This is a genomic window from Mesorhizobium sp. J8 (assembly GCF_016591715.1).
In the GTDB taxonomy this organism is placed as follows: Bacteria; Pseudomonadota; Alphaproteobacteria; order Rhizobiales; family Rhizobiaceae; genus Mesorhizobium.
This window is the reverse complement of the sequence record NZ_AP024109.1, coordinates 2,273,162-2,498,858: the sequence shown is the minus strand read 5'-3', so window position 1 is coordinate 2,498,858 and position 225,697 is coordinate 2,273,162. Positions and strand designations below refer to the sequence as shown.

Here is a 225,697-nt window from a genome sequence, read left to right as displayed (position 1 = left end):
TCCGATCGCATTGACGCGAATGCGCGGCCCGAGCGCCTGCGCCAGCATCTGCGTTTGCGTCCAGAGCGCCGATTTCGACAGCGCATAGGAGAAATAGCGCGGCGTCGGGCGCCAGACGCGCTGGTCGATGATATTGACGATCAGCCCCTCCTCGCCGTCGGGCAAAGCGCGGGCAAAATTCTGCGCCAAAAGCGCCGGCGCCTTCACATGGATGGCGAAGTGGCGGTCCCAGGCCTGCCAGTCGAAATCCTCCACGCGGTCGTCGACGAACAGGGATGCGTTGTTGACCAAGAGCGTGACGGGGCCGAGCGCGGCTTGCGCCCTGCCGACAAGATCGCCGACGGCATCCATGTCGGTGAGGTCGGCGGCGACCACGGCGGCGCGGCCGCCCTCGCCCGTGATCTTCCGCACCAGCGCCTCGGCCTCGCCGCTCGACCGGTTGGCGTGGATGGCGACGGCGAAGCCATTGGCGGCCAGGTCCTCGACGATCGCCTTGCCGATCCGCCTTGCTCCACCCGTCACCAGCGCGACGGCCGCGGCTTGTCTCATGGTGTCAATCCTCAATCGGCTTCACGATTCCGGGAAGCCGGCACAATATGACGGGCCAAGCGTTAAATGCCATTTCCACCTGGGGCAGGAATGTGGCGAAGCGGCCCGGATGCGGATGCGCCCCGCCGGATTCGGGGCACCGTTAACGGCAATATATGTCGCTGGACCCCTTGAACCAAGCGGTGTGCGGCGCAACATGATTGGCCTGCTGACATTCGCTGTTGCGAAGATGCAACGTCACTTTTCGGCCTCATTCGCGCCTGGGAATGACCCAAGTTCAGGTTCGCTTCAGCCGCATTTCAGCACGACATTTGGAACCGTTAAGCGCCAAGCCCGTTTATCCCCCCGGACGGGCCGGGGCGTTTCATGAACAAGCAAGCCTAAGTGTCTTGTGGCTTAAGGAGTATATAATGAAGACCAATCCCAAATTTGCGCCGCTCGCCGCCGCGCTCGGGCTGTTCGCCTTTGCTGGTACCGCCTTCGCGGCCGACGTGGTTTCCGAAGAGCCGCCGGCTCCCGCTCCGGTTGCCGAGCTTCCGGTTGCTTCCTGGGCCGGCCCCTATGCCGGTATCAATCTCGGCTACGGCTTCGGCGGCCATGTGAAGGCCCCCGGCGTCGACGCCAAGACCAAGGGCTTCATCGGCGGCGTTTTCGGCGGCTACAACTGGCAGCAGGACAACTTCGTCTACGGTGCTGAAGCCGACCTCGGCTACAACGGCACCAAGGGTTCGGACAACGGCCTTTCGGCCAAGACCGGCATCGAAGGCTCGCTGCGCGCCCGCCTCGGCTATGCCGTGACCCCCGAAATCCTGCTCTACGGCACGGGCGGTCTCGCTGCCAAGGACCAGAAGATTGACGACAGCGTCACAGGCGTGCACGACAACAAGGGCATGCTCGGCTGGACGGCCGGCGCCGGTACCGACATCAAGATCACGGACAACGTGTTCGGCCGCGTCGAGTACCGCTACACCGACTACGGCAGCAAGAACTTCGGCGACACCGGCAAGGTCAAGTCTTCGGACAACCGCGTCACCTTCGGCGTCGGTATGAAGTTCTAAGTCGTTAGAAGCCACGACACGGAAAAGCCGGGCCTTGCGCCCGGCTTTTTTTGTGCAGCCGGCCATCATGTCGACCGCTTCGGCGGTCTGGCCTTTGCCTTCGCTGGCAGCGTCTTGACGAAAGCCAGCGCGTGGTCGAGCCAGAAGGCAAGATCGGCATCGGTTGTCGTGCCTTCCGGCGCAACGCGAACATAGCCTTCCATCGAGCGCCCGCCCATCTCCATCGTGCTCGCATGAGGACGTGCGGCGGCAGCCGCATGCGCTTGTTTGCCGACACGAACCAGAAGCCCGCGCTTCGAGGTGCCGATCAGCATGTTGCCGTTGATCATGAAACAGGTGCCGCCGAACATTTTTTGTTCGGTGAAGGCGCGTTGCCCGAGGGCGGCGCGCAGGCGTGCGACCATCGGGTCCGGCGCGACATTGGTTGAGAGCTTTGCCATGCTCAGCACTCCGACTTGGGTGATGTCAGGCAAGCATGGAAGCGGACGGGGTTCAAGCGCGGCCTCTCCTTCTCCCCGTGCGGGAGAAGGAGAAGGCGCACTACCCCGGCACGCTTGCTTTCAGTTCCGGAAACTTCTCATCAAACCTGGCGGCCCAGCGCACGAGCCGTCCGCGGCCCTTTTCCCATTGGCCGGAAAAGCGCAGCGCAAGATAGCCAAGCGTTGCGCGCAGCGCCATGTGGCCGGCAGTGATCTTCTTCGGCAGCTTCGGCGGGTTGGCGTTGATGAGGTCGAGCGCCGTGGCGACCTTCGTCCATTGCCGGTCGAGCCAAGGCTGATAGACCATCGCCTCCGGCCGCGTGCGCCGCTCATAGACCATCGACAGCGCGCAGTCGCAGATGCCGTCGGCAAGCGCCTCCAGAACCTCCGCCTCGAGCCGCTTGTCCGGGTTGCGCGGGAACAGCGCGTTCTTCGACAGGCGGTTGAGATGCTGGGTGATGGCGCGGCTGTCATAAATCGAGCGGCCGTCCTCCAGCACCAGCACCGGGATCTTGCCGAGCGGATTGGCCGAGATCAGGTCGGCGGGCCTGTCCTCCGTCTTGACCGGCACGAGGTCGATGGCGATCCCGGCATAGGCGGCCGCCATGCGGACCTTCGAACTGTAGGGGGACGTGGAAGCATAGAGCAGTTTCGGCATGATCGGATTCCCAGCTGTTTGCGGCACTGTTGACCGATCAGCGTCCGAAGGGCAACGGCCAACAGGCCGATCCAGATCTGCCAATGTTTTTGCCGGCGCAGGCGCGCCAATAAAAAAGCTCCCGGAAGTTTTGCTGGCAGCAAAATTTCCGAGAGCTTTAGGAGGAGCGCATGCTCCGACTTCGCTCTGTCGCCGAACTGCGAAAGGGGTGCCTGGGTAACACCCGCCCTCGCCCGTTTGGGCCGGCCAGGCGAAGCTTCGCGATTACTTCTTGGCGGCCGGCTTCTTCGCCGGAGCTGCCTTCTTCACGGCTGCCGGCGCCTTGGCGGCGGCGGCCTTCATCGGAGCCTTGGCGGCGGGCTTGGCCGCTGCCTTCGCTGCCGGCTTCTTGGCGGCGGCGGGCTTGGCTGCTGCCTTCGCAGCCGGCTTGGCCGCTGCCTTGGCGGCGGGCTTTGCCGCGGCCTTGGCCGCCGGCTTGGCTGCTGCCTTGGCCGGAGCTTTGGCGGCTGCCTTCGGCGCCGCTGCCTTCTTCACTGCTGCAGGTTTCGCGGCAGCCTTAGCTGCCGGCTTCTTTGCCGGCGCTTTCGCCGCCGGCGCCTTGGTTGTCGTCTTTGCCATGCGATGCCCCTTGCGTTTTGCCGATGGTCGTGAGTGACCCGGCGTGTCTATGCATATCTGACTCGCGACTGTCTAGCCAGCGAAGCAACACAATGATTTTCAGTTATTGAATTTTGGTTACACAAAGATGCATCTCATGGAAAAATTGTGAGCGAATCTGTCACTTTCAAAGTGATGACCCAGGCGCCAGATTTTCGCCCGGCTTCTATCGCCCGATCATCCATCCGTCCACAGCGGAACCTTATATCACAATGTGAGCAGAGTGCTCACAATAGAGAACGCACCGCCGAACGCCGGCTTCATCTTGTCCAGCGAAAACATCTACAGATCAACCGGCCAGGCGAGGCGATCAAAGCTTACTCACTTGAAAGTGAGCTTAGAGCTCATATTCTATCGCTGCCGCCAATCTCCGCCGGCTTGCGTTTCGCCCTGCAGGCGGCGTGCGGGCTCGGAACGATGCAGATGGACGGCATAGGTGTCCCAAGGCGTCGAGACCGCGATCCCCGTCAGCATGCGGCCGATCTCGCCGCGATGGTAACTGCCATGCAGGACGACATGAGTCAGCATCTCCTGCCTTGTCATGCAGCCCTTGTCCCCGTCGGTGAAGACGAAGGCGACCCGGTCGGCAAGCCCTTGCTCCGAAACGATTTCCAGATAGTCGAGGTACCAGCGATCGACCTCGGCCAACGCGCCGCGCAGCTCGCGCGGTTCGGGCGTGCCTGGCGTATTGTCGCTCGCATAGCCATGGGCGACGCCCTTCAGCTGCGCGGCAAAGATCCGCGACACGACATGGATATGGTTCATCAGGCGGAGCGCGGCGTGGCGTTGTCCGGCGTCGCTCGCCGGGTCCATCCCGGCAAGCCTCTCCATCAGCTCATCGTTCGCCCAGGCCTGATAGGCAAGCATACCCTTCAGCAAGGTCTTCGCACTCATCGTTTCAGCCCCATTTGCGTTGGTGAAATGAATGTGAGTATCCTGTTTATATTCTCGGGAGACGGGCCAGCATGTCTACTCGCATTGCAAAGCCGGCCGCACGCATGCGCAAACAGCCGCGCCAGGCGCGTTCGATCGCCACCGTCGAGGCGATCATCGAAGCCGGGGCTCACGTTCTGAGCGAGCTCGGCTGGGCGGGCTTCTCCACCAACAAGGTGGCGGAGGCAGCAGGCGTCAGCATCGGCTCGCTCTATCAATATTTTCCCGACAAGCTGGCCCTGGTCGACGCGATCCGGCGTCGTCACTTCGATCATGTGCTTTCGGTGATTCGCGAAGCGTCGGCGGAGGAGAAGCCGCTCAAGCAATTCGCGCGTGAGCTGGTGCGCGGCATGATCGATGCGCACTCGATCCATCCGACGTTGCACCAGGTGCTGCTCGACGAAGCGCCCGGCGACCGCGGCTCACGCGCCGCTCATGCCTCGTTCCAGGCGCGCTATCTCGAACATTACGCCGCGGCCGTCGCGCAGTACCGCAAGCGTCGCAAGGATACCGAGACGATGGCGCGCGTGCTGTCCTCGGCGGTCGAAGGCGTGATCCACAACGCGGCACGGCGCAACATGCTCGACGCGCCGGAATTGCACAGGCAACTCGGCGAGTTGATCTGCGCCTATCTGTCCGGCCAAGGGATGCGGGCGTGACGACTGCGATGTCCCGCGGTCGGTACGGCGCCCAGGACAGATCGAACTAATTTTTGCACCGTTGTCGATTCAGGCGATCCTCGTTCGTCGTAGGATCGAAGCAACCAATCGAAAGGAAGATATCCATGCGCTTCATGATGCTGATGATCCCTGGCGGCTATGCGACCGCGGCTCCCGACGTGATGCCGAGTGCCGAGGCGGTGGAGGCGATGATGAAATACAATGAGGAGCTGAAGCGAGCCGGCATTTTGCTTGCGCTCGATGGGCTGCATCCGCCGTCTGTTGGCGCGCGGGTATCTTTCAAAGGCGGCAAGCCGGCCGTCACCGATGGCCCGTTCGCGGAGGTCAAGGAAGTGCTTGGCGGCTACTGGATGATCGACGTACGGTCGCGGGAGGAGGCCATCGAATGGGCCCGCCGCTGCCCCGCCGGGGAGAACGACGTTATCGAGGTCCGCCGCGTTCAGGAGATGAGCGATTTTCCCGAGGACGTCCAGAAGGCGGCCGAAGGATTCAGCAGGCTTAAGAGTTGACTACAACCGCGACCATCGAAGCGGTCTGGCGGATCGAGCAACCAAGGCTCGCCGCCAGGCTCACCCGCACCCTTCGCGATGTCGGGCTGGCCGAGGAGGTCGTGCAGGATGCCTTCCTGACGGCACTGGAGCGCTGGCCCCGGGACGGCATCCCGCATAACCCGGCCGCCTGGCTGGCGCGGGTCGCCACCAATCGGGCGCTCGACCGGCTGCGCCGCACGGTTATGCTCGACAGCAAGCAACGCGAGCTGGCGGTCGATCTTGCCGAGCTGGAGCGCGCGGTGCCCGACATCGAGGCCGCGCTCGATGAGGATATCGGCGACGACCTGCTGCGGCTGATTTTCACCGCCTGCCACCCGGTGCTGCCGGCAGAGCAGCGCGCGGCGCTTGCCTTGCGCATGCTTGGCGGACTGTCGACGGCGGAGATCGCGCGCGCCTTCCTGGTGCCGGAGGCCACCGTCGCCCAGCGCATCGTGCGTGCCAAACGGACATTGCGCGACGCAGGCATCGTCTTCGAGACGCCGCGCGGTCCGGAGCGGCGCGAGCGCCTGGGCGCCGTGCTGGAGGTGATCTATCTGATCTTCAACGAAGGCTATGTCACCTCCTCCGGACCGGACTGGCTGCGCGCCGATCTCGGTAACGAGGCAATGCGCCTCGGTCGCCTGCTGGCTGCGCTGATGCCGGAGGAGCCCGAGGCACTCGGCCTGGTGGCTCTGATGGAGCTCAGCGCCTCGCGCTTTGGCGCCCGCACCGACAAAGCGGGCAATCCCATCCTTTTGCTCGACCAGGATCGCGGCCGCTGGGACTGGTCGCTGATCCGGCGCGGCCTCGACGGGCTGAGACGCGCGATGGCGCTCACGCCGACGCCAGGTCCTTATCAACTGCAGGCGATGATCGCCGCCTGCCATGCGCGGGCGGTGAGCGCGGCCGACACCGACTGGATTGCGATCGCCGCCTACTACCAGGCGCTCGCGCTGGCGGTCCCCTCGCCCATCGTCGAGGTCAACCGGGCGGTCGCGGCCGGCATGGCATTCGGGCCGGCGCAAGGCTTGGCCATCGCCGATGCACTGCGGGACGAACCGCGACTGAAGGGCTCGCATCTGTTGCCCACGGTGCGCGGCGACTTGTTGGCGAGGCTCGGGCGGATGGAGGAAGCCCGCGCCGAATTCCGCCGCGCCGCCGAGCTGACCGGCAACGAGCAGGAGCGCGCGCTGCTGCTTGCGAGGGCTGGCGGTGGAGCCAGCTTAGGATAGGTCGGCGGGACAGTGGCCCCTTTGCCCTGGCGGGCATCTCCCCCACAAGGGCACCGCAGAGCGCCAACCAACGGTCTATGAGGCCGACGAACTTACCGCAGCACGCGGCAGCGGCCGTTATAGACCAGCCAGCGATCGAAGCCCGAGACGCAGAACTCGACATTGTCGCCGATCGAGGCAAAGCCCTGGCCTTCCTCGATCAGGTAGAAGATCGAGCGGTCGCGGCCATCCGAGAGGTTGACGGTGGCGCGGCAATAGTGCCGGCCGATCGGCCATTCGTCGCTCGCCGGCTCGTAGCGATGCTGGCGGATGTTGCGGAAATCGGTGATCGCGACGTCCGGCAGATGCGGCACGTGATGCACCTGATAGGAGAAGCGGTCGGTGATCTTGTTCAGCACCCAGGCCTCGCCGCAGACACTGCCATCGTCACCACTGTAGACGGAAAGGTCGGCGGCCTGCGCCGCCTGGCCGAAGCCCAGCGGAGCGGCAATGGGAGTGGACAGCGCAAGGAGCGCGGCAAGGGCGGAATGGGCGAAGCGAGTCATGACAGCCTCTCAAGGTCGGTTCCACGCACTGTGCGGATTCGCTTGGCGGCGGTCAAGCGGTTGCGAAAACAATGGTTTCCGCAAGCCTTCGTTGCGGACTTACCAATTCCTCAAAACGTCCCGGCAAGCAGCAGGCCGCCGACGACGGCAATGTTGATCAGGAACGCGTTGCGCAGCACCTGGCGCTCGGGCTCATCGCTCGCCCAGAAACGCAGCAGCATGAGGTTCGTCGCCAGCGTAAAGGCGACCAGCGCGCCCGCGGCGAAGGGCCGGGTTATGCCAACGGCAAGCAGGAAACCGGCAACGACCTCGATCGCCGAACCGGCGGCCAGCATCAAGGCCGGAGCCGGGAATTTCTGGGCGGCCAGATAGTCGCGCATGGCTCCGAATTTCAGGAAATGCTCGATGCCGGCGAAGACGAACACGCCACCGATCAGGAGAGCGCCAAGCGCTTGAATGGTTTGAACAGGCATGGCTGCCTCCTGCCGACGGCGCGCTTTGCTTCGCTTAATCCTCGGGAACGAAAGCCGGGTTGTAGACGACCTCCCACAGATGATCGTCGGGATCCTGGAAGTAGCCGGCATAGCCGCCCCAGAAGGTTTTTTGTGCCGGCTTGACCACACGCGCGCCGGCCTTGACGGCCTCGGCCATCACGGCGTCGACCTCAGCCTCGCTGCCGACATTGTGGCCGATGGTCAATTCGGTGGGGCTGCGGCCGGTTTGCGGCACCGTGGCATCCCAGGCGATGTTGGCGCGTTCGTAGATGGCGAACTTCAAACCGCCGGCGAGGGCGAAGAAGGCGACGGCGCCATGCTCGAATTCGCGGCCGATGATGCCTTCGGTCGGCAGGCCGAGGCCGTCACGATAGAATTTGAGGGAGGCCTCGAGATCGTCGACGCCGAGCGTCAAAACCGTGATGCGAGCTTTCATTTCTCTCACTCCTTTCTATATTCGTGACCACCGTCGCAAACGGATGCGGTCTGGTGCGAGCGCGTGAAGCGCCGTGAAGTTCCGTCCGTTTTGCCATGGATGACGTGGCCGGCATTGAACATTTCGGCCAAAATAAGCTTCGCACCGATCCGGCAATAGGGCCGGAGCAGATCGGAGAGAGAATGGAACCGGTCCTGGCGCAGACCACCGGCTTCTTTCGCGAGCGGCCCGCCGCTGGCGGCCTGGCCGGCGCCTTCTCAGCGGTCTGGGTCCACCGCATGGACGAGCGCGCCGTTCCACCCATCGTCATCACGCCGGACGCCACCATCGACCTGCAATGGATCGACGGCCGCTTCCGCGTGGCCGGGCCGGACAAGGAGCCGCAGATCGAGACGCCGCCGGCCGGCGCGGTGATTATCGGCTTCCGCTTCCGGCCGGGCGCCGCCGCCGGATGGCTGGGCGTGCCGGCTGGCGAGATCGTCGGCGGACGGCTGGACCTCAAAGACTTGTGGGGCACGCGTTGCCGGGAGCTTTCCGACCGCATCGGGCCGACGCGCAACCTTGCCGACCTGGTTCGTCAGTTGGAAGAGACGATCGGAGCGTGGACGCAAGGACGCGACGCGCTCGACCCGCAGATGGATCTGGCCTTCGACGTCATCGATAAAGGTTTGCCGCCGGAAACGCCGCTGGTTCCGTTCCTGCAACGCCAATTGCATATGAGCGAGCGGACGCTGCGCCGGCGTTTCGAGGACGCCTTCGGCTATGGCCCGAAGACGCTCGACCGCATCCTGCGCTTCCACCGTTACCGGCGCCTGCACCGACAGCAAAGCGACGCCTCGACCGCCTTGCTCGCCATCGAGGCCGGCTATGCCGACCAGGCGCATCTGATCCGCGAAAGCCGGCGGCTGACAGGCGTGACGCCCTCGGCGCTGGCTTGAGCGAAAGCGGGCGCCCTACTCGCCGGCCAACCACTCCAAGGTCCAGCGCGACGGCTGCCGGACAACCAGCGCCTTGTGCAGGGCCGGCAGCAACAGCCGTAATTCGCTCTCCAGCGTATAGGGCGGATTGACCACAACCAGCCCGCTGCCGTCGAGGCTGGGCTCGTCCGAGGCGGGCCGGATCTCGAAGGCGATGTCGAGCAGCTTCGGAATGCCGGCCTCCTTCAGCGCCGCGCGGAAGGCCGTCACCGCCTTGCGGTCCTTGATCGGGTACCAGAGCGCGTAGATGCCGCCCGGCCAGCGCCGGTGCGCCTTGCGCAGGCCCTCGACGAGCCTGGAGAATTCGCCCTCCTCCTCGAAGGGCGGATCGATGAGGACAAGACCGCGCTTTTCCTTCGGCGGCAGTTGCGCGCCGAGCGCCAGCCAGCCATCGAGCTCGATCACCCTCGCCTGGAAATCTCCGGCGAAGACAGATTTCAGCCGCACGGCATCCTCGGGATGCAGTTCGACCGCCGTCAACCGGTCCTGGTTGCGCAGGAGATGGCGCACGATCAGCGGCGAGCCGGGATAATGCTTGAGCCCGCCGTCGGGATTTAGCGCGCGCACCGCTTCCAGATAGGGCTGAAGCAGGACCGCCGCTTGCGGCTCGAGCCTCGCCTCGGTGAGCCGGCCGATGCCGCCTTGCCACTCGCCGGTCTTGCCGGACTCGACCGAAGCGAGATCGTAGCGGCCGATGCCGGCATGGGTGTCGATAACGCGAAAAGCCTTGTCCTTCTGCTTGAGATATTCGACGAGGCGCGCGAGCACGGCATGCTTGACGACATCGGCGAAATTGCCGGCGTGATAGGCGTGTCGATAATTCATGCGCGCCTAGCCCGGTGAGCCGCCGCGGCCCCAGCGCGGCGGTGGTGGCTGCGAATTGGGGTTTTGCGGATGGCCTCCGCCGCGACGCCCGAAGACCAGCGACAGCACCAATCCGGCAAGGCCGACGCCCATCAGCGTATAGCCGGCCGGCTCAGCGCGTTCGTCGACCGAGCCGGTGCCGGCGCGCAGGATGAGATCGACCACGCGCATGTCGATGCCGTCGGCATCGCCGGGGCCGACGGTGAAGACATAAGGACCGGGCGTGACGGTCCTGATGATACCGGCCTCGTCGCGAAAGATCTTGTCGGGCAGTTGCGGGCTGGCCTGGCGCGGATTGTCGGTGTGGTTGAAGGAGAGCGCCGAGGCCAGCGCCGTGCGGCCGCCGCTCGCCGCCGTCAGCGTCAGCACCGTGCGCTGCTGGCCGGCGACCCGTTCGGCTCGCGCCGTCAGGTCGACCAGCACCCGCACCGGCGCGTCGCTTGCGGCGAGCTGCACGGTGACGGGCCGGAAGCGGCCGCCCTCATAGACGCGGTAAGTGCCGATCGCATGGCCTGAAAAATTGCTCATCGCCCAAGGATAGAAGATGCCGACGGCGGCACCGGCGATGAGGAGAAGGACAAAGAGAAAACGCATTCGAACCCTGGCTGTCTTGTTCGGCGGTCCGCCCTTCTCAAGAGCGGCTTTCGTCTCGGGCAGCTTCGCGGACGCGCTCCATCTCGTCCAGAAACATTTCCAGGCCAAGTTCGAAAGTCTTGTCGAAGCCGGCGGCGCCGAAATAGGCGGCGGCCTTCATGACGCTCGGATAGTCGCGCGCCAGTTCCTCGTCGCTGACGGTGGTGACGGCCGACGGCCCCTTGGCGTAGCCGGCCGTCTCGTCGAGGATCGCGCCCATCAGATAATAGCCGGCGGCGCGGAACAGGCGCGCGCTGAGCTCGGGGCCGAAGCCGCCGTCCTCGAACAGGCCGATGATGGCGTTGAGCTTGGCGAGGCAGGGCGGCGAGTTCATGCGGTAGACGACGATGAAGGGCGCGAAAGCCGGGTGCTCAGTCGCGACACGGCGGAACTCCTGCATGCCGATACGCGCCCGTTCACGCCAGGGCAGGCTGTCGTCGGGAATGACGAGCCCGCTCATCTGCCGGTCGACCAGCGCCTCGTAGAGATGCGCCTGGGAAGGGAAGTGGTGGTAGATGCTCATCGCCTCGCAGCCGAGCCTGGCGGCGAGCTTGCGCATCGAGAAGCCGGACAGCCCTTCCCGCTCGATGACCTCGAAGGCGGCATCCTCGATCATCTCGCGGGAGAGTTTTCCGCGGGTTCGCTTTTTTTTGCTCGGTGCATCCATGGCGGCGCTTGACAACTTACACTGTAAGGTTCATCTTCCACATACCTTACATCGTAAGGCTAACAAAAACCAGAGGAGAACATCATGTCGGTCATTCGCATCGTCTCAACCGTGCATTCCTGCCTTCGTTCCGCCTCGCTCGTTGCCGCCGCTGCCGTGTTTGCCGCCGTGCTGGCGTCCGCGCCCACCCGGGCCGATGACTACGACGCCGCCCTCAAGGATATCCAGTCGACGATGGGCGGCGTGCCGAGCTTCGTCAAACAGTTCCCGAAGGCCGGTCTGCCCGGCGCTTGGGCCGAGGTCAAGGCCATCGAGCTCAGCGACAAGACGGCGCTGACGCCGAAGGAGAAGTCGCTGATCTGGCTGGCGGTCGCGGCGCAGATCCCCTGCAGCTACTGCATCTGGTCGGACACCGAGAACGCCAAGCACGCCGGCGCCACCGACGAGGAGATCCAGGAGGCCGTCGCCATGGCGGCGCTGACGCGTCACTGGAGCACCATCTTCAACGGCATGCAGGTCGATTTCGAGACCTTCAAGAAGGAGATGGGCGGAGAATAAGAGACAGACGTCACACGCCGGAGGCGACAAAATGGCCCGCGTCACGGCGGGCCATTTTGTTTGGCCGCCAGCCACCCTCCGCTCATCCATCGTCGGACGGAATCGCGGCGCCTGCGGCCATCAAGCCGTCCTGTCCCTCTTGCGGCGCGGATAAACCGTGGACGCGCTCAAACCGCTATCGCTAAATTAATTAGGTTTGCCATAATGAGTCAGGTGGGTGGCAATCGATGATTCGAACATAGGCGCCACGCACTCGAGGGACGCTAGCTCATGCTCACGGCTTATAGCGCCTTAGGCGGGTCCTGCCCCAACAACAATTTCTGCATCCCGATCAAGGCCTTACCCCGCCTTTTTCTTTTAAGTGCGTTGTTGGCAACTTCCGGTTGCCAATACTTCAACTTTGGCCCGTCGACTTCATTCAGCGTCTCGCAAAGCGGCAACGCCGCCTTGATCGACTTGAAGCCCAGCCGGCTCGCCCAGACAGGGAACCTGCCTCGCCCCGCTCCTGCGACAGGGGACAATCCTTATCTTGGGAACGCTGCTTTCATTTGCGGCCCAAGCGGCTTCGGACAGCAGTCGCACTGCTTCCCCAGAAATTCCGGGGCACTCGCCGAGAACATCTAGACGCGGCGCGCAATCTCGACCTCGCGTCATGATGGCGTTGCTTGGAGGCTTGAAGAATGACGTCGAAGGCTGCTTTCGACATTCTTCCGCAATTCGATGAATACAGCTCCGGTTACGAAAGTGTCCCAAGACAAAGGCTTCGCCGCTGACCAGCCGGTAAGCAGCTGTCATCGTTAACCGCTCGCAAAGGCGTGAGGTTAACAAAACGCTAATTTAGTTGACTACCCGCGATACGGGTATATCTTTATATGCGTTGGGTGTGCAATTTGGGCGAGCAGTCTGCGGTGGTGGCAACCGACTCGTGGATCGCGATTTAGGGGCGCAAGGACGCTTAAGCGGCAGAGACAAGCCGTAGAGCAACAGCCCCGCGAACTCAGAAAATTATGACGCACATCAGTGCTGGCTCCTCCGCATATGCGGAGGAACCGACTTTATAACCTGGTCGGGCAAGGCCCCGTCCCGGAACGGTAGCGTGTGTGCGTACGGGGTTGCCATGAATAGGGTCATCAAAGTTCTGAAGCCGGTACGATCGGGTCGAAAGGGCATCGATCGTGGCCGAGCCCTGGTCACCGGCGGAGCGGGCTTCCTGGGTTCTCATTTGTGCGAGCGACTGCTTGCGGACGGGTACGAAGTCATCGCCCTGGACAATTTCCACACCGGCAAAAAATCCAATCTAGCCGGCATCGCGCGCGACGTCCCTTTCACCTGCATCAGCCACGACGTTGTCGATGCCCTGCCGACGGATATCGTCGTCGACGAGATCTACAACCTCGCCTGCCCGGCTTCCCCGCCCCACTATCAGGCCGATCCTATCCACACGTTCAAGACCAGCGTGCTCGGGGCGATCAACCTCCTGGAACTCGCCCGGCGCCACAACGCCAAGATATTCCAGGCTTCGACCTCCGAGGTCTATGGCGATCCACTGGTGCATCCGCAACCCGAAGGCTATTTCGGCAACGTCAACACGCATGGCCCACGCGCCTGTTACGACGAAGGCAAGCGCTCGGCCGAAACGTTGTTCTTCGACTATTCGAGAACTTACGGCCTCGATGTCCGGGTCGCGCGCATCTTCAACACCTATGGGCCGCGCATGCAGCCCGATGACGGACGCGTGGTGTCCAACTTCATCGTCCAGGCGCTGCGCGGAGACGATATCACCGTCTATGGCAGCGGCACGCAGACGCGCTCCTTCTGCTATGTCGACGACCTCATCGAAGGGTTTGTTCGGCTGATGCGGTCGCCGACGGCGCCGAAACATCCGGTCAATCTCGGAAACCCCGGCGAGTTCACCGTCATGGAACTGGCCGAGCTCGTTCTCGATTGCACCAACTCCCGCTCGCGGATCGTGCACAGGCCGTTGCCGGTCGACGATCCCCGGCAGCGCAGGCCCGACATCAGCTTCGCCGAGCAGCAGCTGGGCTGGAAGCCAAAGGTCCCGCTGAGCGAGGGGCTGGCCTATACCGCGGGCTATTTCGAAGCCCTGCTGGGCCGCCGGCAGCCCGGAACCTCACGTGGCGGCCATTTGTCCTCCGGCGAGGCTTTGGCGCTATGAGTGCCCGCCCCATCCTGGTAACGGGCGGCGCCGGCTTCATCGGCAGCCATACCTGCAAGCAGCTGGCGGCGGCCGGCTATCTGCCCGTGGTCTACGACAATCTCAGCCGCGGCAACGAGCAGGCGGTGGCCTGGGGGCCGCTGGTGGTCGGCGACATCCGCGACCGCGGCGCGCTCGAGCGAGCCATCGCAATCCACCGGCCGCAGGCGGTGATCCATTTCGCCGCGCTTGCCTATGTCGGCGAGTCGGTCAGCGACCCCGCGGACTATTATTCGGTCAATGTCGCCGGGACGATCGCCGTGCTCGAGGCCGCACGGGCAAACGGCATCGGCAATATCATCTTCTCTTCCAGTTGCGCGACCTATGGCATGCCGGAGGCGCTCCCCGTGCGCGAGACCTCGTCTCAGGACCCAATCAGCCCTTACGGCCGCAGCAAGCTCATGGGCGAACAGATCATCAAGGACCATGCCTCGGCTTACGGCACGAAATACGCAATCTTGCGCTACTTCAATGCCTGCGGCGCCGACCCCGACGGCGAGCTCGGCGAATGGCACACCCCGGAAACCCATCTCATCCCCAGGGTGTTGATGGCGGCGTCCGGCATGATCGAGGCGATCGAGGTTTTCGGCACCGACTATGAGACAGCGGACGGCACCTGCGTGCGCGACTACGTCCATGTCAGCGACCTCGCCCGGGCGCACCTCAAGGCCCTGCTGCATCTGGAGGCCGGCGGCAAAAGCCTTGCGGTCAACCTTGGCACCGGTCGCGGGGTCTCGATCAGGCAGATCATGGACGCGGTCGAGCGGATCACATCGCGGCCGGTCCCGGCCGTGTACAAGGCGCGCCGCCCCGGTGATCCGGCAGGGCTTTTTGCCGACCCCAGCCTTGCCCGCGAACAGCTGGGCTTCGTGGCGCAGCTTTCCGACATCGACACCATCGTGAGGACGGCCGCCCCCTTCTTCGGGCTCGGCCCGGCCTTGCCCAATTCCGGCGTTTCGGCCGCCGCGGCGCGCACATTGCGCGCGCCGCGCGGCGCGAACGTCAATCAGAAACGCCGGCCCACGAGGCCGACGGTCGGCCCTGTGAGTAATGCGTCGGGGCGTGGGCTCGCTGAGTTCGGCTAAGGCCGTCTCAGCGAGCCTCCAATTTTGGCGGCCGGTTGCGCGAGCGCAATGTGGACGGATTCCACGGCGAGACCGCCGAAACCAACTCACACTTTCCCTGGAATAGCTTCAGCTCTTGCTGTCGACCAGTTTGCGGGTCTCGTCGAACTGCGCGCCCTTGGTGTTGCCCGCCTCGAACTTCCGGTGCTCGTCGGCGGGATCGTCCTTGGCGTGCTTGAACCCATACCACGTGCCGTCAGGGTCCTTGCGCTGCTCGATATTGCCCTTATCGACACGGTGGCTGTAGCAGGTGCGCTGCGGCTTGGTGGAATAAGTCTTGGAGCGCCAGGCAAGCTCCATGCACATCTTGCCCTTTTCCGTCACCAGCCAGCGGCCCTCGCCGACGGCGGGCGAATCCTCCCCTTTCGTCCAGGCATGCAGGCGCCTGTCCATTCCGAAATAGGCGGCGCCGTCTTTCCAGTTCCAGGTGCGGTCGGCGTAGAGAAGCTGCAACTCGAAAGCCGTCGGAGCAATGTCGGGCTTGGCGGCTGCCTCGACCGGCGCGCTGTTCCTCGCCGGGGCCGCGCTGGCGGGGCCGCCAAAAGCAAGCTGGCCGCAGGCGACCAGGATCGGAACCAGCCAGCTGCCCCTCGCAAGCCGATCGGCCCTGCTCAACGCAGGTCGACCCGGTTCGCGTGGCGAGGTTGTTTGAACTGTCGTTGCGATGCACGTACGCATATCGATTACCCCCGTCTCGACCCGATATGGTGGGGCCGAGGACCCATGATCTGGAAGATGTTCCTTCGGGCTTTCCGCGAGCCGTCACGATGGCCGAGCCCCGCCGGCCCCTAGGCGGGGCGATCAGCGCCCTTAGACCTATTAACAGCCGCGCGCAGCGCGATGTCAACCGAGTCGAAGCTCAAGTGATCACCACAAGCCATTAGTTAAGCAGGGATATTACAATGTTGTGATAGTCCGACATTGTTTGGCAATTGCTGGCGCCGGAATAGCTTCGGCCGGAGGGCGGCCCACATGACTGGCACGGGGAAACGAACGGAGGCTGCTGCCGCTGGCAACGGTCCTTCGAACACGATGACGGGTGATCGAGCGCCTCGACAAGATCGCAACCAAGCTTGTGGATTCGGATACGATGCTGGTCTATAGGATCACGCGCCCGTGACGGCGCGGCATTTCGAGCGCGCCGGCGAAGCGATCCGCGGACAAAGGCGTGAATTGTCGAGCCACCGGATAAGCCGCTGCAACGCGGCGGTGGCGTCATCGGAGAATGGGTTGAAGCGAGCGATATCGATAGTCGTCACCCTGGCGCTGCTGGCATGGCTCGCCAGCGACCAGCGCTGGAAGATGGTCGGCGATGCCTTCGCCTCGATCACGCCCGGCGCCTTCGTGGCGGTCGCGGCGGCACTGTTCGTCACCTATGTGCTCAGGGCGCTGCGCGTCTGCGACGAGTTCCGCGACGATGTCAACGGCCGCTTCGGCGCAACGCTGCGCGTCATCCTGATCCACAATGCGATGATCAATATCGTGCCGTTCCGCGGCGGCGAGACGGCCTTCCCGATCCTCCTGCGCCAGGTGTTCGGCGTCTCGATCGTGCGCGCCAGCGCTTCGCTTTTGTGGTTCAGGCTGCAGGACGCTTTCGTCGTCGGCGTGCTCGCCTGTCTGGTCTGGCCGGGCCTGCATCCGGCGTTGAGGGCCGCCGGCATCGCGGCGCTGATCGCCGCCGCATGGTACCTGCCGCGCTGGGCGCGCGCGCCGCACAACTGGACGGCGGGCGGCAGGATCGTCTCGAAGTTCGGCAAGTTGCGCGACATCTTCACCGAGGCGACTGGGCGCTCGCGCTATGGCTGGTGGTGGACGATCGCCAACTGGGCGCTAAAGCTAGGCGTGCAGGGCTGGCTGCTCGCCATGCTGCTCGGCACCTCGTTCCAGACGGCTTTCCCCGGCGCCGTCGGCGCGGAGGCAGCCGCCATCCTTCCGGTGCAGGGCGTCGCCGGCTTCGGCACCTATGAGGCGGGCGCCGCCGCGGCGTTGCTCTATTCGGGCATCGCCATGAAGGACGGCCTGCAGGCGGCGCTTGCGCTGCATCTCTTCATCCTGTGCTCGGCGGTCGCAACCGGTGCGATCGCCTGGCTGTTCCCCTCGAAATCGACGCTGCCGGAGAGCCCGGCGGCGGGACCGGCAAGGAAATGACCGCCATGAACGTGCTTCCCATCCCCTCATCGGGACTGCCCGAGGGCGCCGTCATGCCCGAGCACAAGCTCTCCATCGTCATTCCGATGTACAACGAGGCCGACAATGTCGAGCCGCTGCTTGTCCGCATCCATCAGGCGATGGAGAATTACAGCCAACCCTGGGAAGTGGTTCTGGTCGACGACGGCAGCACCGACGCCACGCCCGCCGAGATCCGCCGGTTGGCGGCTCAATACGGGCCGCATGTGCACGGCGTGGAGCTGGTGCGCAACTACAAACAGACCGCAGCCATGCAAGCCGGTCTCGACGCCGCGCGCGGCGACGTCATCGCGACGCTCGACGGCGACCTGCAAAATGACCCTTTCGACATCCCACGCATGGTCTATCGCCTGCTGACCGAGGATCTCGACCTGGTGGCCGGCTGGCGCAAGGACCGCAAGGAAGGGTTCTGGTTGCGCCGCCTGCCGTCCCGCATCGCCAACAGGCTGATCGCGCGCGTCACCGGCGTCAAGCTCAAGGACTATGGCTGCAGCCTGAAAGTGTTCCGCGGCAGCGTCATCCGCAGCGTCCGGCTCTATGGCGAGATGCACCGCTTCATCCCGGCATGGCTCGCGACCGTGACGACGCCGCGCCGCATTGCCCAGGAGGTGGTGACGCATCACGCGCGTATCCACGGCCAGTCGAAATACGGCATCTCGCGCACCTTCCGCGTGGTGCTGGACCTCGTCTTCATGTTCTTCTTCCTGCGCTATCGAACGCGGCCCGGCCATTTCTTCGGCGGTATCGGCATCGTGCTCGGCGTGCTCGGCTCGCTGATCCTGGCCTATCTGTTCGCGATCAAGGTTTTCTGGGGGCAGGATATCGGCACGAGGCCGATGCTGATCACCGGCTTCTTCCTGGTGATCGCGGGACTGCAGGCGGTGACGTCGGGCGTGCTCGCCGAGATGCTGTCGCGCGTCTATCTGGAGGCCAATGGCGCGCTCGCCTATGTGGCGCGGCCACAGCCCGCGCATGGCGAGGGCGACGGCTGGCACTGGCCGAGCAAGCCCGCGGGCGAAAAGGCGACGCCGCGCCGCAAGTAGTCCCACGGCGGCCGGTCGACCAACATAGCGACGCGCGGACGACCGGAATGCAAGAGGCAGCGCGCCCTCGGCGCGCGTCCCTCCTCTTGCCCCCGCAGTCAAGCCCCCGGCGATAGCGGTTGTCTAGGTTAGCGCGCCCTGCAAGCCGAGCGCTGACCGAAGCCACTCGGGCCGCAGATCCACGGCGAGTGGCCAAGCAACGGACCGACGCTGCCCACGCTGTAGGAAATCTTTACGGGCCGCGGTCCGCGAACAGGCTGCGACCGCACAATGGCGGCATAGGCCTCCTCCCTGACGCGCGTCACACTGGACATTTGCGTCAGCGACCTGCGGTGAACGCGATGCAGCCGATGCTTCTTGACGTATTGCACCTTCTTTGCGGCAGTGTGGGCCGCCGGGACGGTGCTGATCGAGCTGGTCTTCGTCATGTCCATGCTCTGGCAGCCAGACACGATCGAGGCCAGTGCAATGGCGGCAATGGCGCAAGCATATCTCTTGCCGACAGCCGCCGCTTCATTCATGAAATCGTTCATTGTCGTCCCCTGCCAGGAAATACGCGTTGTTCTCGCGCGGTATATTTTCTCTTTCCTTGGCTTCCGCGCCGTGCGAACGGCTCGCCGCCATTCGCATCGTGGCTTAATATTAGAGGCGACTTATTAAAATTCGTGCAAACGAGATGATGAGCGCGATCTTTACCGGCTCGATCGACTATTATTAAAATGCGAACGTTTATTTCGGCAGCCGCCCTTGCCGTCCAAGCCGACGATCAATTTCCGGCCGGCGTGCCGTGTAGGACAGTCTCGCTTTCAGGCTGTTCAACGGTTGTTCCAACAAGTGCCATGAGGCCGCGGCAGCCGCGACCGTGACCAGACCCGCAATCACGAACCGGATCGGACCGAGCGGAGGAAACTGCATCTCGAAGGATCCGCAGAACAGGAAGACGACGGCCAGTGCGGGGAAATGATAAAGATAGATCCCGTAGCTGATCCGACCCAGATATCGCACGACGGAGTTCTCTGCCAGTCGCTTGATCTGGCCCTTGGCACCTGCGCTGGCCCAACTCACGACAGCGACCAAAGGTACGACCGTCAGGAAGTCGCCGAGTACAAAATTGAACATGGCCGCTTGCAGCGTGAATGAAACCGCCACGATGGCGACGGCCGCGACGCTTGCCATCGCCAGTCTCCACCGCAGTACATCGGTCAGTCGATGGGACGCTTCGATCGCCGCGAGAAGGGCGCCGGCGCCCAAAGCATCAAACGCGGCCGGCGTCAGCACATAGCGGGCCGGCCCTTCCGGAAGATAGAAAACAATAGCTGCCCGAAACGCGACCGCCGCAAGGATGATCCCAACCAGCATCGGGATCAATGTCCGGCCGGGGCTCAGGACGATCAGCAGCGGCCAAAACAAATAAAACTGCTCTTCGACGCTCAAACTCCATAGATGAGCGAGCGGCCAGGGGTCCCAGTTACCGTCTAGCGCAAACAAGACATTGGAGAGGTAGGCAGCGTGCCAGGGCAACGATGTCCGGACCTCGGGCAAGAAGGCGGCCGCCAAGGCCAGCATCATGTAATATGCCGGGAAAATTCTCAGGGCCCGCCGCAGGTAGAAGACCAGGATGACGCCAAGAGCGCCCTGTGATCGGACCGCTTCCTTCGAGCGGATCAAGATACCGGTGATCAGGTAACCGCTGATAAAAAAACAGCCTGACACCATGATGCCCCCAGGGGGAGGCATCATCCCAGAAGTGCGAGTACATGACCGCGAATACGGCAACGGCTCGCAGCGAGTCGATCTGCGGCCGGTACTCGGGGTTAGGCGTCATGGTGCGCAGGGGATGCCCGCTTGCCGGGGCTTAGCGCCAACGCCGCGTTCAGACCACTCGCAGGCATTCGCCGAGCGACGACGATCATCAAAGAAGCGATCCGCCGAATAGGATTTGAACCATGAACGACAGCTGTCTTCGGGCATTCCATTTGACTGTTCATTCGGCTCTAGAGGCTTCATTCACCCCAACCGAGATCAAGGACGAACCTTTGGCTTCCGAGTTCGCCACGGCCTGCACCGGAAACCGGATACGTAACCTTGACGATGCGTAGGCCGGCGCCCTGCTGCAGTCCATATATGCCTTGCAGCCCGCGGTCGTAAAATCCTGCCAGCGGGACCAATACGGCAACGGCGGCGAGCGATCCTTGCAGCGCGAACTTGCCTACGTTTTGCCGCAGCGAAATCTTGTTCTCAGTCAGATGCTTGCCAACTATCACCACGACCAGCAGTCCGTAGATCGTCGCATTAAACGCGGCGAACCAGTAGAAACCGAAGGCTCTTGCAGGATGCTCCACCAGAAGCACCGGCAACGAAGCACCAACCGCAAGCAGGGCATATGGCACCATGACGCGAGCGGGCAGAAGGTGTTTTGGGCCGCTGCCTTTCGGAGTGACGCGGAAATCGACGAATGACTTGGTCAGATAGTCGCGAACCGACGCCAGCGTTCCTGCCATCACCCATGGCCAGCGCGCGAACAAATGGAAGAGCGTCCCTTCCCAACTGATAGCCTTCGCCGAGAATGGACGCGAGAGACCTAACCTCTTTAGAAAGATCACCAGAGCAATCGGGATGGCCGCGCTTGGCGTATAGTGGAAAAGGAACTCCGGATACGTCACGTTGGCAAAATTGTTGCCCGACAAAAGCGCGTAGATCGGCATGGCATAGGTTGCCATCGCGAACAAAGCGAACATGGGATACCAGAGCTGGCAGAATACGAACTGTCGTCTGAGCCTCGGGCTGAGCTTGGACAGGTATCTCGGCGTGTATTCAAGCAGGATGGTCGTCAAGCTCCTGGACCACTGGAACTCCTGAGTAACCAGGTCGGCGAAGGTCTGCGGACCGTCGCCATTCGCGATTGCGTCGATGGCATGCACGCCGCGCCATCCAGCGGCGCTGATCAGCATCGAGGTGGAGTGGTCCTCGGCCAGTTCAGGGCCCAGCCCGCCAGCTTGCCGCAACGCAACGGTGCGCACGGCATAATGTGAGCCGATGCAGAGCGGGGCTCCGTTGCTGGTGTAGCCGGACTGGAGGGGGCCGTGGAGCATGCCTTCCACAAACAGCCGCCCCCGCGCGGCCCAGCTCTCGTCGGCATTGTTGTCGCAGATGCTGGGCGCCGAGACATAGCCGACGCCGGGGTCGGCGAAGGGATAGAGGATTTCCCTCAGATAGGTCGGCGACGGTACATGGTCGGCATCCATCTGCGCGACGAAGTCGTAGCGTTCATAGCCGTACTGATCATAGAAAAAAGCCAGGTTGCCTTCCTTGCAGCGGGTCCTGCGCGGCCAGGTCTTGCGGTGATAATCCTCCCGGCCGCGCCTGGTGGAAATCAGCACGCCATGCGCGTCGCACCAGCGAACCGTCGCCTCGGTTGGATCCTCGTCGGCAAGCCAGGTGTCGTGCGGATAGTCCTGCGCCAGCATCGCCTCCAATGTGCGCTGAACCACCGCGAAAGGCTCCGACGGCGCCTTGGTGACCACCATGGCGACGCGCGAGCGCTTGGGGATCGTGTGCAGCTTGGACGACTTCCTCGAGGCATGGACGTTGAGCAGGAAATACATCGGCATCAAGGTCAGCCACGCCAGCACGATGGTGGCGAAGGCAAAAGGCCCGACATGATCGATATGCGCGGGCCGCAGCCACCATGACCAGAAGAAAACCAGCGCGACGAACCAAAAAGCGAGGCCAAGCCGCAGGATCGATTGCTGGCGCGGCGTGAGCACCGGCACGAGATAAGGACCCTTGGGTCCATGGCCGGTTGAAACCTCGCCAGCCCTGCCCGCTGACGTCGTTTTACCGCCGACAACGCCGGCATCCCCAGATACGCCCATACTGCCCGCCAACCCGCCCGGCTAAGCCGGCCGACCCCATTCATTCCCGCGATAGAATCAGCTTAAGCTAATGCAGAGTCAACAGAATTAGCGTTTCATTAACCACGCTGGTTGAGAAGTGGTTAACCAATCATGGCCTCGACGACGTTCACCGTCGGAGCGCAGCTGCAGCGCCGGTTGCGTGAAGCGCTAGGGCCAACGCAAACCATCCTTCCGGTTAACCATGCCGGCGGCGGTAAGGTTAAGTAACGGTTAATTGCGCTTGACTCTCGCCGAGCATAGGCTCTTATATGAGAAAGGGTTAATATCGTAACGTTGACGCGAATTTGTGAGTATCGCGGCGACCTCGTCTCGGGGCCTATGTATAAGGTCGAAAGAGACAACAATAGTGGACGGCACGGCGTGACAGGTGCCAGTTCCAGTCGCTCTGAAAACCCGCATTTCACGTCGGCAAACCGGTATTTGGGTTTGGGTGCCGGCTTCAGTCGGCGCGTCGTGACAAGCTTCAAAGGTCCGGCGGGACATCGAAGCTCATGGGAGGCGGGTATGAAACTCTCCACAGCAACCGCGCTTGTGTCGGCGCTTATCGCCGGCGTGGCCTTGCCAGCGTCGGCGGGTTCGCAGACGAGAACGGATCCGATCAAGACGAGTTCGGCGGCGTCGGCATTCGGCTCCTACGATCCTTACGGCGATTTCAGCAACGACAAGTCAGCCACCATCGAGGAACTGTTCCTGCCTTGGGAAGACGTCGACCTGTCGACGCTACCGCTTGCGGACGCCTATGCGCAGCAACGGGGCCGTTCCCTGCTGATCACCATCGAGCCTTGGACATGGTCGAAGGACTGGCGCATCACGCCGCCCGAACTGCGCGACGGCATATTGAGCGGCAAATACGACGCCAACATGCAAGCGATCTGCAGCCTTGTCGGGCAGATGAAGAGCCCGGTCACCATCCGCTGGGCGCAAGAGATGGAAGACAAGAACGGCCGCTTCACCTGGGCCAACTGGGCGCCGAAGGACTGGATCGCCGCCTACAAGCGCGAGGTGGACGTGTGCCGCAAGGCCGCGCCGGCGGCAAAATACATGTGGTCGCCCAAGGGCGTCGAAGGCCTGGAGAAATACTATCCCGGCGACAACTATGTCGATGTAATCGGCCTGTCGGTGTTCGGCTTGCAGAAGAAGGACAATGACGAGGTCGGCCGCGATCGGACCTTCGAAGAGACGCTGAAGCCAGGCTATGACCGTGTCGCGAAATTCAACAAGCCGGTCATCGTTGCCGAGTTGGGCTATGTCGGAAAGCAAGACTACGTGTCGAAATGGGCTGAGGACTCGCGCAAGTCCTATGCCGAGTTTCCGGCCCTGACCTCGGTGGTCTACTTCAACCAGAAGGAAGTCTGGCCGTGGCTGGGCGGCTACGGCCTGCCCGACTGGCGTGTAACCCAGCACGTCCTGCCGTAACGGGCGGCAGGCCATGCCCGCCCCTGTTGGACAGGGACGGGCTCCAGCTTTCCAGTTTGACAAGGATCGCTCCCAGGGGAAGCCTTCGGGGGCCGGTGCAAGGCGTGGCGTAAATCAGTGGCGGAGTAAAATCGTGAACAGGGTGTTGGGAAATTGGCTCGGTGCGGCGCTCGCCTGCTCCGTTTTTGTTGTCGGCCCGCAGGCAGCCGCGATGGCCAAGACGGCGAACAAGATCGACGATCGTGCGGCGACGGCCGCCGCAGTCTCCGATGAGGGCATCTACCAGCTCTACAAGAACCGTTCCTGGCGTTGGGGCAACCATGGCGCCGCGTATTTCGCGGTGAGCAAGCGGCAGTTTACCGCCTGGTCCACGGAGGGCAGCAAGAGCTATGGCGAGGGTCTCTGGTTCATACCCGGCCAGGGCAAAATGTGTTTCCGGGCAACCTGGCGCGGTTCATGGGGCGCCAAGCCATCCTTGAGTTGCTTCGAGCATCGCCAGGCCGGCAAGGTGATCTACCAGCGCAAGTCTCCCGGGGGAGCTTGGTATGAGTTCAGGAATCGCTACGGCAAATCGGACCTGCGCAATGGCGACTACGCCAGCAGGAAGGTGAAACGCTTCAAGGCGAAGCTGTAGTCGACACCCCGCATGCAGCGCGCCAGCCGGATTGGCGTGAACAGCGCAATTGCCTGGCGGAGCGATTTCGCGCAACGGTTTTCGCGGACGGAACGACCGCGAATGACCGATGCCGAAGGCTGACAGATCCATCCTGATCACATCCATCCTCATCACGGGGGCGCGCGCGCCGGTGGCGCTGCATCTGGCACGCCTTCTTCATGAGGCGGGCCATAGGGTGATCCTGGCCGACACGCCGGTCCGGCCGATCGCGGCGGCGAGCAAGGCCTGCTCGCGCTACCACCGGCTGCCGCCGCCGCGCTTCGAACCGCAGGCTTACGCCGAGGCGGTGGAGGCGCTGGTGCGGGCTGAAGGGGTCGAGCTGGTCATCCCGACCTGCGAGGAAGTCTTTCACCTTGCACTTGCCTGGCGCGGCAGGACCATGCCGGCGCGATTGTTCGCCCCCGGTATTGAGCTTTTGGAGCAGGTCCACAACAAGCACAGCTTCATCCGGCTCGCCGAACGGCTTGGCCTGGCGGTGCCGGAAACCACGCTTCTCAATTCCCGCGACGACCTGAAGGCGATGCGTGCCCGCTCGCGCGACCTGGTGTTCAAGCCGGTCTGGTCGCGCTTCGCCAGCCATGTTCTGCTGCGACCGACACCGGATTTCCTCGATGCGATCGCCCCCTCGCCCGCTACGCCCTGGGTGGCGCAGCGCTTTGTCGAGGGCGAGGAGATCAGCGCCTATGCTGTGGCGCGGGACGGCAGGCTCAAGGCGCTGGCGCTCTATCGCTCACCCTATCGTGCCGGCATGGGCGCCGGCATCTTCTTCGAGCGGGTCGAGGACGAGGCGGCGCGTGAGCTGGTCGAGCGCATCGTTGCGGGCACGGCCTGGACCGGGCAGATCTCCTTCGACCTGATGCGCGAGCCGGGCGGCCGCGTGCTGCCGCTCGAATGCAATCCACGCGCGGTGAGCGGCCTGCATTTCTTCCGCGATCCCGCGCGCTTCGTGGACGCGGTTTTCGGCGATGGAGCGGAAGTCGCGCCCGATGTTACGGCGCCGCAAACGGTGCGGCTCGCAATGTGGATTTATGGATTGCCGGCGGCTTTGCGTTCGGGCGGGCTCGCCCGCTTTCGCCAGGCGATGCGCGAGGGCGAGGAACTGCTCGACTGGCCGGGCGATTCAGCGCCGATCGGGGCGCAGTGGACGGCCCTGGCGGAGGTTGCCCGCCTGGCATTGCGCGAACGCATCAGCCTGCAGGCGGCATCGACGCGCGATATTGAGTGGAACGGGCCTGATGGGTGAGGTCGGCGGGACAGCACCCCCCTGCCCTGCCGGCCGTCTCCCCCGCGAGGGGGGGAGATCAGCAGCTCCGGCAGCGGCGCCTTTCCTGCAACGTCGATGATTGGCGAAAGCGGTCGCGGCATCCAATCTCCCGCCTTGCGGGGGAGATGCCCGGCAGGGCAGAGGGGGGTGTGAAGGAACGCGACCTAGCCATATCGAGAGCGAAAAACTACAATTCGATCTGATGCACCTTCGGTTCGCTCGCCGCGTCCGGTACCCTCCCCTCCATGATCGCCGCGATGTCGCGGCGCAGGAAATCGAGCGGGCCGATGACCGGCAAGGCTTGCGGCGCGAAACGAGCATTGTCGCTCGCCGATCTCAGCACCCGGCGGTCCTGGTGCAGCGCGATGGTGAAGAGCGGCTTGAAGGCCAGCGCCTTCAGCTCGCCGAGCAGACCCTGGCGCCGTCCGATCAGCCAGCCGACGCCCTCGACGGTGCGCTCGTCGGCCTGGCGCAGATGGAAGGTGGTGGCCAGAGCCAGCCCGTCCTTGCCCCAATATTCGAGCTCGGCGATGCCGGGATAGCGAAAGCGGCCGATGGTTTTCGCGCGCTCGCCTTCCAGGAGCCGGCTGATCAGGCCCTGCTGGCGGTCCTCGCCGGTGTAGCTCGCCTCGACCCAGCCCTCGCCGCCCGTCACCTCGACCCGCACCAGATGGCGCTTGGAGCTGAGGCCGCGCAGAAGGCCCTTATGGGTGAAATGCGTATGGGTGGCGTCGAGGATGTTTTCCGCCGCGTCGATGACCGTCGACTGAGTCGACGATCGCACCCGCCGCACGATGATGTCCTTGCCCTGCATGCAGTGAAGGTAAGGCTCGTCCTTGGGCGTGCCGGACGAGATGAAGACGACGCCGTCGCGCTCGATCGCGGCGTAGCGGCGGACCCGGTAATGCGGCATGGCGGCGACATGGCCCGGGATCGCGGTGCAGCGGCCCTCGCCATCATAACGCCAGCCATGATAGGGGCATTCGATCTCGCCGCCGACCACCTTGCCGGTCGACAGCTCGACCAACCGGTGCGGACAGCGGTCGAACAGGGCGGCAAAGCCTTGCCCCGAGCGAAACAGCACCACAGGCTCGCCGTCGAACAGGATGCGCTTGGGCCGCCTGCCGATATCGGCGGACAGCGCCACCGCCTGCCAGTGAGCTTCCGCGCGGCGCTCGCTCACAGTTCGAACCTCCTGAGCAGCGGAATGCCGACCAGCGCCAGCATGGCCTCCATGATACGGATCGCCAAGCGCCGGCGAAGCGCAAGATGCCCGGCATAGACGGCGTTGTATTCGATCGCGGCGACCGCGCCGCGCCGGCGTTTGAAACCGGCGGCGCCCGCGCTCATGTTGAAGAACAGGCCGCGCGCCGTGGCGTGGTCCTGCGCCATCGCCATCATCATGCGGTAGAGCCCGTCGGCGACCGGCAGGCTTGTATCGTAGCCGACGATGGGCTGGGTCAACGTGCGGCCGTTCTCGAACAGGCCGGTGACAGCGACCAGCTCGCCGCCCGGCCTGCGTAGCCCCGCCAGGCTGATGATGCCGCGCCGGTGCATCTCGGCGATGTAGCGTGCCGTGTAGTGCGGATTGAGCGGCGTGTATTTGTCGAGATAGAGCATGGCGTAGAGCTGCTCGGCGCGGACATAATCGGCCTCGGTGAAATCGTCATTGCCGACCCGCTCGAACGGCGTTGCGCGCAGGCGGGCGCGATCACGCTTCATGTCGCGGGTCATGGCGGGCGATGCGCTGCGGTCGGCGAAGATGTAGATATGTCGCGCCGCCAGCATGCGGAACCCCTCGGCCTTCAACGCGGCAATGGTCGCCGGATCGGCGATATCGTTCAACGAGCGGATGACGATGGCGCGACCGGGGAAACGGGCGGTCAAGGCCGAACGCAACGACACGGCTGTCGGCCGGTCGAGCAGCGGCACCGGATTGGTCGAATAGAGCCAGTTGTTGACCTGCGCCTGGCGGTCGAGGCCGCTCGCCCTGACCAGCGGCGCGCAGGCCACGATGAGGGCGTTGAGCGCGCGCTTGAGCAGCGGATGGGCGGCGAAGTTGCGCGTCTCGTCCATCGCATACCCGATATAGGCGCTGGTCGGACAGCAGATATAGCAGTTGGGAGTGTCATTGGCGTCGTTCAACGTCAGCGGAAAAACCCGACCGGCAATTTCGAACGTCTCGATCTTCGTCTTGAGGTTGGCGATGAGATCGCCAACCGGCATCTCGTTGAAAAGCCCTACAAAAGCCTCGACCTTTGCCGGCTTGTTCTCGACCCGGTCGGCCTGTTGCAAGGGCCTTTCCATTGTTGCCACGCCGCTCATCGTCCCTGCTCCAGCCGGCATTCGACGCGACGCAGCTTGCGGCTTGTTTCCAGCGGCAGCGGCCCGCGGACGAGCACGACGGTGGCGACCGCCTTTCGCGCGTCCAGCAACGCCTGCACCGCTTGATGAGCGGCAGCCGCCGCGTCGTCCGCGAACGTTGGCGGAAGGCTGAGCTCGACCCTGTCCGGCCCCGTCTGGACGAGGCGAAAATCGTCGATGCGGCGATCGGCCTTGAGCACGGCGTTGCGCAGCACATCGGGCGTGACCAGGATCGGGCCGTCCGGCGAAGCAAGCCGGAAGACATCGTCCATGCGGCCGACGATCTCATCGACGCAGCGCAGCGGCGACCCGCAACGGCAAGGTCCTTTGGACAAGCGCAACAGATCGTTCATCCGGTAGCGCGCCATGATCTGCGTCCGGCGACGAAAAGCCGTCACCAGCGGCGTCACCAGCCCCTCACCCGCAGGCTCGAATTCGAAGAAGACGGAGTCTTCCGCAAGATGCAATCCGCCCTGCCGGCAGGTCACGGCGAACAGGCCTTCCGTCGCCATGTAGATTTGATCGAGCGGCAGCCGGAAGAAATCCTCGATAACCGGACGGTCGACCGGATCGAGCGTTTCGGCAGCGGAAAAAACGCGCTTCGGCCGGAGCTGGAAGTTCTCGGCCGCGAAATGCCGGAGCATTTTTGGCGGCGCGATGATGACCGTCGGGTCGAAGGCTTCGAGCGCGCCGCGCCAGCTTTCCGGCCCCGAGGTCAGGTCGAAGAAGGCGAGCTTTATCAGCCGCGATTTGCGGGCGCTGTCGTAAAGCCCTGTGTTCTGCGGCAGGATGACGGCGACCCGGATGCCGCGCCAGAGAAGATCGGACGCCGCCTTGGCGAGGATCGTGCCCAGCCACCGGTATTTCTCGGCTTCCGAAATCACGAACAGGCCGCGATTGCCGGAGGTGCCGGTGCTGGCGCCGACGGTGAGCGCGCCGGCGCGGCCGTCACGAGCCATAGCCGCCCAGGCTTGCGTTGCGGTCAGACGGTGGATGTTGAAATCCTCGAAGCGCGCCATCAGCAAAGCCTTGTCGGTCACCGGCAGATCGGCAAGTTGAGCCGGCGCTTTTCGATAGAAAGGCGCGCGCGGCAGGTCGCGGTCGAGGAAGCGACGCAGGGCAGTTGCCTGCCAGCGCTCGAAATCCGCACGGTTCTTGCGCGAAGCCCAACGTGTCAGGGTGAAAGACCCTGCCGCCTCCGCCAGCGCGTTCATGAATCCTCCGGCGCGAGGTCATAGGGCGTCGGCGCGGGATCATGGCAGAGCATCACCTCGCCGCCAGAGGCGAGGAAGCGACGCAGCATGGCGCTGGTCGGCTCGATCGCCGCCGCATCCTCGGCGATCAAGGTGGCCGGAAAGCCGGGTGTGCGGTTGTCGGTCAAGGCTGCGAGTAGCCATTGCACATCGACGGCGTAGAGCAGCGGTCGGTCGAGGGCATTGAACAGCAGGCCGAACTGGCCGTCGGCATGTCCGGGAAGATCGACCGCGATCACGCTGCCGTCGCCGAAGAGATCGGCGCCGCCGGGCATGCTGCCACGCGCTGCAACGCTCGGCTTGGCGGACAGAGCGTCCAACCGCGCTTCGAAATCGACAGGAAAAAGCTCGGTGAAGACGCCGTGGCGCATATTCTGCCTCGGGCTGCGCGCCTTGACCCGCGCCCAGGCGGAATCGCTGGCGATAAAGCGGGCGTTGCGGAACAGCGACAGGCCCGAAATGTGGTCGGCATGGAAGTGGGTGACGATGATTGTGCTGATATCATCGGGCGACAGACCGAAACGCCGCAGCACCGGGAGGACCTGCGCGTCGGGGTTGAGCTGAGGTTTGAGCAACCCACCGTACAGCCGCAGCATGCGGCCGCGCCGCTCACCGCTCAGCGCCTCGGGCGTGTAGCCGGTATCGACCAGAACTGGCCCGGCAACGGCATGAAAAAATAGCCCGTAGCGGACGCGCAGCCTGACGCTTTGCCAGGCGCCGCCGCGCAGGATCAACCGCTCGGCGGCGCTCACCCAGGCGCTGTTGGCGAAGACGAGCTTCATGGCGCGCAGCCGCCGGCGAAAGTGCGGTCAAGTCCCTGTTCGAACGCAATCTTCGGCGCCCAGCCCAGCACCCGTCTCGTCTTGGAAAGATCGAGGCTTTGCGCGTAGGCGAAGAGGCCCAGCCCATAGCGGGTGGCCGGCGGTTCGGAGCGTCCAGGCAGACGCAGCGCCACCGCTTCCATCAAGCCCGCCGCCAGCATCGCCGGCAACAACGGCATCGCCCGCCAGCGCGCCTTCAGGCCGGCGCGGACGCAGGCGTCGTCGGCGATGCGGCGGACCGGCAGCACCTCGCCGCCGGAGATGTTGAAGATTTGGCGTTCGGCCTCGACCGGTGCCGCGAGCGCCGCCATGACCGCCTCGACGACATCGTCGACATGGGTCAGGTCGATGGCCGCGCGGCCGTCGCGAAACAGCGGCAGCGGTCGGCTTCTGGCCGCCTTGATCAGGCGCGGCAGCAGCGCGCGGTCGCCCTTGCCGTAGATGCCGCGCGGCCGCAGCACTACCGGATGGATATCGGTCTGGCCGAGCACGATCGTCTCCGCCTCGCGCTTGGTGCGGGCATAATGATTGACCGGCTCCGGCAAGGCCACGTCCTCTCTAAGGTCGAGCTGGTCGCGGAAGGCGAAGCAGACGGACGGGCTGGAAATGTGGACGAAGCGGCCGACGCCCCGCCGCCTGGCGAAATCGACGAGGTTCCGCGTCGCCGTGACATTGGCCGTCACGAAATCCGCCAGGCGTCCGAAGGGCGACGAGAGCGCCGCGCAATGGATGATCCGCTCGACCCTGGCGAGCCTGGGGTCAAGCGCCTCGTCGAGCGGTTGCGCGAGATCGTGACAGATGATGCGATGGCCCAAGGCTTCGAGCGCCACGCAACGTTCTTCGTCACGGCCGAGCCCGAGCGCCAGCGTGCCCGATGCCGCCAGCCTCTCGAGCACATGGGAGCCTAGGAAACCGCTGGCGCCGGTGACGAGCACGGCCATGCTCAGACCTCCAATGCCATGCCGCCGAAGGAGACGCCGGCGGAAGTACCAAGGAAGAGCAGCTTCATGCCCGTCGCTACGCGACCCTCGCGGCGCGCGACATCCAGCGCGAAGGGCATGGAGGCCGCGATCTGGTTGCCGAAGCGGGCGGAGATGTCGACCAGCTTCTGCGGCGCAAAGCCGGTCTGGCGCGCCATATGCGCGAGCGCGAAAGGGCTCGCCTGGTGCGGCACGACGAGATCGACATCGCCATGCCGCCAACCGGCGCGTTCGAGCAGAGCGGCGACGAAGGCGTTGAAATGGCGCGAGGTCAGCCGGAACAACTCCTTGCCATCCATGTGGAACAGGCTGTGTGCCGCGAATGCCTCCTGCTCCTTGCGGAAGTCGAAGCGCGTGCCGCCCGAACCTATGCCGCAGGCCTCCCAGCCCGATGGATAGGTGCGCATCAGGCTCGCCGCCACCTTGCCCTCGCCCGGCTTGGCTTTGCGCAACACGGCTGCCGCAGCGCCGTCGCCGAAAAGTGCTGCGGTCTCCGGCGCGTCCTGCCATGGCAAGGCGCGCGAGGCGACTTCGGACGAGAAGACCAGGGCGGTCTCGCATTGCCCGGCCTCGATCATGCGGCCCGCGGTCTCGAAAGCGGTGAGGAAGCCCAGGCAGGTGCTGTTGACATCGAAGGCGGCGGCCGAGCCGTCGGCAAGGCCAAGGCGCTGCATAACCAGGGGCGCGGTTGCCGGCAGCGGCTGGTAGGGCACGCCGCAGCCGCCGACGATCAGGTCGACCGCGCTTGCATCGAGGCCGGCTTCCTCGAGCGCAAGCGTCGCCGCGGCGCAAGCGAGATCAATTTGCGATTCGGCACTGCACACATAGCGCTCGAGGACGCCGGTCGCGGCTTCGAGCGCGCCCTGGCCGAGGCCGAGCCGCTCCTCCAGCGAGCGCGTGGTCAGCCGCTCAGCCGGTACCGCCCTGCCGGTTCCGACGATCCTGACCTGCATTCTCCCCCCGCCGCGTGAGCTTGGCCCTATTTAACCCATGAAGCGCCGCGTTTGCGACTCCGAAGTCGATCAGCCGGCCGTGATGCCAGATGGATCGACCGCCGATCCGACCTGCTCCAACTGGCCGACGAGCCAGGCAATGCCAGCGTCCATCATCGCGACCTTCGGCACTACGGCGGTGATCTGGAAAGGTGGTAGCGTCACGGGAGGATCGACCGCGATCACACCGAAGCGGCGCGCATGCCTGGCCACGAAACGACGCGGCAGCGCCGAGACAAAATCCGTCTCGGCCAACACGGCAAGCGCGAACATGAAATTGGGTACGGTGAGCGCGATGCGCCGCGACAGACCCCGCGCGGCGAGCGCGATATCGACGAACCCGTGCGCGTCGCCTGTCTGCGACACGACGAGGTGCTGCATGGCGCAGTATGCCTCGATGCTCGGGGCCAGCGAGAACCGGTGTCCGGCACGCATGGCGATGACGAAATCCTCTTCATAGAGCGCGCGCCGGAGAAAGCGTTCGGGCACGTCGCCGATCGGGAGGACCGCGACATCCATAATTCTTGCCTCAAGTTCAGCGATGACGTCGCTCCAGGCGGGCAACGGCGACGTCTCTCCTTGCCTCGGCAGCAGCTGGCGGATGCCGATGTCAATACCCGGCGCGAATTGATGCAGAACTTCGAGCAGCGACGGCAGGAACACCGCCGAGGCGCCATCGGGCGCGCCGATGACGAAACGGCGGCTGGAACGGCTGGGATCGAAGGGCTCGGCGCTGGCGACGACGCTTCTCACCCGCGCCAGGATTTCGGCGACAGGCCCGGCAAGCTCCAGCGCGCGGTAGGTCGGCACGACGCCCCTCGGCGTGCGCAGGAACAGCGGATCGCCGAGCAGGCCGCGCAGCCGGCCGAGGCCATGGCTGACCGCCGACGGTGACAGGTTGAGCCGCGATGCCGATCGGCCGACATGGCGTTCCTCCATGACAGTCTCAAACAGGACCAACAGGTTGAGATCGGCGCGAGATAGATCGATTTGATGCAGCATATTCTTGAAATCATATCACTGGATTCATCTCGATTGAAGTGAGATCCCTCAGCGCATCGGTCGGACGGCCTGAGCGCCGCCGGTATCCACTTTCAAATTTGAGGAGATTTCCCATGTCCAAATTAAGCGACACAACCGGCAAGGCCAGCGCGCCGCTTGGAAGGAAAGCCCGCAGGAAAACCGTTTCTAGGCGGCTGGCGCTGGCGGCACCGCTTGCCTTGCCGCTGGCGGTGCAGGCAGCGTTGAGCGAAGCTGCGCCGCAAGCGGCCATCGACGATGCAGCTCTGAAGGAGCTTTTGACACGGGCGGAGGCGGCCAGCGCGGCGTTCATGCGTGGCGACATGAAAACCTATCTCGACCTGATCGAGATCGCCCCCGACTTCACGTTGATGCAGCCCTTCGGCGGTCCGTTCTCGAGGGGCTTCGACAGAAGCCCCTCGCACCTGGCCGAACTGGCCAGCTACTTTCAAGACGGCGGAGTGAAAATGGAGTTGGTGCAAGCGTACGCATCGGGCGACATGGCGGTGCTCGCCGTGATCGAATGGGGACATGGCAAGGTCGGTGGCCTGGACCAAGAATGGCCGCTCAGGGTGACGCTGGTTTTCCGACGTGAAAACGGCGAATGGCTGCTGGCGCACCGGCACGCCGATCCGCTGGTTCACAAGATAACTCTGGAGCAACTGTCGGCGCTGGCAAAGGGTTGAGCGGGAGCCGGACGTCTTGGTGCGACCGCCGCCGAAGGTGTGGCAGCAGTTCGATTGCGAAGAAGCGCTAATCCTTGCGCTCCCAGCGGCGATCCGGCGTCTGCTGCCAGTAGGTCACGGCGTGGCCGGCTTCCTTCATCGTCTTCCAATGGCCGCGCGCGGCTTCGAGCTGAGCCGCGTCATGGCCGTCGAACAGGAAGACGGCGCGCTCGTAGCCGGAAAGCTCGGGCGGACTTGCACCATCCACCAGGAAGCGTATCTGCGCGGCGTTCTGGTTGCCCTCGCCCGTGGTGAGCAGGATCGGCTGCTCGGCCGGATAGGCCTCGCGGTCGGTGGCATGCGCCAGGAAGGAATCGTCGCGGAACGTCCACAGATGCTGGTCGAGCGCGTCGCGGCGCTCTTCGGTACCTGTCTGCACCACCGCGCGCCAGCCGCGCTCGACGCTGCGCTCGAGCAGGCCGGGCAGCGCCTCCTCCAGCGTCGATTCGGTCAGATGGTAGAAGAGGATGTCGGCCATCCCCTACCCTTCGTAGTGATCGCGCACCAGTCGGTCGAGCAGCCTGACGCCGAAACCCGAGCCCCAGGACTGGTTGATCTCGCTCGACGGCGCGCCCATCGCGGTACCGGCAATGTCGAGATGCGCCCAGGGCGTGTCCTTGACGAAGCGCTGCAGGAACTGCGCGGCGATGATGGCGCCGCCATAGCGGCCGCCGATGTTCTTCATGTCGGCGTTCTTGGAATCGATCAGCTTGTCGTATTCGGGGCCGAGCGGCATGCGCCAGACCCGCTCCTGGCTGGCCTGGCCGGCGCCGAACAGCCGGCCGGCGAGCTCGTCATTGTTGGAGAACAGGCCGGCATAATGCTGGCCGAGCGCCACCATGATGGCGCCGGTCAGCGTTGCTAGGTTGATCATGAATTTCGGCTTGAAGCGGTCGTTGGCGTACCAGAGTGCGTCGGCGAGCACGAGGCGGCCTTCGGCGTCGGTGTTCAACACTTCGATCGTCTGGCCCGACATCGAGGTGACGATGTCGCCGGGGCGCTGGGCATGGCCGTCGACGGCATTCTCGACGAGACCGATCACGCCGACCACATTGGCCTTGGCCTTGCGCGCGGCCAGCGCGTGCATCAACCCGGTGACGGCGGCCGCACCGCCCATGTCGCCCTTCATGTCTTCCATGCCTGAAGCCGGCTTCATCGAATTGCCGCCGGTATCGAAGGTGACGCCCTTGCCGATGAAGGCAAGCGGCGCGTCCTTGGCCTTGCCGCCGTTCCAGCGCATCACCGCCAGGCGCGCGCCGCGCGGCGATCCTTGGGCCACGCCAAGCAGCGAGCCCATGCCGAGCTTCCTCATCTCTTTCTCGGTCAGGATCTCGACCTCGACGCCGAGCGATTCCAGTTGCTTGACGCGATCGGCGAATTCGACCGGGCCCAGCGCATTGGCCGGCTCGTTGACGAGGTCGCGGGCAAGCAGAACGCCATCCACCACCGCTTCCTCGCCGGCGAAGGCCTTCTTCGCGGCCGTGGGGTCGGCGCAATGGATGGTTATCTTGGCGGGTTTCGCCGTTTCGGCCTTCTTGGCGTCGGCCCCCTTCGAATCGGATTGTCCGTCTTCCTTGTCCTTTCTGGTCTTGTATTTGTCGAAGGAATAAGTGCGCAGCAGGATGCCGGCGGCAACGCTGGCCGCCTGGCGGCCATCAGGCTGCAGATCGGGCAGATCGAGAATGACGGCCACCTCGGTCGCTTTGCGCAGCGCAGCGGCAACGGCGCCGCCGAGCTTTTGCCAGCCATTGTCATCGAGGCTCGAAACCTTGCCGGCGCCGATCGCCACAAGCCGGTCGACAGACGTTCCTTCCGGCGCCAGCACTTCGGCCGAGCTTGCGAACTTGCCGGAAAAATCCGCGACCGGAAAGGCACGCGCAAGCGCGCCGGCCGGATCGCAGGCCTTCGCCGCCTCGCCGAGTCCGCCGCCATCGGCCGCGAATACGAAGACGCTGCCCTTTTTCGGCGCGGCGAATTTGGCGAAGGAGATGGAAGGTCTCGACGTCATAAGGTCCTGCTTTCGGGATGGAGGCGGGGTGTCGGCAAAGGTTCGGCAAGCGTGCGCGACATTTGGTCGTTTTGAGCCATTTGGCAAGACTTTGGCCGAAATCGCAGTCTATATCAGCACCACAATAGACAAAGGATTCGCCTCGGCACAGCGTTAGCTCTCTGCCGTAACCTGCTGTTAACCATCAATGTTTTGCATTTCTTATCCATTGGCGCGGACACTCCGCCGCGCCGGGGCACGCGGCATGGGGCGACAATCCGGAGCGAGCCGCTTATGACCCAGTTGTGCAGGCGTCGCCGGATCACTACTTTGTCGGCGGGCATGATGCCGTTCGGCAAAATCGAGAAAAGCCTTCATGAAGGTCGTTGAACGCTACATCATGCGCCGCGCGCTGACGATGTTCCTCGCCGCGCTGGCCTGGACGCTGGCGATCGTGTGGACGACGCAGGTGCTGGCCAAGATCGACCTCGTCACCGACAACGGCCAATCGGCGCTGACCTTCTTCGAGGTCGCGGCGCTCATCATCCCCTCCATCATCCCGATCGTGGTGCCGTTCGCCCTGGTGGTGGCGGTGGCGCAGACGCTGAGCGCGATGAACACCGATTCGGAGCTGGCCGTGCTCAGCGCCGCCGGCGCCTCGCGCTGGACGATCGCGCGGCCGATCCTGCTGCTGGCTGCTTTTGCCTGCGCCTTTTCCTTCATCGTCGACAACGCGATAGACCCCTATGCCAGGCAGAAGAACCGCCAGCTGGTGGCGGCCTCGCGCGCCGATCTCGTGTCGCTGATCATTCAGGAAGGCACGTTCCGCAAGATCGACGAGGGCCTCTATTTGCAGGTCGGCGAACGCCTTCCCGGCAACCGGCTGGGCGGCATCTTCGTCGCCGATTCGCGCGAGGAAGGCGCCAGCCTCACCTACTACGCCAAGACCGGCAGCATCGTCGAAAAGGGCGACGAGAAGGTGCTGATGATGAATGACGGCGTCATCAACCGCAAATCGGTGACCGGCGACCTCTCTGTCATCCGCTTCACCTCTTACGCCTTCGACATGTCGGCCTTCATGTCGGCGGCCAACGACATCACGCTTTTGCCCAAGGACCGCACGACGGCATACCTGCTCAACCCGGATCCCAACGACAAGATGTTCCAGCGCGAACCGGGCAGCTACCGCGCGGAGCTCAACCAGCGCTTCGCCGAATGGTCCTACTCGCTGGTGTTCGCGCTGATCGCGCTTGCGGTGGCGGGCGATGCGCGCTCGCATCGCGAAGCGCGCATCAATCCGCTGATCACGGCGATCGCGATCGCGCTTTTCGTGCGGTGGCTGGGCTTCTTCGCCGCCGGTAAAGCCGACAAGGTCTGGTACTATGTCTATCTGCTCTACGGCATACCGCTCATCGCCTCGGCAGTCTCGATCTGGTTCATCGTCTCGTCCCGCACCATGGAATTGCCGGTCAGCTGGGCCGACTGGCTGACGGGCCTTGCCAAGCGCGCCGGCGAAAACTGGACGACATTCAAGCTCTGGCTCGCCCGGCGCACCTCGGGCCAGGGAGCCTGACCATGGGCTGGACGCTGGGCCGCTATTTCTTCTTCCGCTACGTGTCGATCACCTTCTGGTTCTTCCTGGGCCTGCTGGCGCTGGTGTTCCTGATCGACTTCACCGAGCTTTCGGGCCGCACGACCGGGCTGCCCGGCTTCACCTACGGCATAGCCTTCGCCATTTCGGCGCTGAGGATGCCGATGATCATGCTGCAAACGGTGCCGTTCGTCGGGCTGTTCTCGGCGATGGCGACGCTGGTGTCGCTCAACCGCCGCTACGAGCTGGTCATCGCGCGTTCGGCAGGCGTGTCGGCCTGGCAGTTCCTGTTTCCTTGCTGCGTCGGCGCGCTGATGTTCGGCGTGTTGTCGGTCGCCATCATCAACCCGATCGCCGCGCATGGATTTTCCTGGTCCGAGCAGATGGAGAACGACCTCAGGGCCGGCAAGTCGAATGCCGTCACCACCAACGTCACGCCGTGGCTCCGGCAAAAGACCGAATCGGGCGACACCATCATCGGCGCCCGTGCCATCCTCAACCAGGGGCTGGAGATGGCGGATTCGGTGTTTTTCATCCTCGACCAGCAGGGCAACATTACCGAGCGCAAGGATGCCGCCAAGGCTTTCCTGCGCGACGGCTACTGGGAATTGCAGGACGTCAAGGTCTTCAAGGGCGGCAATATCCAGGCACTGGCCTCCGACAAGGTGCCGACCAATCTCAAGCCGGAATTCGTGCAGGAGCGCCTGGCGCGCCCGGAAACCATTCCCTTCTACGAGCTGCCGCGCAAGATCGAGGTCGCCCGCTCGTTCGGGTTGAAGGCCAACGCCTTCGCCATGCAATTTGATTCGCTGGTGGCGTTGCCGTTCCTTCTCGTGGCCATGACGCTAATTGCCGCAACAGTTTCAATGCGATTTGCGCGAATGGGGCAGTCGGCAACGATGATTCTGGGTGGCGTCGTGGCCGGCTTTCTGCTTTATGTCGTTTCGGTACTGGTCAAGGCATTCGGTGTCGCCGGATTCGTGCCTACGGTGGTGGCTGCATGGGTTCCGGTTGTCGTGGCTATGTTCTTTGGGGTGACATTTCTGCTATACAAGGAAGACGGCTAGTGAGGGAGGCGGTTTTGCGCAGCCATAGGCAGGCCGGTTTGGCACGCCTCTATGGGGCGACCGCTTTGGCATGTCTGTTCGCTTGCGCGGTGCCGATGGCACCCGCGCTGGCGCAGCAGATTACTGCCAAGCCCGTCCCGTCCGGTTCGCAGATGCTGCTGGCCGCCGATACGCTTGTCTATGACAACGACAAGCATACGGTGACGGCCGTCGGCGGCGTGCAGATCGACTATGGCGGCAACAAGCTGGTCGCCCAGCGCGTGGTGTACAACCGCGACACCAAGCGGCTCGTCGCGAGCGGCGCCGTCGAGCTGATCAACAGCGACGGCACCAAGATCAATTCCGACCATATCGACATCACCGACGATTTCGCCGACGGTTTTCTCAACGCGCTGCGCGTCGAGACGGTCGACAAGGCTTATTTCGCCTCCGAGAGCGCCGAGCGCATGGGCGGCGTGCTCACGACCTTCCACAACGGCGTCTACACCGCCTGCGAACCTTGCGAGGACAAGCCGGACAAAGCCCCGACCTGGCGCGTCAAAGCGCGGAAGATCATCTGGAACGGCGAGAAAAAGACGGTCCGCTTCGAGAACTCGAATTTCGAGTTCTTCGGGTTCCCGCTCGCCTACCTGCCGGCCTTCGAGATCGCCGACCCGACGGTGAAGCGCAAGAGCGGCTTCCTGATCCCCGGCATCGTCTACAACAACCATCTCGGCGTCGGCGTCAAAGTCCCCTATTATTTCGCCCTGTCCCCGACCTATGACCTGACCGTCACCGGCAGCGGCTATACCAAGCAGGGTTTCCTCGGCGAGGCCGAGTGGCGCCAGCGCTTCGACAACGGCCAGTACACGCTGAAGATCGCCGGCATCAACCAGCAGGATCCCGCCGCGTTCATCGATTCCGGCATCCACAATGTGAATTCCGGCGAAGCCAATGATCCGAACAAGTTCCGCGGCATGATGGGCACCAAGGGCCAGTTCGCCATCAACGAGCGCTGGAACTTCGGCTGGGACCTGCTGCTGCAGACCGACAAGGAATTCTCGCGCACCTACAATATCGACGGCTACAGCGACCTCGTCCACCAGTCGTCGATCTATCTGACGGGCTTGAGCGACCGCAATTATTTCGACGTCCGCGCCATGCGCTTCGAGGTGCAGGAAGACACGCTCTCTAGCGATCCGACGTCGCGCTCCGCCAAGCAGCCCTGGGTGCTGCCGTCCTTCGACTACGCCTATATCCCCGACATGTCGGTGGCCGGTGGCCAGTTGTCGTTCAACGTCAACGCGCGCGTGATCAGCCGCAACCGGCTGGACGCCGTGCTGGCTGACCCCGGCGACCCGAATTCGGTCAACAACGTGCGCGGTATCGAAGGCGAGTCGAGCCGACTGAGCGCGGAAGCCGAATGGAAGCGCACTTTCACCACCGATGGCGGCCTGCAGCTGACGCCACTGCTCGCCTTCCGCGGCGACGCCGGCTATGTCAACGCCAATTCGGAGTCGCTGACCGAGATCGAAAAGATGGCAGCCAATCCGGCGATAGACACTACTGCCGACATGCGCTCCTCGCTCGCCCGCTACATGGCGACCTTGGGCCTCGAGGCGCGCTGGCCGCTCCTGTTCTCGATGCCCAGTTCCAGCCATGTCCTGGAGCCGACGGCGCAGGTCTTCGTTCGTCCGAACGAGCAGTATGTCGGCGGACTGGCCATCCCGAACGAGGACGCGCAGAGCTTCGTCTTCGACGCCACGACGCTGTTCGAGCGCGATAAATTCTCCGGCTATGACCGGATCGAAGGCGGCACGCGCGCCAATGTCGGCTTCCGCTACTCGGGGGCCTATGACAATGGCTGGGGCACGAACGCCATCTTCGGCCAGTCCTACCAGCTCGCCGGCGAAAACTCCTTTGCCGCGCCCGATCTCGTCAATGCCGGGGCCGAGTCCGGCCTGGACAAGCGGACCTCGGACTATGTCGGCCTTGTCGGCTTCAACAGCCCGAGCGGCTTCTCCGGCTCGCTGAGCGGTCGTTTCGACGAGCAGACGTTCGAGGTGAGGCGCGCCGAGGTGAAGGCTGCCTATTCCAGCCTGCCGATATCGCTCAGCGCCAAATATGCCTTCATCGAGGCACAGCCGCTCTATGGCTTCACCACCGACCGCCACGAGCTCACGCTGGGCGCCTCCACGCATCTGGCGCAGAATTGGCGGCTGTTCGGCACCGGCACCTACGATTTCCAGACAAATGTGCTGGTCAAGGACGGTGTCGGCTTCGCCTATAACGATTCCTGCTTTACCTACATCATGACGTATTCGCAGACGCGCGACACCGTCACCAAGGAAGTGTCGCAGAACATCGGTTTCAACCTTTCGTTCCGCACGCTCGGCGATTTCGGTTCGTCAACAAGCGCTGTCGATACCATCCAGTGACCAGGCGGAAAGCGCTCCGCCGCGAGCCGCGCGCCGGCTGGGGCGCTGATGTGGGGCTTTGGTCTTGATTTGGAGCGGGTTCCTTCGAAAATGGGCCTGATTGTCAGGGCCATGCGCCGGCGACATCGTTTCGCCGCATAAGACGGGCATGGGGTCGGCTGCATCGCGCAGGCGTTCGGAGGACGCGCGGCGCCGTCGTGGTGGGGAAAAATTGGGAAGGCAAGATGAGGAAATACCTGTTTTCAGCGGGCTTCGCGCTTCTGGTTGCGGCGATCACGGTTCCGGTCACGGCTGTTGTGCAGCCTGCTTTCGCCGTTGAGATCAAGTATATCGTTAACGGCATACCGATCACCACCGGCGACATCGCGCACCGCGCCGCCTTCTTCAAGCTGCAGCACAAGAAAGGCGATGCGAAAGAGGAGATGATCGACCAGACGCTGCGGCTGGCCGAAGCCAAGCGGCTCGGCATCCGCATCACCGACCAGCAGGTCGACGCCGCCTACCAGCGCTTCGCGTCGGGCAACAAGATGCCGCTGGCGAGGCTCGACGCGATCATGGCGCAATCGGGCGTTACCAAGGAGCATTTCAAGGAATTCATCCGCGCCCAGATGGCGTGGAACCAGGCGCTCGGCGCGCGCTACCGCTCCGGCGAAGGCGGCTCGGTGACCGAGCAGGACGCCGTGCGACGCATGCTCGACAAGGGCGGCACCAAGCCGACGGCGACGGAATACATGCTGCAGCAGGTGATCTTCGTCGTGCCGGCATCGGAGCGCGCCGCCACGCTCGCCAAACGCAAGCGCGAAGCCGACGCCATGCGCGCCCGCTTCAATGGCTGCAACACCACGCGCGAGTTCGCCAAGGGCCTGCTCGACGTCACCGTGCGCGATCTCGGCCGCTTTCTGGCGCCGCAATTGCCGTCCGACTGGGCCGAACAGATCAAGGCGACCAAGACCGGCGGCGCCACGCCGACCCGCGAGACCGAGCGTGGCGTCGAGTTCATCGGCGTCTGCTCCTCGCGCGAGGTCTCCGACGACAAGGCCGCGCAGATGGTGTTCCAGGCCGAGGGCAGCAACGATAAGGACGCGGAAGAGCTCAGCAAGAAATACGTCGCCGAGCTGCGCCAGAAGGCCAAGATCGTCGAACGCTAGAGCGACAAGCGTGCCGCGACACCGCAACAAGTCCCTCCTCCGCCGTTGCGTCAGCGGTCCGATCCGCGAGTTCGCATGAGCGGACAGAAAACCGATGCCCCGCTTGCGCTCAGCGTCGGCGACCCCTCGGGCATCGGACCCGAGATCGCTATCGCCGCCTGGCAGGCGGGCGACAGCGCCGGCGTGCCGCCCTTCTATCTCATCGCCGACCCCGCTTTGATCGAAGCCCGCGCGCGCCTGGTCGGCGCAAACATCACGATTGTCGAAACGCTGCCGGGCCAGGCAGCGCACCACTTTGCCCGGGCCCTGCCCGTCGTGCCGCTCGATGCGCGCCATGTCGACAGCCCCGGAGAACCGGACCCGGCCAACGCCACCGGCACCATCGAAGCGATCGACCGTGCCGTCGCGGACTGCCTCTCCGGCCGCGCCGCCGCGATAGTCACATGCCCAATCGCCAAGAAGCCGCTTTATGATGCCGGTTTCGGCTTTCCCGGCCACACCGAATATCTGGCACATCTGGCCTCGCGCCACACCGGCAGGGATGTGATGCCCGTGATGCTGCTGGCGGGACCTGATCTGCGCACCGTTCCGGTCACCATCCATATCGCGCTGGCCGACGTGCCAAGGATGCTCACGACGGAGCTGATCGCCGCGACCGCGCGCATCACCGCGTCTGATCTCAAGAGCCGGTTCGGCATCGCCCGGCCGAGACTTGCGATCGCCGGGCTCAACCCGCATGCCGGCGAAGGCGGAGCGATGGGTTCCGGGGATACAGCGATCGTCGCCCCCGCGGTCGAGATGCTGAAGACTGAAGGCATCGACGCGACCGGGCCGCTGCCGGCGGACACGATGTTTCATCCGCGCGCGCGCGCCTCCTATGACGCGGCGCTCTGCATGTATCACGATCAGGCGCTGATCCCAGCCAAGACCCTGGCCTTCGACGAGGCGGTGAACGTGACGCTGGGTCTGCCCTTCATCCGAACCTCGCCCGATCATGGCACCGCTTTCGACATCGCCGGCAAGGGGATAGCGCGCGCCGACAGCCTGATCGCCGCGCTGAGGCTGGCGCGCCGGCTGGCCGACAGCGGACGGCGGGCCGCCGCATGAGGCTCCCTTGAACGGACGCAGCACGATCGACGGATTGCCGCCGCTGCGCGAGGTGATCGAGCGGCATGGGCTGCAAGCCAAGAAGGCGCTCGGGCAGAATTTTCTGCTCGACCTCAATCTGACAAGCAAGATCGCGCGCGCGGCCGGAGACCTCGGCGAGGCGACCGTGATCGAGGTCGGTCCGGGCCCGGGCGGACTGACGCGGGCGCTGCTCTTCAACGGCGCGCGGCGGGTGATCGCCATCGAGCGAGACGAGCGCTGCCTGGAGGCGCTGGCAGAGGTCTCCAGCCATTATCCCGGCCGGCTCGAGGTCATCCCCGGCGATGCGCTGAAGACGGATTTTGCCGCACTTGCCGGCGCTGCGAATGGCGGGCCGGTCAAGATCGCCGCCAACCTGCCTTACAACATCGGCACGGAGCTGCTGATCCGCTGGCTGACCGTGGCCGACTGGCCGCCCTTCTACCAGTCGATGACGCTGATGTTCCAGCGCGAGGTGGCGGAGCGCATCACCGCGGGTCCCGGCAGCGATGCCTACGGCCGGCTCGGCGTACTGGCCGGCTGGCGCGCGGAAGCAAAAATCGCTTTCGACGTGCCGCCGCAGGCTTTTACGCCGCCGCCCAAGGTCACCTCCTCTGTCGTGCATCTGGTGCCGCGCTCGTCGCCCCTGCCCGCTGACGCAAAAAAGCTCGGCCGCGTCACCGAAGCCGCCTTCGGCCAGCGCCGCAAGATGCTGAGGCAGAGCGTGAAGAGCCTGGGCGGCGAGGCGCTGCTGACAAGGGCGAGCATCGATCCGATGCGGCGGGCCGAAACGCTCAGCGTGGAAGAGTTTGTGAGGCTGACGAACGCGGTGTAGCTGCGCCCTTCCCTTCTCCCCTTGTGGGAGAAGGTGTCGCCGAAGGCGACGGATGAGGGGTGCTCCAGGGAAAGCCAACGTCTCACTCCGCTGGAACACCCCTCATCCGTCTCGGCGCTATCGCGCCGATCCACCTTCTCCCACAAGGGGAGAAGGGAAAGGCTCACCCCGTGTTCTCGTCCAGCAATCCCGAAATAAAGTCGAACAGGCCAGGCCGCCTGTCACGCCGGAGCCGCTCGGCGGTGACGATGGCGCGGACTTCGGCGAAGGCGCGGTCGAGATCGTCGTTGACGATGACGAAGTCGTATTCCTTCCAATGCTCGATCTCGAGGCGGGCGTTCTTCAGCCTGGTCTCGATGACGGATTCCTGGTCCTCGGCGCGCCGCTTCAGGCGGGCCTTCAATTCCTTCATCGACGGCGGCAGGATGAAGATCGAGACGATGTCGGCGCGCATCTTCTCCTTGAGCTGCTGGGCGCCCTGCCAGTCGATGTCGAAGAGCATGTCACGGCCTTCGGCCAGTGCGATTTCCGCCGGCTCGCGCGGCGTCGCATAGCAATTGCCGTGAACCTCCGCCCATTCGAGCAGCGCGTCGGAATCGCGCAGCCGCTCGAATTCGCGCATGGTGGTGAAATGGTAGTGGACGCCATCGATCTCCGAGCCGCGGCGCGGCCGTGTGGTGACGGATACCGACAACTCCAGACTTGAATCTTTTTCCAGCAGGTTGCGCGCGATCGTCGACTTGCCGGCGCCCGACGGCGACGACAGCACCAGCATCAATCCGCGGCGGCGAATGCGGGACCCCAGATCCCTGGCGGCCGTCGGCTCCTTGGCAACCATTCCCGTCACTCCAGATTCTGGACCTGCTCGCGAAACTGGTCGACCACCGCCTTGAGCTCCAGCCCGATCGCGGTGACCGCGGCGGCGTTCGACTTGGAGCATAAGGTATTCGATTCGCGGTTGAATTCCTGCGCGAGAAAATCGAGCTTGCGGCCAACGGCGGCGCCGCTTTTGAGCAGCGCCCGGGCCGAGGCGACATGTGTCTTCAGCCGGTCGATCTCCTCGCGGATGTCGGCCTTGGTGGCGAGGAAGGCCGCTTCCTGGTGCAGCCGGACGACATCGAGATTGGCCGAGGCATCCATCAGCAGACGCAACTGCTCTGCGATGCGCTCGCGGATCGCGGCGGGCTCCCGCGAGGGATCGGCCTCGGCCTTCAATGTCAGCGCCTCGATGGCGTCGATATGGCCGGCAAGCAGTACGCCAAGTGCCGCGCCCTCGCCGCGGCGCGCCTGTTCCAGCCCGCCAAGCGCCGCCTCGAGCGCCGACAAGATCGCCGCATCGAGGGCCGCCCGCTCCTCCTCGGTCTCTATCGGCTCGGGAACGTCGAGCACCCCGCGCAGGGAGAGCAGGCCGTCGGCGGTGGCCGGCTGGGTGCCGAATTGCTCTTGCAAACGCTTCGCCAGCCCCGCCAGGTCCTTGAGGAAGGCCTCGTTGACCACCGGCTGGGTTTGCCTTGCGGCGGCGCGGCCAACGGTCAGCGTCGCCTGGAAATTGCCGCGCGCGAAACGCTTCTGAACGGTCTGCCGGACCGGCGTCTCCAGCCGGTCGAATCCCTGCGGCAATCTCAGCCTCACTTCAGCGCTCTTGCCGTTCACCGATTTCACCTCCCAGGCGATCGAGGTGCCGTCGCTCTCGGCGGCGGACCGCGCAAAACCGGTCATGCTCTGCAGGCTCATTACCCTGTCGTCCCCATGTCGCAGCCAAGGCACGTGTCGCCCAGCGCTGCGCGCCCCAGAAATCGCCGGACGATCGGCCGGCGCCCCCTAAAAACATGAATGCGGCCCCGCGTCAAAGGACGCGTGCTTCGACTAGGTGCAAGGCGTTATCCAAAACCGCTACGCACTTTTGGGCGACAAGCTTCTGTTGATGCATGTCGTTGTCCCAAAACCGCTGCGCACTTTTGGGCGACATGCTTCTCTTGATGCATGTCGTTATCCCAAAACCGCTGCGCACTTTGGGCGACATGCTTCTCTTGATGCATGTCGTGGTCCCAAAACCGCTGCGCACTTTTGGGCGACATGCATTGCGCTTATTGCGCTGCGTCGCCGCCGGCGTCACCGTTTTCGCCGCCGCCATTGTCGCCGGCATCATTGCCGTCGGCGTTGCCATCGGGAGCGGCCGGCGCCGTCGTCTGGCCGGAAGCCTTGGCGGCGGTATCCGCCTGCTTCTTCTGCAGCGCCCGATAGCGGGCGACATTCTGGTTGTGCTCTTCCAGCGTCGCTGCGAAGACGTGGCCGCCATTGCCGTCGGCAACGAAATAGAGGTCGTCGGTCTTCGACGGATTGGCGACCGCTTCGAGCGCCGCGCGGCCCGGATTGGCGATCGGCGTCGGCGGCAGGCCCTTGATCAGGTAAGTGTTGTAAGGCGTCTGCTTGTCGAGATCCGACTGATAGATCGGGCGGTCGGCGGGCTTTCCCTTGCCGCCGAACAGGCCGTAGATGATGGTCGGGTCGGACTGCAGCCGCATACCCTTGGCCAGGCGGTTGAGGAACACCGCGGCGACGCGCGAGCGCTCGTCGCTCCTGCCCGTTTCCTTCTCGACGATCGAGGCGAGCGTGACGAAGTCGTTGATGTTGGCGATCGGCAGGTCGGGAGCTCGATGCGACCAGACGTCCTCGACCAGCTTCTTCTGGTCGGCGATCAGCTTGTCGACCATCTGCTGCCTTGTGGCGCCTCGGGTGAAGCGCAGCGTGTCGGTGGCGATGCTGCCCTCCGGCGGCAAGGTCGCCGGCATGTCGCCGGTGAGCGCCTCCTGCTCGGCCACGCGCTGCAGCGCCTGCTCGACCGTCAGCCCTTCGGGAATGGTGAGCGAGTACATCACCGACTTGCCGCTCTTGAAGAGCTCCATGATGTCGCGCATCGAGGCGCGTGGCTTGATGGCGTATTCGCCGGCCTTCAGCGCCGATTCATTTCCGGTGGCGCGCACGCCGAGACGGAAGATGCGGGCATCGCTGATCAGGCTGCGGCGCTCGAGCTGGTCGGCGATCTCCTGCACGCCGGTGTTCGGCTTGATCATGAAGGTGTCGCCATTGGCGGACGGACCGGGCTCGACGAAAGCCTGCATGCCGAAATAGAGCGCCGCTCCCGAGGCGAGCACCACCAGGATCACCAGGGAGAGGAAGAAATTCAGGAACACGACGACCTGGCTGCGCGAGGCGCGCGAGCGCTTCGACGGCGGCGGCGTGCCGGCTTCCGGACGCAACGCCTCGGCCGCGGTCTTGGGCACGATCGGCCCTTGCGCGCCTTGCCGTCCGAATTCCCCGTCACTCGGATTAGTGTTCATGACGCCCTGCCGTCTGATCTTGCAACGAATCCCCCGCCGAAAAGCTAGGGGCGAATTTGGCAAAAATGACGGCAGTTGGCGGACTGCCGATTAGTCTGTCTCCGAGCAAATCCGGAGGTGAAACCGCGCACTCTCCGTGCGGCTGCTCCGGTGCTACTCAGCCATTGTAACGCTGGAACACGAGCGAGGCGTTGGTACCGCCGAAGCCGAAGGAGTTCGACAGCGCGACGTCGATCTGACGCTGGCGCGGCTTGTTCGGCACGAGATCGATCGCCGTCTCGCGTTCCGGATTGTCGAGATTGATGGTGGCGGGAGCGACGTTGTCGCGGATGGCGAGGATCGAGAAGATCGCTTCCGCGGCACCCGCGGCGCCCAAAAGATGGCCGATCGACGACTTGGTCGACGACATCGAGATCTTCGAGGCGGCATTGCCGACCAGCCGCTCGACCGCGCCGAGCTCGATCGTGTCGGCCATGGTCGAGGTGCCATGGGCATTGATGTAATCGACATCGGCCGGCGAAAGCTTCGCCCGGTTCAGCGCCGCCGTCATGCAGCGGAAGGCGCCGTCGCCGTCCTCGGCGGGTGCGGTGATGTGGTAGGCGTCGCCGGTCAGTCCATAGCCGGTGACTTCCGCATAGATCTTGGCGCCGCGCGCCTTGGCGTGCTCAAGCTCTTCCAGCACGACGACGCCGGCGCCCTCGCCCATGACGAAGCCGTCGCGGTCGCGGTCATAGGGACGCGAAGCGGTCTCCGGCGCATCGTTGCGTTCGGTGGAGAGCGCGCGGCAGGCGGCGAAGCCGGCGATCGACAGCCGGGTGATCGGCGCCTCGGCGCCGCCTGCCACCATGACGTCGGCGTCGCCCCACATGATCAGCCGGGCCGCGTCGCCGATGGCGTGCGCGCCGGTCGAGCAGGCGGTGACCACCGCATGGTTCGGGCCTTTCAGGCCGTGACGGATGGAGACCTGGCCCGAAACCAGGTTGATGATCTGTCCGGGGATGAAGAAGGGACTGATGCGGCGCGGGCCGCGATCCTTCAGGATCATCGCGTTTTCGGCAATGCCGTCGATGCCGCCGATGCCGGAGCCGATCAGCACGCCGGTGGCGCACTGGTCCTCATGCGTCTCAGGCTTCCAGCCGGAATCGGCCAGCGCCTCGTCGGCGGCCGCGATGCCGTAGAGAATGAAGTCGCCGATCTTGCGCAGCTCCTTCGGCTCGAGCACGGCCTCCGGATTGAAGGTGCCGTTCGAGCCGTCGCCGCGCGGGATGATGTGGGCGATCTTGCAGGCAAGATCGTCCACCTCGAATTCGGTGACGCGACGGCAGGCGCTGCGGCCGGACAGCAATTCCCGCCAGCTGTGCTCGACGCCCATGCCGAACGGCGAAAGCAGGCCAAGGCCCGTGACGACGACACGCCTCATCGCAGGTCCTCCCCGGTGATGCCTGCGAAAGAACTCAGGCCGAGGCCTTGTCGATATACTTCACGGCGTCGCCGACGGTGAGGATGGTCTCGGCGGCATCGTCCGGGATCTCGACGCCGAATTCTTCTTCGAACGCCATGACGAGTTCGACCGTGTCGAGGCTGTCCGCGCCCAGATCGTCGATGAAGCTCGCCTGCTCCGTCACCTTGTCGGCATCGACGCCGAGATGCTCGATGACGATCTTCTTGACGCGCTCTGCGGTGTCACTCATTTGGGGCAATCCTCGTCTTAAGTTGTCTATCTTCGTTAGCGGGCGGAATGCCGCTAATCAAGCTGAAAGATGGTCTTGCGGGCAACGCAACGCCACAGGACCGGTTTTTGCCCGAACCGCCGGGTTGCGGGCCGCATTACACGAAAAATGACGGGCGTCCAAGCCGAAATGGCTGTTTTCACAGGCGCCCGGTCCCGACCTCCCCCTGGATCATCACCCCCCTTAGATCATCGCCATGCCGCCATTCACATGAATGGTCTGGCCGGTGACGTAAGCCGCCTCATTGGAAGCAAGATAGGCGACGGCGGACGCGACCTCGGCGCTGGTGCCCATGCGCCTTGTCGGGATCGCGGCCATGATCGTCTCTTTCTGCTTGTCGTTGAGCTTGTCGGTCATGGCCGATTCGATGAAGCCCGGGGCGACGCAGTTGACGGTGATGTTGCGGGTGGCGATCTCCTGCGCCAGCGACTTGGAAAAGCCGATCATGCCGGCCTTGGAGGCGCAGTAATTGGTCTGGCCGGGATTGCCGGTGACGCCGACCACGGAGGTGATGTTGATGATGCGACCATGGCGGCGGCGCATCATCGGATGGGTGAGCTCGCGGGTCAGCCGGAACACGGCGGTGAGGTTGACCTCGATCACGGAGTCCCAATCGGCGTCGGACATGCGCACGAACAGCCCGTCCTTGGTGATGCCGGCATTGTTGACCAGGATATCGACGCCCTCGAGCTCGGCCTCAGCTTTCTGTCCCAGCGCCTTGACCGCGTCGCGGTCGGTCAAATCGGCCGGAAACAGCTTTACGCGGTCGCCCAATTCGCCCGCCAAGGCCTCCAGCTTCTCCACGCGGGTGCCGTGCAGGCCGACGATGGCGCCCTGGCTGTGCAGCACCCTGGCGATCGCCTCGCCGATGCCCCCAGATGCGCCGGTGACGAGCGCCTTGCGGCCAGTCAGTTCGAACATTTTGTTCCCTTTCAATCGGACGGATCACGGTGCCGGACTATCTGTAGACGTCGCCTCGATGGCCGATCGTCACAACAAGAATGACCAGCCGCGTGTCTTGCACATCGCAGATAATCCGGTAGTCCCCAACTCGGTATCTCCAGAATGTCGCCAACGGACCTTTCAGTGGTTTGCCCAGCTCACGCGGATTGTCGAGCTCGGCAAGTCGGTTTTCGATGAAATCGCGGATGCGGTTGCGTGTGTGCGGGTCTAGTTTCTCGACAAACTTGCGAGCCGAACGAGCATACTCAAGCGTCCAGGCCACGCCAGAAATCCTCGCTCTTTACGACATCCTCCTCACCTCGCCTGATCCGCTCAAGCACCTCGGCAGCAAGATAATAGTCCTCCACGTCTTCGAGCCCGCGCTCAATGAGTTCACGCAGATAATAGGCTTTGCTGCGGCCGGTCTTGGCGGCAAGAAAGTCCAGGCGTTCTTCAATCTCTGGTGCCAGGCGGATGGATGTCGGCATGGAGACCTCCGTGAATACATGTATTCACGTATCGCCTTAAGGCTGAAAGTTCAAGCTTTGATGATCATCCCAACTCCGCCAGCGCCGCCTCGACTTCCGCCGACGTGCCGATGGCGCCGGTGGCGATGTCGCGGTTGATGCGGCGCGCCAGGCCCGACAACACCTTGCCGGCGCCGACCTCGTAAAGCGTCGACACGCCATTGGCGCCGAACCATTCCACCGTCTCGCGCCAGCGCACGCGGCCGGTCACCTGCTCGACAAGGCGGCGGGCGATCTCGTCCGGGTCGCTGGTCGGCGTCACCGTCACGTTGGAGACGACCGGAACCACGGGCGCCTGCTTCGCCACACCGGCCAGCGCCTCGCGCATGATCTCGGCCGCCGGCGCCATCAGCGCCGAGTGGAAGGGAGCCGAAACCTGCAGCATCAGCGCCCGCTTGGCGCCCTTTTCGGTGCACAGCCTAGCCGCCAGTTCGACGGCTGCCTTGGCGCCCGAAATCACCAGCTGGCCGCCGCCATTGTCGTTGGCGACCTGGCAGACGGAGCCCTTGGCCGCCTCCAAGCACGCCGCTTCGACATCGGCCTGCTCCAGCCCGATGATGGCAGCCATGGCGCCCTCGCCCGCCGGCACCGCAGCCTGCATGGCGTTGCCGCGGGTGCGCAAAAGCCTGGCGGCGTCGCCCACCGAAACGAAGCCGGCCGCGGCAAGCGCGGAATATTCACCCAGCGAATGGCCGGCCACATAGGCCACCTTGTCCTTCAACGAGAAGCCGCGCGCCTCGAGCGCCCGCATCGCCGCCAGCGACACCGCCATCAGCGCCGGCTGGGCGTTGGCGGTCAGGGTGAGCGTCTCTTCCGGCCCTTCCCAGATCAATTTCGACAGGTTTTCGCCGAGCGCGGCGTCCACTTCCTCGAAGACGCGGCGCGCTTCCGGGAATTGATCGGCGAGGTCCTTGCCCATGCCGACGGCCTGGCTGCCCTGTCCCGGAAAGGTGAATGCGACGGCCATTGAAGTCACTCCAGAGGCTGATTTTTCCCTGCCTCTGGCGCAAGGCGGACGGCCAAGTCAAGCCCGCGGGCGCCTCTTCGGCCCTCATTTCAGCCGGAAAAGGTAGCCGACTCCCTGTTCCGAAAGGCTTTTTGGCGATCACACCTGATGAAAACCGCTCACGTTTGGTTTGCTGGCTCTTCTTATTTCCGCCACAGGCGCTAGCTTTGCGTGACACTTCGATGACAGAAGCGTGACGGGCGTGGAAGGCGTGTTGCGTGGGCCGGGGGAAAACAGAGTGGCAAGGATCAGAAAAGGCGCGGCCAAGCCCGTGCCGGGCTTTTTGGAAGACGATCCGTCCACCGGCTATCTGCCCGGACGAGCCTGGCCGACCGTACGTTACGGCCTGACTACAGTTCTGGCGGCGGGCCTGCTCGTCTTCGCGATCGAATGGATCGTGCGCGGCGATTTCTTCGGCACGGTCGATTTCTTCCTGCAGCCCTTCAAGCCGGGCTGGACCACCATCGTCGTCTTCGCGCTGGTGCTGGTCGGACTTGACGCCATACTGGGCCGCAGCCACCAGAGCCTGATGATCGTGGCGCCGCTGACGCTGGCGCTTGCCTTTGTCGGCCACCAGAAATCGCATTATCTGGGCGACCCGCTCTATCCGACGGATTTCCTGTTCGCCCGCCAGATCGTGGCGCTGATGCCGCTTCTGGTGCGCGAACGGCCGTGGACGGCCATCATGCTGGCCGCGGCCATCATCGGCGGCCTGACGCTGCTCGTCTATTGCTGGCGGACCTGGCGCCGGCGTGTGCCGATCCTCAGCCGCAAAGGCCGTCTGGCGCGGCTGGCGCTTGCCGTGCCGCTGCTCGCCTTCTTCGTCTCGATCATGGACTACGCCACCTTCTCGTGGACGCGCGACCGGCTGCAGATCATCCCTATCATGTGGGACCAGAAGGAGAACTATGCCTCCAACGGCTTTGCGCTGGCCTTCGCGATGAACGTGCCGATGGCGCATGTCTCGGCGCCCCCCGGCTATTCGCAAAAGACGATGGACGCGATCCAGCGCCCCGACGTCGCCGCTTCGGTGCCGGACGAGAAGCCGGATATCGTCGTGGTGATGAGCGAATCCTTCTGGGATCCGACGCAACTGCCCGGCGTCAGCATCAAGCCCGACCCGATCCCGACGGTGCGCGCCCTGCGCTCCGGCTCGATGTTCTCGCCCGAATTCGGCGGCATGACCGCCAATATCGAATTCGAGGCGCTGACCGGCTTCTCGAACGCCTTCCTGCCGGCCGGCTCGATCCCCTACCAGCAATATGTGCGCACCCCGACGCCCTCGCTGGCGACCTTCCTGAAGAGCGAGGGTTATAGGGCGCGCGCCATCCACCCCGGCACCAACTGGTTCTGGAACCGCGGCGCCGTCTATGCCGATTTCGGCTTCAACGACTTCCGCTCGGAAGAGACGTTGCCGCCGATGGAGAAGCGTGGGCCTCTGGCCTCCGACGCTGCGATGACCGACGAGATCATCCGAGAGGCGGACGCCAGCGAAGACCCGGTGTTCCTGTTCGCCGTCAGCCTGCAGAACCACGGGCCCTACGAGCCCTACCGGTACTACAATCCGACGCATTCGGTCGACGCGCCGATCAGCTCCTGGGCGCGGGAATCGCTGCTTTCCTATGCCGAGGGCTCGGCCGACGCCGACCGCGGCCTGCTGCGGCTGATCGACTGGGCGAAGAAGCGTGAGCGGCCGACCATCATCGCTTTCTTCGGCGACCACCTGCCGCCGCTCGGACCCGTCTATGTCGAGACCGGCTTCCTGAAGGACAATGTCGCGCCGCGCAAGGAGCCGAACGCCGACGCCGCGCTCGAGCACCACGACACGCCGCTGGTCATCTGGTCGAACCGCTCCGGCCCGGTGCAGAACCTGGGCTCGGTCAGCCCGGCCTTCCTGCCCTACCACATCCTGACCACGGCCGGCATCACCCACCCCTACTACACCGGCTTCCTCGGCGCGCTGCGCGAGCATTACCGGGTGGTCGACCGCAACCTGCTCCTGTCGCCCGCGGGCGCAGCGACGCCGGATTGGGCGAGGCAGAAACAGATCGATCCGAAGATCAACGATTTCCGGCTCATCCAGTACGACATGATGTTCGGCAAGCGCCACTCGGCGCCAGACTTCTTCCCCGAGACTGTGGACAAGCTCGTCGCGCATACGAGTTGAGTTGCGCGATGTTGAAATCGCGAGCGACGTTGGCGACCAAACTCGGTCAGCAAAAGGCCCGCGCGGCGGGAATGCGATCTTTGGACGGTAGATGACGGTCCGCCCAGACTAGAGGATGAGACGATCAATCGCTTCGGCCCGATCGGTCGCCCGACGCCGTAAGACAAGCGTCGCATGTTAACCGAGGTTGCTTGGGAACCAACTCCGTTTGACCGCGTTGCAGCCGATGGTTTGCTGAGCGGGAAGGGTGGATGCGCATCGGAAATTTCGGAGATCCCGAGAGGTTCATTCCTCTGCCGCACGACGTCTCGATCCTACAATCGGCTCCTGATTTCATCGAAAAGCTGCCGATCGCGATTTACGCGTGCAACGCGCGAGGGCATCTCTTGTGGTTCAACAAGCGCGCCATCGACCTGTGGGGCCGGACGCCCTTAGTCGGGTCGGACGGCGAACTCTATTGCGGATCGCATAAGCTCTATTTCGATGGGCGCGAGATCGGCCCCGATGAAACACCGATGGCCACGGTGTTGCGAACCGGCATTCCCATCAGAGGCGTGGAAGCTGAAGTGGAACGTCCCGACGGCTCGACGATCTGGGCAATGGTTCACATCGAGCCGGTCGAAGACGATGACGGGCGGGTCGTTGGGGCGATCAATTGTTTTCACGACGTCACGGACAGGCGTCGAGCCGACGGCATCATGAAAGAACAAGAGCAGCGGCTCGCCGCTACTTATCAGCATGCCGGAATTGGTATCGCCGAAGTCAATGAAAATGGCGAGCTGGCGCGCGTCAATGGCCATCTGGCCGGTCTTCTCGGCTATTCAGCCGAGGAACTGATCGGCAGATCGATTTTCGATCCGGCCCTGGCGGAAAACGTCGATGCCGATCGGCGGCAGTTCGAGCGCCAGGTGCGAGGCGAGATCGACAATTATCGTCATGAGAAGCATTTCATCTGCAAGGATGGGACAAGGATCTGGGTCGCGGTCACGTCGTCGAGTGTGAGAGACGCCAAAGGCCGCTTCCTGCATGCGGTGCGGGTGCAGCAAGATATCACGGCGCGCAAGGAGGCCGAGGCAGCCCTGGTGCGGCACCTGGAGCAGCAGGCAGCGCTCTACGAGTTCACCGACAGGCTCCAGCGAGCGGCGGATCTGGAAGACGTGTACGAGATAGCGCTTAGCACGATTATGCAGGCGCTGCATGCCGATCGCGCCTCCGTTCTTCTCTTCGATGAGCACGGCGTCATCAAATTTGCCGCCTCGCGGGGTTTGTCGGACACCTACAGGCAGGCGGTGGAAGGGCATTCTCCGTGGTCCCGCGACGCGCTGGACCCTGAGCCGATCGCCTTGGAGGATGTCGCACAAAGCGAATTGCCGCCCGATCTCAAGGCCACCGTGCAAAATGAAGGCATTGCGGCGCTCGCGTTCATTCCCATCACCGCCCGAACGCAATTGCTCGGCAAGTTCATGACCTACTACGACCGCCCGCACGCGTTTGCGGACTCCGAAATCCGGTTCGCGCTGACGGTCGCGCGCCAACTGGGTTTCGCGATCGATCGGGTTCGGCTCGAAACTGCCCGGCAGAGGACCGAGCGTGCCGCCAGCCAGTTGGTTGCCATCGTCGAGTCCTCCCACGACGCCATCGTCAGCAAGGACCTGAACGGCATCATCAAATCGTGGAACGCCAGTGCCGAGCGCCTGTTCGGCTACACCGCCGAAGAGGCGATCGGCAGGCACATAACCATGATCATTCCGGACGACCGACTTGGCGAAGAACCGGAGATTATCGGCCGCATACGCCGTGGCGAGCTTGTCGATCACTTCGAAACCTTGCGTCGCCGCAAGGACGGTAGCCTTATTGACATCTCGCTGACCATTTCTCCGATACGTGATAGTCAAGGCAGGATAATTGGCGCCTCCAAAATCGCCCGCGATATCACCGACCGCAAGGCGGCCGAAGCCAAGCTGCGTGCCAGCGAGCGGCAGTTGAGGGATCTGCTGGCGGCTATTCCGGCGGCGATCTACACGACGGATGCCGAGGGTACGATAACCTTCTTCAACGAGGCTGCCGTTGAGCTTTCCGGACGCGTTCCGCAGATCGGCAGGGACAAATGGTGCGTCACCTGGAAACTGTTTTGGCCAGACGGCACGCCTCTGCCGCATGATCAATGTCCAATGGCGATAGCTCTCAAGGAGGGGCGCGAGATACGGAACGTGGAGGCCGTCGCCGAGCGTCCTGACGGCGTGCGCATTCCTTTCATCCCATATCCGACGCCTCTTCGTGACGAGACCGGCAAGATCGTCGGCGGCATCAACATGCTCGTCGATGTCAGCGAACGAAAGCAGGCTGAGACCCAGCAGCGCCTGCTGTTCAACGAGCTGAACCATCGCGTGAAGAACAACATGCACATGCTGCAGTCGCTGCTTAACCTGGCCGGCGGCAGGACCTCCAATGTCGAAGCGCGGCAGATCCTTCGCGAGGCGGGCAGCAAGGTGGCGGCAATGGCAGCCGCTCAGCAGGTCCTGTACGGCACGGTCAATTCAACCGAGTTCAACGCGCGGGATTTCTTCCGCGCCGTTTGCGACACGATACGACAGATATTGCCCAACCAAGTCCGCATCGAATACGAGGCCGACGACGCGGAGCTTTCCAACGACGTCGCCATGCCCTTGGCGCTTATCCTCAACGAGCTTCTGACCAACGCGATCAAATACGGCAACCGGGAAGGATCCGGCACGATCCTGGCCGGTCTGAAGCACGATGGCGAAAGCTTCGAGGCTTTTGTGGAAGATGACGGCCCGGGCTTCGACATCACGGCGGTTCGCGACCGTTCGTCAGGCTTGAAGTTGGTGCAGGGCCTGGCGCGGCAGTTGCATGGTGAGTTTACCGTCGCCACGATCCCGAAAACACGCTGCAGCGTTCGTTTTTCACCGCGCCGACATTCCTCAAAGCTGCCGGACGACGTTCGATGACTGAATTTGCTCCCTCGTCCAACCGCCCTCCATCGCTGTCGAAATCCATTCTCGCGGCCGAACCGATCGGCGCAGCTCCGTCATCCCGTATATTGGTGGTCGAGGACGATTTCCTCATCTCGCTTGAGATAGAGAGCACCCTGGCCGGGGCTGGCTTCGAGGTGGTGGTCGTCGGTTCGGGCGAGGAAGCCTTGAACGCTGCAGCGGCGAACCGGATAGACTTGGTCATTATGGACGTCCGGCTTGCCGGCGCGATGGATGGGGTCGAGGCCGCGACGGAGTTGTTCAAGGCCTACGGTTTGCGTTCGGTGTTTGCCACAGCTCACTCGGACCAGCATGTGCGCGCTCGGGCAGCGGCTGCGCAACCCTTGGGGTGGCTGGTTAAACCTTACTCTCCCGCTTCCCTACTGGCGGCTGTCCAGGCCGCGCTAGGAGGCGCCGGCAATTGAACCTACAGGTGGGGCCAAGGCGACCGAGGATTGCCTACCCTTCCCTCCTGTAGATGGGCAAGGCCCCCTTGCTGTGGCGACCAAAAAACCCGCTGGCCGAAGCCAGCGGGTGAAGGTGGTTGGTCTCTCGACCCCGCCAGGGGCGAGGACTTGATCATGCGCACAGACGCAGCGCACCGCTGCTACATTTGTTAAAAGCGAGGCCCGACGTTCCGGAGGGGCGTTGCAATCTTCAAACAGGTCGTGCCCGTCCCATTCCGTCGTGACCCGGTCTGATGCCGCGGCGCCTACCCCGTCAGTTGGTAAGCTGCAGCCTGGAGAACTTGTTGGCGATCGTCTGGAACACGTTGGGGAGCTTGGCGGGGTCCTCGACGGCGTAATAGTCGCTCGGGTCCGAAGCGCAGGCGCTGTAGAGCGAGCGGTTGGCCGCCGTGTCAGCCTGCAGCACCATGGTGTAGATCTGGACGCCCTGGTTCTTCAGCTGGGTGCAGACATCCTTGGTCCAGCCGTCGACGTTGCGCGCCGCCGTCGTCTGGTTGCTCGAGCCGAAACGGCCGCTGGCAAGGTAGCCATAGGAGGTATAGTCCGATTTCTGCGGCGTGTTCGAGGCGCCGTAGACGACGTTCTCGCCGTCGGTCAAAAGCATCACCACCTTGGTGACGCCGGCCGTCTTGTAAGGGGCGGCGTCGGTGTAAGGCGGCTGCGGCGACAGCACCCGCTGGCCCCAGCTCAAGCCCTCCGACACGTTGGTGCCGGAGCCGTTCCATTCGCTCATCTGGCTTGCCGCCAGACGCAGCTTGTTGAAGTCGTCGGTCAGGGGAATGATCGGCGTTGGGCAGGCGCGGTTCGGGCCGATGGTGATCGTGCTGCCGGTTTCGGTAATCAGAGTGTTGGTCGAGGCGACGTATTTTGCGATCGTGTTCAAATCCGCGCTCAGCAGCGCATTGAGCGCGCCCGTCAGCAGGCCGCTGAGATCTATGCCAAGTATATTCCGGTTCAGCCAATTTTTGTTGATGCTGTCGTCAAGATAAGAATTGTTGTAGCCGGTTGACGAATTGCCGTAGGAGGCCGAGGGCTTCTTGGCGACATCCGGATCGTCCGGCGCGAAATAGGGCACGAACAGCGTGTCGGGCCTCGAGGGGTCCGGTGGTGTATCGGAAATGTTCAGAGCGCCTGGCCGCGCCTCGACGCAGCCCTTCCAGCCCGTGTCGTTCCAGCCGCCCTTCTGACCAAGCTGCCTGAACAGCGCCATATGGTTCGGCCGCTTGCCGTCGACGACCGGGAAATTGACGCCGTTGGTGGACGACTTGCCGTCCATGTCGATCCAGGACGGGTCGAATTCGGGACCATTGACGTTGACGGCCGTGACGAAGGGCACCAGCGAGGCGCGCACGGAACGGGTCGGCGACTTGGCCGCTTCGAGATAGTCGAGCAGCGACTTGGTCGCCGTCCGCAGCGCGCCGATGCGCGCGCCGGCCATCGAGCCGGTGTTGTCCAGCACCAGCACGACTTCGAGCTGGTTGTTGGATTCGACCGCCGAAGCGTCGACGCTGATATGCTTTTCGGCGCCAAACAGGAATGAGAAGTTGAGATTGACGTCCGCCGAGGCGGTGGCCCTGGTCTTGACGAAGTTGACGCCCCTGTCGACCGTCAGCGTGGCCTTCGCGTTGGAAAGCTCGTCATGGCTGGCGATATTGGCCTGGAAATAGCGGTTGAAGGCGTCGGCGCGCGTCACCTCGGCGTCGCCCAGATGCGAGGAAGCGAGGTTCGCCGCGTCCAGCGCGTTCTGCAGATTGCTTTTTGCCCGCATCAGCGTCGAGACGTCCGTCGCAAACGCCACCGCGCCCAGCATGGCAGGCACGCCCACCGCCAGCATCAATGAGAAATTGCCGCGCCTTGAGCGCCAAAACCGCCTGAGAAGCATTCCCTACCCCTGGAATTGCCCGATTGCCTGCCGCCTTGCGGCCCGCGCGCCTCTCATGCGCCGTTCTGATAAACGGCTGGTTACAACCGGATACAACTTCTTGAGGTAGTTAAAGCCTGATTACTGGAAAATCGATAAAATCGACAATCCGGCGGCGCTGGCGTTTTTCCGAAAGCTGCGGCGCTTCTCTCGCCATGCAGGCAGCTTCCGACCTTGGCGGTGCATCAGTCTGAAATCGAACCCGTCGCCCGCGGTGCAAAGAAGCACGTCCATCTCATTCGATATCTGCCTACCCGGAATGTCGGGTAGAGATTTTCGCAGATATGATACTGGTCATCGGGCGCAGCCTGCACGCGGTTCCATGGAATGAACCACTCGCCTGTAGGCGGATCGTTCCGAGAGTAAGGCGTCGGTTGCTTGACGTAATAGCCCTGCCTGGTCGATCTGACATCGTTTGACGCGACAGGATGGCAATCGCGATCGTCGCAGCATTTGAGATTGAGAACAGGGTCCGTCTTATCCGAATACCAGCTATGGGCGTCGGCGTCGCCCGCCAGGATAAGGCACATAAAGGCGATCCGACGTTGCATCCGCCCCATGGAATTCAGCCCCTCACATTTTGCCTATAGCACATTAGGAGAAGCTAATCTTTATACTGAGGTCGCATCGATCCGCGCATAGGTCCGATCGGATGTCGTTACTCGGCGACTTGCTTTTAGAGGACCGCGCTTTTCCTGGCTTCGATAACAGCGCCCTCTTAAGGCCGAGGCACTACGTGGCCTTGCGTTCGCTGGAAATTGCTGTATAGACGCGCGCAATCTGCCGGTCCTTGCTGGGGGCTGAACGGAGGGCCGTGGTCGTTCAGACCACGACACGAAGCCAGAAGCGCTTCCAGCCTCCCGTGTCTCCGCTCTCGACCGTCTCGCGATGCTCCTTTCTTCCCCGCTCCGCCGGGTCAGACAAGTTGCAGAGGCTTAGCCGCGAGGGCCGGACAGAGAAACGAAGAAAGGCAGAAAGACATAATGGCTCTTTACGAACATGTGTTTCTTGCCCGGCAGGACCTGTCGCAGCAGCAGGTTGACGCGCTTGTCGAACAGTACAAGGGCGTCATCACCGCGAATGGCGGCTCGGTCGGCCGGATCGAGAACTGGGGACTGAAGTCCCTCACCTACCGGGTCAAGAAGAACCGGAAGGCTTACTACACGCTGATGGACATCACCTGCCCGCCGGCCGCGCTCAACGAAATGGAGCGCCAGATGGGCCTGTCGGAAGACGTCCTCCGCTTCCTCACCGTCAAGGTCGAGGCGCATGAGGAAGGTCCTTCGGCGATGATGCAGAAGCGCGAAGAGCGTTCCGAGCGCGGCGGCTTCGGCGACCGCGATCGTGGCGACCGTGGCCCGCGTTCCTTCGGCGACCGCGACCGCGGCGACCGCGGCCCGCGTTCGTTCGGCGATCGTGACGGCGGCGACCGTGGTCCGCGCCGTCCGCGCGAAAGCGTTGAAGGAGGTGCAGAATAATGGTCGACATCAACCAGATCCCGACCCGGCGTCCGTTCCATCGCCGCCGCAAGACCTGCCCGTTCTCCGGCGCCAACGCGCCGAAGATCGACTACAAGGACGTGCGCCTGCTGCAGCGCTACATTTCCGAGCGCGGCAAGATCGTGCCCTCGCGCATCACCGCCGTCAGCCAGAAGAAGCAGCGCGAGCTCGCCAAGGCGATCAAGCGCGCTCGCTTCCTCGGCCTGCTGCCCTACGTGGTCCGCTAAGCGAGAATCCGAAGCGGGCGGCTCGCCGCCCGCTTCCATCTCGGGGCGACGGGCGTCGCGAAGGGTTGAAGTCAAATCCCGAGTTGGGGCGAACAGCCTCTAACTGCCAAGACAGGCAGGACAGCGACAAGAGCGGCGACGCCGCGCCAAGCTTCCTGACCTGTTCCAATTCATTCAGCGCCGATCGAACGGTCGGCGCGCAGACGAAGGAACGAAACCATGGAAGTCATTCTCCTCGAGCGCATTTCCCGCCTCGGCCAGATGGGCGAGACCGTCAAGGTCAAGGACGGGTTCGCCCGTAATTTCCTGCTGCCGCAGGGCAAGGCGCTGCGCGCTAACGAAGCCAACAAGAAGAAGTTCGAAGGCCAGCGCGCCCAGCTCGAAGCCCGCAACCTGGAGCGCAAATCCGAGGCCTCCAAGATTGCCGAGACGCTCGACGGCAAGAGCTTCGTGGTCGTGCGCTCGGCCGGCGAGACCGGCCAGCTCTACGGCTCGGTGTCGACCCGCGACATTGCCGAGTTGCTGACCGCCGAAGGCTTTACCGTCAGCCGCAACCAGATCGAGCTCAACCAGCCGATCAAAACCATCGGCCTCTCCAACGTGGCAATCGCGCTGCATCCGGAAGTCGAGGTCACCGTGACGCTCAACGTCGCCCGTTCGGCCGACGAGGCGGAGCGCCAGGCCAAGGGCGAGACGCTGACCACCGCCGAAGCGATTTATGGCGACGACATCAACGACAACGCCCGGCCGGAGAATTTCTTCGACCCGAACGCCGAATTCGAAGGCGGCGAAGAGAACGCCTGATCTCCAGCGCTGATCTGCGAAGCCATCGCTTCGGCTCGCTTACGTCCAGGATTTCTGGACCAACGCCCGGGTCTCAGACCCGGGCTTTTTTGTGCCAAAAGGAACTTTTCGACGCCCTATATCTTGTGCACATTACAGCGTGGCGCGTCGATTGGACGCGGGTGACACGCCATGGCACTTCCGCTTGGCATTCCAGTCCGATTACCGGGTGATCCGACTGAGGGGACATTTGGTCATGAATATCCTGTTGAAACACGTTCTCGAACGCCTGGTGCGCGTCGGCGACCTCAAGGTGACCGGCCCGAAGGGCACGACGCATAAGTTCGGCGACGGCAGCGGCGAGCCGGTGCATATCCATATCAGGACCTCGCATGCCGAGCGCGCCATCACCTTCGACCCGATGCTGGCGGTGCCCGAATCCTACATGGACGGCGAACTCGACGTCCTCGAGGGCGGCGTTCTCGGCCTGATGCGTATCGCGTTCCAGAACATGGGCTCAAGCGGCATCGACGTGACCTGGTCGAAGGCGATCGAGGGCCTGCGCCACGCCTTCCGCCGGCTGCAGCAGATCAACACCGCCTCGCGCTCGCGCCGCAACGTCGAGCGGCACTACGACCTGTCCGGCGAGCTCTACAAGCTCTTCCTCGACGAGGACATGCAGTATTCCTGCGCCTATTTCGAACAGCCCGACATGACGCTGGACGAGGCGCAACTCGCCAAGAAGCGCCACATTGCCGCCAAGCTCCGGCTCAAGGCCGGCCAGACGGTGCTCGATATCGGATCCGGCTGGGGCGGCCTCGGTCTTTACCTCGCCAAGGCTTTCGACGTCGATGTGCAAGGCGTGACGCTGTCGACGGAGCAGCACGGCGTCTCCACCGACCGCGCGCATGCGCAGGGGCTGCAGGACCGCGTGCATTTCGACCTCAAGGATTACCGCCACATCAACGAGCGCTTCGACCGCATCGTCTCGGTTGGCATGTTCGAGCATGTCGGCGTCAACCACTACCGCACCTTCTTCGACAAGGCCGCGACGCTTCTGAAGCCGGACGGCGTCATGCTGCTTCACACCATCGGCCGCTCCGGCGTGCCGTGGGCCACCAGCGCCTTCATCCGCAAATACATCTTCCCCGGCGGCTATATCCCGGCGATGTCGGAGGTGCTGCCGGCGATCGAGAAGTCGGGCCTCGTCGTCACCGACATCGAGATCCTGCGGCTTCATTACGCCGATACGCTCAAGCATTGGGGCGCGCGCTTTGCCGCCAACCGCGACAAGGCGAAGGCGATCTATGACGAGCGCTTCTGCAGGATGTGGGAGTTCTACCTCGCCGCCTCCGAGGCCGCCTTCCGCTGGCAGGACCTGGTGATCTTCCAGTTCCAGATCGCCAAGAAGAACGACACGCTGCCGATGACGCGCGACTACATGGCCAAATGCGAGAAGGCGCTGGAGCTGCGCGACATCGGCCACAAGGAGCCGGCCGCGCCTGCCCCGTCCAAGCCGACCCGCCGCAAGAAGGTTGAATAGAAACGCAATGCCGCTTGCCATTACGGCCTGACGCCGTGAAAAGGTCTCGTTCGCGAGACCTTTTTCATGACCTACCTCATCTATATCGCAGCCGCCCTGGCCGAGATCGCCGGTTGCTTCTCGTTCTGGGCGTGGTGGCGGCTGGAGAAATCGCCGCTCTGGCTTCTCCCCGGACTCGCCTCGCTGGCGCTGTTCGCCTTCCTGCTGTCGTTGGTCGACACCGACGCGGCGGGACGAGCCTATGCCGCCTATGGCGGCATCTACATCGCCGCCTCGCTCGGCTGGCTGTGGCTGGTCGAAGGCGTGCGCCCCGACCGCTGGGACCTGGCGGGCGCGGCGATCTGCATCGCCGGCGCCTCTGTCATCCTGCTGGCGCCTAGAGCATGATGCCGAAAAGTGTGACGCGGTTTTCGGACGACATCATGCTCTATCTCCTCAATTCCAAGGGAGCCTGAGGTGGAATTGCCCGCCCTGCTCCGGCAAGGCGTCGACAGCCTCCTGGACAAGGTGCCGCTGGCGGCGCTGAAGCAGGCGGCGCGGACGCTTTCCGAACGTTACCGCGCCGAGTTGCGCGACGGCCGCCTGCATATGGGCGAGGAGATGGCGGTCAAGGCCTATCTGGCGACGCGGCTGCCAGCCACCTATGCCGCGGTCCGCGCCAGCCTCGATGCGCTGGCCGGTGCGCGCCCGGATTTCCAGCCGAGGACCTTGCTCGACATCGGCGCCGGGCCTGGCACCATGCTTTGGGCCACGACAGACACCTGGCCGGAGCTGGAGCAGGCGGTTCTGGTCGAAGCAAGCGCCGCTGTACGCAAGGTCGGGCAGTCGCTCGCGGCTGGCACAATCGGCGCCGGCACCGAATGGGTCGCCGGTGACGCCACCATCGATCTCGACGACCTCAGGCCCGCCGATCTCGTCGGCATCGCCTATGTACTCGATGAGGTCGCGCCGGCTTCGCTGCCGAAGCTCGTCGGCCGCCTCTGGCAACTGACCGGCGACACGCTGCTCGTGGTCGAGCCCGGCACGCCCGCCGGCTGGCAGCGCATCCTTGCGGCGCGGCGGCAGCTGATCGACGCCGGCGCCCACGTGCTGGCGCCCTGCCCGCACGAGGCACCCTGCCCGCTCGCGCCGCCCGACTGGTGCCATTTTTCGCGCCGCGTCGCCCGCTCGCGCCTGCATCGCCTGGTCAAGGAAGCCGACGTGCCGTGGGAGGACGAGAAGTTCATCTACCTCGCCGCCTCCCGGCAGCCGGCACCGGCGCGCACCGCGCGGGTGCTTGCGCCGCCCAAAGGCGGCTCCGGCAAGGTGATGTTGAAACTCTGCCAGCCGGACGGCAGCGCGGAGGAGCAGTTGTTCAGCAAGCGCGACGGCGAGGTTTTCAAGGCGGCGCGGCGGGCGGATTGGGGCGACGCGCTGGGATAGAATTTTCTTGTTTTGTTCTCGTGTGAAGGGCTATCCTTTTTCCTCTTCGATTCGAGTCAATGACCATTCTTTCCACGAGAAAATTTGGCTGTGAATCGCGAGTATCAAGGCCGGTTCGAAACTGAGTGTTGCATTTAAGTCAGCACCGGCCTGTCCCGTTCTGGTATCGAGGAAAGCGGGATCGAAATCGGGGATATGATGGCAGAGGCGGCACTGAAATTCGGCGCGGCGGAAACGCCGCTTTATCGCGAGGCCCCGAACAACATCGAGGCCGAGCAGGCGCTGCTTGGCGCGATCCTCGTCAACAATGACGCCTTCTACCGCGTCTCCGATTTCCTCAAGCCAGCGCATTTCTACGAACCGCTGCACCGGCGCATCTTCGAGGTCGCGTCCGAGCTCATTCGCATGGGCAAGATCGCGACGCCGATCACGTTGAAGACCTTCCTGCCGGCCGACGAGAAGGTCGGCGACATGACGGTGGCGCAATATGTGGTGCGGCTTGCCGTCGAAGCAGTCACCGTCGTCAACGCCACCGACTATGGCCGCGCCATCTACGACCTCGCCACGCGCCGCGCGCTGATCACCGTCGGCGAGGACATGGTCAACATCGCCTATGACGCGCCGGTCGATATGTCGCCCTCCGAGCAGATCGAGGACGCCGAGCGTCGGCTGTTCGAGCTCGCTGAAACCGGCCGCTACGATGGTGGCTTCGAAAGCTTCAACGATGCGGTCAAGACCGCCGTCGACATGGCCAATGCAGCCTATATGCGCGATGGCCACCTGTCCGGCATCTCCACCGGCCTGCGCGACCTCGACCGCCGCATGGGCGGCCTGCAGCCCTCCGATCTGATCGTGCTCGCCGGCCGCCCGGGCATGGGCAAGACATCGCTTGCCACCAACATCGCCTTCAACATCGCCGAAGCCTATGTGCCGGCGCAGCAGGCCGACGGCACGTTCAAGGCCGCCAATGGCGGCGTCGTCGGCTTCTTCTCGCTGGAAATGTCGTCGGAACAGCTCGCCACCCGCATCATCTCCGAGCAGACCGAGATTTCGTCGTCGAAAATCCGTCGCGGCGAAATCACCGAGATGGATTTCGAAAAACTTGTCGCCTGCTCGCAGACGATGCAGAAGATCCCGCTGTTCATCGACCAGACCGGCGGTATCTCGATCGCGCAGCTCTCCGCCCGCGCGCGGCGCCTGAAGCGCCAGCGCGGCCTCGACCTCATCGTCATCGACTATATCCAGCTGATGCAAGGCTCCTCCGCGCGCGCCTCGCAGAACCGCGTGCAGGAAATCACCGAGATCACCACGGGCCTCAAGGCGCTTGCCAAGGAACTCGGCGTGCCGATCATCGCGCTGTCGCAGCTGTCGCGCCAGGTCGAAAGCCGCGACGACAAGCGCCCGCAGCTCTCGGACCTTCGCGAATCCGGCTCTATCGAGCAGGACGCCGACGTCGTGCTGTTCGTCTATCGCGAGGAATATTACCTCAAGAACCGGGAGCCGAAGCTCGGGACCGAGGAATACGTCAAGTGGGAAAACGAGATGAACGAGGCGCGCGGCAAGGCCGAGGTGATCGTGGCCAAGCAGCGCCACGGACCGACCGGCACCGTCAGCCTCGCCTTCCACGGCGAATTCACGCGGTTCTCCGATCTGGCCGAGGAGCACCATCTGCCGGAGAGGTTTGAGTGATCTCTTGATTTGGGAGTGGCTGATTGGATTTCAGCGACATCTATCAGCGGATGAAGTTTGAGGGGTACGAAATCTCTAAAGAGGAGCGCATTCAACTTACTGATTACCTGAAGTCATTTGGATCAACTTCTCAGGTGGAGTCGCACGCCGCTTTGCTGGTGTTCTGCTATTCGAGCGATCCGACAGCCGAGAATGTGAAATTGGTGAGGAAATTCCTTGCCAAGCAAACTGACGACTACGCCCGGGCCGCGGCGGTGACAGGCCTATATCGGATTTGGCGCTTGGGAGCCCCTTCGGACATTGAGGATCTATTGGGCGTTTTGGCCCTTTGGTCAGTGGAGTCTCGCTACGACACGTCTATCGCCGCGATCGGGTGCGCATTTCTTCTCATGCACCTGCTTCAGAATCAGCGTCTCTCCTTCGCACTTGGACGCTTGTTGGAAACACTGCACGAAGAAGTCAGGCGTGAGAACGATTTGGCGGTCGGTTTATTCAGGTATGCATGCTGGTCGGCATACGACAATTGGGCTCAGAGCAATGGACAGCCCCGCACTCATTTTGACACGATTGATGAGGCCTTGCCGGTTTATTGGGATCGCCAGAAATACCTCTTGGAATCAATAAACTGATGGCCAAATCGCGCGTTCAGTTCATCTGCCAGAATTGCGGATCGGTGCACCAACGCTGGGCCGGCAAATGTGATGCCTGCGGTGAGTGGAACACGCTGGTCGAGGAAGGCACCGCCGGCGGCATCGGCTCGGGACCAGCCAACACGCGCAACGCGCGAAAAGGCCGCGCCGTGGTGCTCACCAGCCTGGCCGGCGACATCGAGGACGCGCCGCGCATCGTGTCCGGCATCGGCGAGCTCGACCGCGCCACCGGCGGCGGCTTCGTGCGCGGCTCGGCCCTGCTGGTCGGCGGCGATCCGGGCATCGGCAAGTCGACGCTTTTGACGCAAGCGGCGGCGGCGCTCGCCTCGAAAGGCCACCGTATCGTCTATGTCTCGGGCGAAGAGGCCGTGGCGCAAATCAGGCTGCGCGCGCAGCGCCTCGGCGTCGCCTCGACGCCTGTCGAGCTTGCCGCCGAAACCAATGTCGAGGACATACTGGCGACCATCGCCGACGGCAGGCGGCCGGACCTCGTCATCCTCGATTCCATCCAGACGCTTTGGACCGATCTTGCCGATTCGGCGCCGGGCACCGTCACCCAGGTGCGGGCGGCCGCCCAGGCGATGATCCGCTACGCGAAATCCACAGGCGCAGCCATCGTGCTCGTCGGCCATGTCACCAAGGAGGGCCAGATCGCCGGCCCTCGCGTCGTCGAGCACATGGTCGACGGCGTGCTCTATTTCGAGGGCGAGGGCAACCATCACTTCCGTATCCTGCGCACGGTGAAGAACCGTTTCGGGCCGACCGATGAGATCGGCGTCTTCGAGATGTCGGACAAAGGCCTGCGCGAGGTCTCCAACCCGTCGGAGCTTTTCCTCGGCGAGCGCCACGCAAAGTCGCCGGGCGCCGCGGTTTTCGCGGGCATGGAAGGCACAAGGCCGGTGCTGGTTGAGATACAGGCGCTGGTCGCGCCCTCCTCGCTCGGCACGCCGCGCCGCGCCGTCGTCGGCTGGGACGGGGCGCGGCTGTCGATGGTGCTCGCCGTGCTGGAGGCGCATTGCGGCGTGCGCTTCGGCCAGCACGACGTCTATCTCAACGTCGCCGGCGGCTACCGGATCTCGGAGCCGGCGGCTGATCTCGCGGTCGCCGCCGCGCTGGTTTCGTCGCTCACCGGTCTTGCCCTTCCCGCCGATTGCGTCTATTTCGGCGAAATCAGCCTATCGGGCGCCGTGAGGCCGGTCGCGCATGCACAACAGCGCCTCAAGGAAGCCGAAAAGCTGGGCTTTGGAAGCGCGGTGCTGCCGCTCGGCAGCGAGGAAGTTGCCGGGGGGATCGGGGCCGGCGCGTTCCAGCCCACCGAGCTTGCCGACCTTGTGGCGCGCATAGCCGGCTCACGGCGCAGCCGTGCCGACGACGATGAGTGATGCGGCTCGTCGGGCCGTAAGACAGGAAGTGGGGCGAGGATCATGCCGATTACGCTGCTTGACGGAATTCTCGTCGGCTTCACCCTGGTTTCAGCCATGCTCGCCATGGTGCGCGGTTTTTCCCGCGAAGTGCTGTCGGTGGTTTCCTGGGCGGCGGCGGCGGCGGCGGCGTTCTTCTTCTACAAGCCGGTCCTGCCCTACGTTCAGCCTTATATCGACAACGACAAGATCGCGATGGCCGCTTCCGCGGGCATCGTCTTCCTCATCGCGCTGATCGTTGTCTCCGTCATCACCATGAAGCTCGCCGACTGGATCATCGATTCGCGCATCGGCGCGCTCGACCGCACGCTCGGCTTCCTCTATGGCGCGGCCCGCGGCATCCTGGTCGTCGCGGTGGCGCTCCTGTTCTTCAACTGGCTGGCCGGCGCCAAGGCGCCCGCCTGGATCGCCAACGCCAAGTCGCGGCCGTTGCTGGAGACGATCGGCGCCAAGCTCGAAAGCGTGTTGCCCGAGAACACTGAGGAACTCGTCAACAAATACACGCATAAGGGCACGCCGCAGGCCGGCGCTCCGGCCACCACCGACCAGCCGGCGGCTGAGCCGCCTGCCGCCGGTGACGACAACGCGCCGGCACCGGACGACAGCGAGGGCGAGGCGCCCGCCGACAACGAACCTGCTCCGGCGCCCGCCCCGGCACCGGCCCCCGCTCCCGCCCCGGCAAACTAATTTCGGGCAGGCCTCCGGGCCTGCCCTCACCTATTTGCGAATGCCTGACAGCATGCGTTGCGTTCAGCCGGCGATGGCCCTATATGGCAGCTTTAGCGGAGCTTGAGCACCAGATGGCAGACTCAACGGCAGACGAAGGCAAAGTCCTTTCCGCCGAGGCCGACGACCATTTCCATGACGAATGCGGCGTGTTCGGCATTTTCGGCCGGCAGGACGCGGCCGCCATCGTTACACTCGGCCTTCACGCCTTGCAGCATCGCGGCCAGGAAGCGGCCGGCATCGTCTCCTATGACGGCACCCAGTTCCATGTCGAGCGCCATGTCGGCCTGATCGGCGACACATTCACCAAGCAGCACGTGCTCGACCGCCTGCCGGGCAACCGCGCCATCGGCCATACGCGCTACGCCACCACAGGCGGCGCGGGCCTTCGCAACATCCAGCCTTTCTTCGCCGAACTCGCCGAGGGCGGCCTGGCGGTCGCCCATAACGGCAACCTCACCAACGCGCTCACCGTCCAGCGCACCCTGCAGAAGCAGGGCTCGATCTTCTCCTCGACCTCCGACACCGAGACGCTGCTGCACTTGGTCGCGACCAGCAAGGAGCGCGATTTGAACTCGCGTTTCATCGACGCCGTGCGCCAGGTCGAGGGCGCTTTCTCACTGGTGGCGATGACGGCCAAGAAGATGATCGGCTGCCGCGATCCGCTCGGCATCCGCCCGCTGGTGCTGGGCGATCTCGACGGCGCCTGGATCCTCGCTTCCGAAACCTGCGCGCTCGACATCATCGGCGCCCGCTTCGTGCGCGACATCAAGCCTGGCGAGATGGTGGTCGTCACCTCCAAAGGCATCGAGAGCATTTTTCCGTTCGAGCCGCAGAAGACGCGTTTCTGCATCTTCGAATATGTCTATTTCGCGCGGCCGGATTCCTCGGTGGAAGGCCGCAACGTCTATGATGTGAGGAAGCGCATCGGCGCCGAGCTCGCGCAGGAAAATCCGGTCGAGGCCGACATCGTCGTGCCGGTGCCGGATTCCGGCACGCCGGCCGCGATCGGCTTCTCACAGGCCGCCGGCATTCCCTTCGAGCTCGGCATCATCCGCAACCACTATGTCGGCCGCACCTTCATCCAGCCGGGCGATTCGATCCGCCACATGGGCGTCAAGCTGAAGCACAACGCCAACCGCCGCATGATCGAGGGCAAGCGCGTGGTGCTGGTCGACGATTCGATCGTGCGCGGCACCACCAGCCAGAAGATCGTGCAGATGGTGCGCGATGCCGGCGCGAAGGAAGTGCATATGCGCATCGCCTCGCCGCCGACCAGCGCGTCCTGCTTCTACGGCGTCGACACGCCGGAGAAGTCGAAGCTCTTGGCATCGCGCATGTCGGTCGAGGAGATGGCGGAATTCATCCGCGTCGATTCGCTCGGTTTTCTCTCGATCGACGGACTGTACCGCGCCGTCGGCGAAGCGCGCCGCGACAACGACCAGCCGCAATTCTGCGACGCCTGCTTCACCGGACAGTATCCCACCCGCCTGCTCGACTTCGAAGGCCACGACAATGTGCGCACGCTGTCGCTGCTGGCGAGCGGCGGGTCGTAATCGCACTTTACGGAAATTCCTGAAATGACTCTCGACCTTTCCGGCCGCGTGGCGGTCGTAACCGGCGCCTCGCGCGGCATTGGCTATTTCATCGCCAGGGAGCTGGCGGCGGCCGGCGCGCATGTGGTCGCGGTGGCGCGCACGGTGGGCGGGCTGGAAGAGCTCGACGACCAGATCAAGGCCGACGGCCGCGGCCAGGCGACGCTGGTGCCGCTCGATCTGACCGACATGCCCGGCATCGACCGGCTGGGCGGCGCGATCCACGAGCGCTGGGGCAAGCTCGACATATTGGTGGCCAATGCCGGCGTGCTCGGCGTCATCTCGCCGATCGGCCATGTCGAGGCCAAGACGTTCGAGAAGGTGATGACCGTCAACGTCACCTCGACCTGGCGGCTGATCCGTTCGGTCGACCCGTTGCTCAGGCTCTCCGACGCCGGCCGCGCCATCATCATGACCTCCAACGCGGCGCATTCGGCACGCGCCTTCTGGGCGCCCTACGCGGCTTCCAAGGCCGCGGTCGAAACGATGATGCGCTCATGGGCGCATGAGACCGAAAGCCTGCCGCTGAGGGTGAACGCCGCCGATCCCGGCGCGACCCGCACGGCAATGCGCGCCCAGGCCATGCCCGGCGAGGATCCGGAGACGCTGCCGCATCCGTCCGAGATCGCCAGGCGGATCGTGCCGCTGGCAAGCCCGGAATTGAAGGAGAGCGGCCTGATCTTCCAGGCCAAGCACAACCGCTTCGTCGCCTACCGGCAGCCGGAATAAAGAAGCTCAGACCGGATTAAACCGGGCTCCGGCAACGTTCTTCGAATGCAAGGCATTCGAAACCGGAGGACCGACATGCGTAGACCCATTCTCGTTGCCGCCATCGCCACTGTCGCGGCACTTGCCGCATCCGCTGGCGCAGCCCTCTCGCAAGACAAGACCATGAGTTTCTTCGTCACCAGCGTCGGCTCTGGCAAGGGCGCCGATCTGGGCGGACTGAAAGGCGCCGATGCGCATTGCACCTCGCTCGCGGAAGCGGCCGGCGTCACCGGCAAGACTTGGCATGCCTATCTTTCCTCCAGCACCGAGGATGCGCGCGACCGCATCGGCAAGGGTCCGTGGTTCAACGCCAAGGGCGAGAAGATCGCCGACGATGTCGCCTCGCTGCACAGCGACGCCAACGGGATCACCAAGCAGACGGCGCTGACCGAAAAGGGCGAGACGGTCAACGGCCGCGGCGATACGCCCAACCGGCACGACATGCTGACCGGCTCCAAGCCCGACGGCACCAGGATCGCCGACCAGACCTGCGGCGACTGGACGATGAGCGGCGCCGAGGGTGCCGCCATGATGGGCCATCACGACCGCACGGGGCTCGACGATTCGGCTGCGGCGAAGTCGTGGAATTCCTCGCATGCCTCGCGGGGCGGCTGCAGCCAGGAGGCGCTCAAGGGCACCGGCGGCGACGGCCTGTTCTACTGCTTCGCAGTCGAGTGAGCCCGAAGCCCGATCGGTCTGTTCACGGGTCTGTGAACGGGCCGGGGAAAGCGTGTGCCGCCGCCCTGCTTTCGCCGTGCCGAGGGAGTTGCTAGGATCGGTCCGACTCCGACATTCGAGCAAAGTGAGGAATACCCATGGCTGCCACTCCCAGCGTAGCGTTGGTCTGGTATCTGGTGATCGCCGGCCCGCAAGGCGGCATGGTGGTGCTGCCCAGTACCTTCGACACCCGCGAGCAGTGCACCAACGCCATCACCGAATATCAGAAGCAGCCGACGCCGCAGGGCTGGGCCGTGCAATGCGTGCCGAGCGCCTCGCCCTTCACCGACGAAGGGGATGCGGAGACGCCGTCGGCGCAGTAGCGGGTATTTCCCCTCACCCAGCCTCCGCTTCGCTCGGCTGACCTCTCCCCGGTGGGGAGAGGAGGCTGTCAGTGCCGGCGCCAAGCTCTTCTCCCCACCGGGGAGAAGGTGGCCGCGAAGCGGCCGGATGAGAGGGCGTCGCGCTTCAGCGCCCCGCGCTCACGATCAACGCCGGCTTGTTGTTGATCGTCTGGAACACCACGCAGTAGCGCTCGGTGAGCTTCATGAGCGAATCGATGCGCTCTTGCGGCTCGTCGGTGTCGAGGTCGAATTTCAGTCTTATCTCGCGGAAGCCGACCGGCGCGTCCCGGGCGACGCCGAGCGTGCCGCGAAAATCAAGGTCGCCCTCGGCCTCGACAGTGGCGTTGCCGAGCTTGAACTCCAGCGCCGTCGCCACCGCTTTCAGCGTCACGCCGGCACAAGCGACCAGTGCTTCGAGCAACATATCGCCCGAGCAGAGCTCGAGGCCCGAGCCGCCGGTGGCCGGATGAAGCCCGGCAATTGCGAGCGCCCTGCCCGTCTCCACCTTGCAGGCGATCGACTGGTCGTCGAGCGTTCCGCGGGCTTTCAGCGTAATCAGCGCCTTGGCGGCGTCGTCGCGATAGGCGTCCTTCAGCGGAGCCTGCATGGCCTTGAGTGCGGCTGCGTCCATTGGGTTGTCCTTCCGATACGTCTTTGACGGTAGATAGCACATAATTCCAGCTTGGGTTCCTCGCCCCATGAAATCGGGAGAGGTGGCTCGGCGAAGCCGAGACGGAGAGGGGAGCGCCCTATGAAGGCCCCCTCTCCGTCCGCTTCGCGGACACCTCTTCCCCGCCGTTGGCGGGGGCGAGGAAGCCAAGTCGTGAGACGCCCCCTTTGACATCTGCCGCCCCGGCCATACTTTTGCGGATGCCATCCAAGCGGAGCTCTCATGCGATCCAAGCTCATTGCCCTCGCCTTCCTGGCGCTCGCCCTCGCACTGCCAAGCTTCGCCGCCGAAGCACCGGAGCGTCCGGCACCGCAAGGCGGCGTGCTGTCGCTCCTGCCGCCGCCACAAGTGACCGAGCATTCGATCACGCTTGGCGGGCGCAAGCTGGACTACCAGGCCAAGGCCGGCACGCTGTCGCTGTTGTCCGGCAAGGGCGAGGTCACGGCCGAGATTTTCTATGTCGCCTACACGCAGCAATCGCCCGCCCCGGCGAAGGATCGGCCGATCACCTTCGTCTTCAACGGCGGCCCCGGTGCTGCTTCGGCCTATCTGCATCTCGGCGCCATCGGACCGCGCATCGTCGAGACCGCAACCGACGGCGAGTTCCGGCGGCCGCCGCAAAAGCTCATCGACAATCCCGACAGTTGGCTCGACATGAGCGATCTCGTCTTCGTCGATCCGGTCGGCACCGGCTACAGCCGTGAAGCGCCGGGGCACGAGCCGAAGGAATTCTGGAGCGTCGATGCCGACGCCAGCTCGGTCGGCGCCTTCATCCGGCTCTATCTGGCGCAGAACGGCCGCACCGGATCGCCGCTCTATCTCGCCGGCGAAAGCTATGGCGGCTTTCGCGCCGCGCTGCTTGCCCGCACGCTGCAGGAGGATGTGGGCTCGAGCCCCAGCGGCATCGTGCTGATCTCGCCGGCGCTGGAGTTCATGCTGGTGCGGCCCGACCAGTTCGACCAATTGCACTGGGCGCTGGAGCTGCCTTCGCTGGCGGCAACGCGGCTCAAGGGCGACGGCATCAGCGGCGACGCATTGCGCGACAGGCTGGCCGAAGTCGAGCATTACGCGCTCGGCGATTACCTGACAGCGCTGAACAGCGGGCTGGAGCAAGGAGGAAAGCTCGCTAGCGGGCGCGTGTCGGAGGTCACCGGCCTGCCGCTCGACCTCGTCCAGCGGAATTTCGCCCGCGTCCCCATCGGCCTCTTCGCCAAGGAATTCCAGCGCGCCACGGGCAAGGTGCTCAGCCCCTATGACGCCACCATCGGCACCGCCGACATCGCGCCGCAAAGCGCGCATGACGCCGGCCCTGACCCGGTGCTCGACCGCAGCGTTCCGGCGCTGACTTCCGCCTTCGTCGCCTATGCCCGCGACGAGCTCAACTACCGCACCGATGTCAGCTACCGGCTGCTCAATGGCGAGATCAGCCGCAACTGGGATTACGGCACATCGGGCCAGGGCTATGCAGGCGTGATGAACGACCTGCAGCGGGCGCGCTCGCTCAACCCGGCGCTCGGCGTGGTCATCGTCAACGGCTATACCGACCTCGTCACGCCCTATCTCGCCTCGCGCTATCTGGTGAATCAGCTTCCCTCTCTCGGCGACGCCAAGCCGATCCGCCTCGACGTCGTCGAGGGCGGCCACATGATGTATCTGCGACCGGACGGGCGGCGCGCGCTGAAGGATGCGGCATCGGAGCTCTTCCAGGCGACGCAGTAGCCCTCGACCGGCCCCGGCAACGACCTGCGCCAACGCAAGCGCCGCGCTGGAGCAGCGCCGTGCAAGCTTTCGCCCGTATAGCTGGAGCAACGGTCCCGACTGAGGCGGAACCGCTTCACGCAAACACGCAGAAACCGAATGGCCGAAGTCGTCGTCCTCGAAAGCCGCGAAAGGGTGCTGGCCGGCATCCTGTTCACGGCCGCCGCCTATTTCCTGTTTTCGGCGCAGGACGCCTCGATCAAGCTCCTGGTTGCCGGCATGACGGTCTGGCAGATCATGTTCGTCCGCTCGATCACCGTGCTCCTCGCCTGCGGCGCGATCGGCGGCAAACGGCTGTTCGCCGACACGGTCGACTCCCCGATCGTCAAGCCGATGCTGGTGCGCAGCGCCTTCACGCTCGCCGCCTGGCTCTGCTACTACAACGCCGCGCGTTCGCTGCAACTCGCCGAGCTCACCACCATCTATTACGCGGCACCCATCATCGTCACCGTGCTGTCGGTGCTGATCCTGGGCGAGACGGTGCCGCTGTTGCGCTGGCTGGCGGTGTTCATCGGCTTCGTCGGCGTCTTCATCGCCTGCGATCCGACGCGGCTCGGCCTCTCCATGCCGGTGCTTCTGGTGCTGGCGGCGGCCGTGCTTTGGGGGGTCGCCGTGGTGCTCCTGCGCAAGACGGCGCTGCAGGAGCGTACGACGATCCAGCTCGTGCTCAACAATTTCTATTTCCTGCTCTTCTCGGCGGTGCCGGCGCTGCTGTGGTGGCGCATGCCCGACGGGCGGCAGCTTCTTTTGCTTGTCAGCGTCGGAGCGCTCGGCGGGGTGGCGCAATATGTGCTTTTCGAAGGCATGAAGCGCGCGCCGGTGTCGATTATCGCACCCTTCGAATACACTTCGCTGGTCTGGGCCTTCGCGCTGGGCTACGCCATCTGGGGCGACGTGCCGCGCACGGAAGTGTTCATGGGCGCGGCGCTGATCGTCGGCGCCGGCCTGCTCATCGTCGGCAACGAGCATTTCCGCAGGCGGGAGCACGCCTCATGACAGAGAGCTGTCAGGAGCAACTGGATAGGCTGGCGCCATGACGGATACGCTCGACATGCCCGAAAAGCTTACGCCTGCCACCGACGTGGCGGCCGAGCGCACGCTCGGTATCATCCTGGTGTCGGCATCCGCCATCGCTTTCGCACTCACCGGCGTGCTGACCAAGTCGATCCATGCGGATCCGCTGACGATCACATGCTGGCGCGGTTTTTTCGGCTCGATCCTGATCGCGCTCTATGTGCTGTGGCGGCGGCGCCGCTCGGGTGGACGAGAGAGCCTGAAACTCGGCTGGCGCGGCTGGCTGCTCGCGGTCGAGGGTGCTGCCGCCAGCATCGCCTTCATTTCGGCCTTCAAATTCACCTATGTCGCCAATGTCGCGGTGATCTACGCAACCTCACCCTTCATCGCCGCACTTCTTGCTTTCCTTCTGGTGCGGGAGAGATTCCGGCTGCAGACGATGGTCGCCGCGGCGGTGTCGCTGTGCGGCGTCGCCATCATGGTGGGCGCCGGCCTCGGCAGCGGCCATCTGTTCGGCGACGGGCTGGCGCTTTTGATGACCACGGGCAGCGCGCTCTACATGATCATGGTGCGCGCTTTTCGCGACTCCCCGGTCGTCTGGGCGGGCGCGGTCTCAGCCTTCCTGCTCTTCGTGCTCGGCTGGTTCGTCACCGATCCGCTGGCCGTCTCGACGCGCGACGTGGTGCTGCTTGCCACTTTCGGCTGCTCCTTCGCGCTGGCCTCGATCCTATGGACGGAAGGCTCGCGGCTCATCCCTGCCGCCGAATCCGGCCTGCTCGGCTCGGCCGAAGTGCCGTTCGCCATCCTGTTTGCGCTGCTGTTCCTGGGTGAAGTCCCACCCATGGCCAGCGTCGTCGGCGGCGCCATCGTGCTTTGCGCGGTCTTTGCCCATGCCGGGCGCGACTGGCTGAAGGCGAAATCGGCGGCCCCCTAAAAATATTTTGCCAGTCACGGAACCATCATCCGGTTCAGGCATTGTTAGATCGACGGGTCACCCCCCAAGTCCCCCCAAACCCCTCGACCCGTCCGACTAGAAGCCGACCCGCAAAAAGGTCGGCTTTTTCTTTGCGAATTGTTCGGTTTGGGGAATTCCCGGGAAAAGCCGCCGCGATTTTGTTCAGGACGACAGGGCGAGGCCGTCGCCGAGCAGTTCCGCCAGATCCCGCGCCGGGCGAGCGGCTTCCCGGCCGAGCCGGATGGCGAAATCGGCAACCGGCAGCGGAGGGAGGTCGAAATCGGCGGACGCCTCGACGATGCCGGAATGGGCGAAGCGCCGGGTGCGCGGCGTCAGCGCGATGCCGGCATTGACCGCGCTGCGCAGGCCGGCAAGGCTGGCGCTGCCGGCGGCGATGCGGTAGCGGCGGCCGGCAGCGTCGAGCGCGTTGAGCGCGGCTTCCCGGAAGCCGCAATAGGGATCGAGCAGCGCCAGCGGCACCGCTTCCTGCCGCACCGCCAGGCCTTTTTCGGAGCAGAGCCAAAGCATCGGCTCGCTGATCAACGCCACTTCATCCGGCGAGGGGGCATGGCGCATGGTGATTGCGAGGTCGAGTTGGCCCGCCTGCAGCACCGACCCGAGCTCCAGGGAGCGGCCGACGCGCAGTTCGATCCTCACGCGCGGATGGCTGGCGGCAAAGGCTCTGAGTAAGTCCGGCAGCCCATGGTCGGCGAAATCCTGTGTCGTGCCGATGGCGATGCGGCCGCCGGCGCGCGCGCCCTTCAGCGCCAGCCACGCCTCGGTGTGCACGGCAAGGATGCGCCGGGCATGTCCGATGAGGTCCTCACCGGCAGGCGTCAGCGCGCGGCCCCTGCCCTGCGGGATGAGCAGCGGCTCGCCGACGATCTCTTCCAAGCGCTGCATCTGCGCGGTCACCGCCGACGGCGTGCGGCCGACGGTGGACGCGGCCCTAGCGAGCGAGCCGCCATCGACGAAGGCGAGGAAGGTTTTCAGAAGGTCGGGATCGAGCGTTTCCACACTTCGATGATATCGAATCATTTCTCAAAAACAATTCGATTTTTCTGAATGCATGCTGATGACATGATCTTCTCATCGAAGGCGCGAGACGCCCCAACCAAAGGAGACAAAAATGCCGATCATCAACATCAGCCTCACCGGCAGGCCGGACGCCAAGCTATCCGCCGCCATCGCCAGGGACATCACCGAGATCACCGCCAAGGAGCTGCGCAAGGATCCGACCATCACCGCGGTTGCGGTCAACTACATCGATCCGCAGCACTGGTTCGCGGGCGGCAAGTCGCTGGCCGATCATGGCACCAACACGTTTTGGCTGGACATCAAGGTGGTCGACGGAACCAATACGAAGCTCGAGCTGGAAGCCTATCTCACGGCGATCTTCGAGGCTTTCGGCCGGCTGCTGGGCGGCGTGCATGAGGAAAGCTACGCCTTCGTGCACGAGGTGCCGGCGGCCGCCTATGGCTATGGCGGCAAGAGCCAGGAGTTCCGCTTCATCAGCGGCAGGCTGAAGGCGGCATAGGCGCCGTCTTCCCCTTCTCCCCTTGTGGGAGAAGGTGGATCGGCGCGCAGCGCCGAGACGGATGAGGGGTGCTGGAAGGAACACGGCCTTGAAAATTCAATGCTTTGAGGAGCTTACTCTCCCGCGCAGCGATCCTTCCAGCACCCCTCATCCGTCCGAGCTTCGCTCGGCCACCTTCTCCCACAAGGGGAGAAGGGGATGCCGTGCATCACCCCACATTGACCTTGCCCGCGCTTCCGCTACCCTTTGCCACCGAAGCGGCCGCTCAAGAGCCGCGCCCTGGAGGAGACTGGGAGAGAGCGGCATGATCCTGACCCTGGCGCTGCTGGCGGGCCTTATGTTCGCCTGGCTGCTGATTGCGGTGATCGAAAGGTTCCGGCTCGACCTGCGCTTCACCCAGGCGCTGCTCTATGTACCGTTCAAGCTCGCCTACCGCATCGCAGACAACCGCATCCGCATTGCCCGCAGCGCCAAGACCCCGGTGATCTATGTGGTCTGGCACCAGTCGCGCATCGAGCCGGCGCTGATGCTGTCGCTGCTGCCCGACGACACGCTGCATATACTGGACGGGGCCTCGGCGCGCTCGCCCTGGCTCGAACCATGGCGCGAGCTTGCGCGCACCATCGCCTTCAACGCCGAGCATGTCTTCGTCAGCCGCCGGCTGGTGCGCGTGCTGAAGGGCAAGGGACGGCTCGCCGTCTACCTGCCCGACAATGTCGAGCCGGACGTCAAATCCTTCCGGCTGTTTCGCGCCATCACCCGCATCGCCATGCAGGCGGATGCCCGCATCGTGCCGATCTTCGTCGCCGGCACGCGCGACCTGCCGGTGTCGCTGACGCCGGAAGAGAAGGCGCCGCGCCACTGGTTCCCGCGGCTTTCGGTGAGCGTGCTGGAGCCGATGACCATCGCCGAGTTGGTGGCGCGCAATCCCGACATGGCCTCGAACACCAACGCGCTGTTCGACCGTTTCGCCGAGGCGCGGCTCTACGGCGCCAACCTCGACCGCGGGCTGTTCCTCGCCATGCGCGACGCCGCCGATCGCATCGGCCCTTCGCGTCCGATCATCGAGGACGTGATCTCCGGTTCGCTCAGCTATCGCAAGCTGTTCATCGGCGCGCGCGTGCTCGGCCGCCATTTCGAGGCGGCGACGGCGCCCGGCGAAGCGGTCGGCGTGCTGTTGCCCAACGCCAATGGCGTGGTGCTCACCTTCGTCGGCCTGATCTCGGCGGGGCGCGTGGCGGCGATGATCAACTACACCGCCGGCCCGGCGAGCGTGACCGCGGCGATCCGCACCGCCGTGATCCGCACCGTGATCTCGTCGCGTGCCTTCATCGAAAAGGCCGGCATCGACGACATCGTCGCCGCGGTCGAGGCGGGTGGCGCCAAGATGCTGTGGCTGGAAGACGTGCGCGCCAGCGTGACGACCCTGGACAAGGTCGCGGCCGCACTGTTGTGGCGCTTGCCTTTGCAGCGGCAGCAAGCGTCAAAGCCAGCCGTCATCCTGTTCACCTCCGGCTCGGAAGGCACGCCAAAGGCGGTGGTGCTGTCGAACCGCAACCTGCTCGCCAATGTCATGCAGGCCGAGGCGCGCGTCTCCGTCTCGCCGGTCGACACCCTGCTCAACGTGCTGCCGGCGTTCCACTCCTTTGGGCTGACCGGCGGTACCATCCTGCCGCTGGTGCTGGGGATAAAGCTGTTCCTCTACCCCTCGCCGCTGCACTACAAGATCATCCCCGAGATCGCCCGCAAGGTGAAGCCGACGGTGATGTTCGGCACCGACACATTCCTCGCCAACTATGCCCGCACCGCCAAGGACGGCGACTTCTCCAGCCTGCGCTTCGTCGTGGCCGGCGCCGAAGCGGTCAAGCCGGAGACGCGGCGCACTTACCGTGACCGCTTCCAGGCCTCGATCGTCGAAGGTTTCGGCCTGACCGAGGCCGCGCCGGTCGTGGCGGTGAACACCGCCATCCACGGCCGCGACGGCACGGTCGGACGGCCGCTGCCGGCGATCCGCATGAAGCTGGAGCCGGTCGAAGGCATCGCCGAGGGCGGCCGGCTGTGGCTCGACGGGCCGAACATGATGATGGGCTACATGAGCGCCGACCGTCCCGGCGAATTGCAGCCGCTGGAAGGCTGGCACGACACCGGCGACATCGTCTCGATCGACCGCGAGGGCTTCATCACCATCCGCGGCCGGGCAAAACGCTTCGCCAAGATCGCCGGCGAGATGGTGTCGCTGGGCGCCGTCGAGATGCTGGTGCAGTCGCTATGGCCGGAAGAGCGCCACGCGGCGGTGGCGGTGCCCGACAAGCGGCGCGGCGAGCGCATCGTTCTGGTCACCACCGCCGACGACGCCAGTGCCGAGGAACTGCGCCAGTTCGGCAAGAAGGCGGGCGCTGCCGAGCTGATGGTGCCAAACGACATCATCAAGGTGGAAGAAATCCCGGTGCTGGGCTCCGGCAAGACGGATTACATCTCGGCGCGCAAGCTGGCGATCGACAGGTTGGGATTGAGCGCGGCGGCGTAGGCGCGCTACCCGATATCCGAAGGCGGCACCTTCTCGCCTTCGCGCATGGCCCGCTTCGAATAAGCGCGCACCGAAAACGGCAGGAACAGCAAGTATCCCGCGACCGAAGCGGTCAGCGTGTACCAGGGATAGGTCATCAGCAAGAGGATATAGAGCACCACGCCGAGGATGACCGGCAGCACCCTGTCGCCCGGCACCTTGACGCTTTTGCCCGAATAGACCGGGAGGCGGCTGACCAGAAGGAAGGCGATGAGCACGGTGAAACCGGTGGCGATGAAGGCAGCCAGGCGGGTCGGTTCCAGCCCGAGGCGCAGGAAATAGAGATAGAGCGGCAGCATGACCAGCACCGCGCCCGCCGGGGCCGGCACGCCGACGAAATATTCGCTCTGCCACGCGGGCTGGTCCGTATCGTCGGCCAGCACATTGAAACGGGCAAGCCGCATGCCGCAGGCGATGGTGAAGAGAAGTGCGGCGATCCAGCCCGGCGAGCCGGCGCGGTCGAGCAGGAAGGCATAGAGCACCAGGGCCGGCGCGACGCCGAAATTGACGATGTCGGCCAGCGAATCCATCTGCGCGCCGAATTTTGAGGTGGCCTTCAGCATGCGCGCCAGCCGCCCGTCGATGCCATCGAGGAAGGCAGCGAGCAACACCATGACCACCGCGATCTCGAAGCGGTTCTCGAAGGCGAAGCGGATGCCCGAAAGCCCGGCGCAGATGGCAAGCACCGTGACCAGGTTGGGCAGCACCATGCGCATCGGGATCTCGCGGATGCGCGGACCACCGCTGGCATGGGCCTCGAATTTCTTGAACGGCGCGCCCAACGCTCAGGAAATCCTGACCAGGGGCGTGACCGCCGTGCCGCCGAATTCGGCAAGCACGGTCTCGCCGCCGACCGCCGTCTGGCCGACCGCGACGCGCGGCACGGCATTCGACGGCAGGAAGACATCGACGCGCGAGCCGAAGCGAATGAGGCCGAAACGCTCGCCGATGGCGATCGTGCCGCCGGCCTCTGCCCAGCAGACGATGCGGCGCGCCACAAGGCCGGCGATCTGGACGGCGGCGATCGTTCCGTTCGGGCTGTCGATGACAAGGCCGTTGCGCTCGTTCTCCGCGCTTGCCTTGTCGAGCTCGGCATTGAGGAACTTGCCGGGCTTGTGCTCGATGCGCGTGATCCGGCCGCGCACCGGCGCGCGATTGATGTGGCAGGAAAACACGTTCATGAACACCGAGATGCGGGTCATCTCGCCCGGGCCCAGGCCAAGCTCGCTCGGCGGCACGGCGGGTCCGACCGCCGAGATCACGCCGTCGGCCGGGCTCACCACCAGCCGGTCGTCGACCGGCGTGACGCGCTCGGGATCGCGGTAGAAATAGACGCACCAGGCGGTGAGGATCAGCCCGATCCAGAACAGGACCGAGGAGAAATAGCCGAGAAACAGCGTTGCCGCGGCGAAGGCGGCAATGAAGGGATAGCCTTCGCGATGGATCGGAACGAACGTATTCTTGACCGAGTCGAGAAGCGTCATAGGGCTGGGGGCGGTCCCTGTTTCAGGTTGCGCCTCAATAGCGGAAAGCCCCCCTCCCCGCAACGCAACAATGGGGAGGATAGGCGGGGCACGGATACTGCGAACGCGGGCAGGTAATTACCGGGCGGCAGCGGAGCGATCAAAGTGCGCGCCGAGTTCAGGCATCGTAGCCTCGGCGAGCTTTTCATAATCCTCGCCACACAAGAGCACACTGCCATTTGGCGAAGACAGGGACAGGAAGGTCCGGTCAGACGCCAGCACCATCCAATTCACAACTGGCCCCTCCGCGGTTTGCGCCACCGAGTTAGCTGAAACGATGGCACCTAGCGGGTCAAAGCCAGCCTTGCGTAGCAGAAGGTCGACAGCGACAGGAGCATGATTTTGCTCAGACAGTTGGATCACTGTCTCAATCTCCGACTGTTCCGCACGTCCAAGCAGTGCCCCGACACTCGGTGCATTAGCTCCCAATAGGTTCTCAGCCGGCCGGATTACTGGAGGATCTTCAGCGGGGATGTACTCATAAACCGCGACGTGTGTCTTTGTTGGGGCGCATAGCCGGAGCTCGTTGGCATCGGTACGCAGCTGTAAGACCATTTGCTTTTCGCCTTCGACGTCCAGCATCCTCGCCATGCCGAACCCCAGTTTGATCTCCGATGGCGATATCGTTGCGCAGGCGAGGCCGGCACCGACTTCGCGCTGGCTCAACATCTGACGCACCAGTTTGCTAACGGACTCGTGAAGAAGCCTGCCTTCGCGCTGGGGGTTTGCCAGCACCAGTCGGTCAATGGCAGCATTGTAATCGTCATCATCGACAATTTGCAGATCGGGCCAAGAAGCGATCCAACGCGCGAGCAAATCCTCCATCGGCATCGCGTCCTCGGCTTCGTAGAATGCATCATCAAGTGTATCCAGGAAATCGTCGCGACCACCCTCAAAGCCCGTTTGTTTCGCTGCTTCGTCAGGATGCTTGGCAATCCAGGCTGACATCTTTTCCAAAGTTACCAGCTGCCCTTTTGCCCCACACGCGCTGAGTCCGGCTCTGGCGTTGGCAATCATAGTGTCGATTTCGCCGCCTGCATTGTGGATGAACTGGCTATGGCCGCCGTTCTTCACCTCCAAGGAGTACTGATCCGCATGAAAGACCTGCAACGCCTTAGGGTTGATCTCCGGATAGCGATAGAGTCCTTTGGAAACCATCGTCACGACGAATTGCATGACTGCGAAGACAAGATGAAATGGCTCTTCGTCGGCCGGTTCGATCTTTGAACGAGGCACGACAACCAGAGGTACGAGGAGGCCGCCTCGCTTATCCTCGGCTTGTGATTTCTTCTCGGATGTTTCTTTGGATTTGCGCGAGAAGAACCCGAACATCGAGATTTTCCGTAGCCCAAAATAAATGGATGACTATTTCTGTCGAGACAATATCAGTAGCCGTTGGAGATAAAAGCCCTTTGGCGGATCTATTGAATAAGGATGAGCGGCGCCCATCGGCTGGGCGCCGCTGTGCTCGGATAACCTCCTACACCTCCGGCACGCGCTGGTAGTTGGCGATGTCGGCTTTGACACCGAGGCGCGCGATGGTTTCCTGGGCGCTGAAGGCGATGCGCTCATGCGCGGCCTTGACGATCGGCACCACCTTGTCGATGGCCTCCTGGCTTTCCCATTCGACGACGGTGACGATGTTGAACTCGCCCGGCCCGGAGAACTGCTCGAGCAGGAAATCCTGCACGAAGCCTTCCTGCCGGCGCAGCAATTCATGCGTCATCCTCGCCTTGCTGAGGATTTCGTCGCGCGCTTGCGCGGGCACGACGAACTTGTCGACCCGGAACACGCTGCCGGTGCGGTGGTTTTGAGTGCTCATTTCGATCTGTCTCCGATTTGGAAGGTTTGCCTGGCAGGTGGCTCGGAGACGGTTTGCAAGCTCAAGCTAAGTTGAGGTCAAGCGGGAATTTTCACCTTCGCTTCTCCTCGTGTGGGAGAAGGTGGATCGGCGCGTCAGCGCCGAGACGGATGAGGGGTGTTGGAAGGAATGGGACGAGAAAGGAATAAATGCTTCAAGCGCTTAGTCTTGCCTCGGAGTGATCCTTCCAACACCCCTCATCCGACCTCGCTTCGCGAGGCCACCTTCTCCCACAAGGGGAGAAGGGAAGGCGCTAGCTCACCTCCGACGTCCTTCTCCTCACAATCACCCCCAACTCGTCGCTCTCGCGGGCGATGCGCAGGCGCTCCTCGGCTTCGGTCGCCTCGCGCTGGCGGTCCCACATCGAGGCGTAGAGGCCGTGCTTGGCGAGTAGCGCGGCATGCGTGCCGCGTTCGGCGATCTGACCGTCCTTCAAGACGATGATCTCATCGGCCGAGATCACCGTCGACAGACGGTGGGCGATGACGATGGTGGTGCGGCCCTTGCTGACGAGGTCGAGCGCGGCCTGGATCTCCTGCTCGGTCTGGGTGTCCAGCGCCGAGGTGGCCTCGTCGAGCATCAGGATAGGCGGCGCCTTGAGGATGGTGCGGGCGATCGCCACGCGCTGCTTCTCGCCGCCCGACAGCTTCAGCCCGCGCTCGCCGACCATCGAGCGGTAGCCTTCCGGCAGCTTGTCGATGAAGGGACCGATCTGCGCGAGCTCGGCCGCCTTGCGCACCTCCTCCTCGCTGGCGCCGATGCGGCCGTAGCGGATGTTGTACGCGATGGTGTCGTTGAAGAGCACGGTGTCCTGCGGCACCATGCCGAGCACGGCCCGCAGGCTCTCCTGCGTTACGTCGCGGATATCCTGGCCGTCGATCAGCACCTGGCCGCGCTGCACGTCGTAGAAGCGGAACAGAAGCCTGGAAATGGTCGACTTGCCGGCGCCCGACGGGCCGACGATCGCCACCGTCTTGCCCGCCGGCACCTCGAAGGAGACACCTTTCAGGATCTTGCGGTTCGGGTCGTAGGAGAAATGCACGTCCCGGAACTCGACCTTGCCGGGGCCGACCTTCAAAGGCTTCGCATCCGGCTTGTCGACGATCTCCTGAGGCACGTCGAGCAGGTCGAACATGTGCTCGATATCGGTCAGGCCTTGCCTTATTTCGCGGTAGATGAAGCCAATGAAGTTGAGCGGCACCGAAAGCTGGATCAGCATGGCGTTGATGAAGACGAAGTCGCCGACGCTCTGCGTGCCGGCCTGCACCTCCAGCGCCGACATGCACATGACGATGACCGTGCCCAGGCCGAAGATCAGGCCCTGGCCGAAATTCAGCCAGCCGAGCGAGGTCCAGGTCCTCGTCGCGGCGATCTCGTAGCGCGCCATCGAGCGGTCGAAGCGCTCGGCCTCCATGCGCTCGTTGGTGAAATATTTGACCGTCTCGAAGTTGAGCAGCGAATCGATTGCCTTGGTGTTGGCGTCGGTGTCGCTGTCGTTCATGTCGCGGCGGATCGAGATGCGCCAATCGCTGGCCTTGACGGTGAACCAGACATAGAGCCAGACGGTGACGGCGACCACCGCGACATATTTCCAGCCATAGGTGAAGGCGAAGATGCCGGCCGTCAGCGCGAATTCGAGGATGGTCGGCGCCGTGTTCAGCATGATGAAGCGCACGATCGTCTCGATGCCTTTGGTGCCGCGCTCGATAATGCGCGACAGACCGCCGGTGCGGCGTTCGAGATGGAAGCGCAGCGACAACTCATGCATATGGACGAAGGTGCGGTAGGCGAGCTGGCGCACCGCATATTGCCCGACGCGGGCAAACAGCGCGTCGCGCAGCTGGTTGAAGCCGAGCTGGACCAGCCGTAGCACGTTGTAGGCGATGACCAGCATAACCGGCGCCAGCAGGAAGGCCGGCAGCGGCGGCGGCGTCTTGGAGGCGTGGGCCAGCGCATCGGTCGCCCATTTGAAGAAATAGGGGCCGGCGACCAGAGTGACCTTGGCAACGACAAGGAGCAGCGTCGCCCAGGTGACGCGGGCCCGGAGATCGGCACGCTCGGCCGGCCACATATAGGGCCAGAGGTTGCGCAGCGTGGCAAGGGTGCCGGCTTCGGCGGATACGGTTTTTTCGGCCACTAGTCTTGCCTTTTGGGTGGGGGGCAGCAGGAGTTGACGAGTTGGGTGAGCGAGGCCGAGACGCCCGCAAGCGCGGCGTGGTCGACAGCGTAGCGCGAGCGCTGGCGGTTGGCCTCGAAACGGACCAGCCCCGCCTCGACGAGCACCTTCAGATGTTGCGAAACGGTCGACTGGGCGAGGTCGAGATGATCAACCACCTCGCGGCACGAACAGCAGGAGCTGACCGACAACCGCTTCAAGATCTCGATGCGCGCCGGATGCGAAAGCGCCGCCAGGCGGAGCGCCATGGCGTGGCTGTCGCTGCAGCGGATTTCGGAGGATTCGGTCATCGTCCATCGCCGATAGACGATGGACGGGCATGGGGCAAGCTAGGCGGATGGGGAGTTTGGGGCGAGGCACCCGCCATTCGCGTTCGTCATCCTAGGGTCTGCGCGTGTCGCTTCGCTCCTAGCTCCGCCCTAGGATGACGAAATCGCTACTCCGTCTTCGGCGTGGTCATCTGCTCGCCCATGGCCTTCATGTCGGCGTCCTCGCCTTCCTTCGACTTGGACGGCACCTTGAACACCTGGCCCGGCCAGATGCGGTCGGGATCGCGGATCTGGTCCTTGTTGGCGAGGTAGATGGTCGAATAGCGCACGCCATGGCCGTAGACCCTCCGCGAGATGCGCCAGAGCGTGTCGTTGCGACGGATGATGACGGAGCCATCGGCATGTTCGAGCTTCGGCGCGACCGTCTCGGCCACGTCGGTCGAAGGCGTCGCCTCGGCGATCTTTGCAGGGGCCTCGGCAGGCTTGGCCGCCTCGCCCGGCTTGGCTTGCGTGGCCAGGGACCCGGCGCCCTGCACCTGTGCTGGCTTGGTCTCCGCCGGCTTGGCCTCGCCGGTCTTTGTTTCATTCGGGGCGACGGCGGCGATCGACTCGCCGGGCTCGCGCTCGAACGGCACGGCGGCGCGGGCGACGACCTTGACGCCGTCATCGTCCAGCCCGTCGACATGGATGGTGTAGCTGCCAACCGGAATGTCGCGCGTCGCTTCGATCAGGAAATGCCCGTCGGGCGAGGTCTTGGCGTCGCCGAGCAGGATGGCATCGGCATAGGCACGCACCTTGCGGCCCGGATCGGCCGTGCCGGCGACGAAGATCTTGCTGCCGTCGATCTCAACCGCTTCGACGGCGATCTTGGGCTCCGCCGCAGCGGCCGGCGCGGTTGCTGGAGCAGCGGCCTGATCGGTGGCGGCGGTCGCCGTGCCGGCTGCGGCCGGCGCGGCCGGCGCCGGCGCGGTCGCAGTCGGAGCCTGGGCCGCGGGCGCAGCGGCCTGATCGCTCGCGGCCGGGGCCGCCGGCTTGGTCTCGGCCTGCGGCACGGTGATCAACTGCGAGGCCTTGCCCGGCTCCTCGACCATGGCCAGCACCTGGCCCGTCGGGCTCTGCGGCACCGAGACGACGGCGGTCTGGGCCGAGGCGACGGCAATGCCGCCGACCGTCTGGCGCAGCGTGATCGTATAGTCGCCCGGCTTCAGCGGATCGTCCAGCACGATGGCGAAGGCGCCGTCGGGCCCGGAATCGGTCGAGCCGAGCACGGTGCCGCCATTCAGGATCTCGACCTTGGCGTTGGGCGCGGCGCTGCCGGCGACGACGATCGAGCCGTTGCCTTCGACGCGCACGACATCAAAGGTCGGCAGCGTCGGTCCCCCGGCGGCGGCGGGCGCCTGAGCGGGCGTCGTCGCGGCCGGGGCCGTCGCGTTGTTGGCGGATGCCATCGTGTTGGCCGGCGCCATGGCGTTGTCGGCCGGCGCCATCTTATTGGCGGGTGCCATGGTGTTGGCCGGCGCCATCGTGTTTGAAGGAGCCTGAGGCACGCGCGCCTCCGTGCTCGTGCTTGAGGATCCGGCCGGTTTCGCATCGCCCTGCGGCAGCGCCGCGACCTGCGCCGGCTTCTGGTCGTTGATGTAAGGATCGAGCGCGCCCGACCCGTAGGCGACCGCCGCGATGGCGACAACGCCGCCCGTCGCGAACAAAAACGCCTTTGAAGGATTGATAGCCATAATTCCGTGTTGCCCCCTTAGCCACCTAACGCCCGGTCTAGCGTGTTTTCTCCATGCTCACAAGAAAAAGCCCGCTCGCGGGCTTGACCCGGCCAACCGTCCCCATCACCAATCATCGCCATGAACACGATTCGATCCGTCTGCGTCTATTGCGGCTCGTCTCCGGGCCGCGACGAGGCCTATATCAAGGCTGGCCATACGCTTGGCCGCTCGCTTGCCAAATCCGGGTTGCGCCTGATCTATGGCGGCGGCACCAAGGGCATCATGGGCGCCGTCGCCGATGGCGCGCTCAAGGCCGGCGGCAAGGTCACCGGCATCATCCCGCGCTTCCTGATCAACAGGGAAGCGACCGAGACCGCCCTCGACAAGCTCGATGAATTGCTGATCACCGACAACATGCACGAGCGCAAGCACAGCATGTTCGAGAAATCCGACGCCTTTGTGGCGCTGCCCGGCGGCATCGGCACGGTGGAGGAGATCGTCGAGATCATGACGTGGGCGCAGCTCGGCCATCACCGCAAGCCGATCGTGTTCGCCAACGTCAAGGGTTTCTGGGACCCGATGCTGGCGCTGATCGAGCATATGTCCGAGGAAGGCTTCATCCACACCGCGCATAGGGTCAAGCCGCTGGTGGTCGACGACCCGGAAGCGATCGTCGCCGCCATCATGGTCGCGGGCTCGTCGGTCGATGCGCCGACGGAAGGCGTCCAGTCGGTGATAGACAAGATGTAGGTTTAAGGGAGTAGGGCAGTAAGGCAGTATGTTTGAATGCCAAGGATGGTGCTCAGAACCGCTGCCCTACTGCCCTACTGCCCTACTGCCCTACTGCCCTACTGCCCTCCTCAAATCCCCAATCACCGCCCGCCGATCGTTTCTGCGCCACGCCAGATGGATCGACACGCTGCGCTTGAACCAGGGGAGGTCGCGGAAGATCACCCCGGGCGGTGCCGCGCTTCCAAGGCTTTCCTGGACCGTGGCGAGGCCGAGGCCGGCGCTGACCAGGCCAAGCGAGGTCAACGGGTCGTTCGTCTCATAGGCAATGTCGGGCATGAAGCCGGATTCGAGGCAGGCCGCCAGGAATTGCGCGCGGTTGGTGTCGCCGGGCTGGCGCACGACGGTGATCCAGACGCGGCCGTCGAGCTGGCCGGGCACGATGTCCGAGACGTCGGCGAGCCGGTCGCCCTCGGGCATCGCCAGCACCAACGGCTCGCGCCGCACCGGCATGCTTTCAAGATCGGGATCGCCCTTGGGCGCGGGCGAATAGACGAAACCGAGATCGAGCACGCGCTGTTTCAAGTCCTCGAACTGCGCCGCCGTCCGCCGGCTACGCAACTGCAGATGGAAATCCGGCCGCGCGCGGCGGAAATCCTTCAGCATCGCGGCCACAAGCCCGGAATGGACCGCGCCCTCGACATAGCCGATGGCCAGGCTGCCGGCGGCGCCGCTGGCGAGGTTCCGGCCGAGTTCTTCCAGCCGCGCCGCATTGGCAAGCAGCGCCCGCGCTTCGGCAAGGAAGGCCCTGCCCTCGGCATTGAGGTGGACGCGCTGCTTCGCGCGCTCGAACAGCGCGACGCCGAGTTGCTCCTCCAGTTGGATGATCTGCCGGCTCAAGGGCGATTGCGAAATGTGCAACTGCTCGGCGGCGCGGCCGACATTGCCGGCCTCGGCGACGGCGACGAAATATCTGATCTGGCGCAGGTCGAGCATCTTCGCTCCTATCTCAGTCCGCAAAGGTCCTAACTTTAACCTAATCAGTCTTGGACAGTCTGACCAGCCGGCGCGATATCTCGCGGCATCAACCGGCCAGAAGGAGACCGCCATGCAGTTCTTTGCCCTGCTCACCCGCAATACCAACAAGTTCAGCGACGCCGATTTCGCGCCGCTGCTCCCGCCAGAGTCCGAACAGCGCAAGACGCTCTACGTGCAAGGCGCGGTGCGCCAGATCTGGAACCGCGGCGACGTTCCGGGCACCGGCATCATGTTCGAGGCGGCCGACGACGCCGAAGTGCGCGCCCACCTCGCCACGCTGCCGCTGATCGAAGCCGGCATGATGGACGTCGCGGCGATCGTGCCGCTCAACCCTTACCCGGGGTTCGGGCCGAAGCGCTGAGCAGGCTTCAAGCGAGGCTGTCGCCCCGCCCGGCAGCCTCATCGCCTCGGGGCCGTAATCGCAGCCCCGCTCCTCTTGCCGAAGAAGAAGCCGTCGCTATTGTCGATGGCAATCCGAAGCAGGGCGAACACTTCCATGAAACTTGGCTTTGTCGGCACAGGCGCGCTGAGTTCGGCCATCGTCACCGGGCTGAAATCACTGCCGGGCGAGACGACACCGGTGGTGGTCTCGCCGCGCAACGAGGCGATCGCCGCGGCGCTTGCCCAGCGCTTCGCGGATGTGCGCATTGCCGCCGACAACCAGGCCGTGCTCGACCAGTGCGACACGGTGATGCTGGCGGTACGGCCGCAGATCGCGCGCGAGGTGCTGAAGGAGCTGCGGTTCCGCAAGGACCATCACGTCGTCAGCCTGATCGCGACGATCTCGCGCGAGGAGATCGCCGGCCTCGTGGCGCCGGCGGCGCATGTCGGCAAGGCGCTGCCGATGCCGATGATCGCGCGCCTGCAGGGCGCGACGCTCATCTGTCCGCCGGACCCGGTCGTGGCGGCCTTCTTCGGCAGGTTGGGCGGGGTGATCGAGGTCGAGGACGAGGCCGAGTTCGACGCGCTCAGCGTCGTCACCGCGACCTATGCCAGCTATTTCAAATATCTCGACACGATCCACGCCTGGACGCGCGGCCAAGGCGTTCCGGACGACAAGGCCCGCGACTACATCACCAGCATCTTCAAGGCGCTGGCCAATGCGCCTGACACGGCGCCGGACGAAGATTTCATGCATCTTGCGCAGGACTATGCGACGCGCGGCGGCATCAACGAGCAGGTGTTGCGCGAGTTGACCGAGCGGGGAACGTTCGAGGCCTTCGCGGAAAGCCTGGAGCGTGTGCACCGGCGTATTACCGGCGCGTGAGCGGGATTACCCCGCCGGAGCGAGCCGGGGCGACGGGCTGCGGGCGCTGAGCCGGTCGAGATAGAGATAGACGACCGGCGTGGTGTAGAGCGTCAGGAGCTGCGAGACGATGAGGCCACCGACGATCGCCGCGCCGAGCGGCTGGCGCAGTTCCGCGCCGGTGCCGGTCTCGAGCGCCAGCGGCAGCGCGCCGAGCAGCGCGGCGAAAGTCGTCATCATGATCGGCCGGAAGCGCTGGACGCTCGCCTTGTGGATGGCCGCGCGGGACGAGAGCCCTTCCAGCCGCTCTGCCTGCAAGGCCATGTCGATCATCATGATGGCGTTCTTCTTGACGATGCCGATCAAAAGGATGATGCCGATCAGCGAGATCACATCGAACTCCATTCCGGTGACGATGAGCGCCAAGAGCGCGCCGATGCCCGCCGAGGGCAGCGTCGACAGGATCGTGATCGGGTGCACGTAGCTTTCGTAGAGCACGCCGAGCACGACATAGATCGTGGCTAAGGCGGCGGCGATCAGAAGCAATTCGTTGAGCAGATTGGCACGGAAGGCGAGCGCCGTGCCGGCCAGCGAACCGTGGATCGAGACCGGCATCTTGAGCTCGGCCATGGCGCGATCGATCGCGGCGGAAGCGTCGCCGAGCGTCGCGCCATCGGCGAGATTGAAGGAGATCGTCGTGGCGACGAAATGGCCCTGGTGACTGACCGAGAGCGGCATGGTCGCCGGGCCGTAGGTGCTGAAGGCAGCCAAGGGCACCATTTTTTCGGCCGCGGTGCTGACCGCCGCGCCGCTGGAGGCGCTGCCATGGCCGGTGACGGCAATGGCGTTGGTCGCCTGGTTCCGCAGCGAACCCGTCAGGCTGCCGGCCAGCGCGTTGGTCTGCTGCGTGCCGCTGGCCGCTGCCCCCGAGGTGCTGACATAGATGCCGTTCAGCGCGCTCGGATCCTGCAGATAGCGCGGCGCCACCTCCATGACGACATGGTACTGGTTGCGGGCGTTGAAGATGGTCGACACCTGGCGCTGGCCGAAGGCGTCGTAGAGGGTGGCGTCGATGCTGGCAGGGGTCAGGCCGAGGCGCGCCGCGCTCGCGCGGTCGACCGTGATGTTGGTTTCGAGCCCAGCCTCGTCGCGGTCGGAATTGACGTCGGTGAGTTCCGGCGCCTGCTTCAGCAGATCGACCAGCTTCGGTGTCCATTGGTCGAGATCGGCAGTCGTGTCGGCCTGCAGCGTGTATTGATAGGTCGCGAGGCTCTGGCGGCCGCCGACCCTGATCTCCTGGCGCGGATTGAGGAAGAGCTGCGCGCCCGGCAATTGCCCGAGCTGCGCGCGCAGCCGCGTCAACACGACCTGCAGCGGCGCGCGCTCGCCCTTCGGCTTCAGCGCGACCTGAACGAAGCCGGAATTGGTCTGCCGGCCGCCAATATAGCCGACCACGTTCTCGACCGCCGGATCGCTCTTGAGGATCGCTTCCAGCTGCTCGAATTTCTGCCGCATCAGCTGGAAGGAAATGGCCTGGTCGGCGCGCAGGCCGCCCATCAGCTCGCCGGTGTCCTGCTGCGGAAAGAAGCCCTTCGGCACCACCGTGTAGAGGTAGACGTTGAAGACGATGGCCGCGAAAAGCACCACCAGCATGATTTCCGCATTGTCGAGCGACCAGGCAAGCGAACGGCCATAGAAGGCGCGGACGCGCTCGAAGACGCCCTCGCCGAAGCGCGCGAGGAACGAGCGCCTCGCCGAGGGGTTCGCGCCCGGGCGAAGGAAATGCGCGCACATCATCGGCGTCACCGTCAGCGACAGCACCAGCGAAATCGCGATCGACAGCGACAAGGTGAGGGCGAATTCCTGGAACAGGCGGCCGAGTATGCCGCCCATCAGGAGAATCGGCAGGAAGACGGCGACCAGCGAGGCGCTCATCGAGAGCACTGTGAAGCCGACTTCCCTGGCGCCGACGAGTGCTGCCCTGCCGCGCGGCATGCCGTCCTCGATATGGCGCGTGATGTTTTCCAAGACCACGATGGCATCGTCGACGACGAAGCCGGTGGCGATGGTGAGCGCCATCAGCGACAGATTGTCGAGCGTGAAGCCGAGCAGGTACATCGCCCCGAAAGTGCCGAGGATCGAGACGACCAGCGCGACGCTCGGGATCAATGCCGCGCGCCAGTCGCGCAGGAAGCAGAACACGACGAGGATGACGAGCAGCACCGCCAGCACCAAAGTCAGCTCGGTGTCGTGCAACGAGCCGCGGATGGTGGTCGAGCCGTCGGTCGCGATGCTGAGCCGCGCATCGGCCGGCACCGAGGCCTGCAGCGTCGGGATCAAAGCGCGCACGCGGTCGACGGTGTCGATGATGTTGGCGTTGGGCTCGCGGTAGAGCACCAGGAGCACCGCCGGCTCGCCATTGGCGAGGCCGAGATTGCGCACGTCCTCGACGGAATCCTCGACATCGGCGATGTCGCGCAGCCTGACCGCCGCATTGTTGCGCCAGGCGATGACCAGATCGCGGAAGTCGGCGGCGTGGCTCGCCTGGTCGTTGGTGTAGAGCTGGTAGCGCAGCGCACCGTCTTCCTCGAAGCCTTTCGGGCTGCGGGCGTTGGCCGAGGCAAGGGCCGCGCGCACATCCTCCAGGCCGATGCCGTAGTGGAACAGCGCGCCGGGATTGAGCTCGACGCGCACGGCCGGCAGCGAGGAGCCACCGAGGTCGACATTGCCGATGCCCTCGACCTGCGACAGGCGTTGCTGCAGCACGGTCGCGGCCGCGTCGTAGAGCTGGCCGGGGGTGAGCGTGCGCGAGGTCAGCGCCAGGATCATCACCGGCGAGTCGGCGGGATTGTATTTGCGATAGGTCGGGTTGCTGCGCAGGTCCGACGGCAGGTCGGCGCGCGCGGCGTTGATCGCCGCCTGGACATCACGCGCCGCGCCGTTGATGTCGCGGTCGAGGTCGAATTGCAACACGACATTGGTCGAGCCGGTGCCCGAGCGCGAGGTCATCTCGGAGACGCCGGCGATCTGGCCGAGATGGCGCTCCAGCGGTGCCGCGACATCGGTCGCCATCGTGTCGGGGCTGGCGCCCGCCATCGAGGCCTGGACCGAGATGGTGGGGAAATCGACCTTGGGCAGCGGCGCCACGGGCAGGTTGAAATAGGCGATAAGCCCTGCCGCGGCCAGACCGATCGCGAGCAGCGTGGTGGCGACGGGACGCGCGATGAACGGCGCCGAGAGGTTCACGGCGCGGACCCGCCGGTGGAAGCTTCGGCGACGCCGGCGCCGCGCCGCGTCAGCCGGTCGAAGGCAAGGTAGATGACCGGCGTGGTGAACAGCGTCAGCACCTGGCTGACGATCAGCCCGCCGACGATGGTGATGCCGAGCGGCTGGTGCAGCTCGGAGCCGGCCAGGCCGCCGACCAGCAGCGGCAGCGCACCGAATAGTGCGGCGAACGTCGTCATCAGGATCGGGCGCAGCCTCAGCAGGCACGCCTCGTAGATCGCCTCGCGCGGACCCAGCCCCTGCAGGCGCTCGGCCTGCAGCGCGAAGTCGATCATCATGATGGCGTTCTTCTTGACGATGCCGACGAGCAGCACGATGCCGATGATGCCGATGACGTCGAGGTCATGGCCGGCGAGCATCAGCGCGACCAGCGCGCCGACGGTGGCCGAAGGCAGGGTCGAGAGGATGGTCAGCGGGTGGATGAAGCTCTCATAGAGCACGCCCAGCACGACATAGACGGTGGCGACGGCCGCCAGGACCAGAAGCAATTCGTTGGAGAGCGAGCTCTGCAGCGCAAGCGCGGCACCCTGGAAGCCGGTGGTCAGGCCGGCGGGCGGCTGCATGTCCTTCTCGGCGGCGGTGATGGCCGCGGTGGCGTCGCCGAGCGAGACGCCAGGGGCGAGGTTGAAGGAAATGGTCGCTGCCGGGAATTGCGCCAGGTGGTTCACCAGCAACGGCGCCTGGCGGACATTGATGCTGGCTATAGCCGACAGCGGCACCTGGCCGGAACCCGAGGACGGCAGATAGATCGAGCCGAGCGAAGCCGGCGCCTGGCCGACCGACGGATCGGCTTCGAGGATGACGCGATATTCGTTCGACTGGGTGAAGATGGTCGAGATGATGCGCTGGCCGAAGGCGTCGTAAAGCGCGTTGTCGACGGTTGCCGGCGTGATGCCGAAACGCGCGGCGGTGGAGCGGTCGATGGTGACGTCGACGGCAAGCCCGCTCTGCTGGCTGTCGCTCGCGACGTCGGCAAGCTCGGGCAGCGCCGAGAGCCTGTCGGTGAGCTTGGCCGTCCATGCGGCGAGCTCGACCGGATCGGAATCCTGCAGCACATATTGGTATTGCGAAGCGCTGATCGTGGAATCGACCGTCAGGTCCTGCACCGGCTGCATGTGCAGCGAGATCCCGGTGACGCCGGCAGTCTCCCGCGCCAGCCGCCGAATGATAGCGCTGGCGTCATCCTTGCGCTCGTCGCGCGGCTTCAGGTTGATCAGCATATGGCCGCTGTTGGCGGTCATGTTCTGGCCGTCGACGCCGATGAAGGACGACAGGCTGGCGACATCGGGGTCCTTGAGGATCGCATCGGCCAGCGCCTGCTGGTGCGCCGCCATGTCGGCATAGGAGGCCGAGCCTGCGGCTTGAGTGATGGCGGAGATGGCGCCGGTGTCCTGTACCGGGAAGAAACCCTTGGGGATGACGTCGTAGAGATAGATGGTGAGCGCCAGCGTCGCGACCGCCACCAGCAATGTCAGCGCCTGGCGGTCGAGCACCCAACGCAGCGCCGCGGCATAGCCGTTCGCAACCGCATCGAACGCGCCTTCGCTCCAGCGCGCCAGCGCCCCCGGTCTGCGCTCGGCCGGCGGCTTCAAAAGCCTGGCGCACAGCATCGGCACCAGCGTCAGCGAGACGATGGCCGAGATGACGATGGCGATGGCCAAGGTGATGGCGAATTCGTGGAACAGGCGGCCGACGACGTCGCCCATGAACAGAAGCGGGATCAGCACCGCGATCAGCGAGACGGTGAGCGAGATGATGGTGAAGCCGATCTGGGCCGAGCCTTCGAGCGCGGCGGTTACCGGGTCGTCGCCATGCTCGATGAAGCGCGAAATGTTCTCGATCATGACGATGGCGTCGTCGATGACGAAGCCGGAAGCGATCGTCAGCGCCATCAAGGACAGATTGTCGAGGCTGAAGCCCCACAGATACATGACCGCGAAGGTGCCGACCAGGGACAGCGGCACCGAAAGGCTCGGGATGATCGTCGCCGGGATGTTGCGCAGGAACAGGAAGGTGACGAGCACGACGAGAAGCGCCGCCATCGCCAGCTCGAACTCGACGTCGTCGACCGAGGCGCGGATAGTGGTGGTGCGGTCGGTCAGCGGCTCGACGCTAAGCGCTGCCGGCAGGCCGGCGCGCAACTGCGGCAGCAACGCCTTCACGCCGTCGACGACGCGGATGACGTTGGCGCCCGGCTGGCGCTGGATGTTGAGGATGATCGCCGGCGTGCGGTTCTCCCAGGCGCCCAGCCTCGAATTTTCAGGCCCTTCGACGATGTCGGCCACCTCGCCCAACCGCACCGGCGCGCCGTTGCGATAGGCGATGACCATGTCGGCATAGGTCTTAGGATCGGCGACTTGGTCGTTGGCGTTGATGGTGTAGGAGCGCGCCGGCCCGTCGAAGCTGCCCTTCGGCGTGTTGACGTTGAGCGTGCCGATGGTGGTGCGCAGGTCGTCGATGTTGAGGCCCATGGCGGCGAGCGCCTTGAGCTTGACCTGCACGCGCACGGCCGGCCGCTCGCCGCCACTGATCGAGACGAGGCCGACGCCGGGAAGCTGCGAGATCTTCTGCGCCAGCCGCGTCTCGGCATAGTTCTCGACCTGCGTCAGCGGCAGCGTGCCAGAGGTGATTGCCAAGATCAGGATCGGCGCGTCGGCGGGATTGACCTTGGCGTAGATCGGCGGTGCCGGCAGGTCGGCCGGCAGGAGATTGCCCGATGCGTTGATCGCCGCCTGCACCTCCTGCTCGGCGATGTCGAGGCTGAGGTCGAGGCTGAAGCGCAACGTGATCACCGAGGCGCCGGCGGAGGAGCCGGACGACATCTGCTCCAGCCCTGGCATCTGGCCGAACTGGCGTTCCAGCGGCGCCGTGACCGAGGTCGTCATCACCTCGGGGCTGGCGCCGGGATAGAAGGTCTGCACCTGGATCGTCGGGTAGTCGACCTCCGGCAGGGCCGAGAGCGGCAGGAACAGATAGGCGATCATGCCGACGATCAAGATGGTGGCCATGATCAGGGTGGTCGCCACCGGCCGCAGGATGAACGGCCGTGACGGGTTCAGCCAGCCGGAAACGAGACCGCCGGGCGTGTTCATTGGCCTTCGCCGGAGCCGCCGCCGCCATCGCCTGCAGCGCCTGCATTGCCGTTGCGGCGGCGGCCATTGCCGTCGTGGCGGCGGTGATGCTTTTGGCCTGACGTGTCGCCCGATGCACCCGGGCCCTCGCCTGCCGAACCGTTGCCTTGGCCGTTGGAGGCTGCGGGAGCGCCGCCGGAATTGGTGGTTGCGGTGTTGCCGGCAGCGACGGGCGGAGCTCCGCCGGCCGCGCTGCCCGAGCCGGCTTGCGGCTGCGAAGTCGTGGCGCCGACGGCCGGCGCGGCGCTATTGTCGGGCACGGTGACCTTGGCGCCGTCCTTCAGCCGGTCGACGCCGTCGACCACGACCTTGGCGCCGGGCGCCAGACCGGAGAGCAATTGCGTGACGGTGGCGTTGCCTGGCCCGAGCGTAACGGTCTTCACGGAAACGGTGCTGTCGTCGTTTAGCTGATAAACGAAGGTGCCCGGCGCGCCGTGCTGGATGGCCGCATTGGGCAGCACGCTGACGCCGGTCAGCGTGCGTACAAGCAGATGCACGTTGACGAACTGGTTGGGATAGAGCGCGCCGTCGGCGTTGGGAAAAACGGCGCGCAGCTTCACCGTGCCGGTGGTCGGATCGATCTGATTGTCGATCGTCTGCAGCGTGCCTTCGGCGATCTGCTTGGTGTCGTTGCGGTCGAACAGAGTGGCCTTGAGCCCGGTATTGCCATGCGTCTGCTCCAGCACTTGCGCCAGGCTGTCCTCGGGCAGCGAGAACAGCACCGAGATCGGCTGCATCTCGGCGATCACCGCAATGCCAGTGCTGTCGCCCGGCGTCACATAGTTACCCTGGTCGACGAGGCGAAGGCCGATGCGGCCGTCGGCGGGCGCGGTGATATGGCTGTTGGCGATGTTGACCTGCACGGCCTCGATCTGCGCCTGGTCGGACACTACGGTCCCCTCGTCGGATTGAACGGTGGCGCGCTGCAGGTCGACCGCCTGCTGGGTGATGGCGTTGGAGGTGAGCTTCAGGTCGCGGTCGAGGTCGAGCTTGGCATCGGCAAGCAGCGCCTGGTCGTGCTCGAGCTGGCCCTGCCACTGATGCAGCGAGGCGGTCAGCGTGCGGTCGTCGATCTGGGCGAGGAAGTCACCCTTCTTGACGTTCTGGCCCTCGGTGAAGGCGATCTGCGTGATCTGGCCGCTGACCTGCGCGCGCACGGTGACGGCCGAAAGCGGCGTGACCGTGCCCAGCGCCTCGAGCACGATCGGGATATCGGCCTTCGTCACCGGCGCCACGGCAACCGGCTGCGCGAGATCGCCACCGCCACGGAAACGGCCGCCGCCACGGTGGCCGGCTTCCTGCCGGACCTGAACGGGATGCAGCCAGAACGCGACGCCGGCCGCCGTCAGAACGAGGAGCAGCGCAACGATCCAGCCGCGCCGCGACCGGCGCACGGCCACCGGCCGGACCTCGGTCAGGGGCTCGCTGGGGGGCGCTGGCACGTTGCGGCGCTTGCGCCGACTGACGACTTCGTCGTCCACTTCTGTCACCTGTCCTTCGAGCCGCATCAGGGAGGCGCCTGCAGCTTTGCCAGCTCACCGCACCGGCGTGCCAAAGCCGTCGCCCGGGCGGGATTTGGCCGCAGCATAGGCAGGCAAATTTTTGCGCGCAATTCCGGTATACATTAAATTCCTGTAATGAATTTAATGGGTTAGGTCTTGTTACTGTTTCAAATAACGAGAAACGCCCGGCACGATTCCGCTGCCAATTCGTGCGGTGAATTGGAGGAGATCGCCGGCTTTATACAAGTGGCGACAAGGCCTTACGAGGACATGTCGACAGCATGCAACGGTTTGCCGGGTGCGGCTGCGCAACACCGATTGAGTGCCGCAATAGACGGGGGCCGGCATAATTTCCGCTCGCAAAGATGTGAACGCGGCGACGTGCCGAGGCCGGGCTGGAACTAGCGCCAGCAGGTTTCAACATGCGAGCTGAGCCTCCGCAAGAGTATCGCCCCGAACAACGGCGCAGGGACGCCTTTCTGCTCTGGTGCAAGCAATCTCCACGGCAGTGTAGGACACGTCCCCCACGATCATAGGCCAGGCGCAGGTCCGCATGGCTTTGCGTCTTGCCTCGCCCTTGTCGATGGCTTTGAGTGCGGTATGCCGGTTCGCACCCCTTGCAAGGACTCATGAGATGAGCGAGACCATTCCCGCCATCGACATCGCGCCGCTGTTCGGCCCGCCCTCGCCTGCCCGCGACGAAGCCGACCGCCAGATCTTCGCTGCTGCCTCCGGCATCGGTTTCATGACCGTGCGCGGTTTTCCGGGCGCGGAGCTTCTGACGCGCCAGCGGCGCGGCGAGCTCCTGAAGATCTTCGAGCTGCCGGACGCGGAGAAAGAGAAGCTGCTGCGCTGGAATTTCGACCCGTCGAAATCGAACTATTATCGCGGCTGGTTCCCGCTGCAGCCGACCGCCATATCTTACAAGGAAGGCATCGACATGGGGCCGGACATCGCCCATGCCGACGCCGAATTCGCAGCCGACGATCCGCTGCTGGAGCGCACGCCGCTGCCGGCCGAAAGCGATGTTCCGGGATGGAAGGCGGCGGCAGCGCATTACTATCGCTCGATGGAAAAGGTCGGCGCGGCGCTGATGGCCTCGATCGCGCGCAGCCTCGGGCTCGAGGACGACATTTTCGACGGCCATTTCCAGGGCGGCATCTCGACGCTCAGGCTGATCCGCTATCCGCTGCGCACCGAGGACGGCGCGGTCGACCTGTCGAAGCCCGAATATTCGGTCATGCACAAGGGCGAGCGACGGCTGGTGATCGGCCGCGAGCATGCCGATTCAGGCTTCGTGACACTGTTGGCGCAGGACGGCGTCGAAGGCCTGCAGGCCAGGAACCATGCCGGCGAATGGATCGACGTGCCGCCCGCCGACGGCACGCTGGCGGTGAATTTCGGGCAGTTGCTGGAGCGCTGGACAGGCGGCGTGGTGCAGGCGACACGCCACCGCGTGATCGCGCCGAAGACGGCGCGCTACTCCATCCCCTTCTTCTACGAGCCGCGCGTCGACGCCGAGATCGCGCCGCTGCCGATCAAGGGCGCCAGCGACTTCGCGCCCTTCCTCTATGGCGACTATCTCTGGGAGTCGGCGACCAATTTCGTCGAGATGGCCGGCGTCAAGAACCTGCGAAAGCCGAGACGGCCAGCGGCGGCCTGAGCGCCAATGCTGCCGGGCACCGGTTGGTGACGGCGCGCCTGCCTGACTGGCTCAAGCGGCGCCTGTCAGCTCGACGGCGCCGCGCACCCGGGCGAGCACCTCGCTCAGCATGTCGTGCATGGCCTTGCGCGCCCTGTCGGCATCGCCGGCCTCGATGGCCTTGAGCACCTCGCCATGCGCGTCGAGGTCGCCGACCGGGTGACCGAACAGCGCGTTGGTGGTCGGCACGCTGTATTGCAGCGCGGTGTGGATCAGCGCCGAGAGCGGCAGGAAGAAGCGGTTGCCGGTGGCGGCAAGCACCGCTTCATGGAAAGCCGCATCCGACGACACCGGATCGCCTTGGCCCAAGGATGCCGCGCGCATCGCCTCGAAGGCCTCGCGAATGGCGGCGATCTCGTCTGGATCGTTGCGGCCCGCGGCAAGTGCCGCGGCCTCGCATTCGAAGCCCAACCGCACTTCCAGAAGCTCGATGATGAATTGGCGCGGTGTCGCGCTGGCGCGCAGCCAGCCCAGCACCGCTGGGTCCAGGAAATTCCAGTCCTTCAGCGGCCGGATGCGCGAACCGCGCCGCGGGCGGGTGAGCAGCAGGCCCTTGGCCCACAGGATCTTCACCGCTTCGCGGGCGGCGCTGCGGCTGGCGCCGAAACGGGCGCAAATCTCTTCCTCGCCAAGCAAGGTCGCGCCGGGCGGAAACAGCCCGCCGAGAATCTCACGACCGAGACTGTTGGTAATCTCGTCCGTCACCGACGAGGTCTGGTTGCCTGCCACTTGTCCGGCCCATTTTGGTTTGCCAACAACCGGTCGGTGTTACCGCACCAAGCAGAGCCTGTCCATTATCATCCGATTTGTCAGATAATTGGGTCCATGACGCTCCGATGGCCGGATCACGGGCGCGTTGTGAAGGCGGACTTCGCCTCAAACCGGCAGGCTCGTCTCCCCCACCGACAGATGCTGCTCGATGGGCGGATCGATCTTGGTGTCCTTGACGAGGCCGACCAGCACCCTGTCCACCGACAGCCTGCCGGAACCGGCGAGCGCGAGGATGAACATGCCGCCGGCAATCGCGAGGTCTTTCTCGAAATGCAGCAATTCGTTCTGGCTGGCGAAATTGGTGTGGAAGAGGCTTGCCGTCATCAGGCAGAACAGGCCGAGCCCGATCGCGCCCAGCCGCGCGAGGATGCCGAGCGCGACCGAAAGACCGGCGCCAAGCTGCAGCGCGATGGTGGCCAAAAGCAGCGGCGTGCCGACGCCGAGCGCCGCCATCGCCTTCTGAGCGCCTTCGAAATGGGTCGCCAATTCCAATCCTTCGTGTACGAAGATCAGGGACAGAAGCAGGCGGCCCGCAAGCAGGACCACGTCCCTGGCGTGAAGCTTTTCGGCTAGTTCGGTCGGTGTCATCGTCGGCTCCAATCTTTGGAAACGCGCGTCCTGGAATGAGCGGGGGCGCCACGCCGATGGACGCGCGCTCGCAGCTGCTCGATGTTGAAAGGTCGGAGCCGGCGCGAGGGAGAGGAACGCCGGCTCCGGTTTTCGGGCGCTACCGCCGTGGCGCCCAAAAGCCGTTACTTGTGGGGGGCAAGGTCAGCGCCGGGCCCCCTCTCCGGCCGCTTCGCGGCCACCCTTTCCCCACTTTGCGGGGCGAGGAAACGGGCGGTGCTACTTCGTCACCTTGGTGTCGATGGCTTGCTTGAGGTCGGAAAGCTGCTCGCAGCCCGACGGGCAGAGTTTTTGCAGCGAGGCCAACTGCTCGTTGGCCTTGGCCATGTCGCCGGTCTCGACATAGAGCTCGCCCAGATATTCATGCGCGGCCTTGTGGTCGGGCTGCAGTTCCAGCGCCTTGGTGTAGTATGTGAGCGAAGTCTGGTAGTCGCCGGTCTTGCGCAGCGTGAAGCCGAGCAGATTGTAGACGTCGGCCTGCTGGGTGTCCTGCGCGAGGTCGCGCAGGTCGGCCAGCGCGCCCTTGTAGTCCTTGGCCTCGATCTTGGCCTTGACGGCCGTCAGGTCCGGCGCGTCGGCGCCTTCGATGTCGTCCACGGCATAGGCCGGAACGGCGATGGCGATCGGGGCCGCGGTCAAGACCGCAATGGCGCCGAGCACCGCGAAAAGTGCGTGTTTCATTTGAGTTGTCGCTTTCTGTTTAAGATCCGATTCGAGATCAGATCTGGGTTGGGGTGAAGGCGTAGGCGTTGCCGTCCTTGACGAAGCTGCCTGTGCCGGGAAACGGGAAGTGCGAACCGCAGATGCGGACATTGTCGGCGATCACCTGGTCGATGATCCGGTGGCGCGTGGCGATCGCCATCGGACCGTCCTGGTCGTAGCTGCCCTGCCATTCGGGATGCGGGGCGAGCAGCGCCGGGACGTACATGGTGTCGGCTGAGACGAGGAACTGCTCCGAGCCGGCATCGACATGGTAGACGGAATGTCCAGGCGTGTGGCCGGGCGCCGCCATGAGGCGGATGCCGGGCACCACTTCCGCACCGTCGTCGACCAGCCTCCAGTTCTTCCATTTCGGGAAGTTCTCGGCGATGCGCTTGCCCGCCGGCTTGCGGCCCTCGGGCAGCTTGGCGAGGCGGCTCGGGTCCGTCCACCAATTGTACTCGGTGGCGTTGACGATGAGCTCGGCATTCGGGAACACCGGCGCGTTGGTGCCCTTCTCCATCAGGCCCCAGACATGGTCCGGATGGAAATGCGAGATCATGATGGTGTCGATCGCCTTGTAGTCGATGCCGGCGGCCTTCATGTTGGCCGGCAGGTGCGTGGCATTGGCCTGCCACTGGCCGACGCCAGAACCGGCGTCCATCATGATGGTGCGACCGTTCATCTTGAGTACCACGACGGTGAGCGGGATCGGCATGAACTCGGTGGTCAGCCCCGCCTTGGCGAGTGCCGCCTTGGTCTCCTCGACCGACACGTCCTTGATGAAGGCCGGGTCATGGGGCTTGCGCCAGATGCCGTCATAGACGGCGGTGACCTCGAGCGAGCCGACCTTGTATTTATAGAAACCGACCAGCGGCTCGACCGGGGTTTCGGCGTAAGCCGCGGGCGCGAATTCCAGCTTGCCGGCGATGCCGAAGGCGGCAGCGGCGGCGGCGGATCCGAGCACCATGCGGCGTGTCATGTTGAACATCAGAAATCTCCTCTTCATGGCTGTGAGTGGCTGCAGTTCAGGCGATGCGACAGAAAATGGCGGAGGGCCCGGTGCTGCCCTCCGCCGGCTGCGGAAGCCGGAGCCGGCCGATCCGACTGAAGGCCGGCTGGCGCCGAGGAGATCAGCGTCTCTGGCCTGGTTACGGCGAGGGCGTGCCATCCCTGCCGGAACCGAAGCCTTCAACTGCTGACCTCCTGGACGAGAACCTTTCGGTTCCGCCTGCTCAGCGACCCCAGATGCCCTGGCCGGGCTCTTCCGCAGCGATCTTGGCCACCGGCTTCATGTCATGGCGGTCCATGTCCAGCTTCATGATGGAAGCGGTGGTGGTGGCGTCGATGGCGACGGCCTGCTGGCCGCCATTCGCCCACGGGAAGCGCTCGCTGCCGGCGAAGGCGCTGCCGGTGACAAGAAGGATGGTGAGAGCGGTAAAGACGGTTCTGTACATATGCGTAGCCCTTCCGGGTTGGTTGACGCGTGCCGTGGGAGGATGGCCTCGCTACAGCCAAGACCCGGAAGGCCCGGGGTTTATTCCCGGGCCGCGGAAGAATTTTTTGAGACGCATGAAATCAGGAACCTGAGACCGCGGGCGCCAGCCGTCATCGAACTGTCACACCCACACGGCTGGCGCATGCTAGAAACAGGGCTTGGCCGCCCCCGCGACCCCGACCGCATCAAGACCCGGCGAAGCCGCCATGAACATCGCCCTCCCCGCCGAAGGCACCGATCTCTCGCCCTATCTGCCGGACGAGCATGGGCTGTTCTTCATCTATCATTTCAAGGCCGACGGTTCCCGCACCAAGGATCCCGCCGAGGCGCATTGGAGCTGGCGCAGCTACCAGATCACCGACATGCGCGCCCGCCAGGAGATCGGCGCCGACCAGGCCCTGCCGGCGCCGGTGCGCGACGCCTTCCTGTCGCCCAGCCATGGCTGCCAGATCGATTTCGAGGACGACTTCCTCTATGGCGACCTGCCCGACCTCAGGCACGATTTCGCCGAGGCGCGCGGGCTTACCCATTTCCGGTTCGCCTTCAACGACCGGATGCTGGTCGGCGCCCGCAAGCAGCCGCTGGAATCGGTCGACAAGATCCGCAAGCTGGTGGAGAGCGGCACGCGCAAATTCCGCACGCCGGCCGAGCTGATCGAGGCGGTGATGGGCCAGTCGCTCGACGGCATGGCGGCCGAGCTCGACAAGATGGGCGACACGCTCGACGGCATCGAGGACCGCATCGTTTGCGATGCATGGCACAATGAGCGCCAGGCGCTGGTCGACGCGCGACGGCAGCTGGTGCTCATCCACCGGCAGATGGCGACGCTCACCAACCTCTTCCGCCACCTGGACCATTCGCATCGCAATGAGCTTCCCGACCCGATCAACGACATGGCGACACGTCTCTCGCACCGGGCACACACGCTGCATCACGACGGCGAGCAGTTGCAGGCGCGCACGCGCCTATTGCAGGACGAGCTGATGGCGAAGCTCACCGAACAATCGAATCAGCTGCTCTATATCCTTTCCGTCATGACGGCGGTGCTGTTGCCGATGACCATCATCTCCGGCCTGTTCGGCATGAATGTCGGCGGATTGCCGCTGGTCGACACGCCGCACGGCTTTTGGGTGGTGACGATGATCTCGGTCGTCATCGCGGCGATCGTTTATATGGTCGTGCGGCGGCTGGGGCGCGTCTGAGGCAATCGGGCCTACGCGTTTGCCCGCAGATCCTCGACGATCGTGCCCGCTGCCCGGACTTCGGCTTCGTGGCCGGGTTCGCGCCAGGTCTCGGCAAGTCCGGCCGCGTACCATTCGCGCATTGCCGGCAAGTCGAGCAGACGCCGCGGATAGGCGCCCGCTTCACCTTCGAAAGTCAAACCATAGGACTGCGCTCTGAATGCGATGGGAGCGAAGAAGGCATCGACCGCGCCGAAGCGGTCGCCGGCCAGGAAAGGTCCGCCGAAACGCGCAAGGCCATCGTTCCATAGATCTCCCATGCGGAAGATGTCGTGCTTCAGCGCGTCGGACATCGGTAATGGTGCGACGCGGACGCCGCAGTTCATCGGGCAGTCGTTACGCATCGCGGTGAAGCTCGAATGCATCTCGGCAACGGCAGAACGCGCCCAGGCGCGCGCCCTGGCGTCAGCCGGCCAGACGCCCTTGTGGCGTTCGGCAAGGTATTCGACGATCGATAGCGAATCCCAGACCGCCCAGCCGTCATCGACCAGGCAGGGCACGCGTCCATTTGGCGAGAATTGCCGGTAGAGGTCGAAACTCGGTCCGCTCGGGAATGGTGTCAGCCGCTCCTCGAAGGGAATGTCGAGGGCGCGCATCAGCAGCCATGGCCGCAGCGACCAGGACGAATAGTTCTTGTTGCCGATATGCAGAACGTACATCAGACGCCCCTTCCCTGCTCAATGCAAGCTCAGACGGAAACCCGCTGCCCACCCGCCTATCTTGTTGCGGGTGCCGGGCGAACCTCTCGGCCACGAAACATCGACCAGCTGTACATTGCCAGCGCCGTCCAGATCAGCGCGAAGGCGATCGCCTGCGTCGTGCCGAACGGTTCGTCGAAGACGAGCACGGCGATCAGGAACACCATGGTCGGCGCGATATATTGCATGATGCCGATGGTGGACAGGCGCAGCAGCCTGGCGCCGAAGGCAAACAGCAGCAGCGGCACCGCGGTGATCGGGCCGCAGCCGATCAGCAGCGCGGTGTCGGAACCGGTGCTGGATATGAAATGGTCCTGGCCGGTGGCGACCAGGTAGACGATATAGCAGAGCGCCGGCACCGACAGCAGCAGGACCTCGAGGAGGAAACCCTGGCTCGGGCCGATCGGCAGCGTCTTGCGGAAGAAGCCGTAGGCAGCGAAGGAAAAGGCGAGCGCCAGCGACACCCAGGGCAGCTTGCCGGCCTCGACGGTGAGCACCGTCACGGCGATCGCCGCCAGCGCCACCGCGACGATCTGCAATCGGTCGAGCCGCTCGCCGAGCAGCACCGCCCCGACGACGATGACCACCAGCGGATTGATGTAATAGCCGAGCGCCGTCTCGACGGTGCGGCCGACCGCGATAGCCCAGACATAGATGCCCCAGTTGATCGAGATCAGAATCGCCGTCAGCGCGGCCATGGCAAGGCTCTTGGGCGAGCGGATCGCCGCCTTGAAGTCGGCGGTGCGGCCGGCCCAGATGAGCACCGCCGCCGCGATCGGCACCGACCAGACGACGCGGTTGGCGATCACCTCGGCAAGCGGCAGATGCGCAACCGCCTTCATGTAGAAGGGCAGGAGCCCCCAGAGGAAATAGGCGCCAAGCGCCAGAAGGAAGCCACGGCGGCCCTTGGCGTCTTGATCGAGATCGGCTGTAGCGGTGACCATGGCCCAACGCTATGGCCCAGCGGACCGCCCAAGACCATCACAAAATTATGATGGATCAACGGACTTTTGGTGATGGTTCAAGGGGGCACTGTTTCTTTCGCCCCCGCTTTGCGGGGCGAGGGAAGGAGCCCTACTCCGCCGCCACCAGCCCCGCCATTTCGCGGTTCTTCATCAATTTGTAGACGATCGAATCCATCAGCGCCTGGAAGGAGGCGTCGATGATGTTCTCCGACACGCCGACCGTCCACCAGCGGGCGCCGGTGGAATCGTGCGATTCGACCAGAACGCGGGTGATGGCCTCGGTGCCGCCATTAAGGATACGCACCTTGAAGTCGGCGAGCTCGAGATCGACGATCTCGCTCTGGTATTTGCCCAAGTCCTTGCGCAGCGCGATGTCGAGCGCGTTGACCGGGCCGTGACCTTCGGCCACCGACATCTTCTCCTCGCCGTCGACCTCGACCTTCACGATCGCTTCGGACACCGTCTTGAGATTTCCGTTGGCGTCGAAGCGGCGCTCGACCATGCAGCGGAAGGAGGTGACGTTGAAAAACTCCGGCAGTCCGTGCAGCGTCTTGCGGGCAAGCAGCTCGAAGGACGCGTCGGCTCCTTCATAGGCGTAGCCCTCGGCCTCGCGCTCCTTGACGACGGCGATCAGGGAGTCGAGCCGGTGATCGTCCTTCGGCACCTCGATGCCGCGCCGTTTCAGCTCGGCGAGGAAATTGGCCTTGCCGCCCTGGTCGGATACCATGACGCGGCGGCGGTTGCCGACGGCTTCCGGCGGCACATGCTCATACGTCGCCGGCTCCTTGGCTAAAGCCGAGGCATGGATGCCGGCCTTGGTGGCGAAGGCGGAGGAGCCGACATAGGGCGCCTGCGCTTCCGGCGCGCGGTTGAGCAATTCGTCGAAGGCGCGGGAAAGCCTGGATATTCCGGTCAGATCCTCGGCAGAAATGCCGGTTTCGAAGCGATCAGCGAAGGCCGGCTTCAGCGCTAGCGTCGGGATGATGGTGATGAGGTTGGCGTTGCCGCAGCGCTCGCCGATGCCGTTCAGCGTGCCCTGGATCTGGCGCACGCCAGCCTCAACGGCGGCCAGAGAATTGGCCACCGCCTGGCCGGTGTCGTCATGGGCGTGGATGCCGAGATGGTCGCCAGGGATACCGGCGGCGATGACCTTGCCGACGATTTCGCGCACTTCCGAAGGCTGCGTGCCGCCATTGGTGTCGCACAGCACCACCCAGCGCGCGCCGGCTTCATAGGCGATTTTGGCGCAAGCCAGCGCGTAGGCCGGATTGGCCTTGAACCCGTCGAAGAAATGCTCGCAGTCGACCATCGCCTCCTTGCCGGCAGCGACGGCCGTCTCGACCGAGGTCTTGATCGACTCCAGATTCTCCTTATTGGTGCAGCCGAGCGCGACGCGGACATGATAGTCCCAGCTCTTGGCGACGAAGCAGATGGCGTCGGATTTCGACTGCGCGAGCGCCGCCAGCCCGGGGTCGTTGGAAGCCGAGACTCCCGCCCGCTTGGTCATCCCGAAGGCGACGAATTTCGCGCTCTCCGTCCGCTTCTTCTGGAAGAAGACGGTGTCGGTCGGGTTGGCGCCCGGATACCCGCCCTCGACATAATCGATGCCGAACTCATCGAGCAGCTTCGCGATCGCGATCTTGTCCTCGACGGAAAAGTCGATGCCCGGCGTCTGCTGGCCATCGCGAAGGGTGGTGTCGAAGAGGTAGAGGCGTTGCTTTGTCATGGCAGTAGCTCGAAATGCCGCGCTCCTTCACTGTGGAGCGCGAACGTGCATTACTATTTCCCTGCAAATTTATCCGTCGCCCGGATCAGCCGATCCAGAATGCCCGGCTCGGAATAGGCGTGCCCTGCCCCTTCGATGAGGTGGAAATCCGCCCTCGGCCAAGCCTTGTGCAGCGCCCAGGCATATTTCGCCGGGCACGGCATGTCGTAGCGGCCGTGGACGATGGTGCCGGGAATGTCCTTCAGCTTCCAGGCGTCGCGCAAAAGCTGCCCTTCCTCCAGCCAGCCGGCGTGGACGAAGTAATGGTTCTCGATGCGGGCAAAAGCGATCGCATAGTCGTCCTGGGCGAACGGGTCACTGGTCTCGGGTTCGGGAAGCAGCGTGATCGTCTCGCCCTCCCAGATGCTCCAGGCGCGGGCGGCTTCCACCTGCGCCTTGCGGTCGGAGTCGACCAGCCGCTTGCGGTACGCCGCCATCATATCGCCGCGCTCGGCTTGCGGGATCGGCGCCACGAACCGCTCCCACTTGTCGGGAAACATCTCCGAGACGCCGAACTGGTAATACCATTCGAGCTCGGCGCGGGTGAGCGTATAGATGCCGCGCACGATGAGCTCGCTGACGCGCTCCGGATGCGTCTCGGCATAGGCGAGCGCCAGCGTCGAGCCCCAGGAACCGCCGAAGACAAGCCATTTGTCGAAGCCAGCCATCTCGCGCAGCCGCTCGATATCGGCGACGAGGTGCCAGGTGGTGTTGGCCTCGAGCGAAGCGTTGGGCGTCGACTTGCCGCAGCCGCGCTGGTCGAACAGGACGACGTCGTAGAGCTTCGGGTCGAACAGCCGCCGGTGTTTCGGCGAGATGGTGCCGCCCGGGCCGCCATGCAGGAACACGGCGGGCTTGGCGCCCCTGGTGCCGCAGCGTTCCCAGTAGACGGTGTGGCCGTCGCCGACATCGAGCATGCCCGACTCGAACGGCTCGATCTCGGGATATAGCGAGCGCAAGGAACTGCCTTGGATCGTCATAGTTTCAAGCCCTGCTGCGGCCAGTTGGCCGTCTCGTGATCGGGATGCTGGAAGGAGATGATCTGCTCCTGCCGCCTATAGAAGTCGGGATCGTCGAGGATCGGCGCCTCGAAGATCTTCTCCACCCAGGGCAGCCTCACGGCGTAGTTCACCTGGATCTGCGGCGCGAGGTCGGAGCGGTCGTCGAAGGCGCCGATGGCGATCTCCAGCGCGCCGGGCTGGCGATAAGTCAGCGGCGTGCCACAGCGGGCACAGAAGCCACGGTCGATATTGACCGAGGACTGGAAATAGCTCGGTTCCTCATGGGTCCATTCGACGCCGTCCTTCGGCACCGTCACCAGCGCGCCGAAGAAATTGCCGAACTGTTTCTGGCACATGCGGCAATGGCAGATGGACGGGCGCCCAAGCTTGCCGTGGACGCGGAAACGCACGGCGCCGCACTGGCAGCCGCCGGTTCGAACTTCATCGGTCATGGTCTTTCCTCCGGCGGCCATTGATCGGTGTCGTGATCGGGATGCTGATAGGAGACGAGCTCGGCGAGATACGGCGCCGACGAGACATCTTCCATCGTCTCCTCTGACGGCAGTTTCGGAATGCCATCGACATAGGGAAGCTTCGCCTCCACACCCCATTGGATGGTGGGCGCGATGCCGGTCGGGTCGTCGAAGGCGGCGATCGCCAGCGCGATACCGTCGGGCGCCTCGAAGGTCAGCGGCGTGCCGCATTCGGCGCAGAAGCCGCGCCAGGCGGCGTTGGACGAACGGAAGCGCTTCGGCTCGCCGCGCGTCCAGTCGAGCGTGGCGCCGCGCACCGAAACCAGCGGCAGATAGAAATTGCCGCTCGCCTTCTGGCACATGCGGCAATGGCAGACCGAGGCGTCGCCCAGCGCGCCCTCGACGCGGAAGCGCACGGCGCCGCACTGGCAGCCGCCGGTGTAGATTGGCCTGTTGTCGAGGCTCATGACACGCTCCCGATCATAGGCTGCTTCAGGGGCTCACTCTGGGTCATGGCAGACCGCCTCGACATTGTTGCCGTTGGGATCGAAGACGAAGGCGCCGTAGTAGTTCGGATGATAATGCGGGCGCAGGCCCGGCGCGCCATTGTCCTTGCCGCCGGCTGCGAGCGCTGCCGCATGGAACGCGTCGACCTCGGCTCGGCTGCGCGCGGTGAAGGCGATGTGCTGGGTGGATTTCGGCTTGTCCGTGCTGTCGCTCAGCCAGAACACCGGCCGGTCGCGACCATAGCCGCCGACCTTGGCGCCGCCGGTATATTGCTCGGGCACCATGTAGAGCAGCGATGCCCCCAGCGGCGCCATCGCCTTGTCGTAGAACGTTTTGGATGTCTCGAAGTCGGTTACATTTATGCCGAGATGATCGATCACGGGACGAGCTCCTCCGTTTGTGGCGCGGGCGCATCCGCCAGGCCGGCCACGATGACGATATGCTGGCAGACATTGTCGATATCGCGGATCACGTCGTCGTTCCAGAAGCGCAGGATGGTCCAGCCTAGAGCTTCGAGCTTTGCGTCACGCACCGCATCAGCCGCAGCAACCTCGGGCGAAGCATGCTGAGAGCCATCCAGTTCAACAATCAGCTTCCTGGCGGGACAAGCGAAGTCAACTATGTAGCCCGCGATGGGCATTTGGCGTCGAAATGACAGGCCCATAAGCCTATGCGCGCGGATCTCGTTCCATAACTTCAGTTCGGCGTCGGTCATTGCCTTGCGCATCTTGCGCGCATTGCTGCGGTTGGTGGCGGACACAAGATGATGGGTCACCGCGAGGCGCCCCCCTCTGTCCTGCCGGACATCTCCCCCTCTAGGGGGGAGATTAGCAGCTTCGGCGACGGCGCCCGGCCTTCAACGTCGGTGATTCGCGAAAGCCGACGCGACGTCCGATCTCCCCCCAAGAGGGGGAGATGGCCGGCAGGCCAGAGGGGGGCGCCTCGCGTCGTCCTCTCTAGTCCTGTCTCGCTGGCATCGACCCTCACCTTTTGATCTCCCAGGTCGTCACGCGCTCGCCCGTCGCGGGATCCTTGCCGTCCTTCAGTTGCACGCCCTGCGCCAGAAGCTCGTCGCGGATGCGATCCGCCTCGGCCCAGTTCTTGGCCGCGATCAGCGCCAGACGATCCGCGATTGCCTTGGCCACCGCCGCCTCGTCCACCTTGGCCGCGCCCGTATCGAAGCCGAGGAAGGCCAGCGCTGCCTTCAGCGAAGCGGCAGCGCCATTGCCGGCATCGCCGCCAAGCTCGACCGCCTCTCCGGCGAGTTGCGTCAGCCGCTGGAAGGCGGTATAGGTGGCGAGATCGTCGGATAGCGCTTCCACCACCTCGCCCGGCAATTCTTGTGCCGCCGCAGGCGCAAGATCGGCGGCGCGCTTCCATTTGCGGAGCGTGTTTTCCGCCTCCTCCAGCTTGCGCACGGAAAAGTCGATCGGCTCGCGGTAGTGCGTCATCAGCATCGCCAGCCTGAGCACCTCGCCGGGCCATTTCCTACCGCCAAAGGTCTCGGTCTCCAGCAACTCGTGGATCGAATAGAAATTGCCGAGGCTCTTCGACATCTTCTGTCCCTCGACCTGCAGGAAGCCGTTGTGCATCCACACATTGGCCATGACCTTGGTGCCGTGGGCGCAGCGCGACTGGGCGATCTCGTTCTCGTGGTGCGGGAAAATCAGGTCCAGCCCGCCGCCATGGATGTCGAAGACCTCGCCCAGATAGGCGGCCGACATGGCCGAGCATTCGATGTGCCAGCCGGGGCGACCCCTGCCCCACGGGCTCTCCCAGCCGGGCTCTTCGGGGCTCGACAGTTTCCACAGCACGAAATCGCCGGGGTTCTTCTTGTGCGCGTCGACGGCGATGCGCGCCCCGGCCTGTTGTTCGTCGAGATTGCGCTTGGAGAGCTCGCCATAGTCCGGCATCGAGGCGGTGTCGAACAGCACCTCGCCGCCGGCGACATAGGCGTGGCCGCGCTCGATGAGCTGCGCAATCAGCGACAGCATGTCGGCCTTGCCGTCGACACGGGGCGCGACGAACTCGGTGGCGCGCGGCTCGTAGGTCGGCTGCAGGCAGCCAAGTGCCGCGACATCTTTGTGGTATTGGTCGGCGGTCTTTTCGGTGACCTTGCGGATGGCATCGTTGAGCGAGAGCTTCCCGGCCGCGATCTCATCGCCAAAATCGCGCAGCGCCCTGGCGTTTATCTTGTCGTCGACATCCGTGATGTTGCGCACATACGTGACGTGGCTTTCGCCGTAGAGATGCCGCAACAGGCGGAAAAGCACGTCGAAGACGATCGCCGGCCTGGCATTGCCGATATGGGCAAAGTCATAGACGGTCGGACCGCAGACATACATGCGCACATTGCGCGGATCGATCGGAACGAAACGCTCCTTCGTCCGCGTCAGCGTATTGTAGAGGCTGAGGCCCTTCGATGCGTCAGACATGCGGTCCCGGTTCCTTGGTTTGGGTTCACTGGAACCAGGTCCGCGCGCAAGACGCAAATCAGGCTCCAGCCTGCTGGCCGGGGCGTTTTTTCCGATCTGGGGAAAGATGAGCGAAAACGTCCGGACCAGCGCGAGGCTAGCCAATAATGCAAATGCCACAAATGGCGAAAGACGTTTTCATGGGCGGCTTTATCGCGCCGGCAGGTGTTGCCGTCAAGTCGCTCGCCTTAGGAAAGATGTCGTTGGGTCACAGGTAAAAACAGGCCGAAACATTTTATTAAACATGTCGGCACAGTGATGAAACATTCGCCGGCTAGACCGCCAGATGTCACGATTTGGTCGGAATCGGCCGCCAAACGCTGAACACGAAACTGTTACCAGGGAAGAGAATCATGGCTCGCAGCAAGCAGGAACAGAACCGACAAACGCAGCCGGCCCTCGCCAGCCACTACCGCGCGATCGGCCCGGCGGCCATCGTCGCCGCCCTTCTCCATACCGCGAAGAAGAAGAAGCCCGCGCAGAAGATCGTCTCGCCGCGCGCTGCCTGAAAAGGCAAGACCGCCACGGTCCCCGACGACGGGGACGCTGGCGATGAGGGCGCCAAGGGCGCCCTGGAGATGAAGGCCCCAAAGCAGCCTTTCGAGGCAGCCTTCTGTTGGACGGTTCGACGCAATCCCGAACGGAAAGCCGCCCCACACTTTTCCTGGAATGCTTTAAAACAGGCTCATCTGGTTTTCGTCCGCGCCAGGCTTCTGGCGCTTGGGCTTTTCGGCCTGAAGCGAAACGATGCCGCGCTCCTGGATCTCCGGCCCTGTGTTGGCGACCTTGTTGACAAGGTCGGAAACCGGTATCGCCTCGAAGAAATCGGGCTCCGCAGGCTTCAGCAGATCGAGCACGTGGCGCGGCTCCTGCGTACGGCAATCGAGCCAGCGGGCGAAGTCGCGTTCCTCGATGACCACCGGCATACGATCGTGGATATGGGCAATGCCGGCATTGGCCTCGGTGGTGATGATCGCGCCGGTGTCCATCTCGGAACCGCCAGGCTCGGAGTAAGTCTCGATCAGACCGGCGAAGGCGACCACGCCGCCGCGCCGCGGGCGGATCCAGTAGGGCTGACCCTTGGCCGAGCCCGACTGCCGCCACTCGTAGAAGCCCGATGCCGGCACAAGAGCGCGGCGGTGGCGCATGGCGGTCTTGAAGGAGGCTTTCTGCAACACGCCTTCGGCGCGGGCGTTGATGAGCAGCGGAAACGCTTTGGTGTCCTCGACCCAGGCCGGAATCAGGCCCCAGCGCACCAGCATCGCCTGGCGGTCGGGCAGATTCGAGCCGGGTTCCCGCGCCGGGCCGGCAAGCGCCATCAGCACCGGCTGCGTCGGCGCGATGTTGTAGCGCGCCGGAAATTCCTCGAGTTCGGCAACGCCGAGAAAGGCTGCGGTCTGGTCCGGCGTGGCGGTCAGGGCAAAGCGTCCGCACATGGATCTGGGCTCATCAATTGACGGGCCATGAAAGTGGCGATGGAACCGCCGCGCCGCAACGGCTAAAGCTGGATTCGCCCAATCGGTCCACAAAAGGCTGCAGAAAGACCGGCACGCATGGAACAGCGCAAGATCATACCGGCCGTTTCCGTCGCCGTGGTGCGCGACGGCACCGTGCTTCTGGTCAAGCGTGCGCGGGCGCCATCGCAAGGGCTCTATGCCTATCCCGGCGGCAAGGTCGAGCCGGGCGAGACGCTGGCTGAGGCGGCGGCGCGCGAATTGCTGGAAGAAACCGGGCTCGAGGCGACGGACTATCGCCCCTTGCGCGACATCCATATCGACGGCCAGGCGGAAAACCACGCGGTCGATTATCTGCTGACAGTGTTCGGCGCCGCCTATGCAGGCGGCGAGCCCGTGGCAAACGACGACGCCGAGACCGCGGCATTCTACACGCTGGCGGAGATGGCGGGGATGCCGCTTGCCGGCGACGTGTTCTCGGTCGCCGAGGAGTTGCTCGGACCGTCGCAAGGCGCGAGGCGGTGAGCGTCCAGAACGGCCTTGCGGACGCCAAAATGTTTCGCCACAAAGCCCTGCCCTTTCATCGCAAGGCTTTGATGACCCGCGCCTCCGCTTTTCTCGCCGCATGCCTCGCTGTCAGCATCGTTGCGGCGCCACTTCCGGCGCGCGCCGCCGAGGCGCCTTTCGAGCCCGGGCTGATGCGGCTGGCCGAAGTGCTCGGATCGCTGCATTTCCTGCGCAATCTCTGCGGCGAGAAGGGCGACCAGTGGCGGGTCCAGATGGAAAAGCTGCTCGAGTCGGAAAATCCCGATCCCGACCGGCGCGCCCGCTTCATTGCCTCGTTCAACCGCGGCTATCGCTCCTTCAGCGGCATCTATACGCAATGCACGCCTTCGGCGACCGAGGCCATTGCCCGCTACATGAAGGAAGGCGAGACGCTGTCGCGCGACATCGCCTCCCGCTACGGGAATTGAGCCCGGCTCGGCCAGCGGCGAGGTTTTACGCAGATTTTTTGCCGCAATCGGCGTCAATGTGAGGTGCCTTATTGTCTCCTGTCCCGGTCTGGTGCAATCATGTGTTGCGCTTGCGCAACAGTGTTAATGAAACGTTAGCGTGCAATTGCGGAATTAACTCAAACTGAAGGTTTTGATGCCGCAAGCCGGTCTAATCGGCTAAGCTCGGCATCGATTGAGGGCAGTCTCGCCGACAATGTAGATTTCGACCGCAAAAATGTCGCATTTACAAAGACTTAAGTGAGGCTGCGGACGAACTGGCAGACCAAGCCGGATCCATCGGTCGGATCGCCGCTTGCAGAAGGTGGACATCGCAATGGAACATGGTGTCAGCGACATCGACGCGTTGGTCAGGGAAGAAAAGCGCCTGACCGCCGTGGAGAGCCACAGCGAAGCTTGGGCGGAAGGCCTGTCGGCTGGCATCGAACCGGAAATCATCGCCGAGGCAGCACTGGAGACGGCTTTCGGCGAGATGCTGCGCGCCAATGGCGAGACCTCGGCGCTGGCGCTGCTCGACCGCATGCGCGAGAAAGTGATCGCCGGCGCGTTCGAGCCGGAACGGCTGAAGCACTAGGTGTCTAGTCCCGGAGTGTGGGGGAATCAGTCAAGCTGATCCTTCATTCAGGGATGAGCTATGGGACAGATACTCCACGGCAGCGCCACGACCACGCACGCCATCCGAGCAGCGATACAGCGATCGGAGGCTCCGCTCAAAGAACTCGCAGCGCAGCACGGTCTAAATCAGAAGACTGTCGCCAAGTGGCGAAAGCGGGCCTTCGTCCATGATGCGCCGATGGGTCCGAAGATTGTACGCTCCACCGTTCTGACGGCTCAGGAGGAGGCGATGATCGTCGCCTTCCGCAAGCATACGCTGCTGCCTCTGGATGACTGTCTCTATGCGCTGCAAGCGACAATCCCGCACCTGACGCGGTCGTCCTTGCATCGTTGCTTTCAGCGCCACGGGATCAGCCGCCTACCCGAGGTCGCCGGCGACAGGCCGGCCAAACAGCCCTTCAAGCGCTACCCGATCGGCTATTTCCACATCGACATCGCCGAGGTTCGAACCGAAGAGGGTAAGCTCTACCTATTCGTGGCAGTGGATCGGACCTCGAAGTTCGCTTTCGCTCGGCTGATGCAGAAGGCGACCACAGTCACTGCAAGAGCTTTCCTCGACGAATTGGTCGAAGCCGTCCCCTACAAAATCCACACCGTGCTCACCGACAATGGCATCCAGTTCGCCGACCTGCCCAAGAACCGGAATGGCCCTACCGCGCGTTGGCGCGGCCATCCCTTCGACCGGACCTGCTGGAGGCATGGCATCCAGCACCGTCTCACCAAACCCAACCATCCATGGACCAACGGTCAGGTCGAACGGATGAACCGAACGCTAAAAGAGGCAACTGTCCGGCGATATCACTACGAGACCCACCGACAACTTGAAAATCACCTTGCTGCCTTCCTCAACGGATACAACTTCGCCAGGCGGCTAAAGACCCTTCACGGCCTTACACCTTACGAAGCCATCTGTGCGGCATGGGCCAAACAGCCAGAAAGGTTCCGGCTCAATCCCGTCCACTTGACCTCGGGACTGAACACCTAGAGCATTTCACCGTTTCACGGAAACGGCGAAATGCTCTATCTCCTTGTTTTTACGCAATTCCGGGCGGAAAACCGCTCACACTTTTCCTGGAATTGCTCTAGCTCCCTTTTCGATAGCGACTTTTTGAGAGTGACTTTTGACGGGCGCGCGCCGTTTGGGCATCATGCCCGTGCTCTTGATTGCTCAGAGCGCTGCTCGGATCAGGCCGGATAACAATGGAGAGGCATGCGGTGAGATTTTCGATGTCAGGCCGGCCGCGCGGGCAGGCCCTCAGCATCCTGATCGCCGCTTCCTGCCTGGCGCTGCCGCTCTGCCTCGCCAGCACGCCTTCCTACGCGCTGAGCGAGATCCAGCGCGAGGACCTGCCCTCCCCGGTCGTCCCGCCCGCCAATAGCGACAGCGCCACACCCGGCGCCACCGTGCCGGTGCCGGAGGCGCCCGGCACCAAACCCGTGGACGGCGGCCAGCCGGCCGACGACACGGACAAGCAGGAACCGGAAACGCCGCCGGCCAATGGCGGCATCACCAGCCCGCGCGCCGATCCGGACGCACCGCCGCCCGCGGTCGTCTACGACCTCAACACGCTTCCCGAACCGGTCAAGCGCATGCATGGGCTGATCATCGAGGCCTGCAAAAGCGGCGACATCGAGAAGCTGAGGCCGCTGATCGGCAAGGGCGATTCCATGACGCAACTGTCGCTGGGCGACATCGACGGCGACCCTGTCACCTTCCTCAAGGGCCTCTCGGGCGACGGCGACGGCCAGGAGATCCTCGCCATCCTGGAAGAGGTGCTTTCGGCCGGCTATGTGCATGTCGACACCGGCACGCCGCAGGAGCTCTATGTCTGGCCGTATTTCTTCGCGCTGCCGCTCGACAAGCTCGATCCCAGGCAGCGCGTCGAATTGTTCAAGCTGGTCACGGCCAGCGACTATGACGACATGAAGCAGTTCGGCGCCTACATCTTCTACCGCGTCGGCATCACGCCGACGGGACAGTGGCTGTTCTTCGTCGCCGGGGATTGAGCGCTTTAAACCGGCGGCGCCTCGGAAAACTCGACTGCCCTGCCCTGGCCCGGCGTCACGATCTCGCCTTCCCACATGACGCGCGCGCCGCGCACGATGGTGCCGACCGGCCAGCCCGTCACTTGCTTGCCGTCATAGGGCGTCCAGCCGGCCTTGGAACCGGCCTGGGCGTTGGTGATGGTCTCGCGCCGCTTCAGGTCGACGACCGTGAAGTCAGCATCGTAGCCGGCGGCGATGCGGCCTTTCCTGGCCATGCCGAAGATGCGCTGCGGACCGTGGCTGGAAAGGTCGACGAAGCGCTGCAGGGTGAGCCGCCCGGCATTCACATGGTCGAGCATGATCGGCACCAGCGTCTGAACGCCCGTCATGCCGGACGGCGAGGCCGGATAGGTCTTCGCCTTCTCGGCCAGCGTGTGCGGCGCATGGTCGGAACCAAGAACATCGACGATTCCTTGCCCAATGCCATGCCAGACGCCGTCGCGGTGGCGGGCGGCGCGGACCGGCGGGTTCATCTGGAGCAGCGTGCCAAGCCTGGCATAGTCGTCCGCCGTCAGCGTCAGATGATGCGGCGTGGCCTCACAAGTCGCGACGTCCTTGTGCTGTTCGAGGAAGACGATCTCCTCGGCCGTCGAGATGTGCAGCACATGGATGCGCGCACGCGTCTGCCTGGCGATGCGCACCAGGCGCTCCGTGCAGCGCAGCGCCGCGACCTCGTCGCGCCAGACGGGATGCGACGACGGATCGCCTTCGACACGCTCGCCGAGACGTTCGCGCAGGCGGAATTCGTCCTCGGAGTGGAAGGCGGAGCGGCGGCGGGTGTTGCGCAGGATCGACGCGACGCCTTCGTTGTCCTCAACCAGAAGGTCGCCGGTGGACGAGCCCATGAACACTTTGATGCCGGCCGCTCCCGGCAACCGTTCCAGTTCGCCGACATCGCGAGCATTGTCGCGCGTGCCGCCGACCCAGAAGGCGAAGTCGCAATGCATGCGGTTCGTGGCTCGCCGCACCTTGTCGGCAAGCGCGGCCTCGCTGGTGGTCAAAGGATTGGTGTTCGGCATCTCGAAAACGGCGGTGACGCCGCCCAGTACCGCCGCGCGAGAACCCGTCTCCAGGTCCTCCTTGTGCTCCAGCCCCGGCTCGCGGAAATGCACCTGGCTGTCGACGACGCCCGGCAGGATGTGCAGGCCGGTGCAGTCGATGGTTTCGCCGGCCGAAGCCTGGCTGAGATCGCCGATCCGTGCGATGCGTCCGCCCTTCACGCCGACGTCGCGCCGACCCTCGCCGTCATGGTTGACCACGGTGCCGCCTGTCAGGATGAGGTCGAAGGTGGTTGCCATGGACAGGTCCAATCTCTTGCGGGGGGAGTGTGGCCGGCTTACGTAATGGCCAAACGTTTTGCAAGATCAGGCCGATTTACGCTCATGCCATTTGCCCGCATCAAAGACCGCGCGCTCGTTTCCGTGTCAGGCCCCGATGCCGAGCACTTCCTGCAGAACATCCTCACGACCGACCTCGATACGCTGAAGCCCGGCGAGGCAAAGCCCGGTGCGCTGCTTTCGCCCCAGGGCAAGATCCTGTTCGATTTCCTGATCTCGCGCGCCGGCGACAGCGGCTTCCAGTTGGAATGCCGGGCCGAGATCGTCGACGATTTCGTGCGCCGGCTGATGCTTTACCGGCTAAGGGCGAAGGCCGAGATTGCTAAGCAGGATCAGGTGCTTGTCACTGTCGCGTGGGGTGATGATTCAACCGCCTCACTTTCCGATTCAAGCGCGCTTGTCGACACGCGGTTCCAAGATATCGCGGTTAGGCGCATTTATGGCGGCGAGGCGCGGGACGGTGGCGACCCGAATGGCTGGCTGAACATGCGCATTGGCTACGGCATTGCAGAAAGCGGCTCCGACTACCAGCTTGGCGACGCCTTCCCACATGACGTGCTGCTCGACGAGACCGGCGGCGTCGGCTTCAAGAAGGGCTGCTATATCGGCCAGGAAGTGGTCTCACGCATGCAGCATCGCGGCACCGCGCGGCGCCGTGTCCTGATTGCGTCGGCCGATAGCCCCCTGCCCGCGACCGGTATCGAGATCACCGTTGCCGGCCGGCCGGTAGGCGTGCTCGGAACTGTCAGCGGCCGAACCGGTCTTGCGATCGCCCGCATCGACCGCGTCAAGACGGCAGTCGATGCCGGTGAAACCATCATGGCCGGCGACGTTCCTGTGACACTAGCCATACCCGCCTGGGCGAAATTCTCCTTCCCGCAGGAAGCGGTCAGCGCGGAGGAGGCCTGATGGCGGCCGATCGCGCCGGGGCGCCGCCGCGCGCCTGGCAACGCATGCTTTCGGGGCGGCGGCTCGACCTGCTCGACCCTTCGCCGCTCGACATCGAGATTGCCGACATCGCGCACGGCCTTGCCCGCGTGGCGCGCTGGAACGGCCAGACCCGCGGCGATCACGCCTTCTCCGTCGCGCAGCATTCGCTGCTGGTCGAAGCGCTTTACGGCGAATTGGCGCCCGAGGCCACGGCCGAGGCGCGGCTCGCGGCACTGCTGCACGATGCACCCGAATATGTCATCGGCGACATGATCTCCCCGTTCAAATCGGTGATGGGCGGCTCCTACAAGGACTGCGAATTGCGCCTGCAACGCGCCATCCATCTGCGTTTCTCTCTGCCGGCGGAGCTTAATGCGGCCCTGCGCAAGGACATCAAGCGCGCCGACCAGATCGCCGCCTATTACGAGGCGACGCTGCTGGCCGGCTTCTCGACGGCGGAGGCGACCGAATACTTCGGCCGGCCGCGCGGCTTCTCCGCCGACCGCTTCGACTTCACGCCAAAATCCGTGACCTGGGCGCAAACGGCTTTTCTGAAGCGGTTCAAGGCGCTGGAGGCCAAGCGCCAGTCTTCACTTGTGGTAAATTCAGTCCCATAAGAACGCTAAATTAACCGGCTACCGGGACAGTATTGCGTTCGGTCACGGTCCGAAGGCGTGCTCATGCCCGGCGCTCATGTCAAGACGGCCTCCACCGCCGGCAAGCGAAGAACGGCCGCTATTGGTCCGGCACGGCGGATCGCGGAAGAATTACGGGCCCAGAACGAGCGCTTCGCGGCGGCTGTCGAGAACATGTCGCATGGGCTGTGCATGTTCGACGCTGACGAGCGGATGATTATCTGCAACCGCAACTACATCGACATCTTCCGCCTGGACGCCAAAGTGGTGAAGCCAGGCATTCCCTTCTTCGACATCCTGCAGCACAGCGTCGACATCGGCATCGCTTCGCAGAGCGCCGGCGAGCTTTATGCCATCCGCAAGCCCTATATCGACGGCGCCAAGCCTTCGACCTATGAGGAAATCCTGTCGGACGGACGCATCATCGTCATTTCGCACCGGCCGATCGCCGTCGGCGGCTGGGTGTCAATCTACGAGGATGTGACGGAGCAGCGGCGCGCTGAAGCCGAACTGAAAGAGCAATACCGCCGCTTCGACGCTGCCTTGGCCAACATGTCGCAAGGCCTGCTGATGTACAGCGCCGAGGGCCGTCTGATCGTGCGCAACCAGCGCTTCCTCGAGCTGTGCAACGCGAAGGCCGCGGATTTCCCGCTCGGCATGACGCACGGTCAGATGCTGGCGAAACTCGTTGCTCTCGGCATCTTCATGCCCGTCGAAGTCGACATCGAGGTGGGGAAGACGAAGGCGGCCCTGGAGGCTGGCCAGTCGCGCTCGAGCTATCGCGAACTCGTCGATGGCCGCACGCTGTTTGTCTCGCGCCGTCCGCTCGCCGGCGGCGGCTGGGTTGCCACCTTCGAGGACGTGACCGAACGGCGCCGTGTCGAAGAGCGCATGACGCATCTTGCGCATCACGACACGCTGACCAATCTGCCCAACCGCTCGATGTTTCGCGAAAAGCTGGATCAGGCGCTTGGCGAGGCCAATGCCAAGCCCTTGGCGATCCTCTCGCTCGACCTCGACCGCTTCAAGGCCGTCAACGACACGTTCGGCCACCCGGCCGGAGACTGGCTGCTGAAATGCGTCGCCAAGCGGCTGCAGCATGCAGTGCGCGGCAGCAAGGACGTGGTGGCGCGCTTCGGCGGCGACGAGTTCGCCATCATCCAATCGGGCATCAAGAGCGCCGCCGACGCCGAAAAGCTCGCCAAGCGCATCGTCGAGATCGTCGGCAAGCCCTATCGCGACAAGGGGCGCGAAATGCATGTGGGCGTGAGCCTCGGCATCGCGGTCTATCCTGGCGACGGACGCGACGCCGACACGCTGCTGACCAATGCCGACATGGCGCTCTACCGGGGCAAGAGCGAAGGCCGCAACGTCTATCGCTTCTTCGAGCCGGGCATGGATGCGCTGATGCGGGAGCGCCGGGCGCTCGAGGCCGATCTCGAAGCAGCACTTTCCAAGCGCGAATTCGAGCTGGATTTCCAACCGATCCTCGACATCGGCTCCGGCAAAATCGTCGGCGCGGAAGCCCTGATGCGCTGGCGCTCGCCGTCGCGCGGCCTGGTATCGCCGGAAAACTTCATCCCCGCCGCCGAGGAGACCGGATTGATCGTGCAACTCGGCGACTGGGCGCTGCGCAAGGCGTGCAACGTCGCCGCCAATTGGCCTCGTGACATGCGCATGGCCGTCAATGTCTCGGCCGCGCAGATCAAAAGCGGCGGCTTCGCCCGCAGCGTGATCTCGGCGCTCGCCTTTTCCGGGCTGCCCGCCAACCGCCTGGAGCTCGAAATCACCGAAACGGTGATGATGGACGAAAGCGACGCGGTGCTGAAGACGCTGAGCCAATTGCGCGGCCTTGGCGTGCGCATCGCGCTCGACGATTTCGGCACCGGCTATTCTTCGCTCGGCTACCTCCGGCGCTTCCCCGTCGACAAGATCAAGATCGACCGTTCCTTCATCCGCGACCTCGACAGGCGAGACACGGCAGCGATCGTGCGCACGGTGATCGGCCTCGGCGCCGAGCTCGGCATCACCGTCACCGCGGAGGGCGTCGAGACCGAAGCGCAGCTCGACATGCTGCGCAAGGCCGGTTGCGGCGAGGCGCAAGGCTACCTGATCGGCGTGCCGAGCAAGGCGTCCGACATCGGCCGGCTGCTGCATTCGCAGGCGCTGCAGCGCCAGTCGGGCTGAGCAGGCGCTCCGTCAGCGTAGCGCCCCGACATATTTCTCGTGGAAGCTCACATAGCCGGGCTCGATCACTTTGAGATGCCGCTCGATCAGCCGGTGGAATTCAGGCAGCCGGTGGAACGGCACGCCGGGATAAGCGTGGTGCTCGGCATGATAAGGCATATTCCAGGCGAGCTTGCGCACGAACCAGTTGGTCAGCGTCGTGCGGGTGTTCTCCAGCATGTTGGCGACGAAGGGACAGCGGCCGTGCTCGGCCAGCAGATAAAGCCTCAGGAACGGCTGGCCGAGCAGCGCCGGCACGATCCAGACAGTGAGCAGCACCGACGCCTTGAACCAGACCGCGAGCGCCAGCAGGACGACATAGAAGGCGATCATCGCCCGCGCCTCGGCCTTCACTTTCGGCAGACCCTTCGGCGGCACGTAACTGTCGCGGCAGCGCCCCATTGCATTGGAGTAGAGCGTCTTGAAATGGCCCCACCATACCGGCAGGCCGGAGACGTGGACGATATATTGCCGCATCGTCTCGGGCTTTGGGAAGGCGAGTTCCGGATCGTTTTCGGGATCCTGGGTGAAGCGGTGATGGGCGAAGTGGAAGTAGCGGAACCAGTCGGCCGGCAGCGCGATCATGAGGCTGCAGAAGCGCGCAATCGCATCGTTCAGCCACTGTGTTTCGAACGCCGTCCTGTGCACGGTCTCGTGCAGCAAGGTGAACAGGAAGACGATCAGGACGCCCTGCGGCAGCATCAGGACCGGCCAGAACGGCACTCGTGCCGCGATCAGCGCACCAAGGACGACGATCGCGCCGAGATGGAGCGCGAACTGGAGAAGGCCCGGCCCATCGGATTTACCGGTCAGCCGGCCGCGCTCCTCGTTGGTCAGCGAGGCTATCACCTGGCGATGGTCTACGGTTTCGTGATGATCGATTGCGTTCATGCAGCCATGGTACCCAGAAAGAAACCTTTCGAAAAACGAGGATTTCTGCGAAACAGATAAGGTAAGCTTATCTTTTGGATTGCCATGGTCGCTCTTCCCTCCTTGCGCGGACTTCAGGCCTTCGAAGCGGCGGCGCGCACGGGCAGCTTTGCCGCCGCGGCGGAGGAGCTGTCGATTTCGCCTGCCGCCGTCAGCCAGCTTATCCGCACCGTCGAGGAACAGATGGGGCGAAAGCTGTTCCACCGGGTCAACCGGCGCGCGGTGCTGACCGAGGCCGGGGTGGAGATGCTGCCGAGGCTCAGCATGGCCTTCCGGGAAATCGGCAGCGTCGCGCGTGATGTCGGCGGCGGCGCGTTCCGGCCGAGGCTCGTCATTTCGGTGCCACCTTCCATGGCGATGGGCTGGCTTTCGGAGCGGCTCGCCGGCTTCGTCGCATCGCATGGCGCCGCCGACATATCGCTGAGAGGCGACGACGATCCGGTGCCGTTCGATCATGAATTGATAGACATCCGCCTCTCCTACGGTCCGCACTATCGGGAACATCCGACCGAGGAGATCGTCAGGGACGCCGTCTATCCCGTCTGCGCGCCGACGCTGGCCGGAGCGACGGGATCCGACGGCCTTGTCGGCATGCCGCTGATCCACACCGACTGGGGACCGACCGGCGCTTCCTTTCCAACCTGGCGCAACTGGTTCGAGGCGGCCGGCATCGAGCCCGGCCGGACCGCGCAGCGCGGCCTGTCGGCCAACTCATCGCGGGCGGCGCTCGACCTCGCCATTTCGGGGCTGGGCGTGGCGCTGGCGCAAGGCATCTATTGCGCCCGGGCGCTGGAGGATGGCAGACTGGTGCTTGCTGCCGCGCAATCCCTGGAACTGCGCCAACCCTATTGCCTGACGATCCCCGAACGCAGCGCAAGACGCGATGTCGTGGGCGCGTTCCGGGAATGGCTGGTCGAGGAATGCGTGCGCGCGGTCAACTCACCGGCGCTCGGCACCCAGTCATCAACGGACTAATTCAGGGAATCACAGCGGCGGAGCCCTCACTACCGTCGTTGCCCGCCTTGCTTTCAGTCAAACGCAGTAACAGGAGATCTTTGATGTCGCTCGAACTCATCAATCCGGCGGATCTGCCGGTTCCGGAGATGTATACGCAGGTGGTCGTCGCGACGGGATCCAAGCTGGTGTTCATCTCGGGTCAGCAGCCGGAAGACATAAGCGGCAAGCTCGTCGGGCATGGTGATTTTGCCGCGCAGGTGCGCCTGGCATTCGCCAATCTCGGCAGGGCGCTCAGCGCTGCCGGTGCCCGGCCTGACCAAGTCTGCAAGATCACGGTCTACATCGTCGACTACGACCGCGATGAGCACGTTCCGATCATCGAGGACGCGCAGATTTCGTTGTTTGGAGATCACAAGCCGGCGAATGTGATCGTCGGCGTGGCAATCATGTCCCCGGGCTACCTGATAGAGGTCGACGCGATAGCGGTCATTTGACGAGGAGACCGGAAGCTACGCGCCGAGAGGGCTTTCACAGATGCGGCGCCAGAGCCGCGACCATATCCTTGCTCGTCGCCACCGGAACGATCTCGAACTCGACCAAGTCGTTCCACTCGATGGCCCAGCGTTGCAGGATCGTGACGTCGTCGGCCTCCACCAGCAGGAAGCAGCGGCTCATGTCGGCCGCAATCCAGGAGTGGTGGACGACGAGCTCGTCGGGCTTCAGCCGGCCCTTGTCGCGAAAGCGGCGGTAGATTTCCTTGCGGTCCGCGCCGTGAAAGTCCTCGATCACTAGGAACAGCATTCGTTTCCCTCGGTTTGAGTGATTGGGAATTGGGGAATTGAAGGACTGAAGAACTGAAGAACTGAAGAATTGAAGAATTGAAGTGTCTGGCGGAACCACCCTTGCGTTATCAGTCCATCAGTTCCTAATCCCTTCAGTTCTTCAGTTCTTCAGTTCCTCAGTTCCCCTCTACTTCTCCGGCCTCTCCAGGCGCTCCAAGAACCACTGCGTCAGCCGCACCCAGAGCTCGTCCTTCTCGCCGGAATCCTCCCAGCCATGGTCGAGGTTGGGGTTGTCGTTGACCTCGATGACGAAGACGCCGTCCTTGGTTTCCTTGAGGTCGACGCCGTAGAGCCCGTCACCGATGCATTTTGCCGCCCGCACCGCCGTTTCGACGACATGCGGCGGCGTCTGCTTCAGCGTGAAGGTCTTGATGCCGCCCTGGTCGGGCTTGCCGCTGGACTTGTGGTTGACGATCTGCCAGTGCTTCTTCGCCATCAGGTAGTGCACGGCAAACAGCGGCTGTCCCCCGAGCACGCCGACGCGCCAATCATATTCGGTCGGGATGAATTTCTGCGCGATCAGGAGATCGGAATCTTCCAGCCATTCGGTCGCAAGCTTGGTGAGCTCCGCCATGCTCTCGCACTTCTTGACGCCGCGCGAGAAGGACGAATCCGGGATCTTCAGCACCAGCGGGAAGCCCAGCGTCTGCGCCGCCACTTCGAAGTCGGACGTGCCGGCGATCATCACCGTCGGCGGCACCGGCACCTTGTTGTAGGTCATCAGCTCGTTGAGATAGACCTTGTTGGTGCAGCGGATCATCGACAGCGGATCGTCGATCACCGGCATGCCTTCCTGCTGAGCACGGCGCGCGAAGCGATAAGTGTGGTTGGAGATCGACGTGGTCTCGCGGATGAACAGCGCGTCGTAATTGGCGAGCTTGGCGAGGTCCTTCCTGGTGATCGGCTCGACTTCCACGCCCATCTTCTCGGCGATCCTTGCCCAATAGCGCAGCGAGGAGATTTCCGACGGCGGCAATTCCTCATGCGGGTCGACCAGCGTCGCGAACGTATAGCGCGCCGGCGTGCGGCCCTTGGTGTCGCGCCACTCGCGATTGGTGTAGGTGTCCAGGCATTGCAGGAAGAACTCTTCCTCATCCTCGGTCATGCGGGCGAGCGGCAGGAAGCCGATCTTGCGGATCGAGGCCCATTCGGCGCTGTCCTTAATATGGACCTCGAGCGCCGGCGCGCGGAACCAGTCGAACAACAGCTTGGCGAAACGGTCCCACACTTTCGACGGTCCGATGCCGAAGAAGATCGCGACCTTCGCCGGAAACGCCCCGCCGAGATCCTTGCGACATTTGTTCAAGGCAAGCTCGAGCTCCGGCAGCGCGTGCTCGTAGAGTTTGCGCTCCGAAAGGTCGATCATCGTCTCAACCGTCGGGATCACCCGGTGGCCGCGCGAGCCGGCGAGCAGCGAGGCATAGTAGCCGCGGCTCTGGTAGCCATAATTGTTCGACAGGTTGATCACTTTCGGCCGCTGGCCGCGAAACAGCGCCGGATGCGCGAGATAATCGCGGTTGGTGATGATCTTGTGAGGTGTGGCCACCTGATCGATGTCGTTCTGCCTGCCTGTCAGGATAACCCAGGTCATTGTCTCAGCGTTTTCCCAGAGTGATGGCCGCGCGCAAGCCGTCGCGGCCGAACTGCGCCATGTTCATGAAGATGTCGTAGGGCACCGGAATGTTCGCGGCATCGAGGATCGTTTCCTGCCTCTCATCCTCGACCCAGGGGTCGTGGATCAGGATATGGTCGCCATCGTCGCCGATGGCCAGCACCCAGTGCGGCACCTTCTTGCCGAACATCAGGAAGCCGCTGATCAGCACCACCACCAGCTTGCCCTCGGCCAAGGCGTTCCGAATGTCGCCGATGCCGAACGGACGGTAGTTGACAGGGATGCCGTAAAGCTCGGCGCGGCGGCGAAAATCGACCTGGGCAAGCTCCATCACCCGGCGCTTGTCCTCGCTCCTCACCGATTGCAGGAACAGCGCGCCGTAGAAGGAGACGAATATCTCGGCGGCAAGGCCGCTTTCATAGCCGGCGACGGCCAGGCCGAAGGGCTCGCAACCGCCGGGACCCGACATCATGAAGACCGTGGTGGCCTCGCGCCACAGACGGATTTCCATGACCGGGTCGGGCACGAAGCCACGGTCGAAATTGGCCATCGCCATCATCAGACAGCACGGGCCGCAGGTGAACTCGCAGGTCTGCTGGTAGAACGGCACGTTGGTCGCGGTCGGCGTGTCGCCGCGCAGCGTCTTTTCATAGCGCAGCGCCGTCGCGCCATCCTCGTAATAATCGGGCTCGCGGCCCAATTTCCGGTAGCCGGCTTTTTCGTAGATGCGGATAGCGCGCTGGTTGTCCTCGCGCACTTCGAGGCGCAGCAACAGCCGGTCGTGCTCGAAGGCCGCTTCCTCGGCGGCGGCCAGCAGAAGCCGGCCGATGCCGAGACGGCCGAAGAAGGGACCGACGGCGATGGAATAGAGCCGCGCCACGCCGCTTCCCTTGCGGAACAGCACCACGGCATAACCGGCGACGCGGCCTTCATTCTCGGCCACCAGCATCTCGGCGGTTTCGCGTTCGATGAACTGGCGGAAGGAACGGCGCGAGAGCCTGTCGCCCGGAAAAACAGCCTTCTCGATGGCGGCGAGGTCATCGACGTCTGACGCGCGGGCCTTGCGGATCTCGGCAGGCATGCGGGCTTGGGAGAACCTCGATTGGGTTTAAGAAACGGCCCCGGTGGATGCGTCGCGAATACTGGCCGAAGCGGCAGTATCCATCAAGCGCTATCGCTCCTTGATTAGGGCCGAATTGTGACAGCTTCCGCGGCGACAGCAGAGGGCCTAGAGTCTTTCATGTTTTGACGGAAGCGTATCCGGCGTTTTCGAAGTAGTTCTTGCATTCGGCTGCCTCGATGGCTTCGACGAGGTGGCCGATGTGTCGCCAAGTGTCCTCGACGGTGCGTTTCTGCGCCTGGCGCATCCAGTGCTTGATCTTGGCGAAGGCCTGCTCGATCGGATTGAGGTCCGGTGAGTAGGGCGGCAGGTACCAGAGCCTGGCGCCAGCGGCTTTGATCATCTGCCTGATGGCCGCCGACTTATGGCTGCCCAGGTTGTCCATGATGACGATGTCGCCGGGCTTCAGCACGGTGATGAGCTGCTGCTCGACATAGGCGCGGAAGCATTGACCGTTGATCGGTCCGTCGAAGACGCAAGGTGCCGCGAGCCGATCACAGCGCAGCGCGCCGAGGAAAGTCAGCGTGCGCCAATGACCATGTGGAGCCAGGCCGCGCAGCCGCTTGCCCTTCGGCCCCCAGCCGCGCAGGGGAGCCATGTTGGTCTTGATCCAGGTCTCATCGATGAAGACCAGGCATTGGGGATCGAGGCCGGCCTGCCAGGATCGCCATCGCTGGCGCCGACGGGCAATATCGGCACGTGCCTGCTCAAGGGCGAACAGCGTTTTTTTGAAGCTTAGCCCTTCGCGGCGCAGGAACTGCCACACCGCATTGTGCGAGACCTTGACCCCGCGCGCGGCCAACTCGTCCTTCAGCCGATGTAGCGACAGATCAGAGGTCTGGTTGATCCGCTCCACGATGAAGGCTCGATGCGGTTCCAGAACCCGCTTACGGTGGCCACCCATCTTGCCCGGCGCCACCGAGCCGGTTGCCTGATGACGCTGCAACAATTTCACGGCTGTCGAATTTGCGATACCGAACCGCTTGGCGGCCGACCGGCGGCTCTCGCCACTCAAAACCGCCGCAACAACCCGCTCGCGTAAATCATCGGAAAGAGGTCGAACCATCAGATGCTGGCCTCCTATCCAGCCAGCATCTTGAATCACAAATCAGGCCGAGCGGGAATCCCCTCCGATTCAATCAAGCTATGAAACGCTCTAGCGTTTGAACAGAATTGCCGTCCAAAGGACTGCCGGCCGCCGAAAACGCAGGCGATTCAGCTCGATATGCCGGCCACGAGCTGGCCATAGGCGCTCTTTGCGACATCCGACAGGCGCTCGGGCGGCAACGAGCCGACGACCGCGCAGGCATAGCCCTTGTCCAGCCAGTAGACAGCCTCCGGTCCGCCGGCCTTGGCCGCGTAGGTGCCCTTGGATGTCTCCGACGATTCGGCGGTGACATAGAGCGAGATGCGCTCGCCCTTGGCGTCCTCATAAAGCAGCATCGCCGCCTTCCCCTGGTCACCGGCCGGCAGCAGCCGGCCGCCGACGAGATCGAAGCCCTCGGCCGCCAGATCGGGCGCCACCAGTTTCAACCCGACACGGTTCGACAGCCAGGTCTGGAGATGATCCTTGTCGCTTGCCGGAACCTCGACGGCGTGACGCTTTTCCGCGGCGTAGATGACGTGGGCTGCGATCGCCTGCTCGGCAAGCTGGTCGTCGCCTTCGTCACGGGCGATGCTGTCGATTCCGGCGACATAGCCGCCGAGCCCGCCGACCGCGAGCATCACGGCCGCGGCAGCCGACAGCCACCAGCGCGATCGCCAGGCCGGCGCCTTGACGGGCACCTCGCCAAACACCGCCTGCCGCAATCTCGCCGGCACCGGCTCGTCCATCACGCCCGCGAAGGCGGCGCGCATGGCGGCGCGGTCGGCAATGTAGCGCGCGGATTTCGCCTTCATTTCGGGATTGGCCTCGAGCCAAGCGTCATAGGCCATGCGCTCCTCGCCCGGCAGTTCGCCGTCGAGGGCCATATGGATATCGCGTTCGGAGAAATCGCGGCGGGTCATTTCTCGACGATCCTTATCGAGCGTCGGCGCGATGTGTCGTCGAGCAATCCTCGCAATTCCTCGCGGCCACGCGCGATGCGCGACATCAGCGTGCCGGCCGGCACCCCAAGGATGTTGGCGGCCTCGGCATAGGAAAAGCCCTCGATGGCGACCATCACCAATGCCGCGCGGCGATCGGGGCTGATCGCCTGCAGGGCATCCATGATCTCGCGCGAGGCGATGGTCTCGACCTGATCGGCGGGCGCGGCTTGGGCTTCTCCGGCTTCGAGAGGCAGCATCGCCGCCTCGCCGCGCCGGTTGACCTTGCGCATCTGGTCGATGAACAAGTGATGCATGATCGTAAACAGCCACCTCCGGGGGCTCTCTCCAGTCTGCCAGTTGTCGAGCCGCACAAGCGCCCGCTCCAGGCAATCCTGGACGAGATCGTCGGCGGAATCGCGCTCGCGCAGCAACGAGCGCGCATAGCGCCGCAACCGCGGTATTTCGCTCAGGATCGCTGCCTTCTTGTCGTCCATGACCTTGTTTCGAGGTCGCTTTCCATCCCGATAGAACGCGCCTTCCCGGCGCGGCGCAAGCAGTCAGCGCGAAGCGGCCGAACCGCTGCGATTACCCAAGCACGTGAATAACGCTGGCGCGGGCCGGTTTATTCCCGGCTATCCGCTTGTTTCCGGCAAGTTTTCGGTCCTGCCCCTAGCCGCCCGCGTCAGCAGCCGCTGGTAGAACAGGCCGATACCGATCAGCACGGCGCCGAGGCCGATGAAGGAGAGCGCGCGCAGCACGCCTTCAAGCTCCGACATGTCGAAGAGGAAGACTTTCACGACCGCGACCGCGATCAGCACCGCGGACGCTATGCGCAGCACCTGCGATTTCAACCAGACGCCGGCGGTGAGCAGCGCCACGCCGATGACCAGCCAGAGCGCCGAGTAAGTGTAAGTCTCGAGTTGCCCGAGCCCGCTCCACAAGGCGATGAACTCGCCCTTGAACAGGCGGCGCACCGAGAGCGTGGCGTAGGCGAAGGCAAGCAGCGCGGCGATCAGCGCCAGCATCGCCGAATACCATCGCGGGCGCTTGTCGCGGACATAGAGGGCCAGCGCACCGGCGGCTACTGCCGGCAACAGATAGGCGAGGAACAAGAGGTTGAAGACCGGGATCGTGCCGGTCGACTCGTCCGTCAGCAGCGGGTTCAGCGCCACGAAATGCTGAACCGCGATCAAGCCTGCCGAGACCACGCCGGCGGCCATCGAGCCATAGCGCAGGACCGAGCTCGGCGCGCGCATGTCGATGGCGACGAGGATGGCGCCGGCGCCAAGCGCGATCAGCGTATAGATCGCCTGTTCGGCGAGCGTGACCGTGCCGGTGTCGATGACGCCGCCATGCATGGCGTGGCGCACCAGCATGGCGATGGTGAGCAGGGCGAACAACGCCGATGCCGCTTCCATGGCAAGGCGCGGCCGGCCGTTGGTGGTGCGGGCGAGCTGCCAGGCGGCGAAGCCGAAGGCGAGTGCCGGCACGCCATAGCCGGGCAGCAGCCAGTTGAAGACCGGCGTCCGGGAGAGAAACGCCGCGCCGACGATGGTCGGGTCGAAGGCGACGCGGCCGAGCACGGCGACCGCCGCACCCACCGCGATCCAGCCAAGCACGGGGTAGGAGCGCCGGCGCGTGGTCAGCACCGGGACGATCGCGGCGGCTCCAAGCAGCACGGTCGTCCAGCCGGAGCCGAAGGCCATGTGCAGCATCAGCAGGCCGGCGACGCCGGCGCCGGCAAGCGCGAAGGACACGGCCGGGCCGCCAGTCAACGGCGGCTCCTCGGCGCGCGCGATCCACTCGCCGCCAGCGCCAAAGGTCAGCACCAGCAACAGCGCGGGCAGCGCGTAGCCGAGGTCGCGATCGATATCGCCGAAGGTGAGCCACAGCGCGGTCAGCACCACCAGCGGGGCAATGACGCCCCAGGCCGCCCAGCAGGCCGCGCGCCGCGGCGCGGTGGCGGCGAAGCGGCGCGCGGCCCAGAAGCCGGCGGCGAGGAAGATCAGTCCAAGCGCGGCGCCGATGCGGAAGGTCAGCGCGTCGGACGACGCCAAGGGCTGGGCGTCCAACCCGACATCGAGCGCATTGGCGCCGATCGTGGCGGGCGGGATTATGCCGAGATAGATCAGCACGGTGGCGATGCCGGCGGCGAAGACCAGCGGCAGCGCGCGCGGCCGGTAGAGCGCCACCGCGACCAGCGCAACCAGCAGGACGGCGCCGTGCAAGGCATCGCCGGCGCTGGCAAAAGCCGGATCGACGGACAGGCCCAGCGCACTCAGGGCGATGAAGAAGCCCGGCACGATCGATGGCCAGTCGACGCCGCGCGCCGCAGCGTCGCGGCCAGTATGCAGGAAAAGCCCAAGCCAGACGAAGGCAAGCACGGCCAGCGTCGCCAGGCTGATGAACAGGACGGCGGCCAGGTTCACGTCCGGCGCGTCGATCATGTAGAGAATGGTCCAGATGCCGGTGCCGACGAACGCGGCGGCCACCAGCGCCTTCCAGTCGCGGATGCGGGCGGTTGCCGCGGTGGCCGCAAGCACGATCGCCAGATAGACGAACAAGGCCCAGGGATTGGGCGCCTGCGAGGCGACCAGCGCCGGCGTGACCATCGCGCCGACGAGACCGATGCCGGCCAGCGCCAAGCCGTGCACCAGCGAAGCGCCAATGGTCGCGACGCCGATGACGCCAAGCAGCACAAAGGCCGTCGCCGAACCGATGAAGCCATAGATGCCGTGCGCCGCGTAGACCGTGCCGAACAGGATGAAGGCGCCCGCCGCCGTGAGGATCGAGGGGATATAGGCGCCGGCAGCGCCCTGCACCGGCACCTTGAAGCCGGTGCGGCGGATGAATTCGGCGCCCGCAATCAGCGCCAGGCCGAGGATGCCGGCCATCGTCAGGCGCACGCCGGGGCCGAAGACGCCGGCCTCGATGGTGAAGCGGATCAGGAACAGGCCGCCTAGCGCCAGCGCGATGCCGCCGACCCAGACCGCCCAGCGCGTGCCCAGCGCCGTCTCGACATCGGTCTCGCCCGCCGCCTTGGCGGGCGCGGGCGACCCTGCCGCGGGTGTCTCGGCCACGGTGGCCGGTTGCGCCGGTTCGATCGGCCCGGCGGATTGCGCAGGGGCAGCCTTGCCCTTCGTCCAGGGCCCGGCCCAGGTCTCGCTTTCGGCGACCTCGGGTGTCGCCTCCTCGGCCACAGCTGTGCCATCAGCCAATGGCGCTGCAGGCGCCCCGGCTGCTTCCTCGGGAAGACCTTTCTGCGCGGCGTCCGTTGGCTTGTGTGGGGACAGCGAAGCACCCTGCACCAAGCCGCGCAGGACGCCGAGCTCGCGCTCGACCAGCGCGATGCGGTTCTGCTGTCGGGACACGATGACGAAAAGCGCTATGACGGCGGCAATGGCGATCAGGCTGAAAAACATGGCGGTTTCCCTCAAAACCAGACCAGTCGTGGCCAACAAATGCGGCAATGGGACGACTGGCGCAAATCAGCGTCTTGGCGACTAACAAATCGGGCCGGCTAACAAGATCGAGCATGTTTCACGGCCGATTGCCAGCAACTTGCCCGGTTATCCAATGGCGTGCCGCCGAGGCTGTCGGCATTCAGACGAGATTGCGTGACCTCGTCCGCGCAATACTCGTGCTATTCTCGCGCGAACAAAGAAAAATGTCGCGAGGTGACCGATGCCGCAGCGAAGTGCGGGGCTGCTCATACACCGGCGCATTGCCGGTGTGTTCGAATTCCTGCTCGTCCATCCCGGCGGGCCGTTCTGGGCCAGAAAGGATGAAGGCGCCTGGTCGATCCCGAAAGGATTGATCGGCGACGCCGAGGACGAGCTCGAAGCCGCCAAACGGGAAGCCGAGGAGGAACTCGGCATCGCCATCGACGGCGATTTCCGCCCCCTCGGCAGGTACAAGCAGCCGGGCGGCAAGATCGTCATTGCATGGAGCGTCGAGGCGGATATCGATGCAAATGCCGTCAGGAGCAATATGTTCACCATGGAGTGGCCGCCGAAATCGGGACGCATGAAGGAGTTCCCCGAAATCGACAAAGCCGGCTGGTTTTCTCTGCCAGAAGCCGGCGTCAAGATCCTCAAGGGCCAGCGCCCCATGCTCGATGATCTCCTGGAGCGGCGCGGCGCGGATTAAGGCGCTTGCCTCTCTATCCTGCCTCGCCGACAATCGCCTTCACCGCGGCATGATGCCGACGCAGCGCCGCGAGGAAGCCGGCGCGGGCGTCGGGCGGCTCGAGGCCGCGCGGCTCATAGACATGGCGGGTGAAGAAGAAGCCGCTCAGCCGGAACGCGTCTTCCAGCGCTGCCGCGTCGGCGCGCAAGCCGGAGCCGCGCTGGAGGAAGGCCGGCAGCGCCAGCATCTTGTCGTGCCAGGGCGCGCCGGCCTCGCGCGACACGGCGCGTCCGGATTTCGGCGAGACATAGGCGAGATCCTGCCTGGTGCCGGTCGCCGCGCATTGGCTGAGGTCGAGGCCGAAGCCCAGCTCATCGAGGATGAGCAGCTCGAAGCGCGCCACCAGCTCGCCCGCGGCATCGGCATCGCCCAGATGAGAGATCATCACGGCAAGCGCCTCGTAAAGCCCGCCATGGGCGTCGCGCTCGGGCAGGAGTCTCAGATGCGCGGCCATGGTCTGCAGGCCGTAGACGGCGACCGCGCTGTCCATGAGCCGCGCCGCATTCATCTCGATCGCCTCGGCCTGGAAGACGCCGAGATGCTCGTCGAGCCGCGCCCGCCACAGAAGATCGACCCGGTTGCCGGGCTGCAGCACCGGCTGCTGCTTGCGCGAGCGCCCGCCCCGCACCAGGCCGAGATGGCGGCCATGCGCGCGCGTCATCACCTCGAGGATGGCGCTGGTTTCGCCATGCTTGCGGGTGCCGAGAACGATTCCCTCGTCGCGCCATTCCATGGGCTTGAGCTTTTCACCTGTTGAGCGGTGAAATCAAGGACACGAGCAGCCCGCCAGCCAATTGTCGGCTTTGATGCTCGTTGGAGACCTTCATTGGTCGCTCCCGAATGGCAGCAATGCGTCTCCAACCGGACGTTCAGGCAAAATTTGATCAAGCAGGAATGCTGACTCCTTCGGCTGCGCTCGGCGCCGTGGTGGTCACAGTCCCAGTGCCGCAGCGACCCGTTCTTGGAAATACTGCACGCCCCGCTCATGCCGCCCCGAAAGCGGGCCGGAGCTATAGGCCCCTGCGGCATAGTTGCGGTGCGTATCGGCGCAGATAGTGTAGTCCTCGCGTACCACGGCCAGGGTGCCTTGCACGGATTTCGCCCTGCTCTCGGATGCTTCTGCAGAGGTGTCGGCAAAGAAGAAATAGTAGTGCTGGTCTGTGTGATGTGGTGAGGTCGGGTTGATCCGGCTAACGTTCATGCCGCCATCGAAAAGCGACAGCGTCCAGTTCGGCCACATCCAAAGCCATTTGCCGCGATAGAACAGACCGTCTTTTGGCGGTGCGGTCATCCGGACATAACCGGGATGGGCGGTGGTCTGGAAAGCTTCGAAGTCGATGGCAGCGTAGAACGAGGGATGCGTGCCGGGGATGTGGTAGCCTTCGACGAAATTGTCGGTGTAGATTTTCCAGTTCGCCGCAAAGCTGACAGTGGCCTGATCGGTGGCGGCATAGCTCTCCAACGGCTCGTCCGCCAGTTCGGCGGGCAGAGAGCCAAGTTGATCCAGAAGACTTTCCTTCGGGTCGAGTGCCGCGAAGAGCAGCCCGCGCCATTCGGACAATTGCACCGTCTCCAGCGGCCAGTCCTCGGCGATGATCGCGGGATCCTTGCCATACCACGGGGCCTGCACCAGCCGTCCGGTGTCGGCAAAGGACCATTTGTGATAGGGACAAACGATCAGCCCACATTTGCCCGCGCCATCGGCCAGAAGTTTCGCCCCCCGGTGGCGGCAGACGTTCTTGAATCCGCGCAAGGTCCCGTCCCGGCCGCGGATGGCGAAGATCGGCGTGCCGGCGATGTCGATGGCAAGGTATTGACCGGACGACGCGACCGAGGCGACAGGCCCCATGAATTGCCAGGTGCGCGCGAAGATGTTGGACCGTTCCTGCTGCCAGATATCATCGCGGACATAAAGCGACGGGTCCAGGTTCAGGTATTGCACGGGCGGAGTGTGGAATGTCGGGTGGTCGGGTCGCAAGTTATCCTGCGTCATAGGGTAATCTCCAGCTGCGGCAATCCTGTCGTAGGCGGGGCGACATCGCAAGGGAATTGGCTCCCCTGCGCACAGCCTGTAAGCCGGGTGCAAGACCTTGGGCCCATCAGCGGCTAGCTCTTGGCGCTAGGCGGCCTTTCGGCCCGCACCGTTGCGCTTCGTCCAATTGGCCACAACGTGGACGAGCGCGGCTTGCCCGGCCTACCCCGGAAACTCCAGCCCCATCTCGCGGTAGCGCTCGGGGTCGTCGCCCCAGTTCTCGCGCACCTTCACGAACAGGAAGAGATGCACCTTCTGTTCGAGGATTTCGGCGATCTCGGTCCGCGCGGCCTGGCCGATGGCTCGGATCGTCTCACCCTTGTGGCCGAGCACGATCTTCTTCTGGCTGTCGCGCTCGACATAGATGACCTGCTCGATGCGCACCGAGCCGTCCTTCTTCTCTTCCCATTTCTCGGTCTCGATATGCGAGGAATAGGGAAGCTCCTGATGCAGCCGCAGATAAAGTTTTTCGCGGGTGATCTCGGCCGCGAGCTGCCGCATCGGCAGGTCGGAGATCTGGTCTTCCGGATAGTACCAGGGGCCGGCGGGCAACGTCTCGGCGAGATAATCGAGCAGGTCCTTGCACCCGGAGCCGGTGAGCGCGGAGACCATGAAGGTACGCTTGAACGGCACGCGTTCGTTCGCGGTCGCGGCCAAAGCCAGAAGCGTCTCCGGCTTGACGCGGTCGACCTTGTTGAGGACGAGCAGCATCGGCTGCTTGACGTCCTTCAGCCGGTCGAGGATGGCGTCGGCGTCGCCCTTGATGCCGCGCTCAGCGTCGATCAGAAGCACCACGACATCGGCATCCTTGGCGCCGCCCCAGGCGGTGGTCACCATAGCGGTGTCCAGCCGCCGCTTCGGCTTGAAGATGCCTGGCGTGTCGACGAAGACGATCTGCGCGTTGTCATGCGTGGCGATGCCGCGCACGATGGCGCGGGTGGTCTGCACCTTATGGGTGACGATCGACACCTTGGCGCCGACCAGCTGGTTGACCAGCGTCGACTTGCCGGCATTGGGCGCGCCGATCAGCGCGACGAAACCGGAGCGCGTCGGCGGGGCTTCAGGGTTTTCAATTTCTGTCATGCCGCGCTCCATACGCCTTCGCGCAGCAAAAGAGTAGCCGCGGCGGCCTGCTCGGCCTCGCGCTTGGAGCGGCCGCTGCCGGTCGCGGGAGCGAAAGAGCCGACCTTGACACTGACGGTGAAGAGCGGATCGTGGTCCGGCCCCTCGCGGCCGTCGACGCGGTAGGCCGGCACGGCGCCTGCTGCTGCCTGGTGCGCCCATTCCTGCAATTCGGTCTTGGCGTCGCGCCGCGCGGCGCCGATCGCCTGCGAGCGCGGCTGCCAGTAGCGATGGATGAAGGCGCGGGCAGCTTCGAGGCCACCGTCCAGGTAAAGCACGGCAATCAGCGACTCCAGCGCATCGGCGCGCAGATTGGTGCGCTTGCGCCCGTCGAGATTGCGCACATCGGAGCCGGCGCGGATCAACTCCGGGAGGCCGATCTCCTCGGCGATCTGGGACAGCGCCTCGGCATTGACCAGCGCATTGAGGCGCAGCGACAGCTCGCCCTCGGCGGCATCGGGAAAGGCGGCCAACAGCATGTCTGCGACGACGAGGCCGAGAACGCGGTCACCCAGGAATTCGAAGCGCTCGTAGTCGACACCGGCATGGGTCGAACGTGCGCTGGCATGGGTCAGCGCCCGCTGCAGGCGCTGGCGGTCGGCGAAGGCATGGCCGGTACGCTCGACAAGCGCTTCGGCCAGGGCATCGGCGGTCAAACGCTTGCTGGCCGCCATCGCTCTAGTGGACGAAATGGAACAGGCGCCCGGCGCGCATCAGCGACGGCCACTTCCAGATTTCCAGCGGACTCGCCTTGCCGGCGATCGAGAAGAAGATGAGGTTGGCGCGGCCGACGAGGTTCTCGGCCGGCACAAAGCCGACGGCGAAGCGGCTGTCGGAGGAATTGTCGCGATTGTCGCCCATCATGAAATAGTGCCCGGCCGGCACGACGAATTCGCGCGTGTTGTCGCCGATCGAATCCGAATTGATGTCGAGCGTGTCGTAGCTGACGCCGTTGGGTAGCGTTTCGCGATAGACGTCGATCGGCCGGTTTTCCTCGGTGACGTCGGGATTGTCGATCTGACCGGTCTTCACGCGCGGCACGCCGACGTCATTGATGAAGAGCTGGCCGTCCTTCATCTGGATCTTGTCGCCGGGCAGACCGACGACGCGCTTGATGTAGTCGACTGACGGATCCGGAGGGAACTTGAACACCACCACGTCGCCGCGCTTGGGCTCCGAGCCCCAAATGCGGCCCGAGAAGAGATCGGGACCGAAAGGCAGCGAATAGCGCGAATAGCCATAGGCCCATTTGGTGACGAAGAGATAGTCGCCTTCGAGCAGCGTCGGCCGCATCGAGCCGGACGGAATGGAGAAGGGCTGGAAAAGCAGCGTGCGGATGACGAGCGCGAGCAGCAGAGCCTGGATGATGACGGAGAAGGTTTCACCAAGCCCGCCGGATTTCTTCTGCGATTTTTCAGCCACGCTCATGTCGTCCTCGATTGTGCGATGTTGGTATAGAGTCTTGGCGCGCGCTGGGCAACGTCATGCCGCTGGTGGTCAGATGGAATCAATGTGGCGCTTGTTCGGCGGGCACTGCCTCGATGATCACAAAGGCTTGAGCAAGCGGGAAATCGTCGGTGATGGTGAGATGGATCAGCGCGCGGTGGCCTTTCGGCAGGATTTTCTCCAGCCTGGCCGCGGCGCCGCCGGTCAGCGCCATGGTCGGCGCGCCGCTCGGCAGGTTGACCACGCCCATATCGCGCCAGAACACGCCTTCGGCCATGCCGGTGCCTAGCGCCTTGGCGCAAGCCTCCTTGGCGGCGAAGCGCTTGGCATAGGAAGCCGCGCGGGCGGCACGCTTTTCCGACTTGGCCTGCTCGACCTCGGTGTAGATGCGCTGGACGAAGCGCTGGCCGTGCCGCTCCAGCGACTTTTCGATGCGTCTGATGTCGATCAGGTCGCTGCCGATGCCGATGATCATTCCGCCGGCACTTCCCGCCCGCCCTGCCGCGCCTTCTTCTCGGCGCGCTCGGCCGTGCGCTTCCGGCGTTGCTCGCGAAACGCGGTCATGCCCCAGCGGGTGATGCCGTAGAACACCAGTCCGAAGATCAAGCCAAGCAGCACCGCACCGATCAGCATTGGCTCCAGAACAGGCGCCCAGAGCTTGTCGAAGGAGAGCTTGTGCATCATTTCGCCAAGATGCTCAGGCGGCCCGTGCCTCGGCAGATGCTGACGCAGGATCAGTTTGCCGGTTTCCCAGGAGGCGCCCCACAAAAGCGGGGAGGTCAGCGGATTGCCGAAGAACACCGCGCCGAGCGCAGCCGCGACCAGATTGCCGGCGATCACCCAGCAAAGCACCGCGGCAACCACGAAATGAACGCCAAGCGGGAAGAAGGAGGCAAAAACGCCCGCGGCGACCCCGGCGGCGACCGAATGCGGCGTCGCCTTCAGCCGCAGGATGCGTTTGGAGAAATACTGCACGGAACGCGAGAACGAGCGGCGCGGCCATAGATAAGTACGCACCCGCTCCAGGAGGCCATCAGGCTCTCGGCGTCGAAAAAGCACTCTGTTCCAGTTCCCGGTCCAACACGCGCTGCCCCTGCCCACCGGGACGCGCCACACATATCTTGCGCTTCCATGGCGCAGAAAGGCAACAGTCTTTGATATAGAGACGGGCAGGCCGCGTAACAACGAAACGCCGCCGCGATGGTCTGCCGCAGGCTGTAACAAGGCCGTCATTCTGGCGAAACTGAGGAAACAACCGAGATGCGGAGCAAATGATCACCATTCGACCGGCGCGGGCCGAGGACGCGGAGGCATTGCCGGCGATCGAGCAATCGGCCGGACTGGCGTTCCGCGCCATTCCGGAACTGGCGTGGCTCGCCGACGGCGACAATGTCAGCGTCGAGCGACACCGCGGGCTGATCGCCGCAGGCGCATGTTGGATTGCCGCGGATGGGAAGGACCGGCCGGTCGGCTTCCTGAGCGCCGGGACCGAGGACGATGTGCTGCATGTCTGGGAGTTGGACGTGCGCCTCGACCGGCAGGGCCAGGGCATCGGCCGCGCCCTGCTCGAACGGGCGGTCGCGGACGCCGGGCGCCGCGGTCTGGCCGCGGTGACGCTGACCACGTTTCGCGCCGTCGCCTGGAATGCGCCCTTCTATCGCAAGTTCGGCTTTCGTATCCTGGAAGGCGCCGAGATCGACGGACGGTTGGCCAGCCTGCTCGGCGACGAGGCCGAGCACGGCATGGCTTTGGACCGGCGCTGCGCCATGCGGCTCGACCTCAGTCGAGCCGGTACTCGCTGACCTCGACCAGATTGCCGTCGGGATCGCGGAAATAGACCGACATCATCGGGCCGCGCGCGCCGGTGCGTAAGACCGGACCGACTTCGACCGCCACGCCGTTGGCTTCGAGGCTGGCCTGGACCTCGGCAAGCGGCACCGCCGCAACGAGGCAGAAATCGCCGGAACCGGGCGTCGGCGCCTTCGCCTTCGGCTCGAAAGTGCGGTCGATTTCGTGCAGGTTGATCTTCTGCGAGCCGAACAAAAGCGCGGTTGGCCGGTTCGGTTCATCGAGCCGCCGCATGCCAAGCACGCGCTCGTAGAAGTCGCAGGTCGCCTCGACCGAGCGGACCGTCAGCACGAAATGGTCGATACCGGCGATCATCGCTGCCCCGAAGCGGGCCGCGGCCAGAGAGAGACAAGCGGCGCGCGCAACTGCTTGCTTTCATACATTGCGGGTTCAGATGTTGCGGCTTCCCGGCTTAACGGCTGGAATGGCGGCAAGTTCCGGCGGCAGGCGGTCAGCGGGATAGGCAGGCACTTCATATTCGGCGAGCGCGACCAGCGGCACGCCGACATCGGTCTTGCCGGCCGAGCGGTCAATGATGCAGGCTGCCGCCACCACTTCGGCGCCAAGCTCGCGCAGGCAATCGATGGTCTCGCGGATCGACAGGCCGGTGGTGACGATGTCCTCGACGATGACGACGCGCGCGCCCTTGGCGATCTCGAAGCGGCGCAGCCTGAATTCGCCCCCTTCCCGCTCGACCCAGATCGCCGGCGCGCCGAGATGGCGCGAGGTCTCATAAGCAGGGATCAGGCCGCCGATGGCGGGGCCGACGACATAGTCGATCCTGCCGGGCACCGCCTTGCGTATCTTCTCGGCCAGCGCCTTGCAGAGACGCTCGGTCTTGTCGGCATGCATGAACACGCGGGCCTTCTGCAGGAAGACCGGGCTGCGCAGGCCCGACGTCAGGATGAAATGCCCTTCGAGAACGGCGCCGGCCTCGCGGAAAATGCCAAGCACTTCGTCGGTGTTCATTGTTCGGTCCCCCTTGGTGAATGGTGAGTGGTGAGTGGTAGTGAAAGCACCTTCTATTCACTGTTCGCTATTCACCCGTTGACACGCCGCGCGTCGCTGACGCTCGAATTGTCCTTGAGCTGCGACAGCAGCCGGTTGAGATGCTTCAGATCCCAGACCTCGAGGTCGATCAGCATCTCGGTGAAATCGGGCGCCGTGCGGATCATCGACAGCGTGTGGATGTTGGCGTCGTTGGACGCCACCACCTGGGCGATGTCGGCCAACGAACCGGGCGCATTGATGGCAGTGACCGAGATGCGCGCCGGGAACCGCTCCTTGGTGCGCTCGTCGATGTCCCAGCGCACATCGATCCAGCGCTCGGGCTGGTCGTCAAAGGCCTGCAGCGCCGGCGACTGGATCGGGTAGATGGTGATGCCGGTTCCGGGCTGGATGATGCCGACGATACGGTCGCCGGGCACGGCGCCTTCAGGAGCGAAGCGCACCGGCAGGTCGCCGCGCACGCCGCGGATCGGCACCGCGCCGTCGCGCGGCTGCTCCTTGCCCTTGCGCGCGGCGCGCGTGCCGGGCATCTGGAACAGCATGCCGGCGGCGTTGCGGATCTTCGACCAGCCCTCCTCGCGCGGCTTGGGCGGGGCGACGGTGACGCGCTCGTCCTTATAGTCGGGGAAGACCGCTTTCATGACGTCGGTCGAGCTCAACTCGCCGCGGCCGACGGAAGCCAGCACGTCCTCGATGTCCTTGCGCGCCAGCCGGTGCAGCACCGGCTTCAGGCTCTCCTTGGTGAAGGTCTTGCCGGCGCGCTCGAAGGCGCGTTCGAGGATGCGGGCGCCAAGGCCGGAATATTGCTTGCGGATCGCGTTCTTGGTGGCACGGCGGATGGCTGCGCGCGCCTTGCCGGTGACCACGACCGATTCCCAGGCGGCAGGCGGCACCTGCGCCTTGGAGCGGATGATCTCGACCTCGTCGCCATTCTTCAGCTCCGTCATCAGCGGCATGATGCGGCCATTGACCTTGGCGCCGACGCAGGTGTCGCCGACATCGGTGTGGACGGCATAGGCGAAGTCGATCGGAGTGGCGCCGCGCGGCAGCGCGATCAGCATGCCCTTGGGCGTGAAGCAGAACACCTGGTCCTGGAACAGCTCCAGCTTGGTGTTCTCGAGGAAATCCTCCGGGTTGTCGCCCTCGGCCAGTTGCTCAATGGTGCGCCTGAGCCAGGCATAAGCGTTGGTCTCCCTGGAGATCGCATGGGCGGCACCGTTCATCTTGCCGCCTGTATCCTTGTAGATCGAATGCGCAGCGACACCATATTCGGCGATCTTGTTCATCTCCTTGGTGCGGATCTGCAATTCGACGCGCTGGCGCGACGGCCCGACAATGGTGGTGTGGATGGAACGGTAGTCGTTCTGCTTCGGCGTCGAGATGTAGTCCTTGAAGCGGCCGGGCACCATCGACCAGGTGGTGTGAATGGCGCCGAGTGCGCGGTAGCAGTCGTCGACCGTGTCGACGATGACGCGAAAGCCGAAAATATCGGAGAGCTGCTCGAAGGAGAGCGCCTTGGCCTCCATCTTGCGGAACACCGACCACGGCTTCTTCTGCCGGCTCTTCACGCTCGCCTTGATGGCGTGTTTTTCGAACAAGCCCGACAGCGCCGTCTCGATCTCCTGCAGGACGCCTTTGTTGCGCTCGAAAATCTCGGCAAGCCTTGCCGTGACGGCGCGATAGGCCTCCGGATTGATGTAGCGGAAGGCGATTTCCTCCAGCTCCTCGCGCATGCCTTGCATGCCCATGCGCCCGGCCAGCGGCGCATAGATGTCCATCGTCTCCTCGGCGATGCGCAGGCGCTTGGACTCCGGCATATGGTCGAGCGTGCGCATGTTGTGCAGGCGGTCGGCAAGCTTGACCAGGAGAACGCGAATATCCTCGGAGATCGCGAGCAGAAGCTTGCGCAGATTCTCGGCCTGCTCGGCCTTCTTGGAGACCAGATCGAGCTTCTTCAGCTTGGTGAGGCCCTCGACCAGCTTGCCCATTTCGGGGCCGAAGAGCTCGTCGATCTCGGCGCGGGTCGCCGTCGTATCCTCGATCGTGTCGTGCAGCAACGCGACGGCGATGGTCGCCTCGTCCATATGCATGTCGGTGAGGATGGCGGCGACTTCGAGGGGATGCGAGAAATAGGGATCGCCCGAGGCGCGCTTCTGATGACCATGCTTCTGCATGGCATAGACGTAGGCCTTGTTGAGCAGCGCCTCGTTGACGTCAGGCTTGTAGCGCTGCACGCGCTCGACAAGCTCATACTGACGCATCATGGGCGGGATCTCGCGGTGCTGAAATGATTGATGCGCCGCACCGGCGTGCGACGCATCTCATAGATAGCCACGAAACTTACGAGACGGAAGTACCGGATGCTTGATCCAGGCGCGCTCGGAAGCTTTTTCAGAATCCGCTCAACAACCGGCTGAGCAGAATTGTCAAAAGCTCTTAGTAGTCGTCGCTCTTTTCCGGGGGCACCAAGCCTTCGATGCCGGCGAGCAGATCTTCCTCGCTCATGCGGTCGAATGCGATGTTCTCCTCGGCGTCGTCGGCGTCCGCCGCGACGGCGGTCGCGCCGGTCTGGTCGGTGATCGCCTCGCCCTCGGCCTCCGGCTCGTCGACCTCCACATGCTTCTGCAGCGAGTGGATCAGATCTTCCTTGAGGTCGTCCGGCGACAGCGTTTCTTCGGCGATCTCGCGCAGCGCGATGACCGGGTTCTTGTCATTGTCGCGCGGAACGGTGATCTGTGCGCCCTGGCTGATCTGGCGGGCGCGATGGCCGGCGAGCAGCACGAGTTCAAAACGGTTGTCGACCTTGTCGATGCAATCTTCAACGGTTACGCGGGCCATGGACTGCCCCTTTCATGCGATGGATTTGATGGAAAGCTGGCGCGCTCCATAACGCGGGCGCGGGCGAAATACAAGCTTTATGGCGCCGGCGCCAGCTTGGCCGGCCATTGCCCGGCTCATCATCGCGCCACGCCATGATGCGGCTCACATAGTGGCGATCACAATTGCTTGCAATGCGAGGCCTGCCCTTGGATATCCATAAATTGCGCGTTATCTCGGATGTGACGGTATCAGGGTCCATTTGTCGGACCTATTCGTCAAACGCTTTTAGACGACAGAAATTTTCGAAAGGGATGTTTTTCAATGTTCGATCCCCGTGAAAAGATCGCTCTTTTCATCGACGGCGCCAATCTCTACGCCACGTCCCGCGCGCTGGGTTTCGACATCGACTACCGCAAGCTCCTGTCGAGCTTCCAGAAGCGCGGCTATCTTTTGCGCGCCTATTATTACACCGCGCTGGTCGAGGATCAGGAATATTCCTCGATCCGGCCGCTGATCGACTGGCTCGACTATAACGGCTTCAAGGTGGTGACGAAGCCCGCCAAGGAATTCACCGACTCGACCGGCCGCCGCAAGATCAAGGGCAATATGGATATCGAGCTGACGGTCGACGCGCTGGAGCTCGCCGACGTCGTCGACCACTATGTGATCTTTTCGGGCGACGGCGACTTCCGCACGCTGGTCGAGGCGCTGCAGCGGCGCGGCCGCAAGGTGTCGATCATCTCGACCATGGCTTCGCAGCCGCCGATGATCTCCGACGACCTGCGCCGCCAGGCCGACCATTTCATCGACCTGATGACGCTGAAGAGCGAAGTCGGCCGGGATCCATCCGAGCGGCCGGTGCGGCGGCCGGAACCCGCCGAAGTCGACGAGGACGATTATTGACGGGCGGCGGCCTTGAGCGCCGCGCCCTCCCCCGAACCCAGCCGCGACTGTCCGCTTTGCCCGCGGCTGCATGATTTCATCGCCGCCTGGCGCGAGCGCGAGCCGGGCTGGTTCAACGCGCCGGTACCTACCTTCCTGCCCCCGGAAGGCGAGAATTCGGTCAAACTCCTGATCGTAGGGCTGGCGCCGGGCCTGCGCGGCGCCAACCGAACGGGGCGACCCTTCACCGGCGACTATGCCGGCGACCTGCTCTACGGCACGATGATCAAGCATGGCCTGGCGCGCGGCGAGTTCAAGGCAAGGCCGGATGACGGGCTCGAGCTTGTCGGCACCGCCGTCACCAATGCGGTGCGCTGCGTGCCGCCGGAGAACAAACCGGTCGGCGCCGAGATCGCCACCTGCCGGACTTTTCTAAAGCCGACGATCGAGCGCTTCCCCAACTTGCGCGCCATACTGACGCTGGGTTCGATCGCGCATCAGTCGACGGTGCGGGCGCTGGGTGGGCGCGTCGCCGCCTTGCCGTTCCGCCATGGCGGACGCCAGGAAGCCGGCGGCGTCACGCTGTTTTCCAGCTATCACTGCTCGCGCTACAACACCAATACGGGCGTGCTGACGGAAGAGATGTTCGTCAACGTGTTCAGCGAGATCGCGACGTTGCTGAAGAGCTAGACTCAAGCGGCTTCCCGTCGGTCCGCCCCCCACTCATACCGGCAGCAGCGCGTCCGGCTTCACGTCGCCGATCGAGGCGTAAGTGTGCGTCTCTTTCACGCCCGGCAGCGCGAGAATGACCCGCGTCAGGAAATCCTGATAGGCCGCCATTTCCGAGATGCGCGCCTTTACCAGATAGTCGAAGCCGCCGACGACCATATGGCACTCGAGAACCTCGGGCGCCTTGGTCACCGCTTCGGCGAAGCGTTCGAAAATATGAGGCGCCGTGTGATCGAGACGCACCTCGATGAAGACGAGCGTGCCGCGTCCGATCTTTGCCGGATTGAGCACGGCCCTGACCGCGGTGATGTAGCCTTCCCGAAACAGCCGCTTCACCCGCAGGCTGGTGCCGGTCGGCGACAGTCCCACACGGGTTGCGAGATCAAGCGTGGTGCGGCGCCCATCCTCCTGCAGCAGCCGAAGAAGATTGCGGTCGACCGCGTCGAGATCGTTTGCTTCAGCATTCACGCCAAATCCGCCTTAAATCTACGAGTTTCACTCGAGTTTCGATGAAAGAGCGTATTTTACCACAGGCTTTTCGGCAATAGCCTGTGCCTGCATCGCATTCCGCGGAGATGATCTTCAGCGGCGATGTCACGACGGCGGCAGGACATGGCGAACGCGCGAGACTCAGGAAAGTCCAGGCTGGCGATCATCGCGGGCCTGACCATGATCGGCATCTACGCTATCCAATTCGTCGCCGCCCGCTTCAGCCTCCGGGAGCACCTCACGGCGACGGATCTGGCCGCCTTGCGCTTTGGCGGCGCGGGGGCGATCTTTCTGCCGATCGTCTGGCGCGGCGGCTTCGCGAGCATGAGGGCGCTTGGTTGGCAACGGGCCCTGGTTTTGGCGGCGCTGGCTGGATTGCCTTATCCGCTGATCATCAACTGCGGACTGACTTATGCTCCCGCCGCCCATGCGGCTGCGCTGTGTCCAGCGTCGATCGTCTTCTTTTCGTTCCTGCTGTCACGCATCGTCTTCAAGGACGGCGCTTCGCGGCAACGGACCATCGGTGTCCTTGCGATCATCGCCGGCCTGTCGCTGTTCGTCGCGCCGGCACGCGCCGGCACCGGCGGCGTTCTCTTCGGCGATATGCTTTTCATCGGATCGGGCCTGATGTTTTCGGCCTATGCCGTCCTTGTCAGGCGCTGGCATGCCGATCCCGTCACGGCGACGGCCGCGGTGGTGCTCCTGTCGTGCCTGCCGCTGCCGGTTCTCTATGTCTTCGCGCCAAGCCATATCCATGCCGCGGCAGCCACGGAGATCATCAGCCAGATCGTGGTCCAGGGGATCCTGGCCGGCGCGGCGGCCATGTTTCTTTATACTTATATCGTCCAGCAATTGGGGCCGCAGACGGCATCGCTGTTCCTGCCCGGCATACCGATAGCCACCGTGGTTGTCGGCATGGCCGTGCTCGGCGAAACGCCGACGGCGATCCAGTTCGCAGCCATCGCGATCATGGCCGCCGGGATGGGCTTATCGGCGATCGGAGGACGTATTGCCGGCAAACGCCTCAATGCAGCGGCGCCGGGAGGATCGTGAGCCTTCTGCGGTACGGCAGACACTTAAAGGGCCTGTAATTCAAGGCGTCGGCGCGAACAACGCCGCCAGCGTCTCGCGGCTGCCCTTCAGAACGTTCAGATCGACATCGCCTTCGATGCCGTCGACGCGGCCCATATTGTGATATTGCCAGTAGATCCAGTCGTTCTCGCGCGGCCTCAGCGCCAGCGAACGCAGCCAGCGCTGACGGGTCATGATGCTGCGGGAATAGGCGTCGGCCGCCTCGTCGGTCAGATAGAAGATCGCCGGCTTGCCGAACGCCGTCTCGACCGGGCCGAGGAAAGCGGCAAGCTTCGCGTTCAACTGCTCGGGCGATGGCCGTTGCGGGCAGTTGCCGCCGAATTCGATGTCGACCACCGGCGGCAAGAGCGGCTCGCCGCGCGGCACGACCGCAATGAAGTTCCTCGCCTGATCGGCGCCGGGTCGGCAAAAGGTGAAGAAATGATAGGCGCCGACCGCCAGGCCGGCCGCGCGGGCTTCACGCAAGTTGGTGGCGAACAGGGTGTCGACATGGGTGCCGCCTTCGGTCGCCTTGATGATGGCGAAGGAGACATCGTCGGCCGCGACGCGTCGCCAGTCGATCTTTCCCTGATGGTGGGAAACGTCGATGCCCCGGATCGGGAATTCCTGGCGATCCGGAGAAAAGCCACGGAACCAGAAGAATGCACCCGCCGCGACGGCACAGGCGACAACCACGCCCGCAAGGCCCCAGAGAACAATCCGCTTACCCAAGACCATCCCCCGTCGGAAGGCGCGTATGCGCCGGACCAGAGAACCGGCCGGCGGCTTTTTTCAGGCGACCGGGTGCGGCCGGCCCGAAAGCTCAGCCGCGCTCCTTCAGCAACCGGCCCTTCTCGCGCGACCAGTCGCGCTGCTTTTCGGTCTCGCGCTTATCGTGCAGTTTCTTGCCGCGGGCAATCGCGAGCAGCAGCTTGGCGCGGCCGCGATCGTTGAAATAGATCTTCAGCGGCACCAGCGTCATGCCCTCGCGCTCGACGCTTTGGGAGAGTTTCGCCATCTCGCGCTTGGAGACCAGCAATTTGCGGCGCCGGCGCGGCTCGTGGTTGAAGCGGTTGGCCTGCAGATATTCCGGCAGATAGGAATTGATCAGCCAGATCTCGCCACCCTCGGCCGAAGCGTAGCTCTCCTGGATGTTGGCCTGGCCCTGGCGCAGCGACTTGACCTCGGTGCCGGTCAGCACCAAGCCGGTCTCGATCGTGTCGAGCACCTCGTAAGAGAAACGCGCCTTGCGGTTTTCGGCGACCGTCCTGTTGTTGGGGTCGGCTTTCTTGACTTGATTCATAATGCGGAGAGGTGGCGCCTCATCCCTAATTTATCAAGCCGGCGTGCTTCAGCGCCGCGTCGATCTTTTCCGCGGTCGAGGGCTCGACCGTCACCAGCGGCGAGCGCACCACGTTCTCGATCTTGCCCAGCTTCGACAAGGCATATTTCGACCCCGAAACGCCGGGCTCCATGAAGATCGCCTTGTGCAGCGGCAAGAGCCGGTCCTGCAGCTCGAGCGCCTTGGCGCTGTCGCCGGAGAGCGTGGCTTCCTGGAACTCGGCGCAGAGCCGCGGCGCGACGTTGGACGTCACAGAGATGCAGCCGACGCCGCCATGGGCGTTGAAGCCAAGCGCGGAAGCATCCTCGCCGGAGAGCTGGATGAAATCCTTGCCGCAGGTCATGCGCTGCTCGGAGACACGCTCGACCTTGCCGGTGGCATCCTTGACGCCGGCGATGTTCTTGAAGTCATGCGCCAGGCGCCCCATCGTCTCGGGCGTCATGTCGATCACCGAGCGCGGCGGGATGTTGTAGATGATGATCGGCAGCCTGGTCGCGCGGGCGACGGCGGCGAAATGCTCATAAAGGCCGCGCTGGGTGGGCTTGTTGTAATAAGGCGTGACGACAAGGGCGGCATCGGCGCCGGCCTGTTCGGCATATTTCACCAGGCCGACCGCTTCCTCGGTGTTGTTGGAGCCTGCGCCGGCGACGACCGGCACCCTGCCCTTGGCCACCTCGATCGCGACCTTCACGACATGGCGGTGCTCCTCATGCGAGAGCGTCGGCGACTCGCCGGTGGTGCCGACCGGGACGAGGCCCTTGGTGCCCTCGGCGATCTGCCATTCGACAAATAAGCGAAAGGCTTTCTCGTCGAAGCGCCCGCTCTTTTCGAACGGTGTCACGAGCGCGGTGAGCGAGCCTCTCAGCATATCGTCCAAACTCCTTGGAACTTCGTTTTGTTTATGCATGTCGTCATCCCAAAACCGGTCCCACTTTTGGGCGACATGCGTCGGTATCTTGTTTGCGCGCCTTCTAACCGAAAGCGAAGCCGCGCACCATAGTCTCGACATTGTTCATCGGCAAGGATCACCATGGTGCCAGCAAGCGCAATTCGAACGGCCTCGATAACCTTTTGTTTACGAGCCCTTCACGACCTAAGTTTAGGCTTCGCATCGGGTTCTCAGTGCCCGCGCCTGCTGACAATGTGCTAGGATCGTAAAATGCCGACGAGGCGGCCTCATCTCTTCGCGCTTTTGGGCGCGATCGTCGCGCTGATGCCAGGCATGGCGATCGGCGGCAGCGTCGACGCGCGCGTGACGGCCTCGATCCCGGCTCCTGATGCACCGCAGGCGCCCGGCCCCACCGCTCAGTCCGCCGATATAGCGCAACTGAAGAGCGGGCTCGACGCGCTCGCCGCCAACAACATTGCCGGCGCGCGCAATGCGCGCGATACGCTGCCTGCCACTTCACTCGACCGGCACATCCTGGCGTGGGCGATCGCGCTCTACGGCGGCGACAAGGTGCCGAGCGGCGAGATTGCCGACGCCGCCAAGATGCTGCCCGGGTGGCCGGGCACGATCGCGCTGCGCAAGAACAGCGAGCGCGCGCTCTATCGCGAGAACCCGCCACCGCAGGTAGTGGTGCAGGCCTTCGGTCGCAGCCAGCCGCTGACGCCCGAGGGCGTCATCATCCTGGCCCGCTCGCAGGTGGCGTTGGGCAATCAGGCGGCGGCGCGATCGGTGCTGGTGCCATTCTGGCGCACCGAGAAGCTGGAAGCCAAGGACGAGGCTGCAATCATCAAGGAGTTCGGCACGCTTATTCCGGCGGCCGATCATCGCTACCGCATGGAGCGCATGTTCTATGCCGACCGGCCGTCCTCGGCGCTGCGGGTCGCCGGCCTCGCCGGCGCGCAGCCGCTGGCGGACGCGTGGGCGGCTGCTGACAAGGGCGACAAGAACGCCGCCAAGTTGTTGAAGGCGGTGCCTGCGGCACAGCGCTCGGCAGGCTATTTCTTCGCCGAGGCGGAATATCTGCGCAAGCAGCAGAAATTCGCCGATGCCGCCGCTGTCGTGATGAAGGCGCCGACCGACCGCGACGCGCTGGTCGACCCCGATGCCTGGTGGGTCGAGCGTCGCGTACTGTCGCGCGAGCTGGTTGATCAGGGCGACATGAAGACCGCCTACAAAATCGTCTCCATGCATGCGGCCGAGAGCCCGGCCAATGCCGCCGAGGCTGAATTCCATGCCGGCTGGTACGCGCTGCGCGGCCTCAACGATCCGGCGACCGCCGCCATCCACTTCAAGCGCATCGCCGAGCTCGCGCAGGGACCGGTGTCGCTGTCGCGCGCCTATTACTGGCTCGGCCGCGCGGCGGAAGTCGGCGGTCCGGGCAGCGCCAAGGATTATTTCACGCGCGCGGCCGGTTACGGCACGACCTTCTACGGCCAGCTCGCGGGCGAGCGCGTGGGCCTGAGGACGCTCAACATCGTCTACCCCAAACCGAGCGCCGCCGACCGCCAGAGCTTCGACGGCCGCGAGGCGGTCGCCGCGATCAAGCGGCTGCAGGAGGCGGGCTATGACCGCTATGCCGAAACGCTCTACCGCGACCTTGCCGGGCAGTTGACCAGCCCGGGCGAACTGGCGCTGCTTGCGGTGCTGGCCGAAAAGCAGGGCAATCATTTCATGGCGCTGAAGGTCGGCAAGATCGCCGCCCAACGCGGCATCGATGTTGGCGCGCTGTCGCATCCGCTGGGCGTCATTCCCGATTCGGCCAATATTTCGGGGTCCGGCAAGGCGCTTGCCTACGCCATCGCGCGCCAGGAGAGCGAGTTCAATGTCGGCGCCATCTCCAGCGCCGGCGCGCGCGGCCTGCTGCAGTTGATGCCAGGCACAGCCAAGCAGCTGGCGAAGAAGGCCGGCATGAGTTTCTCGCAAGCACGGTTGACGAGCGATGCCGGCTACAACGCGACGCTGGGCTCGACTTTCCTCGGCGAGCAGCTCGACCGCTTCGGCGGCTCCTATGTGCTGACTTTCGCCGGCTACAATGCCGGCCCGAACCGCGCCGCCCAATGGGTGGCGAAATACGGCGACCCACGTGGCAAGGACGTGGACGCCGTCGTCGATTGGATCGAGCGGATTCCCTACACGGAAACAAGAAGTTACGTGCAGCGCGTGATGGAGAATTACGAGGTCTACAAGATGCGTATTTCGGGCAAATACGACATCGTGGGGGACCTTGTGAACGGACGCAGTTGAGCGCTTTCTTTCCTTCTCCCTTGTGGGAGAAGGGAAGGGTGTTTGACGATCCGCGCCGTCGCCTGTAGCTGTCGGCCACCCCAGCGAGGAGCGGTATTCCGATGGCGAGCGACGAAGGCTTTTCCGACTTTTTCTACGCAGCGCCTGACGGCCTGAACCTCCACGCCCGGATCTACGGTGAGGCGAATGGCAAGGGCATGCCGGTCGTTTGCCTGCCTGGCCTTACGCGCAACGCGCGCGACTTCCACGAACTGGCCCTCTACCTTTCCAATGGGGCCAAGAACCCGCGCAAGGTCGTCGCCATCGACTATCGCGGGCGCGGGCAATCGGACCACGATCCCGATATCGGCCACTATAATGTCGGGGTCGAAGCCGGTGACGTGCTTGCCGGGCTGTCCGCGCTCGGCATCGAGCAGGCCGCCTTCATCGGCACCTCACGCGGCGGGCTGATCATCCATGTGCTCGGGGCGTTGAAGCCCGCCGCACTGAAAGCCATCGTGCTGAACGACATCGGCCCGGTGATCGAGGCGGAGGGCCTCGCCCATATCCGCGCCTATCTCGACCGCGCGCCGAAACCGAGGACCTTCGCCGAGGCGGTGGATGCGCAGCGGCGCGTGCATGGCGCCGATTTCCCGGCGCTCACCGACGCCGACTGGGCGCGGATGGTCCGGGCAATCTGCCGCGAGACGGAAGCCGGCTGGGTGCCGGATTTCGATCCGGCCCTGGTCGACACGCTGGCCGGCATCGACTTCAGCAAGCCGCTGCCGGATCTGTGGCCGCAGTTCGACGCGCTTGCCGCCATTCCGTTGCTTGCCATTTGCGGCGCGAACTCGAAGCTGCTTTCCACGGCAACGCTTAACGAGATGCAGAAGCGGCATGCCGGCATGGAATCGATCATCGCCGAAGGCCAGGGCCACGCGCCCTTACTCGAAACCGGCAATTTGCCGGAAAAGATCGCCGCGTTTCTCGATCGAGAAGAAAATCAAGTCAAACAAAAGTAAAGCTCGAGACTATATCGGCATCGAGCTTTATCACGAAATATAGATTTTTATCCCTCAGCGAGGCCGATCCGACCGGCCTAGCGCGTTTCACCGTTTCACGGAAACGGCGAAACACCCTATGTCTTTGCTTTTACGCAATTCCGGACGGAAAACCGCTCACACTTTTCCTGGAATTGCTCTATTCGCCTTTCGAGCGTTTGCGGGACGTCTTGACCGGTTCCGACCCTTTCGCTTTCCGAGACGATGGGGCGGAGGTCGGCGTGGTGAGGGGCGACGCGAACACGGAGTTCTCCGCCGACCGCGGCGAGGCTTCATCGCCGCGCGGCTTTTCCAGAACGACGACGCAGCCATCGAGATCGTTGGTGGCCAGATGCGCGTAACGCATGGTCATCGACAATGTCTGGTGGCCCAGCCACATCTGGACGCGCCTTATGTCGATACCGCCCTGGACGAGACGTGAAGCGCAAGTGTGACGCAGGATATGCGGCACCACCTGCTCGTCGGCGCCGAGACCGACTTCCGCCTTCGCTTCGTTCCAGATCGCACGGTACTGCGCCTGCGTCAGCTTGGTGAACGGGCCTTTCGGCCGGCGCCCTTCCGTACTCGGCGGAAGCTTGATGACTTCCTTGACGCGTTCGGTCATCGGAATGGTGCGGCTGCGGCCGGATTTGGTGATCCAGAAAGAGACCCGATGCTCCTGGATGTCGTTCCAGATCAGGCCGAGCGCCTCGCCGAGACGGCAGCCGGTGTCGACAAGGAAGACGGAAAGCCTGTAGGCATCCTCGCTGCGGCTCCTGATCGCCGCGAACAGCCTTGCTTCTTCGTCCCTTTCGAGGAAACGAATCCGTCCCGCCCGCTCCTTCTGGCGGCGGAACTCGGGCAGGCTGTGGATATCTCCCATCTTATGCGCCTTACGCAGCAATTTGCTGAGGGCAGCCATCTTGCGATTGATGGTTGCATTGCTGTTGCCGCGCTGGCGCAATGTACCGATAAGATTGTCCAGGGTGTTCTGGTCAAAGGTGCTGAAACGCTCTCCCAGAAGGATCTCGTCTATTTCACCGATGAAAGAGCTGACATTGTATTTATGCCGCCCGTCATCCCAGAGTATATCTCGATAAGCTGCGAAGAGCTCCCCGACCCTATACGATTTTACTTCTCTGATCTTGTTGTAGGTGTACCGAAAGTTCGAATTCTGAGAAGAAAATACCGCAAAATGACCAGAGGGCTCACCCTCTTGAACCGCTTCGTTCGACATTTTAGCCACACCCCCTGTGGTTAAGAGACCAGCCCTAACCGCTCGGGAGTGTCCTTTCAAGAGTTTTCGAATCTTGCCGACGACCTCGTCCACGCATTGCGGACCCCACAGATCGCCCAACAGATCCGATCAGCTTATCGTTTCACCCCCATCCTTTCGTTTGAATTGCCGCAGTCGCGAAAACAAAAACGGCCCGGGCGTGAATGCGCCCGGGCCGGATTTTACCTGTCGAGTACCAGCCCTTAGAAGTCGCGCTGGAAGCGGACGAAGCCGCCGAGGGCGTTCTTCTTGCCGTCCGGGATACCGGTCCAGTTGTAGCCGTTGTTGTCGTGGTCGTTATGAGCCCAGTCAAGTTCGGTGATGACCGAGAAGCCGGGAACGATCGTGTAGGCAACGTTCGCGGCAAGACCGAACTCCTTGGCTTCGTCATACGAAACCTGGAGGTTGAACGAGGTCTTCTCGTTGAACTTGTAGGTGCCACCGCCCCACACAGCCCAGTTGCCGCCCCACACCTTGTAGAAGTTGCGCGGAGCGTTGTCGTCGGTGCCGTAGCCGCCCATGACGAACAGCGAGAAGGCGTCGTTGACGTTCACGTCCAAGCGAACCTTGCCGGCCCACTCTTCCCAGTTGCTGTTGTACGCGACGACGCCGCTGATGCCGCCCCAGCCCTGGGTCCACTTCACGCCGCCGACGACGTGCGGCATGTAGCTATCGATGAGCTCGCTGCCGGCGAAGTTGTAACCGGCGTAGGAGTTGCCCTCTTCGAACGAGACAATGGCCGAGAAGCCGTTGCCGGCGTCGAAGGTGTAGCTGATCAGGTTGGTGTCGAAGCCGCCGTAAGGCACGATCGTATCGTTGATGACCGCGCCGGCGTAGCCGGTGAAGGTATCGAAGGCCGATTCGTCAGCGCCGATACGCAGGCCGCCGAGCTGGATCCATGCAAAGTGAGCGTTGATGTCAGTAGCACCGTTCAGGAAGTCAAAGCGAGTCTCGGTGTAGGTCTTCAAGGTGCCGAGCTCGGTTTCCTGGCCGGTCCAGGTCTTCAGCGCGAAACGAGCGCGCTTCGACCACGAACGCTGCGAGTCACCGTCCATGACGTCGGTGGTACCGCGGCCCGTGAACGAGCCTTCCTGGCCAGCCGAGGCGTCATAGCGGACATAGCCGCCGATGCGCAGGCAGGTTTCGGTGCCCGGGATGTAGAAGTAGCCAGCGCCGTAGACGTCGCAGATCTTGACGTATTCGGCCGGTTCCGGCTCGGCGACGGTCACCGCGTCGGCGGCGCGAGCACCGGAAACTGCGACCAGAGCCGCAGCTGAGCCGAGAAGAAGGCTCTTGATGTTCATTTTCTGACCTCCAGTCAAAAGTTAAAAAACGGGTCTGGGTATTTTTTGCTGAAGGACAGCGTTCCCTGCCCCATCCCCACTACCGAAAAAGATGCGCACCGCGCCGCTCCTTCGAAGCTGACATTACCCATGAGCCGGCGCCGTTCAACCACGATCGTGTCGCCGCGAGGGCTGTCCGGGCGCTATCGCCGGGCGTTGTTGCACAAATGACACGATTTGGCCTCACTCAGAAAGCTCTCGTTAACCATCGAGGCCCTCGAGGCCGCTCAATCCGGGCGAATCCGGCAATGGGTCGGCCCAATTGCGGCGCGCCGGCGAGTCGGCCGCCAACCGGTTGCCGCAGAATCGCCACTTGTGAGGAAGGTTTGTCGCGCGGCGCGGGGGAGGATGGCGGAGAGGATGGGATTCGAACCCACGAGAAGCTTTTGACCTCTACTCCCTTAGCAGGGGAGCGCCTTCGACCACTCGGCCACCTCTCCGTCGCGCCGCTGGATAAAGAAAAGCGCGGGCACAATCAACAAGCCGGCGCCATAATCGCCGAAAAATCCTTCGGCCCGCAGCTGCGACAGCCGGCATGACATCGGATCATGAGCGGCGAATCGGGACTTGCGCGGCCTTTCGAGCCAAGCCCCGGCGACTTCATCCGAACTCCATCGCACATCGACAACCGGACGCGCAATCGCCCGGGCAATAGCTTTGGCTTCGCCGGGCAGGGCGAAAAAGAAAGCAATAACAAAGCATTGATGGCGATTTCGACCGAGGACGCTATCGCTTCCAGTCGATTCTGACTGGAGGTCAGAAAATGAACATCAAGAGCCTTCTTCTCGGCTCAGCTGCGGCTCTGGTCGCAGTTTCCGGTGCTCGCGCCGCCGACGCGGTGACCGTCGCCGAGCCGGAACCGGCTGAATACGTCAAGATCTGCGACGTGTACGGCGCCGGCTATTTCTACATCCCGGGCACCGAGACCTGCCTGCGCATCGGCGGCTATGTCCGCTATGACGCCGGCTTCGGCGATGTTGGCACGTTCACCGGCGCACGCGCCGACGACGTCGTCACCGGCAAGAACCAGGGCACCTGGTACAAGGACGCCCGCTTCACGCTGAAGACCTGGACCGGCCAGGAAACGGAACTCGGCACGTTGAAGACCTACACCGAAACGCGCATGAATTTCCAAAATCACCCGTTCGACAATGGTGATGGCAACAGCGCTGAAAACAGCTTCGACATGCACTTCGCCTGGATCCAGCTTGGCGGCCTGCGGGTCGGCCTGGACGAATCGGCCTTCGATACGTTCGTCGGCTACGCCGGCAACGTCGTCAACGACACCATCGTTCCCTATGGCGGGTTCAAGACCGGTGTCGTTCAGTACTACTTCGACGCCGGCAACGGTTTCTCGGCGATGGCCTCTCTCGAAGAAGGTTCCGGCGGCGGCGCACAGACCCCCAATATTACGGGAGGTTATGGTTATGGCGTCGGTACGATCGACAGCTACGTTCCGCACATCGTCGGCGGCCTGAAGTACACCCAGGGCTGGGGTGATATCGTCGGCGTCGTCGCCTATGACAGCAACTACGAATACGTCTCGGGCAAGGTTCGCCTGGATGTGAACGTGACCAACGAGCTGTCGCTGTTCGGCATGTTCGGCTACGCCAGCGAGGGCAAGCTTAACGACACGTCCGCACTCGACTTTGCGAACGGTCGCGGCTTCTACAAGCCGTGGGGCGGCAAGTGGGGCTTCTGGGCCGGCGGCACCTACAAGTTCAGCGACAAGGCGTCGTTCAACCTCCAGGTGTCGGGTGATGAGTGGAAGGACTACGGCATCGCGGCCAACGTCGCCTACACCGTCGTTCCCGGCTTCACGATCACGCCCGAAGTCGACTACCAGCATGTCGGCTCGGATGCTATCGACCACGGCAACGTTTGGGCTGGCGCCACGAAGAAGAACGCCGTCGGCGCGATCATCCGCTTCCAGCGCGATTTCTAAGGCCAGATATTTCTGGGGAGACAGGAGAACCCGGCGGGCAACCGCCGGGTTTTCTTTTCTGCTTGATGGATGTCCCAAAACCGCTGCGTGGCTTGTGGTGGAAGCCGCAATGGGGCACAGCGTGGTGGAAAGCTTTAAATTCCGGCGAGATGGCGCCCCGCCTGCCCGTGATCCAAGTCAAATGTCAGCGAGATCGCCCAAGGCCTCGATCAAAGGCTGGATCTCGCTTTCGTAATTCTTCCAGCGCTTCACGGACGATTTGTAGATCGGCTGACGAACCTGCCAGCGGCTGGGCGTGGTGACCGCCCCTTCCCTATCGAAGAAGCGCAGGCATGCGTCGTCCCAGGGCAGGTCGAGATGACCGATGAGCCGGCGCGACTGTGCCTCTTGATCCTCGACGAGTGTCTCATAGCGATTTTCAAAGATACGGCCTGGGAAAACCTCGTTCCAGTGACGCATCAAGCGATCATATTCCCGGTAGTACAGGCCGAGTGCCCGTAGGTCCGAATTGTAGCTGTGTGCCGGGCTGAAGGGCAGGACATAGCATGACACGCAATTGTCGATGGCATCGCGGCGGCAGTGAATGATGCGCGCATTGGGAAAGAGCAAGGCGATAAGGCCGATCAGCTCAAAATTATGCGGCTGCTTGTCGACGATTCGGAGCGCGGCAGACGCCCGCTCCCTGAGGTAGGACAAATGCTCTTCGGCCAGCGTCCTGGTCAGTTCCGGTGTAAGGGAATTGACGGGCTTGCTCAGATCTTCAGCCGACGATTTGAGGCCGATTGCGTTTGCCACCCGTCTTAGTTTTTCAAGTTCTCCCGCGCCGTGAACCCCGGGATGACTGGCCAGGATCTGTTCCGTCAGCGTCGTTCCGGAGCGGGGCATGCCAACGACGAACACAGGGAGGTCGGAAGGATTGCCAAAGCCGGATGCGGCAGCAAACAGACCGGGCGTGAAGAGCTCAATCATCGAGTCCACGAACCGACGATACTGATCGATATCGAACCGGTAGCCGGCGGCCTGCTTGGCCTTGTTGAAGTGATCGAATGCTTCCGTGTAGCGCTTGAGATCGTTCTGCACTTTGCCGGCGGCGTAGTGGAGGCTCTGCACGGCCTCCGCGTTAAGCCCCGGACTGCCGAGTTCGCGAAGGATCGACTGGAGTTCCGGAGGCTCTTCGGTAAACTTCCGGCTCTGCACGAGCTCGTAGTAGGCAGCCGGGGCGTCGACGCGTCGTTCGATCGCCTCCTTGAGATAGGCGCCGGCTTCGTCCATACGCCCAAGACCAGTGAGCGTAGCAGCCATTCCGGTCCGCGCCTTGGAATGGTCACGGTTGATCTTCAGCGCCTTCTCATAGAGTGGCAATGCCAAGTCGGGTTTGTCGAACTGGGTATAAACACGCCCCAGGGCGCACAGCGCCTCCACAAGATCGGGCTGTATTTCTAGGGCATACCGTATGTGTTTGATGGCGGCCGAGAATTCGCTCAGCTTCGCATAGGCCTCGCCAAAGCTGAGATGGTAATACGGATTTCCAGGATCCTCGGCGACCGCACGCGCGAAATAGCGAAGAGCCGCCTCGTCGTCATAGCCCAGACAAACCGTACCCATGATATAGAGAGCCAGCGGATGGTTTGGCGTTCGCGCCAGCACCTCCAAACACAGGTCCTGAGCTTCATCAAGCCGCTTGGCTTGCTGATGCTCATAGGCTTTCTTCAGCAACGCGTCGTCGGCCGGCGCGCGTGCGAACGAATTTGTCTTCCAGGGACCTGGCTGTGGCGGACTTGGCTGGGGCCATCTGGGTTTCGGCGCAGCGCCGGATTTTAGATGTTTGGACCAGGCAGGCGGTAGACGATTGTTCATGGCGTCTGCTAGCAAAAAGCCCCGGCGGAATCCAGTCCAACCTCGACGCGCGAAGTCTGCTTGCAACGTCCCTTTGCTCGACTCGTCCGCGTCGGCAAGAACGCGGAGCGGCTTCAATCCAGCTTGCGCCCACTTATCTGTCACGCTAGCAAGAATGCCCCTTCACGCGAGCCTGTGCCATGCTTCGTCGCCCCTCCCTCACGCCGATCATCGGCGCGCTTCCCACCACGGTGCCGTTCGTCGGGCCGGAGGCGCAGGAGCGCGAGCGCGGGCGCCCTTTCCGCGCCCGCATCGGCGCCAATGAAAGCAGTTTCGGGCCTTCGCCACGCGTCATCGCGCGGATGGAGAGCGTCGCGCGCGACCAGTGGATGTATTGCGATCCCGACAATTACGAGCTGAAGGTGGCGGCGGCCGCTCATCACGGCGTGGCCGTCGAAAACGTGGTCGTCGGCGAAGGCATTGACGGCCTGCTCGGCCTGGTGGCGCGCATGTATGTCGCCCCGGGCGACGCGGTCGTGACCTCGCTCGGCGCCTACCCAACCTTCAATTTCCACATCGCCGGCGTCGGCGGCCGACTGGTGACCGTGCCCTATGCCAACGACAAGGAGGACCTGGATGGACTCCTCGCCAAGGTCGTCGGTGAAAAGGCCCCGCTGGTCTATCTCTCCAACCCCGACAATCCGATGGGAAGCTGGTGGGAGGCGCCGGATGTCGTCCGCTTCATCGAGGCGCTGCCGGAAACCACCATGCTGGTGCTCGACGAGGCTTATGGCGAATTGGGACCGGCCTCGGCTCTTCCGGCGATCGATGTCTCGCGGCCGAACCTCATCCGCATGCGCACCTTCTCCAAGGCTTACGGACTGGCCGGCATACGCTGCGGCTATGCGGTCGCGGAGGCGGAGGTGATCCGCGATTTCGAGAAGATCCGCAATCATTACGGCGTCAGCCGCATGGCGCAGATCGCCGGCCTCGAGGCGCTTGCCGACCAGGACTATTTGCGCTCGGTAGTGGCGCGGGTCGCGGCAGGCCGCGAGCGCATCTCAGCCATCGCCAGGCAGAACGACCTCAATCCATTGCCGTCGGCGACCAATTTCGTCACCATCGACTGCGGCCGTGACGGCGCCTTCGCGCTGAAAGTGATGCAGAACCTCTTGTCGCGCGATTTGTTCATCCGCAAGCCGATGGCGCCACGGCTCGACCGCTGCATAAGGGTGAGCGTCGGCCTAGACCACGAGCTCGATATCTTCGCCGAGGAACTGCCGGGCGCTTTGGCGGCGGCGCGGGGGAACTGAACGAACCCCTGTTGCCTTTGCCCTTTGCTGTGCCAGATTCCGCCGAGTGCAACGCGGAAGACAGGCAATGCAAGGCGAGCAAAGAGCCGTTCGGGCGCGTGTTTCCGGTACGGTGCAAGGTGTAAGCTATCGCGTCTGGACACGCGGCGAAGCCATGCGTCTCGGTCTGACTGGTTGGGTGCGCAATGAGCGCGACGGCTCGGTCACCGCGCTGATTGCCGGCGCCGATGGCGCCGTCACGGCAATGATCGAACGCCTGTGGCAACGGCCGCGGGGCGCGCTTGTCTCGAAGGTCGAGACCGAAGAAGCGGCCGACGACGCGCCCGTGGATTTCAGGATCATCGTCTAGATCGTGATGGCGTTTCATTGAATCGCCCTCACGATCTAACTCTTTGTTGGAGCATGATCTTTCTCCGAAAATCGGTTCCCATTTTTCGGAATCATGCTCTAGCCTCATCTCGCCCTGCCAACCCTAGCGGGGGCAAGTGCATGACGCATCTTGAATTAATTGAACGTTCGTTTTATTAATGCCGCCGGAGGCAAGCATGGCGCGCACTACAGGTTCCGATGGGGAAAAGACCGAGGCGGCCGTCCGCGAAGCGGCAGTCAGCCTGATCGCGCGGCTAGGTTACGAGGCGATGTCGATGCGGCAACTGGCGGCGGAGGTCGGCGTGCAAGCGGCCGCGCTCTACCGCTATTTTCCAACCAAGGAGGATCTGCTGTTCACGCTGATGCGGGAGCATATGGAAGGCCTGATCGAGGCCTGGAACGCGGCGCGGCCGGCCAACGCCGATCCGGTGAGCCAGCTCGCCGCCTATGTCGAAAACCATATCGCCTTCCATATCGAGCGACGTCACGCCACCCATGTCTCCAACATGGAATTGCGCAGCCTCTCGCATGAAAGGCTGACGCAGATCCTCAAGATGCGCACGGCTTACGAAAAGGAACTGCGCAAGATCCTGCGCGACGGCGCCGAGGCCGGCGTTTTCGAGATCGACGATACAGGCCTGACCGCCATGGCGCTGATCCAGATGATGACCGGCGTCATCGTCTGGTTCCGGCCGGGCGATCGGCTGTCGATCACCGAAGTCACGGCATCATATCTTTCGATGACAATGCGCCTGGTCGGCGCGACAATCAGCCATGGCACCGCGCGCCCTTCCGGGCGCGCCGGGGACGCCGTGGCACTCTGATTAAGGCATGATTCCCGCGAAGACCGGGGCGTGCGCAGGGAGGAACGGCATGTACACGAACACGCTCAGCTTCGGACTTGATCCGGATATCGAGGCGCTGCGCGATACGGTGCGGCGCTTCGCCCAGGACAGGATCGCGCCGATCGCGGCCGAGATCGACCGCTCCAACGAGTTTCCCGCGCATCTATGGGCCGAGCTCGGCGCGCTCGGCCTGCTCGGCATCACCGCCGATCCAGATTTCGGCGGCAGCGGCATGGGGTATCTCGCGCATGTCGTGGCGATGGAGGAGATTTCGCGCGCTTCCGCTTCGATCGGTCTCTCCTATGGCGCGCATTCCAATCTCTGCGTCAACCAGATCAACCGCTGGGCGACGCCGGCGCAGAAGGAAAAGTACCTGCCTGCCCTTTGCTCGGGCGAAACGGTTGGCGCACTGGCGATGTCGGAACCCGGCGCCGGCTCGGACGTGGTGTCGCTCCGGCTGCGCGCCGAAAAGCGCAACGACCGCTACGTGCTCAACGGCTCGAAAATGTGGATCACCAACGGCCCCGATGCCGGAACGATGGTGGTCTACGCCAAGACCGATCCGGAGCGTCACTCACGCGGCATCACCGCCTTCATCGTCGAAAAGACGATGGCCGGCTTTTCGGTGGCGCAGAAGCTCGACAAGCTCGGCATGCGCGGCTCCAACACCGGCGAACTCGTCTTCGAAAATGTCGAGGTGTCGTTCGAGAACGTGCTGCATCAGGAAGGGCGCGGCGTCGAGGTGCTGATGTCGGGTCTCGACTATGAGCGGGCGGTGCTTTCCGGCGGACCGATCGGCCTGATGGCGGCCTGTCTCGACGTCACTGTCCCTTACGTGCACGAGCGCAAGCAGTTCGGGCAGCCGATCGGCACGTTCCAGCTGGTGCAGGGCAAGCTCGCCGACATGTATTCGACGATGAACGCAGCGCGGGCTTACGTCTATGCGGTGGCGGCCGCCTGCGACCGCGGCGAGACCACGCGCAAGGACGCCGCCGGCTGCGTGCTCTTCGCCGCCGAGAAGGCGACGCAGATGGCGCTCGACGCCATTCAGCTTCTCGGCGGCAATGGCTATATCAACGATTACCCGGCGGGACGGCTGCTGCGCGACGCCAAGCTCTACGAGATCGGCGCCGGCACCAGCGAGATCCGCCGCTGGCTGATCGGCCGCGAGATCATGGCGGAGGGGGTGTGAGCTACGTTAAAAATGCCAAGGCCGCCAAAACATCTCAGGGCAATAGCACGGGCTGTTGTCACGTCTATGTCACTGTCCGGATTTGTAGCGATGGCGCATTCTGACGCGCCGGGGTTCAAGGATGCCGCGGCGCTGCGGGCTGAAGTCATCTCGAGACTCAAGGAAGACAGCCGCGTCAAGGAGGCTACTCCTGATCCCGCAGATCCGGCTCGGCTCAGCGTGACGACAGTGCGCCCGGGTAAGGACCAGAATCTTCAAGTGGACGTCACCAACCTCCTTGGTCGCCTTCGCGAACTGCCCGCCGATGAAGCCGATGCCGAGATCCAGCGTTTCTTGAACGTTCTTGTCCTAACCGATACCGAAGGTGGTTTCGAAGCCGACCGCTTAATTGCGAATATTCGACCCCGCGAGCACCTAGACGGCTTCCAAGGCGACGCAACGCCCGGCAAAGGTCCTGTCTACGAGAATCTCGCTGGCGATGTCGTGATCCTCTACCAGATCGATGCAGAGGAATCGCTTGCCAGCATGCCGATTTCCGAGGTCGGAGGCCGTTCCTTGGCACAGCTTCGTCAGCTTGCCCTGGAAAACATCGACAAGCAGATTCCGCAGGTCAAGCAAGAAAAAATTCGCGAAGGCATATCCATCTTCACCGTGGAAGGTGATGAGGCCATCTCGCCCGCCCTTCTGCTGACCGACAAATTCTGGGCTCTGCTTGAGCCTCAGTTTCCCAATGGAGTGTTCATAGCTATTCCACGGCGCGACGCCGTTTTTGTCTTCGACAAGCGTCTGCCCAACGCGATTCGGATAGCCCACACCTTGATCACGAAGGTTTTTCAAGATGAGCCTGACCTTCTGTCTGAATATGTCTTCGAGCGGCGAGACGGCACATTGCAAGTCGTGACCGAGCAATAGGAACCGACCATGGCCACACTGCAAACCCAGATCTCCCCCTCCTCCGACACCTTCCGCGCCAATGCGGAGCGCATGCGGGCGCTGGTCGCCGACATCGCCGAGAAGGCGGCAAGCGTCGAGCGCGGCGGCTCCGACGAGGCGCGCGAACGTCACGTCTCACGCGGCAAGCTCCTGCCGCGCGAGCGGCTGGCGCAGTTGCTCGACGCCGGCTCGCCCTTCCTCGAGGTCGGCCAGTTCGCTGCGTGGTCGATGTATGGCGAGGACATTCCAGCGGCCGGCATCATAACCGGCGTCGGCCGCGTCGAGGGCACCGAGGTGATGGTCGTCGTCAACGACGCGACGGTGAAGGGCGGCACCTATTATCCGCTGACGGTGAAGAAGCATCTCAGGGCGCAGGAGATCGCGCTCCAGAACAATTTGCCCTGCATCTACCTGGTCGACAGCGGCGGCGCCAATCTGCCGAACCAGGACGAGGTTTTCCCGGACCGAGAGCATTTCGGCCGAATCTTCTACAACCAGGCCAACATGTCGGCGGCGGGCATCCCGCAGATCGCCTGCGTGATGGGCTCTTGCACGGCGGGCGGCGCCTATGTGCCGGCGATGTCGGACGAGACGATCATGGTGCGCAACCAGGCTACCATCTTTCTCGGCGGCCCGCCGCTGGTGAAGGCGGCGACCGGCGAGGATGTCAGCGCCGAGGAACTCGGCGGCGCCGATGTCCATACCAGGCTTTCCGGCGTCGCCGACCACTACGCCATGGACGACGAGCATGCTCTGGCGATTTGCCGGCGTATCATCAGAAACCTCAATCGAAACAAGGCCGTAAGCCTGAATCTGCGGAAGCCGATTCAACCGCTTTACGATCCGCGGGAACTCTACGGCGTCGTGCCGACGGATTTGCGCCAGCCCTATGACGTGCGCGAGGTGATCGCGCGTCTCGTCGACGGCTCGGAGTTCGACGAGTTCAAGCAGAATTACGGCACGACGTTGGTCACCGGCTTCGCGCATCTGCACGGCATGCCGATCGGCGTTCTCGGCAACAACGGCGTGCTCTTCTCTGAAAGCGCGCTGAAGGGCGCGCATTTCATCGAGCTCTGCTGCCAGCGCGGCATTCCGCTGGTCTTCCTGCAGAACATCACCGGCTTCATGGTGGGCCGTAAATACGAGGCCGGCGGCATAGCAAAGGACGGCGCCAAGCTGGTGATGGCGGTCGCCACGGCGAAGGTGCCGAAGCTCACGGTGATCATCGGCGGCTCGTTCGGCGCCGGCAATTACGGCATGTGTGGCCGCGCCTATTCGCCCCGCTTCCTGTGGATGTGGCCGAACGCGCGCATCTCGGTGATGGGCGGCGAGCAGGCGGCGACGGTGCTCGCCATGGTCAAGCGTGAAGGAATCGAGCGCAAGGGCGGCGCATGGAGCGCCGAAGAGGAAGCGAAGTTCAGGAAGCCGATCCTGATGAAATACGAGCATGAAGGCCATCCGCTCTATTCCTCGGCGCGGCTCTGGGACGATGGCATCATCGATCCGGCCAGGACCCGCGACGTGCTGGCGCTCAGCCTCTCGGCGGCGCTCAATGCGGAGGTCGAGGAGACGAAGTTCGGCGTGTTCAGGATGTGACGATGAGCGCTCTCGGCGACAGGATCCGCATCCACACCGGCGACATCACAAGGCTCGCGGTTGACGCCATCGTCAACGCGGCCAATTCCTCGCTGCTGGGCGGCGGTGGCGTCGACGGCGCCATCCATCGCGCGGCCGGGCCGGAGTTGGTTGCCGAATGCCGCATGCTTCATGGCTGCGAGACCGGCGATGCCAAGCTGACCAAAGGCTACCGGCTGCCGGCGCGTTATGTCATCCACACGGTCGGTCCGGTCTGGCAAGGCGGCGGCAAGGGCGAGGCCGAACTGCTCGCCTCCTGCTACCGGCGCTCGCTCGAAATTGCGCTCGACCATGAATGCCGGACGGTAGCGTTCCCGGCGATCTCGACCGGCATCTACGGCTATCCAAAAGACCAGGCGACTGGGATCGCTGTCGGTACCGTAAGCAACTTTCTGCGGCAGCACCCAGCGCCGGACGTTGTTACTTTCTGCTGTTTCGACGAGCACACGGCGGAGGTGTACCGTCGGGTCGTTGCTGGTATCTCGGAAAGCTGAACTTATGGACCAACCGATTTCTCAATACAGGCAAATTGGAACCTCCAGGATGCCGCTGGTGGAAACTACAGATATTCGGTATTGCTCAGCCTGCATTGGGGAATTGGGGTGGGCTGGACATGAGTTTGGAATATTTCCGCAAGTCGATCGTCTCGTTGTTTGTGCCGATTCTGTTGCTCTCGGCACCTATCGCCCAGGCAGGTGGGTCCTTGGCGGGCAGCGTGGGCGACAAACGCTTTCCGCCGCCTTTGTCGATGAATCCGAAGGACCAATGCACCAGCGCCTACAGGTCCTATGTCGCGGCGAGCGCCCACTCGGCCTATGCAACAACTTTCTACACACGCGTGATGGACCTCTATGTCGTCTGCGGCAAGGCGCTCAACGCACCGTCGCAAAAGGCGGCGGAGGATATCGCGTTGCGCAACTGCCAGGGCGGCCTGAAAAGGTGGCGACTCAACACGGCGAGCGGCGGCTGCGCCATCGCCGCTTCGAAATAGGCCGGTGCCGGCAGGACTGGCGCCGCCCGACGCAAGACCGGGAGGCTCCATGTTCAGCAAGATCCTGATCGCCAATCGCGGCGAGATCGCCTGCCGCGTCATCCGCACTGCCCGTAAGCTCGGCGTGCGCAGCGTGGCCGTCTATTCCGACGCCGACGCCAAGGCCCTGCATGTCGAGATGGCCGACGAAGCGGTGCATATCGGCCCCTCGCCCGTCGCGGAAAGCTATCTGCGCGGCGACAGGATCGTAGCCGCGGCACTCGCCACCGGTGCCGAGGCCATCCATCCCGGCTACGGTTTCCTGTCGGAAAATCCAGACTTCGTTGATCAGGTGGCAACGGCAGGCCTTGTCTTCATTGGCCCGTCCGCCGCCTCGATCCGCGCCATGGGATTGAAAGACGCCGCCAAGCGGTTGATGGAAAAGGCCGGCGTGCCGGTGGTGCCCGGCTATCACGGCGAAGCGCAGGAGATCGTGCTGCTTGCCTCCAAGGCTCGTGAGATCGGCTACCCCGTCCTGATCAAGGCGCGCGCCGGCGGCGGCGGCAAGGGCATGCGCCGCGTCGACCACCCCGACGATTTCTCGGAAGCACTTTCCGGAGCGCGGCGCGAAGCGAAAGCGGCATTCGGCGACGATCGCGTGCTCGTGGAAAAATATGTCGACAAGCCGCGCCATATCGAGTGCCAAGTGTTCGGCGACAATTTCGGCAATGCGGTGCATCTCTATGAACGCGACTGCTCGGCGCAGCGCCGCCACCAGAAAGTGATCGAGGAGGCGCCCGCCCCCGGCATGACGCCAGCGCTGCGCAAGGCAATGACGGAAGCGGCCGTGAAGGCCGCCAGGGCGATCCAATATTCGGGCGCCGGCACCATCGAATTCATCGTCGATGCTTCCGAAGGACTGAAAGCCGACCGCTTCTGGTTCATGGAGATGAACACGCGGCTGCAGGTCGAACACCCCGTCACCGAGATGGTCACCGGCGTCGATCTCGTCGAATGGCAGCTGCGCGTCGCCTCCGGCGAAAAACTGCCGAAGACGCAAGGCGAGATCGCGCTTGCCGGCCACGCTTTCGAGGCGCGCCTCTATGCCGAGGACGCCACGAGGGGCTTCCTGCCGGCGACCGGCACGCTGCATCATCTCAAATTCCCGGAAGCGGCGCCGGAAGGAGCTCAGATGCGTATCGAGACCGGCGTACGCGCCGGCGATGCGAGCTCGCCCTTCTACGATCCGATGATCGCCAAGCTGGTCGTGCATGCCAAGGACAGGGCCTCGGCGCTCAATGCCCTGCGCGAGATGCTGGCGCGGACGGAAGTGGCCGGTTCGATCGTCAACACCGCCTTCCTGGCGGCGCTCGCCGCCGATGCCGATTTCGCCGCCGGCGATGTCGATACCGGGTTGATCGGCCGGCACCAGGAAGCGCTCACCGCCGTTCCCGCGCCGGGCGATGAGACGATCGCAGCCGCGGCGCTGGCCGCGACGGACGCCGGCGCGCCGGGTCCAGACACCGATCCCTGGTCGACACTTTCAGGCTACGCCCATTTCCACACGCTCGCGCGCCGCATCCGCTTGCGCCATGGCGAGGAGAACATCCTTGCCAGGGTTTCGGCACGGCCGGACGGCCGTTTCCAGGTGGCGCTGGAAGCGCCGCATGACGCCGTGAACACGCATGACCTGAGGACCATGCCGCGCGCCGTCCGCTGGCCAGGCCATGTCACCGTCTTCGAAGGTGCGATGGGCTACACCTTCACCGTTCCCGATCCGCTCGCCAAGGCCGACGAAGCCGGAGCCGCTTCGGGCAGCCTGCGCGCGCCGATGCCGGGGCTGGTCAAGCTGGTGCGGGCCGCAGCGGGCGATGCCGTGATCAAGGGCCAGCCGCTTCTGATCCTCGAAGCGATGAAGATGGAACATACGATCGCCGCCCCGCATGACGGCGTGATCGCCGAGATCGCGGCCGAAGGCGCGCAGGTCAGCGACGGCACGGTGCTGGTGCGCTATGTCGAGGACAATCGGACCTGATTTAAAGAAAATGGCCGGGACGAGCCCGGCCATTTTCCTCGATAGCTGCAGAACCGACTTACGGCTTGATCGGCGCGTATTTGCCGTCGTGCCACTGGTTGATGTCGTAGCTGGCGTTCTTCAGGTCACCCTTCTCGTCGAAGATGACGTCGCCGACGACGGTGCTGATCGGCTTGCCGTCCTTGAGCGCCTCCGCGACCTTGGCCGGATCGTCGCTGCCGGCGCGCTTGACGCCTTCGGCCACGGCCTGGATCACGGCATAGGAGAACAACGTGAAGCCTTCAGGCGTGAAGCCGCCGGCCTTGATCTTGGCGACCGCGTCCTTCGCTTCCGGCTTGGCCTGTGGGTCCGACGGGAAGACGAACATGGTGCCTTCGCCGGCCGGGCCGGCGACCTGCCAGAATTCCGGCGAGGCGATCGAGTCCGGCATGATCAGCTGGAACTTGACGTTCTGCTCAGCCGACTGCCGCAGGATCAACCCCGCCTCCGGATGGTAGCCGCCGAAATACACCACGTCGGCCTTGAGCTCCTTCAGCTTGGTGACCAGAGCCGAATAGTCCTTCTCGCCGGCATTGATGCCTTCGTAGTCGACTTCCTTGAGGCCGCCGGCATTCATCGTCGCCTTCACGGCATCGGCGACGCCCTGGCCGTAGGCGCTCTTGTCGTGCAGGATGACGACGTTCTTGCCGGCATATTTCTTGGCGATCCACGGGCCGATGAAGGCGCCCTGCGCGTCGTCACGCGTGTAAAGGCGCATGATGGTCGGCCAGCCCGCCTTGGCGGCGGCGTCGGTCAGCACCGGGTTGGACGAGGCGGGGCTCATCATCAGCGTGCCGGCTTCGGCATAGACGGCCGAGGCCGGAATGCTCGAGCCCGAACAGGCATGGCCGTCGACGAACTTGACGCCGTTGGCGACGATGCGGTTGGCCACCGACACCGCCTGCTTCGGATCGCACTGGTCATCCTCGATGTCGAGCTTGATCTGCGAGCCGTTGACGCCGCCGGCGGCATTGATCGCGTCGGCGGCAGCCTGCGCGCCCTGCTTGAACTGGTCACCGATGGTGGCGAGCTGGCCGGTCATCGGGCCGACCACCGAAATGGTGATGTCGTCGGCGAAGGCAACCGGCGCGCTCATCATCAGGCCAAATGCGGCCGCGCTCAAAATACCCAATTTTTTCATGACTATAAGAACTCCTCCACTTGCGCATGGCCACCCGGCCGCGCTTCGTTCACAGAGCCGGGACAATTTCACCCTTCGCTGAAACTGTCGAGAGGACAATTCGGAAGGTTTTGGTTCATTTCGACCAGGATTGCTTGGGCCACGTGCCTCGTGATTACCCCGCGTAATGCAAAAAGCCGCGCCGGCCTTATTTCGGCCGGTCGCGGCTTTTGCAGTCGAGTTCCCCAGACGCCCCCGCGCCTGAAACCCACTCGCTTCCCTGTCTTGTCGCGCAGTCGGGCAGGTTCGCCCTCTGCATTCTTGTTCTTGTTGATCGGCCGTCTTGTCGCGGCCTTGTCCCCTGAAACTCTTCGGACCTGCGTCCGCCGGATCAGTGCATCGTCATCCATTCGCGCGCTTCGCGCAGCGCCGTGGCGATCTCGACCTTCGACATGGTGGCCGAGAGTTCCGAGCGTAGCTCGGCGGCGCGGACCGATCCCTTGATCGCGGCGATGTTGAACCATTTGTGGGCGGCGACGACGTCGGTCTCGCAATCGCGGCCGGTCGCATACATCATGCCCAGTTCGAAAAGAATGTCGGCCTGGGCAGTTGCCCCCATGGCGCCGAAGCCGTCTTCAAGCATTTCAAAGCGTGCCATTTCAATCCCCTGTCTGACTCCCGAGAGCTGCCTCCTTTTTCCCTTGGTGTCCCTCGGGGCGAGCCGCTCTTTCGATGCTTTCGAGGATGAAGCCTGGCCTTGAATCCGTCGTTAAATGGCGTGCTTAATTTGAGGAAAACAAAGCTAAAACAAGAGGTAAACGCGGAAATTCATTAAGCATGAGAATCCAGCTTTTCGGCCATTTTGCATCAAATTCGATGAAAATTGCCGCGACCTGAATCAAGACTTCGCTAACCACGGAAACGGAAGCACTTTTCCGGTTTCGTTTATTGTGGGCGATAGCCGGCGCGAAAATCCTTACAACCTTCCGTGGCGGCACCGCTTTCGTTTTGGCCGGAGCTGGATTAGCTTTACCTTTGCGTAAGGGACTGGAAGGCGGACCGGAGCCCGCCGTATGCCCATTGGGAGGAGGACACGATGTTTCGAAAGATGAGCCTGGCCCTGGCGGCCACCTTGATCATGGCGGGTGCAGCGTGGGCCGACCCGATCGAAGGCAGTTGGAAGACGCAATCCGGCGAGACCGCGACGATCGGCGGCGGCGGCTCGTTCTCCATCACGCTCAAGACCGGCAAATATGCGGGCAAGACCATCGGCTCTCTGAAGGCGGCCGGCGACAACAAATATGCCGGCTCAATCACCGACCCCGCGAACGACAAGACCTATTCCGGCAAGGCGACCCTTACGGGCACGACGCTCAAGATGAGCGGCTGCGTGCTCGGCGGCCTGATCTGCAAGAGCCAGACCTGGCACAAGCTCTGACCGCCAATCCCGGATCGTGCGAACGGGGCCCAAGCGGCCCCGTTTTCTTTTGCAGGGTCGGCGCTTTCGCTGACCCGCACCAGGCCTCCCGCGCCCCTTCAAGCCCTCGTCAATCAATTTGAACCGCAGATGAATACCGGTCTCAGAACCGGTTCAGAGGCCGTCAGGCATTTTCTCCCGCATTGAAGGAGAGGGAAATGCTTGCGCGTCGCTTCACCATCGTCTGCCTGCTGATGAGCTTGTTCGGCATGTTCTTCGCCATCCTGGTGGCCGGAGGCGGCCACTCGTCTCGCTTGTGGGAACGGCCCGTGGCTTCGTTCTCGGCTCCGTGAACCAAGTGACGGGCCGAAACGACAAAGCTGAACATCGACCTCGCTAAAAATCGGGACACCCAAAATGAACCGCCTCGCCGCCACCGCAATGAATATCCTCAGGCTGCTGCCGCGGGCGACCCTCATCCTGATGCTGCTCGCCGCGCCGGTGCTGGCGGTGCCTGTGATGCGGGCCGATACGGGCCACACGATCGAGGCGCCGGCGCACAAGAACACCAGCGTGGGCTTTGTACTCCTGATCAGCCTGCAGCGTGGGTAACGCGCCACCGAGGAAAAACGACGGTTGCGGCGGCTTGACGCCTGCCTCCCCCTCCCAACCGCTCTTCCAAATCTCTATATTGGGCCATGGAAAAGCGAATCTACCCCCAAGCCATCGAATCGGTCGTCATGCCGGAGCCCTTCGGCAAGCAGGAGTTCCACGACGCCAAGAAGGCGGTCGCGGCGCTCCAGACGCTCTACGACCGCAACACCAAGTTCCTGCGCGATTCTTTCGCGGCCCTTGCCGCGGGCGGCGACGAGAGCAAGCGCTACCGGGCGTTCTATCCGCAGATCGGCGTCACCACGACCTCGTTCACGCAGATCGACTCGCGCCAAGCCTACGGCCATATGCCGACTCCGGGGCATTTCGCCACCACCATCACCCAGCCGCAACTGTTCGAGAACTATCTCGTCGAACAGCTTCGGCTCATCATGCGCAATCATGGCGTGACGGTGACGGTGTCGGAATCGACCACGCCGATCCCGCTGCATTTCGCCTTCCTGGAAGGCACCTATGTCGATGGCGCGGCCGCCGAGCGCATCAAGCGGCCGATTCGCGACCTGTTCGACGTGCCGGATCTCGACGGCACCGACGACCAGATCGCCAACGGCACCTTCGAGGTGGCGTTCGGCGAACCGCGGCCGCTGGCGCCGTTTACCGCGCAACGCATCGACTATTCGCTGCACCGCATGACGCATTACACGGCGACCAGCCCGCAGCATTTCCAGAATTTCGTGCTGTTCACCAATTACCAGTTCTATATCGACGAATTCGTCGCCCGGGCTCGCGAACTGATGGAGGGCGGTGGAGGCGGCTACAGTGAATTCGTCGAACCGGGCAATGTCGTGACCAAGGCGGGAGCCGGCTCGCCGAGCGAAGGCACGCCGCCGCAGCGCCTGCCGCAGATGCCGGCCTATCACCTGAAGAAACCCGGCCATGGCGGCATCACCATGGTCAATATCGGCGTCGGGCCTTCCAACGCCAAGACGATCACCGACCATATCGCTGTGCTGAGGCCGCATGCTTGGGTCATGCTCGGCCATTGCGCTGGCCTACGCAACACGCAGGCGCTGGGCGACTACGTGCTGGCGCACGCCTATGTGCGCGAGGATCATGTGCTGGACGACGACCTGCCGGTCTGGGTGCCGATCCCGCCGTTGGCGGAGATCCAGGTGGCGCTGCAGGAAGCGGTCGCCGAAGTCACCGGCCTGTCCGGCTACGATCTCAAGCGCATCATGCGCACAGGCACCGTCGCCACCATCGACAACCGCAACTGGGAGCTGCGCGACCAGCGCGGACCGGTGCAACGTCTGTCGCAGTCGCGCGCCATCGCGCTCGACATGGAATCGGCCACCATCGCCGCCAACGGCTTCCGCTTCCGCGTGCCCTACGGGACGCTGCTGTGCGTCTCCGACAAGCCGCTGCATGGGGAGCTGAAGCTGCCCGGCATGGCGACCGAATTCTACAAGCGGCAGGTCGCGCAGCATCTCACCATCGGCATCAGGGCGATGGAGAAGCTCGCCGAAATGCCGATGGAGCGCCTGCATTCGCGCAAGCTCAGAAGCTTTTCCGAGACAGCGTTCCAGTAGGCCCGTGCCGGCCAGCCGCCGGCGAGGCAATCCGTCGTCTTGCTCGGGCCGCAATTTGGCCGATAAGCGGTCAGAACGGAAGGCTGGAGCAAATTCAGGAAGAACGCGAGCGGTTTCCGTTCGAAATCGCGTCGGAACAGATACAGGGCCTTTCGGCGTTCCGTTAAACGGTGAAATATCCTGGGCGGGTCGGAGCAGATGACTACGGGCGGCGCGCGCTTGAGCATGATGGCTCAGCTGACATTCCTGGCGATGATGGCATGCTCGGCCGCGCTGCTGGCCGGGTTCTTCGGCGCGCTGCATCCGGCTTTCGATTCCTTCTCGCATTTCCGCATGCATCTGAGCGTGCTGACGGTGCTGCTCGCGCTGGCGCTGCTTGCCGGTCCGTATCGGCTGCAGGCCGTCGCGGCGCTGGTCTTCGCAATCGCCTGCTTCGCCACGACGACGAGCGCGCTGCCCAGATTGTCGACGCAGCAGGCGGTCGCGAAGCCGGCCGACCGAATGGTCTACAGCCTGCTGCAGATGAACCTGCGCTTTAACAATCCGACGCCGAAGAAGGTGCTGTCGCTGATCGGCCGGACCAATCCGGACGTCATCACGCTCGATGAAGTATCGGGGATGTGGTCGAAGGAGCTCGGCTATATTGCCGGCGCCTATCCCTACCGCATCCTTTGCGACTACCCCAACGGCATATTCGGCGTCGCGCTGCTCTCGCGCCGTCCCTTCGCCGCCGGCACCGCGCCGCGCTGCGAGCCGCGCGGCGCGATGGCGACCGCCACGATCGATTTCAACGGCGTCCCCGTCGACGTCGCCGCGATCCATCTGAGCTGGCCGTGGCCGAAGGAACAGTCCTGGCAGATCGGCGAGCTGGCGGAACCGCTGGCCGGGCTCGGCGAGACCGCCATCATGGCCGGCGACTGCAATGCCGTGCCGTGGAGCGCGGCGGTGCGACGGGTGGCGCGGCTCAGCGGCATGACGCTGATGCCGTCGGCTGGGCCGACCTGGATCCACCGCACGCTGCCCGATGTCCTGCGCCGCTACGCGGGCCTGCCGATCGACCAGGTGTTCAGCAAGGGCGGGGTGACGATCCTGTCGTCTGCCCGGCTGGAAGATACCGGCTCCGACCATCTGCCGGTGCTGGTCGAATTCACGCTGCCGCCCGCCAGCGACGCGCCCGAGGACGAGCATAAGTCGGCGCTGGCGGCGAATGAGGCGACGGACAGACCGCAGGGCTGACGCTCTGTTTCTTAAGCGAACGACCGAAGCTTCAGTTCTTCCCCATCAATGCATTGACCAGCCGGTCGACATGGCCGCCGTCACGATGCTCGCGCGCATCGAAGGCGTTCTGTTTCGCTTCATATTGCGCGTAGACGGTGTCGATCCGGCGCCTGGCCTCGCGATGGGTGGCAGTGCAGAACCAGTTGTCGGCCAGCTTCAGGCCGGCAATGGACTTATCGGTGGCGCGCATCATGGCCTTGGCGATGCGGCCGTGATGGTGCTCGTGGGCGCGGACGCCGGCGAGGAAGCGACGCCAGCGCCGCTCGAGCTCGGGTTTCGGCGGCGAAGCCAGGCGAGGAAAAGTGTAGGTGAGTTCCATCGTTCCGTCGGCGCCCCGCAATCTGCACATCCCGTCAGCGCGGTCCACGTCCAGCTTCCAGTTCACGACGTAGCTGGTGTCGGCGATGGCACGGGTCATGAAGCCGTGCTTGGGACCTTTACGGTTCATCGCTTCGACCAGCGCGGCGCCCGTCGCGCCGGCGATGTCATAGCTGCGGGTCGTGACCAGCACCTTGGTGCCGGCCAGTGCCTCCGGGGCACCGCCGCACAGGCCACCGAGCATGATGAGACATGTAAGAACCGCCAGGCGCATGGCCATTTGCTCCTTATCCGCAGAGAAGGAACTATAAGCCGGCTGCAATTTCAAGCGTAAGGAACCCGACCCGCGGATGGTTGCGGATCGGAGGAGCGGCTCACATGCCCTGGTAGACCGGGCCTTCGCCGGCTTTGTTGGAGCGGCGGTCGAGACGGCCCGGTCGGAGCGGATCACATGCCCTGGTAGACGGGGCCTTCGCCGCCTTGTGGCGGTACCCAGTTGATGTTCTGGTTCGGATCCTTGATGTCGCAGGTCTTGCAGTGGACGCAGTTCTGCGCGTTGATGACGAAGCGCACGTCCTTGGCCGACGGATCGGCGGCGGCGTTGCCGTCCTTGTCCACCCATTCATAGACGCCGGCCGGGCAATAGCGGGTCGACGGGCCGGCGAAGACATCGTGCTCCGAACGCTGCTGCAGCGCCATGTCGGCGACGATCAGATGCACCGGCTCGTTTTCCTCATGATTGGTGTTCGACAGGAACACCGAGGAGAGACGGTCGAAGGTCAACACGCCATCCGGTTTCGGATAGGCGATCTTCTGATGCTTGGAGGCCGGCTCGAGGGTGGCATAGTCTGCCTTGCCGTGCTTCAGCGTGCCGAAAGGCGAGAAGCCGAACAGCGTGTTCAGCCACATGTCGAGCCCGCCAATGCCGACGCCGACGACGGTCCCGAAGCGCGACCATAGCGGCTTGACGTTGCGCACCTTCTTCAGATCCTTGCCGATGTCGCTGCCGCGCCAGGCTTCTTCGTAGGACGCAAGCTCGTCATTGGCGCGGCCGCCGGCGATCGCCTCGGCCACATGCTCGGCCGCGAGCATGCCGGACAGCACCGCATTGTGCGAACCCTTGATACGCGGCACGTTGACGAATCCGGCAGCACAGCCCATCAGCACGCCGCCCGGGAAAGACAGCTTCGGCACGGACTGCCAGCCGCCCTCGGTGATGGCGCGCGCGCCATAGCCGATGCGCTTGGCGCCTTCGAAGGTCCCGGCGATCGCCGGATGCGTCTTGAAGCGCTGGAACTCCTCGAAGGGCGAGAGATAGGGGTTCTTGTAGTTCAGGTGGACGACGAAACCGACCGCCACCTGGTTGTCCTCGAGATGGTAGAGGAAGGAGCCACCGCCGGTCTTCATGTCGAGCGGCCAGCCGAAGGAGTGCTGCACCAGGCCCGGCTTGTGGTTCTCTGGCTTGACCTGCCAGAGTTCCTTGAGGCCGATGCCGAACTTGCCAGGCTCACGGCCATCGGCAAGCCGGTACTTGGCGATGAGCTGTTTGGCGAGCGAGCCGCGCGCGCCCTCGCCGATCAGCACATATTTGCCCATCAGCGCCATGCCGGGCGCGTAAGCCGGGCCATGCGTGCCGTCCTTCTCGACGCCCATGTCGCCGGTGATGACGCCCGTTACGGCGCCGGCGTCGTTGTAGACCAGGCTCGCCGCGGCAAAGCCCGGATAGATCTCCACGCCCAGCGCCTCGGCCTTGGTCGCCAGCCAGCGGCAGACATTGCCGAGCGACACGATGTAGTTGCCGTGATTGTTCATCAACGGCGGCATCAGGAAGTTGGGCAGGCGGAACGAACCGGCTGGGCCCAGCACCAGGAAATGATCCGCCGTGACAGGCGTCTTGAACGGATGACCCTCTTCCTCGCGCCAGCCGGGCAGCAGCCGGTCGATGCCGATCGGGTCGACGACCGCGCCGGAGAGGATATGCGCGCCGACCTCGCCGCCCTTCTCCAGGACGACGACGGAGAGGTCGGGGTTGAGCTGCTTCAGACGAATAGCCGCGGCGAGGCCGGCGGGACCGGCGCCGACGATCACCACGTCGAATTCCATGCTTTCGCGTTCGATTTCGCTCATCGGCCCCTCTATAGCTTGCCGCATTCTCGCATTGTGCTGGCTCATGCGCTGCATAGCGCATCAATTCGCGACGCGAAACCGGCGCGGACGTGACAACGCCGATTTCGACAAAAAGTCGCGGTTTCCCTACGAAAAGGCAGCAGCACAGGCCATGGCCAAGCATAGGCCAGCGCCAATTGGTTGGCAGGCCAGGCGGCGCCGGGATGTTTTTAATTGTTCGACGGCTTGGTTATCGGCAATACTTCGCGACATGCGCAGCCCAGAGCCGCCCGGCTTTCCACCGAAGCGCTTACTCTTCACGCCAGGCGCGGCCTGGCGCGCGGTTCTTCCGCTCCTCTTTTTGAGCCTGCCGGCCCTTTTGACCACGCAAGTCCGGGCGGATCCGGTAAAGGTATGGGCGACCGGCGCCTATTCCTTCTCCGACGAGCTGGGCGGCTTCCGCATCACCGGCGCCTCCGGCATCGGCACCAAGGAAGATCCCCTGGTCATCAAGGAGGAGCTGAACACGGCGACGCCGGTGACGCTGACCATTCGCGCCACCAAGCCGATCGAGCCCTTCGGCAAGGCCGGCGAGGTCGCCAACGGCGTGATGTATATGCGCATCGACGTGCTCAACAACAGCGCGCTCCCCTGGGTGGAGTTCCAGTTCGAGCTGCAGGAGATCCTCGACCAACCTAGCGTATTCGGCGATGGCCTGTCCTTCGACCAGCGCAACAAGACGCCCGACAACATCTGGTCGAGCAACTTCGCCGATTTCGACCGACGGTTCGAACCCTATGACCGGCTGCTGTTCAAGAACGGCAAGATCGACCCGCTGAAGACGGCGACCTTCGATTTCCTGATCACCGATTACACGCCGCGCTGGACGTTCTACATCGTGCAGGATCCAAGGATTCCAACTGGCTGATCTCTCCACGGTTGCAAAACCTCGCCGTGCGGACGATGGTGGCGCCATGACTGCCGCCTCCCCCAGAACACCAGCCGAGATTGCCGAACTGCTCGCCTTCTATGCGAGCGCCGGCGTCGATGACGCGCTGGAGGACGCGCCGATCAACCGATTCGCCGAAGCGGCAGCGATGCCAGTTGGACGGGGGCCGGCCGAACGCAGGCCCGCCGAGCGGCCGCCGGCCGCGCCGCGCCGCCAAGCCGCGCCCGAGAGCCGAGCGGTATCCGAGCAGGCTCCGGAGCGAGTCGAGAACCCGCCGGCGCCCTTCTCCGGCCTCGACGCCAGCAACATCCCGGACGCACCCACCCGGGCACCGGCGGCTGCGGCCGTTCCCGACGAAGCACAGGCGGCTGCGGCTCGGCAGCTCGCGGCAAGCGCTTCGACACTCGATGAACTGCGCCAGCGCATGGCCGGTTTTGACGGCTGCAACCTCAAATTCACCGCCAAGAACCTGGTCTTCGCGGACGGCAATCCGAACGCCGACCTAATGCTGGTCGGCGAAGCGCCGGGTCGTGACGAGGACCTGGAAGGCCTGCCCTTTGTCGGCCGCTCCGGCCGGCTGCTCGACCGCATGTTGGCGGCGATCGGCCTCGACCGGAACTCGGCCTATATCGCCAATGTCATCCCGTGGCGGCCGCCAGGCAACCGCACGCCGACGCCGCACGAGACCGAAATCTGCCGGCCTTTCATCGAAAGGCAGATCGAGCTGGTAAATCCCAAGGTGCTGGTCAATCTCGGCGGCCCGTCGGCCAAGACGCTGCTCAACACGACCGAGGGCATCCTGCGCCTGCGAGGCAACTGGCGTGTGCACACGACGGCGTCCGGGATTGCCATTCCGGCGATGCCGACGCTGCACCCGGCCTATCTCTTACGGACGCCGGCGCACAAGAAGCTGGCCTGGCGGGATTTTCTCGAGGTCAAGGCGAAGCTGCGGGCTTTGGCGAATAGCTGATCCCCCCTCGTGGGGGAGATTGGCCGTCATCAGCGCTCGCCAATCCCAACGGTGAGGTTGCCAATAACCTCCCAGGTAATTGAAACGCTTCGCCCGTCGCCTTACTCATCCCTCCATGACCACATCCGAACCCTCCGCCGGCAGCCTGATCCGCGAGTGGCGCACGCGGCGGCGCATGAGCCAGCTCGATCTCGCCATGGAGGCCGATATCTCACAGCGGCATCTCTCCTTCGTCGAGAGCGGCCGCGCCCAGCCGTCGCGGGAGATGGTGCTGCATCTGGCCGAGCAGCTCTCGATCCCGCTGCGTCAGCGCAATCAGTTGCTGCTCGCGGCGGGCTTCGCGCCGAGCTTCAGCGAAAAGCCACTCACCGACGCCACGCTGGCGCCGGCGATGGCCGCCGTCGAGACCGTACTCAAGGGCCACGAGCCCTTTCCGGCGCTGGCTGTGGACCGGCACTGGGATCTCGTGTCAGCCAATGCCGCGATCGCTCCATTCCTGGCCGATATTTCCGAACAGTCGCTGCTCCAGCCGCCAATCAATGTGCTGCGGCTCAGCCTGCATCCAGGCGGTGTCGCTCCGCGCATCGTCAATCTGGCGGAATGGCGCGCGCATCTGCTTGAACGGCTGAAGCACCTGAGCGACGCGACCGGCGATGCGGTGCTGATCGAATTGGAGCGCGAGCTGCGCGCCTATCCGCCCGGCTTGAAGAGCGGGCGCCCCGCGCCGGTCGAGCCGAGCGGCATCGTGCATCCGCTCAGGCTCGCGCATGGCGACCATGTGCTTTCCTTCATCAGCACGATCACCGTGTTCGGCACGCCGCTCGACGTCACGCTGTCGGAGCTCGCGATCGAATCCTTTTTCCCGGCCGATGAGCAGACTCGCGCTGTGCTGGTGCAGCTGGCGAAGGAACGAGTGTCAGCCTCGTAGCCTTACCCCTGCGGCGGCGCGGCCGTCCTGGTGCGGGTACGCTCCAGGCCGAGCTGCCGCTCGCGCCAGATGATGAAGATGCCGGCGGCGACCACGATAAGGCCGCCGATCAGTGTGTTGAGCGAGGTCACGTCGCCGAAGACGAAAAAGCCGACGACGACGCCGAGGATCATCGAGGTGTATTCGAAGGGCGCCACGACCGAGGCCTCGGCATGGCGATAGGCCGCCGTCATCAGGATCTGGCCTAGGCCGCCGCAGAAGCCGGCAAAAACGAGCAGTGCCGCCTGCAGCGGCGTCAGCGCCTGCCAGCCGAAAGGCAGGCTGAAAAGCGACAGCACCGAAGCCGTCGAGGAGAACCACAGCACGATGGTCGCCGTCTTCTCCGTCTGCACGAGATTGCGCACCAGGAGCATGGCGACCGCGGAGATCGCCGCGGCGATCAGCGCTGCCATGACGCCCAGCACCTCCTGATCGTCGAGGCCCTGATCGGAATTGAGCAGCGTCAGTTCCGGCCAGGAGATGATCAGCACGCCGGCAAGACCGACCGCGACCGCGCTCCAGCGGTAGACGCGGATCGTCTCGCCGAGGAAGACCGAGGAAAACACAACGACCAGCAACGGCTGGGCGTAGTTCAGGGTGATCGCTTCGGGGAGCGGCAGCCTGGTCAGCGCGAAGAAGCCGAGCCCCATGGCGCCGACACCGACAAGGCCGCGCGCGATATGGTTGAACGGCCGCCTGGTCGTGAAGGCGGTGGCGAGCTCGCCCTTGAAGGCCAGGAAGGCGACAATCGGGAAGATGGCGAAGAAGGAGCGGAAGAAGACGATCTGCCCGGCGGGCACGTCGCCGGCCGCCTTGATGCAGGTCTGCATGCCGACGAAAACCGTCACCGAGACGATCTTCAGAGTGATGCCGCGCAGCGCGCTGTGGCCGACGGCATGATCGACGGTCATCTTGCCTCGTGGTGATGGTCGGAGAACGAAGCCGCGAAATAGGCCAAAAGCAATTCCAGAAAAAGTGTGTAACGGTTTTCCGTCCGGAATTGCGAAACACAATCTATGCCGCAGTTTTGTCGAGTGGCCGTTTCGTGTAAAGAGCGCGCACCTCAAATTCTTGGACCAGCCACGCTGGCCCTCCGCCCGAAATCGACAGGAAAAGCCCAAGGAATGCGTACCGATACCGGCCAGGTCTTCAGGCTCGAAGACTATCGCCCCAGCGACTATCTCATCCCGAGGACCAGCCTCGACTTCCGCCTGTCGCCGGATGCAACCCATGTCACCGCGCTGCTCACCATCGAGCGGCGCGAGGGCATCGCCGCCTCGGCGCCGCTGGTGCTCGATGGCGACGGGCTGACGCTGCTCGGCATTGCCATCGACGGCCATTTGCTGCAGGCCAGCGATTATGAGGCGACGCCGGACCGGCTGACGATCCTGAAGCCGCCGGCAGGGCGACGTTTCGAACTTCGCCTGGAGACGGAGATCGCGCCGTCGCGCAACGAGGCACTGATGGGCCTCTATCGCTCCAACAACGTTTATTGCACGCAATGCGAGGCCGAGGGCTTTCGCCGCATCACCTACTTCCTCGACCGTCCCGACATCCTGTCGGTCTACACCGTGCGCATCGAAGCCCCGCACAACGAGGCGCCGCTGCTGCTCTCCAACGGCAATCCCGTCGAACGCGGCGCGCTCGACGGCGGCCGGCATTACGCGGTCTGGCATGACCCTTTCCCCAAGCCCTCCTACCTCTTCGCGCTGGTGGCTGGAGCGCTCGGCAAGGTGGCGAGCAACTTCACCACAATGTCCGGCCGCGAGGTCGAACTCGGCATCTATGTGGAGCCCGGCAAGGAGCGGCTTGCGGGCTATGCGATGGATGCGCTGAAGCGCTCGATGAAATGGGACGAGGAGGCCTTCGGCCGCGAATACGACCTCGACGTCTTCAACATCGTCGCCGTGTCCGATTTCAACATGGGCGCTATGGAGAATAAGGGCCTCAACGTCTTCAACGACAAATATGTGCTGGCCGACGAAGAGACGGCGACCGATGCCGACTTCGCCAATATCGAGGCGATCATCGCGCATGAGTATTTCCACAATTGGACCGGCAACAGAATCACTTGCCGCGACTGGTTCCAGCTCTGCCTGAAGGAAGGGCTGACCGTTTACCGCGACCACGAGTTCTCCGCCGACCAGCGCTCGCGGGCGGTGAAACGCATCGCGGAGGTGCGCACGCTGCGCGCGCATCAGTTCCCGGAAGACCAGGGACCGCTGGCGCATCCGGTCAGACCGCGGCGCTACCGCGAGATCAACAATTTCTACACGGCGACTGTCTACGAGAAGGGTTCGGAAGTGGTGCGGATGATCCGCACCATCCTCGGCGCGGAAACCTTCCGCGCCGGCATGGACCTCTATTTCGAACGGCATGACGGCGAAGCCGCGACGATCGAGGATTTCCTCAAAGTGTTCGAGGATGTCTCCGGCCGCGACCTGGCGCAATTCGCGCTCTGGTACCATCAGGCGGGCACGCCGAACCTGACGGTGAGCTCCGCGCACAATGCCGCCGCCAAGGAGTTCACGCTGGAGATCGAGCAGTCGGTGCCGCCGACGCCGTCTGAAAGCCGCAAGCGGTTGATGCATATTCCGCTTGCGTTCGGACTTGTCGGCGCCGACGGCAAGCCTGTCGCTTGGGATTCGGTCGAGGGCGCAACGGTGGATGACGGCGTCATCCATATCCGCAAGCGCCGGCACATGGTGCGCTTCACCGGTGTCGCCGAGCGGCCCGTCGTGTCGCTCAACCGCGGCTTCTCGGCGCCGATCACGCTTTCGGTGCAGCAGAAGGCGGACGACCAGTTCTTCCTCGCGGCGCATGACAGCGACGCCTTCTCGCGCTGGCAGGCATTCAACACGCTGTTGACCGACGCCCTGATCGCCGCCTTCCGACAGGTGCTCGGCGGCAAGGCGCCGGTCTTTTCAGGACGCCTCGCCGAGCTTGCCGGCAGGATCGCCGGCGACGAGGCGCTGGAGCCTGCCTACCGGGCGCTGGCCCTGACGCTGCCCGGCGAAGCCGACATTGCCCGCGACATCGGCAAGGGCATCGACCCCGACGCCATCTTTGCCGCGCGCGAGGCGTTGGCGCGGACGATCGCCGAGGCAAACAGCGACGCCTTTTCGGCGCTCTATGACAACCTTGCCGACAAGGGTCCGTTCAGCCCGGACGCGGCGAGCGCAGGGCGCAGGGCGCTCCGCAACATCCTGCTCGACTATCTTTCGCTGCTGCCGGAAGGCGCCACCCTTGCCGCGAGGCACTTCAACGCCGCCACCAACATGACAGACCGCGCCGCGGCGCTTGCCGTGCTGGCGCATCGCCATCCGGGCAGGGCCGAGGCCGAGGAGGCGCTGGCGGCCTTTGAGGCGCGCTATCGAAGCGACGCGCTGGTGCTCGACAAATGGTTCCAGATCCAGGCCGGTGTGCCGGGCGCGAAGACCGTCGACAAGGTGCGCGAGTTGATGCGGCATCCGGCCTTCTCGATCGCCAACCCGAACCGGGTGCGTTCGCTGATCGGCACCTTCTCCAGCGCCAACCAGACCGGCTTCCACCGTCCCGACGGCGAAGGCTACCGCCTGTTCGCCGAGACGGTGCTGGAGGTGGAGAAGCGCAACCCGCAAGTCGCGGCGCGGCTGGCGACGGCGCTCAGGTCCTGGCGCTCGCTGGAGCCCGGACGCCAGGCCAAAGCCAAACAGGCGCTGCTCGACATGGCCAAGGTCGAGAACCTGTCCGCGGATCTGCGCGATATCGTGGAGCGGACGCTGGCGTAGCGCTCTCTGCCTTCTCCCCCTGTGGGAGAAGGTGTCGCCGAAGGCGACGGATGAGGGGTGCTCCAGGGAAAGCCGACGTCTCACTTCGCTGGAACACCCCTCATCCGTCTCGGCGCTTGCGCGCCGATCCACCTTCTCCCACAGGGGGAGAAGGGAAAAAGCCGCAATTTCAATCAACTTTTAATCTTTTTCGCCCGGCCCTCTGGACAAGGCGAATCACCTTTGATTCTTTACTGACGATTCGGGGCGTGCGGCGTAACCGGATCATCCAGTAGATACGGCAGATCGGGGAGTGCCATTTATGGCCAAGGCGGACGCGTGGGGCGCGCCCGGAGGGAAGGCTTTTGCGCGTCGCAAGGCAAGGAACGATGGACTTGCCGGCAATACGCGCCTGATCGCCGAACCTGCCTATCAGCGGCTCTTGGCCGCCGAGCCCTTTCTGCGCCGTTCGATCCCGGCTCTGATCATCATCTTCCTGATCGTCATCGCCGCGGTGCGCTTTCTGTCGCTGATGAACGAGCATGACGAGATCGAGCGCGACGCCAAGGCCGTGCTGGCGCTGGGCGCCGGCCAGATGGCGCAGGCCATCACCGCCGACCCCACAGCGGCCGGCGCCAACGCCGTAAGCCTCCTGGAAAATACCAGCCGCCAGGGCGCCATGAGCCGCGCCCATGTGCTCGCCATTACCGACGCCAACTTCAAGGTCATCGCCGTCTCGCCGCTGTCGACGGGCTGGCAGGGCCGCACGCTGGACAGTTTGGTGCTGGGTGGCCAGCCGCTGTTCATGTTCGGCGACCGTGCCGGCGTGATGGATGTGAGCATCTCAGGACAGGACTGGTTCGCAGCCGTCAGCCTCAGCGGCGATCGCAAACATGCAGCTGCCGTTCTGGTGCCGCAGGAAGCGGTGTTCGACAGCTGGCGCAAGTCGATGTCGCTCAACGTCACGCTGTTCGTGCTGACGGCGGGCGTGCTGATCGTCATCCTCTACGCCTATTTCGGCCAAGCGGCACGTGCCCAGGCGGCGGATCGCATCTATCTCGAGGCGCATCAGCGCATCGACATGGCGCTGGTGCGCGGCCGCTGCGGGCTGTGGGACTGGGACATGGTGCGCGGCAAGATGTACTGGTCGCGCTCGATGTACGAAATGTTGGGCTACGAGCCCTGCGATACGATGCTCTCCTTCGGCGAGGTCGACGAGATCATCCACCCCGACGACGGCGACCTCTTCGAGCTCGCCAACCGCATCGTCGAGCGCGAGATCGACCATATCGACCAGGTGTTCCGCATGCGCCACGCCGATGGCCAATGGGTGTGGATGCGGGCCCGCGCCCAGGTCATCGATCCGGAAGCGCCGGAAATCCAGCTGATCGGCATTGCCGTCGACGTCACCGAGCAGCGTCACCTGGCGCTGCGCTCGGAAGCAGCCGACATGCGGCTCAGGACCGCGATCGAGAACATCAACGAATCCTTCGTGCTGTGGGATGCCGCCGAGCGGCTGATCATGTGCAATTCGAAGTTCCAGAAGGACAACGGCCTGTCGGACCGCGACGTCGTGCCCGGCATTCTCCGAGAGGCGGTGGAGGAGCGGATGCTGGCCTTCGCCTCGGAGCGCAGGCTCGCCAACGCCAACGGGCCGCAGGGCGGCGTCAGCTTCGAGCGCCAGCTCGCGGACGGGCGCTGGCTGCAGGTCAACGAGCTCAGGACCCGCGACGGCGGCATCGTCTCGGTCGGCTCCGACATCACCCAGATCAAGCTGCACCAGGAAAAGCTGGTCGACAGCGAGCGCCGGCTGATGGCGACGATCCACGATCTCAGCCTCGCCCGTCGCGCCGAAGAGGAACGGGCCAGCGAGCTGGTCGAGCTCAACCGCAAATACATGAAGGAAACGGAGCGGGCCGAGGCGGCCAACCGCGCCAAGTCGGAGTTCCTGGCCAACATGTCGCATGAGCTGCGCACGCCGCTCAACGCCATCATCGGCTTCTCCGAATTGATGCAGCAGGGTCTGTTCGGGCCGCTCGGCTCGGAGCGCTACGAGGAATACGCAACCGACATCAACGGCAGCGGCAAATACCTGCTCGGCGTCATCAACGACATACTCGACATGTCGAAGATCGAGGCTGGCCAGTTCTCGCTCGACCGCGAGGAGATCGACCTCTGCCCGTTGATCAAGGAGACCGTGCGGGTGATCTCGCTGCAGGCGGCGGAGAAGTCGATCAATGTCGAGACGCGCATTGCCGATACGATGCGGGTCTACGCCGATCGCCGCGCCATCAAGCAGATCGCCATCAACCTTCTTTCCAACGCGGTGAAATTCACCGGACAGGGCGGCAAGATCACGGTCAGGGCGCGCAACACGTCTGGCGCGCTGCTGCTTACCATCGAGGACAATGGCTGCGGCATCCCCAAGCAGGCGTTGAGCAAGCTCGGCCGGCCCTTCGAGCAGGTCCAGAACCAGTTCTCCAAGAATCACACCGGCTCGGGCCTCGGCCTCGCCATCTCGCGCTCGCTGGCCGAGCTGCAAGGCGGCGCGCTGAAGATCCGCTCGACCGAAGGCGTCGGCACGATCGTATCGGTGCGCATTCCGCTGAAGAAAGCGCCGCCGACGGTGAAGGCGGCGGCTTAGTTCATCCCGCGTTTCGGCGCCGCGCCAAGCAGACGCTCGAAATCTTGTCTGACCTTCCGCGACGTCTCCTTTAGATGTGCCTCCAGCACGGTAAAATCGGGCAGGTCGGTGACCGCAAGAAGCAGGTCCGAGAGTCCCGGAGGAACATCGTCGCGCTGAAACTCTCCGGTGAGGCAAAGCCTGATCATCTGCGTCAGCGCCTGATAGAGCCGATAGGCCTCGCCAAGCTCTTCACGGACGTCGCCGCCTGCGAAACCGGGGGCCAGCCGCGCCAGAATGTCGGCCGTCGCGGTGACGCGGCGGCCGGTCTCGACATTGCCGGTGATGACAGCGACCTGGGCGATGAATTCGAGATCGATGAGCCCGCCAGGGATCAGCTTGATGTCCCAGAGGTCGCGCGGCTGCTTCTCCTTCTCGATCAGCGCCCGCATGTCCACGGCTTCGGCTTTCACCTTGGCCGCATCGCGCGGCTGCGCCAGCACCGCCGCCACTTCCGTATCGAGCTCGGCGCAGAGCTCGGCGTCGCCGCCGATGGCGCGGGCCCGTGCCAGCGCCATGTGCTCCCAGGTCCAGGCATCCTGACGCTGATATTTCTTGAACGCGTCTATATGGGTCGCGACCGGCCCCTTGTTGCCGGAGGGGCGCAGGCGCAGGTCCAACTCGTAGAGCACGCCTTCGGCGGTCGGCGCCGAGACGGCGGCGATCAGGCGCTGCGTCATGCGGGTGTAATAATGCGAAGGCGCCAGCGGCTTCTCGCCGTCGGAGTCCTCGGCGTCGGCATCATGGTCATAGAGCAGGATGAGATCGACGTCCGAGCCCGCGGTGAGTTCGCGGCTGCCGAGCTTGCCCATGCCGAGCAGCGCCACCCTGCCGCCGGCGACCCTGCCATGGCGCAGCGCGAATTCGGCGATCACCGCTTTAAGCGCCGCCTCTATGGTGAGGTCGGCGAGATCCGAGAAGGCGCGGCCCGCCCGCGCCGGATCGATCGAGCCGGCAAGCAGGCGCACGCCGATCAGGAATTTCTGCTCGGAAGCGAAAATGCGCAGCCGATCCAGCACATCCTCATAGGCGCGGTCGCCTTCGATGAATGCCGCGAGCCGCGCCGAGAGATAGGCGCGGTCAGGCAATTCGGTGAGCAGCGCCGGATCGAGCAGGCCGTCGAAGACATGCGGGCGGCGCGTGATGATGGCCGCCAGCCGCGGCGCCGCGCCCATGATGGTCGCCATCAGCTTGAGCAGCGCCGGATTCGACTGCAGCAGCGAAAAAAGCTGGATACCGGCCGGCAGGCCGGCGAGGAACTCGTCGAAGCGCATCAGCGCCTCGTCGGCGCGCCGCGTCTGGCCGAATGCTTTGAGCAGCGCCGGCGTCAGTTCGGTCAGCCGCTCGCGCGCTTCGGCCGACTGCGTGACGCGATAGCGTCCGAAATGCCAGCCGCGGATGACGCGGCAGATATCGCTCGGCCGGTGGAAGCCCAGGCCATGCAGCGTCTGCAGCGTGTCCGGATCGTCGACATCGCCGGTGAAGACCAGATTGCCGATACCGGCCGAAAGCTCGGGCGCCGTCTCGAACAGCGCCGCATAGTGGCGCTCGACCTGCTGCAGCGAGGCGCGGAAGGCCTGCGTGAAGTCGGCCTCGCCGGCGAAGCCCAGCATCAGGGCGATGCGTTTCAGCTCCTCGTCTTCTTCCGGCAGGATATGCGTCTGCTCGTCCGCCACCATCTGGATGGCGTGCTCGACGCGACGCAGGAACCAGTATTGCAGGGTGAGCGCATCGCGGGCGTCGGCGGTGATCCAGCCGCGCGCAGCGAGCGCTGCAAGCATCGGCACCGTCTCGCGGCCGCGCAGTTCCGGGAAGCGGCCGCCGGCGATGAGCTGTTGGGTCTGAACGAAGAACTCGATCTCGCGGATGCCGCCACGGCCGAGCTTGACGTTATGGCCCTTCACGGCGATCTCGCCGTGGCCCTTGTGGGCATGGATCTGGCGCTTGATCGAATGGACGTCGGCGATCGCCGCGTAGTCCATGTATTTGCGCCATACATAGGGCTGCAACTCCTTGAGGAAGGCCGCGCCCGCGGCAAGGTCGCCGGCAACCGGCCGCGCCTTGATCATGGCGGCGCGTTCCCAGTTCTGGCCGCGCGCCTCGTAATAGCGAAGCGCGGCCTCGACCGGGATCGCCAGCGGTGTCGAACCGGGATCGGGGCGCAGCCTCAGATCGGTGCGGAAGACATAGCCGTGCTCGGTGCGATCCTGCAGGATGCGCACGAGACGTCGGGTGAGCCTGGAGAACAGCTCGGTCGTGTCGAGCGGATCGATGACGGCCGGCGCCTCCGGATCGAAGAAGACGACGAGGTCGATATCGGAGGAAAAATTCAGCTCATGCGCGCCGAGCTTGCCCATGCCGAGCAGGATCCAACCAGAATCCTTGGCCGGTTCCGCCGGATTCGGCAGCTTGAGCTTGCCTTGCCGGTGCGCGTCGAGCAGTAGGAAATCGACGGCGGCGTTGGTACAGGCATCCGCGAGATCGCTGAGGCGGCGCACCGTCACCGCGGTCTCCGCCTCGCCCGAAAGATCGGCCAGCGCGATCAGGAAATGGGCTTCGGTCTTCCATTGCCGCAGCGCCATCATCAGGCCAGGCTCCGAGGCATCGTCCGCCAAGGGCGCGCCACCGATCGCCGCGCGGATTGCGGCGAGCCGCGCTTCGACCGTCCCGCCGAACAGCGTCTCGAGGATTGCCGGCCGCCTGCGCGCCACATCGCGCAGGAAGGGCGAGAGGTCGAAGATGGCCGCCAGCAGGTCCTGCAGCGGCCCCTCGCCTGCCAGAAAGGCAGCGAGACGGGAAAGCTCCTCTTCCTCGGCGGCATCGGCGATTTCCGACAATTCGCGCCGGGCATGCTCCGCGTCCAGAGGCTGGAGCGCCAGTCTCGGGCTAAGCCGCAACTCGGATTCGATTTTCTTCTTCGCCATTCATCCGCGCCATTAAAGCTGTCTCACGAAAGTGGGCCCGGTTTCGGGACAAAGACATGCTTAAATCAAAAGCTTAAAGCAGGTCGCGTGAATCCTTTCTCACGCGACCTGCTTCAATGCGTCTCCCGCTGCGGGAAACTCATGACCACGGACAATCCGGGATCGGCGGGTAAAAGATCAAGCCTTCCGTTGTGGAAAGTCATGATTGCCTTGGCCAGGCTGAGGCCCAAGCCCGAGCCCGGCTGCGAGCGGCTCTTTTCCAGGCGCACGAAGCGTTCGGTGGCGCGGGCGCGATCGGCGTCGTCGGGAATGCCGTGGCCATTGTCGGTGACGGTAAGCTTGATCTCGTTGCCGGCGCGCTCCAACGCCACGCGCACTTTCGGCGCCTCGGCGGCGTCCGTCGAATATTTGATGGCGTTGTCGACGATGTTGGACAAAGCCTGGCCGATCAGCTCGCGGTTGCCGTTGATCGTGAAGGCCTCGGGCACGGTCGCCTCGAGCGCGACGCCCGCTTCCTCCGCCACCGGCTCGTAGAGCTCGACGACGTCGCGCACCGTGGCGGCGAGATCGACGGGACCGGTCTGTTCCGAGGAATAGCCGGCCTCCAGGCGCGAGATCATCAAGATGGCGTTGAACGTCTTGATCAGTTGGTCGGACTCCGCGATCGTGCCTTCCAGCGCCTGGCGGTAATCCTCCGTCTTGTGCCTGCCCGCGAGCGTCGCCTCGGCGCGGTTGCGCAGCCTGGTCAGCGGCGTCTTCAGATCATGGGCGATGTTGTCGGAGACCTGCTTCAGCCCCTCGTTCAGCATTGCGATCCTGGCCAGCATCGCATTGAGGTTTTCCGACAGCCGGTCGAATTCGTCGCCGGCGCCGGTGACCGGCAGACGTCCGCTGAGATCGCCGCCCATGATGCGACGGCTGGCGTCAGAGACGCTGTCGATGCGCTTGAGCGCCGCGCGCCCGACAAAGAACCAGATCAGGATGCCGCCGAGCCCCATCATGCCCAGCGCCAGTGTCAGCGCACGGCTGATGACGGCGCGGAAGCGCTCCGGCTCGCCGAGATCGCGGCCGACCAGCATGATCATCTGGTTGGGCAGCCTCAGCACCAGCGCGATGGCGTTGTGGCCCTTTTCTCCCTGGGACTGGGGAGTGTTGCCGCTGTCGCCAGCCTGAGGCGTCGGCTGGTCGGTCGCTCCACTGCGCAACCGGTCGAGTTCACCCTCGCCGAAGCGCTGGTATGAAAAGGGCTGCGTCGTCCAGCCCTCGGTCTCGATCACCCCCGGCTCCAGGCTCTGCACGTTGCCGGTCAGGATCTGACCATTGGCGTCGGCGATGAGATAGAGGTTGGCACCTGGCTGGCGCGAGCGGTTTTCGACCACGCGCACCAGCACCGGCAGGCCGCCGCGCTGATAGGCGCGGGCAAGGCCCAGCACCTCGTCGTTGATGGTCTCCTGCGTCTGCGCGGTCAGCATGCGCGCCGACAGCGACGTCATGTAGAGGACGAGCAGCACCGCGCAGAGCGCGAAAAGCAGAAGATAAAGCGCCGAGAGCCGGGCCGCCGTCGTCTTCATGATGGCCGGCAGGGACAATGCCATAACGGGTTCTTAGATCAGGATGACGATTTTCCGAATCGTCATCCTGATCTAACCCCTTGTTGCAGCATGATCTGTTCCGAAAACCGGTTCCCACTTTTCGGGATCATGCTTATCCGCCTTTCAGCATGTAGCCGGCGCCGCGGATCGTGTGCAGGATCGGCTTGTCGAAGCCCTTTTCGATCTTGCCGCGCAGGCGCGAGACGTGGACATCGATGACATTGGTCTGCGGGTCGAAATGGTAGTCCCAGACATTCTCCAGGAGCATGGTGCGCGTGACCACCTGGCCGGCATGGCGCATCAGATATTCGAGCAGGCGGAACTCGCGCGGCTGCAGCGTGATCTCACGGCCGGCGCGCTTGACCGAATGCGACAGCCGGTCGAGCTCGAGATCGCCGACCCTGTAGACGGTCTCGGATTCGCGCGCGCTGGCGCGGCGGTTCAGCACCTCGACGCGGGCGAGCAATTCGGAAAAGGCGTAGGGTTTGGTCAGATAATCGTCGCCGCCGGCCCGCAGGCCCGTGACGCGGTCGTCGACCTCGCCCAGCGCCGACAGGATCAACACCGGCGTGGTGTTGCCGCGCGAGCGAAGGGCGGCGATCACCGACAGGCCGTCGCGGCGCGGCATCAGGCGGTCGACCACCATTACGTCATAATCGCCGGCATCGGCGAGCGCGAAGCCGGTCTCGCCGTCGCCGGCGACATGGGCGGTGTGGCCCGCTTCGGCGAAAGCTTTCTGCAAGTAATCCGCCGCCTCGCGATCGTCTTCCATGACGAGAATCTTCATGGAGCCGTTATACGCGATTTCATTGGAAGGTTGAGAGGCAGTCATGGCTCATAGCCCTTATGTTAAAGCGGCAGCGGGTGATGGGAAACCCGCTGCCGCCAGGAGCGAAACACGGTGACTGACTTACGTGCTCGGCCCCATGTTTTCCCGGCGGTGGCTCGGGGGTGTTGATACCGCCGCAGGGAAAATCTGAACGCTGATGCCTCAGCCCTTGCCGACCGGCAGCGCCACGAAGCGGTTCGAGTCGTCGCGGGTGATCTGCATCAGCACGGCCTTGCGGCCAGCTTTGGCGGCATCGGTCATCGCCTTGGAGACGTCGTCGGTGGTGTTCACCTCGTTCGAATTGATCGAGGTGATGACGTCGCCGGGCTGGATGCCGCGGTCGGCCGCATCGCTGTCGGGATCGACATCGGTGACCACGAGGCCCTTGCCTTTTTCGGCCTTGGTCACGGTCAGGCCGAGATCGGCAAGCGTGTCGGCCTTGGCGGCGGGCGCCGACTGCTTGTTGCTGTCGTCGTTCGAGGCCTGCTTGTCGCTCGCGGGCAGCGTGCCGAGATCGACCTTGACCGTCTCGTTCTTGCCGTTGCGCCAGACGGTGACGTCGACCGATTTGCCCGGCGCGAACGCACCGATCATGCGGGCGAGCTCCTTCGGCGACGCGACATCCTTGCCGTCGACCTGGGTGATGACGTCACCGGCGACGATGCCCGCCTTCTTGCCCGGCCCGCCATCCTGGGCGCTCGAAACCAGCGCGCCCTTGTCCGACTTCAGGCCGAGCGATTCGGCGATGTCGGAGGTGACCGGCTGGATTTCGACGCCGAGCCAGCCGCGCTGGACCGAACCGCTCTTCATCAGATCCTGGACGACCTGCTTGGCGGTCGAGGCCGGGATGTCGAAGGCGATGCCGACGCTGCCGCCCGACGGCGAGAAGATGGCGGTGTTGATGCCGATCACCTGGCCGTTGAGGTTGAAGGTCGGACCGCCCGAATTGCCGCGGTTGACCGAAGCGTCGATCTGGATGAAGTCGTCATAGGGGCCGGCGCCGATGTCACGGCCGCGAGCCGAGACGATGCCCGCGGTGACGGTGCCGCCAAGGCCGAACGGATTGCCGACGGCAACCACCCAGTCGCCGATGCGGACCTTGGAATCGTCGGCGAAGTCCACATAAGTGAACTTGTTGCCGCCGCCATCAACCTTGAGCACGGCAAGGTCGGTGCGCGGGTCGGTGCCGATCAGCTTGGCGTCGAGCTCCTTGCCGTCATTGGTGACGACGCTGAAATCGGAGCCTTCCGACACGACGTGGTTGTTGGTGACGAGATAGCCGTCCTCGGAGATGAAGAAGCCCGACCCTTGAGCGATCGGACGCGGCTGGCCATTGCCATGGTCGCGGTGGTTGAAGCGACGCATGCCGAACTGGCCGCCCTGGTCGCCGAAGCCGCGGAATTCCTTGAAGAAGCGGCGCAGCTGCGGATTGTCGGGCAGGTTGTCGAAGCCATCCTGATCGTCGGAGCCGTCATCGGCGGTCGGCTGGATCTTGGCCTTGACCTTGACGCTGACGACCGCCGGCGAGACGTGCTCCACGACATCGGCGAAGCTCGGCATCTGCGGGGCTTCGACGCGCACGGCATCGGCCAGCACGGGGGCGGTGCCGGTTGCGAGCATGCCCGCGCCGACCGTGCCGACAACGGCAAGGGAAGCGACGGCGGCCATCAGGCGCTTTCGGGTGAGGGAATATGAATTGGGGGCAATATTCATGGGATTTCGTTTCCTCTTTCGAAGGGATGCGCTCAGGCGAAGCATCCTCGGGCAAGAGGATTAGAGAGCCGCACATTACGGCGCCATTTCCGGTACATGAAAGTTTTGTAATGTTGATGGAGTTCGTCATTCCAGGGCGAAGCAGGAGCGAAGCTCCGTCGCGGAGACCCTGGAATCCATTCCGTTACGCCAAGGCGTTGCTGCCGTGCGGAATTCTGCTCCGCTGCATCCCTCGGCCAGGTCACGGAATGAATCCTCGGGTCTGCGCGCGTCGCTTCGCTGCTTGCTCCGCCCGTGGATAACGACGGCGCACAGGTCTCAGCCAACCTGCGTTAATCGCGCAGCATCTTGTCGAGCGCCGCCTGCTCGTCGGCCGAAAGCGTGGTCGGTGCCGGTCGGCGCGAGCGGGCGCTGAGCACGATGAACAGGCCGCCGGCCAGAAGCAGAAGCACCGGCGTGCCCCACAGAAGCGCGTTGCGCAGGCTGAAGCGCGGCTTCAAGAGCACGAACTCGCCATAGCGCGAGACGATATAGTCCATCACCTGCTGGTCGCTGTCGCCGGCGACGAGGCGCTGGCGCACGAGGACGCGCAGGTCGCGGGCCAGATCAGCGTCGGATTCGTCGATCGACTGGTTCTGGCAGACCATACAGCGAAGGCCTTCCGAGAGCGCCCGCGCCCTCGCCTCCAGCGCCGGGTCCTGCAGCACTTCATCCGGCTTCACCGCCTGTGCCGTGCCGGCGAAGAACAGCGCCAGCAGCAGTGCCAGCGAGGCGAGCGAAAATCTCGTTTTCATGTCGGGCTGGCCACGACGGCGGCCGGCTTGCGCCGCCTTGCCGGCGCGCCGACGCGCAGGCGGCGGTCGAGCAGCGACATCGCCGCGCCCGCCATCATCACCAGCCCGCCGCCCCAGATCAGCGTCACCAGCGGCTTCCACCACAGCCGCACGACGACGGAACCGTCATTGTTCTCGTCGCCAAGCGACAGATAGAGCTGACTCAAGCCCAACGTCCTGATGCCGGACTCCGTCGTCACAGTCTGGCGCACCGGATAGAAGCGCTTCGCAGAGGTTATCTCGCCATCGGCGTTGCCGTCTGACATCAGCAGGAAGCGGCCACGATCCTCGGTGAAGTTGGGACCCTTCTGTGGGGTGAGTCCCTCGAAGCGCAGCGTGTGGCCGGAGAGCTCCACGGTTTCGCCGGGACGCATGGTGAGGATTTTCTCGGTGCCGAAGCAGAGCGTGGCGACGATGCCGAGCAAGGTCAGCCCGAGGCCGAGATGGGCAAGCGCCGTGCCGAAGACCGAGCGCGGCAGACCGGCGAGGCGGCGGAGCATCACGGCCGGCGCCACGGAGCCGAAACCGGATTTGACGGCAAGGTCGGTCAGCGCGCCGGCGACGAGCCAGACAGCAAGGCCGACGCCGAGTGCTGCAAAGACCGAAGCGCCATCGATGAACAGGCCGGTGACCAGCATCGCGGCGGTCGCGAGCGCAAAGGCCGCCATCAGCCGCTGCGAGGCGGCAATGACGTCTCCGCGCTTCCAGGCGAGCAGCGGGCCGAACGGCACGATCGCCAAGAGCGGCAGCATCAGCGGACCGAAGGTGAGGTCGAAGAAGGGAGCACCGACCGAGATCTTGCCGCCGGTCAGCGCCTCCAGTGCCAGCGGGTAGAGCGTGCCGACCAGCACGGTCGCAGTGGCGGTGGTGAGGAAGAGGTTGTTCAGCACCAGCGCGCCTTCGCGCGAGATCGGGTGGAACAGGCCGCCTGCCGTCAGTTGCGAGGCGCGCAGCGCAAACAGCGCCAGCGAGCCGCCGATGAACAAGGTCAGGATGCACAGGATGAAGACGCCTCGCGCCGGATCGGTCGCGAAGGCGTGCACGGAGGTGAGCACGCCGGAACGCACCAGGAAGGTGCCGAGCAGCGACAGCGAGAAGGTTAGGATTGCCAAGAGCAGCGTCCATATCTTCAGCGCCGAGCGCTTCTCCATGACGATCGCCGAATGGAGCAGCGCGGTGCCGGCGAGCCACGGCATGAAGGAGGCGTTTTCGACCGGATCCCAGAACCAGAAGCCGCCCCAGCCGAGCTCGTAATACGCCCAATAGGAACCCATGGCGATGCCGCCGGTGAGGAACATCCAGGCGACGAGCGTCCAGGGCCGTACCCAGCGCGCCCATGAGGCGTCGATGCGCCCCTCGATCAGCGCCGCGACCGAGAAGGAGAAGCAGATCGAGAAGCCGACATAGCCGAGATAGAGCAGCGGCGGATGGATGGCGAGGCCGAGGTCCTGCAGGATCGGGTTCAAGTCGCGGCCTTCGATCGGTGCGGGATTGAGACGGATAAACGGATTGGAGGTCGCCAGGATGAACAGGAAGAAGGCGGCGCCGATCATGCCCTGCACGGCCAGCACATTGGCCTTCAGGCTTGCCGGCAGATTGTTGCCGAAGACGGCGACGAGCGCGCCGAAGAAAGTGAGGATCAGCACCCACAGCAGCATCGAGCCTTCGTGGTTTCCCCAGGTGCCGGTGATCTTGTAGATCATCGGCTGCAGGGAGTGGGAGTTCTCCCACACGCTCGCTACCGAGAAGTCCGAGCCGGCATAGGCGCTTGCGAGGGCGGTAAAGGACAACGCGGTCAACACGAAGCCGGTGACCGTGACTGGACCGCCGACCGCCATCAGCCGCTGGTTGCCGGTGCGGGCGCCGACCAGCGGCACCAGCATCTGCACCAGCGACAGCGCGAAGGCGAGGACGAGCGCGAAATGTCCGGTCTCAACCATTACTGGCTCTTGCTTTCCACCCAGACGCCCTTGGCCTTCAGGCCGTCGGCGACCTCTTTCGGCATATACCGCTCGTCATGCTTGGCCAACACGCTGTCGGCGACGAAAACCCCGTCCGGCCCGAAAGCGCCCTCGGTTATGACGCCCTGCCCCTCACGGAAGAGATCGGGCAGGATGCCGGTGTAGGTCACCTTGACGGATTTCTGCGTGTCGGTAACCGAGAAGGCCACGGTTGCGCCATTGCCGCGCATGACAGTGCCGCTCTCCACGAGGCCGCCAAGGCGGATGCGCTGCCCGGGCTGGACGCTTGCCGTTGCCAGTTCCGCCGGCATGTAGAAATAGGAAGCCTTCTGTCCCAGCGCATAGAAGGTGAGCCCGGCAGCGGCCCCGAGGAACGCCAGCCCCGCCAGGATCACCGACAACCGCTTCTGCTTGCGCGTCATTGCCTTACTCCGTCGCCGTCACGCCGAGGGAGGCGGCGAAGGCGCTGAATTTCTTGGCCTGCGCGCTGTCCGCACCGAAGGCGGCGACGGCGCGGCCGAGCGCGTCGCGCGCCTGGTCGGCCTTGCCAAGCACGACATAGGAACGGATGAGCCGCATCCATCCTTCCTCATCGCGGGGATTCTGCTTCAATTTGTCGTCCAACCCGGCCACCATGGTCTCGATCATCGCCTGCCGGTCCTGCGGCGACATCTGCTGCGCGGCTTCCACCTGCTGCGCGTCCGGGCCATTGGCCGGCGCGGCATCGGCGACTGCGGGGCCTCCCGCCTCGGCAAGCGCCTGCTGGACGGCGCTGCGCCAAGGCGAATCCGGCGCGAGCTGGCCGAGCATCTTCTGCCAGGCGGCAACGGCCTCGGCCTTCTTGCCTTCCTGGGCGAGGCCGACGCCCAAGTAGAAATTCGCCTTGGCATTGGCCGGATCGAGCTTCAGGGCCGCCTCGAAGGCTTTTTGAGCGTCGGCCGAAACGATGCCGCCTGCAGCGCTGGCGATCGCCTCGCCCAGACCCGACTGGCGCACGGCGCTGTCGCCGTCGAGGCGGATGGCATTGCGGTAGGCGGTCACCGCGTCAGCAAAGCGCTGCAGCCGAAGATAGATCGGCGCCAGCACGTCCCAGCCCTTGCCGTCCGACGGATTGGCGGCGAGATGGGCTTCAGCGCGGGCGACCAGTTCGTCGACCGAGGAATCGGCCGGGTTCTTGGCCAGACGTTCGGCGAGCGGCTGCGACGGCAGATCGGGAGAGCCAAGCATGCCGTAAAGCCCCCAGCTCAGCAGGGGAACTGCTAGCACGGCCACGCTGGCGACCCATCTGGCGCTGCGCGAGGGCTTGGGCGTTGCCGCGCCGGATTGCGCAGCCGCGCCGAGACGCAGGATGCGGCGGCCGATCTCGGCACGCGCCTCCTCGGCCTCACCGGGCTGGATCAGGCCTCGCGCCATGTCGCGGTCGAGCTCGGAAAGCTGGTCGCGATAGACTTCGAGATCGTGATCGCCGTCCGGCGACACGCTCTTCATGCCGCCAGTAAGCGGCAACAGCACTGCAAGGCTGGCGCCCAGCGTGAGGATTGCGGCTATGACCCAGAACAGCATGCCTATTCCAATAACGGCAGAGCCCTGCCCTGCCAACACGACCATCATGCGACGCTTTGACGGCGGGCACCGCCTGGCCTTGATCGAAGTCAAGCCGAGCAGATAATTAGGCAGGCCCGGCTTGTCTTCCAGTCGGCTATGTCAGCGGCGTCCAGCTGCCGTCGGCGTTGCGGCAGGCGGTGCCACGCGCGGTGACGCCCGCGCCGCTGGTATAGACAGTGTGGATGTACTGGCGGCAGTCCTGCGAGCCGACACGGTAGGGCTGGGCAGCGGTCACCTCGCCATAATGCGAGGAGTTGTCGCTCTTCCACGTCACTTTCTGGCCGCTGGTGTTGTATTCCAGCGCCTTGTACTCCGCCTCCAGCCCCTTGCGCTTTTCGGCATCGCTGAGACCCGAGCCGATCGATCCGCCGATAAGCCCACCATTCATGGCCGAAACGATGCTGGTCGATACCTTGCCCCCGGCCGGCGGCGTGGAAGCAGGTGTGACAGGAGAGGTCGGACCACCGCTGCCCAGCGTCGTGCAGCCGGAAACGGCGAGCAGGGCGGAAACGAGCGCGACGCGAATCTTCATGCCGGCAACCGGTTCTCTTCAGCGGGACGGAACTGGATGGGCAGGGGGCGCGCCATCAGGAGGTTTTCATCGCCATAGTGTTGATATTTGTCGGAAATTTGGCCGTTGGCGGCCGCACGAAAATCGATAGGAAACATCACTGAAGGCTCCGCAATCTCACCACCACCCTCAAGCCGCCCATGCTGGACCGTTCCAGCGCCAGCGAGCCTCCATACTCGTTGACGAGGTCGGCGACAATGGCAAGGCCAAGCCCCGTTCCCGGCTTCGTCTCGTCCAGTCTCTTGCCACGCTTCAACACCTCTCGCGCGCTGTCCTCGGGAATGCCCGGACCGTCATCCTCTATAACGATTTCAAACAGGTTGCCGCTTCCCGAAATAGTGGCGATCGTCACGGCAACGGCGCTCTTTGCCCATTTCATCGCGTTGTCGAGCAGATTGCCGAGCAGTTCCTCGAGATCCTCGCGCTCGCCGGCAAAGACGATCTCGGCCGACGGCAGCGAAAGCGTCAGCCGCGTTTGCGGGTTGAGCTTGCGCAGCACGCGCACCATGCGCTCGACCAGCGGTGAAACCGGGGTGCGGAAGACGACGCTGTCGCGCTGCGCGGCGACGCGCGCGCGCTGCAGATAATGATCGACCTGCATCTGCATCGAGGCAGCCTGCTCGGCGATCAGCTGGCCCTTGGCGCCGCCGAGCGCGCGGCCCTCGTTGATCAGCACGGCCAAAGGCGTCTTCAGCGAATGGGCAAGGTTGCCGACCTGCGTGCGCGAGCGCTCGACGATGCGCCGGTTGTTCTCGATCAGCGCGTTGGTCTCGTTGGCCAGCGGCTCGATCTCGGCCGGGAAGCTGCCGTCGAGCCGCTGCGCGGTGCCTTCGCGCACCATGGCCAGCGCGTTGCGGACCCGGCGCAAAGGCTGGAGACCCAACAAGATGGCGATGGCGTTTATGGCGATCATGCCGACGCCGAACAGCGACAGATAGGTGAGCAGGCGACGCTGGAAGCTGGCGATCTCCTGCTCCAATTCGCTGTGGTTACCCATGACGCGGAAACGCGCGGCGCGGTTCTTGGCGTCGAGGACAAACTCGCTCTCGAACACTTCGAGCTGCTCGCCCTTGATGCCTTCCATCGAGTAGCTGCGCTGGAAGTTCGCGTTGAACGGCACTTCCGCGACGCTCGGCGACAGGAGAGAGGTCGTCATCGAGGAGGAGTGGATCTCGCCATGCACGCCTTCGGAGGCGGGCTCCACCGACCAGTACCAGCCGGAATTCGGTTCGGAAAAGCGCAGGTCGCCAAGGTCGGGCGAACCGGTCAGCGCGCCGTTGTCGGAAATGCCGACGGAGCCGATCAGGTTGAACAGATGCGCCGAAAGCAGGCTGTCGAAGCCGCGCTCGCTGGCCTGGCGGTAAAGCGTGGTGATAAGGGTGAAGATGACGACCAGCGTCAGGATCGCCCAGATGGTCGAAAAGGCGATGACGCGAAAGGTCAGCGAGCGCGGCCAGAGCCGCAGCCTGGAAAGCCACGCTCCCATCGTTGGCTTCAGCGGTTCCGCGTCACGCCTCCGGCTCACGCATGCGATAGCCCATGCCACGCACGGTTTCGATCATGTCGATGCCCATCTTCTTGCGAAGCCTACCGACAAACACCTCGATGGTGTTGGAATCGCGGTCGAAATCCTGGTCGTAGAGGTGCTCGACCAGCTCGGTGCGCGACACCACCTCGCCCATATGATGCATGAGATAGGCGAGAAGCCGGAATTCGTGCGAGGTGAGCTTCAGTGGCACGCCGTCCACATCGGCCTTGGACGCCTTGGTGTCCAGACGCAGCGGTCCGCAGGTGAGCTCCGACGAAGCATGGCCAGCCGCGCGGCGGATCAGCGCCCGCACCCGGGCCAGCACCTCCTCGATATGGAAGGGCTTTGTCACATAGTCGTCGGCGCCGGCGTCGATACCGGCGACCTTGTCGCTCCAGCGGTCGCGCGCGGTGAGGATCAGCACCGGCATCTTGCGGCCGCCGCGGCGCCAACGCTCGACGACGCTGATGCCATCCATCTGCGGCAGGCCGATATCGAGGACCACGGCATCGTAAGGCTCGGTGTCGCCGAGGAAATGCCCCTCCTCGCCGTCATAGGCGCGGTCGACCACATAGCCGGCATCGACCAGCGCATCGGCCAATTGCCGGTTGAGATCCTTGTCATCCTCGACGACGAGCACGCGCATGGGTTGAAGCCTGTTGCTGGTAGACGTATAGGCCGATTCCGCCGGCCAGGGAAACGATAGGGGTCAGCCCATGGGGACGACGATTTCCGAGCGGCGCGGACGCTGTCCATCCTTACCGGGGACGAGCACGACGATGACGCAGACCTGCTGGCCGCCGCGCGTCGCCTGCGAGGCCTTGGCCAGCGTGCCGCCGTTCTGCGCGGCAACCTGCTGGCCGATGGCGTAGCAATCGCCGGCGGCAAGCACGACCGGCTGGTCGACCGACGGGTCGATGACCGGCATTGCCGTCGTCTGCGACGCAAAGAGGCCGGCCGCGGCAAGCGCCAGCACTGCTTTGCGGAGGTGAGAGCCAAGATTTTTCATGATCACGGTTCTAACGCATATGGGCTGAACGTGAAATGAACGGTGAACAATCGAAAATTCATGCCCGCCATCCCCCTGCGTGCCGATGCCGAGGCTCCCTCAAACCCGGCTTCGAATTCATAGCCGGAAAAACAGTCGATCCGCTACGCTTTTTGGCCTGCCTTTACCTCGCCCTGCGCTAACTGGTGTAGAACGCCGGACGGCCATGGGAGGATACGATGACGCGTGACGATATTGCCGATCTCTACCGGGGCTACATCGCCTGCCTGAACGACCAGGATTGGGACAATCTCGGCCGTTTCGTCGGCGAGGAGGTGCAGTATAACGGCGAGACGATCGGGCTTTCTGGCTATCGCCGCATGCTGGAAGGCGATTTCGAGGCCATCCCCGACCTGCGCTTCAACATCGAGCTTCTGATCTCCGAGCCGCCGCGCGTGGCGGCGCGCCTGCATTTCGACTGCCATCCCAAGGGCGTGCTGTTCGGCCTGCCGATCCACGGCAACCGCGTTTCCTTCGCCGAGAATGTCTTCTACGAGTTCCATGACAGCCGCATAAGGGAAGTATGGTCGGTCATCGACAAGGCCGCGATCCAGGCGCAGCTGTGAGGCCGTTAGATCGTGATGGTGTTTCGTTGAATCGCCCTCACGATCTAACTCTTTGTTGGAGCATGATCTTTTTCCGAAAACCGGTTCCCACTTTTCGGCTTCATGCTCTAGCGTCTCAGGCGGTCTCCTGCGTCAAGGCGCGGAAGCGCAGCAATCCGTGATGGACCGCAAGGTCCTCGTCATAACGCGCCTCGGCGAACTCGAGCGACAGGCGCGTCTGGCCGCGCGGGCCAATGGACAGCGCGGCGCCATCGAGACGCGCCTTGATGCTGTCCATGATCAAGCGCGTCTCGGCCTCGCCCTGGGCCTTCGACCAGATGTGCAAGGTGACCAGCTGGTCATTGTCATTGTCGGCGCCTGTCTCGAGATCGAAGGCGCTGGTGCGGCCGTAGGTGACATGCGGATAGGCGGCCTTGGCATCGGCGCGCTCGAGCAGGCCCGCGCCGCCGAGCAGCGCCGACAGCGATGCATCGGTCTTCAGCCTCAGGAACAAGGCCTGCATCAAATCGCCAGGCGCCGTCATCTACCGTCCATCGCCAATACTTGTCTCCGCGTCGCGGCCAACGTAGCCGCGCTCGCGCTCCGATGCCAGATCGCGAATCGTTTTGACTATAACGTGAAGGGCGAAGGTCTCGAATTTATTACGTTTTCGACAAATCAGGAAACCGGCGCCGCGCCGCCCTCCTCGGTGCGCTTCGCAATAAACTCATCGAGCGGGCCCGCGGTGTCGGCAGCGGAGGCCGGCGGCTGGAAGTCAGCGAGAATCCGCTTCCAGAGACCGGTCGCACGCTCCGTCGCCGTCTTCGAACCGGATTGCGTCCAGTTGCCGAAATTCGACCAGTCGGCGACCAGCGGCTCGTAGAAGGCGGTGCGGTAGCGGGCCATTGTATGCGCCGCCGAAAAGAAATGGCCGCCGGGCTGCACTTCGGCGATGGCCTCGAAGCCGATGGCATCGGTATCGCCCGGCGTCGCGGCGCAAAGCTCGGCAATGGTCTGCAGCGCCTCGATGTCCGTGATCAGCTTTTCCAGGGAGACGCTCAGGCCGCCTTCCAGCCAGCCGGCAGCGTGGATGCACATGGTGGCGCCGGCCAGCACCGAACCCCACAGGGCAAACTGCGTCTCATGCGCCGCCTGCGCGTCGGAAACATTGGCGGCGCTGCCGCCGCCGGAGCGCCAAGGCAGGCCGGTGTAGCGGGCAAGCTGCCCCGCCCCCAGCGTCGCCTTGATGTGTTCCGGCGTGCCGAAGGCCGGGGCTCCGGACTTCATGTCGACATTGGAGGAGAAGGAGCCGTAGACAACCGGCGCGCCGGGCCGCACCATCTCAGCCAGCGTCAGTCCGGCCAGCGCCTCGGCATGCTGCAAGGTCAGCGCGCCGGCAACCGTGATCGGCGCCATCGCGCCGGCCAGGCAGAAGGGCGTGATGACCAGGACCTGGCCAGCCTTGGCGAAGTCGATGATGCCTTGCGCCATCGGGATATCCAGCTGACGCGGCGAGTTGGTGTTGATGACGGTGTAGCAATGGGCGCCGGCGCGGAACTCGTCCTGCGAAAGGCCGCGCGCCAGGCGGATCATTTCGAAACCGTCCTCGACCTGCGGCGTGCCGCGCGCGAAGACGAAAGGGAACTTGTCCGAGAGCGTCAGCTGCGCCCGGTTGACGGCATAGTGGCGGAAGCGGTTGTCGATGTCCTGCGGCTCGACGCAGGGGCCAAGCATGTGCAGCACGTCGAAATGCTGGATCAGCTTGGTGAATTCCTCGAAGGCGGCGAGCGTGCCCGGCCGGCGGCCGCGCTCGAGATCGGTGACGTTGGGCGCGCCGGAGCCGGCCAGGAAGGCCATCGAGCCGAGCTCGAGCGTCAGGTCGCGCGAGCGGTCGCCGCCAAGTGCCGGAATGGAGCGCGGCGCCGAGGCAAGTGCAGCCTCGACCATGTCGCGGCCGATCCTGACCATCTGGCTGTCTTCGTCGACCAAAGCGCCGGCCTTGGCGTAGATGGCGCGGGCCTCAGGCAGCAGCACCTTGATGCCGAGCTCCTCCAGCACGCGCAGCGCGGCGGCGTGGATGGCCGCGACCTGATCGTTGGAAAAGATCGGCTGCGGCAGGAAGGGGTTCTTCAGCGATCGGTAGTTCGGATGACGGCTGGACTCGCTGCCCGCCTCGCCGGTGCGTCCCCGCCGGCGCTCGCGCCGGAGATCACGTGCGGCCTCGTCAATCATGGCGGTTCCTCCTCATTGCCGCATCGCCTTGCCTTCAGCGTCGTAGGGCGAGGCGGCTATGACGCGCGCCGGCCGTTCGACCCCGACAATGTGTACGGAAAGTTCGGTGCCCTCCCCGGCGAAATCGTCATCGAGCAACGCCAGGGCGACGCTCTTGCCGAGGGTATAGCCATAGCCGCCGGAGGTGACGAAGCCGACGCGCCGGCCATTCGACCAGACCGGCTCGAAGCCGCTGGCATCCGCGTCGACAGCGTCGACCTCCAGGGTCACGATGCGCCGCGAAACACCCGCCTCGCGCTCTTCCAGCGCCGCCTGGCGGCCGACAAAATCGCCCTTGCCGAAAGCGATGAAGCGGTCGAGCCCAGTCTGACCCGGCGTGTAGCCTTGCGTGAATTCGCGCGACCAGATGCCGAAACTCTTTTCCAGCCGCAGCGAGTTCAGCGCGTAATAGCCGATCTCGGCCAGGCCGAGGTCTTCGCCGGCGGCAAGCAGCGTCTCGCGCAGGGTCGAATGCAGGGTGGCCGGGCAGTTGATCTCGAAGCCGAGTTCGCCGGCGATCGACAGCCTTGCCACCCTGGCGCGCACCATGCCGATGTCGAACACGCCGCAAGCCATGAAGGGCATCGCCTCGGCGGAGAGATCCTGATGCGTGGTGCGTTCGAGGATCTTTCGCGCATTCGGGCCGGTGACGAGGAAACCGGATGTCGCATCGGAAATGTCGGCAACCTTGACGCCGTCGGCCAGATGCGCCTCGAACCAGCGCATGTGGAATTCGCGCAAATAATAGGAGCCCATCATCCAGTATTCGCCGCCGCCCCAGTTGAGCACGGTGAGATCGCCCTTCAGCCTGCCGTCGGGCCCAAGCATCGGCGCCAGCTTCGCGTGGCCGGGCTTCGGCAGCCGGCAGGCGAGCAGTCTGTCGAGCCACGCCTCTGCTCCGGGGCCTGACACGACGTAGCGCGAGAAGGCCGTGGTATCGACGAGGCCGGCGGCGCGGCGCACCTGCAACACCTCGTCGCCGACGATGTCGAAGGCATTGGAGCGCTTCAGCGTCGTCTCCTCGCGGAAGCCCATCGGCGCGAAATAGGCCGGGATCTCCAGTCCCCACGACGCCGTCCATTCGGCTCCGGCGGCGCTCATGCCGTCATAGGCGCCGGGACGCTTCAGCGGCCGGCCCGCCGGCAGGCGCTCGTTGGGGAAGGTCATGACGAAGCGGCGGGCATAGAACTGGCCCGTTGTCTGCCTGAGATACTCGCGGTTGGCGGCGAAGGCGCCGTAGCGGGCGATGTCCATGCCGAAGATATCGGCTTCCGGCTCGCCATAAATCATCCATTCGGCCAGCGACTTGCCGACGCCGCCGCCCTGGCTGAAGCCGGCCATGACGCCGCAGGCGACCCAATAATTCTTCAAGCCACGCACCGGGCCGACCAGTGGATTGCCGTCGGGCGTGAAGGTGAAGGCGCCGTTGACCCATTTGCGGATGCCGGCATTCGCCAGGCAGGGAAAGCGCTCATAGGCCTTGGCAAGCTCGGGACTGATGCGGTCGATATCCTCCGGGATCAGTTCGATGCCGTAGTCCCAGGGCGCGCCGTCCATGTTCCAATGTTTCGGGTTCTGCTCGTAGACGCCGAGCAGCACGCCCTTCCGCTCCTGGCGAAGGTAGGAGAAGCCGTCGAGATCGACGGCAAGGCCGAGCTCCTTGTCGAGGGCGGCGACTTCCGGAATGTCCTCGGTGACGAAATAATGATGCTCCATCGGCGTCACCGGCAGGTCGACGCCGGCCATCAGCCCGACCTGCTTGGCCCACAGGCCGCCGGCATTGACGACGTGCTCGGCGACGATCGTGCCCTTCTCGGTGACGACGTCCCAGCCGCCGTCGGCGCGTTGCCTCAGCTCGACGACGCGGTTGCGCAGGATGACGTCCGCGCCGCGCCTCTTCGCGGCGCCGGCATAGGCGTGCGTGGTGCCATAGGGATCGAGATGGCCCTCGTTGGAATCGTAAAGGCCGCCCAGCACGCCATTTACATCGACGATCGGACAGATTTCCTTGATTTCCTCGGGCGTCACCAGCCGCGCCGTCTCGATGCCGACCGACTGGAACACCGCCCAGGCCGATTTCAGCCACTCCCAGCGCTGCGGGTCGCTCGCCATGTTGACGCCGCCGGTCATGTGCAGCCCGGCATTCTGGCCCGACTCGGCCTCGATCTCGCGATAGAGCTTGATCGTGTAGTCCTGCAGAGCCGCGACATTGGGATCGGCGTTGAGCGCGTGGAAGCCGGCCGCCGCGTGCCACGTCGAGCCCGCCGTCAACTCGGCGCGCTCGATCAGCGCCACATCGCTCCAGCCAAAACGCGTGAGGTGATAAAGCACCGAGGCGCCTACCACGCCTCCTCCGATGACCACTGCCCGGTAATGCGACTTCACGAGCCCTCTCCCTCTCGTTGGAGGCTCTGACGATACATCTCCTGGACATATGTGTCTAGACACTTCTGTCCAGAGCTTGCGCTGCGGCCCGTGCCGTGCCACTTGTTCGGTCATGACCATGACCGCTCCCCGGGACGAGCCGGCGCCCGGCAATATCAAGGTGACCCGCGCGGACTGGATAAACCTCGCGTTGCGGACGCTGGTTTCAGACGGCATCGAGAGCGTGCGCGTGCTGACGCTGGGACAGAGGCTCGGCGTCTCGCGCTCGAGCTTCTACTGGTATTTCGAAAGCCGGCAGGACCTGCTCGACCAGTTGCTCAAGCATTGGCACGAGACCAACACCACGGCGATCGTCGAGCGTGCCCGCCGGCCGGCAGATACCATCATCATGGGTGTGATGAACGTCTTCGAATGCTGGGCCGACGAGCGCCTGTTCGATCCCAGGCTCGATTTCGCCGTCCGCGAATGGGCAAGGCGCTCCGACGACGTGCGGCGCATGATCGACAAGGCCGACGAGGAACGCCTGCTTGCCATACGCGACATGTACCGCCGGCATGGCTATGAGAGCGAAGACGCCTTCATCCGCGCCCGCGTCCTGTACTACATGCAGATCGGCTATTACGTGCTCGACCTGAAGGAACCGGTAGAGGCGCGCGTCAGCCATCTCGCCGCCTATCTGCGCTCCTTCACCGGCCAGGAGCCGACAGAGGCGGATGTGGCGCATTTCATGCGTTTCATCGCGTCGCGGTGATTGAGATCGGCTGCCAACGGCCACCGTATTTCCAACAAAGCTTGGGCTGTGGCTTCGCCGCCCTTGTGGGCGGTGATAAAATGGTCGAATAATTTGACGGGGGCGCCACCCTGAAACTGCCCGCATGCTGTTTTCGGGCGAAAGCGCATTGGGGCCGAAGTCTGGAATGGCAAGTCCTTCGAAACCACGCAAGAGAAGAGGCCGGATCGCCTCGGCGGCTCTGGCCGTCGACGCGTGGCTTGATTCCTCGCTCTATGAGATCGGCTTCAAGGCGCGTGAATTCTGGGAAGCGGCGACCATCTTTTCCCGCCGCTTCCGGGTGCATGGCTGGCGCCGCGCCATCATAGAGGTGCTGAGCGAAGGTTTCACCATGGGCGCCGGCGGCTTCGTGGTGCTGCTGGCGCTCGCCATGCCGGCCTTCGACATCACCGCCGGCGACTGGCGCAACCAGGGCGACTTCGCCGTCACCTTCCTGGACCGCTACGGCAACGAGATTGGCCAGCGCGGCATCATCCAGCGCGATTCCGTGCCGGTCGACGAGATGCCGGACATCGTCATCAAGGCGGTGCTGGCGACCGAGGACCGGCGTTTCTTCGACCATTACGGCATCGACATCCTAGGCCTGTCGCGCGCGCTCTTCGAGAATATGCGCGCGAATTCCGTGGTCCAGGGCGGCTCCAGCATCACGCAGCAGCTCGCCAAGAACCTGTTCCTGTCCAACGAGCGCACCTTGGAGCGCAAGATCAAGGAAGCCTTCCTGTCGCTGTGGCTGGAGGCGAACCTTTCCAAGAAGGAGATCCTGCAACTCTATCTCGACCGCGCCTATATGGGCGGCGGCACGTTCGGCATCGAGGCAGCGGCGGATTTCTATTTCGGCAAGAGCGTCAAGGATCTGAGCCTCGCCGAGGCGGCGATGCTGGCCGGCCTGTTCAAGGCGCCGACCAAATACGCCCCGCATATCAACCTGCCGGCGGCCCGCGCCCGCGCCAATGTGGTGCTGTCCAATCTTGTCGACGCCGGCTTCATGACAGAGGGCCAGGTGCTGCAGGCGCGGCTGCATCCGGCCGACGTCGTCGACCGCGGCGAGCAGAAGAGCCCGGATTATTTCCTCGACTGGGCCTTCGACGAGGTGAAGAAGATCGCCAAGCCTGGCCAGCATTCGCTGGTCGCCCATACCACTTTCGACGCCAACATCCAGAAGGCCGCGGAAGAGTCGGTCGAGTTCCATCTGAGGCAATTCGGCAAGGAATACAACGTCACCGAAGGCGCGGTGGTGGTGATCGAGACCAATGGCGCGGTGCGCGCCATCGTCGGCGGCCGCGACTACGGCGCCAGCCAGTTCAACCGCGCCACCAAGGCGCTGCGCCAGACCGGCTCCTCCTTCAAGCCCTATGTCTACGCCACCGCGATGGAACACGGCTTCACGCCGGATTCGGTCGTTTCGGGTGGCGCGATCAGTTGGGGCGGCTGGTCGCCGCACAACTATAATGGCGGCTCGGCCGGCAATGTCACGCTGCTCACGGCGATCGCCAAGTCGATCAACACCGTACCGGTGCGGCTTGCCAAGGATTATCTGGGCATCGGTCCGATCAAGGCGATGGCGGAATCGATGGGCGTCGAATCGCCGCTGGAATCGCACAAGACCATGGTGCTCGGCACGTCCGGCATGACGGTGATGGACCAGGCGACCGGCTACAGCGTCTTTGCCCAGAACGGTTTCGTTGGCTCCCGCCACGGCATCACCCAGCTCGTCACCCGCACTGGCGAGGTGGTCTATGACTGGGCCAAGGATGCGCCGCCGCCGCACCGCGTGCTGTCGGAAAAGGCCCTGAAATACATGAACACGATGCTGGCGGCGGTGCCGGCGATCGGCACGGCGCGGCGCGCCCAGCTTCCCAACATCGTCGTCGCCGGCAAGACCGGCACGACCCAATCCTATCGCGACGCCTGGTTCGTCGGCTTCACCGGCAACTACACGGCCGCCGTCTGGCTCGGCAATGACGACTTCACGCCGACCAACAAGATGACCGGCGGCACGCTGCCGGCGATGGTCTGGCAGCGTCTGATGGTCTATGCGCACCAGAACATCGACCTGAAGCCGATCCCGGGTCTCGATCATCCGTGGGTCGACCCGGAGGTCGCGGCCAAGGCCGAGGAAGCGGCGAAGAAGGAAGCCGACGCGGCGGCGGCGCAGGCCGAGGCAGAACGCCCGCCGGTGCTGTCCAGCCGCACCAGCCAGACGCTGCGGGACATGACCAAGGCTTTCCAGGCCGCGCCTGTACTGAACGCCCCCGCTTTGCCGGAGACGCTTTCGGCGCTTTAAAAGCATGCCTCCCGAAAGTGGGAACCGGGTTCGGGATGAAGACGTGCGTAAATCAAAACCTAAAGCGCATCGAGCGAATCTGAAAGATTGCGACGCGCTTTAGGGTGGCGCTTACGTGAAGCCGGCTTGCCACGGCACCCCGCGCCGCGATATCCCGGGCAATCTCCTCTGTTGCGGCTCTCATGCTCAAGAACGCCATCCTGACGCTGCTTTCGCTTGCCATCGCCATCGGGCTTGGCGGCTACAGCGTCTGGTATGCGCTCAATGCGCAGGACGGCATCGGCGCGATCCGCATCGGCCAATGGACCGCTTTCCCCGAAGTCGGGACGCTCAACGCCGACCCCTACTCCAAGGCGCGCGTGGCACGCGAGGGCGTGCTGGCGCTTGGGCAGGCCGAGGGGCTTGCCTTCGTCGCCGAGCGCGACGATGCCGGCGAGCCGCTGAAACGCGAATGCACCTACACGATCGAAGGCGGTTATCCCACCGCCCGCTTCTGGACGCTCTATGCCGCCGACCAGTCGCTTGGCGTGATCGACACAGGCAAGCCGAGGCAGTCGGCGCTGCAATCCTACGAAGTGCTGCGCCAGCCCGACAATTCGGTCGTCATTTCCGTCGGCAACCGCCCCGCTCCCGGCAACTGGCTGCTGACCGGCGGCTCCGGCAAGATGTATTTCGTGCTGACCTTCTACGACACGCCGATCGCCTCGAGCACCGGCCTCTCGGACGTCACGCTGCCGCGCATCCTGAAGGCGGGCTGCAATGCGTAGGCTGCTGCATGCCCTGATCCTCGGCCTCATCGGCGCCGGCATCGTGCATATCGTCGTCTTGTTCCTGGTGCCGGAATTTTCCGAACGCGATGCCTGGTCGCGGCTGGCGATGGCATCCGACCTCTACAAGATGACGCGGCTGGACGCCGAGGCCGGCGGCGCGCCGGTGGTGAAGTCGGTCGATCCGCTGTTTTACGCGGCCGCCTGCCGGTTCGATCTCTCGGACGGGCTGGTCAGGATCCGGGCGCCGGGCGACGTGCCGTTCTGGTCGGCCTCGGTCTACGACCGCAGCGGCCACAACATCTATTCCTTCAACGACCACAACGCCAATGGCGAGAAGCTCGATGCGGTGGTGCTGACGCCCGCGCAGATGATCGATGTGCGGCGCGACCTTCCGGAGGATCTGCAGGGCGCTATCTTCGTCGAGGCGCCGATCGAGGAAGGCATCTTCGTCGTCCGCGCCTTCGTGCCGGACGAGAGCTGGAAGCCGATCGTGTCGCGCTTCCTCGAGCAGAGCGCCTGCGAATTGCAGGACTATTGAGAAAACGATCCGATCAGTGATGCGGCTTGGCAGGTGGCGGAGAACCTGGCCTGTCGGAGCCGCTGTCCGGCCGGGCCGCATCGGCCTGGGGACGCAATTCATAGCGGACGCCGGGGAAAATGATGACCGCCGCCGGCGTGGTGTCGTGGCTTGCTCGATTTACAGGTGCCGCACGCGGCACAAAAGACAGGACCATGCCCATGGTTCGCGCATTCCTCTCGGTTTGACCGGAGCACAACGCAACGCCTCCAAAGTCGATTAAGGAACCTAGAGGGTTAACGGAGCGCTAACGGATCGCGGCTAATTTGATGTTTGTTTTCCCTGAAGCGCGAGACCGGTCCTGCCGGATTGCGCGGCTCGGGATTGTGTCGAGTGTCGGGCGTATCCTCCGTGTCATCTTCGGATTTCAGGCAAATCGCTATCCGGACCGAAGCGCGAAAGGCCGAAAGGCTGTTCCGCGCCGCCGTGTCGGCCTTCTGCTCGCTGACGCGCCCCTCGCGCCGTGAGATCGCCCAGCTCGAGGATCTGACGCTGCCGCTGTTCGACGAGGTCTCGGTCGAGTCGCGCCGCTATGTCGCCGCCGCCCTTTCGGAATGCGACTACGCGCCGACCGCGCTGGTCAGGCGGCTGGCCGAGGAGCCGGTCGAGATCGTCGCCCCTTTGCTCGCCCGCTCCAACGCGCTGAGCGACATCGACCTTATCGCGCTGATCGGCCGGCACGGGCTGCCGCACGCGCGCGCCATCGCGCGCCGCAAGGACCTCAACCCGACGATCGCCGACCTGATCCGCGCGCTGGAAAGACCGACGCTGGTCAAGACGCGGCCGCCGGAGACGGTCACCAAGCTCACGCCGAAACCGGAGCCCGTGGCCAAGGCGGACACCGACCGTCCCGCCTCCGGCGAAGCGGCGGAGAACGCGCGGCGCCGCCTGCGGTCGATGATGCGCCCGACCGGCGACGCTGCCGACGTCAACAACACCTTCCTCGGCCAACCGGCCTATGTGAAGCTGCGAGAGACGGCGCTGACCGGCAACGCGGCCTTCTTCCAGACCGCCCTTGCCGACGCGCTGGGGATCGACTTCGCGACGGCCCGCTCGGTGACCGGGCAGTCGGGCTATGGCGCATTGCTTGCGGCGCTGCGCGCCCTCGACCTCAGCGAAGACAGGGCTTTCCTGATCGCGGTCGCGGTCTATCCCGGCGAGTTCCCGCATCCGCAGGCGATCCGGCTCTTCCTCGACCGCTACCGGCTTCTGCACCGGGAGGCGGCGCTCGACAAGGTACGCGCCTGGAAAGCGGAGACCCTGTCGCGGGCGATCCGCGACAATGCTCCCGATGCGGTGAACATCGAGAGCCGCGAAGCCTCGAACAGCGACGAGGCGACCTCCAGCCTCAAGGCTTCCTGATCGGGTTAAAGACGCCTCGCGCTGGAGGAACCCGGGCGACGCGCTTTTAGCGTTTGTTTTTTCGCAATCAACGAGCCGATGTCGCCGCGAGACTTGGCATTTCCGCGACACGACAAAGTGACAACGCCTCTTGACTTAGAGTGCGCTCTAACTCGTAGCTTTCTGCGCGTCGTGACGAAAGAATGGCATTGATGAAGATTGGCGAGTTGGCGAAGCGTTCGGGACTGTCTGCCTACACTATCCGTTACTATGAGCGGATCGGGCTGCTTCCCCACGCCGACAGGGACCAATCGGGCCAACGTGACTACGACGCGTCAATCCTGACCTGGATAGAATTTCTCGACCGCCTCAAAACGACCGGGATGCCCATTCGGGAAATGCTGCGTTACGCGGCCTTGCGGGAGCGCGGCGTCGACACGGAAGCGGAGCGCGGCGCGCTGCTCAAGCAGCACCGTGAGCGTGTCCGTGCGCATGTGGCCAAACTGCAAGCCTGCCTTCTCGTCCTCGATACCAAGATCGCTGGATATGCCGGCGTGAAACAGAGGATGAAGGACTATGACGCATCAATCCCCGAACATCAGCGAAAGCCGGCTGGAACGCGGCAAGCGGGCGCTCGCTGAAATCGACGGCGAAGCCGGCCACAAAGTCATTGCCGCCCTCGCTGACATTGCCCCCGACTTCGCGAACTACGTGTTCGAATTCTCGTTTGGCGACATCTACAGCCGCCCCGGTCTCGATCTGCGCTCCCGTGAGATCGCCACCATCGCGGCGCTGACAGCGATGGGAACCGCGACCCCGCAACTGAAAGTCCATATCGAGGCGGGACTCAATGTCGGGCTGACCAAGGACGAAATCGTTGAAATCATCATCCAGATGACGGTCTATGCCGGCTTTCCCGCGACGCTCAACGGGCTGTTTGCGGCCAAAGAAGTCTTCGCCGCCCGGTTTCCCGTCCAGAACGGGGAAGCGGCATGATGAAGCTTCTGCCCTGCCTTGGCCTGCGGCCGGCGTTCTTGCAGTCACGGCGATTCCAGGCCCATGAAACGGCCTAGTCGGCCTTCACTAAAAGAAGCTCTTCGACCGGAATGGTCCCCGCCTCGATCTCGACCACCCAGATGTCGGGGTCGAATTTCTTTTCCCGCTCCAGCCGCGCATCGAAGGCCGAGCCGTCGTCGCTTGAATCGAGCAGGGCAAAGAAGCGCTCGTCGGGATCAGCCGAATCGTAGCTCGTCTGCGGCGCCGGCCCATAGAGGGCCACCTCCCCCAGACGCCCGCGCGACAGCACGAAAACTGCGCCCGCCTCGGTCGCGCCGCGCTTGACGATCGCGGCAAAGCCGCCGGCGCCGAAGACGCGGCGCACAAGGGCCGAGACCCAGAGATCGGTGGTCACGCGCATGGCAAGGTTCCGGATGTCATGCGCGGTTTCTTACAGCAAGGATGGAGGAACCGAAACGATCGATGCCGGGCTCAGTTCGTCAGGCCGATCTCGCGCATCTTGACATAGACAGCCTCGTCCGGCTCGCCGGTCTCGGGCAGGCCGAAGAGCGCCTGGAATTCCTTGATCGCGGCCTTGGTACGCGCGCCGACCTTGCCGTCGAGCTGCATATCATTGTTGCCGAAAGCCTTGAGGCCGGCCTGGATCTTGACGATGCGGGCATCGGGCGATTGCGTGGCGCCATCGGCCGGGGCGGAAACCGGGATGACGGGCGGCTTGGCGGCCGGGACGGCCACGCCGTCGGCCGGCCGCGGCGCCGGATGGGGAATGGCTGCCGTCGTCTGGCGGGCGCCAAGCTGGTCGAGCAACGCGCCGTCGATCTCGCCCGAGCCGGGCAGCCCGACTTTCAGTTGATAGGCCTGGATCGCTTTGCGCGTGGCCGGGCCTGTGAGGCCATCGACCGTGCCGTCATAAAAATTGAGATCCTTCAGAATGCCCTGCACCTGCTGGACGACCGGATCCGGCTTGGCGGCAGGCTGCGCCGGCGCCTGGCGAACAATGTTGATGGTGGTTTCCGGTTCGTTAGAGACGGTGTGCGGGAAATTCTCGATGCTGCGGGTGGCAAAGAAGGCGCCGGTATGCGGAAAAGGCTGATACCAGAGCGCATTGGCCGAGACATAGAACAGCGTCACCAGGAAGGCGGTCGAGCCGCCGACCAAGACCGGATTGCTCGCGATCAGCTGACCGACCGCGACAGCGCCTTCGGCGAGGACGCCGCGTTCGGGTTCGACGACCTTAGGCCGTTTTGCGGAGCGAGCCATTTCCCTCCCCATCTCTGTCCCCCTTCGGCTTCGCCGCCGGCATGGCCAGCACGCCGGAAGGCGCCCCGGAATGCCGCTTCGGCCCGTTCACCGGCAGGCCGATCGTCACCGTCGTGCCCTCACCCGGCGCGCTCTCGATCGACATCGTGCCGTCGTGCAGCGCGACCAGGCCCTTGACCAGCGACAGGCCGAGCCCGGTTCCCTCGAAACGGCGCGTGTAGTCGTTCTGGATCTGCATGAACGGCTTGCCGAGATTGCCCATGTCCTCCGCGGCGATACCGATGCCGGTGTCGCTCACCCAGAAATGCAGGCGCGAGCCGACGCGCTTGGCGCCGATCGCCACGCTGCCGCCATCGGGCGTGAACTTGACGGCGTTAGAAGCGAGATTGATCAGGATCTGCTGTACGGCGCGGCGGTCGGCATTGATCTCGCCCGCATCCGGCGCGATCTGCGTGGCAAGAACGATGCCCTTGGCGTCGGCCAGCGGCCGCATCATCGAGCGGCACATGTCGACCGCCTCGACGAAGCGGAACGGCTCCAGTTCGGTCGCATAGGCGCCCGCCTCGATCCGCGACACGTCGAGTATCGAGGTGACGACGGACAGAAGATGCTGGCCGGATTCCCTGACCAGACCGACATATTCCTTCTGGCGCGGGTCCTTGAAGGCGCCGAACATCTCGTGCAGCAGCATGTCGGAGAAGCCGATGATGGCGTTGAGCGGCGTCCGCAGCTCGTGGCTGACCACCGCAAGGAAGCGGCCCTTGGCCACTTCGGCGGTCGCGGCCTCCTCCTTCGCTTGGGCAAGCTCCTCCCGCAGCGCCGCGACATCGTCGTTTTCACGCAGGACCAGGGTGAAGGCGTCGCGATCGGCGTGGCCGCGCAGCAGCTCGAGGCTGAACGGGCGGAAATTGTCGGCCGCGCTCGAACCCTCGCGCGGCAGCCGGATGCGCAGGTCGAGCCGGCGCTTCAGCGCGCCCTCGCGCATATCGGCCAGAGCTGTGAGATAGGCGACGCGATCGGAAAGATGGACGCGGTCGAAAAGGCCGGTGCCGAGCAAGAGCTCCGGCGCCAATCTGAGGATCGAACGCGCCTTGGCGGAGGCGTCGAGCACGTCGCCCTGGCGCGCGAGGCGCAGCACGACGGCGTCGATGACGTCCTCAAGACGATCGGCGGCAGGCTCGGTCAGCCGCGAGTCTGCCGGATCGGCCAAGGCGGCGGCCCGCGGTGCCAGCGTCAGCGCCCAGGTGAGCGGCAGCAGCCAATGCCAGGCTGCGATTTCGCCCGATGGCAGGACATGGCTGGCGAGGGGCTGAAGCACGATCGCACCGACCGCCGCCAAGGCACCTGACAACGTGGCCCGCCGCGTTCCGGAGACCCACCAGGTCTCGACCGGCAAGGCGGCGGCAAGCAAAGCGACAGGCGAGGCCAACCCGCCCGCCGCGGCAATAGCTCCGGCGAGGGCAAGGCCCGCCAGCACCACAGCCATGCGGCTGGCGAACGCCATGTGACCGGTAGCCGCCACCAGAAGCGCCGCGAACCAGCATAGGCCGAAAGCGGCAAAGATCGCCGCCATCGTGACGGCCGCGCCGAGGCTGGACGTGACAAGCGTGACCGCGGCGCCCGCAGCCAGGAACGGAGCGGCAAACATGACGCCGATGAAGCGGCGCTGGCGCAAGCGCTCGGTCTCACCCGTCACGGTCGGATGAACCATGCGTTCGCAGCCGGCTGATATCGCGCCGGGCAATTGAACGTATCTGGCTGAAATCGAACTCAACGCACGCGTACCCGGTCGTAAAAACACCCTGCCTGGCAGGTGACTCAATCAATGACCTGAAACTCGCATCCAGCGTTTAAGGAATGGATAAGGCTGGCGGGGCCGGCGACCGCCCCAAGGCAAATATTGTGATGCCGGCCTCGCGAAGCACGTCGAGTTGCCGCCATGGTAAACGGCGGGTTAGCCGCGAGGCCTGCGCCAAAACGGATCACGACTTGATCCGGCTAACCTCTTCCCATAAGAAAATCGTGTAATTACAGTGTGATATATGGTTATCGTAAAGTTACCATGGCGGATGAGCTTCGAGTCAATTGCATTTCAAAACCAATTCCTTTCGAATTTGCCTAAAATTTGAGGAAAATTGGCGGCTTCGATGCAAGCCGTCCTTTGCGTGACCGTGCCATGATCGGCCTATAAAAGAGGTCATGCCAGGGATGCATGATCCGTCACGGATGGATGCGTCATCCATCCCGGATGAGAGGTTGGTAAGATGGGCTTTCTGATCAGGATGGCTTTCTGGTTTTCGCTGGTGCTGCTGGCGCTGCCGCTTGGCGTCGGCCCGGGCGAGGACGGCGAGCAGAGCGTCGGGCCGATCCAGGCGCTGTTTGCGGCGCGCGAGGCGGTCGGCGACATTGCCGGGCTCTGCGAGCGCAAGCCCGATGTCTGCGAAACCGGCAAATCGGCCATGTACACCATCACCGTTCGCGCCAAGGAAACGGCCAAGATCGCCGCGGCCATGATCGACGACAAGCAGTCCGGGCAGTCCGGGCAGGCAGGCACGCCCGAGACGAAGGGCGCGGATGGCTCCGTCACGACCACCGGCAGCGTCGCCGAGGACATTGTGTTGCCCGCCAAGGTCAACATTCCGGTGATGTTGACGGCGAAGAACTGAATTCTTCCGGGCGTTCGCTCGGCTCTTGATTTTGGCGCAATTCCGGACGGAAAACCGCTACGCACTTTTCCTGGAATTGCTCTGTTTGGTTTGGCGCAATTCCGGACGGAAAACCGCTATGCACTTTTCCTGGAATTGCTCTCCGCCGCGGGCCCGTCCGACCTCTCGACGCCCGCGGCGTCTTTCTTTTTCCGTGACGCGGCGGTGCCGGGTCACTATATGCGGGCAATGATCACCCCGATCCAGACGATCCGCGACGACTTTTCCCTGCTCGATGAGTGGGAGGACCGCTATCGCTATGTGATCGAGCTTGGCGAAGGCCTGCCGCCATTTCCCGAGGCGGAACGCACGGCCGCGAACAAGGTGCCCGGCTGCGTGAGCCAGGTGTGGCTCACCACCGAGCGGGGCGACGGCGCCGATCCGGTGATCAGCTTCCAGGGCGATTCCGATGCCCATATCGTGCGCGGCCTCGTCGCCATCATGCTGGCATTGTTTTCAGGCAGGCGTGCAAGCGAAATCCAAGGCACGGATGCCGAAGCGACGCTGAAGGAACTCGGGCTCGACGAGCATCTGTCGCCGCAGCGCGCCAACGGCCTGCGCTCGATGGTCAAGCGCATCAAGCGCGATGCCGAAGCGGCGCTGAAACAGACCGCCTGATCTCAGATCTTTAAAGCAAAACGGCGCCGCAAGGGCGCCGCCGAACTGCTTGAAAGAGCAGAAGCCCGTCAGCGGCCTTTGCGCTTGCGGCCCAGGCCCATCTTCTTGGCGAGCTGCGAGCGGGCGGCCGCATAATTGGGGGCCACCATCGGGTAGTTGGCGTCAAGGCCCCACTTCTCACGGTACTCTTCCGGCGTGAGATTGTAGTGGGTCATCAAATGCCGCTTCAGCGACTTGAACTTCTTTCCGTCCTCGAGACAGACGATATAGTCGTCATGGACGGAGCGCTTCGGGTTGACGGCCGGCTTCTGCTTCTCGGCCGACGGCTGCTCCGGCGAGCCGCCGACGCGGCCCAACGCTGCATGGACGTCGGCAATAAGGTTTGGCAGTTCCCCGACCGGCACCGGGTTGTTGCTGACATAGGCGGCGACGACATCGGCGGTCAGCTCGATCAGCGCATCACCGTTTTTCGAAGGTGTTTCGACGATTTCCATAGTGCTAAGGCCCCAACGAGAGTTTGTTTCTAAAACCGCGCCCTTTTTCTGGATCGGGCATCGCGCGAATTTCATTCAGGAAAGGCCTGCGATTCGCGTCGGGTTATCTTAATGGAGCCACCGCGCAAGTAAGTCAATTCGCATGTTGACTTATATTGGTCGATATTCATCAAATATTGCCGATTCAGCTTCAAAAATTTGTGCACCATGTAACTTCGCGAGATTTTTCTGGCCAGACCAGCATGCCATGACGCTACGTCATCCGCATGTTAGACATCCGATCGCCGCTCGGCACGACATTCAATGCTTGGCCAATGCTTGGGCGCCTGCTGTGCCAGCACAACGAATCCTGCAGCGCAGCGAAACGCAAGAATCTCGCCTTGGCGGCTGGAGCCGACGAGGCTTTGCGACGGAATTCATCAGTAAGGCGCGATATATTTGCCATAGACCCAACCGGCGACGAAGTGACCATTCTGCGCCGGATCGTGCCAGACCTCGCACCAGCGATAGCGGATCGCCTGGCGCTGCTTCCATTGCGGCTGCCGGGCGATGTCGAGCAGGTTCACGCCACCGGTGCAGCGGCCCGTCATCTGCAGCACGGTGCCGTTCGGATAGGCGGCCTGTTTCTGCGATGCGTTGGACGGATACTTTCGCGCATTGAGCGTATCGCCGAACGGCACCCCCACCACTTGCCAGGCGGCAAAGACGGTTGCATGAGACTGACTGGAAAAAGCCAGACCCGCCGCCAGGACGGCGACGGACATTGCGGTAGAGACACAGGATTTCATCTTTCCCCCTTCGACTTAGCTTCTGTAGACCATCTTGAGCCGCGCCCCTTGAACCGCCGCTGAGCGGCGTGTTCATTCGTCATTCAAGCAAATTCCGCAGCGAGACGTAATGACCAGAGCTTCCGCCTTGACTTCCGCCTTCCCGGCCGCCAGCCCGCCGAAGCCCGAGAAACACCCGGTTTCCGACACGCATCACGGCATCACCCGCAGCGACGACTATGCCTGGATGCGGGCCGACAACTGGCAGGCCGTGTTCCGTGACCCTTCCCTGCTCGACGGCCGCATCCGCGCCCATCTCGAGGCCGAGAACGCGTATCAGGCGGCGCTGATGGCGGGCACCGCAGACCTGCGCGGCAAGCTGTTTGCCGAGATGAAGGGTCGCATCAAGGAAGACGATTCGACGGTGCCGATGAAGGATGGCCCCTATGCCTATGGCTCTTCCTTCCGGCAAGGCGGCGAGCAGCCGCGCTATTTCCGCACGCCGCGCGACGGCGGCGCCGAGGAGATCCTGCTCGACGGCGACAAAGAGGCCGAGGGCAAGGCCTATTTCCGGCTCGGCGGCGTCGACCATTCGGGCAACCACAAGAAGCTGCTGTGGGCCTTCGACGACAGGGGCTCGGAATTCTTCACGCTGCGCGTGCGCGATCTCGCGAGCGGCAAGAACCTTGCCGACCAGATTCCGGATACGGGCGGCGGCGGGGTCTGGGACGCCGGCGGCGACGGCTTCTTCTATACCCGTCTCGACGACAATCATCGCCCGTCGAAAGTTTTCTTCCACGCGCTCGGCGACAAAACAGAGAACGACCGGCTGATCTATGAGGAAACCGATCCGGGCTTCTTCATGGATGTCAGCGGCACGCGCGCCAATGACTGGATCATGATCGGCATCAACGACCACGAGACTTCGGAATACCGCCTGCTGCCGGCCAATGATCCATCGGCCGAGCCGAAGCTGGTGGCGGTGCGCGAGACCGGCGTGCAATACGACCTGGAAGAAGGCGGCGACATCTTCTTCATCCTCACCAATGCCGACGGCGCCAAGGACTTCAAGATCATGACCGCGCCGGTCGACAACCCGGTGCGCGCCAACTGGCAGGAACTGGTGCCGCACGAGCCGGGCCGCCTGATCCTCTCGGTGCTCGGCTTCAAGCACCATATGGTCAGGCTCGAGCGCAAGGACGGGCTGCCGCGTATCGTGGTGCGCGAGCGCGCCAGCGGCGAGGAGCATTTCATCTCCTTCGACGAGGAAGCTTTCTCGCTCGGTCTCTCCGGCTCCTACGAATACGACACCGAGACGATGCGCTTCACCTATTCGTCGATGACGACCCCGGCGCAGGTGTTCGACTACAATATGCGCAGCCGCCAACGCGTGCTCCTGAAGACGCAGGAAGTGCCCTCCGGCCACGATCCCGAACACTATGTCACGCGCCGGCTGATGGCGCCGGCAGCCGATGGCGAGTTGGTTCCGATCTCGCTGCTTTACCATCGCGGCACGCCGCTGGACGGTTCGGCGCCCTGCCTGCTCTACGGCTACGGCTCCTACGGCATCACGGTGCCCTCCGCCTTCAACACCAACTGCCTGTCGCTGGTCGACCGCGGCTTCGTCTATGCCATCGCGCATGTGCGCGGCGGCAAGGACAAAGGGTATGGCTGGTACGAGGACGGCAAGCGAGCAAGGAAGATGAACACCTTCACCGACTTCATCGCCTGCGCCCGCCATCTCGTCGCGGAGCGCTACACCCGGCATGACCGCATCGTTGCGCAGGGCGGCTCCGCCGGCGGCATGCTGATGGGGGCGATCGCCAACATGGCGCCGGAAGCTTTCGGCGGCATCGTCGCCGAGGTGCCGTTCGTCGACGTGCTCACCACCATGCTCGACGCCAGCCTGCCGCTGACGCCGCCGGAATGGCCGGAATGGGGCAACCCGATCGCGTCCGCCGCCGACTACGAGACGATCGCGGCCTATTCGCCCTATGACAATGTGGAGGCGCTCGACTACCCGCCGATCCTGGCGCTGGCAGGCCTCACCGATCCGCGCGTCACCTATTGGGAGCCAGCGAAATGGGTGGCGCGGCTGCGCGAACGCAAGGCAGGCGGCAATCCGGTCCTGTTCAAGATCAACATGGAGTCCGGACACGCCGGCGCCTCGGGCCGGTTCTCGCGGCTGGAGGAGATCGCCTACATTTACGCCTATGCCTTGAAAGTGACAGGCAAAGCCTGATTTTCCACTCGCAATTGACAAGGGCGCGCGTTACGCAATGCTCTGTTTTTTGGACGTGGTCCTTGGACCGCGCCGACCGCTCATTCGCAAGGTTCGTCATGCTGCTCGTCGACGTCTATCTCGACAAATCGCCCATCCAGGGCATTGGCGTCTTCGCCAAACACCGCATCGCAAAGGGCACGCTGATCTGGAAGCTCGACCCAAGGTTCGACCGGCGCATTCCTGTCGACACGTATGAGAGCGAGAGCGGGCCGGTGAAGTCCTATCTCGATCGCTATTCCTATCCGGACCGGCGCGACCCCAACTACATCGTCTTCGAGGCAGATGATGCGCGCTACATGAACCACGCGGACGAGCCGAACTGCGACGTCTCCTCGCCCGAGGAAACATACGCGCTACGCGACATCGCGCCGGGCGAGGAACTGACCTGCGACTACAATCACTTCTTCGAAAACGGCTTCGATTTCCTGGGCGACCGGCACCCGTAAGATAAAAGGTCAGCTCGCCGGCTTGCGCGCCGGGTAGCCGTTGGGATGCGGCGGGATCGCCTTCAGATAGGCGGCGATCGCGGCGCGGTCGTCGGCGGTCAGTTGCGCCATGTTCTTCTGCACCTCGACCATGGCGCCGCCGACGGAATCGAAATCGGGCGTGAAGCCGGTCTCGAGATAGTTGGCGATATCTGCTTCCGACCAGCTCTTGATGCTCTTCCCCTCGGGCGTGATGTTGGGCACGATTCCTGAGCCTTCTGCGGCGACGGCGCCCGCCAGCCATTCACCCTTCTTGACGCCGCCGGCAAAATCGCGCGGCGTGTGGCATTCGCCGCAATGGCCGGGTCCCTCGACCAGATAGCGGCCGGCGAGAACCTTGTCCGGTGTGCCGCCATGCAGCGCGATCACCGGGTCCGGGCTGAGGTAGAGAAGCTTCCACAGGCCGATGCCGCGGCGGATGGTGAACGGGAAGGACAGCTTGTGGTCCGGCGCCTTGCCGGCAACCGCCGGCAGCGTCTTCATGAAGGCATAGAGGTCGGCGATGTCTGCCGGCTTCATGCGCGCATAGGACGCATAGGGAAAGGCCGGGTAGAAATGCTCGCCGGAAGGCGAGACGCCCTTCAGCATGGCGTTGGCGAAGTCCTCCTGGCTCCAGGCGCCGATGCCGTCCTTCCGGTCCTGCGAGATGTTGGGCGGCACGAAGGTGCCGAACGGCGTCTTGAGCTCCAGACCGCCGACGAGTTCGAGGCGGGCGTCGCCCTGGGCGCCCGGTTTGGCGTGGCAGGAGGTGCAGCCCCCCGCATAGAAGATGCGCTTGCCTTTGGCGGCATCGCCGGAGCCGAGTTGCGCGACGGTGCCGGCGTCCAGCCTGACCGGTGCCGACAGGACCCAGCCTGCGGCGGCCGCGGCGCCGCCAAGCACGATGACGGCGCCGACAAGCTTCCTCAGCCAGGCCATCTAGGCGATCAGCTCTTCTTGATCCGGTAGGTCTGATGGCAGGTGCCGCAATCGCCACCCAGCGTGTTGAGCTGAGCCTTCAGTGCATCGGCGTCGGCCGGCGGCGAAGCGACCGCGGCCTTGGTATCGGCCAGGAACTTGTCCTCGGCAGCTTTGAAGCCGGCCATGTCTTCCCAGATTTTCGGCGCGGCTGTCGTGTCGCCCTTATCGGAGCCGGCCGGGAACAGCGTATCGACATCGAATTTCTCGGCATTGGCCTGCAGCGCCTTCAGCGCGTCCAGCACGGCGGCGGCATCGAAAGGCGTCTCGCCCTTGACCACCTTCGAGATCTGCCCGGCGAGCTTGCCGCGCTCTTTCATCAGGGCTTGGCGATCCTTGATCGGATCGGCATAGGCGGCCGAACCGGCGAAGGCGAGCAGAGAGATGGCGATGACAAGCTTTCTCATTCAATTGGCTCCGTGGATGAAGAGAGTTCGGGACTACGTGTTAACGGGCACGACAGCGGGATTATTCCCCGGCGCCGTGACGATTTTGCCGGCTGGCTTGCGGTTTCTCCTGCCGCAAAAGAAAAGCCCCGGCGAACCGGGGCTTTTCATCAAGATCGCTCAGCCTTTGGCCTTTTCATAAAGCTCCAGGACATGGTCCCAGTTGATCAGGCTGTCGACGAAGGCCTCGAGATATTTCGGCCGCGCATTGCGGTAGTCGATGTAATAGGAGTGCTCCCAGACGTCGACGCCGAGGATCGGCGAGCCGCCATGGACGAGCGGGTTCTCGCCGTTCGGGGTCTTGGAGATTTCGAGCTTGCCGTTCTTGACCGAGACCCAGGCCCAGCCCGAGCCGAACTGGGTGGTGCCGGCGGCGATGAAATCCGCCTTGAACTTGTCGTAGCCGCCGAGATCGCTGTCGAAAGCCTTCTGCAGCGCGCCCGGCAGCTTGTTGCCGCCGCCGCCCTTCTTCATCCACTTCCAGAAATGGATGTGGTTGTAGTGCTGGGCGGCGTTGTTGAAGAGCCCGGCATTCTTGCCGAAGGACTGCTTCACGACCTCTTCGACCGACAGGTCGCCCATTCCGGCCTCGGCGGCCAGCTTATTGCCGTTGTCGACATAGGCCTTGTGATGCTTATCGTGATGATACTCCAGCGTCTCCTTCGACATGTAAGGCTGCAAGG

At 64.2% G+C, this 225,697-nt stretch carries 216 protein-coding genes and 1 tRNA gene (2 of these 217 cut by a window edge); 98 read left to right on the top strand and 119 right to left on the bottom strand.

Translation table 11 applies throughout. From position 1 onward, the window contains the following. On the bottom strand, positions 1-549 hold the 5' portion of the coding sequence (locus tag MJ8_RS11485; protein ID WP_201414477.1) for an SDR family oxidoreductase. It extends 216 nt beyond the left edge of the window; only the first 549 of its 765 coding nucleotides appear in the window; its start codon is at positions 547-549; the stop codon falls past the left edge of the window. 410 nt (positions 550-959) lie between these two features. Here MJ8_RS11485 and MJ8_RS11480 point away from each other — a divergent pair, with 410 nt between their 5' ends. Beyond that, the gene (locus MJ8_RS11480; protein WP_201414476.1) at positions 960-1,607 is read left to right on the top strand and encodes an outer membrane protein; all 648 of its coding nucleotides are present in this window, start codon (positions 960-962) and stop codon (positions 1,605-1,607) included. Between the two features lie 65 nt (positions 1,608-1,672). Here MJ8_RS11480 and MJ8_RS11475 read toward each other — a convergent pair whose 3' ends face one another. The 4 genes from MJ8_RS11475 to MJ8_RS11460 form a co-directional block, all read right to left on the bottom strand. Beyond that, on the bottom strand, positions 1,673-2,047 hold the full coding sequence (locus MJ8_RS11475) for a TfoX/Sxy family protein (RefSeq protein WP_201414475.1): 375 nt from the start codon (positions 2,045-2,047) through the stop codon (positions 1,673-1,675). Between the two features lie 100 nt (positions 2,048-2,147). After that, positions 2,148-2,744: a glutathione S-transferase gene (locus MJ8_RS11470; protein WP_201414474.1), complete on the bottom strand. Its 597-nt coding sequence runs from the start codon at positions 2,742-2,744 to the stop codon at positions 2,148-2,150. Between the two features lie 264 nt (positions 2,745-3,008). Then, entirely contained in the window at positions 3,009-3,362 is a 354-nt protein-coding gene (locus tag MJ8_RS11465; RefSeq protein ID WP_201414473.1) for a hypothetical protein, read from the bottom strand. A 390-nt stretch (positions 3,363-3,752) separates the two neighbouring features. Then, entirely contained in the window at positions 3,753-4,295 is a 543-nt protein-coding gene (locus MJ8_RS11460) for a DinB family protein (RefSeq protein WP_201414472.1), read from the bottom strand. Positions 4,296-4,399: 104 nt separating this feature from the next. On the opposite strand from MJ8_RS11460, the gene MJ8_RS11455 reads away from it, so the two are divergent. The 3 genes from MJ8_RS11455 (at position 4,400) to MJ8_RS11445 (ending at position 6,776) form a co-directional block, all read left to right on the top strand. Then, positions 4,400-4,993, top strand: coding sequence for a TetR/AcrR family transcriptional regulator (locus tag MJ8_RS11455; protein WP_201415394.1), 594 nt, complete (start codon positions 4,400-4,402; stop codon positions 4,991-4,993). Positions 4,994-5,118: 125 nt separating this feature from the next. Beyond that, positions 5,119-5,523 (top strand): YciI family protein, encoded by a 405-nt coding sequence (locus MJ8_RS11450; RefSeq protein ID WP_201414471.1) that lies wholly within the window; start codon positions 5,119-5,121, stop codon positions 5,521-5,523. After that, the gene (locus tag MJ8_RS11445; RefSeq protein ID WP_201414470.1) at positions 5,520-6,776 is read left to right on the top strand and encodes an RNA polymerase sigma factor; all 1,257 of its coding nucleotides are present in this window, start codon (positions 5,520-5,522) and stop codon (positions 6,774-6,776) included. Before MJ8_RS11450 ends, MJ8_RS11445 begins: the two co-directional genes overlap by 4 nt. A gap of 92 nt (positions 6,777-6,868) precedes the next feature. Here the strand turns inward: MJ8_RS11445 and MJ8_RS11440 are convergent, their stop codons facing one another. The 3 genes from MJ8_RS11440 to MJ8_RS11430 all read right to left on the bottom strand — a co-directional run bounded on the left by MJ8_RS11440 (position 6,869) and on the right by MJ8_RS11430 (position 8,251). Beyond that, positions 6,869-7,321 carry a hypothetical protein gene (locus MJ8_RS11440; protein ID WP_201414469.1) on the bottom strand — a complete coding sequence of 151 codons (453 nt, stop codon included), beginning with the start codon at positions 7,319-7,321 and terminating at the stop codon, positions 6,869-6,871. A 110-nt stretch (positions 7,322-7,431) separates the two neighbouring features. Then, entirely contained in the window at positions 7,432-7,794 is a 363-nt protein-coding gene (locus MJ8_RS11435) for a DoxX family protein (RefSeq protein ID WP_201414468.1), read from the bottom strand. A gap of 34 nt (positions 7,795-7,828) precedes the next feature. Continuing rightward, a complete protein-coding gene (locus MJ8_RS11430; protein ID WP_201414467.1) occupies positions 7,829-8,251 on the bottom strand; it encodes a VOC family protein in 423 nt (140 codons plus the stop codon). A gap of 182 nt (positions 8,252-8,433) precedes the next feature. Between MJ8_RS11430 and MJ8_RS11425 the strand changes: the two genes are divergently transcribed. Next, positions 8,434-9,189 (top strand): helix-turn-helix domain-containing protein, encoded by a 756-nt coding sequence (locus MJ8_RS11425; protein ID WP_201414466.1) that lies wholly within the window; start codon positions 8,434-8,436, stop codon positions 9,187-9,189. Positions 9,190-9,204: 15 nt separating this feature from the next. On the opposite strand, the gene MJ8_RS11420 is transcribed toward MJ8_RS11425, so the two are convergent. Genes MJ8_RS11420 through MJ8_RS11410 form a run of 3 tightly spaced genes read right to left on the bottom strand, consistent with a single transcriptional unit; the run spans position 9,205 to position 11,341 of the window. Beyond that, on the bottom strand, positions 9,205-10,053 hold the full coding sequence (locus MJ8_RS11420; RefSeq protein ID WP_201414465.1) for a 23S rRNA (adenine(2030)-N(6))-methyltransferase RlmJ: 849 nt from the start codon (positions 10,051-10,053) through the stop codon (positions 9,205-9,207). 6 nt (positions 10,054-10,059) lie between these two features. After that, entirely contained in the window at positions 10,060-10,686 is a 627-nt protein-coding gene (locus tag MJ8_RS11415) for a hypothetical protein (RefSeq protein ID WP_201414464.1), read from the bottom strand. Between the two features lie 37 nt (positions 10,687-10,723). Then, the gene (locus MJ8_RS11410; protein ID WP_225248226.1) at positions 10,724-11,341 is read right to left on the bottom strand and encodes a TetR/AcrR family transcriptional regulator; all 618 of its coding nucleotides are present in this window, start codon (positions 11,339-11,341) and stop codon (positions 10,724-10,726) included. Positions 11,342-11,476: 135 nt separating this feature from the next. On the opposite strand from MJ8_RS11410, the gene MJ8_RS11405 reads away from it, so the two are divergent. The 3 genes from MJ8_RS11405 to galE all read left to right on the top strand — a co-directional run bounded on the left by MJ8_RS11405 (position 11,477) and on the right by galE (position 15,250). After that, entirely contained in the window at positions 11,477-11,950 is a 474-nt protein-coding gene (locus MJ8_RS11405; protein WP_201414462.1) for a carboxymuconolactone decarboxylase family protein, read from the top strand. Between the two features lie 1,117 nt (positions 11,951-13,067). After that, a complete protein-coding gene (locus MJ8_RS11400; protein ID WP_201414461.1) occupies positions 13,068-14,126 on the top strand; it encodes a UDP-glucuronic acid decarboxylase family protein in 1,059 nt (352 codons plus the stop codon). Then, positions 14,123-15,250 (top strand): UDP-glucose 4-epimerase GalE, encoded by a 1,128-nt coding sequence (gene galE, locus MJ8_RS11395; protein WP_201414460.1) that lies wholly within the window; start codon positions 14,123-14,125, stop codon positions 15,248-15,250. Before MJ8_RS11400 ends, galE begins: the two co-directional genes overlap by 4 nt. 108 nt (positions 15,251-15,358) lie before the next feature. Here the strand turns inward: galE and MJ8_RS11390 are convergent, their stop codons facing one another. Beyond that, positions 15,359-15,904, bottom strand: coding sequence for a DUF995 domain-containing protein (locus MJ8_RS11390; protein WP_225248225.1), 546 nt, complete (start codon positions 15,902-15,904; stop codon positions 15,359-15,361). 615 nt (positions 15,905-16,519) lie between these two features. Here MJ8_RS11390 and MJ8_RS11385 point away from each other — a divergent pair. Together MJ8_RS11385 and MJ8_RS11380 are read left to right on the top strand one after the other, a co-directional pair. Next, a complete protein-coding gene (locus tag MJ8_RS11385; RefSeq protein ID WP_201414458.1) occupies positions 16,520-17,437 on the top strand; it encodes a lysylphosphatidylglycerol synthase domain-containing protein in 918 nt (305 codons plus the stop codon). A gap of 5 nt (positions 17,438-17,442) precedes the next feature. Further along, positions 17,443-18,519, top strand: a complete 1,077-nt coding sequence (locus MJ8_RS11380; protein WP_201414457.1) for a glycosyltransferase family 2 protein — start codon at positions 17,443-17,445, stop codon at positions 18,517-18,519. Positions 18,520-18,647: 128 nt separating this feature from the next. Here MJ8_RS11380 and MJ8_RS11375 read toward each other — a convergent pair whose 3' ends face one another. From MJ8_RS11375 to MJ8_RS11365, 3 genes are all read right to left on the bottom strand, one after another. Beyond that, on the bottom strand, positions 18,648-19,052 hold the full coding sequence (locus MJ8_RS11375; RefSeq protein WP_201414456.1) for a hypothetical protein: 405 nt from the start codon (positions 19,050-19,052) through the stop codon (positions 18,648-18,650). 196 nt (positions 19,053-19,248) lie between these two features. Beyond that, on the bottom strand, positions 19,249-20,235 hold the full coding sequence (locus MJ8_RS11370) for an acyltransferase family protein (RefSeq protein WP_201414455.1): 987 nt from the start codon (positions 20,233-20,235) through the stop codon (positions 19,249-19,251). A gap of 287 nt (positions 20,236-20,522) precedes the next feature. Next, positions 20,523-22,394, bottom strand: coding sequence for a glycosyltransferase family 2 protein (locus MJ8_RS11365; RefSeq protein ID WP_201414454.1), 1,872 nt, complete (start codon positions 22,392-22,394; stop codon positions 20,523-20,525). A gap of 546 nt (positions 22,395-22,940) precedes the next feature. Between MJ8_RS11365 and MJ8_RS11360 the strand changes: the two genes are divergently transcribed. The 3 genes from MJ8_RS11360 to MJ8_RS11350 all read left to right on the top strand — a co-directional run bounded on the left by MJ8_RS11360 (position 22,941) and on the right by MJ8_RS11350 (position 25,771). Next, positions 22,941-23,852, top strand: coding sequence for a glycoside hydrolase family 26 protein (locus MJ8_RS11360; RefSeq protein WP_201414453.1), 912 nt, complete (start codon positions 22,941-22,943; stop codon positions 23,850-23,852). Between the two features lie 133 nt (positions 23,853-23,985). Next, positions 23,986-24,486, top strand: coding sequence for a DUF995 domain-containing protein (locus tag MJ8_RS11355; RefSeq protein WP_201414452.1), 501 nt, complete (start codon positions 23,986-23,988; stop codon positions 24,484-24,486). Positions 24,487-24,595: 109 nt separating this feature from the next. Further along, complete coding sequence (locus MJ8_RS11350) at positions 24,596-25,771, top strand: hypothetical protein (protein ID WP_201414451.1); 1,176 nt, start codon at positions 24,596-24,598, stop codon at positions 25,769-25,771. 208 nt (positions 25,772-25,979) lie between these two features. Here the strand turns inward: MJ8_RS11350 and MJ8_RS11345 are convergent, their stop codons facing one another. The 7 genes from MJ8_RS11345 to MJ8_RS11315 all read right to left on the bottom strand — a co-directional run bounded on the left by MJ8_RS11345 (position 25,980) and on the right by MJ8_RS11315 (position 33,204). Continuing rightward, positions 25,980-26,975, bottom strand: coding sequence for a Rieske 2Fe-2S domain-containing protein (locus MJ8_RS11345; RefSeq protein WP_201414450.1), 996 nt, complete (start codon positions 26,973-26,975; stop codon positions 25,980-25,982). Next, positions 26,972-28,087, bottom strand: coding sequence for a GNAT family N-acetyltransferase (locus MJ8_RS11340; protein WP_225248224.1), 1,116 nt, complete (start codon positions 28,085-28,087; stop codon positions 26,972-26,974). Before MJ8_RS11340 ends, MJ8_RS11345 begins: the two co-directional genes overlap by 4 nt. Before the next feature lie 26 nt (positions 28,088-28,113). Then, entirely contained in the window at positions 28,114-29,370 is a 1,257-nt protein-coding gene (locus MJ8_RS11335) for a F390 synthetase-related protein (RefSeq protein ID WP_201414448.1), read from the bottom strand. After that, a complete protein-coding gene (locus MJ8_RS11330) occupies positions 29,367-30,191 on the bottom strand; it encodes an MBL fold metallo-hydrolase (protein ID WP_201414447.1) in 825 nt (274 codons plus the stop codon). The genes MJ8_RS11335 and MJ8_RS11330 overlap by 4 nt, the downstream gene beginning before the upstream one ends. Beyond that, the gene (locus MJ8_RS11325) at positions 30,188-31,171 is read right to left on the bottom strand and encodes an NAD-dependent epimerase/dehydratase family protein (RefSeq protein WP_201414446.1); all 984 of its coding nucleotides are present in this window, start codon (positions 31,169-31,171) and stop codon (positions 30,188-30,190) included. The genes MJ8_RS11330 and MJ8_RS11325 overlap by 4 nt, the downstream gene beginning before the upstream one ends. 2 nt (positions 31,172-31,173) lie before the next feature. Continuing rightward, a complete protein-coding gene (locus MJ8_RS11320) occupies positions 31,174-32,163 on the bottom strand; it encodes a 3-oxoacyl-ACP synthase III family protein (protein WP_201414445.1) in 990 nt (329 codons plus the stop codon). Positions 32,164-32,232: 69 nt separating this feature from the next. Next, positions 32,233-33,204: a LysR family transcriptional regulator gene (locus MJ8_RS11315; RefSeq protein ID WP_201414444.1), complete on the bottom strand. Its 972-nt coding sequence runs from the start codon at positions 33,202-33,204 to the stop codon at positions 32,233-32,235. A 113-nt stretch (positions 33,205-33,317) separates the two neighbouring features. Between MJ8_RS11315 and MJ8_RS11310 the strand changes: the two genes are divergently transcribed. Further along, positions 33,318-33,908 (top strand): YybH family protein, encoded by a 591-nt coding sequence (locus MJ8_RS11310; protein WP_201414443.1) that lies wholly within the window; start codon positions 33,318-33,320, stop codon positions 33,906-33,908. A gap of 67 nt (positions 33,909-33,975) precedes the next feature. On the opposite strand, the gene MJ8_RS11305 is transcribed toward MJ8_RS11310, so the two are convergent. Together MJ8_RS11305 and MJ8_RS11300 are read right to left on the bottom strand one after the other, a co-directional pair. After that, positions 33,976-34,425, bottom strand: a complete 450-nt coding sequence (locus tag MJ8_RS11305) for a DNA polymerase III subunit chi (protein WP_201414442.1) — start codon at positions 34,423-34,425, stop codon at positions 33,976-33,978. 3 nt (positions 34,426-34,428) lie between these two features. Continuing rightward, entirely contained in the window at positions 34,429-35,955 is a 1,527-nt protein-coding gene (locus MJ8_RS11300) for a leucyl aminopeptidase (protein ID WP_201414441.1), read from the bottom strand. Positions 35,956-36,310: 355 nt separating this feature from the next. Between MJ8_RS11300 and lptF the strand changes: the two genes are divergently transcribed. The 6 genes from lptF to rsmA all read left to right on the top strand — a co-directional run bounded on the left by lptF (position 36,311) and on the right by rsmA (position 44,117). After that, positions 36,311-37,507 (top strand): LPS export ABC transporter permease LptF, encoded by a 1,197-nt coding sequence (lptF, locus tag MJ8_RS11295; RefSeq protein WP_201414440.1) that lies wholly within the window; start codon positions 36,311-36,313, stop codon positions 37,505-37,507. 2 nt (positions 37,508-37,509) lie between these two features. After that, the gene (gene lptG, locus MJ8_RS11290; RefSeq protein WP_201414439.1) at positions 37,510-38,592 is read left to right on the top strand and encodes an LPS export ABC transporter permease LptG; all 1,083 of its coding nucleotides are present in this window, start codon (positions 37,510-37,512) and stop codon (positions 38,590-38,592) included. Next, positions 38,592-41,009 carry an LPS-assembly protein LptD gene (locus MJ8_RS11285; protein ID WP_201414438.1) on the top strand — a complete coding sequence of 806 codons (2,418 nt, stop codon included), beginning with the start codon at positions 38,592-38,594 and terminating at the stop codon, positions 41,007-41,009. Before lptG ends, MJ8_RS11285 begins: the two co-directional genes overlap by 1 nt. Before the next feature lie 224 nt (positions 41,010-41,233). Further along, positions 41,234-42,157, top strand: a complete 924-nt coding sequence (locus MJ8_RS11280) for a SurA N-terminal domain-containing protein (RefSeq protein ID WP_201414437.1) — start codon at positions 41,234-41,236, stop codon at positions 42,155-42,157. 75 nt (positions 42,158-42,232) lie between these two features. Continuing rightward, on the top strand, positions 42,233-43,264 hold the full coding sequence (pdxA, locus tag MJ8_RS11275) for a 4-hydroxythreonine-4-phosphate dehydrogenase PdxA (protein WP_201414436.1): 1,032 nt from the start codon (positions 42,233-42,235) through the stop codon (positions 43,262-43,264). 7 nt (positions 43,265-43,271) lie between these two features. Then, on the top strand, positions 43,272-44,117 hold the full coding sequence (gene rsmA / locus MJ8_RS11270; protein WP_201414435.1) for a 16S rRNA (adenine(1518)-N(6)/adenine(1519)-N(6))-dimethyltransferase RsmA: 846 nt from the start codon (positions 43,272-43,274) through the stop codon (positions 44,115-44,117). Positions 44,118-44,280: 163 nt separating this feature from the next. Here rsmA and gmk read toward each other — a convergent pair whose 3' ends face one another. From gmk to fabD, 9 genes are all read right to left on the bottom strand, one after another. Beyond that, entirely contained in the window at positions 44,281-44,955 is a 675-nt protein-coding gene (gmk, locus tag MJ8_RS11265) for a guanylate kinase (RefSeq protein WP_201414434.1), read from the bottom strand. Between the two features lie 5 nt (positions 44,956-44,960). Continuing rightward, complete coding sequence (locus MJ8_RS11260) at positions 44,961-45,851, bottom strand: YicC/YloC family endoribonuclease (protein WP_201414433.1); 891 nt, start codon at positions 45,849-45,851, stop codon at positions 44,961-44,963. Positions 45,852-46,204: 353 nt separating this feature from the next. Continuing rightward, positions 46,205-47,458: an endolytic transglycosylase MltG gene (mltG, locus tag MJ8_RS11255; protein ID WP_201414432.1), complete on the bottom strand. Its 1,254-nt coding sequence runs from the start codon at positions 47,456-47,458 to the stop codon at positions 46,205-46,207. A gap of 157 nt (positions 47,459-47,615) precedes the next feature. Then, the gene (fabF, locus tag MJ8_RS11250; RefSeq protein ID WP_201414431.1) at positions 47,616-48,878 is read right to left on the bottom strand and encodes a beta-ketoacyl-ACP synthase II; all 1,263 of its coding nucleotides are present in this window, start codon (positions 48,876-48,878) and stop codon (positions 47,616-47,618) included. Between the two features lie 34 nt (positions 48,879-48,912). Beyond that, positions 48,913-49,149, bottom strand: a complete 237-nt coding sequence (locus tag MJ8_RS11245; RefSeq protein ID WP_006203723.1) for an acyl carrier protein — start codon at positions 49,147-49,149, stop codon at positions 48,913-48,915. Positions 49,150-49,371: 222 nt separating this feature from the next. After that, positions 49,372-50,109: a 3-oxoacyl-[acyl-carrier-protein] reductase gene (gene fabG / locus MJ8_RS11240; protein WP_201414430.1), complete on the bottom strand. Its 738-nt coding sequence runs from the start codon at positions 50,107-50,109 to the stop codon at positions 49,372-49,374. A gap of 37 nt (positions 50,110-50,146) precedes the next feature. Further along, the gene (locus tag MJ8_RS11235; protein WP_201414429.1) at positions 50,147-50,413 is read right to left on the bottom strand and encodes a type II toxin-antitoxin system RelE family toxin; all 267 of its coding nucleotides are present in this window, start codon (positions 50,411-50,413) and stop codon (positions 50,147-50,149) included. After that, positions 50,397-50,618 (bottom strand): ribbon-helix-helix protein, CopG family, encoded by a 222-nt coding sequence (locus tag MJ8_RS11230; protein WP_127864915.1) that lies wholly within the window; start codon positions 50,616-50,618, stop codon positions 50,397-50,399. Before MJ8_RS11230 ends, MJ8_RS11235 begins: the two co-directional genes overlap by 17 nt. Before the next feature lie 64 nt (positions 50,619-50,682). Next, positions 50,683-51,624, bottom strand: a complete 942-nt coding sequence (fabD, locus tag MJ8_RS11225; RefSeq protein ID WP_201414428.1) for an ACP S-malonyltransferase — start codon at positions 51,622-51,624, stop codon at positions 50,683-50,685. 277 nt (positions 51,625-51,901) lie between these two features. On the opposite strand from fabD, the gene MJ8_RS11220 reads away from it, so the two are divergent. From MJ8_RS11220 to MJ8_RS11210, 3 genes are all read left to right on the top strand, one after another. Then, positions 51,902-53,830 (top strand): LTA synthase family protein, encoded by a 1,929-nt coding sequence (locus MJ8_RS11220; RefSeq protein ID WP_201414427.1) that lies wholly within the window; start codon positions 51,902-51,904, stop codon positions 53,828-53,830. A gap of 251 nt (positions 53,831-54,081) precedes the next feature. Beyond that, on the top strand, positions 54,082-56,799 hold the full coding sequence (locus tag MJ8_RS11215) for a PAS domain S-box protein (RefSeq protein WP_201414426.1): 2,718 nt from the start codon (positions 54,082-54,084) through the stop codon (positions 56,797-56,799). Further along, the gene (locus tag MJ8_RS11210; RefSeq protein WP_201414425.1) at positions 56,796-57,248 is read left to right on the top strand and encodes a response regulator; all 453 of its coding nucleotides are present in this window, start codon (positions 56,796-56,798) and stop codon (positions 57,246-57,248) included. Before MJ8_RS11215 ends, MJ8_RS11210 begins: the two co-directional genes overlap by 4 nt. 295 nt (positions 57,249-57,543) lie before the next feature. Here the strand turns inward: MJ8_RS11210 and MJ8_RS11205 are convergent, their stop codons facing one another. Beyond that, positions 57,544-59,172, bottom strand: a complete 1,629-nt coding sequence (locus MJ8_RS11205; RefSeq protein WP_201414424.1) for a pilus assembly protein — start codon at positions 59,170-59,172, stop codon at positions 57,544-57,546. A 1,022-nt stretch (positions 59,173-60,194) separates the two neighbouring features. Here MJ8_RS11205 and rpsF point away from each other — a divergent pair. From rpsF to MJ8_RS11135, 14 genes are all read left to right on the top strand, one after another. Continuing rightward, entirely contained in the window at positions 60,195-60,689 is a 495-nt protein-coding gene (gene rpsF / locus MJ8_RS11200) for a 30S ribosomal protein S6 (protein ID WP_201414423.1), read from the top strand. Continuing rightward, positions 60,689-60,937 (top strand): 30S ribosomal protein S18, encoded by a 249-nt coding sequence (rpsR, locus tag MJ8_RS11195; RefSeq protein WP_006203718.1) that lies wholly within the window; start codon positions 60,689-60,691, stop codon positions 60,935-60,937. Before rpsF ends, rpsR begins: the two co-directional genes overlap by 1 nt. 219 nt (positions 60,938-61,156) lie before the next feature. Next, positions 61,157-61,741, top strand: a complete 585-nt coding sequence (gene rplI / locus MJ8_RS11190) for a 50S ribosomal protein L9 (protein ID WP_201414422.1) — start codon at positions 61,157-61,159, stop codon at positions 61,739-61,741. 235 nt (positions 61,742-61,976) lie between these two features. Continuing rightward, positions 61,977-63,263 carry an SAM-dependent methyltransferase gene (locus MJ8_RS11185; RefSeq protein ID WP_201414421.1) on the top strand — a complete coding sequence of 429 codons (1,287 nt, stop codon included), beginning with the start codon at positions 61,977-61,979 and terminating at the stop codon, positions 63,261-63,263. A 66-nt stretch (positions 63,264-63,329) separates the two neighbouring features. Then, entirely contained in the window at positions 63,330-63,650 is a 321-nt protein-coding gene (locus MJ8_RS11180) for a YnfA family protein (protein ID WP_201414420.1), read from the top strand. Positions 63,651-63,719: 69 nt separating this feature from the next. Continuing rightward, complete coding sequence (locus MJ8_RS11175) at positions 63,720-64,685, top strand: small ribosomal subunit Rsm22 family protein (RefSeq protein WP_201414419.1); 966 nt, start codon at positions 63,720-63,722, stop codon at positions 64,683-64,685. Positions 64,686-64,883: 198 nt separating this feature from the next. Continuing rightward, positions 64,884-66,374: a replicative DNA helicase gene (locus tag MJ8_RS11170; protein ID WP_040984621.1), complete on the top strand. Its 1,491-nt coding sequence runs from the start codon at positions 64,884-64,886 to the stop codon at positions 66,372-66,374. Between the two features lie 23 nt (positions 66,375-66,397). After that, entirely contained in the window at positions 66,398-67,003 is a 606-nt protein-coding gene (locus MJ8_RS11165) for a hypothetical protein (RefSeq protein ID WP_201414418.1), read from the top strand. Further along, positions 67,003-68,406 (top strand): DNA repair protein RadA, encoded by a 1,404-nt coding sequence (gene radA / locus MJ8_RS11160; protein ID WP_201414417.1) that lies wholly within the window; start codon positions 67,003-67,005, stop codon positions 68,404-68,406. Before MJ8_RS11165 ends, radA begins: the two co-directional genes overlap by 1 nt. Before the next feature lie 42 nt (positions 68,407-68,448). Next, entirely contained in the window at positions 68,449-69,132 is a 684-nt protein-coding gene (locus MJ8_RS11155) for a CvpA family protein (RefSeq protein WP_201414416.1), read from the top strand. Between the two features lie 113 nt (positions 69,133-69,245). Further along, positions 69,246-70,727: an amidophosphoribosyltransferase gene (purF, locus tag MJ8_RS11150; protein ID WP_201414415.1), complete on the top strand. Its 1,482-nt coding sequence runs from the start codon at positions 69,246-69,248 to the stop codon at positions 70,725-70,727. A 24-nt stretch (positions 70,728-70,751) separates the two neighbouring features. Next, positions 70,752-71,495 carry an SDR family NAD(P)-dependent oxidoreductase gene (locus MJ8_RS11145; protein WP_201414414.1) on the top strand — a complete coding sequence of 248 codons (744 nt, stop codon included), beginning with the start codon at positions 70,752-70,754 and terminating at the stop codon, positions 71,493-71,495. Positions 71,496-71,570: 75 nt separating this feature from the next. Next, positions 71,571-72,212, top strand: a complete 642-nt coding sequence (locus MJ8_RS11140; RefSeq protein ID WP_201414413.1) for a hypothetical protein — start codon at positions 71,571-71,573, stop codon at positions 72,210-72,212. A gap of 137 nt (positions 72,213-72,349) precedes the next feature. After that, positions 72,350-72,574: a hypothetical protein gene (locus tag MJ8_RS11135; protein ID WP_041008353.1), complete on the top strand. Its 225-nt coding sequence runs from the start codon at positions 72,350-72,352 to the stop codon at positions 72,572-72,574. Between the two features lie 145 nt (positions 72,575-72,719). On the opposite strand, the gene MJ8_RS11130 is transcribed toward MJ8_RS11135, so the two are convergent. After that, a complete protein-coding gene (locus tag MJ8_RS11130) occupies positions 72,720-73,226 on the bottom strand; it encodes an OsmC family protein (protein ID WP_201414412.1) in 507 nt (168 codons plus the stop codon). Positions 73,227-73,487: 261 nt separating this feature from the next. On the opposite strand from MJ8_RS11130, the gene MJ8_RS11125 reads away from it, so the two are divergent. The 3 genes from MJ8_RS11125 (at position 73,488) to MJ8_RS11115 (ending at position 76,971) form a co-directional block, all read left to right on the top strand. Further along, on the top strand, positions 73,488-74,984 hold the full coding sequence (locus MJ8_RS11125) for a S10 family peptidase (RefSeq protein WP_201414411.1): 1,497 nt from the start codon (positions 73,488-73,490) through the stop codon (positions 74,982-74,984). A 138-nt stretch (positions 74,985-75,122) separates the two neighbouring features. Continuing rightward, a complete protein-coding gene (locus tag MJ8_RS11120; protein ID WP_201414410.1) occupies positions 75,123-76,019 on the top strand; it encodes a DMT family transporter in 897 nt (298 codons plus the stop codon). A gap of 37 nt (positions 76,020-76,056) precedes the next feature. After that, the gene (locus MJ8_RS11115; protein ID WP_225248223.1) at positions 76,057-76,971 is read left to right on the top strand and encodes a DMT family transporter; all 915 of its coding nucleotides are present in this window, start codon (positions 76,057-76,059) and stop codon (positions 76,969-76,971) included. A gap of 183 nt (positions 76,972-77,154) precedes the next feature. On the opposite strand, the gene MJ8_RS11110 is transcribed toward MJ8_RS11115, so the two are convergent. After that, on the bottom strand, positions 77,155-78,009 hold the full coding sequence (locus MJ8_RS11110) for a LysR substrate-binding domain-containing protein (protein WP_201415392.1): 855 nt from the start codon (positions 78,007-78,009) through the stop codon (positions 77,155-77,157). 112 nt (positions 78,010-78,121) lie between these two features. On the opposite strand from MJ8_RS11110, the gene MJ8_RS11105 reads away from it, so the two are divergent. Together MJ8_RS11105 and MJ8_RS11100 are read left to right on the top strand one after the other, a co-directional pair. Next, positions 78,122-78,529 carry a tautomerase family protein gene (locus MJ8_RS11105; RefSeq protein WP_201414409.1) on the top strand — a complete coding sequence of 136 codons (408 nt, stop codon included), beginning with the start codon at positions 78,122-78,124 and terminating at the stop codon, positions 78,527-78,529. Between the two features lie 304 nt (positions 78,530-78,833). Next, a complete protein-coding gene (locus MJ8_RS11100) occupies positions 78,834-81,056 on the top strand; it encodes an AMP-binding protein (RefSeq protein WP_201414408.1) in 2,223 nt (740 codons plus the stop codon). Between the two features lie 5 nt (positions 81,057-81,061). Here the strand turns inward: MJ8_RS11100 and MJ8_RS11095 are convergent, their stop codons facing one another. From MJ8_RS11095 to MJ8_RS11065, 7 genes are all read right to left on the bottom strand, one after another. After that, on the bottom strand, positions 81,062-81,877 hold the full coding sequence (locus MJ8_RS11095; protein WP_201414407.1) for a CDP-alcohol phosphatidyltransferase family protein: 816 nt from the start codon (positions 81,875-81,877) through the stop codon (positions 81,062-81,064). A 3-nt stretch (positions 81,878-81,880) separates the two neighbouring features. Beyond that, positions 81,881-82,579, bottom strand: a complete 699-nt coding sequence (locus MJ8_RS11090; protein ID WP_201414406.1) for a phosphatidylserine decarboxylase — start codon at positions 82,577-82,579, stop codon at positions 81,881-81,883. A gap of 117 nt (positions 82,580-82,696) precedes the next feature. Then, positions 82,697-83,950 (bottom strand): DUF4375 domain-containing protein, encoded by a 1,254-nt coding sequence (locus tag MJ8_RS11085; RefSeq protein WP_201414405.1) that lies wholly within the window; start codon positions 83,948-83,950, stop codon positions 82,697-82,699. Positions 83,951-84,098: 148 nt separating this feature from the next. Next, positions 84,099-84,440 (bottom strand): antibiotic biosynthesis monooxygenase family protein, encoded by a 342-nt coding sequence (locus MJ8_RS11080; RefSeq protein WP_201414404.1) that lies wholly within the window; start codon positions 84,438-84,440, stop codon positions 84,099-84,101. A gap of 292 nt (positions 84,441-84,732) precedes the next feature. Further along, positions 84,733-86,616 carry an ABCB family ABC transporter ATP-binding protein/permease gene (locus MJ8_RS11075; protein WP_201414403.1) on the bottom strand — a complete coding sequence of 628 codons (1,884 nt, stop codon included), beginning with the start codon at positions 86,614-86,616 and terminating at the stop codon, positions 84,733-84,735. Then, positions 86,616-86,945, bottom strand: coding sequence for an ArsR/SmtB family transcription factor (locus tag MJ8_RS11070; RefSeq protein WP_201414402.1), 330 nt, complete (start codon positions 86,943-86,945; stop codon positions 86,616-86,618). The genes MJ8_RS11075 and MJ8_RS11070 overlap by 1 nt, the downstream gene beginning before the upstream one ends. A 146-nt stretch (positions 86,946-87,091) precedes the next feature. Next, on the bottom strand, positions 87,092-88,657 hold the full coding sequence (locus MJ8_RS11065) for a LysM peptidoglycan-binding domain-containing protein (protein WP_201414401.1): 1,566 nt from the start codon (positions 88,655-88,657) through the stop codon (positions 87,092-87,094). A 120-nt stretch (positions 88,658-88,777) separates the two neighbouring features. Here MJ8_RS11065 and MJ8_RS11060 point away from each other — a divergent pair, with 120 nt between their 5' ends. Beyond that, on the top strand, positions 88,778-89,389 hold the full coding sequence (locus MJ8_RS11060; protein ID WP_201414400.1) for a TIGR00730 family Rossman fold protein: 612 nt from the start codon (positions 88,778-88,780) through the stop codon (positions 89,387-89,389). A gap of 90 nt (positions 89,390-89,479) precedes the next feature. Here MJ8_RS11060 and MJ8_RS11055 read toward each other — a convergent pair whose 3' ends face one another. Then, positions 89,480-90,364 (bottom strand): LysR substrate-binding domain-containing protein, encoded by an 885-nt coding sequence (locus tag MJ8_RS11055; protein ID WP_201414399.1) that lies wholly within the window; start codon positions 90,362-90,364, stop codon positions 89,480-89,482. Positions 90,365-90,476: 112 nt separating this feature from the next. Here MJ8_RS11055 and MJ8_RS11050 point away from each other — a divergent pair, with 112 nt between their 5' ends. Both MJ8_RS11050 and MJ8_RS11045 read left to right on the top strand, forming a co-directional pair. After that, complete coding sequence (locus MJ8_RS11050) at positions 90,477-90,767, top strand: muconolactone Delta-isomerase family protein (RefSeq protein WP_201414398.1); 291 nt, start codon at positions 90,477-90,479, stop codon at positions 90,765-90,767. Positions 90,768-90,902: 135 nt separating this feature from the next. After that, positions 90,903-91,673 (top strand): pyrroline-5-carboxylate reductase, encoded by a 771-nt coding sequence (locus MJ8_RS11045; protein ID WP_201414397.1) that lies wholly within the window; start codon positions 90,903-90,905, stop codon positions 91,671-91,673. 6 nt (positions 91,674-91,679) lie between these two features. On the opposite strand, the gene MJ8_RS11040 is transcribed toward MJ8_RS11045, so the two are convergent. The 3 genes from MJ8_RS11040 to MJ8_RS11030 are packed head-to-tail and all read right to left on the bottom strand — an operon-like array spanning position 91,680 to position 99,549. Next, positions 91,680-94,898, bottom strand: a complete 3,219-nt coding sequence (locus MJ8_RS11040) for an efflux RND transporter permease subunit (protein WP_201414396.1) — start codon at positions 94,896-94,898, stop codon at positions 91,680-91,682. Then, positions 94,895-97,996, bottom strand: coding sequence for a multidrug efflux RND transporter permease subunit (locus MJ8_RS11035; protein WP_318528218.1), 3,102 nt, complete (start codon positions 97,994-97,996; stop codon positions 94,895-94,897). Before MJ8_RS11035 ends, MJ8_RS11040 begins: the two co-directional genes overlap by 4 nt. Positions 97,997-98,025: 29 nt before the next feature. After that, complete coding sequence (locus tag MJ8_RS11030) at positions 98,026-99,549, bottom strand: efflux RND transporter periplasmic adaptor subunit (RefSeq protein WP_225248221.1); 1,524 nt, start codon at positions 99,547-99,549, stop codon at positions 98,026-98,028. 655 nt (positions 99,550-100,204) lie between these two features. Here MJ8_RS11030 and MJ8_RS11025 point away from each other — a divergent pair. Continuing rightward, positions 100,205-101,233 (top strand): isopenicillin N synthase family dioxygenase, encoded by a 1,029-nt coding sequence (locus MJ8_RS11025; protein WP_201414393.1) that lies wholly within the window; start codon positions 100,205-100,207, stop codon positions 101,231-101,233. Positions 101,234-101,284: 51 nt separating this feature from the next. Here the strand turns inward: MJ8_RS11025 and MJ8_RS11020 are convergent, their stop codons facing one another. From MJ8_RS11020 to MJ8_RS11000, 5 genes are all read right to left on the bottom strand, one after another. Further along, positions 101,285-102,001, bottom strand: coding sequence for a FadR/GntR family transcriptional regulator (locus tag MJ8_RS11020; protein WP_201414392.1), 717 nt, complete (start codon positions 101,999-102,001; stop codon positions 101,285-101,287). Positions 102,002-102,148: 147 nt separating this feature from the next. Continuing rightward, entirely contained in the window at positions 102,149-102,631 is a 483-nt protein-coding gene (locus MJ8_RS11015; protein ID WP_201414391.1) for a DoxX family protein, read from the bottom strand. A gap of 258 nt (positions 102,632-102,889) precedes the next feature. Next, the gene (locus MJ8_RS11010; protein ID WP_201414390.1) at positions 102,890-103,351 is read right to left on the bottom strand and encodes a tetratricopeptide repeat protein; all 462 of its coding nucleotides are present in this window, start codon (positions 103,349-103,351) and stop codon (positions 102,890-102,892) included. 37 nt (positions 103,352-103,388) lie between these two features. Beyond that, positions 103,389-104,360 (bottom strand): MBL fold metallo-hydrolase, encoded by a 972-nt coding sequence (locus MJ8_RS11005; protein WP_201414389.1) that lies wholly within the window; start codon positions 104,358-104,360, stop codon positions 103,389-103,391. Between the two features lie 244 nt (positions 104,361-104,604). After that, positions 104,605-104,826, bottom strand: a complete 222-nt coding sequence (locus MJ8_RS11000) for a DUF680 domain-containing protein (RefSeq protein ID WP_201414388.1) — start codon at positions 104,824-104,826, stop codon at positions 104,605-104,607. A 247-nt stretch (positions 104,827-105,073) separates the two neighbouring features. Between MJ8_RS11000 and MJ8_RS10995 the strand changes: the two genes are divergently transcribed. Beyond that, on the top strand, positions 105,074-106,069 hold the full coding sequence (locus MJ8_RS10995; protein WP_201414387.1) for a transporter: 996 nt from the start codon (positions 105,074-105,076) through the stop codon (positions 106,067-106,069). A gap of 11 nt (positions 106,070-106,080) precedes the next feature. Here MJ8_RS10995 and MJ8_RS10990 read toward each other — a convergent pair whose 3' ends face one another. The 9 genes from MJ8_RS10990 to cysS form a co-directional block, all read right to left on the bottom strand. Beyond that, complete coding sequence (locus MJ8_RS10990; protein ID WP_201414386.1) at positions 106,081-106,767, bottom strand: glutathione S-transferase family protein; 687 nt, start codon at positions 106,765-106,767, stop codon at positions 106,081-106,083. Positions 106,768-106,823: 56 nt separating this feature from the next. Beyond that, positions 106,824-107,750, bottom strand: coding sequence for an EamA family transporter RarD (gene rarD / locus MJ8_RS10985; RefSeq protein ID WP_201414385.1), 927 nt, complete (start codon positions 107,748-107,750; stop codon positions 106,824-106,826). A gap of 130 nt (positions 107,751-107,880) precedes the next feature. Next, positions 107,881-109,497 carry a citramalate synthase gene (cimA, locus tag MJ8_RS10980; protein WP_201414384.1) on the bottom strand — a complete coding sequence of 539 codons (1,617 nt, stop codon included), beginning with the start codon at positions 109,495-109,497 and terminating at the stop codon, positions 107,881-107,883. A 53-nt stretch (positions 109,498-109,550) separates the two neighbouring features. Continuing rightward, complete coding sequence (gene pip, locus MJ8_RS10975) at positions 109,551-110,516, bottom strand: prolyl aminopeptidase (protein ID WP_201414383.1); 966 nt, start codon at positions 110,514-110,516, stop codon at positions 109,551-109,553. Further along, the gene (locus MJ8_RS10970) at positions 110,513-110,989 is read right to left on the bottom strand and encodes a GFA family protein (protein ID WP_201414382.1); all 477 of its coding nucleotides are present in this window, start codon (positions 110,987-110,989) and stop codon (positions 110,513-110,515) included. The genes pip and MJ8_RS10970 overlap by 4 nt, the downstream gene beginning before the upstream one ends. Then, positions 110,986-111,477: a GFA family protein gene (locus tag MJ8_RS10965; RefSeq protein ID WP_201414381.1), complete on the bottom strand. Its 492-nt coding sequence runs from the start codon at positions 111,475-111,477 to the stop codon at positions 110,986-110,988. Before MJ8_RS10965 ends, MJ8_RS10970 begins: the two co-directional genes overlap by 4 nt. A gap of 33 nt (positions 111,478-111,510) precedes the next feature. After that, positions 111,511-111,897, bottom strand: a complete 387-nt coding sequence (locus MJ8_RS10960; RefSeq protein ID WP_201414380.1) for a VOC family protein — start codon at positions 111,895-111,897, stop codon at positions 111,511-111,513. Next, positions 111,894-112,292 (bottom strand): endonuclease domain-containing protein, encoded by a 399-nt coding sequence (locus MJ8_RS10955; protein WP_201414379.1) that lies wholly within the window; start codon positions 112,290-112,292, stop codon positions 111,894-111,896. The genes MJ8_RS10960 and MJ8_RS10955 overlap by 4 nt, the downstream gene beginning before the upstream one ends. 208 nt (positions 112,293-112,500) lie before the next feature. Next, positions 112,501-113,952, bottom strand: a complete 1,452-nt coding sequence (cysS, locus tag MJ8_RS10950) for a cysteine--tRNA ligase (RefSeq protein WP_201414378.1) — start codon at positions 113,950-113,952, stop codon at positions 112,501-112,503. Positions 113,953-114,344: 392 nt separating this feature from the next. On the opposite strand from cysS, the gene MJ8_RS10945 reads away from it, so the two are divergent. Then, complete coding sequence (locus tag MJ8_RS10945) at positions 114,345-114,500, top strand: hypothetical protein (RefSeq protein ID WP_140755187.1); 156 nt, start codon at positions 114,345-114,347, stop codon at positions 114,498-114,500. Between the two features lie 165 nt (positions 114,501-114,665). Here MJ8_RS10945 and MJ8_RS10940 read toward each other — a convergent pair whose 3' ends face one another. Continuing rightward, the gene (locus MJ8_RS10940) at positions 114,666-115,427 is read right to left on the bottom strand and encodes an SOS response-associated peptidase (RefSeq protein ID WP_201414377.1); all 762 of its coding nucleotides are present in this window, start codon (positions 115,425-115,427) and stop codon (positions 114,666-114,668) included. A 117-nt stretch (positions 115,428-115,544) separates the two neighbouring features. On the opposite strand from MJ8_RS10940, the gene MJ8_RS10935 reads away from it, so the two are divergent. From MJ8_RS10935 to MJ8_RS10915, 5 genes are all read left to right on the top strand, one after another. Then, a complete protein-coding gene (locus tag MJ8_RS10935; RefSeq protein WP_201414376.1) occupies positions 115,545-115,970 on the top strand; it encodes an NUDIX hydrolase in 426 nt (141 codons plus the stop codon). Between the two features lie 71 nt (positions 115,971-116,041). Then, positions 116,042-116,419, top strand: coding sequence for a TIGR02301 family protein (locus MJ8_RS10930; RefSeq protein ID WP_201415391.1), 378 nt, complete (start codon positions 116,042-116,044; stop codon positions 116,417-116,419). A gap of 355 nt (positions 116,420-116,774) precedes the next feature. Then, positions 116,775-117,032 (top strand): hypothetical protein, encoded by a 258-nt coding sequence (locus tag MJ8_RS10925; protein ID WP_040984202.1) that lies wholly within the window; start codon positions 116,775-116,777, stop codon positions 117,030-117,032. A gap of 60 nt (positions 117,033-117,092) precedes the next feature. Further along, positions 117,093-118,058, top strand: a complete 966-nt coding sequence (locus tag MJ8_RS10920) for an IS481 family transposase (protein WP_201410648.1) — start codon at positions 117,093-117,095, stop codon at positions 118,056-118,058. 230 nt (positions 118,059-118,288) lie between these two features. Then, positions 118,289-119,080 carry a hypothetical protein gene (locus tag MJ8_RS10915; RefSeq protein WP_201414375.1) on the top strand — a complete coding sequence of 264 codons (792 nt, stop codon included), beginning with the start codon at positions 118,289-118,291 and terminating at the stop codon, positions 119,078-119,080. A 5-nt stretch (positions 119,081-119,085) separates the two neighbouring features. Here MJ8_RS10915 and MJ8_RS10910 read toward each other — a convergent pair whose 3' ends face one another. Continuing rightward, a complete protein-coding gene (locus MJ8_RS10910; RefSeq protein ID WP_201414374.1) occupies positions 119,086-120,417 on the bottom strand; it encodes a dihydroorotase in 1,332 nt (443 codons plus the stop codon). An 84-nt stretch (positions 120,418-120,501) separates the two neighbouring features. Here MJ8_RS10910 and MJ8_RS10905 point away from each other — a divergent pair, with 84 nt between their 5' ends. The 3 genes from MJ8_RS10905 to MJ8_RS10895 all read left to right on the top strand — a co-directional run bounded on the left by MJ8_RS10905 (position 120,502) and on the right by MJ8_RS10895 (position 124,208). Beyond that, positions 120,502-121,365, top strand: coding sequence for a YgfZ/GcvT domain-containing protein (locus MJ8_RS10905; RefSeq protein ID WP_201414373.1), 864 nt, complete (start codon positions 120,502-120,504; stop codon positions 121,363-121,365). After that, positions 121,365-122,003 (top strand): YfbR-like 5'-deoxynucleotidase, encoded by a 639-nt coding sequence (locus MJ8_RS10900; RefSeq protein WP_201414372.1) that lies wholly within the window; start codon positions 121,365-121,367, stop codon positions 122,001-122,003. The genes MJ8_RS10905 and MJ8_RS10900 overlap by 1 nt, the downstream gene beginning before the upstream one ends. Before the next feature lie 63 nt (positions 122,004-122,066). After that, entirely contained in the window at positions 122,067-124,208 is a 2,142-nt protein-coding gene (locus tag MJ8_RS10895) for a putative bifunctional diguanylate cyclase/phosphodiesterase (RefSeq protein WP_201414371.1), read from the top strand. A 12-nt stretch (positions 124,209-124,220) separates the two neighbouring features. Here MJ8_RS10895 and MJ8_RS10890 read toward each other — a convergent pair whose 3' ends face one another. Then, on the bottom strand, positions 124,221-125,138 hold the full coding sequence (locus tag MJ8_RS10890; protein WP_201414370.1) for a fatty acid desaturase family protein: 918 nt from the start codon (positions 125,136-125,138) through the stop codon (positions 124,221-124,223). 84 nt (positions 125,139-125,222) lie between these two features. On the opposite strand from MJ8_RS10890, the gene MJ8_RS10885 reads away from it, so the two are divergent. Together MJ8_RS10885 and MJ8_RS10880 are read left to right on the top strand one after the other, a co-directional pair. Next, positions 125,223-126,152: a LysR substrate-binding domain-containing protein gene (locus MJ8_RS10885; protein ID WP_201414369.1), complete on the top strand. Its 930-nt coding sequence runs from the start codon at positions 125,223-125,225 to the stop codon at positions 126,150-126,152. Between the two features lie 83 nt (positions 126,153-126,235). Beyond that, positions 126,236-126,628 (top strand): RidA family protein, encoded by a 393-nt coding sequence (locus MJ8_RS10880; RefSeq protein WP_201414368.1) that lies wholly within the window; start codon positions 126,236-126,238, stop codon positions 126,626-126,628. A 34-nt stretch (positions 126,629-126,662) separates the two neighbouring features. Here the strand turns inward: MJ8_RS10880 and MJ8_RS10875 are convergent, their stop codons facing one another. From MJ8_RS10875 to MJ8_RS10845, 7 genes are all read right to left on the bottom strand, one after another. Beyond that, positions 126,663-126,935, bottom strand: a complete 273-nt coding sequence (locus MJ8_RS10875) for a DUF3303 domain-containing protein (RefSeq protein WP_201414367.1) — start codon at positions 126,933-126,935, stop codon at positions 126,663-126,665. A 168-nt stretch (positions 126,936-127,103) separates the two neighbouring features. Continuing rightward, positions 127,104-128,567, bottom strand: a complete 1,464-nt coding sequence (locus tag MJ8_RS10870) for a RimK family protein (protein WP_201414366.1) — start codon at positions 128,565-128,567, stop codon at positions 127,104-127,106. Positions 128,568-128,571: 4 nt separating this feature from the next. After that, positions 128,572-129,669, bottom strand: coding sequence for a GNAT family N-acetyltransferase/peptidase C39 family protein (locus MJ8_RS10865; RefSeq protein ID WP_201414365.1), 1,098 nt, complete (start codon positions 129,667-129,669; stop codon positions 128,572-128,574). A 157-nt stretch (positions 129,670-129,826) separates the two neighbouring features. After that, positions 129,827-130,774, bottom strand: a complete 948-nt coding sequence (locus tag MJ8_RS10860) for an IS630 family transposase (protein WP_201410559.1) — start codon at positions 130,772-130,774, stop codon at positions 129,827-129,829. A gap of 149 nt (positions 130,775-130,923) precedes the next feature. Further along, positions 130,924-131,715, bottom strand: coding sequence for an anti-sigma factor family protein (locus MJ8_RS10855; RefSeq protein WP_201414364.1), 792 nt, complete (start codon positions 131,713-131,715; stop codon positions 130,924-130,926). After that, positions 131,712-132,230, bottom strand: coding sequence for an RNA polymerase sigma factor (locus MJ8_RS10850; protein WP_040984221.1), 519 nt, complete (start codon positions 132,228-132,230; stop codon positions 131,712-131,714). The genes MJ8_RS10855 and MJ8_RS10850 overlap by 4 nt, the downstream gene beginning before the upstream one ends. Before the next feature lie 138 nt (positions 132,231-132,368). After that, a complete protein-coding gene (locus MJ8_RS10845) occupies positions 132,369-135,158 on the bottom strand; it encodes a DUF2339 domain-containing protein (protein ID WP_201414363.1) in 2,790 nt (929 codons plus the stop codon). Between the two features lie 262 nt (positions 135,159-135,420). Between MJ8_RS10845 and MJ8_RS10840 the strand changes: the two genes are divergently transcribed. After that, positions 135,421-135,885 (top strand): NUDIX domain-containing protein, encoded by a 465-nt coding sequence (locus tag MJ8_RS10840; protein WP_201414362.1) that lies wholly within the window; start codon positions 135,421-135,423, stop codon positions 135,883-135,885. Positions 135,886-135,898: 13 nt separating this feature from the next. Here the strand turns inward: MJ8_RS10840 and recO are convergent, their stop codons facing one another. The 7 genes from recO to MJ8_RS10805 form a co-directional block, all read right to left on the bottom strand. Beyond that, positions 135,899-136,657, bottom strand: coding sequence for a DNA repair protein RecO (gene recO, locus MJ8_RS10835; RefSeq protein WP_201414361.1), 759 nt, complete (start codon positions 136,655-136,657; stop codon positions 135,899-135,901). A 198-nt stretch (positions 136,658-136,855) separates the two neighbouring features. Continuing rightward, entirely contained in the window at positions 136,856-137,917 is a 1,062-nt protein-coding gene (locus tag MJ8_RS10830; protein ID WP_201414360.1) for an aromatic ring-hydroxylating oxygenase subunit alpha, read from the bottom strand. 201 nt (positions 137,918-138,118) lie between these two features. Next, a complete protein-coding gene (gene era, locus MJ8_RS10825) occupies positions 138,119-139,051 on the bottom strand; it encodes a GTPase Era (RefSeq protein ID WP_201414359.1) in 933 nt (310 codons plus the stop codon). Continuing rightward, positions 139,036-139,770, bottom strand: a complete 735-nt coding sequence (gene rnc / locus MJ8_RS10820) for a ribonuclease III (RefSeq protein ID WP_412177114.1) — start codon at positions 139,768-139,770, stop codon at positions 139,036-139,038. Before rnc ends, era begins: the two co-directional genes overlap by 16 nt. After that, positions 139,757-140,506, bottom strand: a complete 750-nt coding sequence (gene lepB, locus MJ8_RS10815; RefSeq protein ID WP_140755141.1) for a signal peptidase I — start codon at positions 140,504-140,506, stop codon at positions 139,757-139,759. Before lepB ends, rnc begins: the two co-directional genes overlap by 14 nt. 79 nt (positions 140,507-140,585) lie before the next feature. After that, positions 140,586-140,999, bottom strand: a complete 414-nt coding sequence (acpS, locus tag MJ8_RS10810) for a holo-ACP synthase (RefSeq protein WP_041009542.1) — start codon at positions 140,997-140,999, stop codon at positions 140,586-140,588. Further along, positions 140,996-141,583: a DUF2062 domain-containing protein gene (locus tag MJ8_RS10805; protein WP_201414357.1), complete on the bottom strand. Its 588-nt coding sequence runs from the start codon at positions 141,581-141,583 to the stop codon at positions 140,996-140,998. The genes acpS and MJ8_RS10805 overlap by 4 nt, the downstream gene beginning before the upstream one ends. A gap of 212 nt (positions 141,584-141,795) precedes the next feature. On the opposite strand from MJ8_RS10805, the gene MJ8_RS10800 reads away from it, so the two are divergent. Beyond that, positions 141,796-142,326, top strand: a complete 531-nt coding sequence (locus MJ8_RS10800; RefSeq protein WP_201414356.1) for a GNAT family N-acetyltransferase — start codon at positions 141,796-141,798, stop codon at positions 142,324-142,326. Here MJ8_RS10800 and MJ8_RS10795 read toward each other — a convergent pair. The 4 genes from MJ8_RS10795 to rpoZ all read right to left on the bottom strand — a co-directional run bounded on the left by MJ8_RS10795 (position 142,304) and on the right by rpoZ (position 146,218). Continuing rightward, positions 142,304-142,687: a VOC family protein gene (locus tag MJ8_RS10795; protein WP_201414355.1), complete on the bottom strand. Its 384-nt coding sequence runs from the start codon at positions 142,685-142,687 to the stop codon at positions 142,304-142,306. The two genes, MJ8_RS10800 and MJ8_RS10795, sit on opposite strands and share 23 nt — an antisense overlap. 75 nt (positions 142,688-142,762) lie before the next feature. Next, positions 142,763-143,341, bottom strand: a complete 579-nt coding sequence (gene pyrE / locus MJ8_RS10790; protein WP_201414354.1) for an orotate phosphoribosyltransferase — start codon at positions 143,339-143,341, stop codon at positions 142,763-142,765. A gap of 71 nt (positions 143,342-143,412) precedes the next feature. Beyond that, the gene (locus MJ8_RS10785) at positions 143,413-145,644 is read right to left on the bottom strand and encodes a RelA/SpoT family protein (RefSeq protein WP_201414353.1); all 2,232 of its coding nucleotides are present in this window, start codon (positions 145,642-145,644) and stop codon (positions 143,413-143,415) included. Positions 145,645-145,816: 172 nt separating this feature from the next. Next, positions 145,817-146,218 (bottom strand): DNA-directed RNA polymerase subunit omega, encoded by a 402-nt coding sequence (gene rpoZ, locus MJ8_RS10780; RefSeq protein ID WP_041002102.1) that lies wholly within the window; start codon positions 146,216-146,218, stop codon positions 145,817-145,819. Positions 146,219-146,521: 303 nt separating this feature from the next. Between rpoZ and MJ8_RS10775 the strand changes: the two genes are divergently transcribed. Both MJ8_RS10775 and MJ8_RS10770 read left to right on the top strand, forming a co-directional pair. After that, positions 146,522-147,103 carry an NYN domain-containing protein gene (locus tag MJ8_RS10775; RefSeq protein ID WP_040984251.1) on the top strand — a complete coding sequence of 194 codons (582 nt, stop codon included), beginning with the start codon at positions 146,522-146,524 and terminating at the stop codon, positions 147,101-147,103. Positions 147,104-147,115: 12 nt separating this feature from the next. Beyond that, entirely contained in the window at positions 147,116-147,772 is a 657-nt protein-coding gene (locus MJ8_RS10770) for a uracil-DNA glycosylase (protein ID WP_201414352.1), read from the top strand. Positions 147,773-147,805: 33 nt separating this feature from the next. Here the strand turns inward: MJ8_RS10770 and MJ8_RS10765 are convergent, their stop codons facing one another. After that, a complete protein-coding gene (locus MJ8_RS10765) occupies positions 147,806-148,279 on the bottom strand; it encodes an Lrp/AsnC ligand binding domain-containing protein (protein WP_201414351.1) in 474 nt (157 codons plus the stop codon). A 144-nt stretch (positions 148,280-148,423) separates the two neighbouring features. Here MJ8_RS10765 and MJ8_RS10760 point away from each other — a divergent pair, with 144 nt between their 5' ends. Beyond that, positions 148,424-149,353 carry a DMT family transporter gene (locus MJ8_RS10760; protein WP_201414350.1) on the top strand — a complete coding sequence of 310 codons (930 nt, stop codon included), beginning with the start codon at positions 148,424-148,426 and terminating at the stop codon, positions 149,351-149,353. 39 nt (positions 149,354-149,392) lie between these two features. On the opposite strand, the gene MJ8_RS10755 is transcribed toward MJ8_RS10760, so the two are convergent. From MJ8_RS10755 to dapA, 3 genes are all read right to left on the bottom strand, one after another. After that, a complete protein-coding gene (locus MJ8_RS10755) occupies positions 149,393-150,109 on the bottom strand; it encodes a GH25 family lysozyme (protein ID WP_412177098.1) in 717 nt (238 codons plus the stop codon). 85 nt (positions 150,110-150,194) lie between these two features. Continuing rightward, positions 150,195-150,674, bottom strand: coding sequence for an SsrA-binding protein SmpB (gene smpB, locus MJ8_RS10750; RefSeq protein WP_041002108.1), 480 nt, complete (start codon positions 150,672-150,674; stop codon positions 150,195-150,197). A 25-nt stretch (positions 150,675-150,699) separates the two neighbouring features. Next, a complete protein-coding gene (dapA, locus tag MJ8_RS10745; RefSeq protein ID WP_201414348.1) occupies positions 150,700-151,581 on the bottom strand; it encodes a 4-hydroxy-tetrahydrodipicolinate synthase in 882 nt (293 codons plus the stop codon). A 291-nt stretch (positions 151,582-151,872) separates the two neighbouring features. Between dapA and MJ8_RS10740 the strand changes: the two genes are divergently transcribed. Then, positions 151,873-153,906 carry a lytic transglycosylase domain-containing protein gene (locus MJ8_RS10740; RefSeq protein WP_201414347.1) on the top strand — a complete coding sequence of 678 codons (2,034 nt, stop codon included), beginning with the start codon at positions 151,873-151,875 and terminating at the stop codon, positions 153,904-153,906. Between the two features lie 101 nt (positions 153,907-154,007). Next, complete coding sequence (locus tag MJ8_RS10735; protein ID WP_201414346.1) at positions 154,008-154,907, top strand: alpha/beta fold hydrolase; 900 nt, start codon at positions 154,008-154,010, stop codon at positions 154,905-154,907. 178 nt (positions 154,908-155,085) lie between these two features. Here MJ8_RS10735 and MJ8_RS10730 read toward each other — a convergent pair whose 3' ends face one another. From MJ8_RS10730 to MJ8_RS10720, 3 genes are all read right to left on the bottom strand, one after another. Then, on the bottom strand, positions 155,086-156,162 hold the full coding sequence (locus MJ8_RS10730) for a tyrosine-type recombinase/integrase (protein ID WP_201414345.1): 1,077 nt from the start codon (positions 156,160-156,162) through the stop codon (positions 155,086-155,088). 242 nt (positions 156,163-156,404) lie between these two features. Beyond that, a complete protein-coding gene (locus tag MJ8_RS10725) occupies positions 156,405-157,505 on the bottom strand; it encodes a porin (protein WP_201414344.1) in 1,101 nt (366 codons plus the stop codon). A 388-nt stretch (positions 157,506-157,893) separates the two neighbouring features. Beyond that, positions 157,894-157,984, bottom strand: a tRNA-Ser gene (locus MJ8_RS10720). A gap of 108 nt (positions 157,985-158,092) precedes the next feature. Here MJ8_RS10720 and MJ8_RS10715 point away from each other — a divergent pair. Then, complete coding sequence (locus MJ8_RS10715; protein WP_201414343.1) at positions 158,093-158,293, top strand: hypothetical protein; 201 nt, start codon at positions 158,093-158,095, stop codon at positions 158,291-158,293. 14 nt (positions 158,294-158,307) lie between these two features. Beyond that, a complete protein-coding gene (locus MJ8_RS10710; protein WP_201414342.1) occupies positions 158,308-159,489 on the top strand; it encodes a porin in 1,182 nt (393 codons plus the stop codon). Positions 159,490-159,666: 177 nt separating this feature from the next. Here the strand turns inward: MJ8_RS10710 and MJ8_RS10705 are convergent, their stop codons facing one another. After that, the gene (locus MJ8_RS10705) at positions 159,667-161,346 is read right to left on the bottom strand and encodes a tetratricopeptide repeat-containing sulfotransferase family protein (RefSeq protein WP_201414341.1); all 1,680 of its coding nucleotides are present in this window, start codon (positions 161,344-161,346) and stop codon (positions 159,667-159,669) included. 179 nt (positions 161,347-161,525) lie between these two features. Between MJ8_RS10705 and MJ8_RS10700 the strand changes: the two genes are divergently transcribed. From MJ8_RS10700 to MJ8_RS10660, 9 genes are all read left to right on the top strand, one after another. Continuing rightward, complete coding sequence (locus tag MJ8_RS10700) at positions 161,526-162,638, top strand: pyridoxal phosphate-dependent aminotransferase (protein ID WP_201414340.1); 1,113 nt, start codon at positions 161,526-161,528, stop codon at positions 162,636-162,638. Between the two features lie 67 nt (positions 162,639-162,705). Continuing rightward, positions 162,706-162,987 (top strand): acylphosphatase, encoded by a 282-nt coding sequence (locus MJ8_RS10695; protein ID WP_201414339.1) that lies wholly within the window; start codon positions 162,706-162,708, stop codon positions 162,985-162,987. A 196-nt stretch (positions 162,988-163,183) separates the two neighbouring features. Next, a complete protein-coding gene (locus MJ8_RS10690) occupies positions 163,184-163,831 on the top strand; it encodes a TetR/AcrR family transcriptional regulator (RefSeq protein WP_201414338.1) in 648 nt (215 codons plus the stop codon). 49 nt (positions 163,832-163,880) lie between these two features. Continuing rightward, positions 163,881-165,044, top strand: coding sequence for an isovaleryl-CoA dehydrogenase (locus MJ8_RS10685; RefSeq protein WP_201414337.1), 1,164 nt, complete (start codon positions 163,881-163,883; stop codon positions 165,042-165,044). Positions 165,045-165,134: 90 nt separating this feature from the next. Next, positions 165,135-165,956, top strand: a complete 822-nt coding sequence (locus MJ8_RS10680; RefSeq protein ID WP_201414336.1) for a hypothetical protein — start codon at positions 165,135-165,137, stop codon at positions 165,954-165,956. Positions 165,957-165,965: 9 nt separating this feature from the next. Next, positions 165,966-167,573 carry a carboxyl transferase domain-containing protein gene (locus MJ8_RS10675; RefSeq protein ID WP_201414335.1) on the top strand — a complete coding sequence of 536 codons (1,608 nt, stop codon included), beginning with the start codon at positions 165,966-165,968 and terminating at the stop codon, positions 167,571-167,573. A 2-nt stretch (positions 167,574-167,575) separates the two neighbouring features. Beyond that, a complete protein-coding gene (locus MJ8_RS10670; RefSeq protein ID WP_201414334.1) occupies positions 167,576-168,106 on the top strand; it encodes an O-acetyl-ADP-ribose deacetylase in 531 nt (176 codons plus the stop codon). A 119-nt stretch (positions 168,107-168,225) separates the two neighbouring features. Beyond that, positions 168,226-168,603, top strand: a complete 378-nt coding sequence (locus tag MJ8_RS10665) for a hypothetical protein (protein ID WP_201414333.1) — start codon at positions 168,226-168,228, stop codon at positions 168,601-168,603. Positions 168,604-168,652: 49 nt separating this feature from the next. After that, positions 168,653-170,617: an acetyl/propionyl/methylcrotonyl-CoA carboxylase subunit alpha gene (locus MJ8_RS10660; protein ID WP_201414332.1), complete on the top strand. Its 1,965-nt coding sequence runs from the start codon at positions 168,653-168,655 to the stop codon at positions 170,615-170,617. 58 nt (positions 170,618-170,675) lie between these two features. Here MJ8_RS10660 and MJ8_RS10655 read toward each other — a convergent pair whose 3' ends face one another. Beyond that, positions 170,676-171,797 carry an ABC transporter substrate-binding protein gene (locus MJ8_RS10655; protein ID WP_201414331.1) on the bottom strand — a complete coding sequence of 374 codons (1,122 nt, stop codon included), beginning with the start codon at positions 171,795-171,797 and terminating at the stop codon, positions 170,676-170,678. A 370-nt stretch (positions 171,798-172,167) separates the two neighbouring features. Continuing rightward, complete coding sequence (locus MJ8_RS10650; protein ID WP_140831069.1) at positions 172,168-172,434, bottom strand: sel1 repeat family protein; 267 nt, start codon at positions 172,432-172,434, stop codon at positions 172,168-172,170. A gap of 438 nt (positions 172,435-172,872) precedes the next feature. On the opposite strand from MJ8_RS10650, the gene MJ8_RS10645 reads away from it, so the two are divergent. The 5 genes from MJ8_RS10645 to MJ8_RS10630 all read left to right on the top strand — a co-directional run bounded on the left by MJ8_RS10645 (position 172,873) and on the right by MJ8_RS10630 (position 176,630). Further along, complete coding sequence (locus MJ8_RS10645) at positions 172,873-173,214, top strand: DUF2147 domain-containing protein (RefSeq protein WP_201414330.1); 342 nt, start codon at positions 172,873-172,875, stop codon at positions 173,212-173,214. 197 nt (positions 173,215-173,411) lie between these two features. Beyond that, entirely contained in the window at positions 173,412-173,546 is a 135-nt protein-coding gene (locus MJ8_RS32530; protein ID WP_263649657.1) for a hypothetical protein, read from the top strand. A 64-nt stretch (positions 173,547-173,610) separates the two neighbouring features. Further along, positions 173,611-173,805 (top strand): hypothetical protein, encoded by a 195-nt coding sequence (locus MJ8_RS10640; protein ID WP_201414329.1) that lies wholly within the window; start codon positions 173,611-173,613, stop codon positions 173,803-173,805. A 128-nt stretch (positions 173,806-173,933) separates the two neighbouring features. Beyond that, entirely contained in the window at positions 173,934-175,394 is a 1,461-nt protein-coding gene (locus MJ8_RS10635; protein WP_225248220.1) for an AMP nucleosidase, read from the top strand. Positions 175,395-175,619: 225 nt separating this feature from the next. Continuing rightward, entirely contained in the window at positions 175,620-176,630 is a 1,011-nt protein-coding gene (locus tag MJ8_RS10630) for an endonuclease/exonuclease/phosphatase family protein (RefSeq protein WP_201414327.1), read from the top strand. 31 nt (positions 176,631-176,661) lie between these two features. On the opposite strand, the gene MJ8_RS10625 is transcribed toward MJ8_RS10630, so the two are convergent. Together MJ8_RS10625 and MJ8_RS10620 are read right to left on the bottom strand one after the other, a co-directional pair. Next, positions 176,662-177,264: a DUF922 domain-containing protein gene (locus MJ8_RS10625; RefSeq protein WP_201415390.1), complete on the bottom strand. Its 603-nt coding sequence runs from the start codon at positions 177,262-177,264 to the stop codon at positions 176,662-176,664. Between the two features lie 173 nt (positions 177,265-177,437). Then, positions 177,438-179,117 carry an electron transfer flavoprotein-ubiquinone oxidoreductase gene (locus MJ8_RS10620; protein ID WP_201414326.1) on the bottom strand — a complete coding sequence of 560 codons (1,680 nt, stop codon included), beginning with the start codon at positions 179,115-179,117 and terminating at the stop codon, positions 177,438-177,440. A gap of 250 nt (positions 179,118-179,367) precedes the next feature. On the opposite strand from MJ8_RS10620, the gene MJ8_RS10615 reads away from it, so the two are divergent. The 3 genes from MJ8_RS10615 (at position 179,368) to MJ8_RS10605 (ending at position 181,943) form a co-directional block, all read left to right on the top strand. Beyond that, positions 179,368-180,024 (top strand): hypothetical protein, encoded by a 657-nt coding sequence (locus MJ8_RS10615; protein WP_201414325.1) that lies wholly within the window; start codon positions 179,368-179,370, stop codon positions 180,022-180,024. Positions 180,025-180,070: 46 nt separating this feature from the next. After that, positions 180,071-181,015: a uracil-DNA glycosylase gene (locus MJ8_RS10610; RefSeq protein WP_201414324.1), complete on the top strand. Its 945-nt coding sequence runs from the start codon at positions 180,071-180,073 to the stop codon at positions 181,013-181,015. 115 nt (positions 181,016-181,130) lie between these two features. After that, entirely contained in the window at positions 181,131-181,943 is an 813-nt protein-coding gene (locus MJ8_RS10605) for a helix-turn-helix domain-containing protein (protein WP_201414323.1), read from the top strand. Positions 181,944-181,945: 2 nt separating this feature from the next. Here the strand turns inward: MJ8_RS10605 and MJ8_RS10600 are convergent, their stop codons facing one another. After that, positions 181,946-182,893, bottom strand: coding sequence for a DMT family transporter (locus MJ8_RS10600; RefSeq protein WP_201414322.1), 948 nt, complete (start codon positions 182,891-182,893; stop codon positions 181,946-181,948). A gap of 213 nt (positions 182,894-183,106) precedes the next feature. Between MJ8_RS10600 and pepN the strand changes: the two genes are divergently transcribed. Both pepN and MJ8_RS10590 read left to right on the top strand, forming a co-directional pair. Further along, complete coding sequence (pepN, locus tag MJ8_RS10595; protein ID WP_201414321.1) at positions 183,107-185,752, top strand: aminopeptidase N; 2,646 nt, start codon at positions 183,107-183,109, stop codon at positions 185,750-185,752. Between the two features lie 301 nt (positions 185,753-186,053). Then, the gene (locus MJ8_RS10590; RefSeq protein ID WP_201414320.1) at positions 186,054-188,375 is read left to right on the top strand and encodes a PAS domain-containing sensor histidine kinase; all 2,322 of its coding nucleotides are present in this window, start codon (positions 186,054-186,056) and stop codon (positions 188,373-188,375) included. Here the strand turns inward: MJ8_RS10590 and MJ8_RS10585 are convergent. From MJ8_RS10585 to MJ8_RS10525, 13 genes are all read right to left on the bottom strand, one after another. Next, positions 188,372-191,338 (bottom strand): bifunctional [glutamine synthetase] adenylyltransferase/[glutamine synthetase]-adenylyl-L-tyrosine phosphorylase, encoded by a 2,967-nt coding sequence (locus tag MJ8_RS10585; protein WP_201414319.1) that lies wholly within the window; start codon positions 191,336-191,338, stop codon positions 188,372-188,374. The two genes, MJ8_RS10590 and MJ8_RS10585, sit on opposite strands and share 4 nt — an antisense overlap. A gap of 113 nt (positions 191,339-191,451) precedes the next feature. After that, the gene (locus MJ8_RS10580; RefSeq protein WP_201414318.1) at positions 191,452-192,933 is read right to left on the bottom strand and encodes a sensor histidine kinase; all 1,482 of its coding nucleotides are present in this window, start codon (positions 192,931-192,933) and stop codon (positions 191,452-191,454) included. A gap of 109 nt (positions 192,934-193,042) precedes the next feature. Then, positions 193,043-193,717: a response regulator transcription factor gene (locus MJ8_RS10575; RefSeq protein ID WP_040991372.1), complete on the bottom strand. Its 675-nt coding sequence runs from the start codon at positions 193,715-193,717 to the stop codon at positions 193,043-193,045. A gap of 204 nt (positions 193,718-193,921) precedes the next feature. Beyond that, on the bottom strand, positions 193,922-195,472 hold the full coding sequence (locus MJ8_RS10570; RefSeq protein ID WP_201414317.1) for a Do family serine endopeptidase: 1,551 nt from the start codon (positions 195,470-195,472) through the stop codon (positions 193,922-193,924). Between the two features lie 332 nt (positions 195,473-195,804). Further along, on the bottom strand, positions 195,805-196,266 hold the full coding sequence (locus tag MJ8_RS10565) for a cytochrome c-type biogenesis protein (RefSeq protein ID WP_201414316.1): 462 nt from the start codon (positions 196,264-196,266) through the stop codon (positions 195,805-195,807). Next, the gene (locus MJ8_RS10560) at positions 196,263-198,245 is read right to left on the bottom strand and encodes a heme lyase CcmF/NrfE family subunit (protein ID WP_201414315.1); all 1,983 of its coding nucleotides are present in this window, start codon (positions 198,243-198,245) and stop codon (positions 196,263-196,265) included. Before MJ8_RS10560 ends, MJ8_RS10565 begins: the two co-directional genes overlap by 4 nt. Then, on the bottom strand, positions 198,245-198,688 hold the full coding sequence (ccmE, locus tag MJ8_RS10555) for a cytochrome c maturation protein CcmE (protein WP_201414314.1): 444 nt from the start codon (positions 198,686-198,688) through the stop codon (positions 198,245-198,247). Before ccmE ends, MJ8_RS10560 begins: the two co-directional genes overlap by 1 nt. Before the next feature lie 4 nt (positions 198,689-198,692). Next, on the bottom strand, positions 198,693-199,829 hold the full coding sequence (gene ccmI / locus MJ8_RS10550; RefSeq protein ID WP_201414313.1) for a c-type cytochrome biogenesis protein CcmI: 1,137 nt from the start codon (positions 199,827-199,829) through the stop codon (positions 198,693-198,695). A 136-nt stretch (positions 199,830-199,965) separates the two neighbouring features. After that, positions 199,966-200,403 (bottom strand): hypothetical protein, encoded by a 438-nt coding sequence (locus MJ8_RS10545; protein ID WP_201414312.1) that lies wholly within the window; start codon positions 200,401-200,403, stop codon positions 199,966-199,968. Beyond that, entirely contained in the window at positions 200,400-200,540 is a 141-nt protein-coding gene (locus MJ8_RS10540) for a hypothetical protein (protein WP_201414311.1), read from the bottom strand. Before MJ8_RS10540 ends, MJ8_RS10545 begins: the two co-directional genes overlap by 4 nt. Next, on the bottom strand, positions 200,540-201,928 hold the full coding sequence (locus MJ8_RS10535) for an ATP-binding protein (RefSeq protein WP_201414310.1): 1,389 nt from the start codon (positions 201,926-201,928) through the stop codon (positions 200,540-200,542). The genes MJ8_RS10540 and MJ8_RS10535 overlap by 1 nt, the downstream gene beginning before the upstream one ends. Before the next feature lie 22 nt (positions 201,929-201,950). Beyond that, positions 201,951-202,616, bottom strand: a complete 666-nt coding sequence (locus tag MJ8_RS10530) for a response regulator transcription factor (protein ID WP_201414309.1) — start codon at positions 202,614-202,616, stop codon at positions 201,951-201,953. A 63-nt stretch (positions 202,617-202,679) separates the two neighbouring features. Beyond that, positions 202,680-202,979, bottom strand: coding sequence for a hypothetical protein (locus MJ8_RS10525; RefSeq protein ID WP_140807903.1), 300 nt, complete (start codon positions 202,977-202,979; stop codon positions 202,680-202,682). 218 nt (positions 202,980-203,197) lie between these two features. On the opposite strand from MJ8_RS10525, the gene MJ8_RS10520 reads away from it, so the two are divergent. Continuing rightward, positions 203,198-203,584 carry an ester cyclase gene (locus MJ8_RS10520; protein ID WP_201414308.1) on the top strand — a complete coding sequence of 129 codons (387 nt, stop codon included), beginning with the start codon at positions 203,198-203,200 and terminating at the stop codon, positions 203,582-203,584. Positions 203,585-203,699: 115 nt separating this feature from the next. Here MJ8_RS10520 and MJ8_RS10515 read toward each other — a convergent pair whose 3' ends face one another. From MJ8_RS10515 to MJ8_RS10505, 3 genes are all read right to left on the bottom strand, one after another. Next, positions 203,700-204,107, bottom strand: a complete 408-nt coding sequence (locus MJ8_RS10515; protein WP_201414307.1) for a DUF3168 domain-containing protein — start codon at positions 204,105-204,107, stop codon at positions 203,700-203,702. Between the two features lie 134 nt (positions 204,108-204,241). Then, positions 204,242-205,795 (bottom strand): trimethylamine methyltransferase family protein, encoded by a 1,554-nt coding sequence (locus tag MJ8_RS10510; RefSeq protein ID WP_201414306.1) that lies wholly within the window; start codon positions 205,793-205,795, stop codon positions 204,242-204,244. Between the two features lie 12 nt (positions 205,796-205,807). Then, the gene (locus tag MJ8_RS10505; protein WP_201414305.1) at positions 205,808-208,219 is read right to left on the bottom strand and encodes a GcvT family protein; all 2,412 of its coding nucleotides are present in this window, start codon (positions 208,217-208,219) and stop codon (positions 205,808-205,810) included. A gap of 112 nt (positions 208,220-208,331) precedes the next feature. Here MJ8_RS10505 and MJ8_RS10500 point away from each other — a divergent pair, with 112 nt between their 5' ends. The 7 genes from MJ8_RS10500 to MJ8_RS10470 all read left to right on the top strand — a co-directional run bounded on the left by MJ8_RS10500 (position 208,332) and on the right by MJ8_RS10470 (position 214,977). After that, positions 208,332-208,970: a TetR/AcrR family transcriptional regulator gene (locus MJ8_RS10500; RefSeq protein WP_201414304.1), complete on the top strand. Its 639-nt coding sequence runs from the start codon at positions 208,332-208,334 to the stop codon at positions 208,968-208,970. Between the two features lie 166 nt (positions 208,971-209,136). After that, positions 209,137-211,293 (top strand): transglycosylase domain-containing protein, encoded by a 2,157-nt coding sequence (locus tag MJ8_RS10495; protein ID WP_201414303.1) that lies wholly within the window; start codon positions 209,137-209,139, stop codon positions 211,291-211,293. A 182-nt stretch (positions 211,294-211,475) separates the two neighbouring features. Next, the gene (locus MJ8_RS10490; protein ID WP_201414302.1) at positions 211,476-212,060 is read left to right on the top strand and encodes a DUF1214 domain-containing protein; all 585 of its coding nucleotides are present in this window, start codon (positions 211,476-211,478) and stop codon (positions 212,058-212,060) included. Further along, positions 212,053-212,601: a DUF1254 domain-containing protein gene (locus MJ8_RS10485; RefSeq protein WP_201414301.1), complete on the top strand. Its 549-nt coding sequence runs from the start codon at positions 212,053-212,055 to the stop codon at positions 212,599-212,601. Before MJ8_RS10490 ends, MJ8_RS10485 begins: the two co-directional genes overlap by 8 nt. A 390-nt stretch (positions 212,602-212,991) precedes the next feature. Next, complete coding sequence (locus tag MJ8_RS10480; protein WP_201414300.1) at positions 212,992-214,002, top strand: hypothetical protein; 1,011 nt, start codon at positions 212,992-212,994, stop codon at positions 214,000-214,002. Between the two features lie 191 nt (positions 214,003-214,193). Next, positions 214,194-214,622: a MerR family transcriptional regulator gene (locus MJ8_RS10475; protein WP_201415389.1), complete on the top strand. Its 429-nt coding sequence runs from the start codon at positions 214,194-214,196 to the stop codon at positions 214,620-214,622. Further along, positions 214,558-214,977: a carboxymuconolactone decarboxylase family protein gene (locus tag MJ8_RS10470; RefSeq protein WP_201414299.1), complete on the top strand. Its 420-nt coding sequence runs from the start codon at positions 214,558-214,560 to the stop codon at positions 214,975-214,977. The genes MJ8_RS10475 and MJ8_RS10470 overlap by 65 nt, the downstream gene beginning before the upstream one ends. Positions 214,978-215,050: 73 nt before the next feature. Here MJ8_RS10470 and MJ8_RS10465 read toward each other — a convergent pair whose 3' ends face one another. From MJ8_RS10465 to MJ8_RS10455, 3 genes are all read right to left on the bottom strand, one after another. Further along, positions 215,051-215,398 carry a DUF1491 family protein gene (locus MJ8_RS10465; protein WP_201414298.1) on the bottom strand — a complete coding sequence of 116 codons (348 nt, stop codon included), beginning with the start codon at positions 215,396-215,398 and terminating at the stop codon, positions 215,051-215,053. Positions 215,399-215,469: 71 nt separating this feature from the next. Next, entirely contained in the window at positions 215,470-216,258 is a 789-nt protein-coding gene (locus tag MJ8_RS10460; RefSeq protein WP_201414297.1) for a peptidoglycan-binding protein, read from the bottom strand. Continuing rightward, the gene (locus MJ8_RS10455) at positions 216,233-217,969 is read right to left on the bottom strand and encodes a sensor histidine kinase (protein WP_201414296.1); all 1,737 of its coding nucleotides are present in this window, start codon (positions 217,967-217,969) and stop codon (positions 216,233-216,235) included. Before MJ8_RS10455 ends, MJ8_RS10460 begins: the two co-directional genes overlap by 26 nt. 553 nt (positions 217,970-218,522) lie before the next feature. Here MJ8_RS10455 and MJ8_RS10450 point away from each other — a divergent pair. After that, positions 218,523-218,924 (top strand): DUF5330 domain-containing protein, encoded by a 402-nt coding sequence (locus tag MJ8_RS10450; protein WP_201414295.1) that lies wholly within the window; start codon positions 218,523-218,525, stop codon positions 218,922-218,924. Positions 218,925-219,152: 228 nt separating this feature from the next. Further along, positions 219,153-219,581, top strand: a complete 429-nt coding sequence (locus tag MJ8_RS10445) for a SufE family protein (protein ID WP_201415388.1) — start codon at positions 219,153-219,155, stop codon at positions 219,579-219,581. Between the two features lie 68 nt (positions 219,582-219,649). Here MJ8_RS10445 and MJ8_RS10440 read toward each other — a convergent pair whose 3' ends face one another. Together MJ8_RS10440 and MJ8_RS10435 are read right to left on the bottom strand one after the other, a co-directional pair. Next, positions 219,650-220,075: a MucR family transcriptional regulator gene (locus MJ8_RS10440; RefSeq protein ID WP_027164827.1), complete on the bottom strand. Its 426-nt coding sequence runs from the start codon at positions 220,073-220,075 to the stop codon at positions 219,650-219,652. A gap of 419 nt (positions 220,076-220,494) precedes the next feature. Continuing rightward, a complete protein-coding gene (locus tag MJ8_RS10435; protein ID WP_225248219.1) occupies positions 220,495-220,863 on the bottom strand; it encodes an SH3 domain-containing protein in 369 nt (122 codons plus the stop codon). 109 nt (positions 220,864-220,972) lie between these two features. Between MJ8_RS10435 and MJ8_RS10430 the strand changes: the two genes are divergently transcribed. Further along, positions 220,973-223,084, top strand: a complete 2,112-nt coding sequence (locus MJ8_RS10430) for a S9 family peptidase (RefSeq protein ID WP_201414294.1) — start codon at positions 220,973-220,975, stop codon at positions 223,082-223,084. A 98-nt stretch (positions 223,085-223,182) separates the two neighbouring features. Further along, positions 223,183-223,572 carry an SET domain-containing protein gene (locus MJ8_RS10425; RefSeq protein WP_140748825.1) on the top strand — a complete coding sequence of 130 codons (390 nt, stop codon included), beginning with the start codon at positions 223,183-223,185 and terminating at the stop codon, positions 223,570-223,572. 9 nt (positions 223,573-223,581) lie between these two features. Here MJ8_RS10425 and MJ8_RS10420 read toward each other — a convergent pair whose 3' ends face one another. From MJ8_RS10420 to MJ8_RS10410, 3 genes are all read right to left on the bottom strand, one after another. Further along, entirely contained in the window at positions 223,582-224,529 is a 948-nt protein-coding gene (locus tag MJ8_RS10420) for a cytochrome c (protein ID WP_201414293.1), read from the bottom strand. Between the two features lie 8 nt (positions 224,530-224,537). Continuing rightward, positions 224,538-224,975: a c-type cytochrome gene (locus MJ8_RS10415; RefSeq protein ID WP_201414292.1), complete on the bottom strand. Its 438-nt coding sequence runs from the start codon at positions 224,973-224,975 to the stop codon at positions 224,538-224,540. A 159-nt stretch (positions 224,976-225,134) separates the two neighbouring features. After that, positions 225,135-225,697: the 3' portion of a superoxide dismutase gene (locus MJ8_RS10410; protein WP_040991319.1), read on the bottom strand. 40 nt of this gene lie beyond the right edge of the window; only the last 563 of its 603 coding nucleotides appear in the window; its start codon lies off the right edge, out of view; its stop codon occupies positions 225,135-225,137.

Coding starts and splice junctions, on each gene's coding strand:
- MJ8_RS11480 (WP_201414476.1), top strand. CDS start 960: ATGAAGACCAATCCCAAATTTGCGCCGCTCGCCGCCGCGCTCGGGCTG.
- MJ8_RS11475 (WP_201414475.1), bottom strand. CDS start 2,047: ATGGCAAAGCTCTCAACCAATGTCGCGCCGGACCCGATGGTCGCACGC.
- MJ8_RS11470 (WP_201414474.1), bottom strand. CDS start 2,744: ATGCCGAAACTGCTCTATGCTTCCACGTCCCCCTACAGTTCGAAGGTC.
- MJ8_RS11465 (WP_201414473.1), bottom strand. CDS start 3,362: ATGGCAAAGACGACAACCAAGGCGCCGGCGGCGAAAGCGCCGGCAAAG.
- MJ8_RS11460 (WP_201414472.1), bottom strand. CDS start 4,295: ATGAGTGCGAAGACCTTGCTGAAGGGTATGCTTGCCTATCAGGCCTGG.
- MJ8_RS11455 (WP_201415394.1), top strand. CDS start 4,400: ATGCGCAAACAGCCGCGCCAGGCGCGTTCGATCGCCACCGTCGAGGCG.
- MJ8_RS11450 (WP_201414471.1), top strand. CDS start 5,119: ATGCGCTTCATGATGCTGATGATCCCTGGCGGCTATGCGACCGCGGCT.
- MJ8_RS11440 (WP_201414469.1), bottom strand. CDS start 7,321: ATGACTCGCTTCGCCCATTCCGCCCTTGCCGCGCTCCTTGCGCTGTCC.
- MJ8_RS11435 (WP_201414468.1), bottom strand. CDS start 7,794: ATGCCTGTTCAAACCATTCAAGCGCTTGGCGCTCTCCTGATCGGTGGC.
- MJ8_RS11430 (WP_201414467.1), bottom strand. CDS start 8,251: ATGAAAGCTCGCATCACGGTTTTGACGCTCGGCGTCGACGATCTCGAG.
- MJ8_RS11425 (WP_201414466.1), top strand. CDS start 8,434: ATGGAACCGGTCCTGGCGCAGACCACCGGCTTCTTTCGCGAGCGGCCC.
- MJ8_RS11420 (WP_201414465.1), bottom strand. CDS start 10,053: ATGAATTATCGACACGCCTATCACGCCGGCAATTTCGCCGATGTCGTC.
- MJ8_RS11415 (WP_201414464.1), bottom strand. CDS start 10,686: ATGCGTTTTCTCTTTGTCCTTCTCCTCATCGCCGGTGCCGCCGTCGGC.
- MJ8_RS11410 (WP_225248226.1), bottom strand. CDS start 11,341: ATGATCGAGGATGCCGCCTTCGAGGTCATCGAGCGGGAAGGGCTGTCC.
- MJ8_RS11405 (WP_201414462.1), top strand. CDS start 11,477: ATGTCGGTCATTCGCATCGTCTCAACCGTGCATTCCTGCCTTCGTTCC.
- MJ8_RS11400 (WP_201414461.1), top strand. CDS start 13,068: ATGAATAGGGTCATCAAAGTTCTGAAGCCGGTACGATCGGGTCGAAAG.
- galE (WP_201414460.1), top strand. CDS start 14,123: ATGAGTGCCCGCCCCATCCTGGTAACGGGCGGCGCCGGCTTCATCGGC.
- MJ8_RS11380 (WP_201414457.1), top strand. CDS start 17,443: ATGAACGTGCTTCCCATCCCCTCATCGGGACTGCCCGAGGGCGCCGTC.
- MJ8_RS11375 (WP_201414456.1), bottom strand. CDS start 19,052: ATGAACGATTTCATGAATGAAGCGGCGGCTGTCGGCAAGAGATATGCT.
- MJ8_RS11370 (WP_201414455.1), bottom strand. CDS start 20,235: ATGGTGTCAGGCTGTTTTTTTATCAGCGGTTACCTGATCACCGGTATC.
- MJ8_RS11365 (WP_201414454.1), bottom strand. CDS start 22,394: ATGGGCGTATCTGGGGATGCCGGCGTTGTCGGCGGTAAAACGACGTCA.
- MJ8_RS11360 (WP_201414453.1), top strand. CDS start 22,941: ATGAAACTCTCCACAGCAACCGCGCTTGTGTCGGCGCTTATCGCCGGC.
- MJ8_RS11350 (WP_201414451.1), top strand. CDS start 24,596: ATGCCGAAGGCTGACAGATCCATCCTGATCACATCCATCCTCATCACG.
- MJ8_RS11335 (WP_201414448.1), bottom strand. CDS start 29,370: ATGAACGCGCTGGCGGAGGCGGCAGGGTCTTTCACCCTGACACGTTGG.
- MJ8_RS11330 (WP_201414447.1), bottom strand. CDS start 30,191: ATGAAGCTCGTCTTCGCCAACAGCGCCTGGGTGAGCGCCGCCGAGCGG.
- MJ8_RS11325 (WP_201414446.1), bottom strand. CDS start 31,171: ATGGCCGTGCTCGTCACCGGCGCCAGCGGTTTCCTAGGCTCCCATGTG.
- MJ8_RS11320 (WP_201414445.1), bottom strand. CDS start 32,163: ATGCAGGTCAGGATCGTCGGAACCGGCAGGGCGGTACCGGCTGAGCGG.
- MJ8_RS11315 (WP_201414444.1), bottom strand. CDS start 33,204: ATGCTGCATCAAATCGATCTATCTCGCGCCGATCTCAACCTGTTGGTC.
- MJ8_RS11310 (WP_201414443.1), top strand. CDS start 33,318: ATGTCCAAATTAAGCGACACAACCGGCAAGGCCAGCGCGCCGCTTGGA.
- MJ8_RS11305 (WP_201414442.1), bottom strand. CDS start 34,425: ATGGCCGACATCCTCTTCTACCATCTGACCGAATCGACGCTGGAGGAG.
- MJ8_RS11300 (WP_201414441.1), bottom strand. CDS start 35,955: ATGACGTCGAGACCTTCCATCTCCTTCGCCAAATTCGCCGCGCCGAAA.
- lptF (WP_201414440.1), top strand. CDS start 36,311: ATGAAGGTCGTTGAACGCTACATCATGCGCCGCGCGCTGACGATGTTC.
- lptG (WP_201414439.1), top strand. CDS start 37,510: ATGGGCTGGACGCTGGGCCGCTATTTCTTCTTCCGCTACGTGTCGATC.
- MJ8_RS11280 (WP_201414437.1), top strand. CDS start 41,234: ATGAGGAAATACCTGTTTTCAGCGGGCTTCGCGCTTCTGGTTGCGGCG.
- pdxA (WP_201414436.1), top strand. CDS start 42,233: ATGAGCGGACAGAAAACCGATGCCCCGCTTGCGCTCAGCGTCGGCGAC.
- gmk (WP_201414434.1), bottom strand. CDS start 44,955: ATGGTTGCCAAGGAGCCGACGGCCGCCAGGGATCTGGGGTCCCGCATT.
- MJ8_RS11260 (WP_201414433.1), bottom strand. CDS start 45,851: ATGAGCCTGCAGAGCATGACCGGTTTTGCGCGGTCCGCCGCCGAGAGC.
- mltG (WP_201414432.1), bottom strand. CDS start 47,458: ATGAACACTAATCCGAGTGACGGGGAATTCGGACGGCAAGGCGCGCAA.
- fabF (WP_201414431.1), bottom strand. CDS start 48,878: ATGAGGCGTGTCGTCGTCACGGGCCTTGGCCTGCTTTCGCCGTTCGGC.
- MJ8_RS11245 (WP_006203723.1), bottom strand. CDS start 49,149: ATGAGTGACACCGCAGAGCGCGTCAAGAAGATCGTCATCGAGCATCTC.
- fabG (WP_201414430.1), bottom strand. CDS start 50,109: ATGTTCGAACTGACTGGCCGCAAGGCGCTCGTCACCGGCGCATCTGGG.
- MJ8_RS11230 (WP_127864915.1), bottom strand. CDS start 50,618: ATGCCGACATCCATCCGCCTGGCACCAGAGATTGAAGAACGCCTGGAC.
- fabD (WP_201414428.1), bottom strand. CDS start 51,624: ATGGCCGTCGCATTCACCTTTCCGGGACAGGGCAGCCAGGCCGTCGGC.
- MJ8_RS11215 (WP_201414426.1), top strand. CDS start 54,082: ATGCGCATCGGAAATTTCGGAGATCCCGAGAGGTTCATTCCTCTGCCG.
- MJ8_RS11210 (WP_201414425.1), top strand. CDS start 56,796: ATGACTGAATTTGCTCCCTCGTCCAACCGCCCTCCATCGCTGTCGAAA.
- MJ8_RS11205 (WP_201414424.1), bottom strand. CDS start 59,172: ATGCTTCTCAGGCGGTTTTGGCGCTCAAGGCGCGGCAATTTCTCATTG.
- rpsF (WP_201414423.1), top strand. CDS start 60,195: ATGGCTCTTTACGAACATGTGTTTCTTGCCCGGCAGGACCTGTCGCAG.
- rpsR (WP_006203718.1), top strand. CDS start 60,689: ATGGTCGACATCAACCAGATCCCGACCCGGCGTCCGTTCCATCGCCGC.
- rplI (WP_201414422.1), top strand. CDS start 61,157: ATGGAAGTCATTCTCCTCGAGCGCATTTCCCGCCTCGGCCAGATGGGC.
- MJ8_RS11185 (WP_201414421.1), top strand. CDS start 61,977: ATGAATATCCTGTTGAAACACGTTCTCGAACGCCTGGTGCGCGTCGGC.
- MJ8_RS11180 (WP_201414420.1), top strand. CDS start 63,330: ATGACCTACCTCATCTATATCGCAGCCGCCCTGGCCGAGATCGCCGGT.
- MJ8_RS11170 (WP_040984621.1), top strand. CDS start 64,884: ATGGCAGAGGCGGCACTGAAATTCGGCGCGGCGGAAACGCCGCTTTAT.
- radA (WP_201414417.1), top strand. CDS start 67,003: ATGGCCAAATCGCGCGTTCAGTTCATCTGCCAGAATTGCGGATCGGTG.
- MJ8_RS11155 (WP_201414416.1), top strand. CDS start 68,449: ATGCCGATTACGCTGCTTGACGGAATTCTCGTCGGCTTCACCCTGGTT.
- purF (WP_201414415.1), top strand. CDS start 69,246: ATGGCAGACTCAACGGCAGACGAAGGCAAAGTCCTTTCCGCCGAGGCC.
- MJ8_RS11145 (WP_201414414.1), top strand. CDS start 70,752: ATGACTCTCGACCTTTCCGGCCGCGTGGCGGTCGTAACCGGCGCCTCG.
- MJ8_RS11140 (WP_201414413.1), top strand. CDS start 71,571: ATGCGTAGACCCATTCTCGTTGCCGCCATCGCCACTGTCGCGGCACTT.
- MJ8_RS11135 (WP_041008353.1), top strand. CDS start 72,350: ATGGCTGCCACTCCCAGCGTAGCGTTGGTCTGGTATCTGGTGATCGCC.
- MJ8_RS11130 (WP_201414412.1), bottom strand. CDS start 73,226: ATGGACGCAGCCGCACTCAAGGCCATGCAGGCTCCGCTGAAGGACGCC.
- MJ8_RS11125 (WP_201414411.1), top strand. CDS start 73,488: ATGCGATCCAAGCTCATTGCCCTCGCCTTCCTGGCGCTCGCCCTCGCA.
- MJ8_RS11120 (WP_201414410.1), top strand. CDS start 75,123: ATGGCCGAAGTCGTCGTCCTCGAAAGCCGCGAAAGGGTGCTGGCCGGC.
- MJ8_RS11115 (WP_225248223.1), top strand. CDS start 76,057: ATGACGGATACGCTCGACATGCCCGAAAAGCTTACGCCTGCCACCGAC.
- MJ8_RS11105 (WP_201414409.1), top strand. CDS start 78,122: ATGCCGATCATCAACATCAGCCTCACCGGCAGGCCGGACGCCAAGCTA.
- MJ8_RS11100 (WP_201414408.1), top strand. CDS start 78,834: ATGATCCTGACCCTGGCGCTGCTGGCGGGCCTTATGTTCGCCTGGCTG.
- MJ8_RS11090 (WP_201414406.1), bottom strand. CDS start 82,579: ATGACGCTTCTCGACTCGGTCAAGAATACGTTCGTTCCGATCCATCGC.
- MJ8_RS11085 (WP_201414405.1), bottom strand. CDS start 83,950: ATGTTCGGGTTCTTCTCGCGCAAATCCAAAGAAACATCCGAGAAGAAA.
- MJ8_RS11080 (WP_201414404.1), bottom strand. CDS start 84,440: ATGAGCACTCAAAACCACCGCACCGGCAGCGTGTTCCGGGTCGACAAG.
- MJ8_RS11070 (WP_201414402.1), bottom strand. CDS start 86,945: ATGACCGAATCCTCCGAAATCCGCTGCAGCGACAGCCACGCCATGGCG.
- MJ8_RS11065 (WP_201414401.1), bottom strand. CDS start 88,657: ATGGCTATCAATCCTTCAAAGGCGTTTTTGTTCGCGACGGGCGGCGTT.
- MJ8_RS11060 (WP_201414400.1), top strand. CDS start 88,778: ATGAACACGATTCGATCCGTCTGCGTCTATTGCGGCTCGTCTCCGGGC.
- MJ8_RS11055 (WP_201414399.1), bottom strand. CDS start 90,364: ATGCTCGACCTGCGCCAGATCAGATATTTCGTCGCCGTCGCCGAGGCC.
- MJ8_RS11050 (WP_201414398.1), top strand. CDS start 90,477: ATGCAGTTCTTTGCCCTGCTCACCCGCAATACCAACAAGTTCAGCGAC.
- MJ8_RS11045 (WP_201414397.1), top strand. CDS start 90,903: ATGAAACTTGGCTTTGTCGGCACAGGCGCGCTGAGTTCGGCCATCGTC.
- MJ8_RS11025 (WP_201414393.1), top strand. CDS start 100,205: ATGAGCGAGACCATTCCCGCCATCGACATCGCGCCGCTGTTCGGCCCG.
- MJ8_RS11015 (WP_201414391.1), bottom strand. CDS start 102,631: ATGACACCGACCGAACTAGCCGAAAAGCTTCACGCCAGGGACGTGGTC.
- MJ8_RS11010 (WP_201414390.1), bottom strand. CDS start 103,351: ATGAAACACGCACTTTTCGCGGTGCTCGGCGCCATTGCGGTCTTGACC.
- MJ8_RS11005 (WP_201414389.1), bottom strand. CDS start 104,360: ATGTTCAACATGACACGCCGCATGGTGCTCGGATCCGCCGCCGCCGCT.
- MJ8_RS11000 (WP_201414388.1), bottom strand. CDS start 104,826: ATGTACAGAACCGTCTTTACCGCTCTCACCATCCTTCTTGTCACCGGC.
- MJ8_RS10995 (WP_201414387.1), top strand. CDS start 105,074: ATGAACATCGCCCTCCCCGCCGAAGGCACCGATCTCTCGCCCTATCTG.
- MJ8_RS10990 (WP_201414386.1), bottom strand. CDS start 106,767: ATGTACGTTCTGCATATCGGCAACAAGAACTATTCGTCCTGGTCGCTG.
- rarD (WP_201414385.1), bottom strand. CDS start 107,750: ATGGTCACCGCTACAGCCGATCTCGATCAAGACGCCAAGGGCCGCCGT.
- cimA (WP_201414384.1), bottom strand. CDS start 109,497: ATGACAAAGCAACGCCTCTACCTCTTCGACACCACCCTTCGCGATGGC.
- pip (WP_201414383.1), bottom strand. CDS start 110,516: ATGACGATCCAAGGCAGTTCCTTGCGCTCGCTATATCCCGAGATCGAG.
- MJ8_RS10970 (WP_201414382.1), bottom strand. CDS start 110,989: ATGACCGATGAAGTTCGAACCGGCGGCTGCCAGTGCGGCGCCGTGCGT.
- MJ8_RS10965 (WP_201414381.1), bottom strand. CDS start 111,477: ATGAGCCTCGACAACAGGCCAATCTACACCGGCGGCTGCCAGTGCGGC.
- cysS (WP_201414378.1), bottom strand. CDS start 113,952: ATGTCTGACGCATCGAAGGGCCTCAGCCTCTACAATACGCTGACGCGG.
- MJ8_RS10945 (WP_140755187.1), top strand. CDS start 114,345: ATGGCTCGCAGCAAGCAGGAACAGAACCGACAAACGCAGCCGGCCCTC.
- MJ8_RS10940 (WP_201414377.1), bottom strand. CDS start 115,427: ATGTGCGGACGCTTTGCCCTGACCGCCACGCCGGACCAGACCGCAGCC.
- MJ8_RS10935 (WP_201414376.1), top strand. CDS start 115,545: ATGGAACAGCGCAAGATCATACCGGCCGTTTCCGTCGCCGTGGTGCGC.
- MJ8_RS10930 (WP_201415391.1), top strand. CDS start 116,042: ATGACCCGCGCCTCCGCTTTTCTCGCCGCATGCCTCGCTGTCAGCATC.
- MJ8_RS10925 (WP_040984202.1), top strand. CDS start 116,775: ATGGAACATGGTGTCAGCGACATCGACGCGTTGGTCAGGGAAGAAAAG.
- MJ8_RS10920 (WP_201410648.1), top strand. CDS start 117,093: ATGGGACAGATACTCCACGGCAGCGCCACGACCACGCACGCCATCCGA.
- MJ8_RS10910 (WP_201414374.1), bottom strand. CDS start 120,417: ATGGCAACCACCTTCGACCTCATCCTGACAGGCGGCACCGTGGTCAAC.
- MJ8_RS10905 (WP_201414373.1), top strand. CDS start 120,502: ATGCCATTTGCCCGCATCAAAGACCGCGCGCTCGTTTCCGTGTCAGGC.
- MJ8_RS10900 (WP_201414372.1), top strand. CDS start 121,365: ATGGCGGCCGATCGCGCCGGGGCGCCGCCGCGCGCCTGGCAACGCATG.
- MJ8_RS10895 (WP_201414371.1), top strand. CDS start 122,067: ATGCCCGGCGCTCATGTCAAGACGGCCTCCACCGCCGGCAAGCGAAGA.
- MJ8_RS10890 (WP_201414370.1), bottom strand. CDS start 125,138: ATGAACGCAATCGATCATCACGAAACCGTAGACCATCGCCAGGTGATA.
- MJ8_RS10885 (WP_201414369.1), top strand. CDS start 125,223: ATGGTCGCTCTTCCCTCCTTGCGCGGACTTCAGGCCTTCGAAGCGGCG.
- MJ8_RS10880 (WP_201414368.1), top strand. CDS start 126,236: ATGTCGCTCGAACTCATCAATCCGGCGGATCTGCCGGTTCCGGAGATG.
- MJ8_RS10875 (WP_201414367.1), bottom strand. CDS start 126,935: ATGCTGTTCCTAGTGATCGAGGACTTTCACGGCGCGGACCGCAAGGAA.
- MJ8_RS10870 (WP_201414366.1), bottom strand. CDS start 128,567: ATGACCTGGGTTATCCTGACAGGCAGGCAGAACGACATCGATCAGGTG.
- MJ8_RS10865 (WP_201414365.1), bottom strand. CDS start 129,669: ATGCCTGCCGAGATCCGCAAGGCCCGCGCGTCAGACGTCGATGACCTC.
- MJ8_RS10860 (WP_201410559.1), bottom strand. CDS start 130,774: ATGGTTCGACCTCTTTCCGATGATTTACGCGAGCGGGTTGTTGCGGCG.
- MJ8_RS10855 (WP_201414364.1), bottom strand. CDS start 131,715: ATGACCCGCCGCGATTTCTCCGAACGCGATATCCATATGGCCCTCGAC.
- MJ8_RS10850 (WP_040984221.1), bottom strand. CDS start 132,230: ATGGACGACAAGAAGGCAGCGATCCTGAGCGAAATACCGCGGTTGCGG.
- MJ8_RS10845 (WP_201414363.1), bottom strand. CDS start 135,158: ATGTTTTTCAGCCTGATCGCCATTGCCGCCGTCATAGCGCTTTTCGTC.
- MJ8_RS10840 (WP_201414362.1), top strand. CDS start 135,421: ATGCCGCAGCGAAGTGCGGGGCTGCTCATACACCGGCGCATTGCCGGT.
- recO (WP_201414361.1), bottom strand. CDS start 136,657: ATGGAATGGCGCGACGAGGGAATCGTTCTCGGCACCCGCAAGCATGGC.
- MJ8_RS10830 (WP_201414360.1), bottom strand. CDS start 137,917: ATGACGCAGGATAACTTGCGACCCGACCACCCGACATTCCACACTCCG.
- era (WP_201414359.1), bottom strand. CDS start 139,051: ATGGAGCGCGGCATGACAGAAATTGAAAACCCTGAAGCCCCGCCGACG.
- lepB (WP_140755141.1), bottom strand. CDS start 140,506: ATGAGCGTGGCTGAAAAATCGCAGAAGAAATCCGGCGGGCTTGGTGAA.
- acpS (WP_041009542.1), bottom strand. CDS start 140,999: ATGATCATCGGCATCGGCAGCGACCTGATCGACATCAGACGCATCGAA.
- MJ8_RS10800 (WP_201414356.1), top strand. CDS start 141,796: ATGATCACCATTCGACCGGCGCGGGCCGAGGACGCGGAGGCATTGCCG.
- MJ8_RS10795 (WP_201414355.1), bottom strand. CDS start 142,687: ATGATCGCCGGTATCGACCATTTCGTGCTGACGGTCCGCTCGGTCGAG.
- pyrE (WP_201414354.1), bottom strand. CDS start 143,341: ATGAACACCGACGAAGTGCTTGGCATTTTCCGCGAGGCCGGCGCCGTT.
- MJ8_RS10785 (WP_201414353.1), bottom strand. CDS start 145,644: ATGATGCGTCAGTATGAGCTTGTCGAGCGCGTGCAGCGCTACAAGCCT.
- rpoZ (WP_041002102.1), bottom strand. CDS start 146,218: ATGGCCCGCGTAACCGTTGAAGATTGCATCGACAAGGTCGACAACCGT.
- MJ8_RS10775 (WP_040984251.1), top strand. CDS start 146,522: ATGTTCGATCCCCGTGAAAAGATCGCTCTTTTCATCGACGGCGCCAAT.
- MJ8_RS10760 (WP_201414350.1), top strand. CDS start 148,424: ATGGCGAACGCGCGAGACTCAGGAAAGTCCAGGCTGGCGATCATCGCG.
- MJ8_RS10755 (WP_412177098.1), bottom strand. CDS start 150,109: ATGGTCTTGGGTAAGCGGATTGTTCTCTGGGGCCTTGCGGGCGTGGTT.
- smpB (WP_041002108.1), bottom strand. CDS start 150,674: ATGAATCAAGTCAAGAAAGCCGACCCCAACAACAGGACGGTCGCCGAA.
- dapA (WP_201414348.1), bottom strand. CDS start 151,581: ATGCTGAGAGGCTCGCTCACCGCGCTCGTGACACCGTTCGAAAAGAGC.
- MJ8_RS10740 (WP_201414347.1), top strand. CDS start 151,873: ATGCCGACGAGGCGGCCTCATCTCTTCGCGCTTTTGGGCGCGATCGTC.
- MJ8_RS10735 (WP_201414346.1), top strand. CDS start 154,008: ATGGCGAGCGACGAAGGCTTTTCCGACTTTTTCTACGCAGCGCCTGAC.
- MJ8_RS10730 (WP_201414345.1), bottom strand. CDS start 156,162: ATGTCGAACGAAGCGGTTCAAGAGGGTGAGCCCTCTGGTCATTTTGCG.
- MJ8_RS10725 (WP_201414344.1), bottom strand. CDS start 157,505: ATGAACATCAAGAGCCTTCTTCTCGGCTCAGCTGCGGCTCTGGTCGCA.
- MJ8_RS10715 (WP_201414343.1), top strand. CDS start 158,093: ATGAGCGGCGAATCGGGACTTGCGCGGCCTTTCGAGCCAAGCCCCGGC.
- MJ8_RS10710 (WP_201414342.1), top strand. CDS start 158,308: ATGAACATCAAGAGCCTTCTTCTCGGCTCAGCTGCGGCTCTGGTCGCA.
- MJ8_RS10705 (WP_201414341.1), bottom strand. CDS start 161,346: ATGAACAATCGTCTACCGCCTGCCTGGTCCAAACATCTAAAATCCGGC.
- MJ8_RS10700 (WP_201414340.1), top strand. CDS start 161,526: ATGCTTCGTCGCCCCTCCCTCACGCCGATCATCGGCGCGCTTCCCACC.
- MJ8_RS10695 (WP_201414339.1), top strand. CDS start 162,706: ATGCAAGGCGAGCAAAGAGCCGTTCGGGCGCGTGTTTCCGGTACGGTG.
- MJ8_RS10690 (WP_201414338.1), top strand. CDS start 163,184: ATGGCGCGCACTACAGGTTCCGATGGGGAAAAGACCGAGGCGGCCGTC.
- MJ8_RS10685 (WP_201414337.1), top strand. CDS start 163,881: ATGTACACGAACACGCTCAGCTTCGGACTTGATCCGGATATCGAGGCG.
- MJ8_RS10680 (WP_201414336.1), top strand. CDS start 165,135: ATGGCGCATTCTGACGCGCCGGGGTTCAAGGATGCCGCGGCGCTGCGG.
- MJ8_RS10675 (WP_201414335.1), top strand. CDS start 165,966: ATGGCCACACTGCAAACCCAGATCTCCCCCTCCTCCGACACCTTCCGC.
- MJ8_RS10670 (WP_201414334.1), top strand. CDS start 167,576: ATGAGCGCTCTCGGCGACAGGATCCGCATCCACACCGGCGACATCACA.
- MJ8_RS10665 (WP_201414333.1), top strand. CDS start 168,226: ATGAGTTTGGAATATTTCCGCAAGTCGATCGTCTCGTTGTTTGTGCCG.
- MJ8_RS10660 (WP_201414332.1), top strand. CDS start 168,653: ATGTTCAGCAAGATCCTGATCGCCAATCGCGGCGAGATCGCCTGCCGC.
- MJ8_RS10655 (WP_201414331.1), bottom strand. CDS start 171,797: ATGAAAAAATTGGGTATTTTGAGCGCGGCCGCATTTGGCCTGATGATG.
- MJ8_RS10650 (WP_140831069.1), bottom strand. CDS start 172,434: ATGGCACGCTTTGAAATGCTTGAAGACGGCTTCGGCGCCATGGGGGCA.
- MJ8_RS10645 (WP_201414330.1), top strand. CDS start 172,873: ATGTTTCGAAAGATGAGCCTGGCCCTGGCGGCCACCTTGATCATGGCG.
- MJ8_RS32530 (WP_263649657.1), top strand. CDS start 173,412: ATGCTTGCGCGTCGCTTCACCATCGTCTGCCTGCTGATGAGCTTGTTC.
- MJ8_RS10640 (WP_201414329.1), top strand. CDS start 173,611: ATGAACCGCCTCGCCGCCACCGCAATGAATATCCTCAGGCTGCTGCCG.
- MJ8_RS10635 (WP_225248220.1), top strand. CDS start 173,934: ATGCCGGAGCCCTTCGGCAAGCAGGAGTTCCACGACGCCAAGAAGGCG.
- MJ8_RS10630 (WP_201414327.1), top strand. CDS start 175,620: ATGATGGCTCAGCTGACATTCCTGGCGATGATGGCATGCTCGGCCGCG.
- MJ8_RS10625 (WP_201415390.1), bottom strand. CDS start 177,264: ATGCGCCTGGCGGTTCTTACATGTCTCATCATGCTCGGTGGCCTGTGC.
- MJ8_RS10620 (WP_201414326.1), bottom strand. CDS start 179,117: ATGAGCGAAATCGAACGCGAAAGCATGGAATTCGACGTGGTGATCGTC.
- MJ8_RS10615 (WP_201414325.1), top strand. CDS start 179,368: ATGCGCAGCCCAGAGCCGCCCGGCTTTCCACCGAAGCGCTTACTCTTC.
- MJ8_RS10610 (WP_201414324.1), top strand. CDS start 180,071: ATGACTGCCGCCTCCCCCAGAACACCAGCCGAGATTGCCGAACTGCTC.
- MJ8_RS10605 (WP_201414323.1), top strand. CDS start 181,131: ATGACCACATCCGAACCCTCCGCCGGCAGCCTGATCCGCGAGTGGCGC.
- MJ8_RS10600 (WP_201414322.1), bottom strand. CDS start 182,893: ATGACCGTCGATCATGCCGTCGGCCACAGCGCGCTGCGCGGCATCACT.
- pepN (WP_201414321.1), top strand. CDS start 183,107: ATGCGTACCGATACCGGCCAGGTCTTCAGGCTCGAAGACTATCGCCCC.
- MJ8_RS10590 (WP_201414320.1), top strand. CDS start 186,054: ATGGCCAAGGCGGACGCGTGGGGCGCGCCCGGAGGGAAGGCTTTTGCG.
- MJ8_RS10585 (WP_201414319.1), bottom strand. CDS start 191,338: ATGGCGAAGAAGAAAATCGAATCCGAGTTGCGGCTTAGCCCGAGACTG.
- MJ8_RS10580 (WP_201414318.1), bottom strand. CDS start 192,933: ATGGCATTGTCCCTGCCGGCCATCATGAAGACGACGGCGGCCCGGCTC.
- MJ8_RS10575 (WP_040991372.1), bottom strand. CDS start 193,717: ATGAAGATTCTCGTCATGGAAGACGATCGCGAGGCGGCGGATTACTTG.
- MJ8_RS10570 (WP_201414317.1), bottom strand. CDS start 195,472: ATGAATATTGCCCCCAATTCATATTCCCTCACCCGAAAGCGCCTGATG.
- MJ8_RS10565 (WP_201414316.1), bottom strand. CDS start 196,266: ATGAAAACGAGATTTTCGCTCGCCTCGCTGGCACTGCTGCTGGCGCTG.
- MJ8_RS10560 (WP_201414315.1), bottom strand. CDS start 198,245: ATGGTTGAGACCGGACATTTCGCGCTCGTCCTCGCCTTCGCGCTGTCG.
- ccmE (WP_201414314.1), bottom strand. CDS start 198,688: ATGACGCGCAAGCAGAAGCGGTTGTCGGTGATCCTGGCGGGGCTGGCG.
- ccmI (WP_201414313.1), bottom strand. CDS start 199,829: ATGCTGTTCTGGGTCATAGCCGCAATCCTCACGCTGGGCGCCAGCCTT.
- MJ8_RS10545 (WP_201414312.1), bottom strand. CDS start 200,403: ATGAAGATTCGCGTCGCGCTCGTTTCCGCCCTGCTCGCCGTTTCCGGC.
- MJ8_RS10540 (WP_201414311.1), bottom strand. CDS start 200,540: ATGTTTCCTATCGATTTTCGTGCGGCCGCCAACGGCCAAATTTCCGAC.
- MJ8_RS10535 (WP_201414310.1), bottom strand. CDS start 201,928: ATGGGAGCGTGGCTTTCCAGGCTGCGGCTCTGGCCGCGCTCGCTGACC.
- MJ8_RS10530 (WP_201414309.1), bottom strand. CDS start 202,616: ATGCGCGTGCTCGTCGTCGAGGATGACAAGGATCTCAACCGGCAATTG.
- MJ8_RS10525 (WP_140807903.1), bottom strand. CDS start 202,979: ATGAAAAATCTTGGCTCTCACCTCCGCAAAGCAGTGCTGGCGCTTGCC.
- MJ8_RS10520 (WP_201414308.1), top strand. CDS start 203,198: ATGACGCGTGACGATATTGCCGATCTCTACCGGGGCTACATCGCCTGC.
- MJ8_RS10515 (WP_201414307.1), bottom strand. CDS start 204,107: ATGACGGCGCCTGGCGATTTGATGCAGGCCTTGTTCCTGAGGCTGAAG.
- MJ8_RS10510 (WP_201414306.1), bottom strand. CDS start 205,795: ATGATTGACGAGGCCGCACGTGATCTCCGGCGCGAGCGCCGGCGGGGA.
- MJ8_RS10500 (WP_201414304.1), top strand. CDS start 208,332: ATGACCATGACCGCTCCCCGGGACGAGCCGGCGCCCGGCAATATCAAG.
- MJ8_RS10495 (WP_201414303.1), top strand. CDS start 209,137: ATGGCAAGTCCTTCGAAACCACGCAAGAGAAGAGGCCGGATCGCCTCG.
- MJ8_RS10490 (WP_201414302.1), top strand. CDS start 211,476: ATGCTCAAGAACGCCATCCTGACGCTGCTTTCGCTTGCCATCGCCATC.
- MJ8_RS10485 (WP_201414301.1), top strand. CDS start 212,053: ATGCGTAGGCTGCTGCATGCCCTGATCCTCGGCCTCATCGGCGCCGGC.
- MJ8_RS10475 (WP_201415389.1), top strand. CDS start 214,194: ATGAAGATTGGCGAGTTGGCGAAGCGTTCGGGACTGTCTGCCTACACT.
- MJ8_RS10470 (WP_201414299.1), top strand. CDS start 214,558: ATGACGCATCAATCCCCGAACATCAGCGAAAGCCGGCTGGAACGCGGC.
- MJ8_RS10465 (WP_201414298.1), bottom strand. CDS start 215,398: ATGCGCGTGACCACCGATCTCTGGGTCTCGGCCCTTGTGCGCCGCGTC.
- MJ8_RS10460 (WP_201414297.1), bottom strand. CDS start 216,258: ATGGCTCGCTCCGCAAAACGGCCTAAGGTCGTCGAACCCGAACGCGGC.
- MJ8_RS10455 (WP_201414296.1), bottom strand. CDS start 217,969: ATGGTTCATCCGACCGTGACGGGTGAGACCGAGCGCTTGCGCCAGCGC.
- MJ8_RS10450 (WP_201414295.1), top strand. CDS start 218,523: ATGGGCTTTCTGATCAGGATGGCTTTCTGGTTTTCGCTGGTGCTGCTG.
- MJ8_RS10445 (WP_201415388.1), top strand. CDS start 219,153: ATGATCACCCCGATCCAGACGATCCGCGACGACTTTTCCCTGCTCGAT.
- MJ8_RS10440 (WP_027164827.1), bottom strand. CDS start 220,075: ATGGAAATCGTCGAAACACCTTCGAAAAACGGTGATGCGCTGATCGAG.
- MJ8_RS10435 (WP_225248219.1), bottom strand. CDS start 220,863: ATGAAATCCTGTGTCTCTACCGCAATGTCCGTCGCCGTCCTGGCGGCG.
- MJ8_RS10430 (WP_201414294.1), top strand. CDS start 220,973: ATGACCAGAGCTTCCGCCTTGACTTCCGCCTTCCCGGCCGCCAGCCCG.
- MJ8_RS10425 (WP_140748825.1), top strand. CDS start 223,183: ATGCTGCTCGTCGACGTCTATCTCGACAAATCGCCCATCCAGGGCATT.
- MJ8_RS10420 (WP_201414293.1), bottom strand. CDS start 224,529: ATGGCCTGGCTGAGGAAGCTTGTCGGCGCCGTCATCGTGCTTGGCGGC.
- MJ8_RS10415 (WP_201414292.1), bottom strand. CDS start 224,975: ATGAGAAAGCTTGTCATCGCCATCTCTCTGCTCGCCTTCGCCGGTTCG.